179 protein-coding genes, 1 tRNA gene and 15 pseudogenes (2 of these 195 only partly in view) are annotated in these 230,686 nt (G+C 64.6%); 96 read left to right on the top strand and 99 right to left on the bottom strand.

Annotated features, from left to right (window positions below):
• From mnmA to G6N68_RS07780, 6 genes and pseudogenes are all read right to left on the bottom strand, one after another.
• Positions 1-646: the 5' portion of a tRNA 2-thiouridine(34) synthase MnmA gene (gene mnmA, locus G6N68_RS07805; RefSeq protein ID WP_163710005.1), read on the bottom strand. Its footprint begins 434 nt before the window's first position; 646 of the gene's 1,080 nt are visible here — the first part of the coding sequence; it begins with the start codon at positions 644-646; its stop codon lies off the left edge, out of view.
• Positions 643-1,824 (bottom strand): cysteine desulfurase family protein, encoded by a 1,182-nt coding sequence (locus G6N68_RS07800; RefSeq protein WP_163718324.1) that lies wholly within the window; start codon positions 1,822-1,824, stop codon positions 643-645. Before G6N68_RS07800 ends, mnmA begins: the two co-directional genes overlap by 4 nt.
• A 335-nt stretch (positions 1,825-2,159) precedes the next feature.
• Positions 2,160-3,008 (bottom strand): annotated as a pseudogene (locus tag G6N68_RS07795) (lysophospholipid acyltransferase family protein); the annotation flags it as partial.
• Positions 3,005-3,853, bottom strand: a complete 849-nt coding sequence (locus G6N68_RS07790; protein WP_163710002.1) for a GNAT family N-acetyltransferase — start codon at positions 3,851-3,853, stop codon at positions 3,005-3,007. The pseudogene G6N68_RS07795 and the gene G6N68_RS07790, both read right to left, overlap by 4 nt.
• Positions 3,854-4,028: 175 nt before the next feature.
• Positions 4,029-4,930, bottom strand: a pseudogene (locus tag G6N68_RS07785) (electron transfer flavoprotein subunit alpha/FixB family protein).
• Positions 4,931-4,992: 62 nt separating this feature from the next.
• Positions 4,993-5,601 (bottom strand): annotated as a pseudogene (locus tag G6N68_RS07780) (electron transfer flavoprotein subunit beta/FixA family protein); the annotation flags it as partial.
• A gap of 214 nt (positions 5,602-5,815) precedes the next feature.
• Here G6N68_RS07780 and G6N68_RS07775 point away from each other — a divergent pair.
• The 3 genes from G6N68_RS07775 (at position 5,816) to G6N68_RS07765 (ending at position 9,589) form a co-directional block, all read left to right on the top strand.
• Positions 5,816-6,631 carry a class I SAM-dependent methyltransferase gene (locus G6N68_RS07775; RefSeq protein ID WP_163709999.1) on the top strand — a complete coding sequence of 272 codons (816 nt, stop codon included), beginning with the start codon at positions 5,816-5,818 and terminating at the stop codon, positions 6,629-6,631.
• A gap of 65 nt (positions 6,632-6,696) precedes the next feature.
• A complete protein-coding gene (locus G6N68_RS07770; RefSeq protein ID WP_163718320.1) occupies positions 6,697-8,247 on the top strand; it encodes a 1,4-alpha-glucan branching protein domain-containing protein in 1,551 nt (516 codons plus the stop codon).
• 97 nt (positions 8,248-8,344) lie between these two features.
• Positions 8,345-9,589 (top strand): glycosyltransferase family 4 protein, encoded by a 1,245-nt coding sequence (locus tag G6N68_RS07765; RefSeq protein WP_163709996.1) that lies wholly within the window; start codon positions 8,345-8,347, stop codon positions 9,587-9,589.
• A 4-nt stretch (positions 9,590-9,593) separates the two neighbouring features.
• On the opposite strand, the gene G6N68_RS07760 is transcribed toward G6N68_RS07765, so the two are convergent.
• Entirely contained in the window at positions 9,594-10,601 is a 1,008-nt protein-coding gene (locus tag G6N68_RS07760; RefSeq protein WP_163709993.1) for an SDR family NAD(P)-dependent oxidoreductase, read from the bottom strand.
• A gap of 63 nt (positions 10,602-10,664) precedes the next feature.
• Here G6N68_RS07760 and G6N68_RS07755 point away from each other — a divergent pair, with 63 nt between their 5' ends.
• The 3 genes from G6N68_RS07755 (at position 10,665) to mbp1 (ending at position 13,169) form a co-directional block, all read left to right on the top strand.
• Positions 10,665-12,017, top strand: coding sequence for a TIGR01777 family oxidoreductase (locus tag G6N68_RS07755; protein WP_163709989.1), 1,353 nt, complete (start codon positions 10,665-10,667; stop codon positions 12,015-12,017).
• 111 nt (positions 12,018-12,128) lie between these two features.
• Positions 12,129-12,533 carry a hypothetical protein gene (locus G6N68_RS07750; protein ID WP_163709986.1) on the top strand — a complete coding sequence of 135 codons (405 nt, stop codon included), beginning with the start codon at positions 12,129-12,131 and terminating at the stop codon, positions 12,531-12,533.
• Positions 12,534-12,935: 402 nt separating this feature from the next.
• A complete protein-coding gene (gene mbp1 / locus G6N68_RS07745; RefSeq protein ID WP_163709983.1) occupies positions 12,936-13,169 on the top strand; it encodes a microaggregate-binding protein 1 in 234 nt (77 codons plus the stop codon).
• Between the two features lie 106 nt (positions 13,170-13,275).
• On the opposite strand, the gene G6N68_RS07740 is transcribed toward mbp1, so the two are convergent.
• Positions 13,276-13,908, bottom strand: a complete 633-nt coding sequence (locus tag G6N68_RS07740) for a phosphodiesterase (RefSeq protein ID WP_371871682.1) — start codon at positions 13,906-13,908, stop codon at positions 13,276-13,278.
• Positions 13,909-13,987: 79 nt separating this feature from the next.
• Between G6N68_RS07740 and G6N68_RS07735 the strand changes: the two are divergent.
• A pseudogene (locus tag G6N68_RS07735) lies at positions 13,988-15,384 on the top strand (IS1380 family transposase).
• Positions 15,385-15,650: 266 nt separating this feature from the next.
• Here the strand turns inward: G6N68_RS07735 and G6N68_RS07730 are convergent.
• The gene (locus G6N68_RS07730; RefSeq protein ID WP_163709977.1) at positions 15,651-16,085 is read right to left on the bottom strand and encodes an SRPBCC family protein; all 435 of its coding nucleotides are present in this window, start codon (positions 16,083-16,085) and stop codon (positions 15,651-15,653) included.
• Between the two features lie 182 nt (positions 16,086-16,267).
• On the opposite strand from G6N68_RS07730, the gene G6N68_RS07725 reads away from it, so the two are divergent.
• From G6N68_RS07725 to G6N68_RS07660, 14 genes are all read left to right on the top strand, one after another.
• Positions 16,268-16,705, top strand: coding sequence for a hypothetical protein (locus G6N68_RS07725; protein ID WP_163709974.1), 438 nt, complete (start codon positions 16,268-16,270; stop codon positions 16,703-16,705).
• Positions 16,706-16,709: 4 nt separating this feature from the next.
• On the top strand, positions 16,710-18,215 hold the full coding sequence (locus tag G6N68_RS07720; RefSeq protein WP_163709971.1) for a DUF2867 domain-containing protein: 1,506 nt from the start codon (positions 16,710-16,712) through the stop codon (positions 18,213-18,215).
• A gap of 6 nt (positions 18,216-18,221) precedes the next feature.
• The gene (locus G6N68_RS07715) at positions 18,222-18,446 is read left to right on the top strand and encodes a hypervirulence associated TUDOR domain-containing protein (RefSeq protein ID WP_163709968.1); all 225 of its coding nucleotides are present in this window, start codon (positions 18,222-18,224) and stop codon (positions 18,444-18,446) included.
• Positions 18,447-18,468: 22 nt separating this feature from the next.
• The gene (locus G6N68_RS07710) at positions 18,469-18,597 is read left to right on the top strand and encodes a DUF3140 domain-containing protein (RefSeq protein ID WP_163709964.1); all 129 of its coding nucleotides are present in this window, start codon (positions 18,469-18,471) and stop codon (positions 18,595-18,597) included.
• 151 nt (positions 18,598-18,748) lie between these two features.
• Complete coding sequence (locus G6N68_RS07705; protein WP_163709961.1) at positions 18,749-19,327, top strand: MarR family winged helix-turn-helix transcriptional regulator; 579 nt, start codon at positions 18,749-18,751, stop codon at positions 19,325-19,327.
• A 208-nt stretch (positions 19,328-19,535) separates the two neighbouring features.
• Complete coding sequence (locus tag G6N68_RS07700; RefSeq protein WP_240355415.1) at positions 19,536-20,726, top strand: polyprenyl synthetase family protein; 1,191 nt, start codon at positions 19,536-19,538, stop codon at positions 20,724-20,726.
• Positions 20,727-20,739: 13 nt separating this feature from the next.
• The gene (crtI, locus tag G6N68_RS07695) at positions 20,740-22,281 is read left to right on the top strand and encodes a phytoene desaturase family protein (RefSeq protein ID WP_163709958.1); all 1,542 of its coding nucleotides are present in this window, start codon (positions 20,740-20,742) and stop codon (positions 22,279-22,281) included.
• Positions 22,278-23,222, top strand: a complete 945-nt coding sequence (locus tag G6N68_RS07690) for a phytoene/squalene synthase family protein (protein WP_163709956.1) — start codon at positions 22,278-22,280, stop codon at positions 23,220-23,222. Before crtI ends, G6N68_RS07690 begins: the two co-directional genes overlap by 4 nt.
• A complete protein-coding gene (locus G6N68_RS07685) occupies positions 23,219-23,542 on the top strand; it encodes a lycopene cyclase domain-containing protein (RefSeq protein WP_163709952.1) in 324 nt (107 codons plus the stop codon). Before G6N68_RS07690 ends, G6N68_RS07685 begins: the two co-directional genes overlap by 4 nt.
• Complete coding sequence (locus G6N68_RS07680) at positions 23,539-23,859, top strand: lycopene cyclase domain-containing protein (RefSeq protein WP_163709949.1); 321 nt, start codon at positions 23,539-23,541, stop codon at positions 23,857-23,859. The genes G6N68_RS07685 and G6N68_RS07680 overlap by 4 nt, the downstream gene beginning before the upstream one ends.
• Positions 23,852-24,571, top strand: coding sequence for a class I SAM-dependent methyltransferase (locus G6N68_RS07675; RefSeq protein ID WP_163709946.1), 720 nt, complete (start codon positions 23,852-23,854; stop codon positions 24,569-24,571). Before G6N68_RS07680 ends, G6N68_RS07675 begins: the two co-directional genes overlap by 8 nt.
• The gene (locus G6N68_RS07670) at positions 24,568-26,091 is read left to right on the top strand and encodes an FAD-dependent oxidoreductase (protein ID WP_163709941.1); all 1,524 of its coding nucleotides are present in this window, start codon (positions 24,568-24,570) and stop codon (positions 26,089-26,091) included. Before G6N68_RS07675 ends, G6N68_RS07670 begins: the two co-directional genes overlap by 4 nt.
• Entirely contained in the window at positions 26,088-27,113 is a 1,026-nt protein-coding gene (locus tag G6N68_RS07665; RefSeq protein WP_163709939.1) for a Rieske (2Fe-2S) protein, read from the top strand. The genes G6N68_RS07670 and G6N68_RS07665 overlap by 4 nt, the downstream gene beginning before the upstream one ends.
• Before the next feature lie 49 nt (positions 27,114-27,162).
• Positions 27,163-27,597 (top strand): MarR family winged helix-turn-helix transcriptional regulator, encoded by a 435-nt coding sequence (locus tag G6N68_RS07660; protein ID WP_240355414.1) that lies wholly within the window; start codon positions 27,163-27,165, stop codon positions 27,595-27,597.
• Between the two features lie 4 nt (positions 27,598-27,601).
• Here the strand turns inward: G6N68_RS07660 and G6N68_RS07655 are convergent, their stop codons facing one another.
• Together G6N68_RS07655 and fni are read right to left on the bottom strand one after the other, a co-directional pair.
• The gene (locus G6N68_RS07655; protein WP_163709933.1) at positions 27,602-28,897 is read right to left on the bottom strand and encodes a glycosyltransferase; all 1,296 of its coding nucleotides are present in this window, start codon (positions 28,895-28,897) and stop codon (positions 27,602-27,604) included.
• A gap of 8 nt (positions 28,898-28,905) precedes the next feature.
• Positions 28,906-29,928, bottom strand: a complete 1,023-nt coding sequence (gene fni, locus G6N68_RS07650) for a type 2 isopentenyl-diphosphate Delta-isomerase (protein ID WP_163709930.1) — start codon at positions 29,926-29,928, stop codon at positions 28,906-28,908.
• Between the two features lie 203 nt (positions 29,929-30,131).
• Between fni and G6N68_RS07645 the strand changes: the two genes are divergently transcribed.
• Positions 30,132-32,450, top strand: a complete 2,319-nt coding sequence (locus G6N68_RS07645; protein WP_163709928.1) for an MMPL family transporter — start codon at positions 30,132-30,134, stop codon at positions 32,448-32,450.
• Here G6N68_RS07645 and G6N68_RS07640 read toward each other — a convergent pair.
• The gene (locus G6N68_RS07640) at positions 32,389-32,883 is read right to left on the bottom strand and encodes a MarR family winged helix-turn-helix transcriptional regulator (RefSeq protein ID WP_163709925.1); all 495 of its coding nucleotides are present in this window, start codon (positions 32,881-32,883) and stop codon (positions 32,389-32,391) included. The two genes, G6N68_RS07645 and G6N68_RS07640, sit on opposite strands and share 62 nt — an antisense overlap.
• A gap of 75 nt (positions 32,884-32,958) precedes the next feature.
• Here G6N68_RS07640 and G6N68_RS07635 point away from each other — a divergent pair, with 75 nt between their 5' ends.
• The 5 genes from G6N68_RS07635 (at position 32,959) to G6N68_RS07615 (ending at position 38,942) form a co-directional block, all read left to right on the top strand.
• Complete coding sequence (locus G6N68_RS07635) at positions 32,959-35,058, top strand: MMPL family transporter (protein WP_163709922.1); 2,100 nt, start codon at positions 32,959-32,961, stop codon at positions 35,056-35,058.
• Entirely contained in the window at positions 35,051-35,536 is a 486-nt protein-coding gene (locus G6N68_RS07630) for a TspO/MBR family protein (RefSeq protein WP_163709919.1), read from the top strand. Before G6N68_RS07635 ends, G6N68_RS07630 begins: the two co-directional genes overlap by 8 nt.
• Positions 35,537-35,539: 3 nt before the next feature.
• On the top strand, positions 35,540-36,886 hold the full coding sequence (locus G6N68_RS07625; protein WP_163709916.1) for a cryptochrome/photolyase family protein: 1,347 nt from the start codon (positions 35,540-35,542) through the stop codon (positions 36,884-36,886).
• Between the two features lie 120 nt (positions 36,887-37,006).
• Positions 37,007-37,540, top strand: coding sequence for an anti-apoptotic protein (locus G6N68_RS07620; protein ID WP_163709914.1), 534 nt, complete (start codon positions 37,007-37,009; stop codon positions 37,538-37,540).
• A gap of 55 nt (positions 37,541-37,595) precedes the next feature.
• A complete protein-coding gene (locus G6N68_RS07615) occupies positions 37,596-38,942 on the top strand; it encodes a neutral zinc metallopeptidase (RefSeq protein WP_163709910.1) in 1,347 nt (448 codons plus the stop codon).
• 21 nt (positions 38,943-38,963) lie between these two features.
• Here the strand turns inward: G6N68_RS07615 and G6N68_RS07610 are convergent, their stop codons facing one another.
• Positions 38,964-39,701, bottom strand: coding sequence for an acyltransferase (locus G6N68_RS07610; RefSeq protein WP_163709907.1), 738 nt, complete (start codon positions 39,699-39,701; stop codon positions 38,964-38,966).
• A gap of 173 nt (positions 39,702-39,874) precedes the next feature.
• On the opposite strand from G6N68_RS07610, the gene G6N68_RS07605 reads away from it, so the two are divergent.
• Entirely contained in the window at positions 39,875-41,152 is a 1,278-nt protein-coding gene (locus tag G6N68_RS07605) for an outer membrane protein assembly factor BamB family protein (protein ID WP_205351270.1), read from the top strand.
• Positions 41,153-41,170: 18 nt separating this feature from the next.
• Here G6N68_RS07605 and G6N68_RS07600 read toward each other — a convergent pair whose 3' ends face one another.
• The 8 genes from G6N68_RS07600 to ctaD all read right to left on the bottom strand — a co-directional run bounded on the left by G6N68_RS07600 (position 41,171) and on the right by ctaD (position 49,669).
• Positions 41,171-41,851: an esterase gene (locus G6N68_RS07600; RefSeq protein WP_163709904.1), complete on the bottom strand. Its 681-nt coding sequence runs from the start codon at positions 41,849-41,851 to the stop codon at positions 41,171-41,173.
• Between the two features lie 78 nt (positions 41,852-41,929).
• Positions 41,930-43,120, bottom strand: a complete 1,191-nt coding sequence (locus tag G6N68_RS07595; RefSeq protein ID WP_205351461.1) for a THUMP-like domain-containing protein — start codon at positions 43,118-43,120, stop codon at positions 41,930-41,932.
• Positions 43,117-44,100 (bottom strand): class I SAM-dependent methyltransferase, encoded by a 984-nt coding sequence (locus G6N68_RS07590; protein WP_163709899.1) that lies wholly within the window; start codon positions 44,098-44,100, stop codon positions 43,117-43,119. The genes G6N68_RS07595 and G6N68_RS07590 overlap by 4 nt, the downstream gene beginning before the upstream one ends.
• Positions 44,101-44,110: 10 nt before the next feature.
• Positions 44,111-44,884, bottom strand: a complete 774-nt coding sequence (locus G6N68_RS07585) for an enoyl-CoA hydratase (RefSeq protein ID WP_163709896.1) — start codon at positions 44,882-44,884, stop codon at positions 44,111-44,113.
• A gap of 43 nt (positions 44,885-44,927) precedes the next feature.
• Positions 44,928-45,749 carry an NUDIX hydrolase gene (locus G6N68_RS07580; RefSeq protein ID WP_163709893.1) on the bottom strand — a complete coding sequence of 274 codons (822 nt, stop codon included), beginning with the start codon at positions 45,747-45,749 and terminating at the stop codon, positions 44,928-44,930.
• Entirely contained in the window at positions 45,746-46,606 is an 861-nt protein-coding gene (locus tag G6N68_RS07575) for an ABC transporter ATP-binding protein (protein WP_163718314.1), read from the bottom strand. The genes G6N68_RS07580 and G6N68_RS07575 overlap by 4 nt, the downstream gene beginning before the upstream one ends.
• Before the next feature lie 51 nt (positions 46,607-46,657).
• The gene (gene serB, locus G6N68_RS07570) at positions 46,658-47,893 is read right to left on the bottom strand and encodes a phosphoserine phosphatase SerB (RefSeq protein ID WP_163709888.1); all 1,236 of its coding nucleotides are present in this window, start codon (positions 47,891-47,893) and stop codon (positions 46,658-46,660) included.
• A gap of 15 nt (positions 47,894-47,908) precedes the next feature.
• Positions 47,909-49,669 carry an aa3-type cytochrome oxidase subunit I gene (gene ctaD / locus G6N68_RS07565; protein ID WP_163709885.1) on the bottom strand — a complete coding sequence of 587 codons (1,761 nt, stop codon included), beginning with the start codon at positions 49,667-49,669 and terminating at the stop codon, positions 47,909-47,911.
• Positions 49,670-50,010: 341 nt separating this feature from the next.
• On the opposite strand from ctaD, the gene G6N68_RS07560 reads away from it, so the two are divergent.
• A complete protein-coding gene (locus tag G6N68_RS07560; protein WP_163718312.1) occupies positions 50,011-51,045 on the top strand; it encodes an iron-siderophore ABC transporter substrate-binding protein in 1,035 nt (344 codons plus the stop codon).
• A gap of 118 nt (positions 51,046-51,163) precedes the next feature.
• The gene (locus G6N68_RS07555; RefSeq protein WP_163709882.1) at positions 51,164-52,204 is read left to right on the top strand and encodes an NAD(P)-dependent alcohol dehydrogenase; all 1,041 of its coding nucleotides are present in this window, start codon (positions 51,164-51,166) and stop codon (positions 52,202-52,204) included.
• Here the strand turns inward: G6N68_RS07555 and G6N68_RS07550 are convergent.
• Positions 52,193-52,612 (bottom strand): DUF3349 domain-containing protein, encoded by a 420-nt coding sequence (locus tag G6N68_RS07550; protein WP_240355691.1) that lies wholly within the window; start codon positions 52,610-52,612, stop codon positions 52,193-52,195. The genes G6N68_RS07555 and G6N68_RS07550 overlap by 12 nt on opposite strands.
• 115 nt (positions 52,613-52,727) lie before the next feature.
• Positions 52,728-52,973, bottom strand: a complete 246-nt coding sequence (locus G6N68_RS07545) for a hypothetical protein (RefSeq protein ID WP_163709879.1) — start codon at positions 52,971-52,973, stop codon at positions 52,728-52,730.
• A gap of 41 nt (positions 52,974-53,014) precedes the next feature.
• Here G6N68_RS07545 and G6N68_RS07540 point away from each other — a divergent pair, with 41 nt between their 5' ends.
• Both G6N68_RS07540 and G6N68_RS07535 read left to right on the top strand, forming a co-directional pair.
• A complete protein-coding gene (locus tag G6N68_RS07540; RefSeq protein ID WP_163709876.1) occupies positions 53,015-53,227 on the top strand; it encodes a hypothetical protein in 213 nt (70 codons plus the stop codon).
• Positions 53,228-53,316: 89 nt separating this feature from the next.
• Positions 53,317-53,991: a hypothetical protein gene (locus tag G6N68_RS07535; protein WP_163709873.1), complete on the top strand. Its 675-nt coding sequence runs from the start codon at positions 53,317-53,319 to the stop codon at positions 53,989-53,991.
• 190 nt (positions 53,992-54,181) lie between these two features.
• Here the strand turns inward: G6N68_RS07535 and G6N68_RS32050 are convergent.
• The 3 genes and pseudogenes from G6N68_RS32050 to G6N68_RS07525 all read right to left on the bottom strand — a co-directional run.
• Positions 54,182-54,265 (bottom strand): annotated as a pseudogene (locus G6N68_RS32050) (hypothetical protein); the annotation flags it as partial.
• A gap of 126 nt (positions 54,266-54,391) precedes the next feature.
• Positions 54,392-55,015 carry a hypothetical protein gene (locus G6N68_RS07530; RefSeq protein ID WP_205351269.1) on the bottom strand — a complete coding sequence of 208 codons (624 nt, stop codon included), beginning with the start codon at positions 55,013-55,015 and terminating at the stop codon, positions 54,392-54,394.
• A 53-nt stretch (positions 55,016-55,068) separates the two neighbouring features.
• On the bottom strand, positions 55,069-55,614 hold the full coding sequence (locus G6N68_RS07525) for a hypothetical protein (RefSeq protein ID WP_163709867.1): 546 nt from the start codon (positions 55,612-55,614) through the stop codon (positions 55,069-55,071).
• A 94-nt stretch (positions 55,615-55,708) separates the two neighbouring features.
• Between G6N68_RS07525 and G6N68_RS07520 the strand changes: the two genes are divergently transcribed.
• Together G6N68_RS07520 and G6N68_RS32455 are read left to right on the top strand one after the other, a co-directional pair.
• Complete coding sequence (locus G6N68_RS07520) at positions 55,709-56,332, top strand: hypothetical protein (RefSeq protein ID WP_163709864.1); 624 nt, start codon at positions 55,709-55,711, stop codon at positions 56,330-56,332.
• Between the two features lie 125 nt (positions 56,333-56,457).
• Positions 56,458-57,022, top strand: a pseudogene (locus tag G6N68_RS32455) (tyrosine-type recombinase/integrase); the annotation flags it as partial.
• A 521-nt stretch (positions 57,023-57,543) separates the two neighbouring features.
• Here the strand turns inward: G6N68_RS32455 and nrdF are convergent.
• The 7 genes from nrdF to G6N68_RS07480 form a co-directional block, all read right to left on the bottom strand.
• Entirely contained in the window at positions 57,544-58,518 is a 975-nt protein-coding gene (gene nrdF, locus G6N68_RS07510) for a class 1b ribonucleoside-diphosphate reductase subunit beta (RefSeq protein ID WP_163709861.1), read from the bottom strand.
• A gap of 134 nt (positions 58,519-58,652) precedes the next feature.
• Entirely contained in the window at positions 58,653-60,233 is a 1,581-nt protein-coding gene (locus tag G6N68_RS07505; protein ID WP_163709858.1) for a flavin-containing monooxygenase, read from the bottom strand.
• A 151-nt stretch (positions 60,234-60,384) separates the two neighbouring features.
• Entirely contained in the window at positions 60,385-61,113 is a 729-nt protein-coding gene (locus tag G6N68_RS07500; protein WP_163709853.1) for a TetR/AcrR family transcriptional regulator, read from the bottom strand.
• A gap of 154 nt (positions 61,114-61,267) precedes the next feature.
• On the bottom strand, positions 61,268-63,433 hold the full coding sequence (nrdE, locus tag G6N68_RS07495) for a class 1b ribonucleoside-diphosphate reductase subunit alpha (RefSeq protein WP_163709850.1): 2,166 nt from the start codon (positions 63,431-63,433) through the stop codon (positions 61,268-61,270).
• Complete coding sequence (gene nrdI, locus G6N68_RS07490; RefSeq protein WP_163718308.1) at positions 63,403-63,855, bottom strand: class Ib ribonucleoside-diphosphate reductase assembly flavoprotein NrdI; 453 nt, start codon at positions 63,853-63,855, stop codon at positions 63,403-63,405. Before nrdI ends, nrdE begins: the two co-directional genes overlap by 31 nt.
• Positions 63,856-63,933: 78 nt before the next feature.
• The gene (locus G6N68_RS07485; RefSeq protein ID WP_163709847.1) at positions 63,934-64,173 is read right to left on the bottom strand and encodes a redoxin NrdH; all 240 of its coding nucleotides are present in this window, start codon (positions 64,171-64,173) and stop codon (positions 63,934-63,936) included.
• Between the two features lie 490 nt (positions 64,174-64,663).
• Positions 64,664-65,233, bottom strand: coding sequence for an NAD(P)H-dependent oxidoreductase (locus tag G6N68_RS07480; RefSeq protein ID WP_205351268.1), 570 nt, complete (start codon positions 65,231-65,233; stop codon positions 64,664-64,666).
• A gap of 88 nt (positions 65,234-65,321) precedes the next feature.
• Between G6N68_RS07480 and G6N68_RS07475 the strand changes: the two genes are divergently transcribed.
• Positions 65,322-65,933, top strand: a complete 612-nt coding sequence (locus tag G6N68_RS07475) for a TetR/AcrR family transcriptional regulator (RefSeq protein ID WP_163709844.1) — start codon at positions 65,322-65,324, stop codon at positions 65,931-65,933.
• 174 nt (positions 65,934-66,107) lie between these two features.
• Here the strand turns inward: G6N68_RS07475 and G6N68_RS32035 are convergent, their stop codons facing one another.
• The 5 genes from G6N68_RS32035 to G6N68_RS07450 form a co-directional block, all read right to left on the bottom strand.
• Positions 66,108-68,246 (bottom strand): hypothetical protein, encoded by a 2,139-nt coding sequence (locus tag G6N68_RS32035; RefSeq protein WP_163709839.1) that lies wholly within the window; start codon positions 68,244-68,246, stop codon positions 66,108-66,110.
• A complete protein-coding gene (locus tag G6N68_RS32030; protein WP_163709836.1) occupies positions 68,146-70,179 on the bottom strand; it encodes a PE family protein in 2,034 nt (677 codons plus the stop codon). Before G6N68_RS32030 ends, G6N68_RS32035 begins: the two co-directional genes overlap by 101 nt.
• 29 nt (positions 70,180-70,208) lie before the next feature.
• Positions 70,209-81,323, bottom strand: a complete 11,115-nt coding sequence (locus G6N68_RS07460; RefSeq protein WP_163709833.1) for a PPE family protein — start codon at positions 81,321-81,323, stop codon at positions 70,209-70,211.
• Between the two features lie 442 nt (positions 81,324-81,765).
• Positions 81,766-81,990, bottom strand: a complete 225-nt coding sequence (locus G6N68_RS30645; RefSeq protein WP_240355413.1) for a beta-1,3-glucanase family protein — start codon at positions 81,988-81,990, stop codon at positions 81,766-81,768.
• Positions 81,991-82,477: 487 nt separating this feature from the next.
• Entirely contained in the window at positions 82,478-85,375 is a 2,898-nt protein-coding gene (locus G6N68_RS07450) for a helix-turn-helix transcriptional regulator (protein ID WP_163709827.1), read from the bottom strand.
• A 522-nt stretch (positions 85,376-85,897) separates the two neighbouring features.
• Here G6N68_RS07450 and G6N68_RS07445 point away from each other — a divergent pair.
• Positions 85,898-86,953, top strand: coding sequence for a DNA polymerase IV (locus G6N68_RS07445; RefSeq protein ID WP_163709822.1), 1,056 nt, complete (start codon positions 85,898-85,900; stop codon positions 86,951-86,953).
• A 174-nt stretch (positions 86,954-87,127) separates the two neighbouring features.
• A pseudogene (locus G6N68_RS31410) lies at positions 87,128-89,613 on the top strand (PE family protein).
• A gap of 55 nt (positions 89,614-89,668) precedes the next feature.
• On the opposite strand, the gene G6N68_RS07430 reads toward G6N68_RS31410, so the two are convergent.
• Together G6N68_RS07430 and G6N68_RS07425 are read right to left on the bottom strand one after the other, a co-directional pair.
• Positions 89,669-90,541, bottom strand: a complete 873-nt coding sequence (locus tag G6N68_RS07430) for an SDR family oxidoreductase (protein WP_163709813.1) — start codon at positions 90,539-90,541, stop codon at positions 89,669-89,671.
• 72 nt (positions 90,542-90,613) lie between these two features.
• Entirely contained in the window at positions 90,614-91,267 is a 654-nt protein-coding gene (locus G6N68_RS07425) for a TetR/AcrR family transcriptional regulator (RefSeq protein WP_163709810.1), read from the bottom strand.
• Between the two features lie 109 nt (positions 91,268-91,376).
• On the opposite strand from G6N68_RS07425, the gene G6N68_RS07420 reads away from it, so the two are divergent.
• A complete protein-coding gene (locus G6N68_RS07420; protein ID WP_163709807.1) occupies positions 91,377-92,855 on the top strand; it encodes a cytochrome P450 in 1,479 nt (492 codons plus the stop codon).
• A gap of 16 nt (positions 92,856-92,871) precedes the next feature.
• On the opposite strand, the gene G6N68_RS07415 is transcribed toward G6N68_RS07420, so the two are convergent.
• The 4 genes from G6N68_RS07415 to G6N68_RS07400 form a co-directional block, all read right to left on the bottom strand.
• Positions 92,872-93,366, bottom strand: coding sequence for a 2-isopropylmalate synthase (locus G6N68_RS07415; RefSeq protein ID WP_163709804.1), 495 nt, complete (start codon positions 93,364-93,366; stop codon positions 92,872-92,874).
• Positions 93,367-93,534: 168 nt separating this feature from the next.
• Entirely contained in the window at positions 93,535-94,503 is a 969-nt protein-coding gene (locus tag G6N68_RS07410) for an anti-sigma factor RsbA family regulatory protein (protein WP_163709800.1), read from the bottom strand.
• A gap of 147 nt (positions 94,504-94,650) precedes the next feature.
• On the bottom strand, positions 94,651-96,126 hold the full coding sequence (locus G6N68_RS07405) for a FadR/GntR family transcriptional regulator (RefSeq protein WP_163709797.1): 1,476 nt from the start codon (positions 96,124-96,126) through the stop codon (positions 94,651-94,653).
• Positions 96,120-97,307 carry a thiolase family protein gene (locus G6N68_RS07400; protein WP_163709794.1) on the bottom strand — a complete coding sequence of 396 codons (1,188 nt, stop codon included), beginning with the start codon at positions 97,305-97,307 and terminating at the stop codon, positions 96,120-96,122. The genes G6N68_RS07405 and G6N68_RS07400 overlap by 7 nt, the downstream gene beginning before the upstream one ends.
• A gap of 52 nt (positions 97,308-97,359) precedes the next feature.
• On the opposite strand from G6N68_RS07400, the gene G6N68_RS07395 reads away from it, so the two are divergent.
• Complete coding sequence (locus G6N68_RS07395) at positions 97,360-97,704, top strand: Zn-ribbon domain-containing OB-fold protein (protein ID WP_163709790.1); 345 nt, start codon at positions 97,360-97,362, stop codon at positions 97,702-97,704.
• Positions 97,705-97,788: 84 nt separating this feature from the next.
• On the opposite strand, the gene G6N68_RS07390 is transcribed toward G6N68_RS07395, so the two are convergent.
• Together G6N68_RS07390 and G6N68_RS07385 are read right to left on the bottom strand one after the other, a co-directional pair.
• Positions 97,789-99,966 (bottom strand): acyl-CoA dehydrogenase family protein, encoded by a 2,178-nt coding sequence (locus G6N68_RS07390; RefSeq protein WP_163709787.1) that lies wholly within the window; start codon positions 99,964-99,966, stop codon positions 97,789-97,791.
• A gap of 116 nt (positions 99,967-100,082) precedes the next feature.
• Positions 100,083-100,841, bottom strand: coding sequence for an SDR family NAD(P)-dependent oxidoreductase (locus tag G6N68_RS07385; RefSeq protein ID WP_163709784.1), 759 nt, complete (start codon positions 100,839-100,841; stop codon positions 100,083-100,085).
• Positions 100,842-100,939: 98 nt separating this feature from the next.
• Here G6N68_RS07385 and G6N68_RS07380 point away from each other — a divergent pair, with 98 nt between their 5' ends.
• The 5 genes from G6N68_RS07380 (at position 100,940) to ppk2 (ending at position 107,963) form a co-directional block, all read left to right on the top strand.
• Entirely contained in the window at positions 100,940-102,469 is a 1,530-nt protein-coding gene (locus G6N68_RS07380; protein ID WP_163709781.1) for an ATP-dependent DNA ligase, read from the top strand.
• 89 nt (positions 102,470-102,558) lie between these two features.
• Positions 102,559-104,778, top strand: a complete 2,220-nt coding sequence (locus G6N68_RS07375; protein ID WP_163709778.1) for a carbon starvation CstA family protein — start codon at positions 102,559-102,561, stop codon at positions 104,776-104,778.
• 42 nt (positions 104,779-104,820) lie between these two features.
• Positions 104,821-106,347 carry an Hsp70 family protein gene (locus tag G6N68_RS07370; protein WP_163709776.1) on the top strand — a complete coding sequence of 509 codons (1,527 nt, stop codon included), beginning with the start codon at positions 104,821-104,823 and terminating at the stop codon, positions 106,345-106,347.
• Positions 106,348-106,378: 31 nt separating this feature from the next.
• Positions 106,379-107,044 (top strand): nitroreductase family protein, encoded by a 666-nt coding sequence (locus G6N68_RS07365; RefSeq protein WP_205351266.1) that lies wholly within the window; start codon positions 106,379-106,381, stop codon positions 107,042-107,044.
• Between the two features lie 40 nt (positions 107,045-107,084).
• Positions 107,085-107,963 carry a polyphosphate kinase 2 gene (gene ppk2 / locus G6N68_RS07360; protein ID WP_163709773.1) on the top strand — a complete coding sequence of 293 codons (879 nt, stop codon included), beginning with the start codon at positions 107,085-107,087 and terminating at the stop codon, positions 107,961-107,963.
• Between the two features lie 13 nt (positions 107,964-107,976).
• Here ppk2 and G6N68_RS07355 read toward each other — a convergent pair whose 3' ends face one another.
• Both G6N68_RS07355 and G6N68_RS07350 read right to left on the bottom strand, forming a co-directional pair.
• Complete coding sequence (locus tag G6N68_RS07355; RefSeq protein ID WP_163709770.1) at positions 107,977-109,407, bottom strand: WS/DGAT/MGAT family O-acyltransferase; 1,431 nt, start codon at positions 109,405-109,407, stop codon at positions 107,977-107,979.
• A 241-nt stretch (positions 109,408-109,648) separates the two neighbouring features.
• Positions 109,649-110,212, bottom strand: a complete 564-nt coding sequence (locus tag G6N68_RS07350; protein ID WP_163718301.1) for an MspA family porin — start codon at positions 110,210-110,212, stop codon at positions 109,649-109,651.
• Between the two features lie 668 nt (positions 110,213-110,880).
• On the opposite strand from G6N68_RS07350, the gene G6N68_RS07345 reads away from it, so the two are divergent.
• From G6N68_RS07345 to G6N68_RS07335, 3 genes are read left to right on the top strand one after another with little or no spacing between them, the layout of a single operon-like run.
• Complete coding sequence (locus G6N68_RS07345) at positions 110,881-111,090, top strand: hypothetical protein (protein ID WP_163709768.1); 210 nt, start codon at positions 110,881-110,883, stop codon at positions 111,088-111,090.
• Between the two features lie 8 nt (positions 111,091-111,098).
• Positions 111,099-111,875, top strand: coding sequence for an enoyl-CoA hydratase/isomerase family protein (locus tag G6N68_RS07340; RefSeq protein WP_163709765.1), 777 nt, complete (start codon positions 111,099-111,101; stop codon positions 111,873-111,875).
• On the top strand, positions 111,872-113,170 hold the full coding sequence (locus G6N68_RS07335) for an acyl-CoA dehydrogenase family protein (RefSeq protein WP_163709762.1): 1,299 nt from the start codon (positions 111,872-111,874) through the stop codon (positions 113,168-113,170). Before G6N68_RS07340 ends, G6N68_RS07335 begins: the two co-directional genes overlap by 4 nt.
• A gap of 5 nt (positions 113,171-113,175) precedes the next feature.
• On the opposite strand, the gene G6N68_RS07330 is transcribed toward G6N68_RS07335, so the two are convergent.
• Both G6N68_RS07330 and G6N68_RS07325 read right to left on the bottom strand, forming a co-directional pair.
• Complete coding sequence (locus tag G6N68_RS07330) at positions 113,176-114,141, bottom strand: phosphotransferase family protein (RefSeq protein WP_163709759.1); 966 nt, start codon at positions 114,139-114,141, stop codon at positions 113,176-113,178.
• Position 114,142: 1 nt separating this feature from the next.
• A complete protein-coding gene (locus G6N68_RS07325) occupies positions 114,143-114,943 on the bottom strand; it encodes an SDR family NAD(P)-dependent oxidoreductase (RefSeq protein ID WP_163709756.1) in 801 nt (266 codons plus the stop codon).
• 147 nt (positions 114,944-115,090) lie between these two features.
• On the opposite strand from G6N68_RS07325, the gene G6N68_RS07320 reads away from it, so the two are divergent.
• Positions 115,091-115,735: an HD domain-containing protein gene (locus tag G6N68_RS07320; RefSeq protein WP_163709753.1), complete on the top strand. Its 645-nt coding sequence runs from the start codon at positions 115,091-115,093 to the stop codon at positions 115,733-115,735.
• Here the strand turns inward: G6N68_RS07320 and G6N68_RS07315 are convergent.
• On the bottom strand, positions 115,732-116,178 hold the full coding sequence (locus tag G6N68_RS07315) for a DoxX family protein (protein ID WP_163709750.1): 447 nt from the start codon (positions 116,176-116,178) through the stop codon (positions 115,732-115,734). The genes G6N68_RS07320 and G6N68_RS07315 overlap by 4 nt on opposite strands.
• 126 nt (positions 116,179-116,304) lie before the next feature.
• On the opposite strand from G6N68_RS07315, the gene G6N68_RS07310 reads away from it, so the two are divergent.
• The gene (locus tag G6N68_RS07310) at positions 116,305-116,628 is read left to right on the top strand and encodes a DMT family transporter (protein ID WP_163709746.1); all 324 of its coding nucleotides are present in this window, start codon (positions 116,305-116,307) and stop codon (positions 116,626-116,628) included.
• Between the two features lie 15 nt (positions 116,629-116,643).
• Here the strand turns inward: G6N68_RS07310 and G6N68_RS07305 are convergent, their stop codons facing one another.
• Positions 116,644-118,827 carry a PPE family protein gene (locus G6N68_RS07305; RefSeq protein WP_163709743.1) on the bottom strand — a complete coding sequence of 728 codons (2,184 nt, stop codon included), beginning with the start codon at positions 118,825-118,827 and terminating at the stop codon, positions 116,644-116,646.
• 383 nt (positions 118,828-119,210) lie between these two features.
• Here G6N68_RS07305 and G6N68_RS07300 point away from each other — a divergent pair, with 383 nt between their 5' ends.
• Positions 119,211-121,646, top strand: coding sequence for a glycogen/starch/alpha-glucan phosphorylase (locus G6N68_RS07300; RefSeq protein WP_371871681.1), 2,436 nt, complete (start codon positions 119,211-119,213; stop codon positions 121,644-121,646).
• A gap of 7 nt (positions 121,647-121,653) precedes the next feature.
• Here the strand turns inward: G6N68_RS07300 and G6N68_RS07295 are convergent, their stop codons facing one another.
• From G6N68_RS07295 to G6N68_RS07285, 3 genes are read right to left on the bottom strand one after another with little or no spacing between them, the layout of a single operon-like run.
• Complete coding sequence (locus G6N68_RS07295) at positions 121,654-123,426, bottom strand: serine/threonine-protein kinase PknD (RefSeq protein ID WP_163709737.1); 1,773 nt, start codon at positions 123,424-123,426, stop codon at positions 121,654-121,656.
• Positions 123,427-123,480: 54 nt separating this feature from the next.
• Entirely contained in the window at positions 123,481-124,950 is a 1,470-nt protein-coding gene (locus tag G6N68_RS07290; RefSeq protein ID WP_163709734.1) for an amidase, read from the bottom strand.
• Positions 124,951-124,994: 44 nt separating this feature from the next.
• On the bottom strand, positions 124,995-125,879 hold the full coding sequence (locus G6N68_RS07285; RefSeq protein WP_163709732.1) for an HpcH/HpaI aldolase/citrate lyase family protein: 885 nt from the start codon (positions 125,877-125,879) through the stop codon (positions 124,995-124,997).
• A 158-nt stretch (positions 125,880-126,037) separates the two neighbouring features.
• Here G6N68_RS07285 and G6N68_RS07280 point away from each other — a divergent pair, with 158 nt between their 5' ends.
• The 4 genes from G6N68_RS07280 (at position 126,038) to G6N68_RS07265 (ending at position 130,321) form a co-directional block, all read left to right on the top strand.
• Complete coding sequence (locus tag G6N68_RS07280) at positions 126,038-126,784, top strand: alpha/beta fold hydrolase (RefSeq protein WP_163709728.1); 747 nt, start codon at positions 126,038-126,040, stop codon at positions 126,782-126,784.
• 21 nt (positions 126,785-126,805) lie between these two features.
• Positions 126,806-127,174, top strand: coding sequence for a hypothetical protein (locus G6N68_RS07275; protein ID WP_163709725.1), 369 nt, complete (start codon positions 126,806-126,808; stop codon positions 127,172-127,174).
• 3 nt (positions 127,175-127,177) lie between these two features.
• Positions 127,178-128,023, top strand: a complete 846-nt coding sequence (locus G6N68_RS07270; RefSeq protein ID WP_163709722.1) for an enoyl-CoA hydratase/isomerase family protein — start codon at positions 127,178-127,180, stop codon at positions 128,021-128,023.
• 447 nt (positions 128,024-128,470) lie between these two features.
• A complete protein-coding gene (locus G6N68_RS07265; RefSeq protein WP_163709719.1) occupies positions 128,471-130,321 on the top strand; it encodes a PE family protein in 1,851 nt (616 codons plus the stop codon).
• A 74-nt stretch (positions 130,322-130,395) separates the two neighbouring features.
• Here the strand turns inward: G6N68_RS07265 and G6N68_RS07260 are convergent, their stop codons facing one another.
• Positions 130,396-130,641, bottom strand: a complete 246-nt coding sequence (locus G6N68_RS07260) for a TetR/AcrR family transcriptional regulator (RefSeq protein ID WP_163709716.1) — start codon at positions 130,639-130,641, stop codon at positions 130,396-130,398.
• Between the two features lie 197 nt (positions 130,642-130,838).
• Here G6N68_RS07260 and G6N68_RS07255 point away from each other — a divergent pair, with 197 nt between their 5' ends.
• Positions 130,839-131,846: a glycoside hydrolase family 6 protein gene (locus G6N68_RS07255; protein WP_163709713.1), complete on the top strand. Its 1,008-nt coding sequence runs from the start codon at positions 130,839-130,841 to the stop codon at positions 131,844-131,846.
• Between the two features lie 114 nt (positions 131,847-131,960).
• Positions 131,961-135,140, top strand: coding sequence for an AAA family ATPase (locus G6N68_RS07250; protein WP_163709710.1), 3,180 nt, complete (start codon positions 131,961-131,963; stop codon positions 135,138-135,140).
• Here the strand turns inward: G6N68_RS07250 and G6N68_RS07245 are convergent.
• Positions 135,082-135,354: pseudogene (locus G6N68_RS07245) on the bottom strand (integrase core domain-containing protein); the annotation flags it as partial. The gene G6N68_RS07250 and the pseudogene G6N68_RS07245 overlap by 59 nt on opposite strands.
• A 136-nt stretch (positions 135,355-135,490) precedes the next feature.
• Here G6N68_RS07245 and G6N68_RS07240 point away from each other — a divergent pair.
• Positions 135,491-136,806 (top strand): annotated as a pseudogene (locus tag G6N68_RS07240) (IS256 family transposase).
• A gap of 34 nt (positions 136,807-136,840) precedes the next feature.
• On the opposite strand, the pseudogene G6N68_RS07235 reads toward G6N68_RS07240, so the two are convergent.
• Positions 136,841-137,712, bottom strand: a pseudogene (locus G6N68_RS07235) (IS3 family transposase); the annotation flags it as partial.
• Between the two features lie 198 nt (positions 137,713-137,910).
• Between G6N68_RS07235 and G6N68_RS07230 the strand changes: the two are divergent.
• The 3 genes and pseudogenes from G6N68_RS07230 to G6N68_RS07220 all read left to right on the top strand — a co-directional run bounded on the left by G6N68_RS07230 (position 137,911) and on the right by G6N68_RS07220 (position 139,227).
• Positions 137,911-138,465 (top strand): NAD(P)/FAD-dependent oxidoreductase, encoded by a 555-nt coding sequence (locus tag G6N68_RS07230; protein WP_163709706.1) that lies wholly within the window; start codon positions 137,911-137,913, stop codon positions 138,463-138,465.
• A 173-nt stretch (positions 138,466-138,638) separates the two neighbouring features.
• A pseudogene (locus G6N68_RS32025) lies at positions 138,639-138,944 on the top strand (AMP-binding protein); the annotation flags it as partial.
• A 16-nt stretch (positions 138,945-138,960) separates the two neighbouring features.
• Complete coding sequence (locus G6N68_RS07220; RefSeq protein ID WP_163709702.1) at positions 138,961-139,227, top strand: acyl-CoA thioesterase domain-containing protein; 267 nt, start codon at positions 138,961-138,963, stop codon at positions 139,225-139,227.
• Between the two features lie 238 nt (positions 139,228-139,465).
• Here G6N68_RS07220 and G6N68_RS07215 read toward each other — a convergent pair whose 3' ends face one another.
• The gene (locus G6N68_RS07215; protein ID WP_163709700.1) at positions 139,466-140,128 is read right to left on the bottom strand and encodes an NAD(P)-dependent oxidoreductase; all 663 of its coding nucleotides are present in this window, start codon (positions 140,126-140,128) and stop codon (positions 139,466-139,468) included.
• A 52-nt stretch (positions 140,129-140,180) separates the two neighbouring features.
• On the opposite strand from G6N68_RS07215, the gene G6N68_RS07210 reads away from it, so the two are divergent.
• Entirely contained in the window at positions 140,181-140,903 is a 723-nt protein-coding gene (locus G6N68_RS07210) for a MerR family transcriptional regulator (protein ID WP_163709697.1), read from the top strand.
• Positions 140,904-140,940: 37 nt separating this feature from the next.
• Here G6N68_RS07210 and G6N68_RS07205 read toward each other — a convergent pair.
• A pseudogene (locus tag G6N68_RS07205) lies at positions 140,941-141,783 on the bottom strand (MCE family protein); the annotation flags it as partial.
• Positions 141,784-141,976: 193 nt separating this feature from the next.
• A protein-coding gene (locus G6N68_RS07200; RefSeq protein WP_163709694.1) for an IS3 family transposase occupies positions 141,977-143,115 on the bottom strand; the annotation gives its coding sequence in 2 pieces (ribosomal slippage) (positions 141,977-142,845 and positions 142,845-143,115; 1,140 coding nt in all).
• Positions 143,116-143,326: 211 nt separating this feature from the next.
• On the opposite strand from G6N68_RS07200, the gene G6N68_RS07195 reads away from it, so the two are divergent.
• Positions 143,327-143,794: a PPOX class F420-dependent oxidoreductase gene (locus G6N68_RS07195; protein WP_163709691.1), complete on the top strand. Its 468-nt coding sequence runs from the start codon at positions 143,327-143,329 to the stop codon at positions 143,792-143,794.
• Positions 143,795-143,855: 61 nt separating this feature from the next.
• Here G6N68_RS07195 and G6N68_RS07190 read toward each other — a convergent pair whose 3' ends face one another.
• Positions 143,856-145,070: a cytochrome P450 gene (locus G6N68_RS07190; protein WP_163709688.1), complete on the bottom strand. Its 1,215-nt coding sequence runs from the start codon at positions 145,068-145,070 to the stop codon at positions 143,856-143,858.
• A gap of 193 nt (positions 145,071-145,263) precedes the next feature.
• Here G6N68_RS07190 and G6N68_RS07185 point away from each other — a divergent pair, with 193 nt between their 5' ends.
• From G6N68_RS07185 to G6N68_RS07160, 6 genes are all read left to right on the top strand, one after another.
• A complete protein-coding gene (locus G6N68_RS07185) occupies positions 145,264-145,812 on the top strand; it encodes a TetR/AcrR family transcriptional regulator (RefSeq protein WP_163718297.1) in 549 nt (182 codons plus the stop codon).
• A gap of 63 nt (positions 145,813-145,875) precedes the next feature.
• Positions 145,876-146,409: a ribonuclease HI gene (rnhA, locus tag G6N68_RS07180; RefSeq protein WP_163709686.1), complete on the top strand. Its 534-nt coding sequence runs from the start codon at positions 145,876-145,878 to the stop codon at positions 146,407-146,409.
• An 80-nt stretch (positions 146,410-146,489) separates the two neighbouring features.
• On the top strand, positions 146,490-147,266 hold the full coding sequence (locus G6N68_RS07175) for an SDR family NAD(P)-dependent oxidoreductase (protein ID WP_163709682.1): 777 nt from the start codon (positions 146,490-146,492) through the stop codon (positions 147,264-147,266).
• A gap of 222 nt (positions 147,267-147,488) precedes the next feature.
• On the top strand, positions 147,489-147,959 hold the full coding sequence (locus G6N68_RS07170) for a hypothetical protein (RefSeq protein WP_163709679.1): 471 nt from the start codon (positions 147,489-147,491) through the stop codon (positions 147,957-147,959).
• Positions 147,960-148,190: 231 nt separating this feature from the next.
• Entirely contained in the window at positions 148,191-148,997 is an 807-nt protein-coding gene (locus G6N68_RS07165) for a DUF1906 domain-containing protein (protein WP_163709675.1), read from the top strand.
• 657 nt (positions 148,998-149,654) lie between these two features.
• Positions 149,655-150,197, top strand: a complete 543-nt coding sequence (locus tag G6N68_RS07160) for an alpha/beta fold hydrolase (protein ID WP_163709672.1) — start codon at positions 149,655-149,657, stop codon at positions 150,195-150,197.
• Here G6N68_RS07160 and G6N68_RS32020 read toward each other — a convergent pair.
• Genes G6N68_RS32020 through G6N68_RS07140 form a run of 4 tightly spaced genes read right to left on the bottom strand, consistent with a single transcriptional unit; the run spans position 150,151 to position 151,363 of the window.
• Positions 150,151-150,417, bottom strand: coding sequence for an integrase core domain-containing protein (locus tag G6N68_RS32020; protein ID WP_371871680.1), 267 nt, complete (start codon positions 150,415-150,417; stop codon positions 150,151-150,153). The two genes, G6N68_RS07160 and G6N68_RS32020, sit on opposite strands and share 47 nt — an antisense overlap.
• Positions 150,350-150,643, bottom strand: a complete 294-nt coding sequence (locus G6N68_RS32015) for a DDE-type integrase/transposase/recombinase (RefSeq protein ID WP_163709666.1) — start codon at positions 150,641-150,643, stop codon at positions 150,350-150,352. Before G6N68_RS32015 ends, G6N68_RS32020 begins: the two co-directional genes overlap by 68 nt.
• A gap of 19 nt (positions 150,644-150,662) precedes the next feature.
• Positions 150,663-151,043 carry an IS3 family transposase gene (locus tag G6N68_RS07145; RefSeq protein ID WP_163709662.1) on the bottom strand — a complete coding sequence of 127 codons (381 nt, stop codon included), beginning with the start codon at positions 151,041-151,043 and terminating at the stop codon, positions 150,663-150,665.
• Positions 151,040-151,363, bottom strand: coding sequence for a transposase (locus tag G6N68_RS07140; protein WP_069422688.1), 324 nt, complete (start codon positions 151,361-151,363; stop codon positions 151,040-151,042). The genes G6N68_RS07145 and G6N68_RS07140 overlap by 4 nt, the downstream gene beginning before the upstream one ends.
• 1,056 nt (positions 151,364-152,419) lie before the next feature.
• Between G6N68_RS07140 and G6N68_RS07135 the strand changes: the two genes are divergently transcribed.
• Positions 152,420-153,454, top strand: a complete 1,035-nt coding sequence (locus tag G6N68_RS07135) for an AraC family transcriptional regulator (RefSeq protein ID WP_163709659.1) — start codon at positions 152,420-152,422, stop codon at positions 153,452-153,454.
• Between the two features lie 157 nt (positions 153,455-153,611).
• Here the strand turns inward: G6N68_RS07135 and G6N68_RS31405 are convergent, their stop codons facing one another.
• Complete coding sequence (locus tag G6N68_RS31405) at positions 153,612-158,066, bottom strand: PPE family protein (RefSeq protein WP_163709656.1); 4,455 nt, start codon at positions 158,064-158,066, stop codon at positions 153,612-153,614.
• Between the two features lie 696 nt (positions 158,067-158,762).
• Here G6N68_RS31405 and G6N68_RS07125 point away from each other — a divergent pair.
• Positions 158,763-159,959, top strand: coding sequence for an AraC family transcriptional regulator (locus tag G6N68_RS07125; protein ID WP_163709652.1), 1,197 nt, complete (start codon positions 158,763-158,765; stop codon positions 159,957-159,959).
• Here the strand turns inward: G6N68_RS07125 and G6N68_RS07120 are convergent.
• Entirely contained in the window at positions 159,940-160,545 is a 606-nt protein-coding gene (locus G6N68_RS07120; RefSeq protein WP_163709649.1) for a TetR/AcrR family transcriptional regulator, read from the bottom strand. The two genes, G6N68_RS07125 and G6N68_RS07120, sit on opposite strands and share 20 nt — an antisense overlap.
• A gap of 365 nt (positions 160,546-160,910) precedes the next feature.
• Here G6N68_RS07120 and G6N68_RS07115 point away from each other — a divergent pair, with 365 nt between their 5' ends.
• Positions 160,911-163,913 (top strand): protein kinase domain-containing protein, encoded by a 3,003-nt coding sequence (locus G6N68_RS07115; RefSeq protein ID WP_163709646.1) that lies wholly within the window; start codon positions 160,911-160,913, stop codon positions 163,911-163,913.
• 21 nt (positions 163,914-163,934) lie between these two features.
• Here G6N68_RS07115 and G6N68_RS07110 read toward each other — a convergent pair whose 3' ends face one another.
• From G6N68_RS07110 to G6N68_RS07085, 6 genes and pseudogenes are all read right to left on the bottom strand, one after another.
• Positions 163,935-165,404 carry a cytochrome P450 gene (locus tag G6N68_RS07110; protein WP_163709644.1) on the bottom strand — a complete coding sequence of 490 codons (1,470 nt, stop codon included), beginning with the start codon at positions 165,402-165,404 and terminating at the stop codon, positions 163,935-163,937.
• Between the two features lie 17 nt (positions 165,405-165,421).
• Positions 165,422-166,816, bottom strand: coding sequence for a WS/DGAT/MGAT family O-acyltransferase (locus tag G6N68_RS07105; RefSeq protein ID WP_163709641.1), 1,395 nt, complete (start codon positions 166,814-166,816; stop codon positions 165,422-165,424).
• Positions 166,817-167,247: 431 nt separating this feature from the next.
• A pseudogene (locus tag G6N68_RS07100) lies at positions 167,248-168,758 on the bottom strand (IS1634 family transposase).
• Between the two features lie 248 nt (positions 168,759-169,006).
• Positions 169,007-171,964: an MMPL/RND family transporter gene (locus tag G6N68_RS07095; protein ID WP_163718295.1), complete on the bottom strand. Its 2,958-nt coding sequence runs from the start codon at positions 171,962-171,964 to the stop codon at positions 169,007-169,009.
• Entirely contained in the window at positions 171,961-172,398 is a 438-nt protein-coding gene (locus G6N68_RS07090) for an MmpS family transport accessory protein (protein ID WP_205351263.1), read from the bottom strand. Before G6N68_RS07090 ends, G6N68_RS07095 begins: the two co-directional genes overlap by 4 nt.
• A gap of 165 nt (positions 172,399-172,563) precedes the next feature.
• Positions 172,564-172,998: an acyl-CoA thioesterase gene (locus G6N68_RS07085; protein WP_163709639.1), complete on the bottom strand. Its 435-nt coding sequence runs from the start codon at positions 172,996-172,998 to the stop codon at positions 172,564-172,566.
• A gap of 891 nt (positions 172,999-173,889) precedes the next feature.
• Between G6N68_RS07085 and G6N68_RS07080 the strand changes: the two genes are divergently transcribed.
• Positions 173,890-175,356: a PfaD family polyunsaturated fatty acid/polyketide biosynthesis protein gene (locus G6N68_RS07080; RefSeq protein ID WP_205351261.1), complete on the top strand. Its 1,467-nt coding sequence runs from the start codon at positions 173,890-173,892 to the stop codon at positions 175,354-175,356.
• Positions 175,357-175,407: 51 nt separating this feature from the next.
• Here the strand turns inward: G6N68_RS07080 and G6N68_RS07075 are convergent, their stop codons facing one another.
• Both G6N68_RS07075 and G6N68_RS07070 read right to left on the bottom strand, forming a co-directional pair.
• Entirely contained in the window at positions 175,408-182,709 is a 7,302-nt protein-coding gene (locus tag G6N68_RS07075; protein WP_163709633.1) for a beta-ketoacyl synthase N-terminal-like domain-containing protein, read from the bottom strand.
• 23 nt (positions 182,710-182,732) lie between these two features.
• On the bottom strand, positions 182,733-189,614 hold the full coding sequence (locus G6N68_RS07070) for a type I polyketide synthase (protein ID WP_163709631.1): 6,882 nt from the start codon (positions 189,612-189,614) through the stop codon (positions 182,733-182,735).
• A 1,244-nt stretch (positions 189,615-190,858) separates the two neighbouring features.
• Here G6N68_RS07070 and G6N68_RS31400 point away from each other — a divergent pair.
• The 5 genes and pseudogenes from G6N68_RS31400 to G6N68_RS07050 form a co-directional block, all read left to right on the top strand.
• Positions 190,859-191,701, top strand: a pseudogene (locus G6N68_RS31400) (PE family protein); the annotation flags it as partial.
• A 176-nt stretch (positions 191,702-191,877) separates the two neighbouring features.
• The gene (locus G6N68_RS07060; protein ID WP_163709626.1) at positions 191,878-192,360 is read left to right on the top strand and encodes a hypothetical protein; all 483 of its coding nucleotides are present in this window, start codon (positions 191,878-191,880) and stop codon (positions 192,358-192,360) included.
• A 43-nt stretch (positions 192,361-192,403) separates the two neighbouring features.
• Positions 192,404-192,529, top strand: a complete 126-nt coding sequence (locus G6N68_RS31395) for a hypothetical protein (RefSeq protein WP_263992114.1) — start codon at positions 192,404-192,406, stop codon at positions 192,527-192,529.
• A 77-nt stretch (positions 192,530-192,606) separates the two neighbouring features.
• Positions 192,607-193,224: a methyltransferase domain-containing protein gene (locus tag G6N68_RS07055; protein ID WP_205351259.1), complete on the top strand. Its 618-nt coding sequence runs from the start codon at positions 192,607-192,609 to the stop codon at positions 193,222-193,224.
• Positions 193,225-193,817: 593 nt separating this feature from the next.
• Positions 193,818-194,099 carry a hypothetical protein gene (locus G6N68_RS07050; protein ID WP_163709620.1) on the top strand — a complete coding sequence of 94 codons (282 nt, stop codon included), beginning with the start codon at positions 193,818-193,820 and terminating at the stop codon, positions 194,097-194,099.
• 29 nt (positions 194,100-194,128) lie between these two features.
• Here the strand turns inward: G6N68_RS07050 and G6N68_RS07045 are convergent.
• A pseudogene (locus G6N68_RS07045) lies at positions 194,129-194,443 on the bottom strand (DUF2510 domain-containing protein); the annotation flags it as partial.
• 188 nt (positions 194,444-194,631) lie between these two features.
• Here G6N68_RS07045 and G6N68_RS32010 point away from each other — a divergent pair.
• On the top strand, positions 194,632-195,075 hold the full coding sequence (locus G6N68_RS32010) for an NUMOD4 motif-containing HNH endonuclease (RefSeq protein WP_371871546.1): 444 nt from the start codon (positions 194,632-194,634) through the stop codon (positions 195,073-195,075).
• Positions 195,072-195,392: a DUF2742 domain-containing protein gene (locus G6N68_RS07035; protein ID WP_163709611.1), complete on the top strand. Its 321-nt coding sequence runs from the start codon at positions 195,072-195,074 to the stop codon at positions 195,390-195,392. Before G6N68_RS32010 ends, G6N68_RS07035 begins: the two co-directional genes overlap by 4 nt.
• A gap of 318 nt (positions 195,393-195,710) precedes the next feature.
• On the opposite strand, the gene G6N68_RS07030 is transcribed toward G6N68_RS07035, so the two are convergent.
• The 6 genes from G6N68_RS07030 to pgm all read right to left on the bottom strand — a co-directional run bounded on the left by G6N68_RS07030 (position 195,711) and on the right by pgm (position 200,145).
• Entirely contained in the window at positions 195,711-196,547 is an 837-nt protein-coding gene (locus G6N68_RS07030) for an AbiTii domain-containing protein (protein WP_163709608.1), read from the bottom strand.
• A 120-nt stretch (positions 196,548-196,667) separates the two neighbouring features.
• Complete coding sequence (locus G6N68_RS07025) at positions 196,668-196,865, bottom strand: hypothetical protein (RefSeq protein ID WP_163709606.1); 198 nt, start codon at positions 196,863-196,865, stop codon at positions 196,668-196,670.
• Positions 196,866-196,990: 125 nt separating this feature from the next.
• Entirely contained in the window at positions 196,991-197,200 is a 210-nt protein-coding gene (locus G6N68_RS30600; RefSeq protein WP_240355689.1) for a hypothetical protein, read from the bottom strand.
• Positions 197,197-197,799, bottom strand: a complete 603-nt coding sequence (locus G6N68_RS30595; protein ID WP_240355412.1) for a tyrosine-type recombinase/integrase — start codon at positions 197,797-197,799, stop codon at positions 197,197-197,199. Before G6N68_RS30595 ends, G6N68_RS30600 begins: the two co-directional genes overlap by 4 nt.
• A 457-nt stretch (positions 197,800-198,256) precedes the next feature.
• Positions 198,257-198,329 (bottom strand) — tRNA-Ala (locus tag G6N68_RS07015).
• A 181-nt stretch (positions 198,330-198,510) separates the two neighbouring features.
• Entirely contained in the window at positions 198,511-200,145 is a 1,635-nt protein-coding gene (gene pgm / locus G6N68_RS07010; RefSeq protein ID WP_163709604.1) for a phosphoglucomutase (alpha-D-glucose-1,6-bisphosphate-dependent), read from the bottom strand.
• 82 nt (positions 200,146-200,227) lie between these two features.
• Between pgm and crcB (G6N68_RS07005) the strand changes: the two genes are divergently transcribed.
• Genes crcB (G6N68_RS07005) through G6N68_RS06995 form a run of 3 tightly spaced genes read left to right on the top strand, consistent with a single transcriptional unit; the run spans position 200,228 to position 202,097 of the window.
• Entirely contained in the window at positions 200,228-200,626 is a 399-nt protein-coding gene (gene crcB, locus G6N68_RS07005; RefSeq protein ID WP_163709602.1) for a fluoride efflux transporter CrcB, read from the top strand.
• Positions 200,623-201,003, top strand: coding sequence for a fluoride efflux transporter CrcB (gene crcB, locus G6N68_RS07000; protein ID WP_163709600.1), 381 nt, complete (start codon positions 200,623-200,625; stop codon positions 201,001-201,003). The genes crcB (G6N68_RS07005) and crcB (G6N68_RS07000) overlap by 4 nt, the downstream gene beginning before the upstream one ends.
• On the top strand, positions 201,000-202,097 hold the full coding sequence (locus tag G6N68_RS06995; RefSeq protein WP_163709599.1) for a DUF190 domain-containing protein: 1,098 nt from the start codon (positions 201,000-201,002) through the stop codon (positions 202,095-202,097). Before crcB (G6N68_RS07000) ends, G6N68_RS06995 begins: the two co-directional genes overlap by 4 nt.
• 39 nt (positions 202,098-202,136) lie before the next feature.
• Here G6N68_RS06995 and G6N68_RS06990 read toward each other — a convergent pair whose 3' ends face one another.
• Entirely contained in the window at positions 202,137-202,490 is a 354-nt protein-coding gene (locus G6N68_RS06990; protein WP_163709596.1) for a DUF488 domain-containing protein, read from the bottom strand.
• Between the two features lie 33 nt (positions 202,491-202,523).
• Positions 202,524-203,444, bottom strand: coding sequence for an HpcH/HpaI aldolase/citrate lyase family protein (locus G6N68_RS06985; RefSeq protein ID WP_163718292.1), 921 nt, complete (start codon positions 203,442-203,444; stop codon positions 202,524-202,526).
• 111 nt (positions 203,445-203,555) lie between these two features.
• Here G6N68_RS06985 and G6N68_RS06980 point away from each other — a divergent pair, with 111 nt between their 5' ends.
• Together G6N68_RS06980 and G6N68_RS06975 are read left to right on the top strand one after the other, a co-directional pair.
• Positions 203,556-203,789: a hypothetical protein gene (locus G6N68_RS06980; RefSeq protein ID WP_163709595.1), complete on the top strand. Its 234-nt coding sequence runs from the start codon at positions 203,556-203,558 to the stop codon at positions 203,787-203,789.
• A gap of 54 nt (positions 203,790-203,843) precedes the next feature.
• Positions 203,844-204,338, top strand: a complete 495-nt coding sequence (locus G6N68_RS06975) for a nitroreductase family deazaflavin-dependent oxidoreductase (RefSeq protein ID WP_163709593.1) — start codon at positions 203,844-203,846, stop codon at positions 204,336-204,338.
• Here the strand turns inward: G6N68_RS06975 and G6N68_RS06970 are convergent.
• A complete protein-coding gene (locus tag G6N68_RS06970) occupies positions 204,319-204,921 on the bottom strand; it encodes a TetR/AcrR family transcriptional regulator (RefSeq protein ID WP_163709591.1) in 603 nt (200 codons plus the stop codon). The two genes, G6N68_RS06975 and G6N68_RS06970, sit on opposite strands and share 20 nt — an antisense overlap.
• Positions 204,922-205,114: 193 nt before the next feature.
• Here G6N68_RS06970 and G6N68_RS06965 point away from each other — a divergent pair, with 193 nt between their 5' ends.
• Entirely contained in the window at positions 205,115-206,323 is a 1,209-nt protein-coding gene (locus G6N68_RS06965; protein ID WP_163709588.1) for a cytochrome P450, read from the top strand.
• 21 nt (positions 206,324-206,344) lie between these two features.
• On the opposite strand, the gene G6N68_RS06960 is transcribed toward G6N68_RS06965, so the two are convergent.
• A complete protein-coding gene (locus G6N68_RS06960; protein ID WP_163709586.1) occupies positions 206,345-207,799 on the bottom strand; it encodes an aldehyde dehydrogenase family protein in 1,455 nt (484 codons plus the stop codon).
• Between the two features lie 158 nt (positions 207,800-207,957).
• On the opposite strand from G6N68_RS06960, the gene G6N68_RS06955 reads away from it, so the two are divergent.
• From G6N68_RS06955 to G6N68_RS06940, 4 genes are all read left to right on the top strand, one after another.
• The gene (locus tag G6N68_RS06955; RefSeq protein ID WP_371871545.1) at positions 207,958-208,407 is read left to right on the top strand and encodes an SRPBCC family protein; all 450 of its coding nucleotides are present in this window, start codon (positions 207,958-207,960) and stop codon (positions 208,405-208,407) included.
• Complete coding sequence (locus G6N68_RS06950; RefSeq protein WP_163709582.1) at positions 208,400-210,202, top strand: sulfatase family protein; 1,803 nt, start codon at positions 208,400-208,402, stop codon at positions 210,200-210,202. The genes G6N68_RS06955 and G6N68_RS06950 overlap by 8 nt, the downstream gene beginning before the upstream one ends.
• 61 nt (positions 210,203-210,263) lie before the next feature.
• Complete coding sequence (locus G6N68_RS06945) at positions 210,264-211,100, top strand: IS110 family transposase (protein ID WP_163709580.1); 837 nt, start codon at positions 210,264-210,266, stop codon at positions 211,098-211,100.
• Positions 211,073-211,495, top strand: coding sequence for a transposase (locus G6N68_RS06940; protein ID WP_163709577.1), 423 nt, complete (start codon positions 211,073-211,075; stop codon positions 211,493-211,495). Before G6N68_RS06945 ends, G6N68_RS06940 begins: the two co-directional genes overlap by 28 nt.
• A gap of 344 nt (positions 211,496-211,839) precedes the next feature.
• Here G6N68_RS06940 and G6N68_RS06935 read toward each other — a convergent pair whose 3' ends face one another.
• Both G6N68_RS06935 and G6N68_RS06930 read right to left on the bottom strand, forming a co-directional pair.
• Positions 211,840-212,667, bottom strand: coding sequence for an LLM class F420-dependent oxidoreductase (locus G6N68_RS06935; protein WP_163709575.1), 828 nt, complete (start codon positions 212,665-212,667; stop codon positions 211,840-211,842).
• A gap of 6 nt (positions 212,668-212,673) precedes the next feature.
• A complete protein-coding gene (locus G6N68_RS06930) occupies positions 212,674-213,093 on the bottom strand; it encodes a DUF4267 domain-containing protein (RefSeq protein WP_163709574.1) in 420 nt (139 codons plus the stop codon).
• A 62-nt stretch (positions 213,094-213,155) separates the two neighbouring features.
• Between G6N68_RS06930 and G6N68_RS06925 the strand changes: the two genes are divergently transcribed.
• Genes G6N68_RS06925 through G6N68_RS06915 form a run of 3 tightly spaced genes read left to right on the top strand, consistent with a single transcriptional unit; the run spans position 213,156 to position 216,455 of the window.
• Positions 213,156-214,043: an Rv3090 family protease gene (locus G6N68_RS06925; RefSeq protein WP_163709573.1), complete on the top strand. Its 888-nt coding sequence runs from the start codon at positions 213,156-213,158 to the stop codon at positions 214,041-214,043.
• 3 nt (positions 214,044-214,046) lie between these two features.
• Positions 214,047-215,807: a patatin-like phospholipase family protein gene (locus tag G6N68_RS06920; protein ID WP_163709572.1), complete on the top strand. Its 1,761-nt coding sequence runs from the start codon at positions 214,047-214,049 to the stop codon at positions 215,805-215,807.
• Between the two features lie 42 nt (positions 215,808-215,849).
• A complete protein-coding gene (locus tag G6N68_RS06915) occupies positions 215,850-216,455 on the top strand; it encodes a DUF732 domain-containing protein (protein WP_163709571.1) in 606 nt (201 codons plus the stop codon).
• 118 nt (positions 216,456-216,573) lie between these two features.
• Here the strand turns inward: G6N68_RS06915 and G6N68_RS06910 are convergent, their stop codons facing one another.
• From G6N68_RS06910 to G6N68_RS06895, 4 genes are read right to left on the bottom strand one after another with little or no spacing between them, the layout of a single operon-like run.
• On the bottom strand, positions 216,574-217,524 hold the full coding sequence (locus tag G6N68_RS06910; RefSeq protein WP_163709569.1) for a TIGR03619 family F420-dependent LLM class oxidoreductase: 951 nt from the start codon (positions 217,522-217,524) through the stop codon (positions 216,574-216,576).
• Positions 217,525-217,551: 27 nt separating this feature from the next.
• Complete coding sequence (locus G6N68_RS06905; RefSeq protein ID WP_371871544.1) at positions 217,552-218,208, bottom strand: nitroreductase family protein; 657 nt, start codon at positions 218,206-218,208, stop codon at positions 217,552-217,554.
• On the bottom strand, positions 218,205-219,290 hold the full coding sequence (locus G6N68_RS06900) for an NAD(P)H-dependent amine dehydrogenase family protein (protein WP_163718288.1): 1,086 nt from the start codon (positions 219,288-219,290) through the stop codon (positions 218,205-218,207). The genes G6N68_RS06905 and G6N68_RS06900 overlap by 4 nt, the downstream gene beginning before the upstream one ends.
• Positions 219,291-219,338: 48 nt before the next feature.
• On the bottom strand, positions 219,339-220,358 hold the full coding sequence (locus G6N68_RS06895) for an acyl-CoA dehydrogenase family protein (protein WP_163709567.1): 1,020 nt from the start codon (positions 220,356-220,358) through the stop codon (positions 219,339-219,341).
• Between the two features lie 114 nt (positions 220,359-220,472).
• Here G6N68_RS06895 and G6N68_RS06890 point away from each other — a divergent pair, with 114 nt between their 5' ends.
• Positions 220,473-221,630, top strand: coding sequence for an acyl-CoA dehydrogenase family protein (locus tag G6N68_RS06890; protein ID WP_163709564.1), 1,158 nt, complete (start codon positions 220,473-220,475; stop codon positions 221,628-221,630).
• Here the strand turns inward: G6N68_RS06890 and G6N68_RS06885 are convergent.
• Positions 221,619-222,410 (bottom strand): TetR/AcrR family transcriptional regulator, encoded by a 792-nt coding sequence (locus G6N68_RS06885; RefSeq protein WP_163709563.1) that lies wholly within the window; start codon positions 222,408-222,410, stop codon positions 221,619-221,621. The two genes, G6N68_RS06890 and G6N68_RS06885, sit on opposite strands and share 12 nt — an antisense overlap.
• 198 nt (positions 222,411-222,608) lie before the next feature.
• On the opposite strand from G6N68_RS06885, the gene G6N68_RS06880 reads away from it, so the two are divergent.
• Positions 222,609-223,796 (top strand): amidohydrolase family protein, encoded by a 1,188-nt coding sequence (locus G6N68_RS06880; protein WP_163709561.1) that lies wholly within the window; start codon positions 222,609-222,611, stop codon positions 223,794-223,796.
• A gap of 13 nt (positions 223,797-223,809) precedes the next feature.
• Here G6N68_RS06880 and G6N68_RS06875 read toward each other — a convergent pair whose 3' ends face one another.
• The 4 genes from G6N68_RS06875 to G6N68_RS06860 are packed head-to-tail and all read right to left on the bottom strand — an operon-like array spanning position 223,810 to position 227,648.
• Positions 223,810-224,634 carry an enoyl-CoA hydratase/isomerase family protein gene (locus tag G6N68_RS06875; RefSeq protein ID WP_163709558.1) on the bottom strand — a complete coding sequence of 275 codons (825 nt, stop codon included), beginning with the start codon at positions 224,632-224,634 and terminating at the stop codon, positions 223,810-223,812.
• 14 nt (positions 224,635-224,648) lie between these two features.
• Positions 224,649-225,731, bottom strand: coding sequence for a hydroxyacid dehydrogenase (locus G6N68_RS06870; protein ID WP_163709555.1), 1,083 nt, complete (start codon positions 225,729-225,731; stop codon positions 224,649-224,651).
• Positions 225,728-226,843 carry a TauD/TfdA family dioxygenase gene (locus G6N68_RS06865; protein WP_163709552.1) on the bottom strand — a complete coding sequence of 372 codons (1,116 nt, stop codon included), beginning with the start codon at positions 226,841-226,843 and terminating at the stop codon, positions 225,728-225,730. Before G6N68_RS06865 ends, G6N68_RS06870 begins: the two co-directional genes overlap by 4 nt.
• A gap of 16 nt (positions 226,844-226,859) precedes the next feature.
• Positions 226,860-227,648, bottom strand: coding sequence for an HpcH/HpaI aldolase family protein (locus G6N68_RS06860; protein ID WP_163709549.1), 789 nt, complete (start codon positions 227,646-227,648; stop codon positions 226,860-226,862).
• Positions 227,649-227,737: 89 nt separating this feature from the next.
• Between G6N68_RS06860 and G6N68_RS06855 the strand changes: the two genes are divergently transcribed.
• Both G6N68_RS06855 and G6N68_RS06850 read left to right on the top strand, forming a co-directional pair.
• Complete coding sequence (locus G6N68_RS06855) at positions 227,738-228,883, top strand: acetyl-CoA acetyltransferase (RefSeq protein ID WP_163709546.1); 1,146 nt, start codon at positions 227,738-227,740, stop codon at positions 228,881-228,883.
• Positions 228,883-229,287 (top strand): Zn-ribbon domain-containing OB-fold protein, encoded by a 405-nt coding sequence (locus G6N68_RS06850; RefSeq protein ID WP_163709541.1) that lies wholly within the window; start codon positions 228,883-228,885, stop codon positions 229,285-229,287. Before G6N68_RS06855 ends, G6N68_RS06850 begins: the two co-directional genes overlap by 1 nt.
• On the opposite strand, the gene G6N68_RS06845 is transcribed toward G6N68_RS06850, so the two are convergent.
• On the bottom strand, positions 229,284-230,686 hold the 3' portion of the coding sequence (locus tag G6N68_RS06845; RefSeq protein ID WP_371871543.1) for a class I adenylate-forming enzyme family protein. The gene runs 175 nt beyond the window's last position; the window shows 1,403 of its 1,578 coding nt (coding positions 176-1,578); its start codon lies off the right edge, out of view; the stop codon is at positions 229,284-229,286. The two genes, G6N68_RS06850 and G6N68_RS06845, sit on opposite strands and share 4 nt — an antisense overlap.

The raw sequence follows: 230,686 nt of genomic DNA, 5'->3' as shown, positions 1-230,686 counted from the left end.
CGACGGAGCCACGCCGGACCCCGATGCGAGCGCCGAGGAAGGCCCGGGTGTCCCCGGAGGGGATGAAGCAGATGTCGTGACTGTCCGGCTTGTCCGCAACCGCCAAGCCGCGTCTGGCGGCCTCGGCACGAATCTGCGGCTTGGGCGTATTCCCGATGGGAAACGCGGCGTGACGCAGCTGTTCGGCGGTCAGGACGGCCAGCACGTAGGACTGATCCTTGTCCCGGTCGACGGCGCGGCGCAGCCGTCCGTCCGCCAACCGCGCGTAGTGACCGGTGGCGACCGTGTCGAAGCCCAGCGCCAGGGCGCGGGCCGACAGCGCGGAGAACTTGATCTGCTGATTGCATCGCACGCACGGGTTGGGGGTTTCGCCGCGAGCGTAGGACGACACGAAGTCCTCGATCACGTCTTCTGCGAAGCGCTCGGCGAAATCCCATACGTAGAACGGGATTCCGAGCACATCGGCCACCCGGCGGGCATCCGAGGCGTCTTCTTTGGAGCAACAACCCCGGGAGCCGGTACGCAGCGTCCCCGGTGCGGTCGACAGAGCCAGGTGCACACCGACCACGTCGTGGCCGGCGTCGACCATCCGGGCGGCGGCCACCGACGAGTCGACGCCGCCACTCATCGCGGCGAGAACCTTCACCGGGATGCCCCCGCGGAGGCGAGGGCGGCCCGCCGGGCACGCGCGACGGCACCGGGCAGCACCTCCAGCACCGCGTCGACGTCGGCATCAACACTGGTGTGGCCCAACGACAATCGCAGCGATCCCCGAGCGCTGGCGGGATCGGCGCCCATCGCGATCAGCACGTGCGACGGCTGCGCGACGCCCGCCGTACAGGCCGACCCGGTCGAGCATTCGATTCCGTTGGCGTCCAACAACATCAGCAGAGCATCGCCTTCGCAACCGCGGAAAGTGAAGTGCGCGTTGCCCGGAAGCCGTAGTGGGTCGCCGGCACCGTTGAGGTGGACCTCGTCGATCTGGGCCAGCACGCCGTCGACCAGTCGGTCGCGCAACGCGCGGAGCCGCTCGCTGTTGGCTTCCACCCCGTCCACCGCGATGCGGACGGCGGTGGCCATGCCGACGGCACCGGCGACATCGGGTGTGCCCGAACGGATATCGCGTTCCTGACCGCCGCCGTGCAACACCGGCACGCAGGCGACGTCGCGGCGCAGCAGCAATGCGCCCACCGCGGGCGGGCCGCCGAACTTGTGCGCCGTGATGCTCATCGCCGACAGCCCGCTGGCGTCGAAGTCGACTGGCAACTGGCCCACCGCCTGAACGGCGTCACTGTGCATGGGTACGCCGAATTCGGCGGCGACGGCAGCGAGTTCGGCCGTCGGCATGACGGTGCCGACCTCGTTGTTGGCCCACATCACCGACACCAGGGCGACGTCGTCGTGGGCCTGCAGCACCTCGCGCAGCGCGGCCGCCGACACCGAGCCGTCCGCGGCGGTAGGCAGTTGGGTCACCTCGGCGCCTTCGTGCTCGACAAGCCAATTGACCGAATCGAGCACCGCGTGGTGTTCCACCTCGGTGGTGACGATGCGTCGACGGCTCTGGTCGGCGTCACGGCGGGCCCAGTAGATGCCCTTGAGTGCCAGGTTGTCGCTCTCAGTGCCGCCGGCGGTGAAGATCACCTCGGAAGGACGTGCGCCGAGTTTTTCCGCGATCAACTCCCGGGATTCCTCGAGCCGCCGCCGCGCCGCGCGACCCGTGGTGTGCAGCGACGAGGCATTCCCGACGGTGCCCAGCACAGCCGTCATCGCCTCGATGGCGGCCGGGTGCATCGGGGTGGTAGCTGCGTGATCCAGGTAGACCATGACCCGCCCAGGATACTGGTCGAGCTGTGCGGTCCCGAATTTCGAGAGGTTACGGGTGACCTGCGCCACGGCGGCCACATCGGCCACACCGGGGTAGGTCGTCGAGTAATAAGACGGCGGCGAGACCCCGATGCTGACCAATGCGTTGGTCACCCCTTGCTGGTCTCCGGTGACCAACAGGCCCGCCGTGGTGGCCGGGTTGCAGTCCGGGTCGGCCGATTGCAGGTAAACGGGCAGGTAGACCCCTATTTTTCCGAGCCGGGGTGGCAGCAACGTCAACAAGTCGTGCATGGGGTCGAATCCCGGCCACAGTCGGGCGGGGGTGGGATAGCCGGGCGGCCTTCCAGCCGGCGATGTAGCGGCACGGACCCATTCGCACGCCCGTCGCCCGCCTGCACCGCCCACTGACAGCGGCCGGCCAGGGCTCGTCGGTCCGTCCCGGGTAATTGCAGGGATTCGACCCGCACCCACGCCACAGTGCGGCGCACCCGCAGCATCCGGCCGGCCGAACGCAGCAACGTGTCGCCGCCGACGTAGGCCGGAGTGGTCGTGACGCTGCCGTCCGCATGGTGGTAGCTCAACCGCAGCGGCTGCACGGGCCGGCCGGCATTGATCGCGGCCTGAAACATCGCCGGGTAGAACTGTCCCGCCGCCCTACCGCACCACGTAGTGCCCTCGGGAAAGGCCACCACGGTTTGTCCGGATCGCAGCCTGCCGGCCACGGTCTCGACCACCCCGGGTAGGAGCCGCAGACTGGCCCGCTCGATGGGGATGATCTGCAGCAGGCGGGCCACGATGCCCGTCGCCGGTCCGGTGAACATGTCGGCACGCGCGACGAATGACCCCGGCAACACCGCGCCGATGGCAAACACGTCCAGCCAGGACATGTGGTTGCTGACCACCAGCACACCGCGCACATTGCGAATTGGGCTGCCCGACACCACGATCCGCACGCCGAAGCAGCGCAACACCAGGCGGCAGTAGGCGCGCTGGACATGCGTACGGCCGGGAATCGGCATCGCCAGCAACGGCAATCCCGGGGCCAGCAGCAGCGCCACGGTGAGGCGCAGCATTGCCCGCATTGCCACCCGCAGCGGATGCGACGCCGCGACAGCGCCGACGCAGCGGTCGTCGCACGATGCGCGCGGCAACCAGGAGTGCCCCCTGACGGTCGGGCGTCTCACTGGCCTGCCCCGTCGGCCAATTCCGCTGCCGCCGACATCGAGCGCAACCGCTTCAGGTACCGGGTGTCGGCGTGCTTCTTGCCGAGCAGCAAGCAGAAATCGCCGACACCGAAGGCCGGGTCGTGGGCGGGTTCGCCGCACGTCTTTGCCCCCAACCGCAGGTACCCACGCATCAGCGGCGGCAGGCTGGGCCGTGGCGGCGGGGATATGTCGTCCAACAACCTGCCGTCAATGCGCACCGGACGGTATGGCCGCACCCGGTACTGCGAGGCGTGACGCTTGGCGATGAAGTCCCGCACGCCGCGGATCTGGCTGCCCGGCGCGTGGCCTTCGGTCTCGACGGGTACCGACACGCAGCCGGTCACGTACTCATAGCCGTAGCGGTCGAGGTAGGCCAGGATGCCCGCCCACATCAGCAGCACCACCGCGCCGTTGCGATGCCCTTCCCGCACCACCGCACGGCCCATCTCGACCAACGACGGTCGCAGCGAATCGAATTCACGTACATCGAATTCCGTTGCGGTGTAGAGCCCGCCGGCGGCTATGGCACCCGACGGCGGCAGCATTCGGTAGCAACCCACCAGCTCGCCGGTGCCGTCGTCGCGGACCAGCAGGTGATCGCAGAATTCGTCGAACCGGTCCATGTCGCGGAACGCCTCGCCCGTCGCCGGCAGCGCGAAGCCGGGTGTACTGCTGAATACGTCGTAGCGCAACCGCTGGGCGGCTTCGATCAGGGCGGGGTCGGTGGATACCAGGAGGGAATAGTGCGGACCGAGCGATGACCCCGAACCCACCGGGGTCCCGTGCGGTTTCTCGCTGGGTATGAGGACGGAAGCGATGCTCATGCCACCAACGTGGCGCAGTCGATCAGCGAAATGGCATCGCCGCCGTGACACGTCGATGCACGGCAGGTGACGAGTTGGCCGCCCGTGTGGGCGAACACACGCAAAAGCCCCCGGTTTCCTGCGGCGGGAAACGGGGGGCTTTGCGCCTGCGCGCCCATACAGCGCGCAACGAAATCTAGCCCTTGCGGGCCTTGATGCCTTCGGTCAACTGCGGGGCGACCTTGAACAGGTCACCCACCACACCGAAGTCGGCGATCTCGAAGATGGGTGCCTCTTCGTCCTTGTTGACCGCCACGATCGTCTTCGACGTCTGCATGCCGGCGCGGTGCTGGATCGCTCCGGAGATGCCGAGGGCGATGTACAGCTGCGGCGACACCGTCTTGCCGGTCTGGCCCACCTGGAACTGGCCGGGGTAGTAGCCGGAGTCGACGGCGGCACGCGACGCACCGACGGCGGCGCCGAGCGAGTCGGCGAGGTCCTCGACCACCTTGAAGTTCTCGGCGCTGCCCACGCCGCGACCACCGGACACCACGACCGTGGCCTCCGTCAGCTCCGGGCGGTCACCGGCAACTGCCGGCTCGCGCGCGGTGATCTTGGTGGCGTTCTCGGCGGGCTCGGGCACATCCACGTTGACCACCTCGCCGGCGCCCTCGGACGGCTCTGCCTCGATCGACCCGGCGCGCACGGTGATCACCGGGGTGTCTCCGTTGACCTGTGCCTCGACGGTGAACGCGCCACCGAAGATGGAGTGGATGCCCTTGCCGCCCTCCTTGACGTCGACCACGTCGACCAGCAGGCCGGAGCCGATCCGGGCCGCCAGGCGACCGGCGATCTCCTTGCCGTCGGCGTTGGCCGCCAGCAGCACCCCGGCCGGCGCCTGCGACTCGGCCAGCGAGGCGAGCACGTCGACAAATGGGGTCAGGAAGTAGTTCTCGACGGTGTCGGACTCGGCGACGTAGATCTTGGCGGCACCGGCCTCCTTCAGCCCGGCCAGGAGCGGCTCGGCCGTGCCGGGCGCGCCGATGACGACGGCGGCCGGTTCGCCAAGGGCGCGAGCGGCGTGATGATGGAGGTGATGACCTTCTTCGGGTCGCTCTTGCGGTGCTTCTCGACCTCGACGACCTGGACCTTGTCGCCGCTTCCTTCTTCTTGGCGGCCATGATGCCCTTGAAGGACGGGAAGCGCGGCTCATTGATCTTCTCGTTGACGCTGACGACCGCGGGAAGAGTGGCCTCGAGTTTGAAGACACCGTCATCGGTCTCGCGCTCGCCGATCACCTTGCCGTCTTCTACGGACAACTTGCGCAGGTGAGTCAGCTGCGGCAGCCCGAGGTACTCGGCGATGATGGCCGGGACCGCGCCCGCCACACCGTCGGTGGACTCGTTGCCGGCGATCACCAGCTCGGTGCCCTCGATGGCGCCCAGCGCCCGCGCGAGCGCCCAACCGGTCTGGATGACGTCCGAGCCCTTCAGCCCGTCGTCCTTGAGGTGCACGGCTTTGTCGGCACCCATCGACAGAGCCTTGCGGATTGCTTCGGTGGCGCGCTCGGGGCCGGCGGTCAGCACGGTGACCGAGCCTTCGCCGCCTTCCCGCTCCCGGATCTGCAGCGCTTCCTCGACGGCGCGCTCGTTGATCTCGTCCAGGACCGCGTCGGCAGCCTCGCGGTCGAGCGTCCAGTCACCGTCTTTCAGCTTGCGCTCGGACCAGGTGTCTGGGACCTGCTTGATCAGGACCACGATGTTCGTCATGGTTGTGGTTCGTCCTCCTCGAAGGTGTCCGGCAGTGCTCACTGCGGGACATCGGTCACGCGTCTCGCGACCGCACAGGACATTACTGGCCGGTAACTTCTTGCGGTCCGCCCTCACACCATAGCGGGTCGTAGTGCAGGTTCTTGCGCCTGGATCCCGTCGAGCCAGCGGTCCGGTTCGCGAATCGGGTCGCAGGCGTTAGCCTGCCTTAGCAATGAGCGCATTCGTCCCCGACGTACCGCAGCCCGCCGGCCACACACCCCCGCCGGCGGATGCGGTGTTGACGCTGACCGGGGAACGAACCATTCCCGATCTGGACATCGAAAACTACTGGTTCCGTCGCCACGAGGTGGTCTACGAGCGGCTGGCGCCGCACTGTGCGGACCGCGACGTCTTGGAGGCCGGCTGCGGCGAGGGCTACGGCGCCGACCTGATCGCGCGCGTCGCACGCCGCGTGATCGCGGTGGATTACGACGATGCCGCGGTGGCGCACGTCCGAGCCCGCTATCCGCGGGTCGAAGTCATGCAGGCCAACCTGGCCGAGCTGCCGCTGCCTGACGCCTCAGTGGACGTCGTGGTGAACTTCCAGGTCATCGAGCATCTGTGGGACCAGGGCCAGTTCGTGCGGGAATGCGCGCGGGTGCTGCGGCCGTCGGGCCTGCTGATGGTGTCCACGCCCAACCGGATCACCTTCTCCCCCGGTCGCGACACCCCGATCAACCCTTTCCACACCCGTGAGCTGAACGCTGACGAGCTCACCGAACTGTTGGTCGACGCCGGTTTCGGCGACGTGGCCATGTACGGCTTGTTCCACGGCGCCGGTCTGCGTGAGATGGACGCGCGCCACGGCGGGTCGATCATCGACGCCCAGATCGCGCGCGCCGTGGCCGATGCTCCGTGGCCGCCGGACCTCGCCGCCGACGTCGCCGCCGTCACCACGGCCGACTTCGACATCGTCGAGGCCGGCCAGGACCCGAACCACCAGATCGACGACAGCCTGGATCTCATTGCGATCGCGGTGCGACATTGACCACTTTCGGGACCGATTTCACCGACACCAACTCGTCGGCGCCACGGGGGGAACCGGTGCCGGGCATGTTCACCCTGGTGCTGCACACGCACCTGCCCTGGCTGGCCCATCACGGACGGTGGCCGGTCGGCGAGGAATGGCTCTACCAGTCGTGGTCCGCGGCGTATCTGCCGCTGTTCCGGGTGTTGCGCGCGCTGGCCGACGAGGACCGCCGCGGGTTGCTCACGCTCGGCATGACGCCGGTGGTCAACGCCCAACTCGACGACCCGTACTGCCTGGACGGGATGCACCACTGGCTGGCGAACTGGCGGTTACGCGCGGCCGAGGCCGCAAGCGTGCGCTCGGCTCCGCGGTCCAAGTCGGCCAACTATCCGTCCTGCGCGCCGGAAGCGTTACGCGCCTTCGGTATTCGCGAATCCGCCGAGGCCGAGCAGGCGCTCGAAGACTTTGCCACACTGTGGCGGCACGGCGGCAGCCCGCTGTTGCGCGGCCTGATCGACGCCGGCACCGTCGAGCTGCTCGGCGGCCCACTGGCCCACCCGTTCCAGCCGCTGCTCGCCCCGCGGCTCCGTGAGTTCGCCCTGCGTGAGGGCCTGGCCGACGCGCGGCTGCGGCTGGACCACTCCCCAACGGGCATTTGGGCACCGGAGTGCGCCTATGCGCCCGGCATGGAACACGACTACGCGGCGGCCGGCGTCAGTCACTTCATGGTCGACGGCCCGTCGCTGCACGGCGACACGGCGCTGGGGCGCCCCGTCGGCGACACCGATGTGGTCGCGTTCGGCCGTGACCTGCAGGTCAGCTATCGGGTGTGGTCGCCCAAGTCCGGCTACCCCGGCCACGCCGCCTATCGCGATTTCCACACCTATGACCACCTGACCGGCCTCAAGCCCGCCCGGGTCACCGGGCGCAACGTGTCGTCGGAAAACAAGGCACCCTACGACCCCGAACGTGCCGACCGCGCCATCGACGTCCACGTCAGCGACTTCGTCGACGTCGTCCGCAACCGGCTGCTCGCGGAGTCCGAACGCATCGGACGACCCGCGCACGTCATCGCCGCCTTCGACACCGAACTGTTCGGCCACTGGTGGTATGAAGGCCCGACGTGGCTGTCCCGGATGCTGCGGGCGTTGCCCGCCGCGGGCGTTCGGGTGGGAACGCTGCGCGACGCGATGGAGGCGGGATTCGTCGGCAGTCCGGTTGAGCTGCCGCCCAGCTCGTGGGGTTCCGGCAAGGACTGGCAGGTGTGGAACGGTGAGAAGGTCGCCGATCTGGTCCAGCTGAACAGCGAAGTCGTCGACACCGCGCTGACCACCGTCGACAAGGCCTTGGCGCAGACCGCGTCGCTGGACGGACCGATTCCCCGCGACCACGTCGCCGACCAGATTCTGCGCGAAACGCTGCTCACCGTGTCCAGCGACTGGCCGTTCATGGTGAGCAAGGACTCGGCGGCCGACTACGCCCGCTACCGTGCTCACCTGCATGCCCACGCGACCCGGGAGATCGCCGGGGCGCTGGCCTCTGGCCGCCGCGATACCGCGCAGCGCCTGGCCGAGGGCTGGAACCGCGCCGACGGCCTGTTCGGCGCCCTGGATGCCCGGAGGCTGCCCCGGTGACGTTCACCACCACCCGCGAGCGTGCGTGTCGTGCCAGCGACACGCCGCTGGGCATGGCATTTTGCGCACGCTCGCGACGCGAGGACGGGGGCCGTGGATGAAGATTTTGATGGTTTCTTGGGAGTACCCGCCGGTCGTCATCGGCGGCCTGGGCCGGCATGTCCACCACCTGTCGACCGCCCTTGCCGAGGCGGGCCACGACGTCGTCGTGCTGTCCCGCAGACCCACCGGCACCGATCCCAGCACGCACCCGTCGTCGGATGAGATCAGCGAGGGTGTGCGGGTGATCGCGGCCGCTCAGGATCCGCACGAATTTACCTTCGGCAGCGACATGATGGCCTGGACGCTGGCGATGGGCCACGCCATGATCCGCGCCGGCATGTCCCTCAAGAGACACGGCAGTGACCGCCCATGGCGACCGGACGTGGTGCATGCGCACGACTGGCTGGTCGCGCATCCGGCCATCGCGCTTGCCCAGTTCTATGACGTGCCAATGGTTACCACCATGCACGCGACGGAGGCCGGTCGGCATTCCGGCTGGGTCAGCGGCGCCATCAGCCGTCAGGTGCACGCCATCGAGTCGTGGCTGGCGCGTGAATCCGATTCGCTGATCACGTGTTCGGCCTCGATGCACGACGAGATCTCCGAACTCTTCGGTCCGGGTTTGGCGCAGATCACGGTGATCCGCAACGGCATTGACGCGGCACGCTGGCCGTTCGCCCCGCGCCGCAAGCGCACCGGACCACCCGAGTTGCTGTTCTTGGGACGGCTGGAATACGAAAAGGGCGTACAGGACGCCATTGCCGCGCTGCCCCGAATCCGGCGTCACCACCCGGGTACCACGCTGACCATCGCCGGGGAGGGCACCCAGCAGGAGTGGCTGCTCGAACAGGCCCGTAAACACAAGGTGCTCAAGGCAACCCGGTTCGTCGGGCACCTCGGTCACGACGAACTGCTTGCCGTGTTGCACCGGGCCGATGCGGCCGTACTGCCCAGCCACTACGAGCCGTTCGGTCTGGTGGCGCTGGAGGCCGCCGCGGCCGGGACGCCGTTGGTGACGTCCAATATCGGCGGCCTGGGTGAAGCGGTGATCAACGGACAGACCGGAGTGTCTTGCCCCCCTCGCGATGTCGCGGCACTGGCGGTGGCGGTGCGTTCGGTGCTGGACGATCCGGCAGCCGCGCAACGGCGTGCGCGCGCGGCCCGGGAACGGCTTACCGCGGATTTCGCGTGGCAGACCGTGGCGAAGGAGACCGCGCAGGTCTACCTGGCGGCCAAGCGCGGCGAGCGCCAACCACAGCCCCGGTTGCCCATCGTCGAGCACGCACTCCCCGACCGGTAGGCCGTCAGAGCCAGGAGGGCATCCCGCTGGGTTCGTCCAATCCGACCACTCCGGCGCAGTAGCGCCAGACGATGTCGCGGTCGCGGTTGCTGTACCCGGTCAGCGGTAGGTAGTGCTGAGGACGGGGCCGGCGGTCGTGCCAAAAACCACCGGTGGGCGGCGCCGGGTCGGTCGCGGCGAGCCAGATGGCGGTATCGGCCCCCTCTTCGGGGGTCCGCAACAACCGTCCGGTGAGGCTTCGGAAACGCGGCAGCGCCGCGGCCACGCCGGGCGTATCGGCCCACCCGGGATGCATGGCGTACACCCCGATGTGGTGCGGCGCCCAGCGCTGGGCCAGGATCGGGGTGAACGCCACCTGCAGGCGTTTCGTTCGTGCATACGCCGTGGTGCCCCGGTATCGCCCGTAGCGGTATTCCGGGTCGGCAACGGGCAACGATTGGGTGTACATCCCGCCCGAGGACACCAGGATCACCCGAGCGTCGCCGGATTCCGCCAGAACCGGGACCAGACATTCGGTCAGCAGCATCGGGCCCAACACGTGGGTGGCCAGCGTCACCTCGTGCCTGTCGACGGTCTCGGTGCGGCTCTCCGGCAGCACGCCGGCGTTATGGATGAGCACGTCGAGCCGCGGAATCCGCCGCATCAGATCCGTGGCAAAGATCTGCACGCCACCCAAGTCGGACACGTCGCAGACTTCCACCTGGACCAGCGCGTCCGGGTCGTCGGCGATGATCTCCGCCCGCGCCTGTTCGCCCTTTTCCCGATCGCGCACCGTCAGCAGCACGGTCGCGCCCAGCCGAGCCAAACCCTCGGCGATCGCCTTGCCGAGCCCGCGATTGGCGCCGGTGACCAGCGCGGTGCGACCGCGGAGCGCCCCCTCCGGGGGATCAGCCGGCCAGCCGGCTCGCCGCACCCGGTAGCCGATTCGCGAGTACCCGGGGACGACGGTCCGGTCGAGCGCGGTGTCCACCGCGGTGTCGAGCAAGGAAAGTATCCCGTTACGAACACCCATGCAGACCAGATTGCCCCAGACGCCGGACCCCGTGCCAACGCGTCCGTCGGTAACGTCGGGTTGATGGGGCTGGAATATGCGACCGTGGTCGATGCGGCGCGCGACGACGTATTCGACTGGCACGCGCGCCCGGGCGCCTTCACCCGGCTGTCGCCGCCGTGGCAGCCGCTGCGTCTGGTCAGCGAGGCTGAGTCGCTCAAGGACGGACGGGCAATCCTCGCGCTGCCGGGGGGCTTACGCTGGATCGCCCAACATCAGGCCGGTTCGTACGATCCGCCAACATGTTTCGTGGACGATCTCAGCAGCGATGGCCTGGCGTCGCTGCCGCCCCGGATCATCCGGCGCTGGCGCCACACCCACCTTTTCGAAGACGCCGGGCCGAACCGGACCAGGGTCATCGACCGGCTGGACACTCCCGTACCTGCCCGCGCCTTGCGGCCGATGTTCGCGTACCGCCACCGCCAACTCGCCGACGACCTGGCCGCGCACCAACTCGCCGCCGAGCAAGGCTTGATGCCGTTGTCGATCGCTGTGACGGGCGCTTCGGGGCTGGTCGGGACGGCGCTGACAGCGTTTCTGAGCACCGGAGGGCACCGCGTCATCCGTCTTGTCCGCCACCAGCCGCAGTCCTCGCAGGAACGCCGTTGGGATCCGGATCATCCGGACCCGGACTTGCTTGCCGGCGTTGACGCGGTCGTTCACCTGGCCGGGGCATCGATAGCCGGGCGGTTCACCGACAAGCACCGAAATACCATCCGCGACAGCCGGATTGGGCCGACACGCCGGCTCGCCGAACTCGTGGCACGCACCTCCGACGGGCCCAAAGTGTTCGTCTGCGCGTCGGCGATCGGGTACTACGGGCACGACCGCGGCGACGAAACCCTGTCCGAGGACAGCGATCGCGGCGACGGGTTTCTGGCCGACGTCGTTGCCGAGTGGGAAGAGGCGACGACGCCGGCCGAGCAGAAGGCGCGGGTGGTCCGGGTGCGCACCGGCATCGTGCAATCCCCCGCCGGCGGGACACTGCGGCTGATGCGTCCCCTGTTCAGCGCCGGGCTCGGCGGCCGGCTGGGCAACGGTCAACAGTGGCTGTCCTGGATCGGCATCGACGACCTGATCGATGTGTACCACCGCGCGCTCTGGGACACCACCCTGACAGGTCCGGTGAATGCCGTTGCCCCTCAACCGGTTCGCAATGCCGACTACACGCGGTCCCTGGCCAAGGCACTGCGGCGTCCGGCGGTGCTGCCGGTGCCGGCGCTGGGCCCCAGGGTCTTGCTCGGTGAGCAGGGCGCTCGCGAGCTGGCCTGCGCCAGTCAACGGGTGGAGCCGCACCGGCTGGCCCAAGCCGGGCACCGATTCCGCTGGCCGGAACTCGATTCGGCGTTGCGTCACTTGCTTGGCCGCAACAGGTGACGAAGCCCGACCAGTGGGCGAGGCGATCGCTTGCCGAACCGCTCCCGTTGGTCGAGGATTCCTTAGGGGCCCTTCGTTCGTAGGCCTCGGTCAGCGAATGGAGCCGTACAGATGACTTCCGAAACCGAGCAGGGCCTTCACTTTCCGTACCGTTACGAAGCCCGGGTAGCGCCGTTGTGGCTGCCTTTTCGCTGGGGAACCCAGGGAGTCACGCTGACCGACGACGGAAGATTCGTGGCGCGCTACGGCCCGTTTCGCGCCGAGGCGCCGCTCGCGAACGTCCAGGATGCGCATGTCACCGGCCCCTACCGGTGGTGGACCGCCGTTGGACCGCGGCTGTCCTTCGTCGACGACGGACTGACCTTCGGGACGAATACCGAAGCGGGCGTGTGCGTTCACTTCGATCCGCCGCTTCCTCGCGTGATCGGGTTCAAGAACCATTCGGCGCTGACCGTGACCGTCGCGGATACCGACGGACTGGTTGCGGCGCTCAAGAAGGCCAAGAAACCTGACTAAGGCAAGGGATTCGAATCACCCGGCGCGCCGGAGGCGTCTGAAGCTCCTGCATCGGAAGCGTCGGCGGGTGCCGTGGCAGGCTGCCGTTGCCAGCGCCGAAACGCGACCACACCTACGAGAGCGGTCCCGGTTATCAGGGCCGGCCAGAAAGCCAGCTGAAGAATCCATAGCCGCCGCTGCAGCCGCAACACCTTCTGCTCACCGCGCCACACGCGGCTCGATACCGACTTGACAGTCACAGCCTCGCAAATACCCCGCGTCCGCCCTTCCAAACAGACCGGATGAGACGACAATCACGATCGTTGCCGTTTGAGCAGTTCAAGCGGGTTCACTCGGTATCGGGGAGCAGGCGGCGCGGCTACCGGACGTTTCTAGCCCGATCTGGATGGGAACCGTTAAACCATGGCACAAAAAAGTGGACCCCTAGAAGCCGTCAGCAGCGTTGTCGAAGGCGCCAAAGGCCTGGTGAAGCAAATCATCGGGTTGGTGACCGGTAACCAGCGGTTGGCTGACGAAGCAAAAGCACAGCAGGACAAGGCCGATGCGCAGAAAGAGGCCGCCAAGCGTGAAGCCGAAGCCGAATCGGCTCGCGCCGGCGCGAAGGCCGCAGCCAAGCGCCAGAAGGCCAATCAGTAACTTCTCACCGAGACGATGGGCCCAGCCGTAATTCACGGCTGGGCCCATTGTGTCTCCTCGTTGTGTCTCGGGGTTAACCGCCTGTCTCGGGGCTAACCGCCGTGGGCTAACCGCCGTCCCTGCCGTCGCGACTGCGCGCGTATGCACTTGCGCGCAGGTCGGCGAGCCATCCCGGGAACAGCTTCACTCCGGGGGCCGTGTTCAGCACCGGGTCGAATGACACGTCGGAGTCGGGCGGGATGGCCTCGGTCAACGTGATCCGCACCAGCGAAGTGAAACCGCCCGTGCCGCAGGCTTGATCGAGCGTTACCTCTATTTCGCCGCTTTCCAGGCAATTGCGGAAATTGTCCACCGACAAGCCTGGGCCGGCTATATCGGTGGCGATGCGGGCCCGCAACCACCAATTGTGGCCCTGATACTGCAGCGGCATGAGGTTCGTCATGGTGTGTCCGGACCACGAACCGACCGGCCGCAGCGCGACAATCCTGGCCAACGGGTTAGAACCGGCCGTGACCAACAATGCGTCCCACGGCTTTTCTCCGGAATGCTGCGGTGGCAAGCGCAGCGCAAAACCGACGGCATCCGGTAACGCACCAGGCGTCCCAACGGCTTTCGACACGCGGACGATGACCTCGGTCGTACCGATCGGCAGTCCTTGGCCCTCTGGCGCGACACGATCAATTGAGCCGCGCGCTAACCCGGATTTTTCGTGAAACGTTGTGAGTTTCGGGGTGTAGATATGCGAAAGTGCCTGTCCTGCAAGGAATAATTGGACTTCTCTACGGGTTCAGTCGTTCCAGCGGGAAGGCACCTCGCAGGTGAAGAATATCGCGGTCGGGTCGCGGGTGAAAGTTTCCGCCGACGGTTATGGTGTCGTGTCGCATGCCGGGATGGCCATGGTGCGTGAGCTCGCGGACCGCAGCGGGTTATCGGCGCAGGTCACCGCCGCGTTGGCAGATACCTACCGGGGCCCGTGGGTGTATGCGCCCGGGAGGTGTTCGCTGATCTGGCTGCCGCGGTCGCCGATGGGGCGGACTGCATCGACGCGGTCGGACAACTGTGCGGCGACCGTGAGCATGTCCTGGGTGCCAAAGCCTCCACGACCACGATGTGGCGGCTAATCGATGAGCGCATCGATGCTTCGCACCTACCGCGGGTGCGTGCCGCCCGGGCTGCGGCCCGCGCAGCCTGGGCCGCCGGCGCCGCCCCCGCACCGGGTGGCTGGTTGCACATCGACATCGACGCCACCCTGGTCCTCGATCATTCCGATAACAAGGAGAAGGCAGGGCGACCTGGAAAAGACCTACGGTCACCACCCGCTGCTGGCCTTCGTGGACCGCCCCGAGATCGCCGGCGGGGAAGCGCTGGCCGGCCTACTGCGCCCCGGTGGCGCGGGCTCCAACACCGCAGCTGACCACGTCAGTGTCCTAGCGCAGGCACTGGCGACCTGCCGGCGCGATGGCGGCCGGACCCCGATCATCGCGACGACCCCGACAAGCCGGCGGTGCTGGTGCGCTGCGACACCGCCGGGGCCACCCACGACTTCGCCGACGCCTGCCGCGCCGCGGCGTGGGGTTCTCCTTCGGCTACCCGTGGATTGGCGGGTGCAGGACGCTGTGGACACTCTCAACATCGGGCAGTGCTGGTATCCGGCGATCGACACCGACGGTGGTATCCGCGAGGGCGCCTGGGTCGCCGAGGCCACCAACCTGGTCAACCTGTCATCGTGGCGGCGGGGACCCGGCTGATCCTGCGCAAGGAAAGGCCCCATCCGGGTGCGCAGTTGCGGTTCACCGACGCCGACGGGATGCGGGTCACCGCGTTCATCACCGACACACCGCCCGGTGTGGTCGCCGGCCAGGTGGCAGGTCTGGAACTACGCCACCGCCAACACGCCCGCGTCGAAGACCGCATCCGCGAACTCAAAGCCACCGGCCTGCGCAACCTGCCGTGTCAGGCATTCGACGCCAACGCCGCCTGGCTGGAAATCGTCTTGGCCGCAGCCGATCTGGTCACCTGGTGCCAGCTCATCGGATTCACCGGCCACCCCGGCCTGACCCGTGCCGAGATCGCTACCTTCCGCTACCGAGTCCTGCACGTCGCAGCCCGCATCACCCGCGGCGCCCGCCGAACCCGACTACGCATCGACGCCACCTGGCGATGGGCCGCAGCCATCGCCACCGCATGGCAACACATCCGCACCGCCTTCGGTTGACCGACAACCCAGCTGACCAACCGAGCACGAAAGACCACCGGCCCTGGGAAAGCCCGCCAACCCGGCGACACGGGACAACCCCAACACGCCCTAAACCACACAAACCCCAGACACCACGCACCCCATCGCCAAGTCCGACCGAAATCACCCTCGACGAAAAATCGAGGCTAACACCCCTACCGGATGGAAGAATCGCCGGTGCCGTAGGGCCGAGCCCCACTGAAACGGCTTGGCGACCAAGTCTGAAATACTCAACTCCGAAACACTCACTTGCTTTGCGCCCCTTTACTTTCGATAAATTGCTTGAACTCGTCCAGGCCGCTTCGCATCCGCCTGTCCAGTAGGCCCAACCGGTTGGCCGCATTGTCGGCAAAAGCGGTCGGGTCGATGGTCATGTGAGCTGTCACCCGTGTCGCCCCGTCGCCAATTCGCTGGAAGCTCAGCGATCCCGAGTGCGCCGGTCCGCCGTCGTCCGACCGCCAGGCAACTCGGTCTTGCGCCCGCTGCTCGGTGATGGCGATGTAGAGCCCCCGGGTTGCGGTGCCCACATCGATGCGACAAAACAGGTGTGTGTCATCGAGTTGCTGCACTTCGACCACACCCTCGATGAACTGGGGAAACGATTCGAACCGGGTCATCTGTTGGTACACAGTCTCAATCGAGCGACGCACCTCTATCGCCGCCGAGATGTGACTGCCCATCTGTTGCCCCCTAAAAAAGCCACAACAACGGCTACCCGCGAGCCAGCGATCAAAACTCCGGCGCGGGACGACGCCGTGATCAGCGGACCATGAACCATTAAGAAATTTAACTAAATGCGCCCTCCAAAGGTTCAGGACGTATATCTGCGGGAATACCGGCTCCAACAGCGGGAGGAATCGGAATGAGTTTGGGCGATCGGCGTCCGGCAGGAGCCAGCGACGAAGTAGTGGAAGCGGCGGGAAAGGTCTCTGAGGCACTGGAGACCATCGAGCGGGCGCGCGGGCACCTGTTCTCGTTTCACCAGCTCACCGGGCGGGCCGACCTGCAACTCGACACCGCCGTATCGCTGCTCCGAGATAACGGGCATGCCGAGTTGGCCGACCACATCAGTCACAACCTCATCGGCCGCAACGTGCTGCCGGGCAGGTGGAGCTTCCAGGTCATCGAAGACTATGACGACGGCTACTACCGGTGCTTCCAGGAAGTGGAACGCCTGGTGCGCACGCAGCTCACCGGGGGGCGACGACACGTTTTCGAAGCCGAAATGAAGGAGCGGCGGCGCACGTCGGGCCATCCGGCTCACACCGCCTCGCCGAATGACGACCAGACAGAGGAGTAAATCGATGGACTGTGTCGTGTTCGGCGCCACCGGCTATCTCGGCATGCGATTAGTGCCGGCGCTGCTATCCGAGGGGCACCGGGTCCGGCTATTGGCGCGTGATCCGAGCAAGCTCGACGACGTGCCCTGGCGTGACCAAGTGGAGGTGTCACAGGGCGACGTCAGCGACGCGGACAGTGTGCGAAAGGCACTCGAGGGTCAGCAGGTTCTCTATTACCTGGTGCACTCGATGATGCGGCCTGACTTCGTTCAGTTCGACCACGACGCCGCGTGCACCGTCGCCGAGGCCGCCAAGGCCGCCGACCTGTCCCGCATCGTCTATGTCGGCGGCATCATCCCCGAGGGGCAAGAGCTTTCAGACCACCTTGCTTCCCGCGAAGAGGTGGGCAAGCTGCTGCGTCAGTCGGGCGTGCCCACCGTCGAGTTGCGCGCGGCCGCGATCATCGGGGCGGGCTCGGCCAGCTTCGAGATGCTGCGGTACCTGACCGATCGACTCCCGCTCATGGTCACCCCGCGCTGGCTGCGCACTTGCGTGCAGCCCATCGCGATACGCGACGTGCTGTATTACCTGGTGAAGTCGGCCGATTTGCCGGCTGAGGTGAATCGGCCCTTCGATATCGGCGGTCCCGACCACTTCACGTACACCGAGATGATCCGCAAATACGCCGAGATTGCCCGTCTACCGAAACGGTTGGCGATACCGGTGCCGGTGCTAAGTCCCTGGCTCTCCTCGCAGTGGGTGAATGTGGTTACCCCGCTCCCCCGCGCCCTGGCGGTCTCGCTGATGGAGTCCCTGGAGAACGATGTGGTGTGCGCCGACCATGACATCGCGGATTACATTCCCGACCCCGACGGCGGCCTGACGCGTTACCGGGAGGCTGTCGAACTGGCGTTGTCTCATGTGCGTGACGGCGATGTGCACACCCGCTGGTGGCGCGCCGAGGCCGAAGACGCGCCATCGCGGCCGCTGCCCACCGACCCGGACTGGGCGGGTGGATCGCTGTATGACGACGTGCGGGAATGTCACATTGCGGCTGATTCGGCGACGGCGTGGCGTGCCGTCGAGACCGCCGCCGTCGAAAGCGAATGGTCGGGCGTCCCCTGGGGCTGGTCGCTGCGCGGCTGGCTTGATCGCAAGTCACGGGGCGGCACCTCCCCCGACGCGGGAAAGAATCGCCGCTCACTCGAGCACCGCGAATTGCACGACGGAGAATCACTGGACCGGTGGCTGGTCGAACGAGTCGAGGGACCGCGGTTTCTTCGGCTGCGGGCCGAGGTGCGACTTCCAGGACGCCTTTGGCTGGAGCTCTCCGTTCGTCCCGATGACGACGGCGGCTCGGTACTTCGCCAGCGCGCCGTCTTTCAACCCTATGGCCTTGCCGGACAAGCGTTTTGGAACGGCTTGGCACCGGCCCGCAAGGCGTTCCTGGCCGGCATCGCCCGAGACGTCAGCGCCATCGCCCGGACGCTGGCCGACCGCGGCGCCGAGCTGACACCACATGGAAAGTGAAGACGCATGAGCGACAAGGAGTTCCACAAATTTCACAAGGGCGACAAGGTCACCTGGAAAAATCACGGCACCACCGTGCACGGCGAGGTGGAACGGAAGATCACTGCTGACACCGAAGCCGCGGGTCGTACCGTGCGGGCATCGAAGGATGACCCGCAGTACCAGGTGCGTAGCGACAAGACCGGCCGCGATGCCGTGCACAAGCCGGGTGCGCTGCACCCCGAAAACTGAGTTACCGGCGCGAGGGATCAACATGGCCGTCAAGGACGACGACACCGCCACATGGTCTGACTTTCGCGAAACCGTCAACATGACGGCACGCGAACTGGAGAAGTGGCTCGACACCGACAAGTCTCGCGGCGTGGTCCAGAAGTCGAGCTGACAGCCCTTCAGCCCCCCGGTGCCTGTGGCCGGTGTGACCAACACCACCTCCGGTGGTTGCCTGGTCGAGCCGAAACACTTGCCAATGCCGCGACTGAACGTCGTCGTCACCTATACGCTGATCGGCGAATCGCCCAGAAGGATGCGGATAGGTGACAAAGCGCGGCGCTGCTGATCGGCGACCAGACCGAGCAGAACTTGAGCATTTGATGTCAGCCGACATGCGCGCCATCACCGCGCAATCCGACCGCATCGGCCGCCACTTCGCCCGCAGGAACGAGGTAAGCGGCAACGATTTTCACGCGTTACTGCACATCATGGTCGCGGAAACCGCGGGGACTCCGCTGACACTCGCCGCGCTGCGGCAGCGGATGGATGTGTCACCTCCTGCGATCACCTATCTCGTCGATCGGATGATCGAGGCCGGTCACATCCGGCGTGAGCCGGATCCCGCGGACCGCCGCAAGCAGTTGCTTCGCTACGAAGAATCGGGAATGGAGTTGGCTCGATCCTTTTTCACCCCGCTCGGCGAGCAACTGCGCTCGGCCATGGCCGAATTGCCGGACCGCGATCTACAGGCCGCCCATCGGGTCTTCGCCGCCATGATCTCGGCGATGTCGAAGTTTGAAGCCCAACTCGAAGCCACAGCCCAACGCCACTCGTCCCCAGACGCAGAGCCGGCCACGGCGACCAAGGTCCGCCGCCGCGTGCCACAGAAGAACACCACCTGAACAGCACTGCGCGACGCAATGGGGCTTGCCCCCGTCCTCGTTCCTGACCATCCCAGACTGGCACGCCCAGGGTTAAGGAATAGCCAGGTTTAGAACTCATTCATTTAGTTAATCATTAAGTACTTGAATTTACTGTCAAGGGTTGACGCGGACCGCCAACAGGGTCCCCGGCACAAGGTTTGTTTTCCGACTCAGGGGGTACCAACGCGTGACGATGCAACAGTACGGGCGGACGATCACCGAGGTTCCCGACGAAACCTCGGCGCCGACACTGTGTGAATTCCCGCTGGCAAGATCTACTGGGCCGGCACGCGCGCGAGCGCCCTGGCCTCCCGCGCCCGAGGAATTCAGCCATTGGCGAGCCAACCTGCGGCAGCAGGTGCTCGCCGAGGTCACCGACTTCGTTTCCGCGCGGTGCGCCGACGAATTGGGCGAGTGCGGCGTGGACGTGGCCGGCGAGATCTTGCGGGAATTCGTCAAGGGCGGCAAGTGCCTTAGGTCGACGTTCATGTACCTGGGCTGGCTTTGCGGAGCTCCGGCCAGTGACGCGGCACTGGCGGCGACCGCCAGCCTGGAACTGCTGCACGCCTTTGCGTTGCTTCAGGACGACGTCATGGATGATTCGCCATCCCGCCGCGGCCGTCCCGCGGCCCACATTCAGTTCACCCGCTGGCATCGCGAGCGTGGGCTGTCCGGCTCGTCGCGCCGGTTCGGCGAATCGGCTGCCGTGCTGCTCGGTGACTTGTGCTTGATCTGGGCCGACCAGCTGCTGCGCAGCACCGGGCTCGATCACCACCACCTCGAGCGGGCATGGCCACGCTACAACGCCATGCGCACCGAACTGGCCATCGGCCAATTCGCCGATCTGGCAATCGATTTGCGCAATCTGCCCAGCATGGAATCGGTGCTGGAGGTAGCCCGCAAGAAGTCCGGCAACTACACGGTACGCCGCCCCCTCGAGATCGGCGCCGCAATGGCCGGGTGCGGTCCGCGCACGGTCGCCTTGCTCGGCCAATACGGTTCGGCGGTCGGCGAGGCTTTTCAGCTTCGCGACGACATCCTCGGCACCTTCGGTTCACCCGAGACCACCGGCAAGCCCAATGGCGGCGATCTGCAGGAACGCAAGGCCACCAGTGTGGTGGTCGCGGCCTATCACATGGGCGACGCCGCGACACGTCGCCAATTCGGCGAGCTGATCAACAGCGACCACCTCGACGACGACGCGCTCGACCGGTGGCGGAGCTTGATCTGCGCCACCGGGGCGGTGTCGTACATCGAAGAAATGATCAGCGACCGGGTCGAGATCGCACGAAACGCATTGAACGACAGCGGTATCGATGTCGTGATGCGAACCGCGCTGGCCGACATGGCCGGTGTGTGCACACGGCGCGCCGCGTGAATCGGGGGAATTGATGCGTACCGTACGAGGACGAACGGACCACATTGTGGTAGTCGGCGCCGGATTTTCGGGGTTGGCCGCCGCGCTGCACCTAGCCGGCCGAGGCCGGGAAGTCACGGTGATCGAGCGGGAGAACTGGCCCGGTGGACGGGCCGGACGACGCGACATCGACGGGTACCGGATAGACACCGGCCCGACGGTGCTCACCATGCCCGACCTCATCGACGAGGCGTTCGCCGCCGTCGGTGAAAGCACCGCGCAGCGTTTGGATTTGCTGCCAGTGGATCCGGCGTACCGGGCGATGTTCGCCGACGGCAGTGCCATCGACGTGCACAGCGATGCCGACCGGATGGCCGAGTCGGTGCGTGAGTTCGCCGGTCCTGAGCAAGCCGCCGGATACCGCGCCCTGCGCGACTGGCTCGACCGCTTGTATCGCACCGAGTTTGCCGCGTTCATCTCCGCCAACTTCGATTCCCCACTGTCGTTGTTGACGCCCGCACTGGGTCGCTTGACGGCGATCGGTGGCTTCCGACGCTGGGAGACGATGGTCAAGCGCCACATCAGCGATGAACGGTTGCGCCGCGTCTTCACCTTCCAGTCGCTCTACGCCGGTGTCGCGCCGCAGCAGGCTTTGGCCGTCTATGCCGTAATCGCTTACATGGACACCGTTTCCGGTGTCTTCTTCCCCCGCGGCGGCGTCCGCGCACTGCCCGATGCGCTGGCCGCGGCCGCGAGCGACGCGGGGGTCCAGTTCCGCTACGGATCCTCGGTCAGTGGGCTCGAACGTGACGGCGAGCGGGTCACCGCGGTCCTCACCGAAAATGGCGAGCGAATCACCTGCGATGCGGTGGTGTTGACCACCGAATTGCCGCGCACCTATCAACTTTTGGGCCGTCAGCCCCGCCGGATCCTGCCGTTGCGCGCGGCCCCGTCGGCGGTGGTTCTGCACCTGGGTTGCCGCGCCGCCGCACCCACCGACCCTCAGATCGCGCACCACAACATCCTTTTCGGCAACGCATGGGAGCAGACGTTCACCGACATCATCCGCGACGGCCAACTCATGCGGGATCCCTCGCTGCTGGTCACCCGTCCGAGCGCCGGTGACCCCAACTTGGCCCCCGAGGGCCGTGACCTGCTCTACGTGTTGGCCCCGGCGCCGAACCTGTCCAGTGGTCGCATCGACTGGTCCCGCACCACCGACGCTTATGCGGAAACGATGGTGGACACCGTCCAGGCGCGGTTGCTGCCCAGCCTGCGTGATGATCTGCGACTGCTGCACGTCGACACCCCGGACGACTGGGCACGCCAAGACATGGCGGCGGGTACACCGTTCGCGTTGGCGCACACGTTCGCCCAGACCGGGCCGTTCCGGCCGGCCAACCTGGTGCGCGGGATCGACAACGTGGTGCTGGCCGGATCCTCGACGGTGCCGGGCGTAGGGGTCCCCACGACGTTGATTTCCGGCCGACTGGCCGCCGACCGGATCACCGGGATGACCAACCGAAGGGCCACTACCAAAGCCCAAGCCATCGACCTGAAAGCCCGAGTGCCATGATCCGAACCGAACTGGACGCCGCAGGAATCAACGACTTGAGCCTGCGCACGGCATATCGACGCTGCCGGAAGATCGCCGCCGAGAACGGCCGCACGTACTTCTTGGCCACCCGGTTGCTCGCGCCGGACCAGCGCCCGGCGGTGCATGCCTTGTATGCGTTCGCCCGCTACGCCGACGACATCCTCGACGAGTTCAACCCCGAACTCGACGCGACCGCGCGTGGCGACCGCTTGCAGCGACTGTCCGACGAGTTCTTCGCCGGAGGCGAGCACCACGATCATTTCGTCCTGGCCGCCGTGGCCGACACCGTGCGGCGTTACGGGATTCCCGCGGACCTGTTCGAGGACTTCCTCGCCTCCATGCGCATGGACCTCACCGTCACCGACTATCCCGACCGCGCCGCACTCAACCGCTACATGCGCGGCTCCGCGGAAGTCATTGGGCTGCAGATGCTTCCGGTACTGGGCACCATCTTCGACACCGAAGACACCGAAGAGGCCGCTCCGTATGCCGCCGCGCTGGGTCAGGCGTTCCAGCTCACCAACTTCTTGCGCGACGTCGACGAGGACCTCGTGCGCAATCGGATCTACCTGCCCGCCGACGAACTGGCCGCGCACGGCGTGGACCGAGAACTGATGCTGTGGTGTCATACGCACCGCTGCACCGATACCCGCGTGCGAAACGCCTTGGCGGCCCAGCACGAAATCACCCGGGAAATCTACCGGTTCGCCGCCGACGGCATCCCCATGCTGGCGCCGCGGTCGCGTCCCTGCGTCGCAACGGCGTTCACCCTGTACTCCGAAATCCTGGATTGCATCGAGGACAGCGACTTCTCCGTCTTCAGCCACCGGGCTACCGTCGGCACGACGCGCCGGCTGCAGGTGGCCGGCGGCGCACTGTTCCGGTCCTGGCGAATCCGGCGACGGGTCGGTGCGGCGTGAACGACCGCTGGCAGTACCTGATCCTGCTCGGCCTGTGCCTGCTCATCACCGCTCCGCTGGAGCTGTTCGGCAACGGCGTCTACCGGCAGATCCGGCGCGCCGCATGGGCGGTGCTGCCGGTTGCGGCGGTGTTCTTGATCTGGGATGCGGTCGCAATCGCCGCCGACATATGGACGTACAACCCCGCCTACATCACCGGCATCGAGTTGCCACCTTCGATACCGCTGGAAGAGGTGCTGTTCTTCTTGGTGATTCCTTTGTGCGGACTGCTTACCTACAACGCGGTCAGCACCATCCTGGACTGGAGCAGACGGCGATGACCGGACTGGGCTACACCCTGCCTGCGGTAATCGCCGTGGTGGCCGTGTGCGCGCTGGAGCTGACCGTGTTGCGTACCGGACTGTTCCGTCGAGCCGCCTACTGGCTGTCGATGGTGATCGTGCTCGGTTTTCAGGTTCTCGTCGATGGCTGGCTGACGAAGCTGAGCGCACCGATCGTGCTCTATAACGAACGGCACACCAGCGGCCTGCGCTTCCCGTTCGATATCCCCGTCGAGGACTTCTTGTTCGGGTTCGCTCTGGTCACCGCCGTGATGCTGCTATGGGAACGGCAACGAGTGAGTCGGAACCATGGATAAGGCCGGTCTGTCCCGCAGCGCGGTGCCCGACGCATTCGACGTCGGCGCCCGGGCGTACGACCAGCTGGTCGGCGCGAACCCCGGTTACCACACCGGTTTACGGCTCTCTGCGGAGCGTATGGGCCTGCCCGAGCGCGGGCGAGGACTGCGGCTGCTCGATGCCGGCTGCGGCACGGGCGCGTCGACCGCGGCGCTGTTGGCGGTGGCACCCGAGGCGGAGATCATCGCCGTCGACGCCGCCCGTGGCATGTTGGATGCGGCACAGGCGAAGTCATGGCCCGAGACGGTCCGCTTCGTCCACTCGCGCATCGAAGAGCTCCACAAGCATGACATCGCTGGGCCGTTCGACGGCATCTTTGCCGCCTACTTACTGCGCAACCTGGCCGAGCCGAATGACCAACTCCGCACGTTCCGCACGATGCTGTGCCCCGGCGGAACCCTTGCCGTACACGAATATTCGGTGCGTGATTCGGCCGCGGCCACCCGCATCTGGCACGCCGTTTGCTGGGGAATCATCATCCCCGCCGGCTGGTGGCGAACCCGCAGCACGACCCTGTACCGGCACCTCTGGCGTAGCGTGCTCTCCTTCGACGGAGCCGCTCGATTCCAACAGCGGTTGTCCGCAGCCGGATTCGACGCGGTGCACCACGAAACCATGCCCGGCTGGGAACACAACATCGTCCATACCTTTGTCGGAAAGGCACCGCAATGACCGACCGCCGTCGCCAAATCCATCCGGCATCGCCCGGCCTGCCCGACGCCAGCGCGCTGTCATCGCGACCGCGCGTGGTGGTCGTCGGCGGGGGCATTGCGGGTCTCGCGGCCGCTACCGGACTCGCCGAACGAGGGGTAGACGTAGAGATCGTCGAAGCCCAGGGCTATCTCGGCGGCCGGGTAGGTGGCTGGACCGAGCACGACGCTGCTGCCCAGCTCCCCATGAACCGGGGCTTTCACGCTTTCTTCCGCCAGTACTACAACCTGCGGGCCCTGTTGCGCCGAGTCGACCCGCAGCTTCGGATGCTGGCCCCCGTCGCAGATTATCCGCTGATCGACGGCGCCGGCCGACGCGATACCTTTCGCGGATTGCCTCGCATACCACCTTGGAATGCGCTGGCGTTCGCGCTGCGTAGCCCGACCTTCCGGCTGTCCGACCTGGCTCGTATCGACGCTCGAGCCGCGGCGCCGCTGGCGGCCGTGTCGGTGCCCGATACCTACCACCGACTCGACCACATCGACGCCGAAACCTTCTTGAAGAGCATCAATTTCCCGGAGTCCGCGCGTCACCTTGCCTTCGAGGTGTTCTCCCGCAGCTTCTTTGCCGAACCGTCGCAGCTTTCGGCGGCCGAGTTGGCCACAATGTTCCACATCTACTTCCTGGGCTCCAGCGAGGGCCTGATGTTCGACGTCGCTACGGCGAATTTCGATGTGAGCCTGTGGAATCCGCTGCAACGCTACCTGCACGAACGCGGGGTCCGGTTCCGCATGGGCGAGAAGGTGCTGCAAGTGACCGGTGGCGACTCCGAACCGTTCAGCGTGCATACGGGTTCGGGCGATCGACTGGACGCGGACGCGGTGGTGCTGGCCGTCGACATCGGCGGATTGCAACGAATCGTTTGTGCATCTTCCGAGCTCGCTGACGAGGCTTGGCGCACACAGATACAACAGTTGCGGACCGCGCCTTCTTTCGAAGTTCGTCGGCTCTGGCTGGACCGGCCTGTGCGATACGACCGCGCTCCCTTCCTCGGCACCGCCGGTCATCCGCCGTTGGACAACATCAGCGTCTTGGAGCGCTACGAGCGGGAGGCCGCCACCTGGGCACGCCAGACGGGCGGCTCGGTCGTCGAATTACATTCTTACGCAATGAATTCCGATACACCAAGTGACGCGGCGCTAGCGCAGCTGCGCAAGATCTACCCGGAGACCGCGTCAGCGCGGGTGATTCACGAGCTTGTGCTGCACCGCAGCGACTGCCCGCTGTTCACGCCGGGTACCTACTCCCGGCGCCCCACGGTCGTCACACCGCAGCCTGGCCTGTTGCTCGCCGGCGATGCGATCCGGATCGACCTGCCGGTCGCGCTGATGGAACGGGCGGCCACCACCGGGTGGACCGCGGCCAATCATCTCCTGCAGCGGTGGGGCGTCGCAGGACATGAGCTGAGCACCGTGCCCACCCGCGGACGGTCGCGACTACTGCGGTCGCTGGCACTGCGTCAGGAACGGCAACGACGATGAGCATCAGCGACCGACTCCAGCAGCGGTGGCCCAAAGATTGGCCACTGCAGGTGATTCCCCGCGTCTCGTGGACCCAGCAACGCCCGACGTACGGCGCCGCGCAACCAAAGCTCATCAACGCGGCGCTGGAAAGGTCCCAACGCCGGCCCACGGGAAACTGGTATGTGTTCGCCGACAGCCGCACGGTGCGCGCGAATCGCCCGCATGTCGCGAAGGTCGCGGGCGTCGAACTCGTTGCGTGGCGCGACCGGCACGGCCGACTGGTCGTCGGACCGGGCAGTTGCCCACATCTCGGCGCGGAATTGGGCACCGGAACTGTCCGCGAGGGTGTGCTGTTCTGCCGATGGCACGGTCTGGCCTTGGACGGCAACAGCTGCAAGATGGGATGGGCGCCCTACCCGAGTCACGACGACGGTGTGCTGGCCTGGGTGCGACTCGACCGCGTCGGCGGTGAAGACCCATTGGCGTTTCCGGTGCTACCGCACCGGCCCACCACGACCACCCTGCCCGCCGTCACGCGCAGCGTCGGCGTGTGCGAACCGGCTGACATCATCGCCAATCGCCTTGACCCCTGGCACGGGGCATGGTTCCACCCGTACTCGTTCACCCGGCTCGAGGTGCTCACCACGCCGACCGAGGAGGACGATCGCTTTCTGGTATCGGTCACCTTCCGCATCGGGCGCTTCGGCGTACCCACGATCGCCGAATTCACCTGCCCGGAAGCTCGAACCATCGTGATGCGCATCGTCGAAGGCGAAGGCAGCGGCAGCGTCGTCGAAACCCACGCCACCCCGCTCGGCCGGGGGACCGACGGCCGGCCACGGGTCGCCGTCATCGAAGCCACCATCGCACATTCGCAGCGGCCAGGGTTCAGGATGGCACGCAATGCGGCGCCGGTGATCAGACCCCTGATGCGCTACGCCGCCAACCGGTTGTGGCGCGATGACCTTGCCTACGCCGAGCGCCTCTACCACCTACGCGAGGAAAGCGGGCCGGCCCACAGTGACCACGCGCCGGACTAAGACCCCTCCCTCCCGCCGGGAGGAACTAGAGCGGCTGCTGTCGGCTGACATGCGAGCGATGACGGCGCAATCCGACCGCATCGGCCGCTATTTCGCTCGCCACAACGACGTGAGCGGCAGTGATTTTCACGCGCTGCTGCACATCATGGTGGCCGAGACCGCCGGAACTCCGTTGACCCTGGCGCAACTTCGGCAACGCATGGACATTTCAGCCGCGGCGGTGACCTACCTCGTCGACCGGATGATCGAGGCTGGTCACATCCGCCGCGAACCCGATCCCGCGGACCGACGCAAGTGGCTGCTGCGCTACGAGAACCGCGGAATGACGGTCGCGCAAAGGTTTTTCGACCCCCTTGGAGCGCATCTCAGTTCGGCTCTGACGGAACTGAATGACTCCGACATCGCCGCCGCGCACGCCGTTTTCACGGCCATGATCGCCGCGATGGCGACGTTCGAGCAGGAATTGCGCACCACCAAGCGCTAGATCGTCAGCCGGCCTCCGGCGCGGCACGATTCGGTAGCAGCCGTCCCGCGCCCCCGCTGGACCGCAATCGCTGCTCGATCAGATCCGCGCCGCGCCCCACGCCGCCCGTGGCGGCGAAGCCGGCGGCAACCCGACGGGCCCCGTCGGCCATTCGCATCGCGTCGAGCACCGCGCTGCGCAGTCGAGTCACGCTGAGCCGCTTCGCCGGGAGCCGGGTACCACATTGGGCCATCTGAACGCGACGCGCCACCTCTGATTGGTCGCGGGCGAAGGGCACCGCACAGACCGGGACTCCACGATCGAGTGCCTTCACGGTGGCCCCCATCCCCCCGTGCGTGACCGCGCAGACCGCCCGGTCGAGCACCATGCCATGTGGAATGAATTGGCACACCGTGGCATTCGACGTCCGTGGTAGGCCCGGGGGTATGCCGGCCGGAAACGTTGCGACGACATGTACCGGTTCGTCGGCCAAGGCGCGCAACGCGACATGACCCAGTTTGGCGTCGCCCTGTGCGATGGAGGACGTGCTGACCAGCACGATCGGGCGGTCGATGGCGGCCAACCAGTCGGGCACCGCCGCCACCGCAGCCTCTCGGGAGTCGTCCGGCTCAAAGACACAAGCACCGATATGGTGCACCGCGTCGCCCCAGTCCGGGTGCGGGTACTCGAAGGGTTCGCCGCCGACCGCCAACAGCAAGGGCGCACGGCGCATCAACCCGTCCACCGACTCGATCGCGGGAATTCGCAGCTCCTCACGAATCGCATTGATGCGCGGCACCATTGGTCGATCGAAGAGGTGTCTGACAAATGGACGCATCGATGCGTCACGGAGGGTGCCGAGCGGGCCCGGAAGGGGCCGCAAGCCGGGACCGAACGGAGGCGCCGAGCGTGAATGAAGGTACGGCGTGAACGGTGAGAACACCAGCCAGGGAACATCACCGGCCTCGGCCGCGGAGATCGCGCCCCAACAGTTGGCGTCGACGATCACCGCGTCCGGCCGCACTTGCGTCATCGCAGCGCGCAGATCATCGACCTCCAGCACGGCACGTCGGCACAACACGTCTATCGACATCTTCAGAACGCCTAAAGCGTTGCGAGCCAGCCAGTCTTGCCCAACGATGGCCTCGATCCGCGCATCGACGGCCTCGGCACCAAATCCCGCTTGACGCATGGCACTAACTTGCCCTGCCATGGTGCGGATGTGGACCTCGTGGCCACGGTCCGCGAGCTCCCGGAGCAGGGCGGCCAACGGATACACGTGGCCCAGCGCGGGCGAGGAGTAGGCCAGTATTACCGCCATATTCAGGCCTAGATCGGTGTTGCGCCCAGGCGGCGCAGGTCACGCAGCTCCGCCGTTCCGCAGCCGTGCAGGCAGATACGCAACTCGTCGATGAAGCGCTGCAACCACTGCGTTGCCGCAGCGGCGGATTCGATCGCCGCCGCGAGCAGCGGTCGAGCCACCGCGACGACGTCGGCGCCCAGCGCGATGGCCTTCGCGGCGTCCATCCCGGTGCGGATTCCGCCGGAGGCTACCAGGGGGATCTGCGGCAGAACAGTGCGCACCTCCAGCAAGGCCTGCGCGGTGGGTATCCCCCAGTCGGCCAGGTCCGGGTATCGGACTGCGCCGTAGCGGACGAACTGTTCGACGCGCGACCACGACGTGCCGCCGGCGCCTGCGACATCGATCGCGGCCACCGGGAGTTCATCGGTCAACCGCAACAGGTCGGAGACGGCGGTGGCGCCGATCCCGTGACCGACTTCCTTGAGCAGCACCGGATAGTTCAGCATCGCGACCACGTCGTGCAACCGATCCAGCGATCCGGCAAAGTCGGTGTCGCCGTTGCGCTGCATCGCCTCTTGCAGCGGATTGGTATGCACGGCAAGTACATTGGCTCCGACCCGGTCGAGCGCCTGGACGATGTCGGGTACCGCGTCTTTGGTGAGTTGGGACAGGCCGATATTGCCGACCAGCAACACGTCGGGCGCTACGTCACGCACCAGAAAGCTGTCGGCGGCTTGCTCACCGAGGGCGCTGTCGAGCATGATTCGCTGCGAACCGAGCATCATGCCGATGCCCAACGCCTGCGCGGCCGTGGCCAGGTTCCGGTTGATGGTGCCCGACAGTTCCGCGCCCCCGGTCATCGCGCCCACCAGGACGGGCGCCCGCAGCCGTGCGCCGAGAAACTCGACCGAGAGGTCGATGTCATCGAGGTTGGTCTGAGTGAGTGCGTTGTAGGGCAGGCGATAGCGTTCCAGCCCGGTGGTGACGGATTGGAAGCTGACGTCCTCTTCCAAACAGACGTCGATATGGCGGCGTTTACGCCCGGGCATCCCGCCCCGCCCAGCCGTCGACCCGTCCACAACAAACCCTCTCTGCGCATCGCTAATGGACGTCGCGGCGAATGGTTCCGGATACGTCCCCCTTACTGCCACCATATACCCACTTCAAAACATAGTTAAGTTATTGAATGGTTCACAAAATTAATGGGTATCCCTAGGAAGCCTGAGCCGGCAACCAGCGCAGAGGACCGCCCGTGTTAGCGAAAATCGCCCAAGTCTGTATCTCTTCACCGCGACGGATCATGGCGCTGGTCATCATGTTCATGATCGGCACTGCCATCTTCGGCGTCCCGGCGGCGGGCAGTTTGTCCGGCGGCGGGTTTCTTGATCCGCAGTCGGAGAGCGCTCGTGGCGCGGAAATCCTCGCCCAGAAGTTCCGGCAGGGCGGCATGGAAATGGTCCTGCTGATCACCGCGCCGGACGGCGTGACAGAGGGTGCGGCCAAGACGGTCGGCGTCGACATTGCGCAGCAACTCAAAGAGTCCCCGTGGGTGTCGCAGGTGGTGTCGCCCTGGGATTCGCCGCAGGCGGGGCCCGGAATGATCAGCACGGACGGCACATCGGCGATGATCCTGGCCGCCCTCGAAGGTGACGAAACCAGCGCACCCATACATGCACAAGCACTCGCAGAAGGTTTGACTCGCGATCGCGACGGGATCTCGGTGCAGGCCGGTGGGTCGGCAATCGTCTACTCCCAAGTGAACAAGCAGACCGAAAACGACTTACTGCGAATGGAAGTCATCGCCATACCGTTGAGCTTCATCGCGTTGGCCTGGGTCTTCGGCGGGCTGCTGGCGGCTGCCGTTCCGATGGCGGTGGGCGGGTTCGCCATCCTGGGTTCACTGGCGGTGTTGCGCGGAATCGCAATGTTCACCGACGTGTCGATCTTTGCCCTGAACGTCGCCGTCGCGCTGGGATTTGCGCTGGCCGTCGACTACACGCTGCTGATCGTCAGCCGGTACCGCGACGAACTGGGCCGCGAGACTCCCGGCGCGGCGGGCCGCAACAGAGCGCTGCTGCGCACCATGTCCACCGCCGGCCGCACCGTGCTGTTCTCCGCTGTGACGGTCGCACTGTCACTGCTCGCGACCGCTCTGTTCCCGATGTACTTTCTGAAGTCCTTCGCGTATGCGGGTGTGGCGGTGGTGACTTTCGCCGCGGTCGCCGCGGTGGTGGTGGCGCCGACCGCGATCGTCCTGCTCGGCGACCGTCTCGATGCGCTGAACGTGTGGCAATGGGGAAGGCGCCTGCTGGGCCGTCCCGAACCGACACGCCGTCGCATCGAAGCGAACTTCTGGTACCGAACGTCAAAGTTCGTCACCCGCCGTGCGATTGCGGCGGCGCTGACATTGATCGTCCTGCTGTTGGCACTCGGAGCACCATTCCTCGGCGTGAACTGGGGCTATCCGGATGACCGCGTCTTGCCCGCCGCGTCGTCGGCACGAGAGGTCAACGACCGGGTCCGCACCGATTTCCAGATGAACACCGAAACCCGCGTCAAACTGGTGCTGGCCGAAACGGCGGGCCTGACAACACAGGATCTCGACGACTACGCCAGGCGGATCTCGCGGGTCGAGGATGTCGCGGCGGTGTCATCGCCCACCGGCACCTTCGTCGCCGGCGAGCGAAGGGGCCCACCGTCGGCCCCCGCCGGAATGGCCGGCGGCAGCGCGTATCTCACCGTCGACACCACCGCTCCCCTCTACACCGAGGCCTCCGAGACTCAGCTCGATGCGTTGCACACGGTCTTCCCGCCGGGCGGCCAACAGGTGCTGATCACCGGCACGGCACAAACCAATCGTGATTGCGTCGACGGAATCACCTCGCGCTTTCCGTTCGTGCTCGGCTTCATCGCGGTGGTCACGCTGGTGCTGCTCTTTCTGCTCACCGGCAGCGTGGTGTTGCCGATCAAGGCGGTGCTGCTCAATACCCTGTCGCTCACTGCGACATTTGGTGCTTTGGTGTGGATCTTTCAGGACGGGCATCTAAACGCGTTGGGCACCACGCCGACCGGAACCCTGGCCGTGAATGTGCCGGTGTTGATGTTCTGCATCGCGTTCGGCCTGTCGATGGACTATGAAGTCTTCCTGCTTTCGCGTATCCGCGAGCACTGGCTGGAAGCACGACGAGATCGCGCTGACGACAAGAGCGCCAATGACGAAAGCATTGCGCTCGGGTTGGCGCACACGGGGCGGGTGGTCACCGCCGCGGCGCTGGTGATGTCAATCTCCTTCGCCGCCCTGGCTTTCGCAGAAGTGTCATTCATGCGCATGTTCGGATTCGGACTGACCGTCGCCATCTTGGTGGATGCGACGCTGATTCGGATGTTGCTGGTGCCGGCCTTCATGCACATCCTCGGCGGACTGAACTGGTGGGCACCTGCCCCGCTGGCTCGATGGCACAGACGGCTTCAGGGAGATGGGGAGACACCCCCCACTCCCCCGGAAGACATCATGTCCGAGCCGTGCCCAGTTCCAGTCGGAACTGACGCATCGCAGCGATCAATGCACTGAACACCCGGTGCGCGGCGGCCAAGTCGGCATCCGGTAGCTCGTTCATCGCCGCATGCGCGTGCTCCCCCAATGGGGTGAAAAAGGAACGCGCAGTGGCCAATCCGGGGTCGGCGATCCGCAGCGTCACCTTTCGGCGATCTTCGGGATGCGCATCACGCCGGACATGGCCGGACTCGATCAGGCGGTCCACCAGGTACGTAATGGCCGCATTCGTCATTCCCATCCGCTGGCTCAGGTCTCCCGAAGTCAACGGGTGCCCGGCGGTCTCGGCGACCATGATGTGCAGCAGCGCGCGAAAGTCATTTGGCCGCACATCATGTGACACAGCGAACAGTCGACCGATTTCGTCCGATTCGGTCGACATCTCCCGAAGATCGGCTGAGATCAGTGATTCCAGCTCGGCCCGCTGAAGGGTGTGCTCGGCGTGCTTCATATCACCTTGAGCATATCCACGAATCGGGTACTTAGTTAAATTGATTAATACTTAAACGAGTGAAATGGTGGATCGATGCGGTGGGATGGTCTCGCTACAGTGGTATCCAGTCGTCGCTCCTGGTGGCTGTCGCTTGGTCTCTTCGCGATAGGTATCGCGGTGATGCTGATCATCGGCGGCAATAGCGCGGCCAGTCAGGCGCCGGTGGCGCTGCCGCCGGATGCGCAATCGGCCCAGGTAGACGCATTGGCCAAGCAATTTCCCGGCGGCGGACAAGCTTCCGTCATCGTGGTGGTCAGCCGTGCCGACGGCGCGCCGCTGACCCCCGCCGACGTGAACGCCGCCGCGGACGCGCGCAACCGCATGCAGACCCGCGCTCAACCCGAGGCACCGGCCCCTGGGCCACCTCCCATGGTGTCAGCGGACGGCAAGGCCGCGATCGGCATAGGGCAGATCAACGCCGACGTATCGGGGTTGGACCTCAGCGAGCTCGTCAAGGAGCTGCGGTCCGCGGTTGACAACGGCCTGCCGGCTGACCTGCAGGCCCACGTCACCGGCGGGCCGGCATTCGGCGCCGACATCGCCAACGCCTTCAGCAACGCCAACATCACCTTGCTGGCCGTGACGGCATCGGTTGTGGCGCTGCTGCTCATCGCGACGTATCGGTCCCCCGTGCTGTGGCTGGTACCGCTTTTTGTCATCGGGTTCGCCGACCGGGTTGCCACGTCCGTGGGAACCGCCGTGGCGTCGCTGACGGGCCTGAGCTTCGACGGATCCACGGCTGGGATCACCAGCGTGCTGGTGTTCGGCGCGGGAACCAACTATGCGCTGCTGTTGATTTCGCGCTATCGGCAAGAGCTCAGTGGCCAGGCCGAACACCGGGAGGCGCTGCGCCGCGCGGTCCGAAGGGCCGCGCCCGCGATCGTCGCCAGCAACGCCACCGTGGTGCTGGCACTGCTCACCCTGGTTTTCGCCACCACCCCCAGCACCCGCAGTCTGGGCGCGCTGGCGGCCTGCGGGCTGGTCGTGGCGGCGGTATCGGTGCTGCTCGTCCTGCCGCCGCTGTTGGCCGTGTGCGGCCGGCGATTGTTCTGGCCGTTCATTCCGCGCCAGCACGAGGGCGACACGCTGGAATCCGGCTTCTGGCACGGGGTTGCGGTACGGGTGGTTCGCCGTCCCGCCCTGATCGGCGGGATCGCCGTTGCCGTCCTGGCGATACTGGCCACCGGACTGCTCGGCACCCGAATCGGCTTGTCCCAGACGGAACAGTTCCGGGTGCAGGCGGATTCGGTTGCCGGCTTCGAGGTTGCGGCGGCGCACTTCCCCGCCGGGCTGACCAACCCCACCGTCGTCCTTGCCCCGACCGCACAAGCGGACCGAGTACAACAAGCCATCGACGCGACTCCCGGGGTGGTCTCGGCGACCAAGGCGGGTACCTCCGCCGCGGGACTCACCAAATGGTCAGTGGTGATCGATGCCGCACCCTCCTCCGAGCAAGCCTTCACGACCATTGCCGCACTTCGGAATTCGACGAAGGACGTCACACCAGATGCGCTGGTCGGCTGGCCCGACGCGCAGGCGCTGGACGTGCGCGACGCTGCGGCCCACGACCGGGCGCTACTGATACCGACGATCCTGGCCGTCATCTTGGTCGTGCTCTACGTGCTGCTGCGGTCCGCGCTGGCGCCGCCGACGCTGCTGGCCGCGACTATTCTGGGCGCCCTGGCGGCGCTCGGCATGGGCAGCTGGGCCAGCACGCATCTGTTCGGATTCCCCGCGCTGGACAACAGCACGCCGCTGTTCGCCTTTCTGTTCCTGGCCGCCCTAGGTGTGGACTACACCATTTTCTTGGTCGTCCGTGCCCGTGAGGAGGCCGCAATCGTCGGTGCCCGCGATGGCATGATCCGCGCGGTTTCCGCCACCGGCGGTGTGATCACCAGCGCGGGAATCGTTTTGGCCGCGGTGTTTTGGGTATTGGGAGTATTGCCGCTGATTGTCATGACCCAATTGGGCGTCATCGTCGGTCTGGGAGTCCTGCTCGACACGTTCGTTGTGCGCACGCTGGTCATCCCGGCATTGTTCGCCCTGATCGGTGACCGCATCTGGTGGCCTACCGATCTCAAATCGGTTGAGCGGCAAGCTCAACCGACAGATGGAGGATCTTCGAATGAATAGCAAGACCCTGGCGGGGACTTCGCTGGCCGTCGCCGCGGCGGCGACAGCTGGGAGCATCGCGAGCCCGGGCCGCGGTGGCACCCCCACCTGGTTTGCGCGTATCCGCAAGCCTTCGTACCAACCGCCCAGTGTCACTTTCCCGGTGGTTTGGACCGCGCTGTACACGGACATCGCGGCGACCTCCACCGTGGCGATCGACCGATTTCGCGAGACGGGACGGCCGGAGAAGGCGCGCGGCTTCATCACCGCGCTGGGCGTCAACCTGATCCTCAACGCCGGTTGGAGTTGGTTGTTCTTCCGCTACCACAGACTCGGCGCGTCCGCGCTCGGCGCCGCGGCGCTCACCGCCAGCAGTGCCGATCTGGTCAAACGGGCGGCCGAGGCTGACCCCCGGGCCGGCGCGGCGTTGTCGCCGTATGCGCTGTGGTGTGGCTTCGCCACCGCTTTATCCACCCACATCTGGTTCCTCAATCGCTGAATCATGACCACACTGCTGTGGTTTCGCCGCGACCTCCGGTTGGGTGATCACCCGGCGCTGGCGGCCGCAGCCGCTGCCGCCGCCGACGGCGCTCCCGACGAAACCAACACAGTGCTTGCCTGTTTCGTCGTCGACCCCCGGTTGGAGGCTTCGTCCGGCCAACGGCGGCTGCAGTTCCTGGGCGACGCGCTGCGACAGCTCAACGCGGATCTGGACGGCCGACTGCTGGTGGTCCGGGGCCGACCCGAGCAGCGAATCCCCGAGATCGTCAAGCGGATCGGTGCCTCATCGGTACACATCTCGGCGGACTACGCGCCATTTGGGCGACGACGCGACGAGCGGGTCCGCCAGGCGCTCGATCCGGTGCCATTGGTCGCAACCGGTTCACCGTATTTGGTCTCGCCCGGCCGCGTCACCAAACCTGACGGCACCCCATACAAGGTCTTCACGCCATTTTTCGCGCAGTGGCGCGAAGCCGGGTGGCGGCAGCCCGCGCAGGCCGGCCGCGTCCGCTGGGTCGAGCCGTCGGACATAGAGCCATGTGAGATCCCCGATCCCGGAGTCACCCTCGACGTGACCGCCGGTGAAGCCGCGGCTCGTTCGCAGTGGGCCGCGTTTGTCGACGACGGACTGCAACGCTACGCCGACGACCGCAACCGGCCCGACCTGCCAGGCACCAGCCGGATGTCGGCGCACTTGAAGTTCGGCACGATCCACCCACGCACGATGGCCGTGGACCTGAATCCGCGGCGGAAGGGCGACGCGGCGTACCTGCGAGAGTTGGCATTCCGCGATTTCTATGCTTCGGTGCTGCACCACTGGCCCGATAGCGCGTGGTGGAATTGGAATCGCGGATTCGACGCCATCCAAACCGATACCGATGCCGACGCCGAACGCCGATTCGAAGCCTGGAAGGCAGGCGAAACCGGTTTTCCTCTGGTCGATGCCGGCATGCGCCAACTGCGCGAGACGGGATGGCTGCATAACCGTTTGCGGATGATCGTCGCCTCATTCCTGGTCAAGGACCTGCACCTGCCCTGGCAATGGGGGGCACGTTGGTTCCTTGACCAGTTGGTGGACGGCGACATGGCCAACAACCAGCACGGGTGGCAGTGGACCGCGGGATGCGGCACCGACGCGGCGCCGTATTTCCGGGTGTTCAACCCGGACAAGCAGGGCGAAAAGTTCGACCCTTCAGGCGATTACGTCCGGCGGTGGGTTCCGGAACTGGCCGATGTCGGCGACCTACGGCTGCGGAAAGGCGATCGGCCCGCAAACTATCCGCAGCCGATCGTCGACCACGGCGCCGAGCGCGCCGAAGCGTTGCGCCGCTACCAAAACCTGGGTTGACCCGACAACCCGATCGGCGACTGCCCAGTTCTTCTCAAAGATCCTCTTTCAGAAGTTTGCTCAGCGTGCAATTATCTCCCCCATTCACGGTTGTCAAAATGTCGGCTGCCAGGAGGCGTAATGGCACACTCGATCTTTCGGACTTTTCTGGTTTCGGTTGCGGCAACAACGCTGGCGGCCAACGCCGCGGCCTGCACGGCCACGACGTCCAGAACGGTCGGCAAGGACGACGTGTCCGACCAGATTGCCGAGAAGATGACCGACCCTCAGGGCAATAAGCCGGAGGAGGTGAGCTGTCCCGGCGACCTGGAGGCCAAGGTCGGAGCCCAGCTCAACTGCAAGATGAAGGTCAAGGGCATCACCTACGACATCAATGTCACGGTGACCAGCGTCGAGGGCAAGGACGTCAAGTTCGACATGGTCAAGACCCGCGACAAGGACGAGGTGGCTCGTGCCATCAGTGACCAGTTGTTGCAGCAGGTGGGGCAGCGACCGGACTCGGTAACCTGCCCCGAAAACTTGAAAGGACTTGAGGGAACGACCATCCGGTGCGAACTTGTTGACGGCAGCAAAAAGTACGGCATCACGGTAACCGTGACCGATCCGCAGGACATCAGTTTCCGGTTCCGGGTTGACGATCAACCAGAGGAATAGCCGTCACTTCGGAGCTGTTGTCTCCAAACGCCTTTTGCGACAGAGGGAGCTGCAGATGCGGTCCGGCACACGCGCGCTGGCCCTGGCCGTAGTGATCGCGTTGTTCTGCGTCGGTTGCACCTTTACCCGGACGTCGACTAAGTCGAAGCCAGCCCCACCGTCGACCGGCGCCGCGGTGCAGATCAACGGCGACGCTTCGAATCCGGTGAATCAGATTGCGGCCAAAGCGATTGCAGACATCGAGGCCTTCTGGAAGACCGAGTTTCCCAAGCTGTACGGTCGCGAATACACGCCGGTCAAAGGGGGCTTCTACGCGGTCGCACCGTCCTCGGGAAACCTGCCGCCGTGCGCGAGTTCGAAAGCCGACATCGCCGGCAACGCGTTCTATTGCCCCAAGGCCGACGTCGTCGCCTGGGACGCCGAAGGACTCCTGCCCAGCCTGCGTAAGCGCTTCGGCGACTTCGTCATACCGGTGGTGCTTGCCCACGAGTTCGGACACGCCATCCAGGCGCGGGCGGAGTTCTCCGGCCTGACGGTGACCAAGGAGATCCAGGCGGACTGCTTCGCCGGAGCGTGGGCGGCACATGCGATCAAGGACAAGACGTTCACCCCCAGCCTCAACGACCAGGACCGCGCGCTGGCGGGTTTCCTGTTCCTGCGCGACGAACCCGGCACCCAAAAGGACGACCCCCGCGCCCACGGCAGCGGCTTCGACCGGGTCAGCTCCTACCGCACCGGATTCGAAGAGGGAACCTCCAGGTGCAAGGAATATCGGGACGGCGACCCGCTGGTCACCGAGATCCCGTTCAACAGCTTGGCCGACGTGGCCAGCGGCGGCAACGCGCCCTACGAGGACATCGTCAACCTGGTTCCCGTCGACCTCGAGGACTACTGGTCGAAGGTGTTCCCGCTCCTCGCCGACGAGCCGTGGCAGCCGCTGCAGCCGGCGCGACCGTTCGATCCGCGGCGGCCACCGACGTGCGGCGGCGCCCCCGTCACCGAGTATGTGCTGTTCTACTGCGTACCAGAGGATTACGTGGGCTTTGATGCCGTCAAGACGATGCCGGCGATCTATGACGAAGCGGGCGATTTCGCCGTCTCCACATTGATCGCCACGCAATATGGGCTCGCCGCCCTGCACCGGTTCGGCCAGGGAAGCAACGACAAGAACACCTCGCTGCGTGCCGATTGCCTGGCCGGCGCCTGGGCCGCCAACCTGCTGCTCGCAAACCGCGAGACGGCCATATTCAAGCTCTCCCCCGGCGACCTCGACAAGGCGGTGGCGGCGCTGCTGATCTTCCGGGGCTCCGGCGACGTCCAGCGCCAGGGACAGGGCGCCGAACGCGTCGACGCGTACCGCGATGGCGTCTACGAGGGCGTCAAGGAGTGCCTGTCCCGCTAACCGCAGCCGTCGGGCTAGGGGCTAGTGAGCGGCCTTCTTGCGCTCGATATCGGCCAGGGCGGCGGCCAACTCGGCGCGCTGCGCCGCCGACGTCTCCCAGGACAGCTGACGGTTCTTGACCACCTTCGCCGGCGCACCGACCGCGATCGAGTAGTCCGGGATGTTGCCGCGCACCACGGCGTGCGAGCCGAGCACGCAGCCGCGTCCGATCGAGGTACCCCGCAGGACCGTCACCTTCACCCCGACCCAGGTGTCGGGCCCGATTCGCACCGGGCTCTTGATGATGCCCTGGTCCTTGATCGGCAGGGTGATGTCGTCCATGCGGTGGTCGAAGTCGCAGACGTAGCACCAGTCGGCCATCAGCGCCGATTCACCGAGCTCGATGTCCAGATAGCAGTTGATGACGTTGTCCCGACCCAGGACCACTTTGTCGCCGAACCGCAGCGAACCCTCGTGCGCCCGAATCGTGTTCTTGTCGCCGATGTGCACCCACCGGCCGATCTCGAGCTGCGCCAGCTCGGGTGTGCAGTGGATTTCGACACCCTTACCCAGAAACACCATTCCGCGCGTGATGATGTGCGGATTTTGCAGCTTGAATTTCAGCAGCCGCCAATACCGCACCAAGTACCACGGGGTGTATGCGCGGTTTTTCAACACCCACTTCAAGGAGTCCATGGTCAGGAACTTGGCCTGCCGCGGGTCGCGCAACCGCGAACCACGCCAGCGGCGATGCAGCGGCGCACCCCACATGCTCGTCATGACCGCAAAGCCTAGTCGGGTCGCAGCGCAGGCCGAAAATGGGCGGGCACAGGATGCGGTCATCCGAGGGAAGCGAACGTCCACGAGTTACCCTCACCTGTACACGTTCGCTGCTTTGGCCGAACCCCGCATCCAGAAAGGTTCTGTAATCCACGGTGCTTGCTCGACGTGTCATGGCAGCGGTTTCTGTGGCAGCTTCGGGGGCCGTACTGGCGGTCGGGCTGGGCGGATGCGGGAACACCGACTCCTGGGTCGATGCGGCCCCCGCCCAGGGCTGGCCCGCGCAATACGGCGACGCGGCCAACAGCAGTTACACCGGTAGAGGCGGCGCGACCAAGCTCGAGCTGGCCTGGACGCGGTCCGTCAAGGGCAGCCTGGGCGCTCAGCCGGCCCTGAGCGACCGCGGTTACCTCGCCCTCAACGCGCAGACTCCCGCCGGGTGTTCGCTGATGGAGTGGGAAAACAAGCGCAACGGCCGGCAGCGCTGGTGTGTCCGACTGGTCCAGGGCGGCGGCTTCGCGGGTCCGTTGCTCGACGGCTTCGACAACATGTACGTGGGCCAACCCGGAGCCATCATCGCCTTTCCCGTCACCCAGTGGACGCGGTGGCGCCAGCCCGTCATCGGAATGCCACTGACCCCTCGGTTTCTGGGAGGCGGCCAACTCTTGGTGACGACCCATCTGGGTCAGGTGCTGGTTTTCGACGCTCATCGCGGCAAGCTGGCCGGCAGCGCACTCGACCTGGTGGAGGGCTTGGATCCCAAGGACGCGACCCGCGGCCTGGACGACTGCGGTCGGGCCGGACCGGACTGCCCGGTGGCGAGCGCTCCGGCGTTTTCACCGGCCAGTAAGACCGTGGTGGTCAGTGTGTGGCAGCCTGGCGCCCCGGCCGCGGGGCTGGTCGGGCTGAAATACCACCCCGGTAAGAGCCCGTCGCTGGTCCGCGAGTGGACCAGCCAGGCCGTCAGCGCGGGCATCGTGGGCAGCCCGGTCCTGTCCGCCGACGGGCAAACCGTCTACGTGAACGGCCGTGATCAACGACTCTGGGCGCTGCATGCCGCCGACGGCAAGGTGAAGTGGTCGGTGCCGTTAGGGTTCTCCGCCCAAACGCCGCCCGCTGTCACCCCGAAGGGACTCATCGTGTCCGGCGGAGGGCCGGACACCCGGTTGGCGGCGTTCCGGGACGCCGGTGATCACGCCGACCAGGCCTGGCGACGCGACGACGTCACCCCGCTGTCCACCTCGAGCCTGGCGAGCGGCGATGCCGGTTACACGGTGGTGGCGGGCCCCGGACTGTCCCTGCTGGTCTTCGACCCGGACAGCGGCCGCACACTCAACACGTATCCGCTACCCGAGGCCACCGGATACCCGGTCGGAGTGGCGATCGGCACCGATCGCCGGGTGGTGACGGCAACCAGCGATGGCCAGGTCTACAGCTTCGCGCCGGCCTGAGCGGTCCGAGCGGGCCGGCTAGAGCGCCAGCGGCGGGATGGCGCTGCGGGGCACCTGCACCTGCGCAGGGCCGGCGAACAAAGGCAGCAACTCGCCCGGGGCGAAGTAGAAGATCAACTGGTCGTCGGTGATGGCGAAGTTCTGATAGTTGGTCGGGTCGTGGCCGGCGCCGGGCGATATCGCCAGCGCCAGCGAAGTCTGGCGCTCCAGTTCGCGCTGGACGAGCGGGAAGATGGCATCCAGCGGTGTGGTGTTGGGCGCGAACAGCGTGTCGAAGGTGATCGGCTGCTTGGTGTCGAGGTTGTAGTTGAAGGCTTTGTACCAGGTCGACGGGTGTGTCCCGCCGAGGTCTTGGAAGAACTTGAGCACCACGCTGCGGGTGCGCGGCGGCTGGCCCGAGGTGTGCTGGTCGGTGGTGGCTTCCATCTGGTAAGGCTGGTCACGTCGTCCGGAGCCCTGCGCGACGTTGACGAACCCGTCCCGGTTCTGGGTGACGTAGTCGGTCAGCGCTTGCTGGTCCGGATAGTCGACGGGAAACGTCAGGGCCAACGTGTAGGCGGTGGTCGACGCGCGCACGTGGCAGAGCTGCGCCGAGTCGACGGTACCGCCCAGGCTCGCACACGACGGCGGCGCCGCGGCCGCCGGCCAGCTCAGTAGGGCCGCGGCCGCCACCGCGGCGGCCGCTATCACAACACGCATCGTCGATTGTCCTCGCAGAAGAAACTAAGGTGGCGTTGGCGTCACCCAAAAGGTAATCGTGCTCAGCGTACCTGGGCGTTACTGGGAGGGACAGCAAACGAAAGCCACTGCGTGACTGGCTGTCCCGGAACCGAAGCGGGTGATTACCACTGACAGCGGCCGGCTACCGCGCAACCGCAGCCGTCGTCGCAGCGCATCCGGATCGACCCGCACGCCGCGGACCAGGATTTCCAGGGCCCCGCAGTCCATCGCCGCCAGCGCCTGGCGCAACCGGCGCTCGTCGAACGGCAGCCGGTCGAGCACCTCGAAGCCCCGTACCGAGGCGGGCAGCCGGTCACCGGACAGGTAGGCGATGTCGGGGTCGAGCTGCCAGAGGCCATGCCGAGTGGCGTACTGCCGGACCAGACCGGCGCGCACGACCGCCCCGTCGGGATCGATGATCCAGCGCCCGACGGGACGCACCGGGCAGTCGTCGGCATCCGAATCGGTGACCTCTTCCCCGCTGTCGAGCACGCTCGCTCGTCGGCGGACTCCCGGGGCGGCGAGTCCTGCCGACCACAGACACGCCTCGCGCACCGAGCCCCGGTAGGACGTCACCTCGATCTCGCCATCGAACCCGAGCTGGCGCACCTGCTCGAAATCGATTCCAGGAGCACACTTTACGACCACGTCGCAGCTGCGGTAGGTATCCAGCAGCGGACCTAAAGGGGGCTCGTAATCATCGGGGCTGAACCGTCGTCGGCCACCGCTGCGGCGCGCCGGATCGACGACGGCGACCGCGTCGCGCGTCACCGGGTGCAGCGCGTCGGCGCGGCACAACTCGGCGGTCGCACCGAGGTTGTGGCGCGCCATCGCCAGCCGCACCGGATCGATGTCGCTGCCCACGACCCGGGCCGCCGTCTCCCGCAGTGCCGCCATTTCGGTGCCGATCGAACACGTCGCGTCGTGCACGACGCGACCGGACAGTCGCCGGGCCCTGCGATCCGCCACTTCGCGGGTGGTGGCCTGCTGCAGCGCCTCCTCGGTGAACAGCCAGTGCACGGCAAGATCGCCCAGTTTTTCGCGCGCCCGGCGGCGCAGCAATGTCGTCTCCACCAGGATCGGCGTCCGTGCACCGAACCGGGCGCGCACGGCCGCGATGTCGGCGACGCGCGTCGCGTCGGTCAGTGCGTATTCGGCAACTTCCCGCAGCGCGGCCGCACCGTCTGGCGACCGGAGGAAGACGACGTCGTCGGTGCTGAAGGTGAGACCGGTGGCACCCCTGTTCAGGAGGGCTTAACTCCGGTGACCATGACGTTGTAGAACCAGCCCTTCGGGGCGATGTGCCGCCAGATGTTGGCATCCACCCAGCTGAGGGTCTTCCAGCCGGTGAAGGCGAACTTCGCCCAGCCCCAGCCCAGGCGCCCGGGCGGCACCGATGCTTCGAACGTGCGCACCGGCCAGCCGAACATGGCGGCGGTGAACTCCTCGCTGGCGGTTCGCACCTCGACCGCGCCGGCGTTGGTCGCCATCCGCTCCAGATCGCCCGGGGTGAAGGTGTGCAGGTCGACGATCGCCTCGAGCGCTGCGGCGCGTGAAGATTCGTCGAGTTCGGCTTGCGGGCGCCGCCAACCACCCAGGCCGGGCAGCTTGGTGACGTTGGTGGCGACCCGCCAGGTCAGGGTGGACAACGTGCGTGCGTATTCGTTGCCGACGGTGGTGGGCTCACCGGCGAACACGAACCGGCCACCGGGCTTGAGAACCCGAATCACTTCCCGAAGCGACAGTTCGACGTCGGGAATGTGGTGCAGCACGGCGTGCCCGACCACGAGGTCGAAGGTGTTGTCGTCGTAGGGGATGCCTTCGGCGTCGGCGACCCGTCCGTCGATGTCGAGGCCCAACGACTGCCCGTTGCGGGTGGCGACCTTGACCATCCCGGGCGAGAGGTCGGTGACCGAGCCCCGCCGAGCCACCCCCGCCTGGATCAGGTTGAGCAGGAAGAACCCGGTGCCGCAGCCCAGCTCCAGCGCGCGGTCGTAGGGAAGTTGACCAAGGACTTCGTCGGGAACGATGGCATCGAACCGACCGCGGGCGTAATCGACGCAGCGCTGGTCGTAGGAGATCGACCATTTGTCGTCGTAGCTCTCGGCCTCCCAGTCGTGGTAAAGCACCTGGGCGAGCTTGGTGTCGTGGCGCGCGGCTTCCACCTGTTCCGCGGTGGCGTGCGGATTGGGAGCGGCGTCAGCGGGGATTTCCGTAGTCCTCGTCATGCAGGGCAGCCTAACGGCTCCCCCGGTCATCCCGCTTGACCCCTTCCTGACCAGCGGCGAAGACCTCGACGTAGCGGCGGCGTTCGGCGGCGCGCACCTCTTCGGCTGTCGCTGCGCCGGCGTCGAAGACGGCATTGATCCCGGCCTTGGCGGCGGCCAGCGCGTGTGGTGGGCCGTCCAGGAAGCGGCGCGCCCAGGTGGCCGCGGCGTCGTATACGTCGTCGGGGGCGACCATGTCGTCGATCAGGCCCAGGGCCAGGGCTTCTTCGGCGTCGAAGAAACGACCGCTGAACACCAGCTCCTTGGCCCGGCTGGCGCCCGTCACGTGGGCCAGCCGCGCCATTCCACCGCCGCTGGGAATCAGGCCGGCCAGGATCTCCGTCGCACCGAACTTCACGTTGTCGCCGCTGACGCGCCAGTCGGCCGCCAATGCGAGCGTGAGCCCGGCGCCCAGCGCATAGCCGGTGATGGCGGCCACGGTCGGCTTCCCGATCGCCGCCACGGCATCGATCGCCTCGCGCCGCACCCGCGCCGTGATGTCGGCCTCTTCGGGCGTCAGCGTCCGCAGTTCGGGCATGTCGTCGCCGGCGGAGAAGATCTCGTGGCCACCGAACAGGATGACCGCGGCGACGTCGTCACGACGGCCGAGTTCGTCTGCCGCCGCGATGATTTCGCGGTACACCTGGCGGGTCATCGCGTTCGTCGGCGGTCTCGACAGCAGCAGCATCGCCAGGCCCGCGTCTTGCGAACCGTCGCTGACCACGACACTGACGAACTCGCTCACCGGGCGTTCACTTTCGCGTTCACTGGCGCGCTCACCGAGGCGCTCAAAAGGGCCAGTCCAAGGATCCGCCGGCCTGTCGCGCCCGGTGGTAGCGGTCAGAGTCGAAGAACTCGAAGACCCAGTTGTCGCCCCGCTTCTCCAGCAACGGTTGCACGGCCACGATCTGGCGTTCGACGGCCAACACATCGGCGACGGTGCGGCCGGCCAGCGAATCCAGCTGGGTCCAGGTTGGCGGCAACAGCACGTTGCGGCCCGCCTCGAAGTCCTCGATGGCGTCCTGCGGCAACGCCCAGCCGGAATGGTCGGACTCGGTGTTGTCGCCGTCGGCGCGCTGCCCTTCCGGCAGTGCGGCCACGAAGAAGTACGTGTCATAACGCCGGGTGCGCTCGGCTTCCGGGGTGACCCAGTTGGCCCACGGGCGCAGCAGATCGGACCGCAACACCAGGTTTTCGGTGCGAAGGAAATCCGCGAACGACAGTGTCCGGTCGTCCAACGCCCGCCGAGCGTCGCGGTAGACCGAGGCGTCACCGACGATGGTGTCCGGGTCGTCCGCGGGGCCGGCGAACAACACCCCGGACTCCTCGAAGGTTTCCCGGGCGGCGGCGCACACCAGCGCCTCGGCGAGGTCGGTCTCGATGCCGAAGCGCTGCGCCCACCACTGCGGCGGCGGCCCGGCCCAGGCCCCCGTCAGGTCGGCGTTGCGATCCCGTTCGTCGACACCGCCGCCGGGGAACACGATCACGCCGGGCGCGAACTCCATCTTCGAGTGGCGGCGCATCAGGAAGATCTTGAGGCCCGCGGGTGCATCGCGGATCAGCATCACGGTCGCCGCGGGTCGGGCCGGCAGCGGCTCGGGTGTGGTCATGGCCGCCTCCGGTGGGCCGCGCGGGTACGAACCCGCCGGGCGAAGTAGCGTCCGTCGACCACGTCGAGCGCGATGCGTTGACCGAACGCCGCGGACAGATTCTCGGCGGTCAGCACATCGGGCAACAAGCCCGACGCCACCACCTGCCCCTCGGACAGCAGCAGGCAGTGGCTGAAGCCGGGAGGCACCTCCTCCACGTGGTGGGTGACCAGCACCAAGGCCGGCGCGTCCGGGTCGGCCGCCAGGTCGGCCAGTCGCGCCACCAGTTCCTCGCGGCCACCGAGATCCAGGCCCGCCGCCGGTTCGTCGAGCAACAGCAGCTCCGGATCGGTCATCAAGGCACGAGCGATCAGCACTCGTTTGCGCTCACCCTCCGACAGCGTCCCGTAGGTGCGGTCCGCGAGGTGTTCGGCGCCAAGGCTTTCCAGCATGTCGATGGCGCGACGGTAATCGAGATCCTCGTATTGCTCGCGCCACCGGCCCAGCACCGAGTAGCCCGCCGACACAACCAGATCGCGCACCAGTTCGTTGTCGGGCACCCGCTGGGCCAAAGCCGCGGAGCTCAGCCCGATCCGGGACCGGAGTTCGGTGACGTCGACCCGGCCGAGCTGCTCGCCCAGCACGAACGCGGTCCCCGACGATGGGTGCTCGGCCGCCGCCGCGATCTTGAGCAACGACGTCTTGCCGGCGCCGTTGGGCCCGATGATCACCCAGCGTTCGTCGAGTTCGACGGCCCAGTCCACGGGCCCGACGAGGGTGCGGCCGTCGCGGCGCAGTGAGACGTTTCGGAAGTCGATCAGCAGGTCGGGATCGGCCTCTAAAAAGCCAGAGTCAGGCACCCGACCATCGTGCCGTATGCCGCGTGAGCCGCTCCCCGGGGGGCGGCGCCCCGCGAGCCGCTCACACGGCTAATCGCCCGGAATCTCGACGCGCCGCAGTGTGCCGTCGGCCTCATCGGCGGCCTCGATCTCGGCGCGTGTCACGCCCAGCAAGAACAACACCGTGTCCAGGTAGGGATGGCTGAGGGACGCGTCGGCCACCTCGCGCAGCGCGGGCTTGGCGTTGAACGCGATTCCCAATCCGGCTGCCGCGAGCATGTCGATGTCGTTGGCGCCGTCGCCGACGGCGACCGTCTGCTCCATCGGTATCCCGTACTGATCGGCGAACGCGCGCAGCGCCTTGGCCTTGCCCGGTCGGTCGACGATCGGTCCGAGCACCCGGCCGGTCAAGATGCCGTCGACGATTTCGAGGTCGTTGGCGGCGACGAAGTCCAGCATCAGGTCACGAGCCAACGGCTCGATGATCCCCCGGAAGCCGCCGGATACCACGCCGCAGCGGAAACCTAAGCGCCGCAACGTTCTCAACGTGGTGCGGGCACCGGGCATCAATTCCAGCTGGGCGGCGACGTCGTCGATCACCGAGGCGGGCAATCCTTTGAGGGTGGCCACCCGCTGTTCGAGCGACTCGGCGAAATCCAGTTCACCGCGCATGGCGGCTTCAGTGATCGCCGCGACGGCTCCCTCGGCCCCGGCTCGGGCGGCCAGCATTTCGATGACCTCGCCCTGGACCAGGGTCGAATCGACGTCGAACACGATGAGCCGCTTGGTACGCCGCCCCAGACCGTAGTTGGCGACGGCCACGTCGACATGCTGGTCGGCGGTCACCTTCGTCAGGGCGGCCTGCAACGGTCCCTCGATGCCTGGCGGCCCCGATACCCGCAACTCCAGGCCGGTGACCGGGTAGTCGGAGATGCCGTGGATGAAGTCGATGTTGACGTCCAGCGCCGCCACCTCTTTGGCCACCGCTCCGAACACCCCCGCGGTGATCGGCCGGCCCAGCAGGAAGATGGTGTGGGTCGACGGCTTTTGAATGATCGGCAGATCGTCGCTGCGCTCGATCGAGACCTCAAGACCCACCTCGTGGATGGCGGCCTTGACCTCCTCGCTCAACGCGTCGCCCTCCGCAACCTCGCGCGGGCACGACACGAGCACGCCGAGCGTCAGCCGACCCCGGATCACGACCTGCTCGACGTTGAGAAGCTCGACGCCGTGCCGGGCGAGGACCGCGAAGAGCGCAGACGTCACGCCCGGTTGATCGACACCGGTGACGGTGATGAGCACCGATACCTTGGGCGAGGCACTCACCCCAGGTTGCCGTCGCTACTGATCACTGGTCGAGCGGTCGGGCTCAGTCCGCGGGCCCATCCCCTTCGGCGACTCGCCGACCGTGGCGTGGCGTCCGATGTGCGCTTCGGCACGCATCCGCTCAACCATGTGCGGATAGTGCAACTCGAACGCCGGACGCTCCGAACGGATGCGGGGCAGTTCGGTGAAGTTGTGCCGCGGCGGCGGGCAGCTGGTGGCCCACTCCAGGGAGTTGCCGTAACCCCACGGGTCGTCGACGGTCACCACCTCGCCGTAGCGCCAGCTCTTGAAGACGTTCCAGACGAACGGCAGCATCGACGCGCCCAGGATAAAGGCACCGATGGTCGAGACCACGTTGTAGCTCTGGAAGCCGTCGGAGGCCAGGTAGTCGGCGTAACGACGAGGCATGCCCAGGTCGCCCACCCAGTGCTGCACCAGGAACGTGGTGTGGAAGCCGATCAGCGTCAACCAGAAGTGGATCTTGCCCAGCCTCTCGTCGAGCAGGCGACCGGTCATCTTGGGGAACCAGAAGTAGATGCCGGCGTAGGTGGCGAACACGATGGTGCCGAACAGCACGTAGTGGAAGTGTGCGACCACGAAATAGCTGTCGGTCACGTGGAAGTCCAACGGCGGGCTGGCCAGCAACACGCCGGTCAGACCACCCAGCAAGAAGGTGACCATGAAGCCGATCGAGAACAACATCGGCGTCTCAAATGTCAACTGGCCCTTCCACATGGTGCCGATCCAGTTGAAGAACTTGATCCCGGTTGGGACGGCGATCAGGTACGTCATGAACGAGAAGAACGGAAGCAGGACGGCACCGGTCGCGAACATGTGGTGCGCCCACACCGCCACCGACAGCGCGGCGATCGACAGCGTCGCGTACACCAGGGTGGTGTAGCCGAAGATCGGCTTGCGGGAGAACACCGGGAAGATCTCGGAGACGATCCCGAAGAACGGCAGCGCGATGATGTACACCTCGGGGTGGCCGAAGAACCAGAACAGGTGCTGCCACAGCAGGACCCCGCCGTTGGCCGAGTCATAGATGTGGGCCCCCAGGTGCCGGTCGGCGGCCAGGCCGAAGAGCGCCGCGGTGAGCAGCGGGAATGCGATCAGCACCAGGATGGACGTCACCAGGATGTTCCAGGTGAAGATCGGCATCCGGAACATCGTCATGCCCGGCGCGCGCATGCAGACCACCGTGGTGATCATGTTGACGGCACCCAAGATGGTGCCCAGACCGGCGACGATCAGACCCATGATCCACAGGTCGCCACCGGCGCCCGGCGAGTGGATGGCGTCGGTCAACGGGGTGTAGGCGGTCCAGCCGAAGTCTGCGGCGCCGCCGGGGGTGATGAAGCCCGCGGCCCCGACCAGGGCGCCGAACAAGAACAGCCAGAAGGAGAAGGCGTTCAGTCGCGGGAAGGCCACGTCGGGTGCGCCGATCTGCAGCGGCAGCACCAGATTGGCGAAGCCGAACACGATCGGAGTCGCATAGAACAGCAACATGATCGTGCCGTGCATGGTGAACAGCTGGTTGAACTGTTCATTCGACAAGAACTGCAGACCAGGGACCGCCAACTCGGTCCGCATCAACAGCGCCAGCAGCCCGCCGAGCAAGAAGAAGACGAAGCAGGTGACGCAGTACATGATGCCGATCAGCTTGTGATCGGTGGTCGTGATCAGTTTGTAGATCAGGTTCCCTTTGGGGCCGGTCCGGGCCGGGTAGGGACGAGTGGCCTCGAGTTCTCCCAAGGGGGGCGCTTCGGCTGTCAACAGCTCCTCCAAACATCCAACACGGACATCTACCCGAACAAGGCCCGAAATCCAGTTCCGCTTCAGAAACCACTAATGCCACGAATCTTAGCCCGCGATCATGTCGACGGAAGGGCTGGTCCTACAAACTGTCGTAAATGGCGCGCGCGATGTGGCCGTGGGGGCGCCGCCACCGCGAAAAAGGCCGTCGAACCAGGGCGCTCGGCGGCACGGGTAACCGCGCAACGCGGCGCGCAGCGCAGGCCGGTGGCCCGGGCCTGAGCTGGCCGGATGTTACCGTCGGACGCGTGTTATCCGGCCGGACGCGAGGGGTTGTCGCCCTCCTAGCAGCGGTCACGGTCATGTGCGGCGGCTGCGGATCCAAACAACCCACCACCGGGGCGTCACCCTCACTACCCACTCCCACCACCCAGATCGCCGGGGCCGGCGTGTTGGGCAACGACCGCAAGCCCGACGAGTCCTGCGCGAAGGAGCCGGCCGCCCCGGATCCCGGGCCGCCCACCAGGCCGGCACCCAACGCCGCGGGCTTCACTCCCGAGGTGGTCGAGGTTCCTGCTGAACCGCAGCGCATCGTGGTGCTTTCCGGTGATCAACTCGACGGACTCTGCGCGCTGGGCCTGCAGTCACGTGTGGTCGGCGCCGCGTTGCCGGACGGTTCCCCGACACAACCCGCCTACCTCGGCAACGCGGTCCGCGGGGTGCCCGGCGTCGGCACCCGCAGCAATCCCGACCTCAATGCCATTGCCGCCGCACACCCGGACCTGATCCTGGGCTCGCAGGGCCTGACGCCGCAGCTGTACCCGCAACTGGCGGCGATCGCGCCGACGGTCTTCACGGGTCCACCCGGCGCGGCCTGGGAGGCCAACCTGCGCGGCCTCGGCGCCGCGACCGCGCGCGGTGGCGCGATGGACGAGCTGCTCAAGGGGTTCACGCAACGGGCCACTGACGTCGGAACCAAGCGCGACGCGACCCACTTCCAAGCCTCGATCGTCCAGCTGACCGACACCACCATGCGGGTCTACGGCGCCAACAACTTCCCGGCCAGTGTGCTCACCGCCGTCGGTGTGGACCGACCGGTGTCGCAACGCTTCACCGACAAGCCGTACATCGAGTTCGGCACCTCTGACGCCGACCTCGACAAGAACCCGGACTTCTCCGCGGCCGACGCCGACATTATTTATGTGTCCTGCTCGACACCGGCCGCCTCGGAACGCGCCGCCGTGATTCTGGACAGCAACCCGTGGCGCAAGCTGTCCGCCACCCATGACAACCGGGTCTTCGTCGTCAACAACGAGGTCTGGCAGGCCGGGCAGGGGTTGGTCGCCGCGCGCGGCATCGTCAACGACCTGCGCTGGATCAACGCACCGATTAACTAGACGGGCCCGTCCACTAAGCGGCGATGCGTCCAGTCTCACACCTGCGCGAATGGCCCGCAGGCCGTTACCTTAGCTAAGCTTTTTGCGAGAACAAGAGCTAGAGATTAAGAGGGGTGCCATGAGCACTGTTTCCGCATATGCGGCCACGTCAGCCACTGAGCCGCTAACCAAGACCACGATCAAGCGCCGCGACCCCGGACCGCGCGATGTCGCGATCGACATCAAATTCGCCGGCATCTGCCACTCCGACATTCACACGGTCAAAGCCGAGTGGGGCGTGCCGAACTACCCCGTCGTCCCCGGCCACGAAATCGCCGGCGTCGTAACCGCCGTCGGCTCAGAGGTGACGAAGTACAAGGTCGGCGAGCATGTCGGGGTGGGCTGCATGGTGAACTCCTGCCGGGAGTGCAGCAGCTGCCAGGCCGGACTCGAGCAGTACTGCAAGAAGGGCCCGATCTTCACCTACAACTCGATCGACCGGGACGGCACGCCCACCTACGGCGGCTACAGCCAGGCCGTCGTTGTGGACGAGGACTTCGTCGTGCGGATCCCCGACTCCCTGCCGCTGGACAAAGCGGCACCGCTGCTGTGCGCCGGCATCACCCTGTACTCGCCGCTGCGGCACTGGAAGGCCGGACCCGGCACGCGGCTGGCCATCATCGGCCTGGGCGGCCTGGGGCACGTGGGCGTCAAGCTGGGCAAGGCTCTCGGCGCCGAAGTCACCGTCCTGTCGCAGTCGCTGAAGAAGATGGAAGACGGTTTGCGGCTGGGCGCGACCGGCTACTACGCGACCTCAGATCCCGCCACCTTCAAGAAGCTGCGCAGCAGTTTCGACCTGATCCTGAACACCGTGTCGGCCAACCTCGACCTGGGCAAGTACCTCAACCTGCTCGACGTCGACGGCACCTTGGTCGAACTCGGCATTCCGGAGCACCCCATGCCGGTTCCGGCGTTCGGTTTGGCGCTGGCGCGGCGCAGCCTGTCCGGGTCGAACATCGGTGGGATCGCCGAGGCTCAGGAGATGCTGAACTTCTGCGCCGAGCACGGTGTCACGCCCGAAATCGAAGTCATCGCACCGGATTACATCAACGAGGCTTACGAGCGGGTGCTGGCCAGCGACGTGCGCTACCGCTTCGTCATCGACATCTCAGCCATCTGAGTCGTGCGAGTTTTGTGAGGCGTGTGAGGCCGCCGCTTCGGCGGCCTCTCCGTCCACATCGGTGGCGTCGACCTCGCTGACGTCGACACCGGCCAGCGGCCAACCGGCCGCGGCGAGCCTGCTGGCCACGCGGGCAATGTTTTCCCCGCCAGGGTCGTAATGCGTTGTCTCAGTGATGAATTCGGCGATCTCGTCGCGGTCGATCACCCCGTCGGCCGTCGCCGGTGAGCCGGGGGCGGTGAGGTGCTGCACCACCTCGCGCAGCTGTTCCTCGGTCAACGGGGTGCTGCGCAGCAGCGCGAACAACGGAACACGGTCGGGCCCCGGGACACCGTCGGGATAGCTGACCTGTAGCCACCGCAGCACCGCCTTGAAAAAAGCGGCCGGAGAGAAGGTCGGTTTCGCCAGTTTGGTCACGCCCTCAGTGTCACGGTCGGGTGCGGCCACCGCCACCGTGGCCTGCGCGCCGACGGCGACAATTCATACGCCGTTCACGGCTAGGCACGCGCCGGTTTGGGAACTCTCAATGCGGCAGCGTCTGCGGCCGCGCGACGCGGGCGTCGCCCGGCTTGAGCGCCTGGTAGCTGAAGTACCAGAGGTCGGTCGCTTTCATGTGGACGACGTCGTCGACGTGCACGTCGAAGACTTCCTCGTTGGCTGCAACCTCAGAGCGCGCTTTCTCCTCCGCTCGCTGCAGCATCGTGTGCTGATCGGCATTGGGGTGGCTGCGGATGCGGAAGCGGCGAATCTCGGGCTGCGAATTCGTCATGGGAGTTCATCCAACCAGCCTGGCCAAGGAAGATGGAAGCCGTGAGTTGGGCAAGGTACGAAGGAAAGGCGCTCGCTGGCGCAACACTTACCGACAGCGCGCTGCATGCTGAGCTTGAAGACTATGTGCGCGTGCAACATCCGCACCTGACCGACGTTCGGTTGGAGCGGGCCACGCCGACCGAGGAGTTCGACTCGCCGCACAGGCGGTGGTACGTAGTCACCTACCTGGCCGAAGACGGGCTGGCCAGCTAGGCCAGCCCAGCGGTCCACGAGGCTCCCCATCACGCCGCGGTGATGGCTTCCTTGAGCAACGGGTTCGTGTCGAGTGAGATCAAACGGACTTGTCGGACTGGGAGGGCAACGCGGTGAAGGAAGATTGCTACTTCGAGACTCGGTTCACCGACTGCTACGGAACTGAGCTTCCGCGGCACCGGTACGACACGCTGGACGCGGCGATGGCTGAGGCTTACGACCTCTCAGGTTTTTCGCGCGGCGGCTTCTGGCGCGGTTCGATCTGGTACGGGCACGACGCGGAGTGCGCACCTATCGAGTTCGTACGCATGAGGACCGAGACGAATGAGCGCGGCGAGTATCTCGATGACGGCACCAACTTCCCCCTGGAGAAGCTGGACCTCACCATCAAACCGGGCGAGTTCAATTTCAGCCTATGGCTCAAGGAGCCAGACGGCCTACCCAAACCCTATGACTTCGGCTTTCACTGGGAGGGGTGCAAGGCGGATTGGGGGTGCTGGCCAGGCGACGACCCAGAAAACCGGTGCACGGGCACGATGACCTGGTCCAACCAATACGACATCTGCCGCGGCGATGACAAGGAAATCGGTGACCTTGGCCACGACCTCCTCGTCACCTACACCGCGTCCTCGCCAAGAGGCGAAATGTCGGGACAGACCCGAATTCGGGACGCCGCGGTGCGGGACCCAACGCGCAGGGACGCCTGGGTGGCCCCTGCTCGAAAGTTGTTCGAGTTCCTACGGAGCCAGAAACTGATGTATTGAGGGACGTGAACCGCACCCCCAACGGGTTTCGTGTTTCAGCCACTGCACCGGCGCCTCCTCGACGTGCTGTGCGTGAGGCCCGGCGCCTTTTCCATGCCTTTCCAGGCCCTTCCAGGCCCGACCCCACTCACACCAAAGGCGGACTGTCACCAGTCCGCCTTTGGTGGAAATATCGCTCTGAACTGCTCTTTTAGAAGTCCCAGTCCTCGTCCTCGGTGACGACGGCCTTGCCGATGACATACGACGACCCCGACCCCGAGAAGAAGTCGTGGTTCTAGACAGCTACCCAGTCAGGGGGCTGAGAAGGGCTCGACCGGTCCAAACACATCACGGTAGTTCACGGTAGTTATCTGTAACTGTGGGCAAAATGTGGGCACAGAGTGGGGCACGCGACGGCCCGCTAGCCGCCGTCGCGCCCGCTCGCACGCGAGTACATCGGGCTTTGTCCCGGTTGAAGCTCGCGGCCGCGCACTGGACGCCATTCGCCAACCCGGCGAGGCCGGCTCAGCACGCGGCGGATCAGACGCCAGCGCCGACGAGCGCCCCAGCCCTGTACCCACGTACGAGCTCGAAACGATCGAAACCAATGCCACTGTTCGAGCTCGAAAGGCGGCGAGAGCGCGCGGCGAAATGCATTGGTGCGGACACCGGGACCGTAAGGAGCAACCCAAGAGAGCACACAGCAGAGGTCCCGAGCGTCGTGGGGGCTCAGTTCGAATTCCCAAATGAGCGGCTCATCCTCGCAGGTAAAGCGGTGCAGCGTTTCTGGCGTCTCGTCGATGTAACCGCGATCGCCGAATTGCAGCGGTCGGCCGTGACGTTCGAGATGCACCGCCGCCTCGTGTAGGTCGTTGCCGACAAGCTTTACCAGGACGTAGTACTCGTCGGTGACGAAAACCTCGCCGCCGATACGCGCCTCTTTGTGGTGCGGCCGATGGACCTCGAAGATGATGCCTCGGCCGCCGGCGGCGTCCCGCTGTAGAACAAGCTGCCACCACGCAATCAATAGGGCCGCCGCGGACACCAGGAACGCCAGAACGGCCACCGTCAGCGCCCAACCCTCCACGCCTCAACTCCTCACAGGTCGATCGACTGCGTCCACGCCTCGCCGGTATGGTCGGCCGTCGGGTGCCAACTCACCACGATTGTGTCCTCGGATTGGCCCGTGATGAACATGTCGAGGGCGACCGGGCCGCGCCCGTGCACGACGTCGAAGTGGTTTTCCCCTGCGTCGGCCGGGTCGCCGGTCACGTCGACGTTGTATTTCGGGCTGTCGGTGCGGCTGTGCAGCAGAAAGTCACCGCTGCCTCGTCTCTCGACATACCACGGGTAGCGCTCTGCGGCGTCGGCGTCCTTTTGATCAAGTTCTAACCGCTTCTCATCGGCGGCCGCCGACCTCTCGGCGGCGCTCGCGTGCCGCTCGGCGGCCTGCGTAGCACGCTCGGCCGCCGCGGCGTGCTGCTCGGCGGCGAGGGTCGCCCGTTCAGCTTGCTCACGCTCGGCTTTCGACTTGCGTGACGATCGCCAGGACAGCACTCCGAAGATGACGGAAATGACTGCGGCAAACCACGCGGGCACGTTGCCCCAACTCAACGAGTTAAGCCATTGCGTTACCTGCGACATGGAGCAACGTTACCGACGCGGCGGCGGCACTCAAACCGAGACACGCCACCGTGATGCTCGGAGAGAATGCCTCCCGGCGCTAGCGTTCCCGCTGATGCCTCTAATCGAATGGCTCGGCACGATCCCCGAAGGTATTTGGGGCGGCATCATCGGTGTGGCGGGTGCACAGTTGCTCACCTGGGTTAGGGAGCGCCGACGCAACCGCGACGCCTACCGCGCGCCGCAACGCGACGCAATCGCGACCATCATCACCGGCGCGGACACGATGAAGGTCGCCCTATCCGACGCGCTAGAACACATGGGCGTCGGCGGCCGCCAAACGTCCGACGATGCCGCCGCTCAGAGTCTCAACAACTTCCTCACCGCCCTACTCGCGCTCGACCAGAAGTTCGCAGTGGGACGGCTCACCATCGTCGACGGGCCGTGTCGCGACAAGATGATCACCGCATACCTTGAGTACTCCAAGCTCCGAGATTTCGCCAACAAGAAATTGCCGCCCTCCCGAGCGGGATTCACTGAGTTCCTCCGACGCATGAGCGAGACGTCGAACGCGCTCGACAAGACAATCGGCGAGCTCGTCGACCTCGCAGAGGCCAGGCTCAGGCCCTCGCGCCCGATGCTGTCCAAGCGATCGACGCTGTCGGTGGCAACCAATCGAGGACACAGCGCAGGCGACGATGGCGACGGTGAAACGAAGGCACCGCAGCCTCAGCGTTAGCCTGTGCATCACCGATAAGCGCGGCATCGGCACCCTCAAGGCCCGGCCGTGGTCCCGCCGGCGCCCGGTTTACTGGCGGTCCGGCCGAAAACTTGGGCCGCTCAAAAAATTTCCCAGACCACCGCGTGCTGCTGTTGGCCTATACCGGCTTGCGGTGGGGCGAGGCCATCGGGCTCCGAGTCCATGACCTCGACTTGCTGCGCAAGCGCGCCAGCATCTCGCAGAACGCGGTGCAGGCCGGCCGACACATTCACGTTGGAACACCCAAGGCGCACAAGCAGCGCACCGTACCGCTGCCCGAGTTTCTGGTGCCCTACTTGGCAGTGCGAGGGCAAGGACCGCGATGGCTTGCTGTGGCCGGGCGACGGCGGCGACCATTTACGCCGCCCGCACCCGACTTCGGGGTGGTTCGCTAAGGCCGTGACGGCGTCGGGCATCCCCCACGCCACACCGCATGACCTTCAGCACACCGCCGCGAGCCTGGCAGTGTCAGCGGGTGCAAATGTGAAGGCGGTTCAGAAGATGCTCGGGCACGCATCCGCGGCGATAACGCTGGACGTATACGCCGACCTGTTCGACGATGATCTGGAGGCCGTCGCGACTGCGCTGCACGACGCACACGCCAGAAGTAGTCGGCGGGGGCAGATATCGTCGTCAACGGCATCGACGACCGCCGCGCCCGCTACGTAGGTCGACCAGAAACGAAGAGAAAGAACCTCAGAATCGAAAAGAAACACCCCTGGACAGGTTCGGCCATATTTGGCAAACAGTGGGCTAGCCTATGACAATGCTTGACAATGCCGACTCAGGTAGGCGTTGTAGATTCGAAAAAAGAGGGGGAGAAGTGGCCCGCGCTGGACACGTCGAAACCACTTCTCCCTGCCGAAGCTCTTCGTAGGACCGCACCTGGTTGGTGCGTATACGAGGACTTCAACCCAAGATCGCTGGGCGGTGCCACTGGCGGTGGCGCGCCCAGCTTTCTTGCCTTGGCCTAGAGCCTAAGCCACAAGCGCGACAACTCCCGGTTACACGACACGTTATGTTTGCGTGTGTTAGTCACTCGGAGCTTGCGTGCTCGGTACTCAGGCGGCGTGCGATGGAATTGTGGGCAGAATGTGGGCACGAGGCGACCTGGCGGCCAAGTGCCGGTGCGATGACACCGACGCAATGAATGTGATCACCAGATCCCAGATGGCCCTTTACCTGCACGTCTAGAAGTCCCAGTCCTCGTCTTCGGTGTTGACGGCCTTGCCGATGACGTAGCTGGACCCCGAGCCCGAGAAGAAGTCGTGGTTCTCGTCGGCGTTGGGTGACAGCGCCGACAGGATCGCGGGGTTCACATCCGTCTCGTCGCGCGGGAACAAGGCCTCGTACCCGAGGTTCATCAGCGCTTTATTCGCGTTGTAGCGCAAGAACTTCTTGACGTCCTCGGTGAGCCCGACCTCGTCGTAGAGGTCCTGGGTGTACTCGACCTCGTTGTCGTACAGCTCGAACAGCAGCTCGTAGGTGTAGTCCTTGAGCTCGGCGCGCTTGGCCTCGTCCTGCAGGGCCAGACCGCGCTGGTACTTGTAACCGATGTAGTAGCCGTGCACGGCCTCGTCGCGGATGATCAGCCGGATCATGTCGGCGGTGTTGGTCAGCTTGGCCCGGCTCGACCAGTACATCGGAAGGTAGAAACCGGAGTAGAACAGGAAGCTTTCCAGCAGCGTGGAGGCCACCTTGCGCTTGAGCGGCTCGTCGCCCTTGTAGTACTGCAGGACGATCTCGGCCTTGCGCTGCAGGTTGGGGTTTTCCTCCGACCAGCGGAACGCGTCGTCGATCTCGGCGGTCGAGCACAAGGTGGAGAAGATGTTGCTGTAGCTGCGCGCGTGCACCGACTCCATGAACGCGATGTTGGTGTAGACGGCTTCCTCGTGCGGGGTCAGCGCGTCGGGGATCAGGCTCACCGCGCCCACGGTGCCCTGGATGGTGTCCAGCAGCGTCAGGCCCGTGAAGACCCGCATGGTCAGCTGCTTCTCGTGGGCGGTCAGCGTGTTCCAGGACGGGATGTCGTTGGACACCGGCACCTTCTCGGGCAGCCAGAAGTTACCCGTCAACCGGTCCCAGACTTCGGCATCTTTTTCGTCTTGCAGCCGGTTCCAGTTGATCGCGGAGACACGGTCAATCAGCTTTGCATTTCCAGACACTGAAACCCCACTTCACCAGGACAATTCGGGCTGTCTCGCCGTCGCGACGGCGACACCCCAAACACTACCCCTAGGGGCCGACAAGCCAGCGCAACACAAGAAGTTGTGGTTTGCGTGTCGCAGAACGGGTTGGGTTAACTCGCCGCCGCGATCTCTCCGCGGCGCCGTGACGAGCCTTTTCCGGCCTTGCCAATCCCCCAGAATTGGTACTCCTCGGGGTTGATCTTGCGCGTCTGGCGCCAGTACTCCCAGGTGTAGCCACCCCAGAGCACGGTGTTCTTGCCATGCTCGTCGAGATACCAGCTGGCGCAGCCACCGCTGTTCCACACCGACCGCTTCAGCCGCTCCTGAAGTTCCTCGTTGAACTTGTCCTGGGCGGCACGAGTGGGCGCCAGCGCCTGCGCGCCCATCTTGTCGCACTTTGAGATCGCGTCGGCGACGTAGCGGATCTGGGACTCGATCATGAACACGACCGAGTTGTGCCCCAGCCCGGTGTTCGGACCGAGCAGGAAGAACAGGTTGGGCACGTTTGCCACGGTGACCCCCCGGTGGGCGCCGATGCCCTCGCGGTTCCACCGGTCCACCAGGTCCTCGCCGCCGGCGCCCTTGATTTGGACGTAGGTGTAGGAGTCGGTGACGTGGAAGCCGGTGGCGTACACGATCACGTCCACTTCCCTATGAACCTCGCGGCCCGCGGCGTCCTTGGTGACGATCCCGTCCCGGGTGATCCGGCTGATCCCCTCGGTGATCACGTCGGCATTGGGCTTGGCCAGCGCCTTGTAGTAAGTGGAGGAATTCAGGATCCGTTTGCAACCGATGCGGTAGTTCGGGATCAGCTTGCGACGCAGCTCGCGGTCGCGGATCGAGCGCCAAATATTCCATTTGCAGTACGCCTCAATGAATTTCAGCGCATTGGGACGCTTGGTCATGCCGTACGCCAGCGCCTCCTGTCCCCAATAGATGATGACGCGCACCAGCGCCCGCAGCCCCGGAACGTTCTCCATGGCCGATCGCAGCGCCTTCGGGATCTCCGGATTGGAGCGTGGGACCACCCACGGCGGGGTCCGCTGGTAGAGCTGAAGTTCGCTGACGTCGTCGACGATCTCGGGCACGATCTGGATCGCGCTGGCGCCCGTGCCGATGATGGCCACCCGCTTGCCGGTGAGATCGACGCTGTGGTCCCACTCGGCGGAGTGGAAGGCAGGTCCGGCGAAGTCCTCGCGGCCCTCGATGTCGGGGTAGGACGGAATGTGCAGCGCACCGGCCCCCGAGATCAGGAACTGGGCGACGTACTCGCGTCCGTCGGTGGTGAACACATGCCAGCGGTACTCGTCGTCGTCCCAGTAGCCGCGGTCGACCTTCGAATTGAACTCGATGTAGCGCCGCAGCCCGTATTTGTCGGTAACCCCCTGGAGGTAGTCCCAGATCTCGGGCTGAAAGGAGAACGGGTTCTTCCAGTCGGGCTTGGGCTCGAAGGAGAAGGAGTACAGGTGCGACGGGATGTCGCAGGCGCAACCCGGATAGCTGTTGTCGCGCCAAGTGCCGCCGATGTCATCGGCCTTTTCCAGGATCACGAATTCCACGCCGAGCTTCTGCAGCGCGATACCCATCCCCAGCCCGGAGAATCCGGTCCCGATGATGAGGGCGCGCGTATGCACTGGCGGCTTATCGGTTTTCTCGGCCTCTTCGGCCGCCGGGGTGATGACGTCGGTCATTGTTGATGGTCTTTCCTGTAGTGGTCTGTGCGGACCGGCGCATGCCAGGCCGGTCGGCCCCCTATGTAGATGCCCTAGATACCCAGTACCGGCGGTATCGTATATAGCCGAGTGTCATGGATCGCGGCGGTGATGTCAACGTCGAGGAAACTCAGCTGACCGTGGGGTTGCTGGGGACGACGCTATGAATCGGCTGGTCAGGGTCCATGGTGATACCGAGCGCCTCGGCGGTCCCGACGATGACGCCCATCATGATCGTGGACAGATGCGCGACGAACTTCTCGGTGGGCATCCGCCTGGGGTCGTCGGGCTCGGGGCCAAGCCACCACTCGGTGGCCGAGGACGCCGAGCCGAAGGCGGCGTGCGCGGCGAGTTCGAACGCCGCGTGGTCGAGTTCCATCTCCCGCAGCTCGTTGTCGAACATGTCGGCCAGGGCCAGCGTGATCTCGCGGCCTTCGTTCAGGACGTTCGGGGTCGCGGCCGTGCGGCCCTGGATAAAGACCCTGAGCACGTTCGGGTGCTTGTCGACGAGCGCGACGTACTCCTCGACACTGCGCCGGACGATTTCGCGGGCGGAGTCGTTCTTGAGGTCGATGGACGGGAAGATCGCCGCCCACAACATGTCGCGCAGCCGTTCGCCGATTGCCTGGAACAGGTCGGACTTGTCGTGGAAATGCCGGTAGATCTTCGGCTTCGCGGTGCCGGCCTCCTCGGCGATCTCCCGGACGCTCAGCTCCGGACCGAGGCGGTCGATCGCCCGGAATGCGGCGTCGACGATTTCGCCGCGCACCTTCTTGCGGTGCTCGCGCCACCGCTCGCTGCGTGCGTCGACCTTCACGCCAGGCTTCACGCTCGGATGGGGCCGGGGGACTCTGACCACTCCTTGCACATTACTCGCTGCTGGCGCTGACCTGGGCAGACTGGCCGTCGCCTGGCTTGCCGAGTGTGAATCGCGCGACATGACACGCCGTTGACGCGTCGACGGATTCACGGTCGGCGCGACGGCACCGTCACGGTGGCCGTCGCACTCGACGTCACAGCATGCAGGACACGCAGCCTTCGACCGCGGTGCCTTCCAAAGCCATCTGCCGCAACCGGATGTAGTACAGCGTCTTGATCCCCTTGCGCCACGCGTAGATCTGCGCCTTGTTCACATCGCGGGTGGTGGCGGTGTCCTTGAAGAACAGCGTCAGCGAAAGCCCTTGATCCACGTGCTGGGTGGCCGCGGCGTAGGTGTCGATGATCTTCTCGTAGCCGATCTCGTACGCATCCTGGTAGTACTCCAGGTTGTCGTTGGTCATGTACGGCGCCGGGTAGTAGACGCGGCCGATCTTGCCTTCCTTGCGGATCTCGATCTTCGACACGATCGGGTGGATCGACGACGTCGAGTGGTTGATGTAGGAGATCGACCCGGTCGGCGGCACGGCTTGCAGGTTCTGGTTGTAGATCCCGTGCGTCTGCACCGACTCCTTCAACCTCTTCCAGTCGTCCTGGGTGGGGATGCGGATGCCGGCATCGGCGAACAGCTGGCGCACCTTCTCGGTCTTCGGTTCCCAGACCTGGTCGGTGTACTTGTCGAAGAACTCCCCCGTCGCGTACTTGGACCGCTCGAAACCCTTGAAGTGCGTACCACGTTCGATCGCAATGCGATTCGATGCGCGCAGCGCGTGGTAGAGCACCGTGTAGAAGTAGATGTTGGTGAAGTCGATGCCTTCCTCGGAACCGTAGAAGATGCGTTCACGAGCCAGGTAGCCGTGCAGGTTCATCTGCCCCAGCCCGATGGCGTGGGAGTCGTTGTTGCCCTGCTCGATTGAGGGCACCGACTTGATGTGGGTCTGGTCGCTGACGGCGGTCAGCGCGCGGATGGCCACCTCGATGGTCTGCGCGAAGTCCGGCGAGTCCATCGTCTTGGCGATGTTCAGCGAGCCCAGGTTGCACGAGATGTCTTTGCCCACCTTGGCGTACGACAGGTCTTCGTTGAACTCCGATGGCGTGGAGACCTGCAGGATCTCCGAGCACAGGTTCGAGTGCGTGATCTTGCCTTCGATCGGGTTGGACCGATTCACCGTGTCCTCGAACATGATGTAGGGGTAGCCCGACTCGAATTGCAGCTCGGCCAGCGTCTGGAAGAACTCCCGCGCCTTGATCTTGGTCTTGCGGATGCGCGCGTCATCGACCATCTCGTAGTACTTCTCGGTCACCGAGATGTCGGCGAACGCCTTGCCATATACCCGCTCGACGTCGTACGGCGAGAACAGGTACATGTCGTCGTTGCGCTTGGCCAACTCGAACGTGATGTCGGGGATGACGACGCCCAGGCTCAGCGTCTTGATCCGGATCTTCTCGTCGGCGTTCTCCCGTTTGGTGTCCAGGAAGCGGTAGATGTCGGGGTGGTGAGCGTGCAGGTACACCGCGCCGGCGCCCTGACGCGCACCCAGCTGGTTGGCGTAGGAGAACGAGTCCTCGAGCAGCTTCATGATCGGGATGACGCCCGAGGACTGGTTCTCGATGTTCTTGATCGGCGCGCCGTGCTCACGAATGTTGGTGAGCAGCAATGCAACTCCCCCACCGCGCTTGGACAGCTGCAGGGCGGAGTTGATCGAGCGACCGATCGACTCCATGTTGTCCTCCACGCGAAGCAGGAAGCATGACACCGGCTCGCCGCGCTGCTTCTTGCCCGAGTTCAGGAACGTCGGGGTGGCCGGCTGGAACCGGCCGTCGATGATCTCGTCGACCAGCTTCTCGGCCAGACCGGTGTCGCCGGCCGCCAGCGTCAGGGCCACCATGACGACACGGTCCTCGAAGCGCTCCAGATAACGCTTTCCGTCGAACGTCTTCAGCGTGTAGGAGGTGTAGTACTTGAACGCGCCGAGGAACGTCGGGAAGCGGAACTTCTTGGCATACGCCCGATCCAGCAGCGCCTTGACGAAGTTGCGCGAGTACTGGTCGAGCACCTCACGCTCGTAGTAGTTCTTCTGGATCAGGTAGTCGAGCTTCTCGTCCTGGTTGTGGAAGAAGACCGTGTTCTGGTTGACGTGCTCCAAGAAATACTGCCGCGCCGCGAGCACATCTTTGTCGAACTGAATCTTGCCGTCGGCGTCGTACAGATTCAGCATCGCATTGAGGGCGTGATAGTCCGTCTCGCCGGACTCAACGTGCGTGCCGGAGGTTACAGGCTCTGCAGTGACGGTTGGTGGCACGTCTGTTCCTTCCAAAATTGAGCCAGGCCCGTACGGACGGCGTCGACGTCGTCCTGGGTTCCCATTAGTTCGAAGCGGTAAAGGTACGGAACGCCGCACTTGCGGGACACCACGTTGCCCGCGTAGGCGAATTCGGCACCGAAGTTGTTGTTGCCCGCGGCGATCACGCCGCGGATCAGTGAGCGGTTGTGCTCGTCATTCAAGAACGCGATGACCTGCTTGGGAACATAGCCGCCATCGTTGATGTTCGGAGTGGCCCGACCGCCCCCGTACGTGGGCAGCACCAGCACGTACGGGTCGTCGACCGTGATGCGTCCATGCAGCGGGATCCGCGTGGCGGGAACACCCAGCTTCTGCACGAAGCGGTGGGTGTTCTCCGACACGGAGGAGAAATAGACCAGTGACGACCGCAAGTGCGGCACGTCCGCACCAAGCGAGTCACTAATCGCGTCTAGGTTGCGCGAGTGCACCGCAACCTCCTTACCTATCGTTCGCCCGCGTCAGGCCGTCAACGCCGTGCTGGCGAGCGCCTTGATCCGGTCGGGACGGAAACCCGACCAGTGCTGGTCGCCCGCCACTACCACGGGCGCCTGGAGGTAGCCCAGCGCCATGACGTAGTCACGCGCCTCTGAATCCAGGCTGATGTCGACCTTCTCGTAGGCGAGACCTTGCTTGTCCAGCGCCTTGGAGGTGGCGACGCACTGCACGCATGCGGGCTTGGTGTAAACGGTGATGCTCATGGGCGTACCGCTCCTTTGCGGAAGTGGGGACGGGGTACTTGACAAAGCTGGCAACTGTCGAGGGGTACTTCTCCGCTTAGTTCAGCGACCTGCCGAGCCCCAACATTCCCGTGCTGCGGCCGCCAAGTCGATCGACTTGAACATGCCGATTCCGGGAAGTTCATCGCGCTCCTTGGACCTCGTGGAACCCGGTGAACTTGGGGTCTGCCGGTGTTCGAAACACTACACCTAGGGGGTGACAAGGAGAAGAGGTACAACATGTTCTGAATGACAAACTTGAAATTCCCTGGTCGTAAGCCTGAAAACCGGCGTGTCTCGGCGTGTCGCAGATCACAACCGGTGGCGGCGGGGTTCATGCACTTTGGTATATCAGCGGGCACCGACAACCCGGCCGCCCTAACTGAAGGCCCGCCCCGTCAGCAAAGGCCAGCAAAAGCCAGCAAAGCCGCCAGAACGCGGCTGGCGGCTTTGCTGTGCTCGTTACTGCGGGTCAGGCGACCTCGGCCGCAAGCTTGCCGACGGCGTCCCGCACATTCGCCGTGAGCTCCTCATGCTCGGCCGGGGCCTTGCCGTCCAGGCTCCGGAACGGTACCGACAGCTTGATCGAGTCGACGACGCGCGCGCCGGCGATGCCGAAAGACTTGCGGGTGTCGTCATGCGCCCACACCCCGCCGTACTGGCCCAAGGAGCCGCCGATGACCGCTAACGGCTTGCCCTTCAACGCTCCGTCGCCGAACGGGCGGGAGAGCCAGTCGATCGCATTCTTGACCACTGCGGGAAAACTGCCGTTGTACTCCGGCGTGACCACCAGGGCGGCGTCGGCGTCAGCGGCAGCGGAACGGAGCGCGGCCACGGCGGCCGGAGCCTGCTCGACGTCCGCGTTCATCGCGTCATCGATCTCCTCGTTGTAGAACGGTAAGTCCCCCAATCCTTCGAACACGGTGACAGTGACGCCCTCCGGGGCGACCTGAGCGGCCAGTTCGGCGATCTGGCGGTTGACCGACGCCGCACGCAAGCTGCCCACGAGCGTCAAGACTTTGATGTCGGAATTTTCCGGCACTTCCGTTCCCTTCGTTAGTTGGTGTACATCATCGCACGAATAAAGTGGACTACGGTCCGTTTTATTCCAGCGGAGTTACAGTGCAGAGATGAGCGGGGTGAGGGACTTGGGCGAACTGGTCGTCGCTCCGCCCCAGACACGCCCAGAACGGGGCGACGCCGCTCGCAATCGGGCGCTACTGCTGGAGGCGGCACGCAACTTGGTCGCCCAACGCGGCGCCGAGGCCGTCACCATGGACGACATTGCCGCAGCCGCCGGTGTCGGCAAGGGCACCCTGTTTCGCCGTTTCGGAAGCCGCGCCGGCCTGATGATGGTGCTGCTCGACGAGGACGAACGGGCCAGTCAGCAGGCCTTTCTGTTCGGCCCTCCCCCGCTTGGCCCAGACGCGCCTCCGCTGGAGCGGCTGCTGGCGTTCGGGCGCGAGCGGTTGCGATTCGTGCATGCGCACCGACAACTGCTGTCAGAGGCCAGCCGCGATCCCATCACCCGTCAGGCGCCGGCGGCTCTGGTGCACCGCACCCATGTGCGGGTGTTACTTCAGTCGGCCCAGACGACCGGCGATCTCGAAGCGCAGACCGACGCCCTGCTCGCCCTGCTTCACGTCGACTACGTCGAACACCAACTCGCCAACGGCGGTCACACCCTCGAGACGTTGGGTGACGCGTGGGAAAGCTTGGCGCGCAAGCTTTGCGGCAGGTGACGGCCTGACAGTTGCGGCCACGGCCCGCCTTCGCTGGCGAAGTCTTGGCCATGATTGCCGGACCGTATTCCTGGACCCGACCTCGAGGGCTTCCGACGCAGTCACCGTAATGCGCTTTCGGCGGCAACGACGATGCCGGCGGTGCCATTGCACATCGTCAAAAAGGAGGTGGCTTCAGTTCCCGCCACCTTTTCCACTGGTCCCGCCTGTGCCGCCCGTCTGCCCGACGCCGTTGGAGCCGTCGCCACCGAAGCTACCGGCGCCGAATAACAACGAGGTTCCGCCCGAACCGCCGTTGCCGCCTTTGCCTCCGACACCGGGATCGCCACTCAAGCCCGCACTACCACCGGTGCCCCCATCGCCGCCCTTGCCGCCGTCACCCCCGAACACTTGCCCGACGCCGCCCAAACCACCGGCGCCGCCGGTGCCCCCGTTACCGCCGTCCGGGTTGAGAAGGTTTCCCGCCAAACCAACGCCGCCTAAGCCGCCGGCACCGCCACTCCCACCCGAGCCGCCGCCTTCAAAGAGGAAACCGAATCCGGTGCCGCCGTTGCCGCCTTTGCCGCCTACGCCGCCTCCGGGGTGTGCTGACGAGCCGGCCCCGCCCTGCCCGCCCTTGCCGCCATTGCCACCGTTTAAGCCGCCGCCGCCGGTGCCGCCGTCCCCGCCGGTACCAACGTTGGGATCGATCGCGTTGGCTGCGGCGCCCGCACCGCCATTGCCGCCGTTGCCGCCATTGCCTGACAGGCCGTTTGCGCCCGTCGGGGCATCAACCGAACCACCAGCTCCACCAAGGCCACCGGCGCCAAACTCGCCGCCGCGACCGCCCTTCCCGCCGGACCCGGTGACCGGGTTCGACACGACGGCTTGGTCGCCGTTACCTCCCTTGCCGCCAGTGCCGCCGGTGCCACCGGTACCACCCCTGCCGCCAGCCCCGCCGTCGCCGATGTCGCCGGCTTTGCCGCTCACGCTGCCGGAACCTCCCAAACCACCTGCACCGCCTTTACCGCCTTGCCCGCCTTGCGCGCCGGTGCCGCCGGGATCGCCGTCACCACCGTTGCCGCCCGCATTGAGCGGAGATAAGCCGTCTTTGCCGGTGAGCCCGGTGCCGCCGGTGCCGCCGGTGCCGCCCGTGCCGCCGGCGCCGCCGTTACCGCCGTCACCGATGAGGAAGCCCGCGTTGCCGCCCTGGCCACCCTGGCCGCCTTCGCCGCCCGTGCCGCCGACGGTGTTGATTGCACCCGCCGTGCCTGTTCCGCCTTTACCGCCATTTCCGCCGTCACCGCCGTTACCGATGACCGTGCCGCCGTTGCCGCCGGCCCCGCCGTTTCCGCCTTTGCCGCCAGCAGTCAGGTTGTCGGCGCCGTTGCCGCCGTTGCCGCCGTTGCCGCCGGCGCTGGGGATGAGGCCGTTGCCGCCATTGGCGCCGTTAGTACTGCCGGCGCCGCCCGCGCCGCCGGCGCCAACGTTGCCGGACTTACCACCGTTGCCGCCGGCTCCCCCGTTGCCCGTCATGTCGCCGAAGTCGAATGATCCTGGCGCGCCGTTGCCGCCGTTGCCTCCCATACCGCTGTTGCCGCCTTGACCGCCGGCGCCACCCACTCCTTGGCTGCCGCTCCCGCTTGGCCCGGTCCCGCCGGCCCCGCCGACCCCCCCTTGCCCACCGCTGCCGCCGTTGCCGCCGTTGCCGCCGTTCCCGCCGTTGCCGGTACCCGCAATGACGGCGTTACTTCCGTTGTTGCCGTTGCTGCCGGTGCCGCCGACCCCGCCTACGCCGCCGGCACCGCCGTTGCCACCTTTGCCGAAGAGCGAGCCGCCACTGCCGCCTTCGCCCCCGGCACCACCGGTCCCGCCAGTGAATCCGGATTGGCCGTCAGCACCAGGCCCCGCGACCGGCACGCCCGAGTTGCCCTGACCTCCGGTTCCACCAACGCCGCCGGTGCCGCCGTCGCCGACCGATCCCCCTTTGCCGCCCTTACCGCCCTTCGCACCGTCGCCCCCCGGGAAGGGGGCGTCGGCACCCTTACCGCCCGCGCCCCCGTTTCCACCGCTGCCGGGATGCGCGCCATCGGTGCCGTTTGCGGCGAAAATACCGCCGCCACTGTCGCCGCCCTTCCCGCCAGCCCCACCCAGGCCACGATCACCACCGTCGCCGCCGGTGCCGCCTACGCCGTCGTTGAAGAAGATGTCGCCATCGCCACCGGTACCGCCGTTACCGCCAGCCGCGCCAGCACCGCCATTGCCACCGACTCCACCGATCCCGTGGGCGCCCGCCGGGGCACTCCCACCAGCACCGCCGTTCCCCAGCCCCACCGAAGCCCCCGTCGCCGCCTCTGCCGCCGTCCTGACCTGCGACGGCGTTGGAGCCGGCGCCGCCCTGTCCACCGCCCCCGCCGTTTCCCCCAACGCCGCCGGCCCCGCCATCACCGGCCCTGGCTCCACCGGCGCCGCCTGCGCCACCATGCCCACCTGCCCCACCGTCGACACCGTTCTCGCCGGAGAGGCCCGCCGTACCCGGGGACCCATTGCCGCCCCTTCCGCCGGCCCCGCCTTTGCCGTACAGGCCTCCGTTGCCGCCGGCCCCGCCGTTGCCGCCATCTGCACCGGGCGTAGCCGCAGCGGCGTTGGCACCATTGCCACCCTTACCGCCGTTGCCGGGGCCAGTGGAATCACTGCCGGCGCTACCGTTCGGGCCGCTGCTGGTGAATCCGGCACCACCAGCCCCGCCGGCTCCGCCGACCCCGGGGTTTCCGCCATCGCCGCCGCGACCCCCCTGACCATTTCCGCCAAAGTTGAAGCTGCCGTTGCCGCCCTGGGCGCCATCGCCGGGACCCGCGCCATCACCGCCATTTCCGCCGGCCCCGTGCACTGCCGGACTGACCAATCCGCTCAAGAGCCCGCCGGCTCCGCCGGCACCGCCGGCCCCGCCGTTACCGCCGTTACCGCCGCGTCCGCCGTCAAGACCCGGGCCCCCGGCAGGCGCACCAATGCTGCCGGTCGCGCCGTCCCCGCCGTGACCACCGGCGCCGCCCACACCGAACAAGAAGCTCCTGCCGCCGGCGCCGCCCGCACCTCCGGAGCCGCCGTCGGCTCCGTCGATGCCGGCTGCACCAAAGCCGCCGGATCCACCGGCCGCGCCGTTGCCATACAAGACTCCGCCGATGCCCCCGTGACCGCCGGCTCCGCCATTGAGGTTGGCCCCAGCGGTCACATCTCCACCAGAACCGCCGGCCCCGCCGTTCCCGAACAAGCGGGCGTTGCCACCGAGCCCACCGGCGCCGCCGTTCTGCCCAGCAGCGCCGACACCGCCGTCGCCGAACAAACCCCCGGTGCCACCGTCGCCGCCCCTACCGCCCGCGCCGCCGTTACCGGCGCCGCCGACAGCGCCATTGCCGCCGTTCCCGCTCAGTCCAGCTCCGCCGCCGTGACCGCCGGCACCACCGAATTTGCCCGCGCCGCCAGCACCACCATCTGCGCCGTTGCCGAACACCCCTGCGGACCCGCCGGCCCCGCCGGCCCCGCCTGTCCCGCCCGTCGCACTACCACCGGCGCCACCCACACCGGGAGTGCCTACCAAGCGACTGTGACCGCCATTCCCGCCGTTACCGGCTATCGCACCCAGCCCGCCGTTGGCACCTGCGCCGCCGGCCCCGCCATTGCCGTACAACCACCCACCAGAGCCCCCATTGCCGCCGTTGCCACCCGGCCCCCCGGGAGCGATCGGGCCACCTCCGGCGCCACCGGCCCCACCCGAGCCCCATAGCCCGGCCGAACCCCCGGCACCGCCGGCCTGACCCGGCGCACCTGAACCGCCGGCCCCGCCGTTGCCGTACAAGATGCCGCCAGCCCCGCCGGCCTGGCCGGTCCCGGCGGCGCCGTCGGCGCCGTCACCGATCAGCGGACGCCCCAGTAGCAGCTGGGTGGGCGCATTGATCAGATCCAGCAGGGGTTGTAACGGCCCCACGTTGAGCGCTTCGGCGGCCGCATACGCGCGCCCGCTCGCGCTCAACGCCTGGATGAACTGGTCGTGGAACGCCGTTGCTTGCGCACCTATCGCCTGGTATTCCGCAGCATGCGTACCGAACAACGCCGCGATGGCCGCCGACACCTCGTCGGCGCCGGCACTGAGGATCTCCACGGTCGGTGCCAAGGCGGCCGCGTTGGCCCCACTGACCGCGGCACCGATGCCGCTCAGCTCTGCCGCCGCGGATGTCACCAACTCGGGGGCCGCACTCACAAATGACATTCGAATTTCCTTTCTGCTGCCCGCGGCGATTACGGCCCGGTGCCCTGATAAAGCCAGCCAGACAATCGCTGACCGAAGTTGTTGAAGCCGGAAACAACCGACGAGATGACGAGGTCAAGCGCGCCGGTATTGAGGGCCCCCGACAGCCCCGCGCCGCGGTTGAGCAGGCCCGAAAGCTGCGTGCCGAAGTTGTAGAAGCCCGAGGCCGATCCGAGGACGGGATCCGAGATGGCGTTGAACCAGCCCGACATGCCCGAGCCGCTGTTCCAGAAGCCCGAGCCGCCACCGCCGCCAACGTTGAAGATCCCTGACGACGGCAGTGGGGTGGTGTTCCAGAAACCAGGAGTCCCCCCGAATCCGAAGATCGGGATGTTGACGGGGCCCGCCGTGGAGTTGACGTGAATCTCGAGCGGGAGCCGGTCGAATGCCACGGTGATCGGCCAGGTGGAGGACGGGGTCTCGAGATTCACTGCCATGCCGAGCGCGAATTTGGGAACCCCCGAAGCCGCGATGTCGAAGCCCGGAATGGTCACCGACACAGGCAGACCCACGTGGATCGGGCCGCCAATAGTGAATCCCAAAGCGGTCGCGGTCGTCGGGTTGAAGACGATCGGATGTATGGCGAAATTCGACGAGCTGCTACTAATTCCCCCGGGCGTTTCGGCGATGACTTGGAAATGAATGGCGGGAAGGTAGCTGGCGGCAAGGACACCAGGTCCGCTCCCGCCGGATATCGACAAGACGCCGGCGCTCGAGTATCTGATCTCCAGACCCGGGGTCGAGATGGTGATGGGCGCGATAGTGATCGGGCCGATGTCGACGGTTGGGTTGGCGCTGACATGGATGGAGGGAATGGGGATGGACGGGATATTGACGGGCCCCGCGTGGCCGGTGAGTGTGACGAATAGCGGAACCGAGGGGATGTCGATCGGCGGCAGGAGGGTGAACGCATCGATGGCGCCGCTAACATCGCCGGCCACCGCCGGGAATTGGGGAATGGTGTAAACGAGCGATAGGCCGGGCAGGCCCTCGTAGCTGCCCCGCCACAGGGTGCCGTTGCTGTAGTCGCCCGCCAGGAAGGCGCCGGTATTGACGTTGCCGGCGTTGGCGATGCCGGTGTTGGAGTGGCCGGTGTTGAACCAGCCGGTGTTGATGTTGCCCGGGTTGAAATCGCCGGTATTGGTGCTGCCCGCGTTGAAGCTGCCGGTGTTGTAGTGCCCGGCATTGAGCAGGCCGGTGTTGAAGTTCCCCGCATTGAACAACCCCGAACTGGCCACCCCGGAATTGCCGAGGCCGGTGTTGTAGCTGCCCGAGTTGAACAACCCGAAGTTGCCCGTCCCGGTATTGAAGAACCCCACGTTGCCGGTACCGGAATTGAACAACCCGATGTTGCCCGCCCCGGAGTTAAAGCCACCGATACCGGTCAGGTTGTTACCGGTGAGCCCGATCCCCCAGTTGTTGTTGCCCGTGTTGGCCAACCCGATATTGCCCAACCCGACATTGGCCAACCCGGCATTGCCGCTGCCGGCATTGCCGAACCCGACGTTGCCGACGCCGGCCACACCCGAACCCAAACCAGAGTTGCCGAACCCGAGGTTGCCGTGGCCGATATTGCCCAACCCGAAATTGCCGCCGCCCAGATTGCCAAAGCCCAGGTTCGCCTCGCCGACGTTGGCCGCACCCAGATTGAAGTCCCCGAGGTTGCCCAGGCCGAGATTGCCGTTGCCGACATCGGCCAAACCGATGTTGATGATGGCGGACTGGTTCAACGCGGAGCCCGCCGCCAACAACCCCGACACCTGGTGGCCGAAATTGCCCAAACCCGACACCAACGCCGGCGTCTCGACGCCCAACGCGCTGGTGTTGTAGAACCCCGACAACCCCGAACCCCAGTTCAGCACCCCCGACCCCAGCGCACCGACGTTGAAGTAGCCCGAGCTGGTTCCGAGCAGCGCGCTCGATGCCTGGTTCCACCAGCCGGACATGCCGGTTCCGACGTTGCCCCAGCCCGATCCCCCGCCCGCGCCAGAATTGAAGAAGCCGGACGACGGGGTGGTGCTCGTGTTGCCGATGCCAGGTGTCGCCGGGAAGTGGATCAGTCTGATGTCGCTCGGGATGACATAAGCCGAGCCGCCCGCGTTCGCCACGATTTGCGGGATCGTGATCGCCGGAATGTCGACGGCCAAAGTGCCGGCGTGGACATGGAAGTTGACCAGATCCATCGGCGAGAACTGAAGCCCGTCGGGGAAAATGGTGAACGGGTCGATAAAGACCGGCACATGGAAACCCAGTTGGATTCGGCCGATATTAATTTCGGGAGTGTCGAAGCCCTGTGTGATCACAGTGAGAACCGAGTGGGTTTGGCCGACCAAGCCGCCAAGCGTGTATAGGTCGCCGGTTGCGAAGCCGGGCATGCCAGCTGGCGGCTCCTCATATGTCTGGCCGATTGTGTAATAGGTCGGGGCGCCTCCAACACCGTCTGAGGTCCAGATAATGAACGGGCCTACAGACGTATCTGGTGCTCTCACAGGGTCGGCATGCATAACCACCGAGAGGCCGTCGATTCCGGGGATACGGACGGACGGGAGGTGGATGGGGCCGAAACCGATACTTCCCATAATGTCGGGGTTTAATGCGGGGATATCGATTGGCTCGATGAAGAATTCGCCTAATGAGACGCTTCCGTCGAGATGCACGTTGATTGCCGGGATTGGGATAGGCGGGACGACTACGGGGCCAAAGGAAGCGCTCGCCTGGATGTCCAGGAAGGGGATCTTGGGGAGCGGGTAGTCGTACGTGTAGTGGAGTAGGCCCTGGTAGTCGCCACGTCCGAAGATGCCGTTGCTGTAGTTGGCCGACATCAAGGCGCCGGTGCCGACGTCACCCGAGTTGGCGATGCCGGTGTTGGAGTGGCCGGTGTTGAACCAGCCGGTGTTGATGTTGCCCGGGTTGAAATCGCCGGTATTGGTGCTGCCCGCGTTGAAGCTGCCGGTGTTGTAGTGCCCGGCATTGAGCAGGCCGGTGTTGAAGTTCCCCGCATTGAACAACCCCGAACTTGCCACCCCGGAATTGCCGAAGCCGGTGTTGTAGCTGCCCGAGTTGAACAACCCGAAGTTGCCCGTCCCGGTATTGAAGAACCCCACGTTGCCGGTACCGGAATTGAACAACCCGATGTTGCCCGCCCCGGAGTTAAAGCCACCGATACCGGTCAGGTTGTTACCGGTGAGCCCGATCCCCCAGTTGTTGTTGCCCGTGTTGGCCAACCCGATATTGCCCAACCCGACATTGGCCAACCCGGCATTGCCGCTGCCGGCATTGCCGAACCCGACGTTGCCGACGCCGGCCACACCCGAACCCAAACCAGAGTTGCCGAACCCGAGGTTGCCGTGGCCGATATTGCCCAACCCGAAATTGCCGCCGCCCAGATTGCCAAAGCCCAGGTTCGCCTCGCCGACGTTGGCCGCACCCAGATTGAGGTTGCCGATGTTGCCCAGGCCGAGATTGCCGTTGCCGACATCGGCCAAACCGATGTTGATGATGGCGGACTGGTTCAACGCGGAGCCCGCCGCCAACAACCCCGACACCTGGTGGCCAAGATTGCCCAAACCCGACACCAACGCCGGCGTCTCGACGCCCAACGCGCTGGTGTTGTAAAACCCCGACAACCCCGAACCCCAGTTCAGCACCCCCGATCCCAGCGCGCCGACGTTGCCGAATCCTGACCCCATCCCCACCAATGCGCCGTGTGCCTGGTTCCACCAGCCCGACACACCCGCTCCGAAGTTCCCGAAACCGGACACCCCACCCGCGCCGCTGTTGAAGAAGCCCGATGACGGCACCGGAGACGTGTTCCCGAAGCCCGGCGCCGCCGGAATGTGAAGTAGGACGACGTTGCTGTGCGGCACGGTGATGTTTATTGCGGCGTGCAATGGAAGCGACTCGATCCACAAGCCGTCCGGGAAGAAGGTGAAGGGTTCCAGCCCCCCGGTCATACTGAAATTCAGCGGAATTGCATCTCGCGGAATGCTGAGGCCATCAGGGAATAGAGTGAAATCCAGACCGCCGCCGATGTCAATTTTCAGCGGAATAGGTTTGGTGGCAATTTCCGGAATAGTAAGACGCGGCATAGCGATCGAGGTGTAGCCGGTCGATGGATTAGTTTTTCCGGTATAAAGCACGATACCTGTCACAGGCTCTTTGGCATACCAAACGGGATTCTCTGCCGTCCCTGCGTTGTAGATTCCGTTGTGTTGCCCAATCGTCCACACCGTGTTTGGGCCTGTGAACGGTAACGGTATCTTCACCTTGATCAAGGGAAGCGTGAAGAAGGATTCGTTAACCGACGGTGCACTCGTCGTTATCGTGTAGGTCTCGCCACCGATCGTCATTTCTTCCAGGAAGACGATGGACGGGATTTCCTGCAATTCGTGGATGTCCAACTTGAACCCGATGTCGATCGGATCGATGGCGAACGGTCCAATATTGATCAATTCGAAGATGTCGAAATCGATTCCATCGATATGGATGGGGTCGGTGATCTTGATGGGGCCGAAGTCGAATGTCTGGTTGAAGTCCAGGAGCGTGCTGCCGGGTATCTCGATGTTCAACGTGAAGCCGTAGGTGCCGTGCCAATCGCCCGTCCACAGCACCCCGTTGTTGAAGTTTCCAGAGTTGAAGGCGCCGGTGTTGACATTGCCCGTGTTGAACACCCCGGTGTTGGTGTTTCCGGAGTTGAACCAACCGGTGTTGGTGTTGCCCGTGTTGAAGTCGCCGGTGTTGGTGTTGCCGGTGTTGAAGCTGCCGGTGTTGTAGTGGCCGGCGTTGCCGATACCCGTGTTGAAGTCGCCGGCGTTGAACAATCCGCTGCTGGCGATGCCGGAGTTGCCGAAGCCGGTGTTGTAGCTGCCGGAGTTGAACAGCCCGAAGTTCCCGGTGCCGGTGTTGAAAAACCCGATGTTTCCGGTACCGGAGTTGAACAGCCCGACATTGCCGATCCCGGAGTTCAGTCCGCCGATACCCGTCAGGTTGTTACCGGTGAGCCCGATCCCCCAGTTGTTGTTGCCCGTGTTGGCGAGCCCGATGTTGCCCAGCCCGATGTTCGCCAATCCGGTGTTGCCACTGCCCGCGTTGCCGAACCCGAGGTTGCCGACCCCCGAAATACCCGGCGTCAAGCCGGCATTGCCGAACCCGAGGTTGTCGACGCCGATGTTTCCGAAGCCGACGTTGCCGTTGCCAATATTGCCGAAGCCGAAGTTCTGAGCGCCGAAGTTGCCCCCACCAAAGTTGTCGCCGCCCGCATTGCCTACCCCTAGGTTGAACTCGCCCGCGTTGCCGAAGCCGACGTTGATACCGCCGACGTTGCCCAGATTCAGCGCGTTGAAGATGTCCAGCTGCCGCAACTCGGCAGTCAACGGCTCCAGGATCTTCCCCAAGTCCGACGGGTATGTGAGCATCGCGAGTAGGCCCTGGTAGGACACCCCCGACACGTGGTCGCCCATGTTGCTGAAACCAGAGATCAACGAAGACCGGTCGGCGTCCAGCGTGCTGACGTTGAACCACCCGGAGATGCTGGTGCCTGAATTCAGCAACCCCGATGCCAGGCCGCCGGCATTGCCGAGGCCCGAGAGCGTCCCCACCGATGAGCTCGACGCTTGGTGCAGGAAGCCCGAGACGGCCGAGCCGGCATTGAAGAAACCCGACCCGCCCCCGCCGCCGGAATTGAAGAAACCCGAGGACGCCAAGGTGCCCGAGTTCCCCAACCCCGGGATCGCCTTGAAGTCGATAATTGGAATGTTGAACGGTCCCGCAGCCAGCGGAATGTCATAGTCCAGGGGGACGGCTGGAATTGTCATCGCCTCTACGGAGACCGCCGGAATGTCGATCGACCATTCAATGGACAAGATGTCGTCCAGCGATATCCCGTCGATGATATCGGCTGGAATCTCGATAGGCGGAGCGTCGAGAGGTATGAATTCAACGACCGAAATCGCCTTCAGAATGACGGCTTCCTGATCGACGTTAAGCGGGAATGAGAATGCGCCCATGCTCAGGGACTCGATTACGATGGGTTGCGCTAAAGTAATGGTGAGGACGGGCGGAAAAAAGAGGATATCTTGTAATATTTTCGGAACAAGATAATTCATATTAAGATTGATGACGATGTTGGAGGCAGTGAGGGGGCTCGTCGACAAGGTGCCCGACGCATGGATCGGGGAAAGCAATTTCGCCTGCGGAGCATTGAAATTCAGGTCGAATCCACCGCCCAGGATTATGCGTATCTCGGGAATGGGAATGTCCGGCAAGGCGACGTTGTAGAAAGCGTCTCCACCGACTTTGAATTGAAGTTCCGGAAGAATGTCGATATCGGAGATGATAAAAGGGCCGATGCCACCGCGCGTGGCGATGTCGATGGGGAATTCTGGCATCGTGACGCCGTAGGAAAGGGCGATCAGACCTTCGTAATTGCCTCGCCAGAATATGCCATTATTGCCGTTGCCGGTGATGAAGAATCCGGTGTTGAGCGTGCCCGAGTTGGCGATGCCGGTGTTGGAGTGACCGGTGTTGAACCAGCCGGTGTTGATGTTGCCCGGGTTGAAATCGCCGGTATTGGTGCTGCCCGCGTTGAAGCTGCCGGTGTTGTAGTGCCCGGCATTGAGCAGGCCGGTGTTGAAGTTCCCCGCATTGAACAACCCCGAACTGGCCACCCCGGAATTGCCGAGGCCGGTGTTGTAGCTGCCCGAGTTGAACAACCCGAAGTTGCCCGTCCCGGTATTGAAGAACCCCACGTTGCCGGTACCGGAATTGAACAACCCGATGTTGCCGGCCCCGGAGTTAAAGCCACCGATACCGGTCAGGTTGTTACCGGTGAGCCCGATCCCCCAGTTGTTGTTGCCCGTGTTGGCCAACCCGATATTGCCCAGGCCGACATTGGCCAACCCGGCATTGCCGCTGCCGGCATTGCCGAACCCGACGTTGCCGACGCCGGCCACACCCGAGCCCAAACCAGAGTTGCCGAACCCGAGGTTGCCGTGGCCGATATTGCCCAACCCGAAGTTGCCGCTGCCCAAATTGCCAAAGCCCAGGTTCGCCTCGCCGACGTTGGCCGCACCCAGATTGAAGTCCCCGAGGTTGCCGAGACCGAGGTTCGAGATGCCGCTGCTCTGACTCAACGCGGTACCCGCAGCCAACAGCCCGGAAAGCTGCTGGCCGGCGTTTCCAACGCCCGAGACCACCGCCGGTGTCCCCATAGCCAGTGTGCTGACGTTGTACAGACCGGATACCCCGGAGCCAAAGTTCAGGACGCCGGATCCCAGCCCGCCGTAGTTGGCCCAGCCCGATGCCGACCCCGCCCCCAGCAATGCGTCGTGCGCCTGGTTCCACCAGCCCGACATGCCCGAACCGAAATTCCCGAAGCCGGAACCGCCACCCGCGCCGGAGTTGAAGAAACCCGACGACGGCGCGGTGGTCGTGTTGCCAATACCGGGGGTGGGCGCCATGTTGATGGCCGGGAAATGGATGGCACCGATGTGAACGGCACCATCGACACCCGCCGGAATGCTGAGTGTGAATCCGCTGGCCAGCATCGTGAACGGGTCGATTCCCCCGGAGAAATTGGTGATTCCTGCGGTAGCTTTCGGAATCGAATAGCCGTCCGGGAAGAACGTGAAGGCCTCGTTGCTGGCCGTGACGTTGAAGTTCAAGAACGTCTGCCCCGGGATGGTGTAACCATCCGGGAAGAGCGTCAGCGAGTCGGTGGCCACGCTGATGGCCACGGCGATATCACTGTTAACGGTGGGTCCGCTGAGTCTGACGCCGTCGACCCTTATGTTCGACAGATAGAAGCCAACAGGATCGCCGTACTGGGCGATCGTCACCAATGGGTTTCTTAATTCGAAGGAACCTATGCGGAGCAATATCGTGTCGACGCGGGATTCGAGCGCAAGAATAGGCGCGTAGGAGTTTTCCGCTACGTGCACCGAGCCCCACGCTTGAATGGGTATTGCGGGAACCGTGATGGGTGAGATGTCGATCGGCCCCAGGCCCACAACCGCCTCTGTGATGGTGAAATGCAGCGCCGGCACCGCGATTGGCTCGACGTGCATGGGGCCGATCGTGGCGGCAACGTGCATGGTGATCGGGGACCGTTCCACGTACGGACCGAAGTAGGCACTGGCCAAACCCTGGTAATCGCCCCGCCACAACATGCCGTTGTTGTAATTGCCCGTCATGAACGCGCCCGTGTTCATCTCGCCCGCGTTCGCGAGACCCGTGCTGGCGCGGCCGGTGTTGAACCAGCCCGTGTTCACGTTGCCCGGGTTGAAGTCACCGGTATTGACGTTGCCGGCGTTGAGACTGCCGGTGTTGTAATGACCGGTATTCGCCAAACCCGTATTGAAGTTGCCCGCATTGAACAATCCAGTGCTGGCCGTTCCGGTGTTGCCGATACCGGAGTTGTAGCTGCCCGAATTGAACAACCCGAAGTTCCCGGTTCCGGAATTGAAGAATCCGACATTGCCGGTTCCGGAGTTGAATAAGCCGATATTGCCGTTGCCGGAGTTGAAGCCCCCGATCCCGGTCAGGTTGTCGCCGGTGAGCCCGATGCCCCAGTTGTTGTTGCCCGTGTTGGCGAATCCGAGATTGCCCAGGCCGACGTTCGCCAGACCGAAGTTGCCGCTGCCGGCGTTGCCGAACCCGATGTTGCTCAGACCCGCAACGCCCGCCCCCAGACCCGAGTTACCGAACCCGAAGTTGGCGCTGCCAACATTGCCGAACCCGAAGTTGCCGCCGCCAACATTCCCGAGGCCGATGTTGGACGCGCCGATATTGGCCGCGCCCACATTGTGTTCCCCGACGTTGCCCAGACCCAGATTGGCGTGGCCGACATCGGCCAATCCGACATTGTCGATAAACGCCCGGCCCAGGCCATCACCCACCGACATCAACCCCGAGACTTGTTGGCCCACGTTGCCCAACCCAGAGACGAACGCCGGAGCCCCTAGTGCTGCGGAGTTGTAGAAGCCCGATATACCGGTACCGAAGTTCAGCAGGCCGGAGTGCAGCGAGCCGGCGTTGGCAAAACCCGAGCCCGCCCCGAGCTCCGCGATCGAGGCCTGGTTCCACCACCCCGACACGCCCGCGCCGAAGTTCCCGAAACCCGACGTCCCGCCCGCGCCGCTGTTGAAAAAGCCCGACGATGGAGCGGCAGTCGTGTTCCCGAAGCCCGGGTTTGCCGGGATGTCGATGCCATGGATCGGGATCGGGCCGATGTTGATACCGCCCCCGATATCCAGCGGGATGCGGCTGATGGTGATCGCCGGGATGGTGAGGCCGTCAACCTGGCCAGTGATATCGATCGTGAACGAAATCGGCTGGTCGGTAATGCCGAAGCTTGGAATGGTGAAGCCGGGGGCTCCCAGATGCACCTCAGTTGTCAACTGCAGCGGGCTCTTGGGGATGCTGATGCCGTTCGGGAACGCCGTGACTGCCGGACTATTCCAGGAGACGGTCAATGGGAATTGCGGCACGGAGGTATCGACCTCGATGGGGCCGTTGATGAAGCTGCCTGGTCCACTCATCGCGGGGATGCGCAACAACCCCAATACGTTGAAGGGACCAGCGTTGAGCGTCAATGGACCCCAGACCTGCGCGGGAAACAGGGTGATCGGCGAGATCGTAAGGGGGCCAAGCACTATGGGTATTTTCATGCCCCCGCCGAACGCGGGGATGGTGATATCGGGAACTACGAGGCGCGGGAAAGTGATTGTCCTGTGAATATCTATGGGAATGGTCGGGATAACCGGGATCGGCAACAGGTTGATGGGGCCGATCTCCGTCTTGATACCCAGGCCTATCGGGATCGGGGGAATCGACGACCCGCCGGCGAAACCGTTCAGGCCCTGGTAGTCGCCCACCATGAACATGCCGTTGCTGTAGTTCCCCGCGATGAAACCGCCGGTGTTGACGTTGCCGGAGTTCGCAATCCCGGTATTGACGTGTCCGGTGTTGAGCCAGCCGGTATTGGTGTGCCCTACGTTGAAGTCACCTGTGTTGAAGCTGCCCGCGTTGAAGCTTCCGGTGTTGTAATCGCCGGTGTTGGCTAGGCCGGTGCTGAAGCTTCCTAGGTTGAACAACCCCGAACTGGCGATCCCCGAATTGCCGATGCCGGTGTTGTAGCTGCCCGAGTTGAACAACCCGAAGTTTCCGGTCCCCGAGTTGAAGAACCCGACATTGCCGGTACCCGAGTTGAACAGCCCAATGTTGCCGGTGCCTGAGTTCAGGCCGCCGATGCCGGTCAGATTGTTCCCGGTGAGCCCGATCCCCCAGTTGTTGTTGCCCGTGTTGGCAACGCCGATATTGCCCAGCCCTAAGTTGGCGAACCCCGAGTTGCCGCTGCCGGCGTTGGCAAGCCCGACGTTTTGAAAGCCGGGCAGCCCGGCTGACAGACCAGAATTGCCGAAGCCAAAATTGTTGGACCCGACATTGGAAAAGCCGATATTACCGCTGCCGCTGTTCGCCGCGCCCAGGTTCTGGCCACCGACGTTCGCCCCACCCACGTTGAAGTTGCCGACGTTGCCCAGGCCCAGGTTGTAGTTACCGACATTCGCCAAGCCCGCGTTCAGGTTCAACGCGCGCGCCTCGCTAAAGCCCGGCAATGCTGCAACCGCCGCGGACGCACCCGCGTGATAGCCGACCATCGCGGCCACGTCCTCGGCCCACATCAGCTCATAGGCAGCCTCGGTCGCTGCGATCGCCGGGGCGTTCTGACCGAAAACATTCGACAACACCAACGACACCAACTCCGACCGGTTGGCAGCGACAACAACCGGATCCACTGTCGCCGCCAACGCCGCTTCGAAGACCCCCACCATCGCCCGGGCCTGAGAACCCACGGCGTCAGCCGCAATTGCAACCGCGTCCAACCAACCCGCATACGGTGCTGCCGCGGCGGCCATCGCGGCCGACGACGGTCCCTGCCAAGCGGCGCCCACTAGTCCCGCTGTCACCGACCGGAACGAGTCGGCCGCCGACCCTAGCTCTGCGGCCAGGCCTTCCCACGCGTTGGCCGCGGCCAGCAAGGGCTCCGGCCCCGCACCACCATGCATCAGGACGGAATTAATTTCAGGCGGCAGAACCTGAAAATTCACAGCCCTACCTCCCTAGGTCGAGGCCGCCATCGTCTCACCGCCAAGTTTGGAAATTTGGCAACCTGCGCACGATTCGTCCATTCCGTCAATAAACGCATCAAATATCAATTTATGCAGACAAACTGCACCCCGCTCGGCTATGATGTCGCACCAAAATTTCCGCCTATCTTCGCTGACAGCTGGCTATCCTGATGCCGAACCGAAATAAACCGCACAGCGAACAGTGGCCGGTAAGTCCCACGGTGACCTCAGCTTGGGCCGTGGCCACCGCGCTTGGGGTCAAGATTATTTACAGCGCGTAGTCGGCGGCAGCGGTCAAAACACCCTCAACGCCCTTGGCGGGCCGGCTTCCGCCTGTGGGTAATTCTGACGTTCATCGGGATCAAACCGAGGACGGCGGATACCCAGTGGTCGAGAGTCGGCGGCTGAGCGTTGTTGAGGATCAGCGCCAAACTTTGGCTGTTCGCGTCTTGTATGCCAGCTCAAACCAGTCATAGACCGTGCTGTAGTTCGGGTCGAGAGTATTGATCGGGTCAGGACCCGCATAGCCCGTGTCGGTGGCATTGACGGCGATGTAGAGCGGCTCCTTGATCGACATCCATATCCGGCCGCCTTGGAATTCGGGCGGGATCTGGAAGTTGTGCGCGTCGGCGAGAGTGAATGACATATTGGGGTAATTCACCCCACCCTTGGTGAGATGGCCCGGGGCGTCGGCCGCGGTGTGGTCGGTTGCGCGGTCATTTAGCGAATCTCTCTGACTCAGTATGCGAAATTCTGAAAGCAGATGCTGTCGGGCTTTGTCCGCACCAGTACGCCCAACATCGCGGCGTCGAATAGCCTCACTCGGCCACGACTTGGATATGGCCATGGCCACTTCCTCTAATGGCTGCTCGATGTACCGTTACGAATGACATCGACGGCCAGCACCGTAAAGCGCTGAAATACAGCACATTTCGTTGTTGCATTCGTTGTCAACGCAACAGGCGCGGCGGGGACGGCCCGAGATCGCGACCGTGGCCGCCGACAATCTGCTGTCGACCAGATCGCGGAGTGCAACGGATCCAGCATCGACAAGACGGCGCTTCCGCGGCAGCGGTCAAAACACCCTCAGCGGCCCTTGCCGGCCGCCTCTGGGTTGTGGGTATTTCTGACGGTCAGCCCTCGAGCAGGCCCAGCTCCACCGCCAACAGCGTCAGCTCCGAGCGGCGACGGCAGCCGGTCTTGGACCGGATCCGGTCCAGATACGAACGCACCGTACGGATCGTGATGAACACCGTGTCGGCAATCTGCTGATCCGTCTTTCCGCGAGCGAGCAGCCCGAGGATTTCCAGCTCACGCGGACTCAACAGTGCGCCAGCTGAATTCCGTACCTCACTCGGCTCCCCAGCCGACCGGCCGTCAACGATCGCGTCGAGTCGGGCCCGGTATTGCGACGCAAGCTGGCGATAACCCGCACCCCATGCACCGTCGAGCGCTTCCGTATATAGAGCTACCGCGGTTTGCAGGTCACCTCGGTACGCCGCCAGATCGGCGGCAGCTCCCACGGCCATCGGGTGCCGATCCGGACCAAGGGCGGCGGCCACCCAGTGCTCGGCCTCGTCCTCGTCTTGCGCGGCCAGCAGTGCCGGCACGGCAATACTGGCGACGAACGGGTCGCTCACGACTGCCGGCAACCGATCTAGCAGGTTTCTCGCCTCGTTTGCGGCGAGTTCCGCGTCACCCCTGGCCATGGCGAGTGCTACCCGATTGGGACCGAAACTGCGTTGCCACATGCCCTCTCGTGAACCGAGGTCCTCCATCAGCGCCGCGGCATCGTCGAGCCGTCCCCGCTCCAGCCAGGCACCCGCCAGGATCTCGCGACCCAGAAAGGCGAGCAGGCCGCACCCCAACGCTTCGCCACCAGCCACTAGTGCCCGGGCAGCCATTTCCGTTTCACCAGCGTCACCCAGGAAACGCACCGCGATCGCCTCGATCAGTGATGCATAGACCTCGGTCGCCGGGCCGGTATGGACAGCGCGAAGCTCTTCGCAAATCTGTGGCAGCTCACGCGCACGCATCGCGAAAGCTCGTTGCTCGGCACTTAACGCGAGGCCTGTCGCCCTCTCCTCGGGAAGGACCAACCGCACCGCTTCGGCGACGCCCCGATCGATCAACGCCAGCCCTTCGTCGCGCTGTCCCAGCTCACACAGCGCGACACCGCGGTACGTAAGTGCTGGCGCGCGCGCTAGCTCCGCGTCCAGCTCCTCGGCCATCGCCAATGCGCGATCGGCGTATTCCAGACCAACCTTGCAGTCCAGGATGGAGTTGTGCCACATCGCCACGCGCGCGTAGGCCGACGCGAGATCCGAACTGGGCGGCATCTTTTCGAGCAGGACGCGAGCGGCATCGAACGCCTCGAAGGAAGCCCGGTGATCACCGGCAAACCAATGGCTGGCACCAAGGGCGAGCATCACCTTCGGCGTGGAGGGATGTGCGACTCGTTGGAGGAGTTCGACGCCTTCTTTCAGCGGCACGACGGCGGTCACCGGCCGACCGCTTGCGGACAACATGCGCCCCTGCTCGCACAACAACTCACCCCGCTCGCCGGGATCACTAACGCCGGCCAAAGCATGTTCGTAGAGTGCTGCCGCCTCGGCGAACGCGCCGCTTCGCGCGGCCATCTCCGCGGCGTCAGCACAGAGCGGCGCCGCGTCGGACGTGCGGCCGGCCGCAAGCAGGTGACGAGCACGATCGATGACGGGCGCGGGTGGCAGCACGCGCGAGAGCACGTCGGCGGCCCGGGCATGTAGATCCGTGACGTCCCACACCGCGATCGCCTTGTATACCGCCTCGTGGATGAGGGGGTGGCGGAAGCACAGCCGGCTGCGGTCAGCGGTGTCGGTGTCGAGGAGTTGGGCGTTGACCGAGGCATGCAGCGCGGCCGATACCGTGTTCACCGGCAGCTCTGTGAGCTCTGGAAGCAACCGTGGGTCGAACACACGTCCCAGCACGGCCGCAGCGGTCACGACGCGCACGTGCGCACTTTCGAGCCGGTCCAGTCGCCGGAGGATTCCCGCCGCCAACGAATCGGGCATGTCGAGTTTGGACAGCGCGGAGTACTGCCATACGCCGTCGCGCTCGAACATCTGTCCCGAGTTGATCGCGTGCTCCAGCAGTTGCTCCACCACCAACGGCACGCCCCCCGAACGAGCGAAAAGCATATCCACAAATCCGTGGCTGACCCGGTCAACACCGAGCCGGGCACAGATAAGCCGGCGAACTTCGGGCGCCGTGAGCGGACGCACCGGCAGCGTCGATGCGAGACCCGCACGTCGCCACCCGTCAAGGATGACCCGTAACGAATGCGACGGACTGACCTCGTCAGACCGGTACGTCATCACCAGCAGCAACGGAAGCTGGCGGGCCCGGCGGGCGACGAAGTCGAGGAGTTCCCGCGTCGAAGCATCAGCCCACTGCACGTCATCCACCACGAGGATCACTCCCGACGGCGCCGTGTGGGCCACCGCGCGCAGCACCGCGATGACGGCCTCGAAGAGCTGAAGGCGGGCCCCGCCGTTGGTGAGGTCGAATCGTTGCGGCGCTCCGCTCGAAAGTCCCGGAACAATCGCGCTCACCGCGTCGGCCAGGGACCCCAACCGTTCCCGCAGGCAGGCCACGTCAGCGGTTGCGACGTAAGCACCGATCGCTTCATTGAAGGGCAGGTAGGGCAACGAGAAGTCGAGTTCGCTGCATCCGCCCCACAGGGCAACGGTCCCGTTAGCCTCCGCACGTCGGATGAACTCACGCGCCAGCCGCGTCTTGCCCGCGCCGGCGTCGCCGGCTACCAGAAATACTTCTCCCCCACCGTTTTTGGCGGAATCAAGCGCGCTCTCCAACGCCGCGAGATCCGCATCCCTGCCGATCAGTGGGGTAACCGTTTCACCCGCCGGGACGGCCTCTTCGACACCGCAGTGACACGACCGCGATGACCCCCCGCTGTGTCCCCCACCTTTCAGGGAATGCCAATAAGTCGGTAGCGACAGATCGCGATGTTCGGCGTATTGTCCGGGCACGGTAGCGGGCTCCTGACCTCGAAAAACTTGAAATGAGAGGGGAGCCAGACCGCGAGCGCAGTCGCCAGGCAGGTTGGCCATGCGCCGACATGAAGCGAAAAGACACGGCCTACTGCGGTGGCCAACTACCACGCGCCTTATCTCTTGCTCTCCAATGGCGGCGGATGCTGAACGCGGACTGACTATTCCAGCGGTATACCTATCGCTACACGGTCAAATCGCACAATTGACGCACCAGAACCTTGCATATTGCACAGTCACATCCGCAGCTTTTAGTGCGTGCGAAACTGCAGCCATTTTATTGACGTCGCATACAATTATTTTCTAACAGGAAGGTAAATTTCTAGCTGGTCCCAGCTAACCACGGAGCACCCAGGCAACCTGGCTGCGGTCCGATCCCTTAGCCCAGAGCTACAGTGCAGTCGTGAACGATGTTCAGCGTTTGGGCGAATTGGGCGCCCCCGCTGCGCAGACACGCGGCGAGTGCGGCGCCGACGACGTGACCCGCAAGCTGCGCGGCCGGTGACCGGTCCGAACAACCCGCAGCACGACTGGGTCCTGCACGTCGACCTCGACCAATTCTTGGCGTCCGTGGAACTGCGCCGCCGCCCGGAACTGGTGGGGCTACCGGTGATTGTGGGCGGGAGCGGCGATCCCACGGAGCCACGCAAAGTGGTCACCTGCGCCTCGTATGAAGCCCGAAAACTCGGGGTGCAGGCCGGGATGCCGCTGCGCAGCGCCGCCCGACGCTGCCCGGACGCCACCTTCCTGCCCTCGGACCCGGCAGCGTACGACGCGGCTTCCGACGAAGTGATGGCCTTGTTGCGCGACCTTGGACATCCCGTCGAGGTATGGGGGTGGGACGAGGCGTACGTCGGCGTGCCCGCGTCGACCGATCCGCAGCAGGTCGCCGAACGGATCCGTTCCGTCGTGCTGTCGCAGACCGGGCTGTCCTGCTCGGTAGGGATCAGCGACAACAAGCAGCGGGCCAAGGTCGCCACCGGTTTTGCCAAACCGGCCGGAATTTTCACCCTCACCGACGCCAACTGGATGACTTTGATGGCCGACCGCTCGGTCGACTCGTTGTGGGGCGTTGGCCCGAAAACCGCTAAAAAGCTTGCAACGCTTGATATATCGACCGTCCATCAACTGGCTAACAGCGATGGTGAATTGCTCACATCGGCATTCGGGCCGCGCACCGGCCTGTGGCTGCTCCTGCTCGCCAAGGGCGGCGGAGACACGAACGTCAGCGCCGAGCCTTGGATCCCGCGCTCGCGCAGCCACGTCGTCACCTTCCCGCGCGACCTTACCGACCGAGCCGAAATGAATTCGGCGATAAAGGAATTGGCGCAACGGGCACTGGACGAGGTAATTGCGGAATCCCGTATCGTCACCCGGGTGGCGGTCACCGTCCGGACCGCAACGTTCTACACGCGCACGAAAATTCGCAAACTCGATAAGCCCACCACCGAAGCCGACGTCATCATTGACGCCGCTCTACGCATCCTGGGATTGTTCGAGCTGGACCGGCCGGTCCGACTACTCGGCGTCCGACTGGAGCTCGAACTGCCCGGCTAGCTAATCGAGTTTGTCGGTTCGCCCGGTACCATTTTTCAGCGCCTGGCCGTGACTGATTCACCGTGCGGAGCGTTTACCCAACAATCGGTAGGAAAGTCAACTATGCTCCCGGAATTGCTTCCAGCCGGTTGATCCCTCGTCAGCCGCAGCCTTTCCCGTCGATGGGAGTTTCTGATGTCGGCTTTTGTGAGTATTTCGCCGGAAGCCGTGGCTGCCGCCGGCCAGGATCTGACAGGCATCGGCACGACGCTTCGGGCGGCTAATGCGGCGGCTGCGGGCTGGACGACGTCGGTGACTGCGGCAGCGCAGGATGAGGTGTCGGCGGCGATCGCGGCGGTGTTCGGCGGTTATGCCCGGCAGTATCAGTCGCTGAGCGCGCAGGCTGCGCTGTTTCACGACGCGTTGGCGCAGGGGGTGGTCTCGAGTGCGGCCAGTTATGCAGCCGCGGAGGCCGCCAACGCGGGACCTCTGCAGGCCCTGCTCGACCTGATCAATACGCCCACCAACATCTTGTTGGGCCGTCCGCTGATCGGTGACGGCGTCGATGGCGCGCCGGGCACCGGCCAAGCAGGTGGTGCCGGCGGGATCTTGTGGGGCAACGGCGGCAACGGTGGTTCGGGGGCAACCGGCAAGGCCGGTGGGGCTGGCGGTGACGCGGGCCTGTTCGGCAATGGCGGGTCGGGCGGAGCCGGTGGGGCCGGCGCCACCGCCACGGCCGGCGCGAATGGCGGGCGCGGTGGTGCAGGAGGGTTCTTAGGCGGCTTCGGCGGGCACGGCGGCGCTGGCGGGGCTGGCGGTGCGGGCACTGACACCCTGGCTGGCGGTGCTGGCGGGCCGGCGGGGCCGGCGGCCTGAACAGGGCTTTGGCGTTCTATGCCGGCGGGGCCGGCGGGGCCGGCGGGCTCGGCGGCGCCGGCGGCGCGGGTGCCGCGGCGGGACCGGGTTTGAACGGTGGATCGGGTACGGCCGGTGGGGATGGCGGGGCCGGCGGCGCCGGCGGCGGCAGTATCGGGCTGTGGGGCAATGGTGGGGCCGGCGGCGCTAGCGGCACGGGCGGGAATGGCGGCATCGGTGCCGCCGGTATTGCCGGTACTGACTTCGCCACCGCTGGCGGTCTTGGTGGTCATGGCGGCTCCGGCGGCAATGCCGGGGCCGGTGGTGCCGGCGGTGCGGGCGGATTGTTCGGGTCCGTCGGCGCGACGGGCTCCATCGGTAACGGTGGCGCAGGAGGTGCTGGCGGGCACGGCGGTGCCGGCTACGACGCGGCCACTCTTAGCGCGGCTCCCGGCACAGCCGGTAGCCAGGGCGGTCGAGGCGGTGACGGGGGTGCGGGCGGCAGTGGCGCCGTCGCCGGCACCGCCGGTGTTGGCGGCGACGGCGGTGCCGGGGGTAACGGAGCCGCCGGCATGACAGGCACGAGCAGCGCAGCCGATGGTGGCGCGGGCGGTCACGGTGGCGCGGGTGGCGCCGGTGGTGACGCCGGAGGTGCAGGTGTGGCGGCCGGCAACGGCGGCAAGGGCGGCCATGGCGGTGCAGGGGGCGCCGGTTTTGACGCGTCCGGTCTCGCTACCGGCGACAACGGCGGTAATGGCGGTACGGGCGGTAACGGCGGTGCCGGCGGGGCGGCCGGCGCCGGCGGTACCGGCGGCGCCTACGGGGACGGCGGCGACGCCGGCATCGGCGGCGACGGGGGTGGCGGCGCCAAGGGTGTGCCGCGCACCCTCAACCAGTCGGGTCACGGCGGCAATGGTGGCAGCGGCGGCGCCGGAGGTACCGGCGGGGCGGCCCTCGGTGCGGGCGCCAAGGCCGGCGCTGGCGCCCAGGGCGGTGCCGGGGGTAGTGGCGGTGACGGTGGCTCTTCGTCGTCGAATTTCGCGGGCGCGGGCCAGGGTGGTGATGGCGGCCGAGGTGGAAATGGCGGCGACGGAGGTGCCGCCCCCACGGGCGCGACCAACGGAGACGGCGGCCTGGGTGGTGCTGGTGGTAGCGGCGGTGACGGCGGCAAGGCGACCAACACTCCCGGCGACCAGGTCGCTCGCGCCGGTGGTGGCGGCGGCGGGGGCGCTGGTGGCAAAGGCGGCAGCGCTGGTGACGGCCCGGGGGGCTTCGCTGGTACGGCCAATTCGGGCGGATCGGGCGGTGCCGGTGGCGACGGCGGCACCGCGATCTTCACCCATGAGGCAAGCATGGAACGCGGGCTCGGCGGGGGCGGCGGTGGCGGCGCCGAGGGTGACGACGCGGCCGCCGCAACCGGCGGCAAGGGCGGCGGCGGAGGCGGGGGCGGCGCCGGTGGTTATGCCGCCGCCAACCAACAGGACATCGGCGGTGGCGGCGGCGGTGGAGGCGGCGCCGGCTCGGCAAGCGGTGTGGGCGGCAACGGCGGCAAGGGCGGCGGCACCACCGTCGAACTTGCCCCCAATACGCAAGGCGGCGCCGGTGCAACCGCAACGGACGCGGTAGGTGGTGGTGGCGGGGGCGGCGCCTACAGTTCGGCAGGTGATGGTCAGAACGCCGGCGCCCCGCCGACCGGGGGCGCGGGCATCGCGACCCTCGGGAATGGCGGAGGCAATGGCGGCGCGGTCGGCGGGGTCGGTGGCCAGGGCGGCTTCGGCAGAACCGGTGTCAATAACAACGGCAGCAACGGGCAGAGCGCGCTCTGACGCCGAAGAACGCTGCTGACACCCCCGCTATCGACGTTCCGGTGAACCGCGAACGTCAGCGCGGCACCGGACTGGGCCGAAGCGCGCGTGTGAAGATCGCGTTGACCTGCCGCATCGCCACGCTGTACGGCCACCAGGCCAGTCGTTTGAAGGCATAAAGCGCCCGAATGTCGGGCGACGTGTAGATCAGGTACCTATTCTTTGCGACCCCGGCCAGGATCTTTTCGGCGGCTTTCTCTGGTGACACGGCGTGCCCGCTGAAACGGTCAACCCAACGACTGACCTTCGGGTCGCTGCGGTCAACGCCGGCGATCTCGACGGTATTGACCAGCGGGGTCTTCACCGCACCCGGCACCACGACGGACACCCCGATGCGGTGTCGGGCCAAGTCGAAACGCAACACCTCGGAAAGTCCGCGCAGCCCGAACTTGCTGGCGCTGTAGGCGGCGTGCCACGGGAACGCGACCAACCCTGCCGCCGACGACACGTTGACGACATGCCCGCCCCGGCCCGCCGCCACCATCGCCGGCACGAACGTCTCGATGACGTGGATGGGGCCCATCAGGTTGATGGAGACCATCTTGTTCCACTGCTCGTGGGTGAGCCGGTCAACCGTGCCCCACGCAGATACGCCGGCGATGTTGAACACCGCATCCATGCTCGGGCGCCTGCTGTGGATGTCCGCCGCGAAGGCGGCGACCTCGTCGTAGTCGGAGATGTCCAGCACGCGATGCTCGGGCACCAGTGCGCCCAGCGCGCGGGCGTCGGACACGGTTTGCTCCAGACCCTCATGGTCTCGGTCGGTCAGATATAGCTCGGCGCCCTGCGCCGCAAGTCGCAGAGCGGTGGCACGGCCGATGCCGCTGGCTGCGCCGGTGACGAAGCAGCGTTTGTCAGCGAAGTACGGGCCGGATGCCTTCTGCAACATGGTCGTGACGATACCGGCGGTACCGCCGTCCCCAACTAGACCCACCACCTAGGACGGCAACTAGGACGCCGACTAGGACTCTGTCGAACCGCCCCACAGCGAATTGAGCCACATCTGTTCGAGCACCCGCACCCGGCGTTCCGGATCACTGTCGCGACCCACCATGAGGGGGTCACCGGTGAGCACCAGCGCGGTCGTGGCCGCCAGGGTCCGGATCAACGTCGGGAGATCGTCACTGATCGGATGCACGGTCCCGGCCTTCAGTTCCGCTTCGACCACACCGACAATCTGGCGCAGCAGCACCTCAAACTGTCGCTCCAGAATTTCGCGGATCTCGACATCGGTGTGCCGGGCCGCATTACAGGCGGTCATGACCGGGTCGTTGTGCGAGTAGACGGCCGCGGCGCTACGAACCATGCGTTTGGCGAACTCTTCGGGAGACTCATCGGGTTGGCGGGGCGCGAAGTAGTGTGTGAGCTCTTCGAGTTCTTCGGCGGCTTCGGCCACGATCTGGGCGAGTACGGCGTACTTGGTATCGAAGTAGAAGTAGAACCCAGAGCGAGCGACGCCGGCCCGAAGGCTGATCGCGCTGACCGACAGCTCGCTAAACGGCTTTTCCTGGAGTAGCTCGCGGACCGCTTGCACGATGGCCTGCCGCTGCTTGTCACCTCGCCGGCGCAAGGCCGGCCCGCCCGGTTCGGGCTGGGCGTCTGGCTGGGTGCTCACATGTCGACCTTGCACCACCGCAAGCCAAAACGAAAACTTGACAGCCGTCAAGTTTGACCCAAATATTGGGGGTAAGTGACGGCTGCCACATAACGGCGAAGGAGCGTCAATGGCGACGATCAGCACCCCGGCGTACTTGCTTGACCAGGCGAAACGTCGACTCACCCCCTCGTTCAACAACTTTCCCGGCATGGGTCTGCTGGAACGGCGACTGCTGAAGACGGAATTTCCGCAGCGGATACTCGCCGAGCCGCCCGCCGGCAGTGGCCTCAAGCCGGTCACCGGCGATGCCGGGTTGCCGATCCTCGGCCACATGATCGAGATGTTGCGCGGCGGCCCGGATTACCTGATGTTCCTGTACGAAACCCAGGGACCACTCATATTCGGCGATTCCCCGGTCCTGCCGGCTGTCGCGGCTCTGGGTCCCGACGCGGCGCAGATCATCTACTCCAACCGCAACAAGGACTACTCCCAACAGGGTTGGGTTCCGGTAATCGGCCCGTTCTTCCGCCGTGGCCTGATGCTGCTCGACTTCGACGAACACATGTTCCACCGACGGATCATGCAGGAGGCGTTCGTCCGTTCGCGGCTCGTCGGGTACGTCGAGCAGATGGACAAGGTCATCTCGCAGGTGATCGCTAACGACTGGGTCGCCAACGACGCGCGCTTCCTGCTGTATCCGGCCATGAAAGAACTGACCCTCGACATCGCCTCGATGGTGTTCATGGGTCACGAACCCGGCACCGACCATGAGTTGGTCACCAAGGTCAACAAGGCGTTCACCATCACCACTCGGGCCGGCAACGCGATCATCCGCACCGGCGTGCCACCGTTCACGTGGTGGCGCGGACTCAAGGCGCGCGAGTTGCTGGAGAACTACTTCGCCGAGCGGGTCAAGGAGCAGCGCGCCAAGGAGGGCGACGACCTGCTGTCGGTGCTGTGTCGCACCGAGGACGAGGACGGCAACCGATTCTCCGACGAGGACATCGTCAACCACATGATCTTCCTGATGATGGCCGCGCACGACACGTCCACGTCGACGGCCACCACCATGGCCTACAACCTGGCCGCCCACCCGGAATGGCAGGAACGTTGCCGTGACGAGTCGGACCGCCTCGGTGACGGTCCAGTCGACATCGAGTCGCTGGAGAAGCTGGAGTCCCTCGACCTGGTCCTCAACGAGTCGATCCGGCTGGTGACGCCAGTGCAGTGGGCGATGCGCCGCACGGTGCGCGACACCGAACTGCTGGGCCACTACCTGCCAAAGGACACCAACGTCATCGCCTACCCGGGCTTGAACCACCGGCTCCCGGCACTGTGGACCGATCCGATGAAGTTCGACCCGGAACGGTTCACCGAGCCGCGCAACGAGCACAAGCGGCACCGGTATGCGTTCTCGCCGTTCGGCGGCGGACCGCACAAGTGCATCGGGATGGTGTTCGGGCAGCTGGAAGTGAAGACGATCATGCACCGCCTGCTGCGCCGCTACCGTCTGGAACTGCCCAAGCCCGGTTACCAGCCGCGCTGGGACTACGCCGGCATGCCCATACCGATGGACGGAATGCCGATAGTCCTGCGCCCGCTGTAATCCGCCCGTTGCCGAGTTAGGCAACTAACCGGTTGGCGCAGGCGATGACGGCGCGCAGCGCGGACTCGGTCGGGTCGTCCGCTAGACCCAGCGCCCATTCGCCGCGTTGTCCGTTGCTGCCCCGGATGAAGGTGGCGGTGCAGTCTTCGGACTGCATCTGGTGAAAGCTCAATGTTTCCAACGTGATCCCGCGCGCGTGCAGCATCGCCGTGAGAGCCGCGACGGGGCCGCTGGCGGCGACGGCACAGGTATTGATGTGGTCGCCGACTGCGAGCACCGCCCGGAAGTTGCGGGCCTGCGGGCCGAGGCGCCCGGCGGGCCGCTCCGAGTCAGTGCAGGTGAAGTGCCTTAACCGCAGCGGACCGGCGCTGTGACCATAGGCTGCCGCGAAGCTGTCCCATGACATCGCGCCGGCCTCATCCCGCAGTTCGCGGGGTAGCGGGGTCCCGAAGTGCTCGCCGAACCAGGCGTTGGCGACGCACTGCCGTGGTAACCGAGAGGGGAGAGTCATGGTGCCGGTCTTCTCTAGTCGTAAGGAGCGACCGACGGTAGTAGCTTCCGACCCACAGCGGGGGGTCGGTCTGGATCAGACCCCGCTGCGGGTGCTGGCTACTACGGCAAGAAGATGCACGAGCGAAAACGTTAGACGTCGATGCGCCTCGATGCAAGCCACCCGGCGTTAACTTGCCTGGGCGTGCGCGGGGGTGAGCCGAAGGTAGGCCTGGATGATCGTGCCGTTCGCGCTGGTGTGCGTCCGAACCAAATCCGCAATGGCATTGACCAGGAACAACCCGCGACTGGCCGTGCCGCCAGGTCCCGGGGGTTGTGCGCCGACGAGAAGATCGCTGAACTGGCCGCTGTCGCGCGCCTCGCACACCAGATGGTCGTGTTGGCGCCAAAATGCCAGCTGACAGGCTCCGTCGGTGTACAGGAGGCTGTTGGTCGCCAGTTCGGTCGCGATCATCTGCAGATCTTCGATTCCGTCTTGCGACAACCCCAACCACCCCGCATAGTCCGTGGCGAACGATCGGGCGCGGCGTAGGTCGGCGCTCTCCCTCACCGTGTACGTCACTGCGGACGGGTTGGCCGGCAATGGCTGGTTGCACCAGGCCAGCGCGGCTTCCGGCGCATAGTCCGTGCTGCGGTATGCCGAGCCGCATTTCCACACCAGCGGATGGGTGGTGCGCGCCCCCATCAAAACGTCGTCGTCCAGCCGTTCTGCGTCATAGAGGCATAACCCCAGCACGTTCTGATTCGTCAGCGCGCCGTTGACCAAGGCCTCATGCTGCACACAGGCCAAGCATTCCTCGTTGGAGCGGCCGGGCCATACCAGTTGGCTGACGATCCGCACCCGTTGGCCGGGATACCGCTCGGCAAAGGCCGTCTCCATCGCAAGGAAGCGGCTGGGATTGCAGACGTCGGTGATATCGACCAGTCGCAACTCCGACGCGGACCCGGTGCGCATCGCGGCTAGCTCGGCACGCAACAGCGCCAGCTTGTCACCCGGTACGGCGACGAGTACCGGCTCGTCTACCGCCATGCCGTCGGCGACGAACCGCACCACGAAGTCCAGGTACTCCCGCTGGGAGTGATAGAACAGCGCGGAATGGACAAAGCTACGTTGCTCCGTCTCCATGCTCGCAGTCATGTACCACTCCCGCTCGAAATCACCTTGGTTGCATCACTAAGACCGATCCCCCGCTGAACCGACAGTCACTTAGCCAGGTAAATACCCCAAAATTGCGTTCGCTATGCGCCTATGACGCAAATCTCACTGACGCCCGTCGTCCGGAATCTAGAGCCACCAGGAAGCTGCCGCATCCAGGTGACGGCGTACCCGATAACGGGCCAAACTGTCGTCGCCGGCCCTGACTGCTTCGAGAATGCGCAGGTGAGCGCGTTCGACGGCGACAACATCACTCCACGTCGGCATTGCCTGCCCGGTGCTTGACCAATGGCGGCGGAACAACTCGACGATGATCCGCAGGAACAGATCCAGGGGTGCATTGCCGGCCAGCCGAGCGAGCCCGACGTGGAACCGAAACTCCTCGACGGCGGCCAGGCGGAAGTCGCCGGATGCCGTGTCCTCGAGATGAGGCCGGTGACTGGCGAGAAAACCCGCCACCTCCGGTTCGTCGCGACGCTTGACCACTTTGGCGACGTTGTTGATCTCGATGGCGTCCCGGACACACCGCAGGTCTTCGCGGGTCGGCTTGCGGTACTGCAGATAGAGCGCGATGGTGTCGATGCTGGCCTGTGCTTCGGGTTCGGTGACCACCAGCCCACCGCCCGGTCCTCGGCGCATGTGCGCGACCGCGTGGTACTCGAGCAGTCGCACCGCCTCCCGCAGGACGGCCCGGCTCACTCGGTAGCGGTCGAGCAGCGCCTGTTCGGTCCCGAACACCGAGCCGACCTGGCGGCCGCTGGCGACGATGTCCCCGGCGATGGTCGCTGCCAAGACTTCGGCGAGCTTGTCGCCAGGTGATTCGGCGTCGGGCCGGGCTCGTGGCAGCGACGTGCGTCGGCGTCTCGCGTCGCCCTGGTGCTGCCGTAGCCAGGTCGTCACCCCTGCCACATGGCGCTCGCTCAGCGTCTTGGCTCGCGCCGAGTCCCCCGCGGTCACCGCCGCGAGGATGGCCGCGTGATCGCTGTGCAGCCGGTCGACCGCCTGGTTGGCCTCGGCGCCAGAGGCGGTGCGCGAGTCGCGCGCATATCGCTTGGTCAGCCTCATCAAAACGTCGATGAACAGCCGCAGGACGGGGTTTTTGGATCGCTCTGCCAGGGCAAGGTGAAAATCGTCGCGAGGCGCAGGCAGGCCCGGGCGCCACTGCTCCTCGGCGCGCAGCACCGATCGCAGCGTCTCGATGCCGGCTTCGTCGATGTGTTCTGCGGCGAGTGCGGCCGCCAGCGGCTCGAGTACCAGACGCGCGTCGAGCAGGTCGTCCAGCGTGGTGTTCCGGTATTCGAGGTAGATGACGACGGCTCGGGTGGCCGGGCGAGCATCGGGCTCGCAGACGATGAGGCCGCCGTTGGGGCCGCGGCGCATCCGGGCGACCTGATGGTGTTCGACCAGCCGAACGGCCTCACGCAGCACCGATCGACTTACACCAAAGCGTTGCTGTAGAGCGCTTTCCGAACCCAGCGTGGCTCCGACCGGCCAGCCGCGGCGGACGATGTCCGCCTCGATCTCTCGGGCAATCCGGGAAGCTCGTTTGTCCTTTCGGGGGGCCGCGGCAACCGGAGTGGCGGCATTGAGTGGGCCACTCAGCATGTGAGCAACATGCATCCCGCGACGGGACCCCCGCCCACGGAAACCACCCCCACCTCCGGGCGCTTCGATACCTGGCGCTCTCCGGCGTCCCCGCGCAACTGCAGACACCCTTCGTGCAACGCCCAGTAGCCGTGCATGCGACCGGCCGACAACTGTCCCCCATAGGTGTTCAGTGGCAGGGCGCCGTCGCGGGCAATGCGGGTTCCGCCTTCGACGAACGGGCCCGACTCACCGTCGGCGCACACCCCCAGCGCCTCCAGCCACGCCAACGTGAGATAGGTGAATCCGTCGTACAGTTGCGCGACCTGCAGGTCGGCGGGCTTGAGGTCGGTGCGCGACCACATCTCCGTCGCCGCATCGGCCATCGCCATTTTCGGGTAGTCGGGGCGGTGGTACCAGCCGCCGGAGCCGTCCGATCCGCCGAGTGCTTCGACCCTCACCGCGCGATGCGGGCAATCGCGCGCGTACTCCGCATGCGACACCACCACGGCGATCGAGCCGTCGATGGGGACGTCGCAATCCAGCAGTCCGAACGGCGTGGAAACCGGTCGCGCGCTCAAATAGTCGGCCATGGTCATGGGTTCGCGGTAGACGGCGCGGGGGTTCAGCGCCGCATTCCGACGTCCGTTGAGAGCGACCCAGCCCAACTGCTCCTTGGTGGTCCCGTACAACTCCATGTGCCGGCGACAGTTGAGCGCCAGCCAGTTTGCCGCCGAATAGGCATGTGCCGCAAGAAGATCGGTGATGTCGTCCATCGCCCCGACGGCGGGCTTCGGTTCCCCCTCCGGAGTCTCGAACATGCGCGCGAGCGGCGGCGGGGACTTGCTCTCCTGTTGCAGGATCGTGCCGCCCAGCATTTGGATGGTGCGGTAGACCACGACGTGGCGCACGCGGCGCTCGGCAACCGCACGGCAGGCAGACATCACCGGACTGAGCAGACCTCCGGTGCCGAACCCGGCTCCGCAGTCCGCGGCGTCGATCTTGAGTTCGGCGTTGACGTCGGCCGCTGGGGTGTCACCCAGGGTCGCGATGCCGTCGATATCGGCGGCGACGAGACCGGCGTCGTCGATCGCCGCCCGTACCGCCTCCATGGTGAGGTCCAGACCAGGGATGCCGGTGCGGCGGCCGATCCGCGAAATGCCGATGCCCGACAGGATCGCGTCCTTTTCGAAGTAACTCATCTGCACCGTCCCGCCGCATGTCGTCAGGTCAATAGAGTGTACTGTATTGCGCGTGTCAGCCGAGTCGACGTCCCCCTTGCTGATCGAACACTGCGACGGGTGCCAGCGTTGGGTGCATCCCGCAAGCGGCGTATGTCGCGACTGTGGCCGTCAACTGACCGCTCGCCCGGTGTCCGGGCAAGGCACGGTGTTCACCTACACCGTCAACTATCACCCGTATAACCCGGAAGTCCCGACGCCGTACGTCATCGCACTCGTCGAACTGAGCGAGCAGCGAGGTCTACGAGTGGCGGCCAACGTCGTTGGCTGCGAACCGGATTCGGTGACATGCGGCATGGCCGTCAAGTTGCTGCCGGAAAAGGGCACGGGCGGCGCACCGCAATTCGCCCCTGCCTAACTTCCCCCGCGAGCAGACGCAAACTCGTACAAAACCAACCACTTTCATACAAGTTTGCGTCTGCTGGCGAGGCGTTGGTGACCGCTAGTTGATCAGCGGATCACGCGGCATGCCCAGAATCCGCTCGGCGATCTGATTGCGGGTCACTTCGGAAGTCCCCCCGGCGATCGCCATGCCACGCGCGCCCATCACCAATCGGCCGATCAGCCCACCCGGCCCGTCGAAGAGCGCTACCTCCGGGCCCAGCAGTGCCGCCGAGAGAGCGCCACCGTCGATCATGTGCTCGGCGAGCTTGAGCTTGGTGACATTACCTTCCGGACCGGGACCGGCCCCTTCGACGCTGCGGGCCGCACGGCGCAGGTTCAGCAGGCGCAACGCATGGTCGTCAGCAAGGAACGCCCCTACCCGAGAGCGCGCACCGCCCACTGCATCTGGATAGGTCTGAACCAGTTTCACCAGGTTCTCACCCAAGCCCTCGTAGTAACCACCGCTGCCGCCGATGCTGACGCGCTCGTTACCCAGCGTCGCCCGCGCAACGGTCCATCCCGAGTTGGGCGTTCCGACCACGTCCTCGTCGGGGACGAACACGTCATTGAAGAAGACCTCGTTGAACTCCGACCCGCCGGTGATCTGACGCAGCGGCCGGACCTCGACCCCCGGCGCCTTCATGTCGATGATCACGGTGGTGATGCCGGCGTGCTTAGGAACATCCGGGTCGGTGCGCACGGTGGCCAGACCGCGGGCGCAGATGTGCGCTCCGCTGGTCCACACCTTCTGCCCGTTGATCTTCCAACCGCCGTCCACCCGCGTCGCGCGGGTCTTGACCGACGCCGCATCCGAGCCCGCGTCGGGCTCCGAGAAGAGCTGGCACCACACCTCTTCCTGGCGCAGCGCCTTCTCCACGAATCTTTCGATCTGCCAATCGGTTCCGTGCTGAATCAGCGTCAGGATCACCCAGCCGGTGATCGAATACTCCGGGCGCTTGATGCGGGCCGCACTGAACTCTTCCTCGATCACCAGTTGCTCCACCGCGTCGGCGGCGCGACCCCATGGCTTGGGCCAGTGCGGCATCACATAGCCCGTCTCGATCAACTTGTCGAGTTGGGCTTCCTGCGGCAGAGCGGCGATTTCCTGGGCGTCGGCACGGATCTGGGTGCGCAGCTCTTCTGCCTCGGGCGGCAGGTCCAGGCTGTTGGACCGGACCGCCCCGGCGGCGGTGCGCTCGAAGACATCTTCGGCGGGCCCGTCACCGCCGAACAGCGCCGTGGTCACCAACGCCCGTCGCAAATGCAGGTGAGCGTCGTGCTCCCAGGTGAAACCGATGCCGCCGTGCACCTGGATGTTGAGTTCGGCGTTTCGCGCATAGGCCGGAAACGCCAGCACCGCCGCGACGGCCGCGATCAGCCGGAACTGCGATTCGTCGTCCGACGTGTCTTCGGACGCCGCGCGGGACGCGTCCCACACCGCCGCGATCGCCGACTCGGTTGCCACCAGCATGTTCGCGCAATGATGTTTCACCGCTTGGAAAGTCGCGATGGTGCGCCCGAACTGCTGACGCACCTTGGCGTAGGCAACGGCGGTGTCGACGCAATCGGCCGCCCCGCCGACCGCCTCGGCCGCCAGCAACGTCCGCGCACGCGCCAACAACGATTCGCGGGCACCCGGCAGGATGTCGTCGTCGGACACACTCACGTTCTGCAGACGCACCCGTCCGGCACGCCGGGTCGGGTCCAAGTTCTTGGGCACCTCGATCGTCACACCGTCCCGGTCCCGGTCCAGCACCAGCACGTCATCGCCGGCGGCCACCAGCAGCAACCCGGCCAATCCCGCACCCAACACGACGCCCGCGTCGCCATCAGCACGACCGTCGGCGACCGAAACGCTGCCGCCGACGCCGACGCCGGCGGTGACACTGCCGTCGACCAATCCCGGGAGTAGGCGCGCCTTTTGGTCCGCATTGCCGGCGCGGGCGATCGTCGCGGAGGCGATGACGGTCGGCACGAACGGCCCCGGCGCCACCGCGCGGCCGAGTTCTTCCACCACGACCACGAGTTCGGGCAACCCGTAGCCGGAGCCACCGTATTCCTCGTCGAGGTGCAGACCGAGCCAGCCGAGCTCGACCAGGTTCTGCCAGAAGGGAGGCCGATCCTCCTCGGCCGCATCGAGCAGTTCACGCGCCGCCCAGCGCGCCTTCTGCGAGGTCAGGAACCCGCGGGCAACCTCGGCGAGTTCGCGATGGTCGTCGGTCAGTGCGATACCCATGAGGGCCCTCCTCGCGCCACAATCCGGCCCGCCTCTTCGCGGGGCCGATTTCGCTAAAGAGTGTACTTAATGCGGGGAGGGCCCTACGCCTGGGCTACTCGGGAGCTACTCGGGAGCTACTTGGGCGCGAAGCGCTGTCCCGCATCCAAACGCAGGCACTGCCCGTTGAGCATCGGGTTGTCGACGATCGCCGCGACCAGCTTGGCGTACTCCTCCGGCCGGCCCAGCCGCTTGGGGAAGGCTGCGTCCTTGGTCAACGCCGTCGCGAACTCGTCCGGGATGCCCTTGGTGAGCCCGGTGGCGAACAGGCTCGGGGCGATGGCAAGCACCCGGATACCCTGCGAACCCAGGTCACGCGCCATGGTCAGGCACATGCCCGCGATGCCCGCCTTGGCCGCGGTGTAGGCGACCTGTCCGATCTGGCCTTCGAACGCCGCGATGGACGCGGTGTTGATGATGACGCCCCGCTCCTCGTCTTCGGGTTCGTTCTTGCTCATGTGCGCCGCGGCGAGGCGGCTGATGTTGAAGGTGGCGATGAGGTTCAGATCGATCACTGATTGGAAGGATTCGAGGTCGTGCGGGCCGGTCTTGGTCAGGGTGCGCTTGGCGATGCCGCCGCCGGCGGTGGTCACCGTGACATGCAGACCACCGAGGTCATCGACCGCGGCCTGCAACACCTGCTCGGTGCCGGAGAAGTCGGTGACGTCGACCGCGTAGAACTTGCCGCCGACGCTTTCGGCGACCTCCTTGCCGTCGGAGTTCTCGCGGTCGAGCACCGCGACCTGCGCTCCTCGCTCGTGCAGCAATTCGACGCTGGCACGTCCCATGCCCGAAGCGCCGCCGATTACGACGACTTTTTTCCCGCTGATCTCCATCCGGCCTCTCCTTTGCGGCTTGTCAGAATCCGTGAGATCTGTAACGCTAGCGCGTCCGCTCCACGGGCTTGTCGGGGAGGCATGCCAAGCTGGCGAGCGTGCTCCTTGTCGACGTAGCAAGCACATCGCTTAATGTGGGCGGCACTTCGTCGCGCCTGACGAAGGTCGCGCGCATCGCCGACCTGTTGAGCCAGGCAGCACCCGACGCCGAACTCGTCGCGATCATCGTGTCGTGGCTCTCCGGCGAACTCCGCCAGCGCCAGATCGGCGTGGGCTGGGCGAGCCTGCGCTCGCTGCCGCCCGCGGCACCAAGCCCCACTCTGACCGTCCAAGGCGTCGACGCCACCTTCTCCGAAATCAAGGCGGTGTCGGGCAAGGGATCGCAGGCGCGGCGTGCCGAACTCGTCAGGGGCTTGTTCGCCGCCGCCACCGAAGCCGAGCAAACCTTCCTGGTGCGCCTGCTGGGTGGTGAACTGCGGCAGGGCGCGCTGATCGGCGTGATGACCGACGCGGTGGCGAAGGCCGCCGGGATTCCGGCCGCCGCGGTACAGCGGGCCGCGATGCTGGGCGGCGACCTGCCGGCGGTGGCCGCCGCGGGCCTGTCCGGCGGTGAGCGTGCGCTGGACGAGTTCACCCTGCGGGTGGGCAGACCGGTCGGCCCGATGCTGGCGCAGACGGCCACCGATGTCGCCGATGCACTCGAACGTCACGGCGGGACAAGCATTTTCGAAGCCAAGCTGGACGGCGCGCGGGTGCAGATCCACCGGTCCGGGGACGAGGTCACCGTCTTTACCCGCAGCCTCGACGACGTGACCGCCCGGCTGCCCGAAGTGGTCGAGGCCACCTTGGCGTTGCCGGTGCGCGAGCTGGTTGCCGACGGCGAGGCGATCGCGCTGCGCCCGGACAACCGCCCACACCGCTTCCAGGTCACCGCATCGCGGTTCGGCCGCTCCGTCGACGTGGCGGCTGCCCGTGCAGCACAACCACTTTCGGTGTTCTTCTTCGACATCCTGCATCACGACGGCGTCGATCTGCTCGATGCCCCGACCGCCGAACGGCTGGCGGCCCTCGACGCGCTGGTACCCGAAGCGCAACGGGTTGACCGGCTGCACACCTCGGACGCGGCGGCGGCCGCGGCGTTTCTGGAGGCGACGCTGGCCGCCGGCCACGAAGGGGTGATGGCCAAGGCGGCGTCGGCGCCGTATCAAGCGGGCCGCCGAGGCGCGGGGTGGCTGAAGGTCAAACCGGTGCACACCCTCGACCTCGTGGTGCTGGCGGTCGAGTGGGGTTCCGGCCGGCGCAAGGGCAAGCTGTCGAACATCCATCTGGGCGCGCGTGATCCGGCAACGGGTGAATTCGTCATGGTCGGAAAGACTTTCAAAGGCATGACCGACGCCATGCTGGAATGGCAGACCGCCCGATTCACCGAACTCGCCGTCGGCGGTACGGACGGCTACGTGGTGCACGTGCGCCCCGAGCAGGTGGTCGAGATCGCGCTCGACGGGGTGCAAGGTTCGTCGCGCTACCCGGGCGGGGTCGCACTGCGGTTCGCCCGGGTGGTGCGCTATCGCGACGACAAGAGCCCCGCCGAAGCCGACACCATCGACACGGTGCGGGCCATGTACTGATCCCGCACGAGCGAGCGCCACAACGGGTGTAGGTGTCCGCATACGTCTGTAGATTCACACTCGCCAACGACGCTGACGAGGGAGCTTGGGTGGACGGCGACATCACCTATATCCGCAACGACACCGAACTGCCCCCCGTCGCGATCATCGACCGCTCCCCCATCACCGGCCGGCACAAGATCATCTTCGGCGTGATCGCGGTCGTCGGCGCCATCGCCTGGGCGATCATCGCGTTGGCACGCGGCGAGACGGTGAACGCGGTGTGGTTTGTGGTCGCGGCGATCTGCACTTACATCATCGGCTACCGGTTCTATGCCCGGCTGATCGAGATGAAGATCGTTCGCCCACGCGACGACCACGCCACTCCCGCCGAGGTTCTCGAGGACGGCACCGACTACGTACCCACCGACCGGCGCGTGCTGTTCGGCCATCATTTCGCGGCCATCGCCGGAGCCGGACCACTCGTCGGACCCGTGCTGGCCGCCCAGATGGGCTACTTGCCCGGCACGATTTGGATCGTGCTGGGCGCCGTGTTCGGTGGTTGCGTCCAGGACTATCTCGTGTTGTGGATCTCCACCCGGCGCCGGGGCCGTTCCCTGGGCCAAATGGCCCGCGACGAACTGGGCGTCATCGGCGGGGCCGCCGCCCTGATCGGTGTCCTCGTCATCATGGTGATCCTGATCGCGGTCCTCGCGCTCATCGTGGTCAAGGCACTGGCCCAAAGCCCGTGGGGCGTGTTCTCCATTGCAATGACGATCCCCATTGCCCTGTTCATGGGCTGCTACCTGCGCTTCCTGCGTCCTGGGCGGGTTGGCGAGGTGTCGTTCATCGGCTTCGCGCTGCTGCTCGCCGCCGTGGGATCGGGCAATTGGGTCGCCGAAACATCTTGGGGTGCATCCTGGTTCACCCTGTCTCCGGTCACTTTGTGTTGGTGCCTCATCATCTACGGCTTCGCCGCGTCGGTGCTGCCGGTGTGGTTACTGCTCGCACCCCGCGACTATTTGTCGACGTTCATGAAGGTCGGCGCCGTCGGCCTGCTGGCGGCCGGCATCTGTCTTGCCCACCCGGCGATGCAGGCACCGGCCATATCTCGATTCGCGATCAACGGCGACGGCCCGGTGTTCGCGGGCTCACTGTTTCCCTTTCTGTTCATCACCATCGCGTGCGGCGCACTGTCCGGCTTTCACTCGCTGATCTCCTCCGGGACAACGCCCAAGCTGTTGGAGAAAGAAAGCCAGATGCGGCTGATCGGCTACGGCGGCATGATCACCGAATCGTTCGTCGCGGTCATGGCGCTGATCACCGCGTCAATCCTCAACCAGCACCTGTATTTCGCCATCAACGCCCCCGCTGCGCAAACCGGCGGCACCGCGGCCAGCGCCGCCGAATACGTCAACACCCTCGGTCTTTCCGGCGCGCCAGCCACCGCGGATCAAATCAGCCAGGCCGCCAGCAGCGTCGGCGAACACTCCATCGTGTCGCGGACGGGCGGAGCCCCGACCCTTGCATTCGGCATGTCCGAGGTATTGCACCGCGTCTTCGGTGGCGCCGATCTCAAGGCGTTCTGGTACCACTTCGCGATCATGTTCGAGGCGCTGTTCATCCTCACCACCCTCGATGCCGGCACCCGAGTCAACCGCTTCATGCTCTCCGATGCATTGAGCAATCTGGGTGGACCGCTGGCCAAGCTGCGCAATCCCAGCTGGCGCCCCGGCGTGTGGATCTGCAGCGTGGTGGTCGTCGCGGCGTGGGGAAGCATCCTGCTGATGGGCGTGACCGATCCGCTGGGCGGCATCAACACCCTTTTCCCGCTGTTCGGCATCGCCAACCAGTTGCTCGCGGCGATGTCCCTCACCGTGCTCACCGTGGTGGTCATCAAGAAGGGCTTGCTCAAATGGGCCTTCGTCCCTGGCATTCCCCTGCTCTGGGATTTGGCGGTCACCCTGACGGCATCGTGGCAGAAGATTTTCTCTGGGGATCCGGCCATCGGCTACTGGACGCAGCATTACCAGTACCTGGCGGCGAAAGAAGCGGGGAAGACAACCTTCGGTTCGGCCAAGGACGCCTATCAGCTGGACCAGGTGATCAGGAACACCTTCGTACAGGGGACGTTGTCGATCATCTTCGCGCTGGTGGTCATCATCGTGGTGGCAGCCGGAATCATCGTCGCCGTCAAGGCAATTCGTGGCGGCGGCAGGCCATTGACCGAGGACGACCCGGTACCGTCCAGAAGGTTCGCGCCGTCCAGTCTGATTCCCACCGCGGCAGAACGGCAGTTGCAGGAACAGTGGGCTCGGCACGCCGAGTAGCCAGCGCGCCAACCCGCCCCAACCGGCTTAAGCTGGTGACCAATGAGAGTCGGCATCGACTTTGGCACCACCCACACCGTCGTCGCACTCGTCGACCGAGGTAACTACCCGGTCGTCTCGTTCGACGGCTCTTTGGACCGCACCGACGCCTGGCCGTCCCTGATCGCCGCCAACGCCGCGGGACAGCTCCGCTTCGGCCCGGATGCCGCCACCGTCCGACACGATCGGGAATGGTCGGTGTTGCGGTCTTTCAAGCGTCTCCTCAATGACGCCGGTCCGACGACCGAGGTCAACCTGGCCGGACGTAACTACCGACTGGCCGAACTGCTCACCGGGTTTCTGGCCCAGCTGAAGAGCGATCTCTGTCACCGTTCGAACGCAGGCATCGCGCCGGACGAGACCATCGAGGCCGCCATCAGCGTGCCGGCCAATGCCTCTAGCGCCCAACGGCTTTTGACGTTGGACGCGTTCGTAGCGGCGGGCTTCCATGTCGTCGCGCTGCTGAACGAGCCGTCGGCCGCGAGCCTGGAATACGCCCACCGGTACCGGTCCACGATCACCGCCAAGCGCGAGTATGTCCTCATCTACGACCTTGGTGGGGGCACCTTCGATGCCTCGCTGCTGAAAATGACCGGGCACGCCAACGAGGTGACCCTCAGCGAGGGCATCCAGCGACTCGGCGGAGACGACTTCGACGACGCGATCGTTGATCTCGTCCTCGCCGGCGTGCAACAGCCGGCGGTCGACGACGACACTCGCGGCCTGCTTAAGGACGAGTGCGCCGCCCGCAAGGAAGCCGTCGGGCCGCAGACCCGCCGTTTCCTGGTCGATCTCACAATGCTCGACCGGCCGCCGTTCTCCTGCGGCATCGATGAGGTCTACTCGGCGTGCGCGCCGCTGGTCGACAAAACGGTCGAACTTCTCGACCGCGTGCTGCGCGACCCCAGTCGCGGGGAGACGCCGTGGTCGGACCTGGCCGGCATCTACGTGGTGGGCGGGGCCGGCGTCTTCCCACTGGTGGCGCGGATGTTGCGTGCCACCTTCGGCGACAAGCGGGTGAAGCGTTCACCGCACCCCTTCGCCGCCACGGCCATCGGTCTTGCGGTGTTCCTCGACAAGGAATCCGGTTTCGAGTTGTCCGAACGCTTTTCACGACATTTCGGGGTCTTCCGCGAAGCCCGCGCCGGTACCGACGTCGTTTTCGACCCGATCGTGCCCAAGGACGCGTCACTTCCCGACGACGGACGCAGCCCGTTGGTCATCAAGCGGACCTACCGGGCCGCACACAACATCGGACATTTCCGGTTCGTGGAGTGCAGCCGCCTGGTCGACGGCCGTCCCGACGGGGACGTCACTCCCTACGACCCGGTCCTGTTCCCTTTCGACCCGGCCCTGCACGACCGCGACGACCTCGGCCGTCAGCCGGTGGGCCGCTGGAACGACGGACCGGACGTGGAGGAACGCTACGTCGTGGCGCCCGGCGGGGCGGTGGAAGTGACGCTCACGACGCAGCCGGCCGGCTTCCAACGCACGTTCCGACTGGAACGGCGCGCCCCGGCGCGGCTATAGCGGCGCGGGTATAGGTTCGGGTGTAGCGGTCGTGGATCTGTATGACGTGATGCGAACGACGTTCGCGGCCCGGGAGTTCACCGATGACCCCCTCCCCGACGACGTGCTGTGGCGCATTTTCGACAATGCCCGCTTCGCGCCCAGCGGCGGCAACCGGCAAGGCGGCCACATCACCGTCGTGCGAGACGCCGCCGCCCGCCGTCGTCTGGCGGAACTGGGTACCGGCGCCGCACGTCGTTACTTCGCCCAACGGATCGCGGGCGAGAATCCGTGGAACCCCCTACAGCCCAGCCAGGTCCCGCAGGACGTCATCGACGCGACCGAGATTCCGGCGGCGTTCGTCGAGCCCTTCCTGAAAGCGCCTGTGGTGCTGGTCTTTTCGGTAGACTTGAGTGTTATCGCCGCGCTCGATCAAGAACTGGACCGGGTCGGGATCGCCGCGGGAGCATCGGTGTACCCGTTGGTGTGGAACGTGTTGCTGGCCGCCCGCAACGAAGGCTACGGCGGGACCTTCACCACGATGGCCATCGCCCGGGAGGACGAGGTGCGCGCACTCCTGGGCATCCCCGAGCAGCACGCGGTCGCCGCAGTGGTGCCGCTCGGTAAACCGACGCGCCAACTGACCAAGCTGCGCCGGCTTGCGGTCGCGGACTTCGTCACCCGGGAGCGTTTCGACGGCCCAGCGTTCGAGCGTTGAGCCGGGTTTCAACAAACGGCGCCCGTGGAACGCGCCAGGTATGGCAGAAATCGATCTGGACGACCTGTCGACTCCCGAGCACGGATACACCGTCAACGACGAGGATGACGACGACCCGGTGTTGCTCGACCGGGACGGGAACAACGTCGAGACGTGGCGCGAGGGTTATCCCTACGACGACAAGTTGGGGCGCGACGAATACGAGCGGGTGAAGCGCCGGCTGCAGATCGAACTGCTGAAGCTGCAGAATCACGGCAAACTCACCGGCGCCCGGCACCTGATCGTGTTCGAGGGTCGCGACGCCGCCGGCAAGGGCGGCACCATCCAGCGGTTCATGGAGCACCTCAATCCCCGAACCGCGCGCGTGGTCGCACTGGTAAAGCCGACCGATCGCGAGAAGACGCAGTGGTACTTCCAGCGCTACATCAAACATCTGCCATCGGGCGGGGAGATGGTGTTGTTCGACCGGTCCTGGTACAACCGCGCCGGCGTGGAGCAGGTAATGGGCTTCTGCACCCCCGCGCAGTATGACGAATTCCTATGGCAAGCACCGCTTTTCGAGGCGATGCTGGTCAAGAACGGAGTATGCCTGACCAAGTTCTGGTTCTCGGTTTCGCCAGCCGAGCAACGCACCCGGTTCGCCATCCGACTGGTCGATCCGGTCAAGCAGTGGAAGTTCTCACCGATGGACATGGAAGCGGTGCGGAGGTGGGACGAATACACCGAGGCCAAGGAGAAGATGTTCAATGCCACCGACACCGACATCGCTCCGTGGATCGTGGTCAAGAGCAACGATAAAAAGCGGGCCCGCATCAACGCGATGCGCTACATCCTGTCCAGGTACGAGTACGAGGACAAGGACCACGAGCTGGTGGGTGAGCCCGACCCGTTGTTGGTGGGCCGTGCGTTGGCGGACTGAGTGTGGTGTGCGGTCAGTCGCTCGCGGATTTCCTGACCCGCGATCGCTTTGACGGCTTAGCATCCGACAGCTGATGTGCAGCCTTTTCCAAGCGCGTCAGCGCGGGCTCGACTGCGTCGGCCAGCTCGTCGATATCGTCGGCGACCTCTGGGGTGGTGACGAAGCCGAAGTCGATCGACTCGCGATAGCTGAAACAGCTGATGTTCAATCCCACCTCCATGGTAAGGGGTCCGATAGGCACCAGGCTTTCGACCAACGCGCCCGCCAGATACATGGGATGGTCGGGCCCCGGCACATTCGAGATGACCAGGTTTATCGGTGCGACGTGACCGCCGAGATGGCTTGCGGTATAGGCCCGAACGGCCAACGCCAGCAAGCCCGGCGGCGTCGTATCCGTCAGGCCCATGATCTGATGAGCGGTGAGCGCTTTCGCCATCTCCTTGGCCCCTTGGGAATTGCGATAGATGGTTCTCAACCGCTCCGCGTCGTCGGGCACATCGGTGGCCAGGCTCATCGTCATAGACGAGATCTGATTGCCGGCCGGCGATTTGTCGTGATGGGTCGACACCGGAATCTGAGCGATCAGAGGCCGATCCGGAAGTTCCCCGCGCTCCGCGAGGTAGTCACGGAGCGCGCCCGAAACCATTGCCATCACAACGTCATTCAGCTTCACATCGAAGGCCTGCTTGACAGCCTTTACCCGCTCCAACGGCACTCGGGCCAACGTGATCCGCCGCTCGGGCGTCAATTCGGCATTGAACCGGGTGATGGGCGCCTCGAAGAAATGGGGCGGCTTATTGGGGATCCCACGCACCGCCAGTTGCTGAACAAGCATTTGCTGCAGGATCCGCGCCACCCGGTAAGGGGTCGCGACCGCGACATTGAACATGGCGCCAAGCGCACGCCGCTCAAGACGCGGCATGCCAGCCGCCGGCGACTCGCGGACCTTGGCGACTGGTGGCCGCGGTTCCGGCGTGGCGTCCAGCAGGATCTCGCTCAGTCCGGTGCCCGACACTCCGTCGATGACGGCGTGATGGATCTTGGTCAGTATTGCGGCACGACCGCGCTCTAGCCCTTCGATGAACCAGAGCTCCCACAACGGTCTGTTGCGTTCCAGCGCATAGGACATGAGGCGGCCGACGAACTCCTCCACTTCGCGACGTCCGCCCGGCGCGGGCACGGCGATGCGTCGGATGTGGTAGTCGATATCGAGCTTGTCGTCCTCGACCCACCAGGGCCGATCCAGACCGAGGGGGGCGCCGGCCACCCGGCACCGCAGCTCGGGTAATTCCGGAAGTCGTTCCGCGATAATACTTTTCACTGCACCGAACGAAAAGTGAGGCGCTTCGGCAGGGTCGCAGATCGCGAGGCCGCCGATGTGCATGGGACAGGTGTGGGTCTCGGCGAACCAGAATGCCGCATCCAGGCTCGACAACCGCCTCATGGCGACACCGTGGCGCGGCCGCAGCCGACCAACCACTGATCGGTCATCACACGACCTCCTCGTGAGAAGAGTTCTGACGCACGCGAAGCCGGTTGCACGGACCATCGCGTCCGTTGGTCCAGCATCCCTAATGTCGTCTTCGATGCGATCTTCGCGTCAGGGTCTAAAGTCCCCGCTTGACCGCCATTCCTCCCCTGTGATCGGGCAGTCACCCGATCGGGTAGATCCCGACGCTTGGCGGTCAGACGGCTTTCGTGTTGCCGACATAGGACAACACGACGTCGGATTCTTCCGTGATGCGGGTCAGAGTTGAGTAAGACCGGACGAATGACTGACCCACACAACCGTCGATCTTCATGTGGAAGTCGCTGATCATCACCCAGGGATTGGCGCCCCTGAACTCCTTCCTGATCACCGGCACGACCACAACGAACCCGGGCTTAAGCCCCACGCTGACCACTGAGCTGTACTGCGGTGTGATCAGCGGTATGAGAACCGGTGGCTGTCCGGGCCCGAGCGGTAGTTCCGCGCCGAGAGATGGCGCGATACCCCCACCATTAGCCATGTTGACGCCGTTGGCAGTGCTCATGTCGATCCCGCAGCCGATCTCGTAACCCACTTCGAGGACGCCGTGCGGCGGTTCCGGCCCCACCAGCGAAGCGACGAACGTTCCGCTGGAGAGATATTCGCGAGACGACACCGCGGTGGTCAACGGCTTGATGGGAATATGCCGCTCGTCCTTGCCGCCGAGGGCCAAGGTCCAACCGTCCGGCGTGGTCAGCCTGGCCGGAGTATTCGGGGGCACCGATCCGTCATCCGGTGACACCGCACCGGGAGGCAGTTGCGGCTCGGGCTCAGCACCTGCCGGCGGCGGAATGACTACTACCGCCAGAGATACAGCGAGGACCGCAGCACGACGAACGACCGCGGAAATCGGCATCACGGCCTACACGGTATGCACGGCCCACAGCGCTTCCGCGTTTTGCTGATCGGTCAACTCGCACTTGTTGCGCGTTTGTAGCTGGTTCGCGACGAAGACGTGGCTTCGTTCGCCGACCGGGGTGCCGTTGGCGAGTAAGCTCGACAGTTAGCCCGCTATTTGTTGGGGCCAGTGTTCAAGGCAGAGAGGGCGACCAATGAGCCTGCAAAGGTTCGCTCAGTTCCTCGTCGCCGTTCTCATAGGACTGACGGCCCTCCTAGGCGGCGCCGGTGTCGCTAGCGCCGACCCGGACGATGCGGCGCCGCCCATCATCGAAGATTTGGTCGCTATCCCGGGCCTCCTAGCAGGTCCGGGGCAGGACCCGCGCTCGCTGGATACGCCCAACAACTTCGGCGTACCAGGCGCGCGAGACTGGACCGGCAGCGGAATGTTTTGTCAGAACCGAAATGTCAAGTGCCAAAAGATGGGGTTCTAAAAAGCCGAATCCCCAAAGCCGGCCGCAGCGCGCCACATCGCGTTGATAGTTTGGTGCGGTGTCCAACTGGCTCAGCACGGGCTGCTCGACCGGCCTCGGTCCCGCCCTCGCCGAGGTGGTCATCGGCGCCGTTGAATCGAACCAGCCGCCGTCGTTTCTGCTGCTTGGCCGTGATGTGCTCGGCGCCCACCGCCACCTCGCCGACGCACACGCGAAGGAGATCGCGGCGTGGGAGCAAGTCACCGTCGGCACCGACTTCGACTCCTAGAGGATTCTGTGACAGACACCCTGCAAGTAACCCGCCCGCGCGACGGCGTTGTCGTCGTGCAGCTCAATCGCCCCGACCGACTCAACGCCATCAACCAGACGATGCAAACCGGACTGGCCCAGACCCTGGCCGATTTGGGTGCCGACCGTTCGGTGCACGCCGTCGTGCTCACCGGAGCCGGCCGCGGTTTCTGTTCAGGCATCGATCTGCGCAACTTCGGTCCCGACGTACCCGAAGCCACCGCGCCGGTGCTCGAACGCATGCGCTTCCAGGAAAGCATGGCCGCGCTCCCCGAGGCCATCCGACAGCTGCCGCAGCCCGTCATTGCCGCAGTCAATGGGCCGTGCGTCGGTGCCGGATTCGCGCTGTTCCTCGCCAGTGACATCCGGATCTGTTCTGCGACAGCATCATTTGGCAACGCCGCGATCCTGCTCGGACTCTCCGGCGCGGAGATGGGTATGAGCTATCACCTGCCGCGCATCGTTGGGACCAGCGTTGCCGCCGACTGGATGCTCACCGGTCGGACCGTCTCCGCCGAGGAGGCAGAACGGCGGGGACTGGTGAGCGAGGTCGTCACGCCGGACGGGTTGATCGACCGTGCGCTGGAGTTGGCGACACAGATCGCCGGCCTGGCTCCGTTGGGCGTGCAGCTCACCAAGCGCGCGCTGCAACTCAATACCGACGCCAACAGCCTCTCCTCGGCGCTGGAGCTCGAGAATCGCAATCAGGTGATCACACACGCGACCGACGACGCCGCGGCCCGCCGAAAGAGGTGGTCTTCATGACGTGGGATTTCTCCACCGACCCGGAGTGGGCGAAGCAACTCGAGTGGGTCGAGGACTTCGTCCGCTCCGAGTGCGAGCCAATCGACTTGATCGTCAAGGAATCCCACGATCTCAACGATCCGGTGCGCCAGGCTCTGATACCGCCGTTGCAGCAGATCGTGAAGGAACGCGGGCTGTGGGCCACCCACCTCGGGCCGCACCTCGGTGGACCGGGTTTCGGCCAGGTGAAACTCGCACTGCTGAACGAGATCCTGGGACGTTCGGAGTGCGCGCCGATCGTATTCGGCTCGCAGGCACCCGATTCCGGCAACAGCGAGATCCTTGCCCACTACGGCACACCCGAGCTCAAGGCGCGCTACCTGGAGCCGCTGTTGGACAACCGCATCGTGTCGTGCTTTTCGATGACCGAGCCGCAGGGCGGTGCCGATCCGAAGGTCTTCCGCACCACGGCCGTCCCCGACGGAGATCATTGGGTCATCAACGGCGAGAAGTGGTTTTCGTCGTTCGCGTCCCTGGCATCGTTCATCATCGTGATGGCGATGACGGATCCCGATGCACCGCCGTACGAGCGCTACTCCATGTTCGTCGTTCCCGCAGACACGCCGGGTATCAACGTGTTACGCGATGTCGGACTGGGGTACCAGCCGTACGGCGGCGGTGGTCGGGAAGGTTATGTCCGCTATGAGGATGTGCGGGTACCGGCCGACCACATGTTGGGTCCGCGCGGTGGTGCCTTCGTCGTCGCCCAGACCAGACTGGGCGGCGGTCGCATCCACCACGCGATGCGCACGGTGGGGCTGGTTCGGCGGATTTTCGACATGATTTGTGAGCGAGCGGTATCGCGATACACCCAGGGCGAGCAGCTGGCCAACAAACAGCTCGTCCAGGAGATGGTCGCCGACTCGTGGATGGAGATCGAGGCGTTCCGGCTGTTGACTCTGCAGACCGCTTGGAAGATCGATCAGTTCAACGACTACAAGGCGGTGCGGGCCGACATCTCCGCGGTCAAGGCGATGATGCAGAAGGTGCTGCACGACGTGTCGGCGCGGGCGCTGCAACTGCATGGCTCACTGGGAACCACGCACGAGATGCCGTTTGTGCAATACCTGGTGGAGTCGTTCGTACTCGGCCTGGCCGACGGCCCCACCGAAGTGCACAAGGTGACGTTGGCCCGGCTGCTGCTCAAGGACCGACCCCCCGCACCGGATCTGTTTCCGTCCGAACATCTGCTGCGGCTGCGGGCCGCCGCGGAGGCGAAGTTCGCCGACAAGCTGGCCGGCATTCCCCGCGGCTAATCCGGCTAGTCCAGCAGCGAGCTTGCCCGCGCCAGCAGCCGCGGCAGCACGGGTGCCATGTCCTCCAACTCGGCTCGCGGCGAACGCTTTCGACGATTGTGCTTGATGATGAGCGACCAGGTGGCGGTGGACTTGAAACACGCCAGCGCGCGGAACCAGGACAGGTCGTCCAGAACCGCCGGCCCGCCACCCATCTCGTCGGCGTAGATCCGTGCCAGCTCGTCAATCGGCGGCGCGATGCCGGCGGCCTCCGGAACGCGTTGGTAAGTGTCGGGGTCGCTGTTGATCAGGAACCAGCCGAGGTCGATGCGCGGGTCACCGACCGTCCAGATCTCCCAATCGATGACCGCGCAGATCTGGGCGCCCATCGCAAGCATGTTGCCCAACCGGAAGTCACCGTGTATCACGCAAGGGCGCACCGCCGTTGGCGCGCGCTGCAGCAACGCCTCCTGCACGTCCTGCCAACCGGGCACGAGCGCCGGATCGACGGTCCGCAACGCGTTGCACCAGCGATGGACCTCTGCGATTGGTTCCACGGCCGGTTCGTCACCGAGTCCGATAGCGGCCGGCACCAAACCGTGCAGGGCGGCCATGACCCGGCTCGCGTTGCGATAGCGCTCCGTCACGTCGGACAGTGGCGTGTCGCCTGTGACGCCGCTGAAGAGCGGCTCGACGCATTCGCCGTCGACCCGCGACATCACGAACAGCGGGGGCAGAGCGTCGTCCTCCCAAAGCACTTCGGGCACCGGAACCGGTGTTCCGGCAAGCGCTTTGATGACGCGGGCCTGGCGCAGCACGTCGCGGTTCGCGATCGGCTGCACGCCCGGTGGCGCCACCTTGATCACCACCGCCCGGCCATCCCGCGCGCCGGTGAAGGTGAGGCTGGACGCGCCACCCCCGAACGGGATCAAGTCGGTGATACCGGCGCCGCCCAGGCGCCGTCGCAGCACATCGAGGACGATTTCGGTCATTTCAGCCGACCGGATTCGTCCAACCGACCTCGGCCAGGAATGCCTGGGTATGCGCGATGCGCCCGGTCAACGTCTTCGGGTCTCCGGTGCACAGCCGGTATGCCGTCTCGGTGATCAACTCGATGTCCTCGGTGTCGGTTTTGGCCAGGTCCAGCGTGCCCGCCCCCGGGGTCGCCACTGGATTGGTCGGAGCGGCGGCATTGACGGCGATGCCGTCGTCGTGGAGTTCGGCCGCAAGGCTTTTCGTCAGCCGATTGAGCGCCGCTTTGGCGGTTCCGTACACGCCGAATCCGGCGGTCCGGTCGAATTCGGAGAAGGGCGGACCGGGAGGCAGGTCCCCGCCCACCGAGGTGACGTTGAGAATCCAGCCGCGGCCGCGCTCGCGCATCGCCGGAATGGCGAGCTGGCTCAGGTGTAGCGGGCCGAACAGGTGCATCTCCATCATCAGCCGGACCCGCTTGTCCGGGAAGCCATCCAGCGGCCGCAGGAAGGTCACCGCTGCGTTGTTGACCAGGATGTCGGGGGCGCCGACGGCCTCTGTCACTTCGGCGAAAAGCCGTTCCCGCTCTTCGGGTTTGGACAGGTCCGCCTGGATCGCGACGGCACGGCCGCCGGCCGAGGTGATCTCATCGCGCGTCTGGCTGAGCGAACCCTGGTACTTGGGATCGGGATCCATGGTGCGGGCGGTGAGCGCCACCGTGGCGCCCCGCTCGGCCAGCCGGGTGGCGATGGCCTTGCCCAGCCCGCGGCTACTTCCGGTCACCAGGGCGACGAGGCCGTCGCACCGTTGGTCTGCGGTCAATGCTTCTCCAAGACGATCCCTTGGGACGGACGAACCGAAGTATAGGCATGACGACCATCGCGCCGTGTCGATCGTGTCCTAATTCGTGGGGGGCATGTCATTTTAGCCACTCACCCGGTTTGCCCTCACGCTCCTAGCGTGATCACCATGACGCACACACCGGTAATCCCCGCATTGATCGACACCACCATCGCCCAGGCCGCCGTCCGCTTGGCCCAATCCACCGAATCCGCCTCGGTGTTCAACCACAGCGTGCGCAGCTACCTGTTCGCCGAATTGCTCGCCGCACACGAAGGCATGCACGCGGGCGCCGAATACGACAGTGAAGCCTTGTTCTTGGCCTGTGTACTGCACGATCTCGGTGCCGGGTCCGCGGCCCCCGGCAAGGCGCGATTCGAGGTCGAAGGCGCTGACCTGGCGGCTGCCCTACTGACCGAGCACGGCTACGACCGTGCGACGGTCGACACCGTGTGGGAAGCCATCGCCTTGCACACTTCCTTCGGCATCGCCGACCGACGAGGACCCGTCTGCTATCTGGTGAACAGCGGCGTGGGAATGGATTTCGGCCGCAACGCCGAGTTGGTGGATGACCAGATCGCCGATGCTATTCACGCCCGCTACCCGAGGCTATCCATGGCCACCACGCTGCTGGACTCCATCACCGAGCACGCACAACGCAGCCCGGAAGCAGCGCCGCCTTACTCATTCCCCCTCGGCGTGCTGCAGGAACGGCGCACCAACGGGATCACCGTCGTGGAACAAATGGCGGCACTGGGTCGCTGGGGCAGCTAGGTTCTGCGCATCCGGCCGGCGGCCCGCGCCCGGAGCACCGCATCGAGCGAGTAGCGCCCGCCGCCCGTGAAGACCAGCAGGAAGAACGCGAAGCAGAAAAGAATCGCCAGCGCTCCCCCGTTGCCCTGCGGCGGGTCTGCGATGGGTATCAACGCCTGGGGTTGATGCATCCAGAAATACGCGACTGCCATTTCGCCGGAGGCGATGAATGCAGCGACGGGGGTGAACAACCCCGCCGCGATCAGCAGCCCGGTGGTGACTTCGATGAGGCCGGCGTACGTACCGGGCCACGACCAGAAGCCAACGAAGAACTTGGTGCGGACCGGCCAACCGAACAGGCTTATCGACCCGTATCCAGCAAAGAGCAGGCCATATACCAGCCGGAAGAGACTCAGCACCACCGGTGAGTAGCTGGTGAGGCGGACGCCGAGGTTGCTCGCCATGAATCCACGTTAGCCACCCCGCCACCCGACTTTCCTCGCGAGCGTGCGTGTCAGCGCGCGACACGCCGGTGAAACTCGTACCTACGCGCACGCTCGCCCAGGGCGCCTTGTAGACAAGGGGGCGTGTTGGCTTATCTTTTCCTGCTCGGCGCGATCTTCGCCGAAGTGGTCGCGACCAGTCTGCTCAAGAGCACGGAAGGCTTCACTCGACTGTGGCCGACGGTGGTGTGTCTCTTGGGTTACGGAATCTCGTTTGCTCTGCTTTCGGTGTCGATCTCGCGCGGCATGCAGACCGATGTTGCCTACGCGCTCTGGTCGGCTATCGGTACAGCCGGCATCGTGCTTATCGCCGTGCTGTTCCTGGGCTCGCCCGTGACGGTGGCAAAGATCCTCGGCGTCGGGCTCATCATCGTGGGCGTTGTCACGCTGAACCTGTCCGGGGCGCATTGACCCCGTCAGACGTCATCAGAAGAAGCCGAAGAAACCCGACTGCCTCGGTCTCGTGTTAAACGCCCCGGAGTCGCCGTCACCGGAATTTCCGAAGCCCGAGCCGCTGCCCGGTACGGAATTGCCGATGCCCGAGCTGTGCTGGCCCGAGTTCCAGAATCCGGTGTTGTAGTAGCCCGAGTTGAAGAAGCCGATGTCGTGTCGGCCGGTGTTCAGCGCGCCCACGCGAAAGCCCTCGCCGCCCATGTTGAAGAAGCCGGTGTCGGTGCCGGTGCTGCTCGAGTTGAAGAAGCCGACGTTGTTCGCGCCGGCCCCGGAATTCCCGACGCCCGAGTTGTAGCCCCCGCCGGCGATATTCGCAAATCCCGAATTGAAGTTGCTGGTGTTGAAAAAGCCCGAGTTACCGGTGCCCGCGTTGCCGAAGCCTGAGTTGCCGCTGTAACTGCCCGCACCGCCCACGCCGGTGTTGACGTTGCCAGCATTCAAGAAGCCGGTGTTGGTGTTGCCCGAGTTGAACAAACCGGTGTTCGTGAAGCCGGTGTTGAAGAAGCCGGTGTTGCCGGCTTGCGCAGCTACTCCCGGCCCGAACACCGGGTTGGTGTTGTTGCCGCCGGCATTGAAGGCGCCGGTATTGCCGACGCCGGCGTTGGACCAGCCCACGTTGCCGAATCCCGCGTTGAACGAACCCACGTTGTGGTTGCCCGAGTTAAGGAAGCCGACGTTATGACCGAACAGTTCCGTGCCGCCGGAGTTGATGGCGCCCAGGTTTCCGTTGCCCGCATTCGCCGTGCCCATGTTGGTGCTGCCGGCGTTGAAGGAGCCGGTGTTGAAGCTGCCCGCGTTCCAGTAGCCCGTGTTGGCGTTACCCGAGTTGCCGATGCCGGTGTTGAAATCCCCGGAATTGATCGCACCGAAGTTGGTGCTACCCGTGTTCGCGAAACCCACGTTGCGGCTACCGGAGTTGAAGAAGCCGGAGTTGTCGGTGCCGGAGTTGAAAAAGCCGGTGTTGCCGCTACCGGAGTTGAACCCGCCGAAGCCTATCTGGTTGTCGCCGGTCAGTCCGATGCCGATGTTTCCGTTGCCGGTGTTGGCCAAGCCGAAATTGCCATTGCCGGTGTTGCCCAGGCCGATATTGAAGCTGCCGTCGTTCCCAAACCCGAGATTCCAACTGCTGGCGCTGAAACTGAACCCGCCGATTCCGATCTGGTTGTTGCCGTTGAGCCCGATACCGATGTTGTTGCTGCCCACATTGCCTAGGTCGACGTTGTTGACGCCAAAATTGCCGATCCCGAAGTTGTAGCTGCCGCGGTTGCCGGCGCCGACGTTGTAGAGGGACGCCGCGGGATTGGCAGCAAGGACACCGGCCAGGTTTCCGTTGCCCAAGCCGATGTTGCCGGTACCGACGTTGCCAATACCGAAGTTGAATTCGCCGATGTTCCCGGTGCCGAAGTTGAAGCGCGCCGCGCCCGGGAAATTCAAGCCGTCGGCCACCATCGCGGCGTTGCCGTTGCCGGCGCCGAAATTGAACGAGCCGTAGTTGCCCAAGCCGAGGTTGCCCACGCCGCCGCCCGGGCCGCTGTTCCCGGCGCCGAAATTGAACGTGCCGAAATTGCCGCCGCCCACATTCCAGTCGCCGATGTTTCCCAGCCCCAGGTTCGCGCCGATGTTGAACACCGGCAGGGTTCGTAGCGCCTCCTGCCAGGGAATCAACTGCTCAGCCGCCGCGGATACCCCGGCGTGATAACCGAACATCGCGGCCGCATCCTGGGCCCACATCTGCTCGTAGACGCCTTCGATGGCCGCAATCGCCGGCGCGTTGAAGCCGAACAGATTCGACCGCACCATCGCCACCAGCTCCGAGCGGTTGGCGGCCACCAGCCACGGGTGCACGGTTGCGGACTGTGCGGCCTCGAATGCCGCGGCGGCGGCTTTGGCCTGACTGGCCGCCACCTCAGTCTGGGTCGCGACGGCGCTCAACCACCCCGCATAGCGGACGGCCGTCGCGGCCATCGCCTCTGCCGCCGGCCCCTGCCACGGTCCGCCGACAAGCCCGGAGGTCACCGACTCGAACGCCGTCATCGCCGCGTTCAGCTCTTCGGCCAGCCCACGCCACGCCGTCGCGGCGGCCAGCATCGGCCCGGAACCGGCACCGCCGAACATCAGCGCCGAATTGATCTCCGGCGGCAGCACGACGAAACTCATGCGGGCATCGCCCCCTTGTCAGCATCCTTGTGGTCGACACGCACTGGAGGGCCTGCCCGCGAGGCCATGGTCGACGCTCGAACCTTACAGGCTGCGCGCGTTCGGCACGGGTCGATGGCCGAAAAACGCTGCAAATTGATTGGCACGCTGCCGAATACGTGCTGAGCAAGCCGCACCGCACAGAATTGTCGCCCGGCGGTGATCTGGCGTTCACGTTTCCGAGAGCGATTACGCGCCTGATGTGCAAACATCGCTGCCAAACCGACGATGATTACAGGCAGGGAGCGGGACACGCGATGACCGATGTGGAGCAGACCCCCACCAACGCAACCTCCGCTGGCGCGCCGGTGCGACCCGACCTGGTCGAGCCCACTCGCACCGGTATGCAGGCACCGGCACTGCAGCGCGCAATCACCGACCATCTCCGTTACTCGATTGGCCGCCCGGCCGCCGCCCTCCGCCCAGAGCACTATTACCGGGCGCTGGCACTGGCCGTGCGTGACCGCATGCAGGATCGCCGGGTTGCCTCGACGCAGGTCTCGCTCGATCTCGGCCGCAAAGTGACGTGCTATCTGTCGGCCGAATTTCTGATGGGGCCGCAACTGGGCAACAACCTACTGAACCTGGGCTTGGAGAAGGCCGCCAAGGACGCACTGGCCGCGATGGGCCAACGACTCGACGAGGTCCTGGCGTGCGAGGAGGAACCCGGGTTGGGCAACGGCGGCCTGGGCAGGCTCGCCGCCTGCTACCTGGACTCGCTGGCCACCCTGGAACGACCGGCGATCGGCTACGGCATCCGCTACGAGTTCGGCATCTTCGACCAGGAGATCCGTGACGGCTGGCAGGTGGAACAGACGGATAACTGGCTGGACAGCGGAAACCCTTGGGAGATCGCCAAACCCGATGTCAACTATCTGGTCAAGTGGGGCGGCCATGTTGAGCACTACACCGACGACACGGGCCGAGACCGCGTCCGCTGGGTGCCGGGCCTGATGCTCAAGGGCGTCGCGTACGACACTCCCATCCAGGGGTACGGCGTCAATACCTGCAACGTGCTGACCTTGTGGAGTGCGCGAGCCGTGAAATCGTTTGCGCTGGACGCCTTCAACACCGGTGATTACTACAAGGCCGTCGAGGACGAGGTCACCTCGGAGACGGTCACCAAGGTGCTCTACCCCAATGACGAGCCAGAGGCCGGCAAGCGGTTGCGCCTACTTCAGCAGCACTTCTTCGTTTCATGCTCGCTGCAGCACGTGCTGCACATCATGGACGACCTGGCCGACGTCTCGGTCAAGGAACTCCCCCAACGGTTTGCCCTGCAGCTCAACGACACCCATCCGTCGATCGGGGTCGCCGAACTCATGCGCCTGCTCATCGACGAACGCCACCTGGACTGGGACGAAGCCTGGGACATCACGGTCGCGACGTTCGGCTACACCAACCACACGCTGCTCCCCGAAGCGCTGGAGACGTGGCCACTGCAGATGTTTGGCGAGTCGCTACCCCGCCACCTCGAAATCATCTACGAGATCAACCGCCGCTTCCTCGACGAGGTGCGCACGAAATTCCTCGGCGACGCCGATCGCGTACGCAGGATGTCGCTGATCGGCGAGGAGGGCAATCGGTGCGTCCGGATGGCGCACCTGGCGACCGTCGGCAGCCACGCCATCAACGGTGTCGCCGCGCTCCACTCGGAGCTGTTGAAAGACAGTGTGCTCAAGGACTTTTACGAGATGTGGCCGGAGCGGTTCAGCAACAAGACCAACGGCGTGACGCCACGGCGCTTCCTCGCGCTGGCCAACCCGGGACTGCGCGAGTTGCTGGACCGAACCATCGGGGAGGGCTGGCTGAAGGATCTGGACCGCTTGCGCGGGTTGGAGGAGTTTGTCGACCAACCCTCGTTCCGCGAGCAGTGGCGCGACATCAAACGCGCCAACAAAGCGCGTCTGGCCCAGTTCATCCGCTCGGCGACGGGAGTCGAGCTGAACCCGGAATGGATTTTCGACATCCAGGTCAAGCGCATCCACGAGTACAAGCGCCAGCATCTCAACGTCCTGCACATCATCGCGCTGTACTACCGGCTCAAGCAGAACCCCGACCTCAAGATTCCGCCGCGCGCCTTCATCTTCGGCGGCAAGGCGGCACCCGGCTACTTCCTGGCCAAGCGAATCATCAAGCTGATCAACGCCGTCGGCGAGACGATCAACTCCGACCCGGAAGTCAACAAGTGCCTCAAGGTTGCCTTCATCCCGAACTTCAACGTGCAGAACGCGCACCTGATCTACCCGGCGGCCAATGTTTCCGAACAGATCTCCACCGCCGGCAAGGAGGCCTCGGGCACCGGGAACATGAAGTTCATGATCAACGGCGCGCTGACGGTCGGCACTCTCGACGGGGCCAACGTCGAGATCCGCGAAGAGGCCGGACCGGAGAACTTCTTCCTGTTCGGGCTGACGGTGCAGGAAGTGGAGGCGCTCAAGGCGAGCGGCTACCGCCCGGCGGACTACATCGAGGCCAACGAAGAGCTCAGCGCGGTGTTGGATCTGATCGCCGGCGGGACGTTCTCACATGGCGACCCCGAGGTGTTCCGCCCGCTGGTGGACAACCTGCGCTACGACGATCCCTTCCTGGTATGCGCCGACTTCGCGTCGTATGTCGAGTGCCAGGAACGGGTGAGTGCGGCGTGGCAGGACCGCGATGCGTGGACGAAGATGTCCATTCTCAACACCGCACGCAGCGGCAAGTTCTCCTCCGACCGCGCGATCGCCGAGTACTGCGAAGACATCTGGAAGGTCTGGCCGCTGACCGTGAAGATCTGAGCAAAGCTCACATCCGCGCCAGCGCCACCACCCGACGATTGCCCAGGTCGGCAACGTAAACAGTGCCGTTGCTGCCGACCGCCACACTGTCGGGCGAGTCCAGGCCGGTAAACGGGAGGACGTCCTGGTGGGTGGAACCGGGCGCCAATGCGACCACCCGGTTGTTGCCCGCGTCGGCGACGTACACCGTCCCTTTGCTGTCGACGGCCAAGCCCCCGGGCCGGTTGAGTCCGGTGAAAGGCAGGGTCGTCTGACGAGTGGATCCCGCCGGCAGCGCCACCACCTGGTGTGAGCCGTTGTCGGCCACATAGACGGTCCCTTTGCTGTCAACCGCCACCCCGGTGGGCTCGCCAAGATCGCTGAACGGCAACGTCGACTGGCTGGTGGAATTCGCGGCCAGTTTCACCACCCGGCGGCTGGGTCCGTCCGCTACATAGACGACTCCGCTGTCGTCCACCCACACGCCCCGGGGGCCTTCGAGCCCAGTGAACGGCAGGACGGTCTGACTGGTGGAACCCGCGGGGAGGGCCACGACCCGGTCGTTACTGAAATCGGCGACATACACGGTCCCCGCGCTGTCCACCGCCACATCGGAGGGGAAGCTGAGGCCCGTGAACGCCATTGTCGTCGGACCGGCGGCACCGTGGGCCAGGGCGAAGACTTGCTGCGAGGTGTCGTCCGCGACGTAGACGGTCCCGTTGCTCTGAACCGCTGCGCCGTAAGGAGATTGGAGTCCCGTGAAGGGCAGCGTCTGTTGATTCCGGGCCAGCTGGGTTTGCGTGTCTTGGTGCTGGGTACCGGTGCTGTCATTGTTGACCAGCGCGATGGCACCTGCCACGGCGATTACAGCGATCGCGACGGCGGGCAGCAGCACAACTTTGCGACGCCACCACCGGGCCTGTGCTGCGGCCGCCGTTTCCGCACCTTCCGCAGGTTTTTGCGGCCTCGGCTTGGATCGCCGACCCGGCGCCGCAATCGCCTGGCGGGCAGCCAGCGCCAACGCCATAGTGGTGGCGTACCGCTCATCGGGATCCTTGGCCATGCCCTTGGCGATGACGGCATCTAAGGCCTTCGGCACCCCAGGACAGTTGACCGACGGTTGCGGCGGCGGAGTATTGAGGTGGGCGGCGATCACCCCGGCCAAACCGACTGGAGCAAAAGGCGGCTTCCCGGTCAGGCACTCATACAACACACATGCCAACGCATAGACATCACCCCGCGCGTCGTCATGCGGGCTGTCGCCCAACCGCTCGGGCGCAATGTACAGAATGGTGCCGACGGTGCTTCCCGTGTGGGTCAACCGCGACTCGTCGAGGGCGCGGGCCAGCCCGAAATCGATCAAGTACGCAAAGTCGTCCTCATCGATCAACACATTGGACGGTTTGACGTCGCGATGCACCAAGCCGACCTTGTGCGCGGCGTGTAGCGCCTTAGCCACCTGGTCGACGACGCGCACCGCCCGCGCTGGGTCCAGCGCCCCCTCGGTCAGCAGCTGATGAAGATCACGGCCCTCCACCAGGCGCATGTCCACATACAGCCGTCCATCGATCTCGCCGTAATGGTGGATGGGGATGACGTGCGGATTGTTCAAGCGGGCTGCCGCATGGGCCTCGCGTAGAAACCGCGCCGCGAAATTGGAATCAGCGGCCAAATGCGGGGGCAACACCTTGAGTGCCACCACCCGGTCGGTCTCGGTGTCGAAGGCGCGCCACACTTCGCCCATGCCGCCGCGGCCCAGCAGCTCGACGACGCGGTAGCGCCCAAACTCCTTACCGTCCACGCGGCTCACAATACGCAGCGACTTGCGTGCCTTCCTGACATCGACCGGCAGGTGCTAGATCGGGGCGACCCGATCTCTCCACGGACTCGCCTGCTCGAGTTGGGCGGCGAGCTCGATGAGCAACGACTCGCCCGCCAGTGGCGCGACAAATTGCACACCCAGCGGCAGCCCGTCTGCGGTCCAGTGCATAGGCAGCGAAATTGCCGGCCTCCCAGTCAGATTGGCCAGCTGGGTGTAGGGCACCCAGCCGAGATTCGTGTCGACCATGTCGTCGATGATCTTGGTGTACCGCAGGAACCGAGCGGTGCGGGTCTTGATCAGCACGTCGGCCCCGCGCTGTAACACCGCGGGCAGGTCGAACTCGCCGATTTTGGGCGGCGGGGTGGCCAAGGTGGGCGTCAGCAACAGGTCGTAGGACTCGAAGAACGTGGTCAGGCGCCGCGTGTGCCCATGCCGGCGCTGAACGGCAGCCACGTAGTCGACCCCGCTCGTCGCCCGCCCGAGCGCGGCCATGATCAGGGTGTCCTGCTCGAAGGCGTCGTCACCGGCGCCGGTGAGTCGTTTCGCTTCGTTGACCTCCCAGGCGACAAAGACAAACCAGGTCAGCAAGAACTCCCGGGCCAGCGCGGCGTCGTCGTACGGCGCCTGCGGCAACTCCTCGACGTGATGACCGAGTTCGGTCAGGACCCGCGCCGCCGCCTCCACGGCCGCGAACGCCTCGCGGTGCGGCGTCGGGTTGATCGCGGACGGCACCCGGTAGCCGATCCGCAGTTTTCCCGGGTCGGCACCCACCCGCGAAGCGAACGACGCAGCGGGCAATCCCGGCACGAAAGGCCCGAAAGGCTCACCGCCGCTGATGATGTCGAGCATGGCGGCGGTGTCGCGCACCGAGCGCGACACGACGCCCTGTACCGCGGCGCCGTGCATAGACTCCGCCATTCCTGGACCCACGGGCGTCAGCCCGCGGCCCGGTTTCAGCCCAACCAGCCCACAGCACGCCGCCGGAATGCGGGTTGACCCGCCACCGTCGTTGGCGCCCGCACACGGCACGATCCCCGCGGCCACTGCCGCCGCGGACCCGCCCGACGAACCGCCGGGCGAGCGGCTGAGGTCCCAGGGGTTGCGCGCCGGCCCCCAGACAACGGGCTCGCTGATCGCCTTCGCGCCGAACTCCGGCAGGTTGGTCTTGCCGAAGATGACCAGACCGGCGTCGAGCCAGCGTTGGACGACGGTCGCGTGCTCGGCGACCGGGTGCGATTTCAGCGCGCGGGACCCCTGCGAGGTGGGCAACCCTGCGTAGTCCTGGGCGATGTCCTTGATCAGGAACGGGACGCCCGCGAAGGGCCCGGCGGGCACGTCTTCGGGCGTTGCGGGCACGTCGCGCACGATCGCGTTGATCTGCGGATTGACCGCCGTGGCCCGGTCCCTCGCCAGGGCGAGCAACTCTGTCGCCGACACCTCCTTGTCGGCGACCAGCTTCGCCAGTCCAGTTGCGTCGTACGTCCGGTACTCGTCGAAGTTCACTCCTCGACCGTACGTCGCCGGCTTCGGCGCCTACCTGCGGTCCGTCACCCGGTGTGCGCCTGCAATTCGGAGATGCGCTCAGCCAGCGCAAGAATCCGTTGTGCGTCACGTACATGCAGGCTTTCGATCATGCGGCCGTCGACGGTGATGACGCTTCGGCCCGCGGCCTGTGCCTGTTCGTAGGCCCGGACGATCTTGGCGGCGTCGGCTAGTTCCTTTTCCGACGGACCGAACACCTCATTGGCCGGGGCGACCTGAGAGGGGTGGATCAGGGTCTTGCCGTCGAAACCCATCTCGCGACCCTGGCGAGCCTCGGCGGCAAATCCGGCCTCGTCGGTGATGTCGTTGAAGACGCCGTCGAGGACGGCCTTTCCCGCCACCCGCGCACCCAACACGGCCAGCGCCAACGCGGGGACCACCGGTGCGCGTCCAGGTACGTGCAGTGCGTGCAGTTCATTCACCAGATCGTTGGTGCCGACCACCAGCACGGCCAAGCGATCACTGGCCGAAACGATTTCCTCGATCCGCAGGAACGCCCTGGGTGTTTCGATCATTGCCCACAGTTGCACGGATTTCGGCGCGCCCAGCCGGTCCAGGCTGGCGACCAACGCCTCGACCTGTTGGCCGGTATCGACTTTGGGCACCAACACGGCGTCGGCGCCGCATTCGGCAACGGCTGCCAGATCCTCTTCGTGCCAGTCGGTGCCTAACCCGTTGATGCGGACCACGACCTCGCGCGGTCGATACGCGTCCGACGAAACGGCCTCGCACACCTGCTGTCTCGATGTCGTTTTCGCATCAGGGCCGACGGCGTCCTCGAGGTCGAAGATCAACACATCGGCCGGGAGCGTCTTGCCCTTCTCCAGCGCCCGGGCGTTGTTGCCCGGAAGGTATAGGGCCGATCGGCGGGGTCGCAGCGTCGGCGCCATGACTCAATTCGCTTTCGTCCGTCGAACTCGGGGAGGCTCTCGCTAGCGTAGGGCAATCGTCCACGCCGTAGCCCATGTCCCTCGCGGCGTCTGCAACCGCTGTGATGTGCTAACAGGGCAAACTGCGGCTTTGTGACGCGATATGAGTGGAGGGCACTATGCCGGTCGTGTTCGTGCACGGCAATCCGGAGACCGACGCGATCTGGGGTCCGCTGGTGGATGCCCTGGGGCGTGACGACGTGGTGCGGCTGTCCCCGCCAGGATTCGGTTCGCCTTTGCCCGACGACTTTCCGGCGACCTACCTCGCCTATCGCGACTGGCTCGAGGACGCGCTCGAGCGCATCGACGGGCCGATAGACCTCGTCGGTCACGACTGGGGCGGCGGCCACGTCGTGAACGTCGTGATGCACCGTCCGGAACTGGTGCGCAGCTGGGCCAGCGATGTTCTCGGCTTGTTCGATCCCGAATACGTTTGGCACGATCTTGCTCAGGTCTGGCAGACCGAGGGCGCCGGCGAGGAGCTGGTTGACACCATGCTCGGCGGAACGATCGAGGACCGCGCCGCTCAGCTGGCCGCGCTGGGCATACCGCTGGATATCGCGGCCGACATCGCCGCGGCCCAGGGGCCCGACATGGGACGGGCGATCCTGCTGCTGTACCGTTCGGCGCGCCAGCCCGCGGTGGCCGAGGCCGGCCGTGAACTGGAGAAGGCGGCGGCCCGCCCGGGTCTGTCGATCTTGGCGACCGAGGACCCGTACGTCGGCACCGAGGAGCTTCGACGTCGCGCGGCCGCACGAGCCGGTGCTCGTACGGAAGTCCTTGACGGGCTTGGACATTGGTGGATGCTGCAGGACCCTGCCTCGGGCGCGGCGGCCCTGACCCGGTTCTGGGAAACGCTCGGTTGAGCGGTTAGGGAGGGAAACCCCGTGGCGAAGTATCTTGTGCTCTATTCGTCGAGTCACCGGACTGGCCAAGAACTTCGATGGCGACTAGCCGCTGATGCCGACCTAGAGATCGTGCGCAGGCGGCTCGATCAAGCTGTTCCTGGCGAATTCGTCAAGGTCCCCGTCGTTCTCGAAGACGAACTCCAGACCCTGCAGTTGCGTGTGCAGCCGCACCAATTCGGCGCATGGCTCGTGATAGACCTGCCCGACTTGAAGGACTCACCGCCACCGCTGGGGGCCGCACGCGCCCGGATGCCGGACTTCAGCCAGCTGTTCCGGCAGGTACGCGACGTTGCCGACAGTGTCCGTGAATCCAAACCACCGCCGGGTAAATCACCCCGGTTCCCGTGAGCCATGAACGACGAGTACCAACTTCTCAAGTCCAGCCAAGACGGTGCACTGCTCACCGTGGTGATCGATAATCCGCCGATAAATCTGTTCACTCCAACGCTTTTCGGTGATTTCGCGCATCTGTTCACCAATCTTGCGTCGAATCCAACGGTGACGGTGGTCGTGGTCAAGAGCGCGAATCCGGATTTCTTCATCGCGCACTACGACGTTTCCGAACTCCTGCCGTTGGCGACCGTCCCGCGTGCGGACGCGCTCGCCGCGATACGCGCGTTTCACTCTGTGTGCCAAGGCATTTCGCAATTACCCCAAGTGTTCATCGCCCAGATCGAGGGACGTGTCGGTGGGGGCGGTGCGGAGCTGGCTTCGTGGTTCGACATGCGGTTCGGCGTGCGGGGACAAACGCTGTGGAACCAGATGGAAGTGCCGCTCGGCATCATCCCAGGCGGCTCGGGAACGCAGCTCCTGCCCCGGTTGGCGGGACACGCTCGTGCGTTGGAAATCATTCTGGGCGGCCAAGATATCGATGCGGAGACGGCCGAACGCTGGGGACTGCTCAACCGCATCTACGAGGTCGCGGAGATCGACGCCGCGGTCGGTGCGCTGGCCCGGCGTATCGCGGCGGCACCGCCAGAGGCGGTGCGCGCGGCCAAACGCGCTGTCTACCAACGGGGCAACTTGGCCGAGCGGTTGGAAGCCGACGCCGAGCTTTTCGTGCAGGTGGCCCGGTCCGACGCCGCGCAGCGTCAGATGCGCGCCTTCCTGGACATGGGCGGGCAGACACCGGACGGTGAGAAGCACGTCGCCGAGCTGACTGAACGCCTGGTACGCGATTTCGCCGCCACGGACTGACGAAGCACCATTGCGGTGCACTTCGGAAATTGGATCACAGTTCAGGCGATTTTGGGCCGAACGTCGATCACTTCAGAGCCAGCCCTGGGCTGATCAGACTATTGACACAAACGTCAGGCACAGGTGATCAGATGTTGCTTCTAGCAAATATGTTTCTGTGCACCTTCCTAACCCACTGACTTGTTCCCGCCTGGCCTGCAGAACGGTCCTCGCACTGGGCACGCGAGCCGTTGACGACTGCTATCAAGCATCATGCCCAGTGGTTCACGCAGAGACCGGTGCACTTTGCACTAGCTGGCTTGGCGTTCAAAGCTTCCACATAACAACACTTAGCAAATGCCTAACCGCAAACACGCATTCGCCCGCCAGACCGTCATTAGGTTGGGGCCATCGCGCGGCAAAGTGGCCGCCCGCATTAATGAAATGGCAAATGCCAGGAGGTTAGTGATGTCGTTTGTGTTCACGGTGCCCGAGTTCGTCCAGACTGCGGCATCAGACTTGGCGAGTCTCGCGTCGACGATCAGTGAGGCCAACGCGGCTGCGGCCGCCCCCACGACGAGCCTCTTAACGGCCGGCGCGGATGAGGTGTCCGCAGCGGTGGCGTCGCTGTTTTCCGGGCACGCCCAGCTCTACCAACAGGTCAGCAAACAGGCCGCACAGTTCCACGCCCAGTTCATCGAGTCATTGACGAAAGCGGGCAGTGCGTACGCCACGGCCGAAGCCGCGAGTGTTGAAACGTTGCTGTCGGCCGCCGCATCCGACCTCGGAATCAACTACGGCTACGGCAATGTCGGCACCAACAACGTCGGCTTCTTCAACACCGGCGAGCTGAACCTGGGCATCAACAACCTCGGCATCGGCAACATCGGCCTCAACAACATCAGCCCCAACCCCAACAGCATCATGGCCGGCAACATCGGCGCCTTCAACAACGGCCTAGCCAACATCGGCCTCGCCAACACCGGCAGCGTCAACCTCGGCATCGGCAACATCAGCCCCCACTTCACCGTCGACCCCGCCAACCCGATGATGGGCAACTTCGGACTGCTCAACAACGGACTAGGCAACTTCGGCATCGCCAACACCGGAAACGGCAACGGGGGCTTGCCGATTGGGAACCTGGCCGGCCTCGGTATCGGTAACCAGGGCAATTTCAACCGCGGCTTCTTCAACATCGGCAACCACAACCTGGGCATCGGCCTCGTCGGCGACAACCTCATCGGCATCGGACCCCTGCACATCAACGCCGGCGCCCTGGGCGGCCTGCTACCCGCCGCATCGGATCTCGGAATCAACTACGGCTACGGCAACGTCGGCACCAACAACGTCGGCTTCTTCAACACCGGCGAGCTGAACCTGGGCATCAACAACCTCGGCATCGGCAACATCGGCCTCAACAACATCAGCCCCAACCCCAACAGCATCATGGCCGGCAACATCGGCGCCTTCAACAACGGCCTGGCCAACATCGGCCTCGCCAACACCGGCAGCGTCAACCTCGGCATCGGCAACATCAGCCCCCACTTCACCGTCGACCCCGCCAACCCGATGATGGGCAACTTCGGACTGCTCAACAACGGACTAGGCAACTTCGGCATCGCCAACGCCGGAAACGGCAACGGGGGCTTGCCGATTGGGAACCTGGCCGGCCTCGGTATCGGTAACCAGGGCAATTTCAACCGCGGCTTCTTCAACATCGGCAACCACAACCTGGGCATCGGCCTCGTCGGCGACAACCTCATCGGCATCGGACCCCTGCACATCAACGCCGCCAACGGCCTATTCGGGTTGCCCGCCGCCGCCTCCGACCTCGGAATCAACTACGGCTACGGCAATGTCGGCACCAACAACGTCGGCTTCTTCAACACCGGCGAGCTGAACCTGGGCATCAACAACCTCGGCATCGGCAACATCGGCCTCAACAACATCAGCCCCAACCCCAACAGCATCATGGCCGGCAACATCGGCGCCTTCAACAACGGCCTAGCCAACATCGGCCTCGCCAACACCGGCAGCGTCAACCTCGGCATCGGCAACATCAGCCCCCACTTCGCCGTCGACCCCGCCCGACCGATAATGGGCAACTTCGGACTGTTCAACAACGGCCTGCAAAACTTCGGCATCGCCAACACCGGCATCGGCAACGGCGGCTTCCCGATCGGCAACCTCGCCGGACTCGGCATCGGCAACAACGGCAACTTCAACCAAGGCCTATTCAACTTCGGCAACCACAACCTGGGCATCGGCCTGGTCGGAGACAACCTCATCGGCATCGGACCCCTACACATCAAGAGGTAGCGCCTTTAGCGCCTATACCAAGATTGCCGTCAGGGTCGTGGTTCCACATCACGCCCCTGGCGGCATTTTCGCCGTCAGGACGGGGCCGGTCCCACCAGAAGTTGGCGGATGACCGGTGCCGCCCACCGACTGAGCTCCTCCCGGCTCAGGTCCGCGATCGGTGTGACCAGTACGTACCTCGTGATGGCAAGCCCGATCACGAACGCCCCCATCAACCCGATCCGCTGAATGGGATGGTCCGGCGTGGCGGTGGCCAGTTTCGGCGCCACCCGTTCGGCGAACACCCGCCGCAGCGCATCGGCCGCGGCGTGGCTGGTCATCGCGGCTCAGTGGTAGTGACCGGCGTCGACAAGGGCAGCGAGACCGTGCACCTCAACGACAGCGGTAGCGAGCACGAGCCGACGAGCAGATTCCGCTGACGGTCTTCCTTCGCGCGTGGGAGTCCAGCGGCAGGCTGATGGCGGTCACTACCTAGGGACGGGTTGGCGATCGAAGCCCGGTCCGCTAATTTCTCGGGGTGATGTTCTCACCTGCTCGTGTGATCGCGCGATGGATCGCCCCGCTCGTCGCGGTTGCCACCATTGCCACCGTTGGAAGTCTTGCCCACCCCCCGCAGGTCGGTCCCGCGCCGTCGGTACGCCTCGCCAGCAGTGACGGCAACCCGCTGGCGGGCATGCCGTTCTACGTCAACCCCAACTCGGCGGCGATGCGGGCCGCGCAGCAGGCCAATCCGCCGAGTCCGGAGCTGACTCTTATCGCCAACACGCCGCAGGCGTACTGGATAGTCCCGGGCGGTTCGGCCGCCACGGTCGGTAAGTATGCGGGAGATGCGGCAGCCGCCGGCGCCCTGCCGGTGTTCTCGATCTACGGGATCCCGCACCGCGACTGCGGAAGCTATGCCGCGGGAGGTATGGGGTCTGGCGCCGCATACCGGGGCTGGATCGACGGCATCGCCGCGGGTCTGGGCTCCGCACCGGCAGCGGTCATCCTCGAACCGGATGCCCTGGCAATGGCCGACTGCCTTCAAGGTGATCAGCGCCAAGAGCGCTACGACCTGATTCGCTACGCCGTCGAGGCACTGACGCGGGATCCGAACGCTGCCGTGTACATCGACGCTGGTCACCTGCGTTGGCATAGCGCCGAGGACATGGCCGCCCGGCTGAACAACGCCGGTATCGCCCGGGCCCGAGGATTCAGCGTCAACACGGCGAACTTCTACACAACCGAGGACGAGACCGGCTACGGCGAGGCGATCTCGGGGCTGACCAACGGTTCGCACTACGTCATCGACACGTCGCGCAACGGGGTTGGACCGGCACCGGACCCCGACAACAGCTGGTGCAACCCCAGCGGCCGGGCGCTGGGCACTCCGCCGACAACCGCCACCGGTGGTGCGCACGCCGACGCTTACCTGTGGGTCAAGCGTCCCGGTGAATCCGACGGAACCTGCGGGAAGGGTGATCCTGCGGTCGGCACCTTCGTGACTCAGTACGCCATAGATCTGGCCCGCACCGCTGGGCGGTAGTCAGCTGGTTCGCCGAGCGGCGATATAAAGCCCACGTTGGCCCGCCCGCGGTGACACAATCTTTGATGTGGGCGAGGCTCGCGGGGGCACCGCGCCAATTTTTGCGGCGACGACATGAATGTCGTGAGATTGGCGTGTAGGTCATGCGGCGCGGAATTATTGTCGAGCGCGAAGTTCTGCAGCGAATGCGGTACAGCGGTTTCTCCAGCCTCGACACCGGCACCTGCTGAATACAAGCAAGTGACGGTGCTGTTCGCCGACGTGGTGCGCTCGATGGACATCGCCGCAGCCCTGGATGTTGAGCGGTTGCGCGAAATAATGACCGAACTGGTGGAGCGTTCGGCATTGGTGGTGCGCCGCTACGGCGGGACCGTTGAGTACAACGGCGACGGGGTCATGGCCCTGTTCGGGGCACCAATCGCGCTGGAAGACCACGCACTTCGCGCATGCCTGGCCGCACTCGCAATCCAGGAGGAGGCCGCCCAGTTGGCGGCAGAAGTGGCCAGCCGCGACGGCGTGGCCCTTCGATTGCGGGTGGGCCTTAACTCGGGCCGCGTGATCGCCGGTCAGATCGGTTCGGGGTCACTGGGTTACGCCGCGACCGGCGAACATGTCGGACTGGCACAGCGGATGGAATCGGCGGCGCCCCCCGGGGGGGTCGTGCTGTCAGACGCCACCGCGCAGCTGGTCGAGAACCTCGCGGTGCTCGCTGAACCGGAGTGGGTGCGCATCAAGGGGGCAGACGAATTGATGCGCGCGCGACGTCTGGTCCAGATCAACCCACGCGGTGGGCTGATTGATCGCGTCGAGGCCCGCCTGGTCGGTCGGCGCTGGGAACTCGCGGCCTTGGAGGCCATGGCGGAGCGAGCGATGGTCGCCCGCGGTTGTGTCGTAGCGGTGATGGGCCCGCCGGGCATCGGCAAGAGTCGCATGGCCCGGGAGATCGCGGCCCTGACCGCCGATCGAGGCATCGACGTCTGCTGGGCTTTCTGCGAGTCGCACGCCCGCGACATTTCCTTCGGCGTCGTCGCGCGGCTACTTCGAGCCGCCAGCGGGGTATCCGACCTTGACGGAGAAGCCGCGCGCACCCGGCTGCGAGCGACTGCGCCTTCCGATGCGGACCCGCAGGACTTGTTGCTGCTTGATGACCTGCTCGGCATCGCCGACCCCGGCGTACCGCTCCCCCAGATCGACCCCGACGCCCGACGACGCCGGATCACCGCACTGGTCAAGACGATGTCGATGGCGCGCAGCGCAGCGGCGCTGTACCTCATCGAGGATGCGCACTGGATTGATGCGGTCAGCGAGTCGATGCTGGCCGACTTCCTCAGGGTCATCCCGCAGACCAAGGTGATGGTGCTGATCACCGCGCGCCCCGAGTATCAGGGCATGTTGACACGTGTGCCAGGCAGCCAGACGATAGCTCTTACCGCACTGGGCGATTCGGACACCGCGGCCCTGATCCTTGAGTTGCTCGGTCCGGATCCGTCGGTCAGCGAGCTGTCGACGGTCATCGCCGAGCGGGCTGCGGGTAACCCGTTTTTCGTCGAAGAGATGGTGCGCGAATTGGTGCAGCGCGGCGTGTTCGACGGTGAGCACGGTGGCTACATCTGTCGGACCGATGTCGCCGAAGTGACCGTACCGGTAACCGTGGAAGCGGCCATCGAGGCCCGCCTCGACCGGCTGTCCACTACGGCCAAGCGGACATTGAACGCAGCATCGGTAGTCGGGGCACGCTTCGAGGCGGGACTACTCGCGGCGCTCGGGATCGATCCGATGTTCCACGAATTGCTGACCGCCGAGCTGATCGATCAGGTGCAATTCGGCCCAAACCCCGAGTTCGCGTTCCGTCACCCGTTGATCCGCGCGGTGGCCTACGAATCACAGCTGAAATCCGATCGCGCAGAACTGCACCGACGCCTGGCGGCCGCAATACAAGAGTCTGCGCCCGGCGCGGTGGACGAGCATGCGCCACTGATTGCCGAACACCTTGAATCCGCAGGCGAACTGCACGCGGCGTACGACTGGCATTTGCGCGCCGCCACGTGGTCAACTAACCGCAACATCGCCGCCGCGCGAGTCAGCTGGGAGCGGGCACGCCTTATCGCCGACGCATTGCCTGCCGACGACCCCAACCAACTGACGATGCGCATCGCCCCCCGCGCCATGCTGTGCGCTACCGATTGGCAAGCCCAAGCACTACAGGAAGGCCAAGGCCGCTTCGCGGAGTTGCGGCAGTTGTGCACTGCCGCCGGGGATAACGTTTCGCTGGCCATCGGCATGTCCGGGCTGGGATCGGAGCTCCTGCTGGCCGGACGTTCGCGTCAAGGCTCGCGCCTGGCATCCGAACAGATGGCGTTGCTCGAGTCGATCGGCGATCCCAACCTGACCATAGGCCTGGCGTTCATAGCGTTCGTCAACTGGTTCAACACCGGCGAAGTCGACGAGATCCTACGGTGGTCGCAGTACCTCATCGACTTGGCCGCGGGCGATCCGTCAAAGGGAGCCAGTTTCGGCATTGGTTCGCCGCTGGCGATCGCGCTGACATTTCGCGGAATCGCTCGGTGCTGGCGGGGGGTCCCGGGATGGCGGCAAGACCTCGACGATGCCGTCACGATGGCCCGGAACAACGACCCGGCGACCCTCGGCATTGTCATTCCTTGGACCTACGGTCTGGCAGTCCGGTACGGGCCGATCCGGGCCGACGACGTCACGATGCGCACGTTTGAGGAAGCGGTGCAGACCGCCTTACGGGCGAGCAGCGATGTCGCAGTCCTCTTCACTGAGTACGCATTGGGTGTTGCGTTGCTGTGTCGCGACGCCGAGGCCGACCGTCGCCGCGGACTCGAACTCGCGGTGCAAGCCCTCGATTGGCAGCGCAGCCGGATGCCTTCCCTGGTCCCGACCAACGAATTGTTGATCAATTACGCCAGAGCCTGGTACGGCGATCGCGATGCTGCCATTCTCGATATGCGCAAAGCCCTGCATGAGCTAAACGTCGACGAGCGGGTCGGTTACGCGGTCTGGGGCACAAGCCTCCTGGTGGAGACGCTACTAGCGCGCGGCACCGATGCCGACCTGGTCGAGGCACAGCAGGCAATCGATCGATTGGCGAAAGTGTCGGCCGATGCGGCCTTACCCCAAATCACGCTGCTGCGCCTGCGCGCCTTGCAGGCCCACGCTCGCGGGGACGATGTTGCCTACCGTGAGGGGGACCCGTTTGATGGTCCAGTCGCTATGCGGCTTGCGGTTGGTGGGTCGTGGTCCACTGTAGGGCGAACTCGGCTGGGGTGAGCCCATTGTGGGCGGAGTGAGGCCGGTTGGCGTTGTAGTCGATTCTCCAATCTTCGATGATGATTTGGGCTTCTTGCAGGGAGTCGAAGCGCCAGGAGTTGAGTAGCTCGTCGCGCAGTCGGCCGTTGAATGACTCGATCCAGGCGTTCTGCCAGGGGGCTCCGGGATCGATGAATAGCGAGCCGGTGCCGTTGAAGCGGCACCAGTCGTTGACAGGAGCAATGATCAGAACTTGTGGATGAGCCTCGGCGAGGCGGCGTAGGAAAGGGCGCACCTTCCCGAGGATGATCTGAAAGTCCAGTAGCTCTGATCAAGACCGGCGTTGGCGCGCTGGTTGGGAAGGTACGCCCATGCTCACGGTAGTTCACGATGCCGATGAGGCCAACGGCAGCGAGGCCGGCCGGCGCTCGTTGTTGGATGAGATCGTCCGCGATGGTGCTCGGCAGATGCTGGCGGCGGCGTTGCGGGCCGAGGTTGCCGCCTACATCGACGCCCATGTCGGTGAGGTTGATGAGAACGGGCGCCGACTGGTGGTGCGCAATGGCTATCACCACGAGCGCGAGGTGCTGACCGCGGCGGGCGCGGTGACTGTAACTGCGCCGCGGGTCAATGACAAGCGTATTGACGTTGATTCGGGTCAGCGGCAACGGTTTTCCTCGGCGATCCTGCCGGCGTGGGCGCGGAAGTCACCGCAGATGAGCGAGGTGTTGCCGTTGCTGTACCTGCATGGGCTGTCCAGCGGTGATTTCGTTCCGGCGTTGGAGCAGTTCCTGGGCTCAGGTGCCGGTTTGTCGGCCACCACGATCACCCGGCTTACCGGTCAGTGGCAGGACGAAGCCAAGGCTTTCGGGCAACGCGATTTGTCGGGGACTGACTACGTCTACCTGTGGGTCGATGGCATCCACCTCAAGGTTCGCCTGGAGCAGGAGAAGCTCTGCTTGCTGGTGATGTTGGGCGTGCGCGCTGACGGCCGCAAGGAACTCGTCGCTTTGGCCGATGGGTACCGGGAGTCCACTGAGTCGTGGGCTGATCTGCTGCGCGATTGCCGTCGCCGCGGGATGACCGCCCCAGTGTTGGCCGTCGGTGATGGGGCACTGGGCTTCTGGAAGGCGGTGCGCGAGGTGTTTCCGGCTACCAGAGAACAGCGATGCTGGTTTCACAAGCAATCGAATGTTCTTGCCGCACTGCCGAAGTCGGCGCACCCGGGCGCGTTGGCTGCAATCAAAGACATCTACAACGCCGAGGATATCGATAAGGCTCAGGTCGCGATCAAGGCCTTCGAGGTCGGCTACGGTGCCAAGTACCCCAAAGCGGTCGCCAAGATCGTCGACGACGCCGATGTACTCCTGAGTTCTACAAGTACCCCGCCGAGCACTGGATCCACCTGCGCACTACTAACCCGATCGAAAGCACTTTTGCCACAGTGCGTTTGAGGACCAAAGTCACCAAAGGACCCGGATCGCGCGCCGCCGGAATCGCCATGGCCTACAAGCTGATCGACGCCGCACAGGCCCGCTGGCGGGCCGTCAATGCACCCCATCTGGTGGCTCTGGTCCGCGCCGGAGCCGTCTTCCACAAAGGCAAACTCCTCGAACGACCAACCGACATCACCCCGCCAGAACCATCCGCCGTCGAGGCCGCATCAGCCGGATCGGAGGTCGCCTGAAACACGCGGATCCACAACTATTGACAATTCCTCCGTTGACAGCATGGGCGATGAACTCGGGTCCGTTGTCGAACCGCACGTAGGCCGGTGCCCCATGCATCAGGGCCAGACGGTCAAGGACGTCGACCACGCCGTCGGCGTTGATGGCCCGGTCGACCTCGATCGCCAGGGCTTCGCGGGTGAACTCATCGATTACGTTGAGCATCTTCAACGTTCGTCCGTCGGCGGTGGTGTCGAACTGAAAATCCATCGCCCAGATCGCATTCGGGCGGATCGGGCACATCGCCCCGACCTGCGCACCGATGCCGGTCAAGCGTTTCTTCCTGCGGCGCTGCGGAACCCGCAGGCCTTCCTCGCGCCACAGGCGGCGGATGCGCTTGTTGTTGACCTTCCAGCCAGCTCGCCGTGCCGCGATCGCAGCACGGCGCCATCCCCAGCGGGGCCGCTGGGTGGAGAACGCGCGTAGCCAGGCCCGCAATTGGGCCTCCTCATCGCTGATCGGTGGTGGTTGTAGACGCATGGTGGAACGGTGGATGCCGACCACCGCGCACGCCCGCCGTTCGGAGACCCCGAACCGCAAGCGCAGCGCCGCGGCGATGCTGCGCGAGCGGTTCGGGGTCAGAAGTTTCCCGACGAGATCTCCTTGAGCATGTCGATGTCAAGGGCCTGGTTGGCGACCAGCTTCTTGAGCCTGGCGTTCTCGGCCTCAAGTTCCTTGAGGCGTTTGGCGTCGCTGGCCTTCATCCCGCCGTACTGGGCGACCCAGCGATGCCAGGTCGACTCGGTGATCTCGAGGTGGCGACACACTTCGCTGAGTTGCTGCCCGGTTCCAAGGAGCTTGTTGCCCTCGGCGAGCTTGCGGATGATCTGATCCGGCGTGTGCCGCCGGCGCTTGTTCGTTGCCATGTCGTCGTCGATTCTTCCTGCCCGAACACTCGGGCATCAGAGTCCCACAACGACTGGACCACTACGACGGGCTCACCTCAGTTGCAGGTGCACGATCCGCAGGTGCGAGACGCGCTGACCCCACGATACGACTTTGGCTGCAAGCGACCGACGTTCTCCAATAGCTACCTTCGCGCCTTCAACAAGCACAATGTCCATTTGGAAACGGCTCCCATCAGCCATATCGAACCTGACGCGATCGTCACCACCTCGGGACAGCGCCACGAGATCGACACCTTGGTCCTGGCAACGGGTTTCAACTTGTGGGACATCAACTTCCCCGCCTTTGAGATCGTCGGGCGCAACGGGCGCGATCTTGGTAAGTGGTGGCGCAGCAATCGATTCCAGGCATACCAGGGCATTTCGATTCCGCACTTTCCCAACCTGTTCCACCTGGCCAGCCCCTACGCGTACAGCGGGTTGTCGTACTTCACCACGATCGAGGCCCAGATGAAGCACATGCGCCGGCTTATCCGCCACATCGAACGAACCAACGCCTCCGTCTTCGAAGTCACCGAGGACGCCAACGAGGCATTCCTCGATGAGATGACCAATCGCCTTGGCGAGTCAGTGTTCTATGCCGGGTCGTGCGCAGGTTCGCGCAGTTACTACTTCAACCAGCACGGCGAGGCGGCAATCCTGCGACCGACATCCACCCTCAACGCCAACCGCCAGGCGCGCCGGTTCGCGTTGTCGGACTATCAGTTGACCTGACAACACGTTACAAAGCCGATAGCCAGTGCTCCTTCTTCGCGGCGACTTTGGTGGTCGGTCGCCCCAAGGTAACTGCCGCAAGCCTCGACCAGGTAGCGGGCTTCGACAGCTACCAATACGAACTCAGCCGCCAGTCCGGCGCGCCGATCGCCGACCCGATTCCCGGCGGGCTGATGTTGTACACGTCGGGAACTACGGGCCAACCCAAAGGCGTGTGGCGGCCCTCGGGATCGGTGCCGGGATCGGCGACAGCCAACGTCGCCGGATATGTCAGCGGCGACGCCCACCTGCTGACCGGCCCGCTGTACCACGCGGCCCCGATCGTGTTTTCGCTGTCGATGCCGATCACGTTCGGCGCCACGGTGATCATGACCAACAAGTTCAACGCCGAAGAAACGCTGCGCTCGATCCAACGCCACCGCGTCAGCCACAGTCACACGGTCCCGACCATGTTTCACCGGCTGCTCGCGCTGCCGGCGGAGGTGCGCAACTCTTATGACACTTCGTCGCTGCGCTACATCATCCATGGCGCGGCGCCGGGTGGCGATGGCCTTCGCGGCCAGCATCGACCACGCACTGTGGTTTCATCGGTTGCCCCGCGTCGACGAGTGGGTGTTGTTCACCGCCTCCCCGGTGGCAAACATCGGCACGCGGGGACTGGCCCGCGGCAGCTTTCACGACCAATCCGGCGTGCTGATCGCTAGCGTGGCCCAAGAAGGACTCCTGCGTCCGTTGCGGGACGCCGCGCCCGCCCGGCGTTAACGACGAGCGGCCGCATCGTGCCAGCCCACGAACGCCGGCACCGAGGCCGCCAGCGCCGCCCTGCGCCCTCCATCCGCTCGAGGCACCGGGGTCCCCACTGAGGTGCCCACCTCGTCACCCGGGACGGCCCGCTCGAGACGGCGAGCTTGCCGGCGATCAACGCGACGGGCGCACTCACCCGGCCAGCCTGGTATCCCGAACCACCGATCTCGGCCGCCTCGCCGCAGTTGGCCGCTCGCTACCGGGTGGCGACGGCCGTTACCGCTGCACCCACGTAGCGCTCGTCGGTGACCTGGTCCAACAGCACGCTGGCCAGATCGGCACGCGCGAGCTGAGAACGCATTCCGGTGCGCACCGAGGGCCCCACCTGCAGGCGCGCACCGCCCGCGCCGTCCACCAGCCGCGGCGGACGCACCAGCGTCCACGCCAGTTCATCGCCCCCATCGCGGATAGCGGCCTCGGCCCGGTCGGCCTCGATCAGCCGGGGCCGGCCCACCATGCGCGGCCACATCATGCGCGCGATGCGGCTCTGATCGGCAACGCTGGAGCCCACGCCGACGGTGGAGACGGCGATCAGTCGCCGCACACCGTGCCGGCGCATCTGGGCAACGAGATTCGCCGTGCCGGCGGAGCGGACAGTGCCGGGGTCCTGTCCCAACCGCACTCCCAGGCAGCACACCACCGCGTCCACACCCGACAGCGCCGAGTCCACGGCGGCCGCGTCGCGGACATCGCCTACCATCACTTCCGCCTGATCGAACTGCGCCGCCTGCACCCGGTCGCGGACTTGCACCTTCACACTGTGCCCGCGCGCGAGCGCCTGCTTCACAACCTGAGCTCCGGTCCCTCCGGTGGCGCCGATGACAAGGATCTTCACGATCTGCCCTTCCTTCCAGCTCAAATATGGAGAGTTTAACTCTCTATCTTTGGATAGTAGCGCTAGCCGCTAGCCAATGTCCAGTAGGATCTTCCGTGTGCGCCTCTCCGAACTCAGCCGCGCGGCCGGCCTCTCCCCCACAACCGTGAAGTGGTACCTGCGCATCGGACTACTCCATCGGGGTCAGCCGACCGCCGTCAACCAGGCGCGGTATGACGACAGTCACCTACGGCGGCTGCGCCTGATCCGGGCGCTCATCGAGGTGGGCGGGCTCAGCACCGACGAGGTCGGTGACCTCATCGCCGCCATCGACGACCCACACCGATCAATCCAAAACATCCTGGCCCACGCGCACCGCGCCAGCGCCGCCAGCGCCGGCACCAAAGCCGCCGCCAGCGCCGCCCCGATCGATGACTACATCCGCCACCGCGGCTGGCGGGTACGTGCGGACTCCCCGGCCCGGCGCGACCTCGCCGCGGTGCTCGACGCCATCGCCGCCCTACGCCCCCAACCCGCCTCCGGGGCAGCGGGCGTCTCCGCCGAGGTGACCACACCGGACACGACCACACCGGACGCGGTGTATTCGCTGTTGGACCCCTACGCCGATGCCGTGGAACCGCTCGCCGCGGCGGAGATCGCCAACACACCGGCCGACCTGCCCCGCGACCTGCTCGTCGAACGTGTCGTCGCGGGCACTATCCTGCTCGAACGCGCCATCGCGGCGCTTCGGCGGCTGGCACAGGAGCATCACGCGACCAAGCGCTACGGCGACCCCAAAGCCCCGGCTGACACCCCATGACGCGACGTCATCAGGCTGCCTTCGATCGCCGGGCAGGTCAGGGGTTGATGGTGTTCTCCCCGATCTGACGTCCCCAGACGTACTCGATCAGGATCGGCTGGGCGAGCTCGAAATGGTTGTAGGGCGCAATGGAGGCGCCGGTGTCCATCACCAGATAAGGCATCGGCCACAGATCCCGGGTGATCGGTTGCCAACAGCCCGGCCTACCCTCCGGACCCCCGCTGGCGTTTACCCGCGGCAGGTTGTCGGGATACACGTACGGATTGCCGGCCCCCATGATCGGGCTGACACCGGTCCCCGAGTAGCCATTGCCGCCGAGGCCGGCTGCGAACTTGGGCTCGACGTCGTGAAAGTTGCGGAGCGTGCAGTAGATCATGCCTCGGTACTCGTCGAGCAATTGCGTCGTCGCGACGAGGTCATCGGCGACGCGCGTGAAATAGGGCCCTCCCCGCTCGAAGACCTCGGCGCTAGTGTTGCTGAAGCCGATTGACGCCATCAACGCGTCGGTGAGGTCGCCCCGATGCGCGTACAGCCTGCTCGCCGTCGACGACGCGTCGTCCAGCCCATCGAAGAGGTCCGGCGCCGCGCCGGTGTATACCTCGGCGACGTCGGCCAGCTGCTGAAAGTCGTACCGCAGGTGCGACTGTCGGGCGTTCAGGCTGTCCAAGATCGTGTTGGCGTCGAGCAGTGACCGGCCGAAGCCCTCACCCAGGCCGTCGAGCGCGTCGGCGACATTGGTGAGAGTCTGGTTCAGCTTGACCGGGTCGACGCTGTCCGTGACGGACAGCACCGTTTCGAACAGGGTGTTGAATTCGGTGGTCACCGCTGTCGCATCGATCGTGTCCTGCGGCGTAATGCGCTGCGCAGACGGGCTTTTCGGTTATCTGTAGGCGGGATGAGGGTGTATCCGACTGTTCGCGTCGATCCCATCGACGGCGAAATTCATTGATAGATACAGACATATCTGTAGCCGTGTATCTGATGATCCCGGGCCGCTTGGGGGCTCGGGGATCCTGACCCCCGGCGGCAGTGGCGACGTCGAACTGAGGGGGACCCGTTTGATGGTCCAGTCGCTATGCGGCTTGCGGTTGGTGGGTCGTGGTCCACTGTAGGGCGAACTCGGTTGGGGTGAGCCCATTGTGGGCGGAGTGAGGCCGGTTGGCGTTGTAGTCGATTCTCCAATCTTCGATGATGACTTGGGCTTCTCGCAGGGAGTCGAAGCGCCAGGAGTTGAGTAGCTCGTCGCGCAGGCGGCCGTTGAATGACTCGATCCAGGCGTTCTGCCAGGGGGCTCCGGGATCGATGAATAGCGAGCCGGTGCCGTTGAAGCGGCACCAGTCGTTGACAGCATGGGCGATGAACTCGGGTCCGTTGTCGAACCGCACGTAGGCCGGTGCCCCATGCATCAGGGCCAGACGGTCAAGGACGTCGACCACGCCGTCGGCGTTGATGGCCCGGTCGACCTCGATCGCCAGGGCTTGGCGGGTGAACTCATCGATTACGTTGAGCATCTTCAACGTTCGTCCGTCGGCGGTGGTGTCGAACTGAAAGTCCATCGCCCAGATCGCATTCGGGCGGATCGGGCACATCGCCCCGACCTGCGCACCGATGCCGGTCAAGCGTTTCTTCCTGCGCCGCTGCGGAACTCGTAGGCCTTCCTCGCGCCACAGGCGGCGGATGCGCTTGTTGTTGACCTTCCAGCCAGCTCGCCGTGCCGCGATCGCAGCACGGCGCCATCCCCAGCGGGGCCGCTGGGTGGAGAACGCGCGTAGCCAGGCCCGCAACTGGGCCTCCTCATCGCTGATCGGCGCTGGTTGCAGACGCATGGTGGAACGGTGGATGCCGACCACCGCGCACGCCCGCCGTTCAGAGACCCCGAACCGCTCGCGCAGCATCGCCGCGGCGCTGCGTTTGCGGTTCGGGGTCAGAAGTTTCCCGACGAGATCTCCTTGAGCATGTCGATGTCAAGGGCCTGGTTGGCGACCAGCTTCTTGAGCCGGGCGTTCTCGGCCTCAAGTTCGTTGAGTCGCTTGGCGTCGCTGGCCTTCATCCCGCCGTACTGGGCGACCCAGCGATGCCAGGTCGACTCGGTGATCTCAAGGTGGCGACACACTTCGCTGAGTTGCTGCCCGGTCCCAAGGAGCTTGTTGCCCTCGGCGAGCTTGCGGATGATCTGATCCGGCGTGTGCCGCCGGCGCTTGTTCGTTGCCATGTCGTCGTCGATTCTTCCTGCCCGAACACTCGGGCATCAAAGTCCCACAACGACTGGACCACTACGACGGGCTCACCTCAACCGGGACCTGGCGGGGCGCTATCGCGCAATGGCGGAATCGCTTGCCTTCGAAGGACACATCGACTGGGCTGACGCGATGATCCAAACTCTGGATCCTCCTAGCCATGCGTCGGCGGTGAAAGGTTGAGGCGTGAGTAAAAAGCTCGCAACAGCAAACAGAGTCGACCGGGAAGACCTGCTCGACTTCGTTCGCCCTCGGAACCAGATGATACTAACCACCTTTCGTGCCGACGGGACCCTGCAAAGCTCGCCGGTCACCGGCGGAGTCGATAGCGAAGGGCGCATCGTCATCGCGACTTATCCGCAACGAGCCAAGTCGGCGAACATTGCCCGCCGTCGGAGAGCAAGCATCGTAGTGCTTTCGGACGATTTCAATGGGCCCTACGTACAGATCGACGGCGAGGCCGAAGTCATCTTGCTCCCCGAAGCGATTGAACCCTTGGTCGAGTATTTCCGCGCGGTCGCCGGAGAACACCCGGATTGGGACGAGTACCGGCAAGCCATGGTGGATCAAGGCAAGTGCTTGATCAGGCTGACACCGGACCGATGGGGCCCGATCGCCACCGGGGGCTTTCCGCCGCCTCCCGGCGCTCCCTAGCAATGCCGTCCTTCAGGACTCACCCTGCCGGAGTCGCGGCGGAATCGGCTGACCACGTGGCCTATTGAATCGCCAGCTCCAGCCGGCTGAACCGGCGAACCAGGATGCTGGGCAACCACTCGCCGACGTCGGCCACGTCGATCCAGTTGGTGTGATCCAGGAGCGTCCGAAAGACGATCTGCGCCTCTAACCGCGCCAGTGCGGCGCCGACGCAGAAGTGCACGCCCTTGCCGAAGGTCACGTGGCCCTTGGCACCTGAGCGGTCGAGGCGAAATTCGTCGGGGGCCTCAAAGTGTGCGGGATCGCGGTTGGCCGCACCCCACATCAGGAGCAGGTGTGAGTTGGCCGGCACTTCCACCCCGCCCAGGGTCGTGTCGCGCCACACATGGCGGTAATGGCCGCGGAACGGCGGTTCGTACCGCAGCGCCTCTTCGATGAATGCGTTGAGCAGATCCGGGTTGTCCCGGACCTGCCGTTGTATGTCGGGTCGGTCAGCCAGTATCCATGCGCCGCTACCCAACAATGACGCGGTCGATTCACCGGCAGCGCTGAAGAGGGTCAGCATGATGCCCAACGCGATTCCCTGGTCGACCTCGCCCGAGGCGTACCGAGCGGCCAAGTCTGAGATGAGACCGGATTCGGTTGTGGTGTTGGTCTTTTCGAAGTGCTCCATGACGTAAGCCGACAGCTCTAGGGCGGCAACCCCGGCCGACTGGAGCTGGGCCGGTGTGACAACCCCGTCGAGCAATGTGGTGGTGGCGTAGCCCAGTTGAATGAGTCGGTCGACATCGGTCTCGGGCAGGCCCAGCAGCTTGGCGACCACCATCATCGGGAGGCGATTGGCCAGGGCGCTCATCCACTCGATGCGCCCGTCGCGCAGGTTCTCGGCCCAGAGACGCTCGGCGACTTCGCCGGCGAAATTTTCGATAATCCGGACGCGCCTGGCGGACAAATGTGGCAACAGGATTTTGCGGTGCAGCGCATGACTCGGGTCGTCGGCGGTCGCCAAGACGTGGGCCGGGCCGCCTGCTTCCATCATCGGGAACGGGGCGACGGTGCCGTCCTCGTGATAGACCATGGTCGCGCTGAGGTTGGACGAAAAGTCCTCGACCCGGTTGACGGCGTCAATGACCGCATCCCAGCCGCACACCGCGTAGAAAACCGAATCACCGATGCGATGTACGGGGGCTTCCGCACGCATGCGCTCGTAAAGCGGATATGGATCCTGGAGCGCGTGCGCGCCAAAGAAGTTCGCGGGATCGTCCAATACCGCCATGAAGTCAGGCTGAACGCCGATGTTCGTCCCGTCAACGGTTGCCGCCAAAGTTGATAACCGCAGCTCACCGGCCGCAGCACCTGCGAAAGCGGTTGCATCGCTTCACCTGCGCTCGAGTGTGAGAAAATTCAGGAAAATGTCTCACCGTGCGAAACCAGTTGCAGTAGGGGTCCGGCAGAGGGACCATCGCCGTATGCCACAAACGGACTGGCTGGTCGGCGGGGATCGTCATAGCGAGGCCACGGAACGGATCTACGCGGCCGCTGCGGACCTCATCGCCGACGTCGGATATGAAGCCTTTTCCATCGAAGATTTGGCGAGGCGGGTTCATTGCTCGCCGGCCACGATCTACCGCCGTGCCGGCGGAAAAGCCGCGATTCGTGATGCGGTTGTCAAGATCCAAGCAACGCAGATCGTCGACACGCTGCGTGAAGAGATCAAGGACCTGCACGGAACGGACCGAGTCCTGACCGCTACCGTTGCGGCACTTCGACGCATGCAATCACATCCGCTGACACAACACTTTCGCTCAACAAACATGAACGTCGGCGGAGAGTGGCTGCCCAACTCGCCTGCCGTCACCGGTTTTGCCGCCGAGATGCTGGGCACAGATGATTCACTGGCCGCCCAATGGCTCATACGCGTCTTTCTCGCCCTATGGCTGTGGCCGTTGAAAGACCCCGACACCGAATTGGCCATGCTGCGGCGGTTTTTCGCCGCCTCGTTCACCGAGGCCCAGTGACCAATCGCAGCGCCTCGCGAGTCGCGGAGCCAATTGTGGCGACCGACTGCCTATCCTCGGCCCATGGTCGACACTGAAGATTGCGGGCCCGCCCTGAACGCTGGCGGGATCGGCCGTCCGGCCCCAGGCGCAAGGGGCGACGACGTCGTCGTCATCCACACCGACGGCGGCTGCAAACCCAATCCCGGGCCCGGCGGATGGGGAGCCGTGTTGCGTCAACGTCACCACGTCCGCGAGATGTGCGGTGGCGAGGCCAACCCGACCAGCAACAACCGGATGGAACTGACGGCACCGATCATGGCGCTCGAGGCCCTCACCCGAGCGGTGACGGTGCATCTCTACACCGACAGCACCTATGTTCGGAACGGCATCACCAAGTGGATTCTCGGCTGGGAGCGCAATGGCTGGCAGACCGCCGCGAAGCAGCCGGTGAAGAACGTCGACCTTTGGCAGCGGCTGCAAGCGGCCTGTGCGCGGCACCGCGTCGAGTGGTTCTGGGTGAAAGGACACGCCGGCATCGCCGACAACGTCCTCGCTGACGAACTAGCGACCCGGGGTATGCGCGAAGCGATCGCGCTGTCGCGGGTTCATTGCTGACGACGTTGCAGCACAACGCAATTCACCGGTACATCCGGTCACTTCGCAGGGGCTGGAACGGCTAGACCTATGATGCCGGGGTGGATATCAGTGGAGCGAGCGCAGTCGTCACCGGCGGCGCGTCAGGAATCGGTGCGGCTACTGCCCGTCAGTTGGCCGCCAAGGGTGCCCGGGTCGTCGTAGCCGACCTGCAGGCGGAAAAGGGCGAGGCTCTCGCCCAGGAAATCGGCGGCGTGTTCGTGTCCGTCGATGTGACCAATACCGAGCAGATCATCGACGCGGTCAAGACCGCCGCGGACCTGGGTCCGTTGCGTGTCCTGGTCAACTCGGCGGGCATCGGCTGGGCCCAACGCACCATCGGCAAAGACGGCGAATTCTCCTCGGCGCACAACCTTGACGCGTACAAGAAGGTGCTCGAAATCAACCTGGTCGGCACCTTCGACTGCATCCGGATCGCGGCGACCCAGATGAGCAAGAACGAACCCACCGAGACCGGCGAACGCGGCGCCATCGTGAACATGACCAGTGTTGCCGCCTTCGATGGCCAGATCGGCCAGGCCGCTTACAGCTCGTCCAAGGGCGGCGTCGTGGGTATGACCCTGCCCGTCGCACGCGACCTGTCGGCGGTCGGCATCCGCGTCAACACCGTTGCCCCGGGCCTGATCGACACCCCGATCTATGGCGAGGGCGAAGCCTCGGAGGCATTCAAGGCGAAGCTGGGCGAGTCCGTGTTGTTCCCCCGCCGCCTCGGTAAGCCCGACGAGTTGGCTTCCATGGTTGTTGAGCTGGTCACCAACTCCTACATGAACGCCGAGGTCGTCCGTGTTGACGGTGGCATCCGGATGCCACCGAAGTAGGTCAAGAGCCTTCCGACCGTAGCGGTCGCCGCGACCGCTGAAGAGAGCAACATAGCCGGACGCGCTCGAGAATCCAACGTCGAGCAGTCCGGTCGCCTTTGGCGATCGACCACACCGGTTTCGCGCAACTTTTCTCGCCTTTGTTGGCGTAAGAATCGTGGGACGGGGTAAACACACGCCAAATAAACGCTTGCAGAACCTGGAGGCTGCACAGTGAGGTGGGTGTTAGGCATTATCGGCGCCGCAGCGGTGCTCGCCGCACTTCTTGTGTTGCCATTGCCGTTGTCCCTTCAGGCTGTCGATCGCACCGGCCTCCCGATCGCGTGCGGCACCGCGTTTCACCCCGACTACGACTTCGCTGCCCGAGAAGACGCTCTGAACAAAGACCTGCACAGCAGCTTTGGCGCCTTCTACGTGCCCAGTGACTACGAGAATCAGTGCGCCGCCATCGTCGCTACCCGACGCGGCATCGCGTACTCGGTACTGGTGGGCGGCGGCGTTCTGCTCGGTGCTGCGTTCTTGTTGTCACTGCACGCAGCAGGTTACGTCGACCTGTCCCGCGAAAGGTTTCGAATGGCGTCGAAACAGCGGGCGACTCCTGTGCTGATCCCGAAATCCTCACCGTCGACCATGCGCTATTACGACGATTTGGATTTGGTCCGGATGAGCCTCGGAATCCGAGTTCAGCACTAACCGCCGCTGGCCGCCCCGAATTTGCAGCGATCTGACCTTGCGATCGGCAGCGCCGGCGCACGGGTGTAATCCGCAGGACGACATCCACTCCACGATCGAGTGCGGCACCGGTTTGTTCGGCGAACCGATTCGTTGCTGACGGGCTCGGGTCGGTTAACCACACAGACCGATTTGATATCAGCTACGACACACCACTTCTGTTAACTGAAATCACATAGTTAACATCGCGCGATGCAGGACGTGTCGTGGGAAGCTTGCCGCCTACGGTCACGCCAGATTACCCGGCGTGACGTATTTCGCTACACCGCAGCCATTTCTGCAATGCCAGGGTGGTATACGGCAACGGCAGGCGCCCTTCCCGCAACCCCGGGAGCTACTCCTAAACTGATCGACTTCGCGATGCGCCAGATTCCCGCAGAGCAGATTCGAGCCGCCGGTTACCACGGGGTCATCAATTACGTCTCACTATCACGTCCCGGCTCGTCGTTTGGAGCCAAGCCGATCACCCGCCAGTACGCCGACCAGCTCAAGGCTGCTGGGCTGATGATCGTCAGCAACTACCAATACGGCAAGCCAGGCGGCACAGCACCGTCGGACTTCAAGCGCGGCTTCGCCGGCGGCGTCGCCGATGCTCGCACGGCATGGAAATTGCATACCGCGGCAGGTGGCGGTCAGAGTGCCCCAATCTTCTTCACCATCGACGAGGACATCAGCCACGAGACCTGGAAAACGGTGGCACTGCAGTGGTTTCGCGGAATCAACTCAGTGCTGGGGGTGCAGCGCACCGGTGTCTACGGCGGTATCGACGTGTGCAAATGGGCTGCCGCCGACGGCGTCATCGGAAGTTCGCGCACCCCCGGCCGGCGGTGGGCCTGGCAGACCAAGGCGTGGTCCGGCGGTCAGATCTTCCCTGCCGCGGTGCTCTACCAACGCGTGGTGAGTACGGCGTCCAATCACGGTCCGAAAGTAGGGGGACAAGAAGTCGACGTCAACGACATGCTTGCCGAGGACTGCGGTCAATGGCACCTTCATCCCTGATTCCGTGATGTCCTCCGAATCCTCACCGGGGACCCAGGGTTCCCGCCATACCATGTCCGCATGGTGAACCTGGATCCCTTCTAAGCCGAGAGGCTCGGGAGCAGTTCATCGAGAAATACGACGAAATCCTGCGCAGCTAGCCCGTTCCCGTCGAAGAACGCGACGTTTCAACGTCGTTCGGCACGACGCACGTTCTCGTCACCGGCCCCGAGTCCGCGCCGCCACTGGTCCTGCTCCACCGTGCGGCGGTCACCGCCGCGATGTGGGGTCCGATCATCGCGCCTGTCCGTCGCTGCTTCCGCTGCTACTGCATCGACACCGTCACCGACGCGAACAGGAGCGTAGCGACGAAGCGGGTTCGCGGGGCGTCGGACTATGTCGATTGGCTACGTCAGACATTCGGCGCGCTTGACATCACGAATGCGCGGGTGGCCGGGCTGTCCTACGGCGGCTGGCTCGCGGCGGTGGCGGGAGTCCACACTCCGGAACTGGTCAACCGGCTCGTTGTGATGAGCCCGGCGGCGACATTGGCCCGCATCACGAATCAGTGGTTGATCCGGACGGTCTCCGCCGCGATGCTGCGGTCTCATTCCGTCCGTCGCGCAAAGCGCCCTGTTGTGGGCGGCAAGCAGGCCGTACGCGGGCTCCGATCCGGTCATGGCGCTGGCCGTGCGGCGCTTCACCTCGGGCCGGGTATCGCATCAGTTGCTACTGCCTCCACCGACCAGGCTCACCGACGACGAACTCCGCCGGATCAGCGCACCTACCACCGTGTTGCTCGGCGCGCGAGAAGTCATCTACGCCGGCGGCCCACAGGCCGCACTTGCGCGGGCGCACAGGGTCATCCGCGACGTCCATGCCCGCCGCCTGCCCAACGTAGGCCACGTGATGACACTGGACGCTCCTGATGTCGTTGCTGACGAGTTGACGGCACCTGACGTCACCTTCCCGCTAGGGCAAGACTCCGTTCCTCTTCCACCAGTCTTGATAGACGCCGACGAGGCAGCGGTCTGCACTCACTACTTCTCCACTACGAACAGCCCCGACCCCTCTGCGGGACTCTCGCCACGAACGTCACCGAACTACGGCCACACCGTGATGACCATCGGTCATCACGGTGCCTTCTGGGGTTCCCCCGAAAAAGTAGACACGGTTAGCTTGCTTCCGTGGTGGCACGCAGCGTGCGTTCATAGTCGATAGGTGAGCGCATTCCAAGTGCTGAGTGCCTTCGATCATTATTGTAGAAAATCATCCAATTGTCAACTGCTGCAACAAGTTCCGCTTTCGTCGCGAAGGCGTGCCGGTAGTAGCACTCGTGCTTGAAGCTCGACCACAGCGATTCAGCGCCGGCGTTATCCCAACAAATCCCGGTCGCGCCCATCGAGCGCCGAAGCCCGTGAGCGGCGCAGGCCAGCGCCATGTCGTGGGCGGTGTACTGAGTACCGCGATCCGAATGCAATATGACCCCCCTGGCAGCGGTGAGCGCGCACGAACGCGGCCCGCTCGACGGCCAGTGTGACCAGCTCGGTGCGCATGTGGTCATCAACGGCCCAGCCCAGCGCGCGCCGCGAGTGTTCGTCACGGATGGCGCATAAAAACATGTCACCGTCTCCGCAGCACAGGTAAGTGATGTCGGAGGACCACACCGCGTCGATACGGCCCTGGTCAAAGCAGCGCCCGACCAGATCCGGGGGGAAACGAGGCTGCCGGGTCGACCTGGGTGGTGGTCTTAAAGGTGCGCGGACTGATCCCCTCAATGCCCAACTCGGCCATGATCTTGGCGACCGTGTTCTCCGAAACTCGTTCACCCTCGGCGTGCAGGTCGGCGGTGATGCGCGGTGACCCATAGGTGCCCCGTGAGGCGCGGTGATGGGCAAGGATCTTGACCTCCAGGTCACGGCGGCGCTGCACCCGAGGTGTGGGCTCAGCAGCGGTGCAGGTATGGGCATGCTTGTAGTAGCCCGCCCTGGATACCCCGAGCAGCTCGGCCATGCGTGTCACGTCGTAGCCGGCGCACTCTGCAGCGATGAGCTCAAACCGGCTCACCTTCGATGCTGTGCTGCAAAGTACGCCGAGGCTTTTTCCAGGAAAGCGATGTCCTTCGCCTGCTCGGCCACCCGCGCGCGCAGTGCCACCAACTCCGCGCGCTCATCGACCGAAAGCCCTTCACCACCACCAGGATCCGGCCGACCGCCAGCTGCGGCCGCGGCCATCCGTCGCCGTTCATCTCGCACCCACTTATGCAGCAGGTTCTCATTGAGATCCAGCTCGCGGGCAACCTCGCTAACACGCCGATTCCCATCAATGACACGATGCGCCGCCTCAACCCTGTACTCAGGAGAAAACGACCGCCGAGATCGTGGCATACGAACATCCTTCCAGGGGACCACCGTCCCGCTATCTCAGATGTCCACCAATCCTGGGGAACCTCATTCTGCTACCCGCCCGACCTTGCCGAGGGCACCGATGAAGGCACCTTCACACCCGCTCGGTGCGCGGAAGGTCCAGCACCGCTCCGTGATTCGACGATGCCAGGAGCCACGCCGGCAATCGACACGTGTCAACCGCGAGTCCCTCGCGCGGTGAATGACGCTGCCCCTCCACGAACAGCGTGACCTAGCTACACACGTCGATTGTCTTCACACGCTAAGCATTCCTCGGCCGATTGCGCGATGACCCTGCGTCTCAGTTCGGTTGACCCGTTGTCTCAGGAGGTCTTCATGGCTGGATCGCCGGCCAAATTCGAGCGCTTCGCCAACGGCTGCCCCACATCGTCCAGAAACCCTGTCCTCAAACATGTTGCACACCAGCAGAACACCAAGCGCGGGCTAACTGCACGCAGTCACCACCGCGCGGGAAAGCCCCGGGGCCGCAACACGCACAACGTAATGACATCGTCTGGTTGTCATGAAATCAACAGCCACTAAGGAACTTTCACCGAGGCGGCTCAGCTGCGTGCCCCCTGAGCGCACACGCAATGAGTGAAACCTGCGATGGCTCAAAGTATGACGAGCATGTTGCCCGCAAACCCAACCCTTGTGGGCGTTACCTGACTCATGTATATTAACTATCCGTCATACCAGCGACGAATATTTGTCAAACGTCACAAGCAATGATGCTTGGCGTAAGGCGAGAAGCGGCCAAGCAGGACTCCGAGTTGCCGTTCGCGCGGGAGTGGACTCGCTGCCCTCATTAGGTTCGCATTAGCGGGGATGCCAACTGAAAAGCGTTGAACCACATGACTAGCGACAATCCGACGTTGGACATCCATTGTCCGATGTCCCCCACTCTGAACGGGACCAGAGGAAGCAATCATGACCCTTCAACAAGACGAACACCTCCACCGCCGAAACCGACTCCAGTCAACCGCCAGAGCCCTGATTTGTGAACCAGTACAGCGCAGCACCAGCAAGGCCCTAACCTTGGCCACCAACCCCACCGCCGCCCCAACCCCCACCGTCGGCTACGCCCTGCCGGCAGAAGAAGCCAGAGAATTCGTGCGCGTGGCAGTCAAACAACAATGGAACCTGCCAGCCTTGGTGCAAGCGGCAAAGATCTCCACCACATCGGCACACCTCAACCATTACGTGCAGATCACCCCCGTCAACGCCGCCCTGGGCATGCAACACCTCTGGCAACTCACCGGCGACACCCTGCTGGGCCTAGCCAGCATCAAACTTCCCCCCGGGGCGCTACGACTACTGACCTTCGCCGTCTGCGGCGCACCCGACCTGAGCACCGCGGTCAAGCGCTACCAAGAGTTCCGCACCGCCTTCACCGGCCTGCCCACCGTCACCATCGAACAAACCGAACACACAGCCGTGTTGGCAATCGACCTCGCCGACTTCGACACCTCAGCGCTACCCGTGGCGTCCGTAGCACTCCTCCTCGTCGCCCACCGAATCATCAACTGGGCCACCCGCCGACCCCTAAAACTGGACCAAGTCGAACTCCCCCACGGTGAAACCACCCGAAAAGCCGGCTACCACACCATGTTCGGCGCACCCCCTCTGTTCAACGCCCGCCGGGCCGCACTGGTCTTCAACGCCGACGCACTTGCCTACCGCTTCGTACGCAGCCACGACGACATCGAAGACCTCCTGCACGACGCCCCAACCAAGCTCTTAGCCCAATGCGACCTCCAAACCACTCTCACTGACCAAGTACGTCACATCATCGAAGACCAACTCGGCGACCCCAACTGCACCAGCAACGAAATCGCCGCACGCGTCGGAATGAGCCGCCCAACCCTGTGGCGCCGCCTGCGCGAAGAAAACACTTCGATCTCCGAAATCCGCGACCAAGTACTACGCGACGCCGCCCTGAGCGCTCTCGCCCACGGCGACCAAACCATCGCCCAACTGTCGCAACGCCTCGGATTCTCCGAACCCAGCGCATTCACCCGCGCCTTCCGACGCTGGACCGGGCACCCACCCCGTAGCTACCAGCCGCGCTGACCGAGTTACTGCAGCATCGCCTCGGCCATCGGTCCGGCGGCGCGCCGCTTCCACAACGGTTAGTTGCACGGAAAGCACAGCAGCCCTAGGTCCTTCCGAAGCACGCCCCGCGCCGCACCAGCCGCACCAGGCATAGTCAGACCGTCTATTCGGCGGATCAAGGGGTATCGCCAGAAGGTCCTGCCTTGCCCGCCGCACCGGTGGCACCCTGTAGGCCGGTTGCGCCCGTCGCGCCCGTTATGTTGGTCCCAGCGTTCTGACCAACTCCACCGGCACCACCGGCACCACCGGCTCCGCCGGCACCACCCGCGCCAGCGGCACCGCCAGCGCCGGCCATAGCACTGCTGCCATCGCTGTAACCCTCCGCTTGGGCCTGGCCGACGGCGCCGGCAGCTCCACCGGCGCCGCCATCGCCGCCAGCACCACCGGTGCCACCGTTACCACCGTTACCACCGGCGCCACCGACTGCGGTGGTGGCATGGCCGGGGGGCACCACCGACGGCGACGTGCCGTATGCGGATCCACCGGCACCGCCCGCGCCGCCCGCCGCGCCAGTACTACCCGTGCCGCCGGCACCTCCTTCACCGCCGTTGCCGGCGTCACCGCCGTGACCGGCCAGCAAACCGCCACGGCCCCCTGCTCCGCCGGCACCGCCGGCGCCACCCTGACCGCCGGGCACACCGGGACCACCGTTTCCTCCGTCGCCACCGGAACCGGCGTAGGCGCTGCCGGCATAACCGTCGCCCCCGGGAAGGCCATACTGATTGCCTATTCCGATCGATTGCGCAACACCGCCGGCGCCGCCCTTACCGCCGGCGGCGCCAAAGCCGCCGTTGCCACCATTGCCACCGTCGGCGGCATAGGCGTTGAAGTTGACGACATTCTGCGTGGGATCGACTCCGGGAAATACCGGCTGCTCCAAGTCCCAACCGCCGTCGCCGCCGTCGCCGCCGACCATGAAAACGTGGCCAGTCAGGCCGGGATTGGCAGAGGTGCCATTACCACCGGGTTCGGCGGTGTGGTGAACGGCCCCCCATATCAAAACCACCTCCGTCCCGCCATCATCGCCGGCATCACCGTTGCTCATCTGTCCCCGCGGTTCGGGAAGGACGCCGGCGGCGCCGTTGCCGCCCTTGCCGCCGTGACCCCCGTTACCGCCGTTACCGATCAGACCGCCGTTGCCACCGGCACCACCCGCCCCGCCGTTAGTGCCATCGCCGGACTTGGTGTTGACGAACGCGGTCCGAGTGGCGCCGTTCCCCCCGTCACCGCCGTTGCCACCGTTACCGCCCGTGCCAGGGCCAAAGTCGCTGGCGGTGAGACCGTCGGCAGCGCGAAGGCCGCCACCGCTGTCACCACCTTTGCCACCCGCGCCGCCGGCGCCGGGGTCGCCACCGTCGCCGCCGTCACCACCAGCCCAGCCGTCGAAAGTAGTACTGGAAACGGTGTAGCCATCGCGGCCGTGTCCGCCGTCGCCGCCGTTGCCCCCGGCTCCGCCCAGCGCGCCATTGCCCCCTGCGCCACCGGCACCGTGTTTACCGTCGCTGTATCCCGGCGCTTGGGCGATGCCCCCGACCCCGCCATTGCCACCGTCACCGCCGGCTCCGCCAGCCCCGCCGTCGCCGCCGTCTCCGCCGTCCCAGCCAAGAAGCTCGGGGTTAGCCCTGCCGTCACCGCCGTCACCGCCGTTGCCGCCAATACCGCCGTCAGCGCCGACTCCGCCATTGCCCCCGTTGCCACCGTTACCGCGAACCAGTCCACCGTTACCGCCCGCTCCCCCATGCCCCCCGCGACCCCCGTCACCGCCGGCACCGCCCGTTTCGCCGGCAGTATTGGGAACATTCATTTGGGGAACGACACCATTTGCGCCGTGCGCGCCAGCGGCACCGGCCATGCCGTTGCCGCCGTGTCCGCCAGCCCCGCCATTACCGATCGCCCCGCCGTCGCCGCCCGCACCACCGTCTCCGCCAGCGCCGCCGGCGGCAGTGGCGTGACCACCGGCGCCGCCGGCCCCACCATTGCCCATCAAGCCAACGGCGGGAACACTGCTGCCAGCCACCCCACTGGCGGCGCGGGCGCCGCCGCCGCTGTCACCTCCGAGGCCACCGGCGCCGCCGACACCGGGATTACCGCCAGCGCCCCCAGCACCACCCCTGCCGCCGCTGGGCCCGTCCGCACCGACACCGCCGGCGCCGCCGTCGCCCGGATTTCCACCAGCGCCGCCGGCACCGCCGACGCCTCCGCCGCCGTGATTACCCGCGGTACCCAACAGTCCACCGGCACCGCCGACACCTCCGGCCCCACCATTCCCGCCGGCGCCGCCCGTTCCGCCGTCGCCACCGACTCCGCCGTCACCACCGTCGTAATTGGCGCCATCGCCATAGCTGAGTCCTGCGGCACCGGCACCGCCATTGCTGCCGTGCCCACCAGCGCCGCCACCACCACCAGCACCTCCGGTACCTCCGGCACCGCCGATACCGATTAGTCCGGCCCGACCGCCGGCACCGCCGGCGCCGCCGTGGCCGCCGGCCTGGCCGGTATGGCCGGTAACACCGACTGCTCCAGCACCACCGTCAGGGTTGCCGACAGCGAAGCCAGCATCGGCACCGGCGGCGCCGGCAGCACCCATTCCACCCATCCCACCTGCGCCACCGTTGCCGATCAACCACCCACCGGCACCGCCCGCCCCCCCGGCACCGCCGGCACCGCCATTGACACCGGCCACACCAGGAAGACCAGCGCCGCCGTTACCGCCATTGCCGATCAACCCCGCCGCACCACCCGCGCCGCCGTTGACTCCATTCCCGCCGTTGCCAAACAGCCAGCCTCCGGGGGTGCCATCAATACTGGTGTTGGAACCGGTCAACCCGTCCAGACCATTACCGATCAATGGCCGCCCCGTTACGGCAACAAAGGGAGCATTGATCACCTGGTCCACCTGTGCCCCAACCGGACTGGTAATCCACTGCTGTCCGACCTGGTGGACTGGATTGTAGAAATACTGCACCAACGCCTGTCCCGTCTGACCGCGCACCTGGTCAATCGGCGGGTACACGTATTGCTGCAATGCCTGCTCTGCCTGGTCACCCATTTGAAGGATCGGGGCGCGAACGTATTGCTGCACAGCCTGGCCAGCTTGGTCATAACCTGCTTGGGCGGGCGTATAGACGTATTGGTGCAACGCCTCGTCGGTTAAAGCGTCGAGCCTTTCGATCGGCATTACGATTTGCTGCTGGTAAAGGGATCGAGCGGCAGCCAGGGTTTCTTCATTGAAGCCTATTTGGTGATCGCCCGTCAACATCAAGCCATTGCTAAAGTTGCCCGAATTGAGCAGTCCGGTGTTGCCGCTACCGGCGTTTCCGACGCCCGTGTTCGAATCGCCAGAGTTCCAGAATCCCCAGCTTGCGACCCCAGCGTTCAAAATGCCCCGGGAACCGACACCCGAGTTCGCCACACCCCAGTTTTCACTGCCTGCGTTACCGAAGCCAATGTTTCCGGAACCCGAATTGAAGAAGCCGATGTTGCCTGTTCCAGAGTTTCCGAAACCGATGTTTCCATCGCCCGAGTTGAACAACCCAAAGTTGGCGGAGCCGGAATTAAAACCACCAAACCCGAACTTGCGATCACCGGTTAGCCCGATCCCAAAATTGTGTGAGCCGGTATTGCCGAAACCAATGTTTCCATTGCCCGTATTGCCAATGCCGAGATTTAGCCACCCGGTGTTCGCAGCACCAATATTGTTACTAATGGTGTTCGACGTCCAGTCGGTGTTGCCGAAGCCCAGATTAAGGCCACCTACGTTAGAGCTGCCGAGGTTGTCGTAGCCAATGTTGGCGTTGCCGAAATTATTGCTGCCGATATTCCCGCTACCAGTGTTGAGGAATCCGATATTTGCGAAACCGGTGTTCTCGCTGCCGAGGTTGACGATGCGACTGAACTCCGACATCGCATTGCCCAAGCTTGCCGACACCCGTGACCCGATGTAGCGCAGACCGGACTCTGCCCAGCCCAACGGTTCGAGACCGTCGATTGGACTCGCGGCAGCACTCGCACCGTTGGCGCTCGCCACGTTGCCAACCAGACCGACCAAGTTACGCAGCGGCTGGGCAAATGGCGCCAACGCCGAGACCGCGGCCGAGGCCCCGGCATGGTAACCGAACATTGCGGCCACGTCCTGGGCCCAAATCTGCTCATACTCCGCCTCGGCCGCTGCGATCGCCGCGGTGTTTTGGCCCAGTAGGTTCGAAATTGCCAACGACACGAACCGGTTTCGGTTCAGGGCCACCAGTTCCGGGTGGACCGTAGCGCTTCGTGCCGCTTCAAACGCGGCCGCCGCCGCCTGCGCCTGTCCAGCAGCACCCTCGGCTTGCATCGCCGTGGCACGCAACCACTCCGCATAGGGTCCGGCCGCGGCGATCATTGCCGCCGACGCCGAGCCCTGCCACGAACCACCCACGAGCGTTGAAATCGTCGAGGAAAACGAGCCTGCCGCCGTCGCCATCTCGCGGGCCACCTGAGTCCACGCCGCCGCCGCCCTCAGCATGGGCGCCGACCCTGGCCCGGTGAACATCTGGGCGGAATTGATTTCGGGGGGCAACATCGGAAAGTTCAACGACACAGTCCTTCCCAAGAATTTGTACCGTCGCCGCATGGAGCAGCGAACCGTAAGACGGCACCACCGCCGGCTTGGGCATCGAACGCATAACCTGCGCCGCCGTGGTGCGGAACCGACCCACTGCGGGCAGCAATCTCACTATCCAATTGACCTAGGTCAACCACGAGCCTCTCCAGCACGCGAACCGACGCCGCAATCGGACGAACAGCGCGGCCTTGCCAAAATCGACCGTTCTTCAAACGCTAAGGACCCGAGCCCGGTTGCGCGATGACGTCCCGTCTCAGTTCAGTTGACCAACTGTCTCAACGGGTTTCATCTGGCCGACCGGGCACGGACAGCTCTGCAGGCCGCGTGGGCAGAGCCGATGCACCAAGCCGACTGCCCAACAAAGTGCGCAAGGGCTGTCATTCGCACCCACGTTGCGCCCCTTGCGACGCGCCGAGAACCGCCGAGAACCGCCGAGAAGCGCCGAGAACCGCGGTCAATAGCAGAAGTCTTCGCAACTAACTTGACCGACACTCCAACATTATGCTTGACTACCACTCAACCCAAATGATTCAGGATGCGTTGCAACGGCACCGGCAGCCGGCCCAGCCGACAACTCAAAAGAGTTGTAACACAACACTAACGGCAATGTGACGCGCGACTCCCATTGTCCGATGGCCCACTCCGAACAACCGACCGGAGGCAACCATGGCCCCACTACCGCAAAACGGCCAACCACGCCGCCGAAACCAGCCGCAGCCATCCACCACCGCCCTGGTGTGCAAGCCACTGCAACACAGCGGCAATTCCCCCGCGACCACCTCCACCAACGTCGGCTACGCCCTACCGGCCGAGGAAGCCAGAGAAATCGTGCGCGTAGCAGTCAAACAACATTGGGACCTGCAAGCATTGGTGCAGGCGGCGAAGATCTCCACACCCCAACACCTCAACCACCGCGTGCAGATCACCCCCACCAACGCCGCCCTAGGCATGCGCCACCTCTGGCAAACCACCGGCGACGACCTCATGGGCCTCGCCACCATCGGATTGCCCCCCGGCGCACTACGACCGCTCACCTTCGCCGTGTGCAGCGCACCCGATCTGCCCACCGCGGTCAAACGCTATGACGAATTCCGCACCACCTTCACCGGCCTGCCCGCCGTAACCATCGAACAGACCCCAGCCGCCGCCATCCTGGCGATCGACCTCACGAACTTTGACACCTCAGCACTGAGCATGGCGTCGGTGGCACTGCTCCTGGTCGCCCACCGAATCATAAACTGGGCCACCCGAAGACCCCTGAAACTGCACCGACTCGAACTCCCCCACCCCGAAACCACCCGGCAAGCCGGCTACCACACCATGTTCGGCGCACCCCCGGTATTCAACGCCCCACGAGCCGCACTGGTCTTCAACACCGAAGCACTTACCTGCCGCTTCGTGCGCAGCCACGACGAGATCGACCACTTTCTGCATGACGCCCCAAAGAACCTGCTAGGCGAATGCGACCTCCACACCACCCTCACCGACCAAGTACGCCACATCATCGAAGACCGCCTCGGCCAACCTCACTGCACCAGTAACGAAATCGCCGCCCACATAGGAATGAGCCGGCCAACCCTATGGCGCCGCCTGCGCGACGAAAACACTTCGGTCTCACAGATCCGCGAGCAAGTATTACGTGACGCCGCCCTGTCTGCCCTAGCCCGCGGCAACCAAACCATCGCCGAACTGTCCCAATCCCTAGGGTTCTCCGAGCCCAGCGCGTTCACCCGCGCCTTCCGACGGTGGACCGGACGCTCCCCCCGTAACTATCAGCCCGCCAACTCCGCCACTCACCAGCACAGCGACCAACCCATGCAACTTAAGCAGTTGCCGCCGTCGCCTACTTATATGGGCCGTTGAGAACACCGAATACCAAGTCTCCCATTACGTCCTCGGTTGCTGCACGGCTACGTCGCAAGTCACGCCGTAGCAGTTTCCAAACGTAGATATCGGTCGCCGCTTCCAGCCCGGTGACCATGCGCCGCCTAGTGGCAATACCGGTGGGCAATGCGTCGGCAAACATTTTCTCGAGCCACTGCTGGTGGCGGCCGCGGCCATCTGTCATCGCCTGCTCGCTCTCTGCAGAATGTTGCGAGGAGCTCAACCAGCCGACCACGATGTCGCCCACCATTTCGTAGGTGCCGACGAGCGCTCTAACCACACTCTTGACGTCACCCGGCTGAGGGCGCGAAAGCACCGCTGCGGTTTGTTGGCGAAGCGCGTCGAGCACGGCGAGAATCACACCGTCTTTTGACTCGAAATGATTAAGCACGGTTTGGTGGGACACCCGGGCGGCCGCAGCAATCCCGACCAGAGTGACGTCCTCGTACGGCTGCTCTTGCAGCAGCTGTTGGGCACCCGTCACAATCCGTTCTTTAGTCGCGGCGGCCAGCTCCGCGCGGGTCATCCTGACGGTCGGCTCGCCGCTGATGTCAGCATCGCTCATGTCTACGGTCCAATCGTCGTGGCGGCCCAGTCGAGACGCAACAGTAGGATACTGAGTTTGTTTGACCGGCACTCAATCAAGAGCGGATCGAGAGCTGTACGGCGTGCATCCCTCGGCTCATCGAGTACCTTCCCACATTTCCAACGGTCCAGGGTCCAGCTGCCCCAAAGCATTCACCGTTTTCAGTCCCGCCGGTGACGCCCAGCCCAAGGCTCGGTTGCAGGCCCCTTAGATCCGCAGAACGCGTGCTAGTAAGCACTTCGCTTAGTCTACGACTTCAGAATTAGTTCCGAAAATGGACGGCGAACTGACCGATCGTTTCGCATCACGCCTATACTCCCTTGCTGACCGAGACGGGGAGACAAGTGGACTTTCCCTACCAGACGCAACGGGATATCGACGCTGCGCTCGTGGAGGAATTGAGTGCGGCCGGGTTCGTTGGTGCCGAGGAGATCGGCCGGGGTGGGTTCGGCGTCGTTTTTCGCTGTCGGCAGGAGGCACTGGATCGCACTGTTGCGGTCAAGGTCTTGACTGCAAAGTTGTCTGAGGAGCGGGAACGGTTTCTGCGCGAACAGCTGGCAATGGGTCGGCTGACTGGGCATCCGAACATCGTTGTTGTGTTGCAGGTCGGTGAGACGGCCAGTGGGTGTCCGTACTTAGTGATGCCGTATCACGGACAGGGGTCACTGCAAGCGCGCGTTCAGCGGTTCGGCCCGTTGCCGTTGCCCGAGGTGTTACGGGTGGGGGTGGAGATAGCGGGTGCGCTCGAGACGGCGCATCGTTTGGAAATCCTGCATCGCGATGTCAAACCGGCCAACATTTTGCTCACGGATTTCGGGCAACCCGCGCTCTGTGACTTCGGAATCGCTCACATTGCTGACGGGTTCACCACCGCGGACGGGACGTTTACCGGGTCTCCATCGTTTACGGCGCCGGAGATCCTCGGCGGTGATCCACCCACTCCGGCTTCCGATGTGTACGGGTTGGGCGCGACGTTATTCGCCATTTTGACCGGGCATGCCGCCTACGAGCGTAAAGCCGGGGAACAGGTGGTCGCGCAGTTCCTGCGCATCACGACGGATCCGGTGCCGGATTTGCGCGACGGTGGCATTCCCGACGACGTGGCCCGCGTTATCGAAATGGCAATGGCGCGCGATCCACAAGAGCGGCCGTCGACAGCGGTCCTCGGCGAGCAGCTGCGCCGGCTGCAGGCCAGCCACGGCCTCGGGGAAGATGCGGTTCCGCTAGCTGTAGGACCCATCGTTTCGCCCACGACCGTGGCTACGGCCCGGTATCCGGGCAACCTTCCGGTGGAACTGACCAGTTTCATTGGACGACGAGCCGAGCTCGATGAGGTCGAAACGTTGTTGGCCAGCTCACGGCTGGTCACAGTGGCGGGCATCGGCGGGGTCGGCAAGACTCGGTTGGCGCAGCGAGCCGGAACCGAGCTGCAAGGTCATTTCGCCGATGGCGTGTGGTGGGTAGAGCTGGGAGAGCTCCGGGATCCCATGCTGGTGACGAATGCTCTGGTCGGCGCCTTGGGTCTGCGCGATGAGTCCGGGAAATCCCTGCGCGAAGTTTTGATCAACTTCCTCAATTCACGCCGGATCCTGCTGGTGCTCGACAACTGCGAGCATGTGCTCGACGAGGTGGTGAAGCTCGTCGAGGCGTTGTTGCGGGGCTGTCCTGAGTTACGGATCTTGACAACCAGCCGCGAGCGCATGGGCATTGGAAGCGAAGCGGTGGTCCAGTTGGCCCCGCTTGGGCTTCCTGATGCTGACCCCGAGCCGACCTTAGGTCGGCTACCCGGCTATGACGCGATCAGCCTGTTCGGCGAACGCGCCGTTGCCGCCGTGCCCGAATTCGTGCTGACCGAGGACAACAAGAGAGCGGTGGCGCGGATCTGCGCCCGGGTCGATGGATTGCCGTTAGCGATCGAGTTGGCGGCAGCGAGGTTGCGTGCGATGTCGCTCGAGCAGATCCTAGAGCGGCTCGCCGACCGCTTCACGCTGCTGACCCGCGGCAGCCGCGCGGCTCCAACACGCCAACAGACCCTGGCCTGCAGCGTCGATTGGAGCTATGACCTGTGTACGTCCGCCGAGCAGCGGCTGTGGGCGCGGCTGTCGGTGTTTGCCGGCAGCTTCGATTTGGAAGCCGCAGAAGACATTTGCAGTAGTGACGACTTGGCGTCGGAGAACGTCCTCGACGTGTTGACCTCGCTCGCGGACAAGTCGATCCTGGTGCGCACCGAAACCGACGGTGGGGTGCGATTCCGGTTACTGGAGACATTGCGTGAGTATGGGCAGGAAAAGCTAAGCGAGTCTGGCGAGTATCTGCAGTTGCGTCGTCGCCATTTGCATTGGTATCAGCGGTTGATCGCAGCCGTGGCGGCGAACTGGTTCAGCGCTAGTCAGCTGAGCTGGATAAAGCGTATGGATAGGGAGACATCCAACTGGCGACAAGCCGCGGAATTCGCCCTGACCGACTCGCCGCGCACAGCCCTCGCGATGTCCCCGGGGTTGTTTCAGTACTCGGTGGCCCGCGGATTTTTCAGCGAGATAGGTAATTGGCTCGACCGTGCTCTGGACGCAATACATCCCGAGCCCACCGCGGATCGATGCCACGCACTGTATGCGGCCACGGTCATCGCGTCACTGAGACACCAACGACCGGTTGCCGTTGCGCGCACGCACCAGCTCCGATCCTTGGTTGAGCGGATGGACAACCCCGAGTGTCGCAGCCTGCTTGCGACCTCCGAGGCCTTTATTGCCTTGTTTGGCGGCGATTGGGATCGCACCATTGCGCTAGCGGAAACTGCTCTCGCCACCGCCGAGAATCCCATCGTGCGATTGGTGGCCACGATGCTGAAGGCCAAGGCACTCGAACCCGCCGGTGAGATCGAGTCTGCTCTCGCTTGGCAGGAAACGGCACTTGCCAGTGCGGAATCCGCCGGAGAGGTGCTGTACCGCTCATATATTTCGTGGGCGATCGGAGTTAATTGGTGGCGCCAGGGCGACGACCGACGCGCCGAACAAAGCCTGAAGCAGTGTTTGGAATTGGCGCATCTGATTGACGATCCGCACAATGCGGCGGCCGGGCTCGAAACCCTGGCCTGGATTGCCGGCGCGAAAGCCGAACCGGGGCGCACCGCGGTGTTGATGGGCGCGGCTGATGCGCTGGGTAAGCGAAGCGGAGCCCCGCCCGCGGTGCTACCCGATCTGACTCGATTTCACGATGAATATCGCCGCGGTGCTCGTGCGGCCCTGGGGCCTGAAGTCTTCGACGAGGCATGGCAACGGGGCGCCGCAATGGATTTCGCTGAGGCGGTGGGCTATGCACTCGACGGAGTCTCGGCGCTTGCCGATTGACTATCGGCCGAGACCCGCCACTTACAAAATGATCTGAGCGCAATCCACGGGAAGCGCGTGAGCGGCCACACGGCGTGGAATTAGCATCGCCGGAAGCGGTTTGGCCGGGTATGTCTGGTGCACCCGCACGCGCCGCGGCGGCGCTTTTTCCAGGGGCACGATCTCGTAGCGCTCCAACAGTTCGTTGATGACGGCCGCGGTAACCGTCTCGCTGAAATGCTGAGCTACACAACCGAATGGCCCGCGGCCGAATCCCGCGATCCTCGGTGCGGGGCTGCGCAGGTAGCGATCCGGATCGTAGACGTCGGCGTCATCAAGCACGTGCCGGGAATCCCGATTGAGTGCCGGCGGAAAGACGCCCAGCAGTTGTCCAGCCGGGACGTGATACGTCACATTGTCTCGTCGGAACTCATACGGTTTCTCCAGGAAACGAATCAAAGACGAAACGGGATACATTCGGACCGTTTCGAGCAGGCATCGCCTCAAGAACTCATGACGCGCCGCCCTCGTCGGGATTGCCCTCACTCGGTCTGCCAACCCTGGCCGGGCCAGAAGATCGACCAAAGTCCAATACGTGTACGTACCAGGGTAATTGGTGGCATTCCACAGGACATACATGAACATCCAACGGCGGTCTGCGACCGACAGTGGTTCCTCTGCAATTGCCGATGCCGCTATGGAGCGCAACAACGGCGATTCCGCACCGTGATATGCCGGGAGCTCGTCCCGGATTAGGCGATAGAGTTTGCGCGTGCACTTGTACTCTGGCATCAAATAGTGGTACGGCGTGATCGATAGAGCGGCGCGGACGATATCTATGCCGTCAGCAATACGGCGATAGTACGTGGTGAACCGCGAACCGAACTGGTCCCAAACTTCGTCGCCGACGAAATATCTTCCGGCCACTTCGTAGACAATGCGATACACGGCGTCGCTCAGGTCGACGACATCCGACCAATCCGCGGCCTGTCTGTCGACGATGTCGGCGACTTGGTCCGGTATGGAATCCACGCGCGAGCGGGGCAACAACTCCGCCATCATGCGGCGCCCGGTCATGATTAGCTGCTGCAAAGTCTGAGGGTCATCTTGTTCGCGGGGAAACCAGTACCCCACCGTCGGCACCTGGTTCAGAACCGGTCCGATGGACGCGTGATCGGTGGGCAATGTCAGCGCATTTGCGTAGTCTTCGCCGCCGGTCACGTACGTCAAGTCGCTGAATGTTGGTATCCGCAGGGTGAAAACGTCACCATACGCAGCCCGGCAACGCGCGGCGAGTTCGACCGGATCAGTAATGACCCATTTCAGGCGCGTCGCTAAACCGACAATTGGGATCCTGTCGAGACCCAACCAAGCCAACGGCGCGGAAACGGTGCCGGGTGGCGTCTCGATTGGCCGGGTGTACCAATGCCAATATCTCGTCCCGGCGGCGGCTACGATAGCCGCGAGGCCACCGAGACCTAGTCGAACGGCGACCGTTTTCTTCCGTGCCATAGAACTCCTTGCCGGGTTCAGGTAATTGCAAATTTTCTTTGTTGGAACGGATCTGGCGATACGACGCCGACCGCGCGTTCCAAGTCGGTGAGCGAGATCTCCAGGTGCTCGAGCAGTCGCTCTAGGCGCGGGACACTGCGCCGGCACGCCACCAAACCGAAATCAAGCTCGCGGGTGTTACTGACGGTGATGTTCAGCGCTAGGCCGTCGAGCGGGATTGAAAGCGGATAGGCACTGTGCAGCTTGGCGCCGCCCCAATACATGGGCTCGATCGAGCCGGGCACGTTGGAGATGACGATGTTGAACGGTGGCGGGGCCGACGAGACGAAGCCCGGGAGGGCCGCTACCGCCCAAGGTGCGGTGAGCAGCGACAAGGCCACCGCGTGCTGGCGGGGCAGTTCGGCGAAGACGTCCCTGTTGCGGCTCACCGACTCGCTGATGGTCGCCAGGCGTTTCGCCGCATCGTCGATGTCGGTGGCCAGGGTGCACAAGACGTTGATGACCTTGTTCCCGGCACCGGTTACCTCCCCCTTTTCGCGCAGGCTCACCGGGACCATCGCAACCAAAGGCGTGTCCGGCAACGCATTCTGTTCGGCCAGGTAGTAACGCAATGCACCGCCACACATGGCCAGCACGACATCGTTGAGAGTCACCTGGGCGGCCTGCTTGATGCGTTTGACCCGCTCGAGGGAATAGGACTGCGCCGCGTACCGGCGCGCCCCGCCGATACGGACGTTGAACATGGTGCGCGGCGCGGCGAAGGGCAGGGTCAGCTGCTGTTGGCGCAACGCGGCTCGAGCCACGCTTGATGCCGACGGCCCTAGTGTCGCAGAAGCTTTCACGATCTCCGTGAATGCCCGCCAGCGCGACCGGCGCGGTGACTGGGGCAGGCTAGGCAGGTTCCAGAACGCTCGTAGCTCAACGTCCTGCGGGTCCGTGGACATCATCCGCTCCGACAGGTGCCGCATCGAGACACCGTCGATCAGCGCGTGGTGGATCTTGGTGTACATCGCAAACCGCCCGTCCTTAAGCCCCTCGATAAGGTGGGCCTCCCACAGCGGGCGGTGGCGGTCGAGCGGGCTGCTGTGCAGGACTGAGGTCAGCTCGAACAGGTCGCGGAGTCGTCCTGGCGACGGCAGGACCCAACGTCGAACGTGGTATTCGATGTCGATCTCGATCTCGTCGTCGTAAATCCAGCCGAGATTGCTTATCGCCCCCAGTATCTGGGCGGGCCGTTTGCGAAAGGTGGGATGGAAGCTGCGCATTTTGGTCAGCGCCTCGTGAGTTTCACGGACGAATCCTGGTCCGCTACCGTCCGGACGCTCGAACAGCTGCAACCCGCCGACGTGGGTGGGATGCTCCCGCGATTCGGTCAGCAGGAATATTGCGTCGGTAGGCGCGATAAGCTCCATCGGCGTATCAAGCTTCGCATGACTTGAGCGGACCGGCGCAAGCGAGCATCGTCATGGTTTGTTCGCTCCTCGAGGTAATGGCAACGCGTTAAGAACATCTGAGTTGCCCAGACGCCATCCGACAAGGACAGGGTGTCTCACATTCAGTGCTAGCTGTTTCAACGGCTACAACCGGGACAGGCGGCAAATGGTGCCAACGATCGCAGCAGCGCATTGGCCTCAAACCGGTTGGCGCCTAAGGGAACTTAGGCTGGTACGCCTGCCCGTAAACGCCACAGCCTGGTCATACCGACTAATTTCGTACCAGCAGACGATCGGTATCGTCGGCGAACGCACCCTCGGTGGTCACGGCACCGATTGAATGCCCGTGGCCGTTGCCGTTGCCGTTCGGGCTCCCTATGGGTGGAGGCGGCGTCCCGAGTTGGCTCAAATTAGTGCGCACTGTCGGCGTGGATCGTGAGCAGTGCTTCGCGTAGGTCGTCGGGTAGTGGGTCAGCTGCGGTAAGGGTTTGGTTGCCGGCTTGGATTTTGATGGTGCGGTAGCGGCGTGCGGTGCGGACGAATTTCTTGATGCTCCAACCGGTTTGGTGCTCGATGTAATGGCTGACGGCCAAGGCGGTGACCACGATGCTCAGGTGCGCCTCGATGGATTCGCGCAGGTGGTGGTAGATAGGGCGGGCTTGCAGGTCGTGCTTGGACATTCGGAAGGCTTTCTCGATGTGCCACAGCTGGTGGTAGGCATCGATGACGAAGGTGGCGGTCTGGGTGGTGAGGTTGGTGGTGTAGCCCTTCCAGCCGGCCAGCGCGCGGGTTTTGGTTTCTAGTGCGCGGTCGACGGTCTTGGTGGCTCCGGCGAGGTGGATGTAGCGGTTGCGTTTGACGGGCGCTTTGCCTTCGACGGCGCGTTCGGCTTTGGCGACTTGTTCGTCGATGCCACGTAGCGTGCGCCGGGCCCGGTCATGGCGGAACTGGTAGTGGATGACCCGGTCGGGGATACCGCGGGCCTTCTCCGAACTTGTTGAGGGCCAGGGCTGGGTCAGGATCAACCCGTCCGGGATCGCCTCCTGGGGGTGTGCTTCGCGCCATCGGCGGACCACGTCGGGCAGGTAGGGGATGCGGGTGCCCAGGACGAACGACAGCCCGGCAGCCTGCAGCGCGACCTGGTTGGCTTCTGAAATCATGCCGGCATCGGCGACCACGGTGACGTCACTGAGCTGATGGGCGGTCTTGAAGGCGTTGATGACCGGCAACATGGTGGCTGTCTCGGCGCGGTTGCCTTCGAAGGCGGCCACGGTCAGCGGGAAGCCGGTGGCGTCCGTGAGCAATCCGAGGGTGATCTGGGGCTCTAGCCTGCGTTCTTTGGAGAATCCGGGTTCGCGGAACCCGTCGCCGGCGTCTGTTTCGAAGTACAGGGTGGAGACGTCGAAGAGCACCAGGCTGGCCGGTCCCAGCCCGCGTGGGCTGCACATGCCGCCGCCAGCGATTGGCGCCAACCGGACTGGGCGTAGCCGCGGAGTCGGCGTTTGACCGTGGCGTAGGAGGCGGCGCTGACCCCGACTTCGGTCAGCACCCGTTCGGCGTCGATCTTGCTGGTCGGTTCGATGATCCGGGCCAACACCAGATCGCGAAACACTTTGTCGCGCTGGGTCGCTGACTCGAAACCTAGAATCCGATACGCCGCGCACAATGCCTCCCAGAGGTGGCGCATCTGCGAGGAGGTGATCGGTAAAGGTTCGGCTCCCGGTGGTGCCGCCACACCGAGATCAAGGACGGCCTGCCCCGCGGCTAGCCGCTCGGCAGCCGCGGCTTTCAACGCCGCCAGTGCGCCTTCGTCATGAGCCGAACCGATGTGCTCGATCTGGCGCGAACCCCGTCGTGATGACCACACGATCTGCACGGCAAGGGCGCCCGAGGCCGTCTTCACCGTGCGGATATAAGCCACCAGCGCAGACTACGGCCCCCAATTAGTGCGCAAATTCCCACCGCAGCGCCCCAAAAGGAGCTGGTCAGCACGCTACGAATGCCGTCCACCGTCAAACGTGAGCCAAGTCAGGTTTCAACGGCTACAACCGGGACAGGCGGCAAATGGTGCCAACGATCGCAGCAGCGCATTGGCCTCAAACCGGTTGGCGCCTAAGGGAACTTAGGCTGGTACGCCTGCCCGTAAACGCCACAGCCTGGTCATACCGACTAATTTCGTACCAGCAGACGATCGGTATCGTCGGCGAACGCACCCTCGGTGGTCACGGCACCGATTGAATGCCCGTGGCCGTTGCCGTTGCCGTTCGGGCTCCCTATGGGTGGAGGCGGCGTTGGGGTTGTGGTGCTGTGCGCCCGGAAAGGCCTGGGACGCACGGTATTCAATGGCCACCAGAACCAGCGTCCCAATGCCGCTGCGATCGCGGGCAGCATGAAGGATCGAACGATCAGCGTGTCGACCAGCAGGCCCAGCCCGATTGTGGTGCCAATTTGTCCGACTACCACCAAATCGCTGACCAGCATTGCCATCATGGTGAAGGCGAATACCAGACCGGCAGCGGTCACCACCCGGCCAGTCGCTCCCATGCCACGGATGATCGCAGTATTGAGACCGGCGTGAATTCCCTCTTTCAGCCGGGACACTACTAACAAGTTGTAGTCCGAGCCCACGGCTAGCAGGATTATCACCGCCAGCGGCAGCACGAGCCACTGCACGCCGCACCCCAAAAGGTCTTGCCAGACAAGGACCGACAAGCCGCATGCCGTGCCTAACGATGCGGCAACTGTGCCGACAATGACAAGCGCGGCGACGACGCTCCGCGTGACGAGCAACATGATCGCGAAGATCAGAATCAGCGCTGAGATGCCGGCAACCAACACGTCAATGCCGACGCCACGCTGAATGTCGGCATACATCGACGCGGCGCCGGTCAAAGATATTCTCGCGTTCGCCAAGGGGGTGCCTTTGATGGCATCTTCCACCGCGTATTTGATACCGGCGATGTGCCGGACCCCTTCGACCGATGCGGGATCGCCGTCGTGGGTGATGACGAAACGTACGGCTTTCCCATCGGGCGAGACAAACAATTTCAGTACCCGTTGGAAGTCAGGGTTGTCGAAGACCTCCTGCGGCAGGTAGAACGAGTCGTCGTTCTTGGCTTGGTCGAAGTCGCGACCCATCTGGGTGGCGCCTTCGGCCGCCTCTTCGACAAGAGCCTGGATACCCGCCATCCTGGTTTGCGTAGACAGCGTCAGGGCACGCGAGCGCTTCAGTGAGGCGATCGTCGCTTCGAAGTCCGCCAGCAAGCTTGGCATGAGTCGATCCAGGTGGTCGATGTCACCGCTGAGGCCCTCCAGCTCTGCCGACATCTTGTCAACCGAGTCCAAGCCATCGAAGACTGAGCGCATCGACCAACAGACCGGAATGTCGGCGCAGTGATTTTCCCAGTAGAAGTAGCTGCGAAGGGGCCTGAAAAAGTCGTCGAAATCTGCAATATGGTCACGCAACTCGTTCGCGGTACCGACCACCTCATGTGTTCTGTCGGCCATCGAGTGCGTCGTGTCGGTCATCTCCTTCATGATGGCGTAGGTGTGTTCCATGATGGCGATGGTCTTACCCATCTCATCTGCCATCTGCAGCATCTCAGCGGCGTTGTCGTTCAAGAACTTCGCTGTTTGCAGTGTGCCGGCGTTTCGCAGGGAGATCTGGAACGGAATCGAGCTGTGCTCAAGCGGCGCACCCAGCGGCCTGGTGATGGTCTGTACTCGCGCGACCCCGCGCTCATGAAAGATTCTTTTGGCGATCCTATCGATGACCAGCATGCCCGCGGGGTCGCGCAGATCGTGGTCGGCCTCGACCATCAGAATTTCGGGATTCATGCGCGCCGGGGAGAAATGCCGCTCTACGGCCGCGTAGGCAACGTTTGCGGGCATATCCGGCGGGGTGAACTTCTGATCGTTGTAGCTGGGCACGTATGTCAACAGGCTGACGAAACCCATGACGGCGATCACTGCCGTCACGGCGATGATCGGTTTGGGCCAGCGCACCACTGCCGTGCCGATTTTGCGCCAATTTCGCGTCGACAGCTCCCGTTTGGGGTCGAAGGCACCAAAGCGCGAGGCAAGTGCCAGTACCGCTGGTGCCAGGGTCAGGGCCGCCAACACGACCACTAACATCGCGACAGCACAAGGCATGCCCATGGTCTGGAAATACGGCAGACGGGTGAACGCCAAACACGAGCAAGCACCCGCGACGGTCAGGCCGGAAGCCAAGATGACATGGGAGACCCCGTGATAGGCGGTGCTGAAGGCGGTTTCGCGATCTTCGCCGGCCGCCCGGGCCTCGTGGTAGCGCCCCAACAAGAAAATCAGGTAATCCGTCCCCGCGGCGATGCTAAGCGCTGTGATCGTGCTGTTGGCGTTCGGAGTAAGCCCGATGAGCTCGAGATTGCCCAAGAAAGCGGCAACCGATTGCGCGGCGGACATTTCGATGACGACTACGACGAGTGAAAGGATGGTCGTCAGCACCGAGCGGTACACCACCAGCAGCATTACGAAGATGACGCCGAGGGAAACCACGGCCGTCATTGCAAAGCTTTTGTGGGCAACCTTCACAGTGTCGCCGACGAGGACGGTGTTGCCAGCCACGTAGGCCTTGACCCCCGGTGGCGCGGGGATTTGATCAACAAGCCGCCGTACTTCCGCTACCGACTCGTTGCTGGCCGCGGTGCCCTGATTGCCGACGAGAAAAACCTGCACATATGCGGCCTTGCCGTCACCACTTTGAGTGCTGGCCGCGGTTAACGGGTCACCCCAGAAATCCTGAACGTGTTCGACGTGCGCGGTGTCGGCTCGCAGCTGGCTGACGATGCCGTTGTAGAACTCGTGTGCGCTGTCGCCGAGTCGGTCTTGCCCTTCCAATACGACCATGGCCGACGAGTCCGAACTGAACTCATGGAACACCTTGCCGATACGCATCATTGCTTGAAACGCTGGACTGTCCTTGGGCATCGTCGACACCGCGTGCTGCGTCGCCACTTCTTCCAACTTCGGAGAGGCCGAAGCCAGAGCACCGACGGTGAGTACCCAAAACAGGATCACCGGTATCGAAAATGCACGTAAGAGACGAGGAATGTCTAACCGACCTGACGTCGAATGTCTTGTACTCATGTGGATTTCACCAGGCAATAAACGAAGGGTGCGTATGAGTCGCTGCGCCGGTCGTCACGCACCTGGCCATCGACGAGTACCCGGCATCGCAACGTACCCACGTCACTGCTGCCTTGCGCCACAACGTTGGCCGACATCGAGGGCAATGTCGTCACGATGGTGTGCGACCACGGTAACGACGCCGCCTCGAGGAAATGCGGTTGGCCGTCTTCGTCGAGATAGTCGATCTTCGCGCTGGCGCCGGATGCTGCCGAAATCTCGTAGGTGATGCGCTTGGGGTTGAACGGCTTGGAATTATCTGCGAGTTGCTCGCCGCTGGTCACTTCGGCGTTGGCGATGAACGTGTCTCGAATACGGACAACCGCGTACCCGCCCACCACCAGGACGACGACAAGGGTCAGCGGGATCCAGAGCCTCTTAAACAATTCGAACACTATCGGACTCCTTCCGCCGCCGACCGCTTGTCATCGAATGCGTTTGCGCTCTACCGAACTGAGTTCTTATCGGCGCGCGCAAAGCTGGTTGGAGTCGCTCGTCGACGGCAGGCGCTAGCTGGACACTGCAGTGACGCAACACCGTCGACGGACTACTCCCGACGTTTACACCGCAGCCGCGAGTTGCTTTACCCCGAAGGCGGCAAGGATTCCATCACCCCACGGCGCCGACCGCTGGGTTGCCAGGTTGACTTTGGTGGCTGTGCGGTACCCACGTACGTGCTCGCCATCTTCGCTGCGCACCACGAATTCGTGAGTGGCAGTGCTGCGGCTGACTCGAGCCAACCAGAACTCCAACTCGACCTCCCCCACGCGGCGAATAGGTGCACCGAAAGTCAACTTCATTTCCCGAATGACGACGTTCATGTCTTCGTGGCCAATCGGAAATCCCATCTTCGTAATACCCCTGATAATTCCGCGTTCGACGAGCGGATAGTAGCGTCCGGCGTAGAGCATCCCAAACGCGTCCAGATCATCGAAATGCACAGGGCATTTCTCAATGATCTTCAGTAGGCTTTTGCTATCGTATCCATTATCCATAGTGTGTCCTTTCCTCGATGTGCTGGACATGCAGCCTGGCCGACGAAGGCTGATTAACGCCACCTTCCTAGCCCTGGCACGAATTATTCATGAGCTACACCGCATGATTTCAATAATCCGCGGTTCGCACGAAGGCCGCGTAATCAGGACCCGACAACCTGGCGTTGGCGTTGCGGAACCGTCACCCGCGCACCCCGCGTACGGCTGCGGCCAGGGCTGACGTTGGTCGATGAGTTGACTCCGGGGAAGCCCCCCTCCCGCGTTCCGCAGCCCTTCTTCGACACGACTGGCGAGTCGCGCGGAGTCCGCCGGCGCGCCCTCCGCAATAAAGGCGAGGTGGCACTTTCCGGCAACTCGTTCAGGCATGATGAAACAGTGACGCACTAGATTTTTGTTGTCAAGACTTTGTATGATCCAAATACGGAATTGACTGAAAATGTTTGCCATTGACCGAGAGTGAAACACGAAGTTAAGAGATTTGAGACGCAGGGTCATTGACCGACATTCAAGCGGTTCATACCATATGGAGGTTGATCGATGGTGATTGCCAATGTTGGGATGTGTATGCCCATGTCCGATTCTTTCGGCATCAATAATCGGCTTGAATGCCTCGGCTTGGTGACTATTTCTGACCCATAACTGCTCGCCTCCGCGCCGCGTGAAGCCGTACCTACTCGACCGATGGTTTGACGGGAAACAGCGATGAATCAACCGCGTACCGCCGCATCAGGATCTAGCCCTCAGGCAGACGTCGACCCGGTTTTCCGGGGTTGGAGCTCAGGTGCAGCGCCAGCCGCGTTCGCCCCAGATGACATCGCACACCTCCTGCAGTACGTGCGTCATCCGCTGCACGTCGTCCGCGAGGAAGCTACGGGGCAGCTGGGCCTCGCCATGGGCGGTGAGTTCGTGGGCGGCGGTTCGTCCGATGTGTCCCTGGTGGGGACGCTTCCGCCGATTTATCCAGAGTGGTTGGGCGACCGTGATTTTTGCGATACGCACGGGCTTCGCTTTCCCTATGTCACCGGGGCCATGGCGAATGGCATTGCAACACCAACACTTGTTGTCGCAATGGCAGAGGCCGGCATGCTCGGCTTCTTCGGCGCAGGAGGCCTTTCGTATTCCGATGTGGAGCGAGGACTGGACGCCATCCAAACCAGACTGGCCGGACGGGCCGGACTTGCCTGGGGCGCAAACCTGATCCACTCACCAAACGAGGTGGCACTCGAGGCGCGTGTTGCTGAGTTGTTCATCACGCGGGGCGTCCCTGTCGTCGAGGCATCTGCGTTCATGAGGCTCACGCCCGCGGTCGTCCACTACGCCCTTTCAGGTCTGTCGACCGATCCGGCTGGCAACATCATCCGCAAGAACCAAGTGATGGCGAAGGTATCCCGCCCCGAAGTCGCCAGTCTGTTCATGAAGCCCGCTCCGGCGGAGATGGTTTCGGCGCTCGAAGCGGCCGGCAAGCTGACCGCGCGTGAAGCCGAGCTTTCCCGATACGTGCCCGTGGCCGAGGACATCACCGTCGAGGCCGACAGCGGCGGACACACAGATAACCGTCCCCTGCCGGCACTTTTCTCAGAAATCGCACTGCTGCGAGACGTGCTCGAACAACAGCACGGCCTGAGCCGCCGGGTGCGTGTAGGCGCGGCCGGAGGTCTCGGTACACCGCAGGCGGTGGCCAGCGCGTTCGCGATGGGAGCTGCGTACGTGTTAACCGGCTCGGTCAACCAATCGTGCTTGGAGTCAGGCCTTTCTGCAGAGGCTCGCCAGATGCTCACCAAGGCCGGAGTGGCAGACGTGATGATGGCCCCAGCTTCCGACATGTTCGAGATGGGCGTCAACCTGCAGGTTCTCAAGCGTGGCACGATGTTCGGCCCGCGTGCGAGGAAGCTCTACGAATGGTATGCTGGCTATCCGAGCCTGTCCGCGCTGACGGATAAACACCGCGCGGAGCTGGAAAAGATTCTCGGCAGCACCGTAGACGAGGTCTGGGCGGAGACACAACGGTACTGGGAACAGCGCGACCCGTCGGTTCTCGAACTGGCGGCCCGAGACCCGAAGTATCAGATGGCGTTGGTGTTTCGTTGGTACCTAGGGCGATCCAGTCGGTGGGCCATCAACGGCGAACCCGGTCGCGTTCTGGACTACCAAATCTGGTGCGGTCCATCCATGGGAGCCTTCAACAGCTGGGTCGCCGGTAGCTATCTGGAGCAGTCTGAGCACCGTGAGGCCGTCCAAGTAGCGCTTAATCTGCTTGAAGGTGCCGCCCGAATCAGCCGCGCCCAGCAGGCCCGCAGTTGCGGTGTACCCGTGCCTACGACTGCTTTTCGCTACATTCCACGCCCGCTGTCCCTGTAGCACATCGCGCAATCGCTATCTGAAAACGCCATGAGCCGAGGCGTTGTGAGCCTACGGCCGTGCGGATGCAAAGTGACCCTGGGTTGGGCACGTTCCCGGCCAATTACCTTCGCTGAGGGTGGTTCGCCAATCCACCGGAAGGCCGTCCAATGCATCGTTGATATAAACCCATATCGACTCAAGTGGGGATGCGCCCCCGGCGGCCATCGCGATCCGGCTTTCTGCAGGGTAATTTGGCTCATTCGGCGCATCACTGAACGGGGCAAGGTCGTTGATAGCCTCGAGGACACGGCTTCGACGGTGAGCGTATGGCAACGCGCGCAACTCGTCGGGCAGGATCGGTCGACCGAAAATGTAGTCCTGCGCGGCATGGCGATAGGGCACCTCAAGTTTGTGACCCACCGGTTGCTCAGGCAGGCCCCCCGCGAAGTACACCGGAACGATCGGCATGGACACGTCGATCGCGGTGTCCAAGAGAGTGGAGGTCACTCTCTCGACGCGCTGACCGGAGCGCACATATCGGGTTCCGTCGGCATGCACCATCGTTGAAACCGCGTGGCTGACAGCGTCGCTTTTGATTTCCTCCACCACATCGAAGAATTGCCGTGGTTGTCGCTGGTCGAAGTACCGGACGGTCCTTAATTCTGTGCCCGTGACGGCGTGAACGAGCCGCAACAGCTCTCCGATCCAACCGGTTTCATGCTTGGCATGCGCAACCGTCACCACCTTGGTACCGGTCACCCATGAGGCTATCGCCGTGCCCAAGACCGACTCGATCTGCACCTGGTGGTTGCCCAACAGCAATACGGGCCGACCACGGATTGCTGACATCGCAGCCGGATCTGTGACGATCACGTGTCGGACGTAGCGCAACAGCAGGGCCCAATGGAGAAGATCGGCGAAATCGCCCTGCTGCGTGCCCAGCGTGTCGTTCGACCAGCTGAGCACAGGTTCCCAGTCAGTCTGCAACGACGCGCTCGCACGGCACCCGCCCTGCCGTGGTTGCTCCACTTCGACACAAATTTGTTCCAATGGCAGGGTAGGACAGCTCACCTGCCCATCGACGATCTGAACCTGTGACGGGTGGATGACGTTATGGGCGGCATCCGCAACTGCTTCCTTGATCGCGATATCAGCGATCAGCGAATCCTTCTGACTGTCAGTGTGATACACCGCGTTTAGGGTGTCTTTGAACCAGCCCAGCGTCGCCAAACCGGCAGAATCGAGCGTGACCACTCCGTGCGCCGACCGTTCGCTCAATGACATCCTGGGCACCGCGCGCCGCTCACCAAGAAATGCACGTAGCTCGGGGCCACTGCGCCCGGCCAGAGAGCCCAAGGGCAGCAAGATTTCGGCGAGGCGGATTTGCGCCCAGGCAGTGCCCGCGACGCTGAGCCACAGATCTATCACCGGCATGCGGCAGTCAGCGTCGTCAAATCCGACGAATCGGGCTTCCACATCTACCGTCCCCGAGACGGGAACATCACTGTAGAAGCGCGCCCAAAGCACACGGCGCGGAAACGCTGCATCCGGATCCTTGACCTTCTGATAGGACTCGACATCCGCGTGGTCGGTGGCCCAGACACTCATCGCGGTATGGGGAACGATGTGCAGCGCGCCGTCGAGAAGCCCCGGCTGTACCTGCCCCACAGGAACTTTGCAACGATCGATCGCGAGTGCCCCGGATGAGCCGTTGCGGCCTATCCGAGCCCCGTCCATCAGGCATGCGAACGCCGGCCCATGGAAGACCGTGCCGTCGTACGGGCTGGCGAAAGCTGTCGAGCCGTCGAGCGAGTCCGGTGGTGTCGGTGCACCTGTGTAACGGTCTGCCGTCACGATAGTGGCGTAGGCGTGAGTCTCCCAGCGCGACAGCACTGCTCGCGGCGCATCTCGCCATACCTCCAAGCGGGCTTTGAAGCTTCCCCTCTCGACCGGATCGACTATCACCCGCAGCCGCTTTGGCGAGTCGACCGTGATCCAACGAAGCAGCTCCAGGTCGGCGATCTCGACTACATTGGCCGCGCCACTCGCCTGGCTTCCTGCCTGTGCGAATAGGTCTACCACCGACATCATTGGCAGACAGGGGATTACAAACGTCGGGCAGTGGTCGGTGATCCATGTGTCCCGGGCGGGATCGATGGTCTTTTCGATCGTTATCGTGGCAGTCTCGGCGGCGGTCTCGTAGGCGGTGGCGGACCGGCCGACGTCAAGCCGGGATTGGCAATCATGTGCACCACCCGTGATGCGCATGGCGAGGTTGCTCACGCTGTAAATCCGCTTTCCGTCAACCCACAAAAAGGCATCGGCAACTGCCAGAATGCCGTCGTTGTCGTGCGCGATCCCGGTGATCTCCAACTCCGAGGTGATCTGCTTGTTAGTGGGCACAACCTGACCGCGATACTTCCACGTGATCGCTTCACGCAGGGCCACTGGCTCAAAACGCGCTAACGGTCCGGCTTCCTTGCCAAGCCCGAGGTCGAGCATCGCGAACTGCAAGAGTTGGAGCAACATTTCGATGCCCAACGATCCAGGCTGGACCGGATCTTGGTAGAAGTGCGCCTTGAAAAACCATGCCGCCGGGTCGATGTCCTTGACGGCACGCCACCGGCCGAGTCCGGCGGTGCCAGCGGTTGGCCAACGGCCCGTCACCCGGTCGATCATTAGCAGCTCCGACTCGGCCAGCCGTGCTCCTGGACCAAAGAATTCCAGCGGACCGTTGCGCAAGTCGACGACCTGACCGTCGCACGGCATCTCCAGCAGGCGGCGCTGCTCGTCGGTAACCGGCAGCCCGACCTGCCGCTGTAGCGCTTCGCGGCCGAAGTACCCGAAGACGGTCTCGAATGTGTAGACGAGTTCATTTTCGGCGTGGATCTCGCCGCTGAAGCTTACGATGGTGACTCCGGCCGCTTTGGCGACATTCTTCGTTCTGACCCTAGTCCGCAACGTCCCGGTCGAAGGTGTGATCAGCCGGTGCTGCTGCCCTGTTCCATCGAGGTTGCGAAAGTAGACGTCCTCACCGTAGGACAGTGGACAGCCGATGTAGTTGGCAAGAAATCCGCACGGTTGTAGCGCGACCTCCATAAGGACCGCGTTCGGCATCGTTGCCGTCCCGTTTGCGCCGAAAAACCAGGCGTCGCTGGGCACGTCGTACTCGACGACCATTTCGGCGCCGGACTGCACAACGCCAATGTCGCCGACCAACTCGGTTACTCGCGACACGAAGTGGTAAGGCGGCCCGGGCAGTCTCGGCATCCTTCGGTGTGTGTCGAACTGCTGGTAGAGAGGGCCGAAAGCCTCGGATTGCCTGCCAATGGCGCTGGAAAGTAGTGCCCGGTAGTCAAACCGGAAGCCGTCCACTTCGGCGACGGTAGAGGTTTCGCTATGTCCCTCAAGCTCTTTGACGCCGAGGTCCATCAGCCACCCTGGTGAGAGTTTGACCCCCATCCGACGGCAATGGAAGGCCGGCAGTCCGTCGACGGTGCATAGTAGATCGGCGAACAGGGTGGGCTCTGGTCCGGCGATAAGCTCCCGCACGAACACTTCGTAGACCAACTCTCGGGACTGCGGCGTGACCTGGCCGCGGCACCGCATTTTATAGGTCTCGTAAGGCACGGGTTCAAAGCGCCAGCCATCGAACTCTATGGTCATTCCCAGAGCCGTCATGTATATGGCCATTGCCTGTAGCGTCGCCTCGTACATCAGCGTGCCGGGCATGCATGGGTCGTTCTTGAAATGACCCGTGAAATACCAGTCGTCGGGAGTCACCTGCGAGACGGCCCGCAGATAACCTCGGCCCCAAGGACCGCCCTTAAAATCCAACTCGGTCACGGCGTCGAGCAACAGCATGTCGCCACCCGCGATGCACGGCGTGCGGGTGTGGCTTCCCGCGCGCTCGAAGCCGTGTCCGAATGTCTGCCAGACCTTGCCGGCGGCCAACGCCTCCAGATCGGCGCGATCCAACGAGGTGCGCGACGTTCGCGAAGGCGTCGAATCCATGGGGCCACTGACCGTCTCATCCTCGGGGCGCCAGAGAATCCCGCGTGATGCCGCCAACTCCTCATCGGAGAAGAATCCTGCCTGGCCGTTGCGCAACAGCATCCGCTCGACTCCATTGACCGTGCAGTCGTAATGGAAGAAGAACATCCGAATGTCGCCCTGGCGCGCATGGCCGTCCACGTGGATGTCGAATCGGAGAGTGTCGCCGATCTCTGGTAAACCACCGAGGAAGGTCACTTCGAAGCCCAGCAGGCGATACACCCGATCACCTTTATTGGCAGAATCTATGCCCATCCAGGAGATGAGCATGAGATCGGCTTGGCCGCTTTCGATCATGATTCCAGCTGGCATCCGACCCTGATGGAGCCACCATCCGTCGGCGGTAACGTCGGTTTCGGTCCACAAGACTCCGGTATCCAGCTTGCCGGGCTCCGCATCAATGCCTAACACGCGATCCGCGAGCAGCATTGGAGGCGCCGGCATCCGGACCTGTCGATGGTAGTCGTCTTGGACCTTGAACCTTGGGCCGAAGATGTCGGAGATTCTGCCCGATGAGTGGACCAGCAGGCCGTTATTGTCGAGTGTCAGACCTACCGGCGCGCGCTTGACCGTCGGTTCTGGCAGGTCGTTCGCGGCGGCCCGGCATGGCTGGATCGGCTTCCCCGCCCCTACAGCCGTTTCCTCGTCAGTTCTGTTCTTGGCCAATGCCTTCTGGAACGGCGGCAGAGCCTCCGGCGAGTCAGTCACATTATGCGAGCGCGCATCATCCCCGGACACTACCGTCAGGGAGTCGACCGGGGTCATAGCGATCAGCGCCGCGCCCAGCGGCACCCGTCGCTCTGCCTCTTGGGCTTTGGGCAGGGGCGGCGGGACTGGGAGGCATGTTGTCATCGGCTCCTCCAATTGCTGGGTGGGCGCGGGCAATTGAACATTGGGCAGGTGGGCGAGGAACTGCTGCCAGGAGGGTGTCCCGGCTCGGGATCGGGGCGGGGCGAATAGGCCAGCGCGAGCATCGATCTCCCGACGGTCGGCAGGTGGTGGCACAATTACGACTTGTTCGTTCTGGCCACCAAGCGCGCGGAGCGCGACGACAACCATCTGCTGTTGAGATGTCCACGGCGCGCCATCCGGCCGAACGTTCAGGAGCCCGTATAGCACCCCCGCCGCGACGTGAAGCAATCCCGACGCTGCATGGGAATGCCCAAGTAGCGGCGAAAGGTTCGATGCGCCAGGCGCGGTGCCCAAGTGGACACAATCGCCGTGTGGTTCATGGTCTGTCGGGAGGGTGGCAAGGATGCAATCGCCGTCGCGACGTGCGTCTGCGGCGCGTTTGACCACCATCACGACGGCCGCATCGCCCGGTATCTGCTGGTCCGTCCCGAGCAGCACACGTGCGGCCTCTTCATGTATCGGTTCGCAGCTGAGATCCACCGCACCGACAACCGCGGCGTCGACTTCACCCCGTTGCAATGAACGTGCGGCCATCTTGAGAGCCGTGATGCCGGACAGTTCTTCCCTGTATACCGTGAAACTCGGTCCAGCTAGGTCGAACTGGCTGTTCAGGCGGTTGGCCACAATGTTAGGTATCGCACCGACCACACTGGCAGCGGTACCAGGTGGTGCCACGTTGTCGCGGGCGAGTGCCAACTGCTTGGGGTCGTCGATCTCGGCAGCCAACCGCACTCGCATCTCGGATCGTGTCGCCGAGGTGTCGCAACCCATCCCGACGACGACGCTCGTCCGTTCCGGAGGTAGCTCTCTGATCAGCTCGTCGATATCGAGGGCGGCGCTGAGCAGAGCAAGTTGTTGTGGCTGGGCCTGATTGAGATCGCACGGGGGGAAACTCGCTTGCCTAAGGTCGAGATGGATTTCGGCCATCCGCGCGCGGAGCATGCCACTGTCGTCGGTAACGATCGACCGACCAGACTTCAGATGTTCAGCGACCGACGCAGTGTTGTGCCCATCACCTACTAGCAGGCTGAGCCCCACGATCGCGATGTCATCATCGATTTGAGGGCGGGTGATCGGCGAGCCTGAAAGGATGTTGCCCGTGTCGGCGGGCTCGACCCATTCTTCGAGGAGGAGGTGGGCGTTGTTGCCACCGAAACCGAAGTTGCTGATCGCGGCACGGCGCGGTCCATCACATGCCCAAGACTCGGCCTGGGTGAGCACACGGAACGGGGAATCGGCAATAAACGGCAGCGGATCCGTGACATGCAGCGTCGGCGGGCGGATACCGGCACGCATTGCCGCGAGTACTTTGATGATACCCGCGGCACCGCTTGCCGTGATGGTATGTCCCAGATTCGATTTGAGTGACCCGATGGGGATATCCGTCGTGCCGGCGAAGATGCTCGACATGCTCGTCAGTTCCGTGAGATCACCACGAGGGGTACCCGTGGCATGGCACTCTATGAACGAGATATCCTGCGGTTCAAGCTGGGCCATTGCATAAGCGAGCCGCATCGCCCGCTCTTGACCTTTCTGAAAGGGCACCAGCAGACCGCGGCCACGACCGTCGTTGCTAAGGCCTATTCCGCGAATCACGCCAAGTATGCGGTTACCCTCGGCCACCGCGTCTTCTAGCCTCCTGAGCGCCAGAATGGCCGCTCCTTCGGCAGGGACAACTCCATCGCCACTGCTGTCGAAGGGCCGTGATTGCCCCGAACGACTCAGCGCGTGTAGTGCGGTGAAGAATACGTGGATCAAAAGGTCGCTGGCGCCGTTGACGCCCCCCGCAAGCATGACGTCCGCGGTGCGGTCGTGGAGGCGATCGCATGCCAGCTTGATTGCATACAAGGAGGAAGCGCATCCGGCCTCGATAGCTGTCGCATCGCCAGTCAAGCCAAGTGCGCTGGCAAGAAGATGGGCTGGTTGCGCGGACATAAAACGATTGCGCCAGTCAATCTTGTATTCGCTTCCGCGCCAGTAGTTTTCGGCTAGATCGACCAGCGTCCTCGTCGGGAAAGTCAGGTTGCCAAGGATCACCCCGGTGCCGCCCGGCGCTCCCCCAATGCGCCAACCGGCGCTTTCAAGAGCTTGTCGGCCGGCCTCGACGACCCACAGGAATAGCGGATCGAGCCCGTTGAACGAGTCCGGCCCGACGAGGAGTCCGTGAGCATCGAATATCTCGTCGAAGCCTCGTACATATCCGCCGCGGGCAGACCAGGCGTGATCGAGGGTAGAACCGTTCTTCCCGTCTTGTACGACCTTCGGCACCGCAATGCGCCAATAGTCGGGCTGCGGTGGGCCGAGCACATCACGTCCCTCGAGCACTGTCGTCCACAACTCGTCGGGACTCAGGCCACCGGGCAGGACGCAGCCCTGGCCGACTATCGCAATCGGCTCAAACTTCACGATGACTCCACGACGTCATTGAATTAACCGCCGTAGGGGTACATCTCGAGCCGTCTGAAGCTGGCAACCACGCGATTCTCCGAGTTCACCAGGTCGAGGTCACACACGGCTCGGTTGCCACTCGCGTCGCCGTTGGAGAGTTCGCACCGCAGCGTGCCGGGCAGGGCGCCGGCCCGGTAGCGCACGAACTCACCCATCTTCATTGGCAACACGTGGCGGCCGATCCGGTGAAAGCTCCACACCAATGCCAGTTGAAGACAACCGTCTAGCGCCGCAGGATCCGTAGCCCAACCTTCGCCCTGCCAACCCACCGTGGTCAGCCCCGACAGGGATGCCGTAGCTGTCGAATCGCCACAGACCATGCTGTCCACGACCTGAAATGCCGGGCCGTGGAAGAGCAGGCCCGACCCGTAGTAGCTGTCACCGTCCAGCTGCTCACCGCTGACTGGTGGCAGCATCGAAAGGATCGGTAGCTTAGGCAATTCGGAACCCATTTCGACCGCTGCGGAGTAGTAGCTCTTCGATCCTGAGCTGTCGAGCAGGCCGCACGTCAGTCGATCCGGCCGATCCGGCGCGGGCACGCACCGCAGCAACATCGAGTCACCATGCTGCTCGAAATTGTGCAATGTCACGCCACGCAGCACTTGGAGGTCGACAACACGAACCATGCGCAGCCCAGGCTGGCAGGCTTCGCTCAGCCGCACCATCCACTCGAGAGCTTGCACGATCGGAAGAACGACGTTGCCCTGAATTCGATGATCGAGCAACTGACGCTGCCGTGCGACGTGTGCCAGCACGCGTGCGGATCGCCCTTCGGCAGTTATCGGATGAGTTGGCAGTCCGGCAACTATGCCCTGTCCCAGCGTCACTTCGGGATTGTCGATCTCTCCATCCAGTACATCTGAGACAAATGCCCGTGCCCCGTCTGCGAGGGCGATCAATGTAAGACCACGCGATTCGAACAACGCCTTGAGATTCGGCGTGACCATGCCGGAATCCCATGGACCCCATCCCAATGCCCTGACAAGACAGGATGGCCCGCGACGAGCCTGCTCTGCCAACGCAACTTTGTTGAGTACTTCGTTGGCCATGGCGTAATCGCTTTGTCCGATATTTCCGGTACGCGCAGCGACAGACGAAAACAGGCAGATGAACTTCAGCGCATCGGTGGCAGTCGCGTCCAGCAACGCACCAAGACCACCAACTTTTGTCCCGAAGACACGATCGAATCCGTCCAGTGTCTTTCGGTGCAAAGGCGCATCGGCCAACACACCAGCACCGTGGACCATACCTGTGATAGGTCCGAAATCGGCTCGCACGTCATCGAGAAGCGCATCGAGTTGCGGCACGTTACGTACATCAACCGCGGCATAGCGGACCCGGGAGCCGGCGGCGGTCAGGGCGGCTAGGGTCGCGCGCACTTCGCGATCGGCCAGGATACGCTGCACCTGTTGTTCCAATTGCCTTGGGGTGAGCTTAATCCCATGGGCCACGGCATCATTCAATAGCGCCCGTTTCATTTCGGCTTCGGTGGTGACGCCCTGGACAATGGCTGGTTCGTCGTTGAGTTCGGTACGCCCTATCAAGACGAAACTGGCCTGAGTTTCCTTGGCTAGGGCGATCAACGAAGCTGCGGTCACGCCCCGACCGCCACCCGACACGATGATCACGTCACTTCGGCCAACGCGCCACGTACGAGTGCTCACCGGCCTTGGGTCTGCGACGACGGTGACCCGGCCGTAGGTGCCTCCCAGACCCACTTCCAGTTCAACGCCGCCGGCAAATATCTCTTGAGCGATGTGTTCGGCTACGGCAATCGGAGATTGCTGCTCGAATGCGATGTCGATCGCCTTGACCTGAGCTTTGGGCCACTCTTGTGCGGCAGTCTTGGCGAGGGCGGCGATGCCGGCGACCCACGCGCGCGGACCCGGCTCGGTGAGCAATCCGAACGTCCCGCCTGTGTCCTGGACGGTGATGAAGACTCCGCCACGTTCCTGGTATTCGGCAGCGATACGCAGCGCGTCTGCAAAGACGGCCCGGTTGATGTCCAGCGCATCCTCACGGGTGGCCGTTCGCTGCAGCCCCCCGAGGTGGATCACCGCCTCGGCGTTTGCGCTGGGTTGGGCCACCACTGTGGCTGCAACGCCTTGTTCGCGCAGCTTCGCCGCCAATGCAACGCCAATTTCTTCCGTAGCGTCCTGGGTCGCGACAATCTGAACTTCCGCGACGTCATGCAGGCCTGGCATCCCCATCCCGCTGGCCGGAGCAGCGACTGCGCGTACCGCGTAGCGGGCGATCGCTGCTCCGGCTAACTCAAAAGGGAGGCGCTCACCGACCCGTGTGTCGTTGGGAGTGGGCGGACGTGCTGGGACCGGTGGACTGCCTTTCGGAACGGTCACGGTCAACCCATGCAAGTAATCGACGATTTCCTGCAACGTTACCAAGCTGCCCATCGTCGCGGTATCGACCTCCGGCAAACCGGGCATCCGCTCCTGCACCGCAGACAAAATCTCAACCCGCTTGATCGAATCGATCCCCAGGTCGGACTCCAACGCCATCGACAAATCCAGCATCTCGACCGGATAACCCGTCTTCTCCGACACCACAGCCAACATCTGCCCAACCAACTCCGCGTTATCAGCCGACGGCGCGGCAGGCGCCGGGACAGGCATCGCCGACGCACCGTTGCTGGGAGCCGAAACCACTGGCGGCACAGGCGTTGTCGGTGCGGTCAACCCATGCAGGTAGTCAACGATCTCCTGCAACGTCACCAAGCTGCCCATCGTCGCGGTATCGACCTCCGGCAAACCGGGCATCCGCTCCTGCACCGCAGACAAAATCTCGACCCGCTTGATCGAATCGATCCCCAGGTCGGACTCCAACGCCATCGACAAATCCAGCATCTCGACCGGATAACCCGTCTTCTCCGACACCACAGCCAACATCTGCCCAACCAACTCCGCGTTATCAGCCGACGGCGCGGCAGGCGCCGGGACAGGCATCGCCGACGCACCGTTGCTGGGAGCCGAAACCACTGGCGGCACAGGCGTTGTCGATGCGGTCAACCCATGCAGGTAGTCAACGATCTCCTGCAACGTCACCAAGCTGCCCATCGTCGCGGTATCGACCTCCGGCAAACCGGGCATCCGCTCCTGCACCGCAGACAAAATCTCAACCCGCTTGATCGAATCGATCCCCAGGTCAGACTCCAACGCCATCGACAAATCCAGCATCTCGACCGGATAACCCGTCTTCTCCGACACCACAGCCAACATCTGCCCAACCAACTCCGCGTTGTCAGCCGACGGCGCAGACACCGGCGACACGGGCAAGGCCGTTGTTGGCGCAGGCGCGGCCGCTGGTGGGACAGGCATGGCCACCGGGGGCACCGGCGGGATGGCCGGCGGCGGCGCAGGCAGCGCCGATGCGCCGTTGCCAGCGACCGACGGCATGGACGCGCTGGTCGGCGGCGCAGGCATTACCGACGCACCATTACTGGCAACCGAAACCTTCGGCGGCACAGAAATTATCGATGTCCCATGTCCGTTGGTGGTGGGAGCCGCAGCCGGAGGTGCAGCCACCGCAGCCTGGGATACGCAACCTTGCACGAGTCCCTGGAGATGTCCGATGGCCTTCTGCAGGTTTGCTAGCGCCGCGGCTATCTCGGTCACCACGCCCGCATCCAGGGTTAGCACGCCACGGGCAGGTTCAGTGGTATCAACGCCGGAGGAAGCAGGAAGGGTCGCCGTGGCAGACGAACGCGGGCTAGCACCATTGCCGTTGAGCGCCGCCCCAGTAGATTTCGAGTGCATCACCGGAGTGACGGTCCGGGTTACCGGAGGCGGCACGGCGGCCGAAGATGCTATCCCGTTGAGGTGGGCGACGGATGCGATTGATTCCGATGACTTCACTATGGTCTCCAGTTCGGTCTTGGTTTTGTTGCCGTGCTGACCGTTGTGCGCGGTTGCTCTGATGTCTGTTGGCCGTCTCAGCGGCTCGTTGCTTACGTCTGGTTTTCCGTAGATGGACCCGTTGATCTTGATGGTCAGCTTGGGTTTTGGACGAGTACGCGGGTCGTCACCAAGCCGGTAATCGGCCCACAGCGGCTCGAAATTCATTTCGATGCCGGCCGCCACGAGTTGGGCCAATCCGATCCATAGCGATCGAATGCCATTTCTGCCCTTAACATCCAGGGATACTGCGGCATGCTCCTGGTCAGGAAGACACATGCCGACGAGACCGGTCAGCACACTGCCGGGACCAACCTCGACGAAGGTGCGAGCGCCCGCCTGCCACATCGCTTGAATTTGTTCGAAGAACCGCACTGGCTGAGCAATCTGGTTGGCGAGTGTGGTCCGCATTTCTTGCGCGTCACCGGTGTAAGGCTGCGCCGTCGCGTTGGCATAGACGGGCACTTGCGGTGTGCCAAAGGGAATGCCGGCGAGGAACGCGGCGAAGGGGGCTGCTGCCGAGCTGACGATCGACGAATGAAATGCAGTGGCGACATCGAGTTGACGCGGGTTCAAACCCACCTCGCGCAATCGTTGTGTGGCGGCGTCTACGGCAGCCCTGTCGCCCGACAGCACAACCTGATTGGGCGCGTTGTGGTTGGCGATCACTACAGAAAGCCCCCAGTGTTCGATCAGCTTGCGGACTTGTTCGGCAGGTGCCGCCACCGCGCACATGGCCCCATCGCTGTTTGCCGCCGCTTGAGCCATCAGAGCACCGCGAGCACGTGCGATCTGCAGAGCCATCTCTTCGTCGAAAACACCAGCGGCACATACTGCGCTTATCTCACCGAAACTGTGGCCGCCCACGGCGATGGGCGTAATACCAAGGGCACGGAGCACCGAGAGCAGACTCAAACTATGCGCACCGATTCCTGGTTGCGCCCACTCGGTCTTGGTCAACTCGGCGATCTGCTGCGCACGATCACCATCGGTGAATGCCGCCTTTGGCCAGACAACCTGGTGCAGGTCGCGATCGGCGTTCAACAACTGAGCGCGGGCACGTTCCCACGGCGACAACGCCGGCTCGAAGAGCTGCGGGATGTCCGCACCCATGCCGAGGTACTGACTGCCCTGTCCGGGGAAGAGCAGTGCTACTGGCCCGCTCTGCCGTGCCGAATAGAAGTATCCCCTTGGGGAGCTGAAGGAGGCCGCGAGATGGGGTGTTTCAAGTTTCGCCGCTGCTTCACCGAGCATTGACTGCAAGTTTGAAACGCTGTCGGCGACGACGGCTAGGCGGTGTGGCTGCGACGCATCGTAGGCGGTTTGGGACTGTCGGGCGATGTAGCTGAGCATGTCGGGACTGTCAACCAACGAAGCCGATAGACGAGCGGCTTGATCGGCGAGTGCCACTGCTGAATTCGCGCCGAGCACTATCAGTTCAGAGTCCCAGGAACGGGATCGCCATGCGCGGTTCCCCGCACCCGCGTACTCCTCCAGTGTGACGTGAAAGTTCGTTCCGCCGAAGCCAAACGAACTTACCGATGCGCGCCGCGGAATGTCCTTGTCGGAAATCCATGGCTTGGCCTGTGTCGAAATGTAGAACGGCGACTGCTCTATCTCGAGGGCGGGATTGGGTTGGTCAACTTTGATGGTTGGCGGCAAGGTCTTGTGGTGCAGCGCCATCACAGCCTTGAACAAGCCACACGCTCCTGCGGCACCCTTGGTGTGCCCTACCTGTGACTTGACTGAGCCAAGAGCACACCACTGTGGGTCCATCCGACCCGACGCCTCGAAAACATCACGCAGCGCTGAGAACTCGGCAAGATCGCCGGCTTTGGTACCTGTGCCATGTGCTTCGACCAGCCCAACCGTGTCCGGACCGTAGCCTGCCGCAGCATAGGCACGACGAAGTGCTTTCGCCTGACCGGCCGGACTGGGTGCGTAGATGCTTTTCGCCCGTCCATCCGAGGACGAGCCAATGCCGCGGACCACCGCGTAGATCCGGTCGCCATCGCGCTCGGCGTCATCCAGTCGCTTAAGCGCCAGCATCGCCAGCCCCTCGCCCAGCATGGTGCCATCAGATTTATCCGAGAAGGGGCGGCAGTCTCCCGTGGGCGACAGCGCGGTGACCTTGGAGAAACACATAAACATGAAGGCGTCGTTGAATGCATCGACACCACCGGCAATCACCATGTCGGCCTTGCCGAGGTACAACTCGTTGAGGCCAACTTCGATAGCGGCCAGGGAGCTTGCACACGCCGCGTCCACGACGCAGTTCGTACCGCCCAGATCGAACCGGTTGGCGATTCGGCCCGTGATGACGTTGCCGAGCAATCCGGGGAAGGTGTTCTCCTGCCACGGGGTGTAGTTCGACATCACGCGCTCACCGAATGCCTCGATCTCAGATTCGGTGAGACCGGCAGCACGAAGCCCGCGCTCCCAAACCGGCCGGTGCAGATGGCCGCTCATATAGATCGTCAATTCAGTGCCGCCGGACGCGCCGAGTACCACGCTGATACGCTCGCGATCAATTTGTGAGAAGTCACCGCCAGCAGCGTCTTCCAATACTTGCTGCGCGACCCTCAGCGCTAGCAATTGCGTACTATCGGTGGCCGGCAAAATATTTGGTGGGATTCCAAAATCCATGGGCGAGAAGTCGATATCGGGCAGGAATCCGCCGCGGCGGGCGTATACCTTGTCCGGTGCCCCCGGATCGGAGTCGTAATAGTCATCGATTCGCCAGTGCGACTCCGGAACCGTTGAGAGCAGGTCGACCCCCTGGACGATGTTGCGCCAGAAACGTTCGGCTTCAGGCGAGCCAGGAAATAAGGCGCTCACACCAACAACCGCAACCGGCGGATGCTGAAATACCATGAGTGTCAACCTTTCTGCAGCAGAGCTGGCGATCCTAGAAGGCGAATCGCACAGCAAGGTTGGGTACGGCTTCGTGGTCATGCCCCACTTGGTGACCGGAACGGATCGACTGCCCAGCGTTCCAAGGCGATACGACTGCTAAGGGGCACAACTGATTTGATCGACGTGTGTTCCGGCGGGATGTTTGGGGTCCACCTAAACGCGTACGGTCGGTGCGGGCGTGTCTCCGCGACGGATACAGCCGACCGATGGTCCTGCACACAGCCCCAACTCGACGGACGTGGCGGGTGGCGTGGGTCCCGAGTGGGCGTCTCCCGCCGAAGTGCGGACGGATCGCGAACGACCCGGCGTGCACCCTTGCGCCCTGCGTCACCCGCTTGGCGGGGATTTCTTTAATGACGCTTCCGGGCATAATTAAACAAAGTTGCGCATTAGGCAATAAATGTCAAGACTTCGGCTACGATGAACCTTGTATTCGTGACGTGAGTCTCTATCCATGGATTTTTGAAACACCAAGTTAAGAGAATTGAGACGCAGAGTCATTGACTTTCGGCCAAGAAAAACATATTGGTACGGCATTTTGATTTTAGCGCGCCATTTTGGCGTTTACTGGAAAGTAGCACTCCGGCCAGGTTGACCAAAACACTCCTTGATGGGGGCCGTGGAAGGCGTCAAGCACGGCACTGGCCGGCGGCCCGCGACCTCCGCGAGCTGCGCGTGTTCGTACAGGCGACGACCCTCGCGTATGTCACCTGGTGCCGGACTAGCGGTGGCGATGCGAGCCACCGCTGACCAATCCGCGGAACTCGCTCAGCAATGTCGCCGCGCCGGCGAATTTACTAAGCGCGCCGCGGAAAAACCTCGATTACACCTTTAATCGCCGTCCTACTGTTGAGACGGTTTATACATTAAATTCACCGATAGCAAACCCGTCCATACATCAGCCATATATTCTCACGTAGGGTCTCAGCGCATATATTCGCCAGGCTTCATTGGCTACATTCGTATCGACACGTCAACTCCATTAAGGCGCTGCAACCTGCCAACCGCCCAATCATCAGAAGGGCTTCGACTTCGACGGTGGTGTTCCCATCGTTTCCACAGTGTCTCGGCAAGCAAGGAAGCCGGCTCTACCTGACTGGCTTGGCAATTTGGGTCAAACCAGCTGATACGCATCAGGTTCTGCCAATCGCGTTTGGCTTCCATTCGGGTTCTCATGATCGCGGGTTGATGGCCCCAGCGGCACCTGGCATGCGAACCTATTCAACACACCACCAGCCGCAGGCTGGTCACAGAACCGATTCGGGCTCGGGGAAGGGAATTGGATGGCATTCTTGATCGCGCCGGAAATCGTTGCCGCAGCAGGCTCAGACCTGGCGAGTATCGGGGCGGCGGTCCACTCCGCGACATCGGCGGCGAATGCCCCTACTACCGGAGTGCTGGCGGCGGCGGCCGATGAAGTGTCGGCCGCAATCGCGGCCCTGTTCAGCGAGCACGGCCAGACATTCCAGGCCATCAGCGCTCAGGCGTCGACATTCCATCAACAATTCGCCCAGCTGATCAGTGCGGGCGCGGCATCGTATGCGGCCGCCGAAGCCGCAAACGCCAACCCGCTTCTGGCGCTGATCAATGCGCCGTTCTTGGCCGCGCTCGGCCGGCCACTCATCGGCGACGGCGCCGACGGCACCACCACCGTCAACGGAATCGGCACCAACGGCGGCCCCGGCGGCATCCTCTACGGCAACGGCGGCCGCGGCGGCGACAGCACCTTGGTCGGCGCCCAAGGCGGCTGGGGCGGCCCGGGCGGGCTGATCGGCAACGGTGGTGCCGGCGGGAAAGGCGGACCCGCGGGGATGTTGAACGGGGTGCCTTACGCCGCGGGCACCGGCGGGTTCGGCGGCCGAGGCGGCTTCCTGTACGGCAACGGCGGCGCGGGCGGTGCGGGCGGCTTCTCGGCGGTGGCGGGCGGCATCGGTGGGATCGGCGGCCGGGGCGGCGATGCGGTGCTGTTCGGCGCTGGCGGAAACGGCGGCGCCGGCGGCGATGCCGACCAGACGTTCCCGGGTAACAAGCCCGGCTACGGCGGGTACGGCGGCGCAGGTGGCGGTATCCCGAACTTGTGGCCTGAACTCTTCGGCCCGACGGGGGCGCTCGGCACCAACGGCCAGCCCGTGCCCTGAGAAGGTCGCCATTGCCTGTTTTCTTGTGGAGCCAAGGAGCGGGAGTCATCCTGCCGACATCCCCGGACACTCAGCGACTAGCCACAAAACGTCATTGACGATGTCAACAAGGCAACCAGCGACACGGAAACCGTTCTAACTGCGACGCAGTCGGCCGTTGCCACGTGGTCGCAGTAGGCAGCAACCCAGAACCCGCCGAATATCGTTCCTGGCGGCTCACGCTGGCCATAGCCGACGCGCTCCCGAAGCTGCTCGGCTTGGCGGCCGAGTCAATCGCGATCGCCGACTACCCGGCCGATCCTCGGCCGCTGCAGTTCGACTCGCGCCGCGCCCCGATGCTGAAGCAGCATCCGGCGGCCGAGGAAAAGCAGCAGTTGTTGGTTGCGGCGTCCCACCGCGGCGGCGTCCCGTATCGCAGCCCGCACGACGCGGCGATCGACGCCGACAGCGTCTGCGCTTACCTCGACAACGGGCATCACACATTCGCGCAACTGATCGCGTGGGTCTGGTTGTGCTCGAAGAAACGAACTTGGCTGACTCGGCGGCGCCGTCAACTCCAGGGAAAACCCTGTATCGGCGCGGGGGCAGCGGTACTTACTGTTCGTCTTGACCAGCCGTGTCGGTTGGCCAAGCAATTCGCCTGCTGACCGAGCGGCGGTTGCCTGGCCGTCTCGACGAGAGGAACTTGTCATGTCGGTTGAACGGACACACCCGGCGTGCACCGGCGAGCAGCCCGGCGGATTCGTCGACGCGTCGGTCGGCGTCCACTGCCGCCAGGACGTGTACCTAATCGCGCAGGACGGCGACCAGTCGTGACAGTCCTCGCGATGCGCAGCACGTTTCCCGAAACCCTCGACGACGACGACACCGACCTGGCGGTGTATCAGCGCTGCTTGACCGAGCTCGACCGCATTAACCGGCTGACGTTCGCGCACCAGCCGACGCTTCGCTGGCTCAACGCTGCGACCTGCGGCCTGCCTGCCGGCGCGTGGATCTCGGTCTGTGATGTCGCGTTCGGCTACGGCGACCTGTTGCGCGCGATCGCCCGCTGGGCTGACGCTCGCGGACTGCGGGCCCAGTTGTACGGAATCGACCTAAACCCGCGCAGCGCCGCAGCAGCGCGGGCTGCCACGCCGCCCGACATGCCTATCCGCTACCTAACCGGCGACGTGTTCAACCACAGACCTGACGCTCCATACGATTTCGTCGTCAGCTCGCAATTCACGCACCATCTGAGCGACGACCAGGTTGTCCGGTTCCTGCGCTGGATCGACACTTACGCCGAGCTGGGCTGGCATATCACCGATCTGCACCGGCGCGTGTTGCCGTACTACGGGTTTCCGGTCCTGGCGCGACTGCTCGGCCTGCACAGCATCACGCGCACCGACGGGGCAATCTCGATCGCGCGCAGCTTCCGGCGTGGCGAATGGCAGGCGTTCGCGAACATTGCCGGCGTGAAGGCCGAGATCACCCGCGCGCCCGGTTTCCGGCTATGCGTCAGGAGCAGCTAACGGTCGTCGAGAGCGTGCCGTCTGCAGCCGGACGCGAGAAGCGGCCAGCGCGCCGACAACCGGTCGAACGCCGAACTGGGGCCAGCCGTCGAAGTTGGCCCGCGCAGCTGCAGCTGGCTGTCCTCGACGACAGCGAGCGTCGGGTCGGCGTCGTCCTTCGTTAGCGGCGGCGGTTCTCGCGTTTCTGACCCTGGCGACCAGCTCGGCGCCCGCCGTCATCGGCGAACGCAACGAGCGCCGACGGACTCAGTTCGAACGGATTGACGGCGTCAAACAAGCGCAACCCGGGGAACGGAAATGATGGTCACAGCACGCACCTGTAACACGGCGTTTCGTTGACAACCGATTGACACGGGTTTCGTAGTGCCGCTTTGGTGCTCTGATCAGCGGTCTTCTGGTGGAGCTAAGGGGACTCGAACCACTACATAAATTGCAGGAAATTGCCCTTAACCTGCGGAAACTCGTTCGGCAAATTAGTTTGTCAGACCTCTACAGACCTCCGGTGACCTGGGGAAACACGGCGACCGTTTGTCAATGACAAACGCGACAAACTGCACTTCACCCCAAGGCATTACCGAGCTAGCCTCCGTCGCATGACCAACCAGCGAAAACCCATTGTCGCCGCCTTCATGGCGACCGTCGCCATGGGCGTCATGCCCACGCTGGCCGTGTCCGCACATGCCGACCCCGGCGACCAATACAACGATGGCCTTGCGACTTCGATCTGCCAGCTTCTTGTACAGGAGCACTGGACGCCCCAGCGCGTGGTCACCGAACTCGTCTCGTCATTTCCGCGTGAAATCGTTGCCAACGACGCCGATGGCTACAAGATGCTGCGGTGGGCCGTTGCAACCAAATGCCCCGGCGCGGCCTAAGCCAAATTTTTCGGGCCAGGCTAGAACGGCTAGGGCCGGAAATCTGGGGCAATAAAACCCGAGTCGCGGATCTCCCAGATCCGGTCCTTGCTCACCCCATCGAAGTTGATCTTGTCCAGCGTTGACCGCTCATAAATAACGTTGACGACGATGTCGTTCGAGGTGTTCCCGTATTGATCTGTCATCGGGAAAGTGCCTTCGACAGTGACCTGAGCAGCATTTGGGTACGTCGCTTTGGCGTATTTCAGAATCTTGATTGTCTCTAACCGTGCCCCGTCTTTGATCATCCCTTTGGTGAAACCGTCGTGGATAGCGAATCGGGCGGTGACGAGTTCGCCTTCCGGGCCAAATAAATGCCAGCTTCCTGGCATTTGAAACAAGTTGCACCACTGCGGCAAACAGTGCTCAACGCCCTTAGGCCAGCTACGGTCGGAATTGTGAACTTGAGCGGATAGAAAAGTACCCGCGCCAAGGAGATCCTCTCGGCGCGGGTACTGACCACACTGCGAATGCGTCAAGACAAGCCTACGGCATGGGTCATGGGGCGCACCAAGAAAGGGAAATCCCCATGAACGTGTCTGCTGTATATGAACTTTGGGCTGACGTTCCGGGCTACGCCGGAATTTACCAAGCATCCAGCCATGGCCGAATAAGGTCTCTGGATCGCTTGATAAACCATCCCAATGGTCCAACGCGGTTGCGTGGCAGGCCCCTTCGCCCGCGTCTGCACCTCGGCTATCCGCACGTAAATTTGTGGCGGGACGGTAGGGGCACAGCGGTTGCCGTGCACCAGATTGTTGCTTTGACCTTTCTAGGTCCATGCCCTGATGGCCAAGAAGTATTGCACTGGAACGATGTTCGAGACGATTGCAGACTTACCAACCTGCGCTACGGCACTCGCAAGCAGAACATGGCCGATGCTGTGCGAAACGGGCGCAAGCTAGGCCGTCCCACACGCCGGGGGGCTGCGGCATGAATCCGACCTTGGCGCGGTCCGTCAACTGGTCCGCTGTCAACGAGTTTGTGCAGCCACACCTAGATCGTGTCGGCGGTTATTTCCCAACAGTTGGGTCGCCCGAGTGGTGCGCGTTAGCGGATGACGATCCGGCGAAGATCGCGGCGGTGCTTAACGCTGGTCAGCACTGGGCATTGCATCTGGAGCTTGCCCAGCAAGCCAGATGTGATGCCAGTAAGGCGATTTCGGCTGCCGAGGATTGGGGCACGGTGAGCCGACAGATTCAGCAACGCCGTGAGTTCTACGCCGAGAAGCCGTGGTTGCGGAGGTCGGCATGATCGAGCCGCAACACCCAGACGACCCCGGCCCGGAGCTGCCGCCGGAATATGACGAGGTGCCGGTGGTTGACCGGCACCTGCGAGTGGTAGGTGCAATGTCCAGTCCCGAGCCCGAAAAGTCTCCGGCACCAAAGCAGGAGGCGGTCTCATTCGCCGAAAGCCTCAGTCCGCGATCCCGTGCCCGTCTACGGCGGATTCAATAGGCAGACCTTCAGCCGCCGATACCGTAATAATGGCGAACCAGTTCGCCGACCATGGCCATCCCCTCTTTGACGGCATCTTTTCCAGCTGCCGCAACGCCCCCGAGGGCCACCTTGCCTAGGAACTTCTTGACGCGCCCCCCTGTTGGCCTTTGGGTGTGTCCTCGTCGGCTTCGTCATCCTGAATCGCATGCTTGAGTTCGGCGACATCCTCAGTCCGCAAACCTAATTGACTAAGGGCCTTGGTCAGGCTGTCGAGGTCGCCAGCTTGCACTGTCACGTGCTGACCCACGGCAGAGCCTTGGACCGCCACAGTGTTGTCATGGCCGTAGATGATGGTGGTGATGTGGTTAATTGTGGTCTGGTCTGCCGGTTTTGCTCCCGGCTCTCCGGCGTCGGGTGCAACCTTTTCGAACTCCAACGCCAGGTCGAGGACGCGGGTCCGGACGTTATCAAGTACAGAGCCGATTACTGCCGGGGATACCTGCCTGGAAGCTGAAACGATGCCGTGCAGGGGTGCGATCCCCTGCAGGTTTGGGAGTTCACCTCTCATCATGTCGCCGTTGAGAAGTCCTACCACGTCTGGACCCCACCCGTACGGCAGCATTTCTTCTTGCTGGGCTAACCGCGCCAACTCGCTGACCGACTGGCGGAAATCGACTTCAAAGGCACCGGCATCCCGCAACCCCTGCGGCACAGCCGACGATGGGATCGGAACGTTGGTGAGCACTGAACTCATCGGTCCCGACCAAACGCTAAGCACGTGGGTTGGGAACGGTCCACGATAGTCAGGAATCACCGCGTCTTCTGGGTAGCCGCCAAGCTCGTACTCGACCCAATCAATTAATGGCGGTGTCTCCATTCGCGCCGCGATGACCTTCGTCATGCGCAGCAGTTCAGCAATCGGTGTCGCGCTGGACGTAGCGGCGTCAACAATCTTCTCGAGCCTTGACACAGCGCCATTCTCTCAGGCACTCACTTTGGGCATTCAGCGGGCAAATGGCACTGTGCCTACAGCGGGAACGAGCATCCCAGGATGTTTTCACCCTGGGATGCCCGCCCTCAATCAGGCTGGCTACAGCGACCAGTAGATCCCTGTCGCCCTGCAGAACAGGACCCGGTGAGCCAAGGCCCACAGTGACCCCACCTGTGCGGGATCGCCCAGGTCAACCAAGTTCTCGCATTCGCGGCAGAACCCGATGTTCTGCCGGGCGTGCAAGAACCGCAAGTCGAACAGCTCGGTGCCGTCGTGGTGATGGGTAGTCGAAATCATTTTGGGAAAACCCCTTCCCCCGGCTGGATGTTGACCAAGCCGAACCGGGTTACCGGGTAGCCCAGCTTGGTGGAGGTCCCTGCAAAAAGAGGCCTCCACCTATTCCTGGACGCTGAGCATGGGAACTACATGGTGAGCGCAGCCCTATAGTTTTTTCCAAATTCATGCGCTGCTTTTTTCTTGGGGTTCTTCGGATTCAGCAGCTTGGCCATCGTGTCGGCGGCGACCTGGTGAGCACTCCGGTCGACGTCGGTGTAGACATTGGCGGTCAGTTGGGCGCTTTCATGACCCAGATGGCGGCTCACCGTCACCAGCGGGACCCCGGCGGCGATCAGCCAGGATGCGCATGTGTGCCGCAGATCGTGCGGCGTGGGCGGTGGGTCCAGCTTGGCTTGGCCACTGCCCGGTCCCAGATTGTCCGAAAAGCCGGATACCGCACCGGTCCGCCCAGCGCGTTGCGGAACACCCAGGCGTCCTCGTCGGTGTAGTCCAGTTGGTCCAGCACGTCCGCCGGAACGTTGATGGTCCGCCGACTGCGCTTCGTCTTGGGTGGACCGATGGTGTAGCCCGACGACGAGTATTTCCAGCTGCGCCGCACCTTGACGGTGCAGGTCTCCCGGTCAATGTCGGACGGCTTGACCGCCACCGCCTCACCCCAGCGGAACCCGCTCGCCACCAGGAAGTTCACTAACGGCCCGTACTCGGGGATCATGGCAGCAACCAGGCGGTCGAACTCGTCGCGCGACAGCATTCTCAGCTCGTCATCGTCGGCTTCGGTGGTAGCCCTTGGCAACCGCCGACCCGCAGCCGGATTGGCCGGAATCAAGCCCTTGCTCACCGCAGCACCCAGGGCACCGGACAGATAGCCGTGCCGATTCTTCAACGTCTTGGCACTCGGCACGCGGCCTGTCTTGGTCGACTTGGTGGTCTCCATGCGCTTGACCCAAGTGGCGATGTTCCTCGGTCAGCCTTGCCAGGGGGATGTCCCCCAGACTTGGCTCAATATCTAACCGGAGATACCTGTCGTAGGTGTCGAGGGTGTACTGCTCGACTCCGGTCAGGTGGGCATTGTGGTGACGGCACCACTGAGCAACAGTCACCGGCGGTGTGCTGGATTCTTCCGAGCGCGCTACCTCGTACCCATGCATGGATAGCGCACGGTGGATGCCATGTGCCTTGATGGCGGACTTGAACGCTTCGGCCTGACGCTCGTCGCGGAATGTAAGCGTCCGCTGACCGCCGTCGAGGCGGTAGAGCACCGCGTAGGAGGTGTCGCCGTTGGCTCGTTTTCGGGGTCGCATCGACGCCCAGAAGTCCTGCGCTGAACCCTGACCGTTTGTCAAACCGTTTGTCATACGGTCAGATTTTTACTGTAAGCGCAACTCAAAGGGTGGAGCTAAGGGGACTCGAACCCCTGACCCCCACACTGCCAGTGTGGTGCGCTACCAGCTGCGCCATAGCCCCAGAATGTCGTGCCCATCGAAGCTACACCACAGCCTAGTCGGGTTCAAAGTCGCAGGTGACAGAGCCGGTGCTAGCACGGGCGATAGCGCATTCCAAAAGAACATGCCAATTCCCGCGAGGTGCCAATGTGACTGGTGGGGCAAACGTGGCCCAAGCAGCGGCCCAAGCAGCCGAAACGCCCCTACCCGATCGCCTGGTTGACCACTTCCCGTGCCGTCTTCTGCACCTCGCCCAGGTGCTCGGGCCCGAGGAACGACTCGGCATAGATCTTGTAGACGTCCTCGGTGCCCGACGGGCGCGCAGCGAACCACGCATTGGCCGTCGTCACCTTCAGTCCGCCGAGCGGGGCACCGTTGCCCGGCGCAGTGGTCAACTTCGCCACAATCGGCTCACCAGCCATTTCGGTCGCGGTGACCTCCTCGGCCGACAACCGTCCCAGGCGTGCCTTCTGCTCGCGGTCCGCCGGCGCATCCACCCGCGCATACGTCGGCGCACCATAGGTCGCAGCCAGCTCTTGGTACCGCTGCGACGGTGTCTTGCCGGTGACCGCCAGGATCTCGGAGGCCAGCAGCGCAAGGATGATGCCGTCCTTGTCCGTGGTCCACACCGAGCCATCCTGGCGCAGGAACGACGCGCCCGCCGACTCCTCGCCGCCGAAACCGATCGTGCCGCCGATCAACCCGTCGACGAACCACTTGAACCCGACCGGCACTTCCACCAGCGAACGGTCAATTCCGGCGACCACCCGGTCGATGATGGACGAACTGACCGCGGTCTTCCCGACGCCGACATCGGCGGGCCACGATGGCCGGTGCGTGTAGAGATAATCGATGGCCACCGCCAGGTAGTGGTTCGGATTCAGCAGTCCCTCGTCCGGGGTGACGATGCCGTGCCGGTCAGAGTCGGCGTCATTGCCGGTGGCGATCTGATAGTGATCCCTGTTGGCGATCAGCGAGGCCATCGCGTCCGGCGAACTGCAGTCCATCCGGATTTTGCCGTCGTGGTCGAGCGTCATGAACCGCCACGTCGCGTCGACGAGCGGGTTGACCACGGTCAGATCCAGCCCATGCCGCTCGGCGATAGCACCCCAGTAATCCACACTGGCACCGCCCAGCGGATCGGCACCTATTCGAACGTCGGCGGACCGGATGGCCGCAAGATCCACGACGTGGGGAAGGTCGTCGACGTAGGTGCCCAGATAGTCGTGACGCTCGGCGGCCGCCAGCGCACGCGCGAACGGAACGCGCTGCACTGCCGAGTCGAGACCCGCGCGAAGAATCTCGTTGGCGCGCCGCGCGATCGCTCCCGTCGCGTCGCTGCCCGCCGGACCCCCATGCGGAGGGTTGTATTTGAAGCCCCCGTCGGACGGCGGATTGTGCGACGGGGTCACCACGATCCCGTCAGCCAACGCGTCGGTGCGGCCGCGGTTGTAGGTCAGGATGGCGTGGCTGATCGCCGGCGTCGGCGTGTACCGGTCGCGCGAGTCGACGACGACCACCACGTCGTTGGCCGCGAGCACCTCCAGGGCCGACACCCAAGCGGGCTCCGAAAGACCGTGCGTGTCACGGCCGATGAACAACGGTCCGGTGGTGCCCTGGGCCGCGCGATATTCGACTATGGCCTGGGTGATGGCCAGAATGTGGGCCTCGTTGAACGCTCCGTTCAGCGCGGAGCCACGATGCCCCGACGTGCCGAACGCCACCTGCTGGGCGACGTCGTCGGGATCGGGCGTCACCGAGTAATACGCCGTCACCAGGTGCGGCAGGTCTACAAGGTCTTCGGGCTGAGCCGGTTGTCCGGCGCGCGGGTGGGCCATGGGTAACAATTCTGCCCGTAGGGGCGCCCTACCGCCCTACGCTGCGTAGGCACGCACTCGGCACAGCGAAGGGAAACAACCAGTGGCACGCCGTGACTACCGGGAGTTGGCAGCGATTTTCGCCGGCGGAGCCATAGGGGCTGTCACCCGCGCCGCCCTCGCCGAACTCACCGCGCCCGACCCGGCACGGTGGCCGTGGCCCACCTTCACCGTCAACATCGTGGGGGCCTTCCTGCTGGGCTACTTCACCACTCGGTTGCTGGAACGCCTGCCGTTGTCCAGCTACCGACGCCCGGCGCTCGGCACCGGACTGTGCGGCGGACTCACCACCTTCTCGACGATGCAGGTGGAGACCGTCAGGATGATCGAACACGGCCACTGGGCGCTAGCCTTCTCCTACACCGTCGTGAGCATCGCGCTAGGACTGCTGGCGGCACACCTTGCCACGACCATGGTGCGCCGGGTACGGGTGCGCGGATGACAGCGACGCTCACGACGGCTCTGGTTTGGCTGGGCGTCATGGTCATCGGCGGCATTGGGTCCGTGTCGCGGTTCCTGGTCGACCGCGCGGTGGCCCGCCGCATGGCCAGGCCGTTCCCCTACGGCACCCTGACGGTGAACATCACCGGCGCCGCACTCCTGGGATTCCTCGGCGCGCTGGCGCTGCCCAAGGACGTGGCCCTACTGGCCGGCACCGCGTTCGTCGGCGCCTACACCACCTTCTCGACCTGGATGTTGGAAACCCAACGACTGGGCGAGGAACGTCAACTCTTGCCGGCGTTCGCCAATATCGCCGTCAGCGTGGTGCTCGGCCTGGCCGCCGCGCTGCTGGGGCAATGGATCGCGGGGCTCGTATGAGCGAGCAGAGCTTGAAGCTGACCGCATACTTCGGCGAACGCCAGCGCACCCTAGGACAACCACGGCGCTTCCTCGCCGATTCGATGCTGGATCTCTTCGGCGCCCGGGGCGTCGCAACGAGCGTAATGTTGCGCGGCACCACAAGTTTCGGCCCCAGGGGCGATCTACGCGACGACCAATCGTTGAGCCTGTCCGAGGACCCACCGGTGACGGTCGCGGCCGTCGATGTGGAGTCGAAGATTCGGCCCCTGGTCGACGACGTGATGGCGATGACCGACCGCGGGCTGGTCACCCTCGAGCGTGCCCGACTGATCACCCGAGACAACGGCGCCGCCGCACTCGACGACCTCAACGGCGTGACCGCGGACGCCGCCAAGCTCACCATCTACGTCGGCCGCCAGGTGCGGGTCGCCGGGACTCCGGCCTACCACGCCATCTGCGAACTCCTGCACCGGCATCAATTCGCCGGGGCCACAGTGCTTCTCGGCGTCGATGGAACAGCATACGGCGAGCGTTACCGGGCCAGGTTCTTCGGCCGGAATGTCAACGTCCCGCAGATGATCATCGCTGTCGGATCGATTCAGCAGGTTGCTGCCGCCGCAACGGAACTCGCCGCACTACTGCCCCAGCCGCTGCTTACGGTGGAACGAGTGCGACTATGCAAACGCGACGGCGAGCGGTTCGCCCGACCGCAAGAGCTGCCGCCCACCGATAGCCAGGGACGCCCCCTTTGGCAGAAGCTGATGGTGCACACCGCAGAAACCACGCTCTATGAGGGACGGCCCATCCACCGCGCGCTGATTCAGCACCTGATGCAGAACAAGACAACCCGCGGTGCGACGACGCTGCGCGGCATCTGGGGCTTCGTCGGTGACCATAAGCCGCACGGCGACAAGCTATTTCAGCTGGGTCGCAAGGTTCCGGCGATGACCATCATCGTCGACACCCCCGAAGCAATCGCACGCAGCTTCAACATCGTCGACGAACTGACCACCCGCGACGGACTGGTGACCAGCGAAATGGTTCCCGCGGCGGTTTCCCTGGACGGGTCGCACCGACCAGTCGAACCCACCCTCGCGCAATACGACTACTGAGCCACGCAGCTAGACGAGGGCTTTCGCGTCTGCTCGGCGTTACCTGTTGAGCACGTCCGCCAGGACGGTCGCGTGACTGGCGTGCGCCTGGCGACCGGCCGTCACCAGGGTCACGACCCCACGCTGTACCAACGCGCGCAGTTCGTCCAGCGCCGGGTTGCCCTCCAGCTCCGCCCCGTAGCGCGAAGCGAATTCGTCGAATTTGTCCAGGTGGTGGTGATACCACTCGCGCAGTTCCTTGGACGGTGCGACGTCTTTGCACCAGATGCCCACCCGCGGGTCATCCTTGCGGATGCCGCGCGGCCAGATGCGATCGATCAGCACCCGTTGACCGTCATCGGGATCCGGCTCGTCGTAGATCCGGGCGACCCGCACCCGACTCTCTGCCGTCATGGGAACACCAGGTTACGCCGCCACCTAGAAGACCTAGTAGTGGTAAGTGTCCGTCGGCGCGGGCGCGTGCACCCGTTCGTCTTCGAATTCCGAGGCCTCGACGCCGTACGAGCGAGCCAATTCCAAGATCTTGGTGGCCCTGGCGATGCGTGGCAGATCCGATCCGTTGCGGATCTCCCCTCCGTCGCGTTCGAATTCTGCGAAAAACTCTTTGGCCCAGCCGATTTCGTCCTGAGACGGGGACAGCCCCTCGTTCACCACCGCGCACTGGTCCGGCGACAGGCAGATCTTGCCGGTCATCCCGAACTCGACGGACACCGCGGTCGCCTCGATGAGCTTGAGCGGATTGGATCCGATGGTCGGACCGTCGATCGCGCTCGGCAACCCGGCGGCCTTTGCCGCGATGGTGAATCGCGACCGTGCGTAGGCCAGCGTGGTGGGATCTTCACCGAAGCCGGTGTCTCGCCGGAAGTCGCCGATACCGAACGCCAGACGGAAAGTGCCTTTGGCAGCGGCGATTTCGGTGATGCGCTCCAGCCCCCGGGCCGTTTCCACCAACGCCACGATCGGCACGTTGGGCAGCCGCCTGGCCGTCTCGGTGACGTGGTCCACCGACTCGACCATCGCCAGCATCACCCCGCCCACCCCGGTATCCGCCAGTTGGGCGATGTCTTTTGCCCACCACGGGGTGCCGAACCCGTTGATCCGAACCCAGTCGCTGTGTCCGTCGCTCAACCAGCGCACGACGTGTTCGCGCGCGGCGTCCTTGTCCTTGGGCGCTACGGCGTCTTCGATGTCGAGGACCACGATGTCGGCGCGGGAACGCTCCGCCGATTCGAACCGATCGGCGTGCGCACCATTGACCAACAACCAGCTACGAGCCAGCACCGGATCGATGCGCGAACCGACTTCCGTGTGGTCTGCCGCGCTGGCGGTGTTGACCTGGTCATACATCGTGCGAACCGCCACCTTTCATCGTCAGTTGTCGAGCGATTTTGCCCTAACCGTATGCGACTGCCCTTGTCGGGCTAGAGTGGGAGCAACATTATGACGAGGACGGGTGCTATGACGAATCCCAACTGGTCCGATGCACCCGAGATTCACCCCTCGGAGATTCGCATCGGCGACATCATCGGCACGCTGCGGCCGAGCGCGTATCGGTACAAGGTCAAGCTGATCGGCGAACCGAAGAAAACCCCCAAGCAGTGGACGTTTTTCGGCAGTGATGCCGATGGCCGCCAGCACACGGGCACGTTCAGCGAGAACGACCTCGTCCGCAGGTACGCCAGAACCTCCTAACCGCGACCGACGGTGCGGCTGACGCGAAACACTCCCTAGCACAAGCAGTTATCGATGCCGAAGTTCGCCCTGCCAAACGAGGCCCCGTCCGGACTGACGTCACCGGCCACGGCCAAGGTCATCAAGTACATGTCCAAGGCACACGTGGCGGTCTTCAAGCTGACCAACGGACGCATCGGCAACAAGTGGCGCGTGGGTGCCGGCTTCCGCAACCCGGTGCCGACGCTGCTGCTCGAACATCGCGGACGCAAGTCGGGCAAGCAGTTCACCACTCCCCTGCTGTATCTGGAGGACGGCAAGGACTTCGTCATCGTCGCTTCGCAAGGCGGTCTGCCGAAGAACCCGCAGTGGTACTTCAACCTGGTTGCCACCCCCGACACGCGAATCCATGTCAAGGGTCGGCCCAACCTGGAAGTCTCCGCGCACGTTGCCTCTCCTGAGGAGCGCGCGACCCTATGGCCCCGGTTGGTCGAGCTCTACCCCGACTTCGCCAAATACCAAAGCTGGACCGAACGCGAAATCCCCGTCGTCATCCTGTCCCCGCGTTGACCGTCAGCCGAAACAACGCGCGATCCAGGATCGGCAGTATTTCGGTGATGTCGATCTCGCCGGCGGTAAAGCGCGCCACCAGGCCGTATGCGAGGTTTGAAACGATCGGGGGCAGTTCCTCGACCAGGTCGGCCTCAGCGTCGGCGAGCACCGCCATCGTGGCGGGTATGACGGCGTCTAGGCCGCGGTCGACCAGCCTATGGCCGCCCGGGGCCGACCGCGCGCGGTGATATGCCCTGAGCATGTCGGGATGTCGCTCCCACGGTTCGAAGATGGTCCGAAACACCCGCATCAGGCCGTCGTAGATCGACTCGTTCGGCTCGTGGGTCTGCGTGGCCAAACCGGCGAAGCGGTTCTCGTCCATCCACCGCTCGAGGGCGGCCACGATCAGCGAATCCCGGGTCGGATAGCGCTTGTAGATGGTCGCCAACGATGTCCGGGCACGACGGGCGACCTCGCGCAGCTGCACGGCGTCGTAACCCTGCGTTTCCAGGATTTCCACGACGATGTCGAGGAGGCGATCCTGCCGCTGGTCTGCGGCGGCGCCGGACTTTACTTCGGCCTTTACTTCGGCACTGACCACTGTGGCCCTTCACCCTTGCACCGGCGGTGTAACGCGGTTACCGTTCAACGGTAACACGGTTACTGTTCGAGGAGGATCGATGGCCGAGCACGTCGCCGTTTGCTCTTCCTCGCCTCCGAAGAGGCCCGGTACCTACCGGCGTCACGCTGTCCCGTCAGCGCCGGAAGTTGCCTGAAGTAAAGGATCCTCGCTCATGACGATCGCACCCGACGCACCACAAACCGACGTCTACTACGACCCCTACGACGTCAACATCACCGCCAACCCCTATCCCACTTTCGCGCGCCTGCGCGAAGAGGCGCCGCTGTATTACAACGAGCGCTACGACTTCTGGGCGATATCGCGGTACGCCGACGTGGAGAAGGCGCTGTCGGATTGGGAGACGTTCTCCAACAGTCGAAGTGACATCCTCGAACTGATCAAGTCGAAGTTCGACATGCCCCCCGGGGTGATGATGTTCGAGGACCCGCCGACCCACACCAGGCTGCGCGGGGTGATGGGACGCGTCTTCACGCCACGCCGAATGGCCGCCATCGAAGACCAGATTCGGCGTTACTGCGTCAAATGCCTTGACCCGCTGGTTGGTTCGGACGGGTTCGACATCATCGCCGAACTCGCCGCGATGATGCCGATGCGCGTCATCGGCATGCTGCTCGGCATTCCCGAAGAAGAACAGATCGAGGTGCGCGACGCCAACGATGCCAACCTACGCACCCGCCCCGGCGCACCGATGAAGGTCGCCGACCCCGACGCCATCGCCGACGGCCGGATCTACGCCGACTACGTCGAATGGCGGGCCAAGAACCCCTCCGACGACCTGATGACCGCACTGCTCAACGTCGAGTTCGAAGACGAGCACGGCGTGACGAGAAAGCTGACGCGCAAAGAGGTTCTGCACTACACCCAGGTCGTGGCCGGTGCGGGCAACGAGACCACGGGCCGACTGATCGGCTGGCTGGCCAAGGTGCTCGCCGAACATCCCGACCAGCGCCGCGAGATCGCGCAGGACCGCTCGTTGCTGAACCGCGCGGTCGACGAGACCTTGCGCTTCGAGCCGACGGGCCCGCACGTCGGGCGCTACACCCTTCGCGACTGGGAGGCCTATGGGACCACGGTGCCGGCCGGCAGCGCCGTGTTGCTGCTGTTCGGTGCCGCCAACCGAGACCCGGCGCGATACGAGGATCCTGACACGTTCAACATCCACCGCAACAACATTTCGCACCTGACGTTCGGCAAGGGCGTGCACTACTGCCTCGGCGCCAACCTCGCCCGCCTCGAAGGGCGGGTAGCGCTCGACGAGTTGCTCAACCGGTGGCCCGAATGGGGTATCGACTACGACAGCCTCAAGCTCGCGCCAACGTCAACCGTGCGCGGGTGGGAGCGGCTCCGCATCACGGCATAGCCGGTATAGGCGGTATAGCCGTTACAGCTGGGCCCAGACCGACTTGGTCTTCAGGTAGATCTCGATGCCCTCGCGGCCGAACTCGTGACCCCAGCCGGATTGCTTGTGACCGCCGAAGGGCACGTCGTGATCGAACACAAGCTGGCAGTTCACCTGCACGCTGCCGGCCTGCAGCCGCTTGACGATGCGGTGGGCCCGGCCCACGTTTTCCGTCCAAGCGGTGGCCGCCAAACCGTAGGTGGTGTCGTTGGCCATGGCGACAGCTTCGTCTTCGTCGTCGAACGGCAGGATGCTGACCACCGGCCCGAAGATTTCCTCTTGGTACAGGCGCATACCGGGGTCGACATTGGTGAGCACTGTGGGGTGGACGAAGTAACCCTTGCGGTCCAACCGGTATCCGCCGGTGACCACGTCGACGCCTTCACTCTTGCCCTCGTCGATGAAACCCATGACGCGGTTCAGTTGCTTCTGGCTGATCAGCGGACCACTTACGCAGCCCTCCTCGCTGGGAGCACCCAGCTTGAACGTATTCGCCATGGCGGCAATGCCTTCCACCACCTGGTCGTAAACGCCCCGCTGGGCGAAGATCCGCGATCCGCACACGCAGCCCTGACCGGAGTGCACGAAGATGCCCAGCGCCGCCATCAGAATGCACTTGCTCATGTCGGCGTCGTCGAAGATCAGCACCGGCGACTTCCCGCCGAGCTCGAGAGTGATCTTCTTCAGGTTGCCGGCGGATGCCCGCACGATCTCCTTGCCCACCTCGGTCGACCCGGTGAACGCGACCTTCTCGACGCCGGGATGCCTCGTGATCGCCGCGCCGGCGGTGTGGCCGTAGCCGGTCAACAGGTTGACCACTCCCTCGGGCACGCCGGCCTCGTGGATCAGCCTGTCGAGCAACAGCGCCGACAACGGCGTCTCCTCGGCGGGCTTGACCACCATGCTGCAGCCGGCCGCCAAGGCCGGCGCGAGCTTGGCGCAGGCGTTGAAGATCGGGCCGTTCCACGGGAAGATCAGCCCCACCACGCTGTAGGGCTCCTTGAGGGTGTAGGCGTGCATGCTGACGAAGGTGTCCGTGGCGATGCCGTCGGTCTTCACGTCGTATGCGACGCCGTTGAGCTTCGAACACCAGCCGGCGTAGTAGCGAAAGAACTCCGAGCAGGTGGACATCTGCAATTGCGCCTGCATCAGCGGCATGCCGGTGTTCAGCGAGTCGAGTTGAGCGAACTCGTCGGCGTGCTCGTCGATCAAATCGGCGATGCGCCACATGATCTTGGCCCGCTGCCGTCCGGGCAGCTGGGACCAGACGCCGGAATCGAAGGCCGCCTTGGCCCGCGCGACGGCGTCGTCGACCGCCTCTTCGCCACAGTCGGTGAACTCGGTGATCTGCTCTTCCGTCGCCGGATTGATGATCGGAATCACCTCGCCCTTGCCCGGGCGCGTGCGAATCTCGTCGAGAACGGTCTGCAGGGTCAACGTCGATCCCTTTCCCTCAATATGATGCTGAGCACTTGCTTAGCATTGTGTCAGGTACGGGGTCAAGGCACCGGACAAGTCGCAGCCCGATTACGGCTGCATTCAGACCGCGTGCCCAACGACCACCGCGACGGCGGCCTCCGTGCACAATGATGCCCGTGGCAGACATCAGCCGAACCCGGACGATTGCGGCCGACCCACAGGCAATCTGGGACATCCTCGCCGACTTCGGCGCACTGAGCTCATGGGCCGACGGCGTCGACCACTCCTGTGTGCTCAACCACGGCCCCAACGGCGAACCAGTGGGCACCACGCGGCGCGTACAAGTGGGCAGTAACACGCTGGTCGAGCGCATCACCGAGTTCGACCCGCCCGCAACCCTTGCCTACGACATCGAAGGACTGCCACCCCGACTGGGCAAGGTCGCCAACCGGTGGACGCTGCGTCCCGACGGCGCAGCAACCCGAGTGACGCTCACCAGCACCGTCGATGCCGGCAGCGGCCCGCCAGCACGCATGGCGGAGTGGGTCACGCTCCGACTCATGGCAAAACAGTCCGACTCGATGCTCGCCGGGCTGGCAAAACGATTGGAGAACGCGCATGCCTGATCGTCCCGACATCATCATCCTGATGACCGATGAAGAGCGTGCCATCCCGCCCTATGAGCCGGACGATGTACGCGATTGGCGGCAGCGCACTCTGACCGGCCGGCGCTGGTTTGACGAGCACGGGGTCAATTTCACCCGGCACTACACCGGATCGCTCGCCTGCGTCCCGTCCCGTCCGACGATCTTCACCGGCCAGTACCCGGACCTGCACGGCGTCACCCAAACCGACGGCATCGGTAAGCGATACGACGATTCACGGCTGCGTTGGTTGCGCCAGGGCGAGGTGCCGACACTGGGCAACTGGTTCCGCGCGGCGGGGTATGACACCCACTACGACGGCAAGTGGCACATCTCCCACGCAGACCTGCACGACCCGGCCACCGGGAAACCGTTGGCCACCAATGACGACGACGGCGTCGTCGATGCGGCCGCCGTGCAACGTTATCTCGAGGCGGACCCGTTGAGCCCGTACGGTTTCTCGGGATGGGTGGGCCCCGAACCGCATGGGGCGGGCAACGCCAACAGCGGATTTCGGCGTGACCCACTGATCGCCGACCGGGTAGTCGCATGGCTCGAGGATCGCTATGCGCGACGTCGCGCGGGCGACGCCGAAGCCCTGCGCCCGTTCCTGCTGGTTGCCAGCTTTGTCAACCCGCATGACATCGTGCTGTTCCCGGCGTGGGTGCGACGCAGCCCGGTCAAGCCGTCGCCCCTCGACCCGCCGCACGTGCCGCCGGCGCCCACCGCCGACGAGGACCTCAAGTCAAAACCCGCCGCCCAGATCGCCTTTCGGGAGGCCTATTACTCCGGGTATGGCGTCGCGCCCGCGGTCAGTCGCAGTTACCAACACTTCGCGCAGCGCTACCGCGACCTCTACTACCGCCTGCACGCCGAGGTCGACGGGCCGCTCGACCGGGTGCGTCGCGCCGTCACCGAAGGCGGATCCGAAAACGCCGTCCTGGTGCGGACATCCGACCATGGCGAGTTGCTCGGCGCCCACGGCGGCCTGCACCAGAAGTGGTTCAACATGTACGACGAAGCGACCAGGGTCCCGTTCGTCGTCGCCCGCATCGGGGAGAACGCCACGGCGCCGCGGACGGTGGAGGCGCCGACGTCGCATGTCGACCTGGTGCCGACGTTGCTCAGCGCGGCCGGCGTCGATGTGGACGCGGTGGCCGAGGATCTCACGAAATCGTTCTCCGAAGTGCATCCGCTGCCCGGCCGCGACCTGATGCCGGTGGTGGACGGCGCTCCGGCCGACGAGGGACGTGCCGTTTATCTGATGACGCGCGACAACGTGCTCGAAGGCGACACCGGCGCGTCGGCGTTGGCCCGACAACTGGGCCACATGGTGAATCCCCCTGCGCCACTTCGTATTAAGCTGCCCGCCCACGTGGCCTCGAATTTCGAGGGGCTGGTGGTGCGCGTCTCCGATGCCGATGCCAGCGGCGGCGCCGGGCACCTGTGGAAGTTGGTGCGCACCTTCGACGACCCCGCCACCTGGACCGAGCCGGGCGTGCGTCACCTCGCCGCAAACGGGTTGGGCGGTGAGGCATTTCGGACCGACCCGCTCGACGACCAATGGGAGCTCTACGATTTGACCGTCGATCCCATCGAGTCGCAGAACCGCTGGACGGACCCCGAGCTGCACGAGCTGCGCCAGCACTTGAGGACGCAGCTCAAACAGCAACGGGCGGCGTCAGTCCCTGAGCGCAATCAGCCATGGCCGTACGTCCGACGGCAGCCACCCGAAAGCGAAAGCCTGGTGCGCCGGGTACTGGGCCGGTTTAGCTGATAGGCCGTGAGTAGGCACTGGGCGGATTCTCGTAGGAGGTCCGTTTCGGAGGAGGCTGCTCATGTCGGTGTTGGAGGTTGCGCTTGATCCGTCCACGGTGATCGTTGCCGTGGATCCTGGCAAGGCGTTCAATCGGGTGTGGATCAGTGAGGGGTCCGGTCTGCTCGCTGGTCCGATGTCGTTGTCGGTCTCGCGAGAAGGCATCGCACAGCTTGAGCTGGCGCTGAACAAACATGGCCGAGATGCGCCCGTGATCGCGATCGAGGCGACCGGCAGTCTGCACCGGCCGTGGGTCGCCGAACTGGAACGGCGCCATCCTGGTTGCGTGCGGCTGTTCGCGCCGTCGGAGACGAAATCTGCTCGCACACAGCTGGGTTCGGGCAGGTTCAAGACCGATGATCGCGACTGCGCAGCGTTGACGTACATGGCCCGCCAGGGCGGCGGTCGCCGCTACGGCCAGGAATCGCCGGTCGAAGCGTTACGTGCCGCGGTGCGACATCGTCGCGGATTGGTAGCCGACCGCAAGGTCGCCCAGCAGCGACTGCACGACCAGCTCAATGCGTTGTGCCCTGGATTGTCGGCGCCGGCGGGTCACGGGCGATCTTTGGCGTTGGAGACTCCGACGGGTCTGGCGGTGCTGGCGTGTGCTGCCGTGTTTGCAGGACGACCACCGCAACTGCGGTCGCTGATGCGCCGGGCTCCGGGCCGATTGACGACCAGCACCGCCCAGTACTGGCTGCAGCGGTGGCGCGGATGTCTGCCTCCGCCGGCCGATGCTGATCAACGTGCGCACCGACTGGGGCGTGATCTGGCCCGGTACCGCCGCCCCGGACAGACATCGATGCCCTCGACGTCGAAGTCGTGGCCTTATTGGCCGAGACCGACGGCCAGATCCTAACCACTCTGCCCGGCGTCGCCTCCGTTCGTGCGGCAGCCTTCGCCGCGCACAGCCTTCCCATCCAACGCTTCCCTGATGCTGAACATCTCTACTCGGCAACAGGTTTGGCGCCAGCACTCTACCAATCGGCCACGCTGAACCGGCGTGGCCGCATTTCACGTCAGGGCCTGGCCGAGCATCGCGACGCACTGATGGGCATCGCGTGGGGACTGTCGCAGTGCTCACCGTCTTTCATCGAGCGCAACGCTGAACTTCACGCGCGAGGGATGGCCCCGATACAGGCCCGTGTCGCGCTCGCGCGTCATGCCTGCCGGCTGTCATACCGACTGCTACGAACCCAACAACCCTTCGATGAACAGCGCTATCGTCAAGGAAGGCTCAGCGGCGAACGGTGACGGCCACGGTAGCTATGCCGCACGACGGCGAAACCTAGCTTGCCGCCCGCTCGCCCTGGGCCGCCATCACGGCGCACACGAAAGCCTGCCGCTCACGGCGACTAATCAGCCTGCCGGAACACGACGGCCCACCGACCAACAACGACACACCGTTCATCGCGCCACAAGCCGAGCATCAGCCCGGCTGATCAACCACGCCCAACGTCAACCTTGACTACCAGCGCGAAAGCTAGTGCCGGACGTGCCTCGCCGAACGTGACTCACCGAACGTAAGGGATATGCACCAACTGCCAACGCTTTTGGGCCACAGGACTCACCTTCGACAAAGCACCAGTCGCCGCTGACTACCCCAGCTGCGCGAGGTCGGCCGCCATGGCGTCGAGGTATCGCAGCGTCTCGTCGCGCGGCGCGGTCGGCAGCTCCAACAGGACTCGCTCCACCCCCAAAGCCTGGTAACCCGCAACACCGTCCGCGGTCTGCTCGCCCCACTGGCAGACGGTCACCCGCACATCGGCACCGGCGACGGCGCGCAGGTCCTGCAGCACCACCGCTAACAGCTCCGGCGTGGGGCTGATGGCGATCCACCCCGCACCCAACCGGGCGATGCGCTTGAAGCTCGCCGGTCCCCCACCGATGTAAAACGGCGGATAAGGCTTGGTGGCGGGTTTGGGCCAACAGTAGATCGGGTCGAAATTCACGTATTCGCCGTGAAATTCGGCTTCGTCCTTGGTCCAGATCTCTATCATCGCGCGCAACCGCTCCTCGGCGACGCGGCCGCGCACCGCCGGATCGACACCGTGGTTGGCCACCTCTTCACGCAACCAGCCCACACCCACGCCGAGGCGAAAACGCCCGCCCGACACCAGATCCAACGAAGCGACTTCCTTGGCCGTGATGATCGGATCCCGCTCCGGGATCAGCGCGATACCGGTGCCGAGCACCAGCCGCTCGGTGGCGACGGCCGCCGCCGCCAACGCCACAAAGGGGTCCAGCGGTCGGTAGTACTTCCGCGGGATTTCGCCACCACCCGGATAGGGACTCGAGTGGTTGACCGGGATGTGCGTGTGCTCAGCCAGAAACAAGGACTCGAAGCCGCGCTCTTCGAGTGCCGCCCCAAGCTCTGCCGGGCCGATGCCCTCGTCGGTCACAAACGTCAGAACACCAAAGTCCATGGTCGACTACTCGTCGCCGCTGACGGTGTCCGACAGCGCCCGCTGATCGCGACGGGTGGTCGGGCGCGCCGCGCCCCACAAACCGACGCCGATACCGACGACGGCACCACCCAACCCGATGACGCGTTGCGCGGGTTTGAGTTCGCTATGCACACTGAGCCCGCCCAACAGGTCGGCCGCGTCGGCACCGCCGGACGCAAGGAACCAGCCTCGAGTGTTCTTGCCGCGCAGCGCCGCGGTCGTCAGCAAGCCACCGATCAGCGCGTCGCGGTAACCCATCGAGCGCAGCAACAACTGTGCGGTCGGAGAGGACTCCTCCGAGCCACCGCCCCAAAGCCGATTGGCTCGCACGGGGTCGACAAGGAAGGAGATGCCAGAGGCGAGTCGAATGCTGCCCGCAATGAGTGCGGCACGGTCAATGGACATGGCCGCAGCCTAGTCTTCCAAACAACACGGTCGGCACTAAACCAAGCAGAAGGAGTCGGGGGATGACCTGGCAGATCCTGTTCTTCGTAATCGGCCTCATCGTCGCTGGAGTAGCGGGCTTGTTCTGGCTACTCAATCGCGGCGACGGCGGAGGCGCGGCCGCCAGGACGGTCACGATCGGCGCGCTGGTAGTGGCAGTCCTGAGCTTCCTGCTCGGCTGCTTCGTGATCGTCGGCACCCGTCAGATCGCGATCGTGACGACCTTCGGACGTCCCTCCGGGGTGAGCCTGAACAACGGCTTTCACGCCAAGTTCCCATGGCAGATGACCCACCAGATGGACGGCGCCGTCCAAATCGACAAATACGTCAAGGTGGGCAGCCACGACGAACGCATCATGGTCCGCCTGGGCAACCAATCAACCGCCTGGGCTGACGTCAGCATCCGTTGGCAACTCAAGCAGGCCGCCGCGCCCGAACTGTTCCAGCAGTACAAGACGTTCGACAACGTTCGGGTCAACCTGATCGAGCGCAACCTGTCGGTCGCGCTCAACGAGGTTTTCGCCGCCTTCAACCCGCTGGACCCGCAGAACCTCGACGTCTCGCCGCTGCCCGGCCTGGCCCGGCGCGCCGCCGACATCATGCGCAAAGATGTGAGCGGCCAAGTAGACATCTTCGACGTCAACGTCCCCACCATCCAGTACGACCAGGGCACCGAAGACAAGATCAACCAGCTCAACCAGCAACGCGCCCAGACCTCGATCGCGCAGGAATCCCAGCGGACCGCCGAAGCACAGGCCAAGGCGAACGAGATCCTGTCCCGCTCGATCAGCAACGATCCCAACGTTGTGGTCCAGAACTGCATCACCGCCGCCATCAACAAGGGGATCAGCCCGCTGGGCTGCTGGCCGGGGACCTCAGCGCTGCCTACCGTGCCGGTCCCAGGACGCTGACCGATGGAGATACGGATAGCCGACACCATCCGTAACCGGCTAATCAAACGCGGCGCACCTCCCGACGAGATCGACGCTCTGCCGGAGAGCGACGAAATCGCCCTCGACGCCCTCGATGAACTCGACGGGATCGACGGGATCGACGAGATCGACGAGGAAACCCGCGAAACCGATGCCGCCCTGGACACCGTCGACCTGCCAACGGTGGACCCTGCGCTACTGCTGCAGAAGATGGAGAGCCGCCTGGTCCGGCACAACCTCGCCAACCCGGACGTGCTCAGCAGCGAGGATCTGCGCAAGCTGCGCTACATCCTCAACTTCGCCCGACTCGCCGATTTCGAGCCCGGCGCGGCCGGCCCGGGTGGCAGCCGCGGCCGGGGGGACGTCTCGGTGGGCGCCGAAGTCGCGCCGTGGCGGTCACGGGTGATCGACACGCTCTTCGGGCCCCTGCGCGAGGAGCCGGATCCGGTCACCGCACTGAAGGCCGCGCGCGACACCCTGGCGGTTCTGGAGCCGGAACAGAACGACCAGCGGCAGGTGCTCATCGAGCGACACGCCAACGACTTCTCCGCCCACGAACTGGACTCCGAGGTCGGCTACAAGAAGTTGGTCACGGTACTGGGTGGGGGCGGAGGCGCCGGATTCGTCTACATCGGCGGCATGCAACGGCTCTTGGAAATCGGCCAAGTGCCCGACTACATGGTCGGTTCGTCCTTCGGGTCGATCATGGGCAGCCTGGTGGCCCGCGAGCTGCCGGTGCCTATCGACGACTACGTGGCGTGGGCAAAGTCGGTGTCCTACCGCGCCATCCTCGGACCCGAGCGCCTGCGCCGCCGGCACGGCCTGGCGGGCCTGTTCGCGCTGCGGTTCGACAAATTCGCCAACCCGCTGCTCAGCCGTGAGGACGGCGAACGGATGCGCATGTCGGACCTGGCGATCCCGCTGGATGTCGTGATCGCCGGCGTACGTAGGCAGCCGTATGCGAAGCTGCCCTCACGGTTTCGGCACCCGGAACTGGCCGCCCTGCAATTGCGGTCGCTGCCGTTCCGCCCCATCGGCATGGGCCCGCTGGTGGCGGCCCGCATGTGGCAGGTCGCAGCGTTCATCGACCTTCGAGTGGTAAAGCCCATCGTTGTCAGTGGGGACGATCCGGACCTCGACTTCGACGTCGTCGACGCGGCATCTTTCTCGTCTGCCATTCCTGGCGTGCTGCACCACGAATCCAGCGATCCCCGCATGGTCCCGCTGCTGGACCAGCTGTGTGCCGACCGGGGCATCGCGGCCATCGTCGACGGCGGCGCGGCCAGTAACGTGCCCGTCGAGTTGGCGTGGAAACGAGTGCGCGACGGCAGGCTGGGCACCCGAAACGCGTGCTACTTGGCCTTTGACTGTTTTCATCCCCAGTGGGACTCGCGGCACATGTGGTTGGCCCCGATCACCCAGGCGATCCAGCTGCAGATCGTGCGCAATCTGCCTTATGTCGACCACCTAGTCCGATTCGAGCCGACGCTGTCCGCGATCAACCTCGCACCCTCGGCCACCGCCATTGATCGGGCATGTCAGTGGGGACGTAACAGTGTGGAGCAGGCGATTCCGGTTGTGACGGCGCTGCTACAGCCGACATGGTGGGAGGGCGACCGGCCACCACTCGCAGAACCGGCCGTCCACGCCAAGTCAGTGGCTCCTTCGATGAGTTCGGTGATGGCCGCGATACAGGCGCCGACGAGCCGGCTGAAGAGGTGGCGAGACCGCCACCTGACCTGACCCGTTCGTCTTTCTTCGGCTCCGCTGGCTACCATGGGCCTCATGGCCGACGGCGTCCCGCCGAGACACGAGACCGGCGGTGTGCCCAGCCCCTCTCCCGACGAATCCGCCGGCCTCGCGTGGTCGAGCGAGAACGACTTCCGGGCACCACCGCCGCCCCCGCGCAAACCAGTCGGCGAATCAGCCGAAGCGCAGGGCGAACCTGAGACCGCCACCCAGTCGTGGAGCACGGTGTGGAGTAGAGCCGCAGCGCTCCTGCTCATCGGTGTCGGGTTGGCGACGGTGATCATTGTGGCGAGCTTGGTGCTGACTACGAAGAAGACCACGACGGCCAACGCACCGCCGGTTTCGACGGCACCGGCGACAACCTCGCCGCTGATCGCCGAATCGATCACGTCGACGCCCGCTCAGGACGAGGAGTACATTCGGTCGCTCAACGACCGCGGCATTTCGTTCTCCAATCCCAAAGAGGCTGTGCTCAACGGCAAAACGGTGTGCCAGAACATCAGCGCCGGAAGCACCGTGCAAGCGGTTGTCACCGACTTCCAGACCGCCAATCCGACATATGCGGGCGTCGCCAACGCCTATGTGGCGATCTCGGTGCGGACCTATTGCCCGCAATTCAACGATCTCGTCGTGGGGATGTGACCGACCGCTGCGACCCCGCGCTGCTACCCCGCCGAGTGTGAATCACATGACGTTGAATCGCCGTGTCGCGTAGCAGAATTCACACTCGGCGGCCTTGATCGCGCGGCGCAAGCCGCCGTCACCCGGTGACGGCTCTGAATGCGCTGACCAACTCGGCTAGCACCTCGGCAGCTCGGTCGGGGTCGCTAGGAAGGGTTCCAGAGAAACGGATGTCATGGATGGTCGGGCCCCCGTCCGCCAAGATCTGCGGGACGGCTGCAACGGTGGCCCGCACGTCGATCGAGCGATCCGCGCCCTTCACCAAGGCAGCGGATGCCTGGACCCGCAATTCACTTGGGTCGCCACCGACATCAGCGATCGCCTGCTGCATGGCCGGGATGGCGCCCTTGAGATCAGTGATCGCCGGGCCCCACGGGATCCAGCGCTGGCCGAAACGGTTCAGTCGTCGGGCCACGGCGGGGTTGACGGTGCCGCTCACCCAGATGGGAACGCCGCCCGGCTGGACGGGTTTGGGCATCTGGTGAATGCCGTCGAACGCTAACTCGGGCGCACTGTAGGAGGCACGTTGCTGTGTCCACAACGCTTGGCACACCTCCAGCGTGTGGTCCAGTAGCCGTCCGCGCCGCCGGAACGGTAACCCGGCGGCCTCGTATTCCTCACGTTGCCAACCGATCCCGACCCCAAGGTCGACGCGTCCGCCCGACAGCACATCGATGGTTGCCACCTGCTTGGCCAGCACCGCGGGTCGTCGTAGCGCGGCGAGCAGCACGCCGGTTCCAAGCCTGATGCGGCTGGTGGTCGCCGCCACGGCAGTCAGGAAAATCAGCGGCTCCAGCCAGTCACCGTCCGGGCCGGTTGGCTGCTTGCCGCCGGGCGTTCCCCCCACAGCGGGGTCGCTGTAGGCGCCGAGATTCTCACCGAACACAACGTGGTCGGACACCACCACCCGGTCGACACCGGCGGCATCCATGGCGCGCGCCGCCTGCAGGGCGGCGTTCCAGTCCTGGTTCGGCTGGTCGCTAAAAGTGCGCAGATAGAGCGAGATCTCCGGGCGGTCCGTCACGACCATCGAGCCTACGGCAGCGTGATGAACTGCTTATCCGCCAGATCCTCTCTGCCACGGTTTATCCCAGTGATCGATCACCGCCACTTCGGACAACGGTTTGCGCCGCACCGGGTGGTGTCGACCCTTCGGCCAGCCCACGGTGAGCAACGCCGCGATCTGCCATCCGTCGGGTATGCCTGCCACAGCGCGTAACTCGGCCTCACACAAGTAGTGCCACAGCGTGATCGCCGCGCCCAGGCCCTGAGCTCGCGCGGCCAGCAGAAAGTTCTGCACAGCAGGAAAGATCGAACCCCCCTGTTGGAGTTCGTCGGCCCCCTCCTGAGGTCGGATACAGAACATGACGAGTGCCGGCGCACCACCTCCGATCCGGGTGTGCTCGGCCATGGTCCGCAACGCCCGGGACTTCCTATCAGCAGCGCCGTCCTCGGGAAGCGAAAGGTTGTAAAAGTCAATCATTGCATTCCAGGCCCGCACCGCCCCGTCCGTCACAACCGCGCGAGCCTCCGCCGACCGCAACACGACGAATTTCCATGGCTGTTGGTTCCCACCGGACGGAGCCCAGGTAGCCGCGAGCAGACATCTTTCCAGCACTTCGTCGGAGACCGGTTCGTCCCGATACCGCCGCACAGTGGTCGCGGTGCGCATGGTTTCCCAGACGTCGAGCGGCGGTTGTGCTGCCACGCTCATGCCGGTGACGTCCCCGGCAATACGCCCCGCCACGTCCCACCACGCACGGGGCCGGTGACCAATGGGAGGTCCAACGTCGACAAGAGGCCGGGCGGTGCGGCCATGACCGCGGGAATCGCATTGAGCTCGCGCATCACGGTCGCGTAGGTGAGGCCGCGCATGTTGCTTCCGCGCCCGTGCATCTCGATGTCGACCGTGTAGGTGGGCAGACCGTCGACGATGACGCGGTAACCCCCGAGTGGCGACGGATGCCTCGGCCAGTCGGGCGCCGCGTCCTGGCCCATCCGCGTGATGTGTTCGAGCACAACCCGTTCCTCGCCGCCGACGATGCCCGCGAGCTTGAACCGCATGCCGCCCATGGTTCCCGGCTCGACCCAGCCCGATGCCACCTCGTAACGCTCTGTGGCGAGCCATTTCTCGATCGTGGTCTCGACTCGATCCAGCGGCAGTCCGACGCCGTCGGCGACCAAATGGACAATAGGCCCCCACAGCGCCGCGAGGCGTTCGGTGTCGAACAGCGGCGCCGGATGATCCGGCGTGTGCCCAAAGCCCATGAAGTCGAACATGATGTCGGGCTGGTTGATCGGCGCGTAGTCGAGTATCTCGAGCATGGTGATCTTGTCGACGCGACTGCTGAAGCCGGTCATCGTCAGCGCGATGACGTCATTCGCCCAACCCGGGTCAACGCCACTGTTGAAGAAGCTGGTATTGCCCTCCCGGCACGCCGCCTCCAAAAGCTCGACGGTGTCCTTGTCGGCCGCGGGCGGGTAGCACATGGGAACCAGGGACGTGGCCACCACGTCCTTACCGGCGCGCAGGCAGCGTGCGATGTCCTGCGCGGCCTCGCGGTAGCGGTAGTCGCCAGAAGCGAAGTAAGCGACCACGTCGGCGTCGATCGAAAGCGCCTCATCGATGTCTCGGGTAGCGATGACGCCGGTCACCGGCATTCCGCAAAGGGCGCCGGCGTCCATCCCTTCCTTCGCCTCAGAGTGAACGACGACGCCGGCCAGCTCCAGCCCCGGGTGAGCGATGATGCCCCGGAGCGCACCAACGCCAACTTGCCCTGGGCCCCAGAGGATCACGCGTGGCTTACGCTCAGCATCCGGCATGTGCATCCCTTCGACCTGCGATCAGCCCGCGACGACTCCGTAGCGGGCGTCGGCAACGCGATCCAAGGCGACGCCCGGTTCACCGTAGACCAATGCCCAGCCCCGAACTCGGCGATAGTACAACTGCACGTCGCACTCCATTCCGAATCCGTAGCCTCCGTGGAAGTGCAGGCTACGGCGGGTCGCGTCGCGTGCCGTCTCGTAGGCGAACGCGAATGCCATTGCCGCCAACTCGCGCACGCGGTCGGGCTCATCGACGAAGGCGCACGCCGCCCTGAGCCCGAGCAGTCGCGCCCCGTCGACGGCGGTCGCGCTGTCAGCCAGTGGGTGCGCTACGGCCTGGAATGCGCCGATGGGAGTCCCGAAGGCGTGGCGCTGCTTGGCGTAATCGACCACCAGCTCGACGGCCTTCTTGGCCGCGCCCGTCAACGCCACGGCAGTCAACGCCAACCACAGGTCCAGGGCGCCGGCGAACAGCTCGATCGCGCGAGGGCCCTCGGCAAGAATGTCGCAGCTTCCCTCAACCACGATGTCCGCCAACGGCATTGACCCGAGATTGGACACCGCCCGACGGTCTTCTGCGAGCGGAACCGCGACTAGCCGCCCGTCCACCAGCGCCACCACGTAATCGGCAACGGCTCCGGCGGGGACCAGTTCCAGCCGAGCTCCCTGGCCAGCTCGCGGCGCGAAGGTGACCAGGTGATCTCCTGAGAGCGCCCGATCGAGCAGCCGGGCGCCGGTCTGGCCACCCGCCGCCAGCAGTCGAGCTGCAACCTGTGCCTCGATGAGCGGAGCCGACGCCGCCGCGCGGCCGAACTGTTCGGCGATCAACGCCAGCTCGAGTTCCGATGCACCCCACCCCCCGGCATCGTCGTCAACCGCCATCTCCACGACACCGGTCTCTCGCAACGCCTTCCACAACTGGGCGTCGAAGCCAAGCGGTTCGGCCGAGCGGATGCGCTCCGAACTCGACTCCCGCGCGAACAGAGCAGCGAACGATTCCACCAACTGTCGCTGTTCCCCGGTGAGGCTCAAGTCCACGTCTGCCCGCCCTAACCTTGCGGATATACTCGCTCTCAAAAAGCGAGAGTAACATTATCGAACACCAGACCCTACGCGGCCGGCGCTCCGGTTCACAGAGATTGGCACGCTCCCATGCATTTTCAGCTCGATCCGGATGCCGAGGCCTACCGGGCGCAAGTGCGCGCACATCTGCAGGCAACGTTGTCGCCCGAATTCGAGGAACGCGTCTACCGAAGCGGCGTCGCCCATGACGACGAGTTTGCGAAAGGGCTTGTCGAGAAGGGGTATTTTGCGCCGGACTGGCCAGCCGAGTTCGGTGGGCAGGACCGCAGTGCGTGGGATGCGCAGGTGGTCAAAGAGGAACTCATGCGGTTCGACGCGCCCATGTATCTATCCGAGACCACGCGGATGGTGGCCTCGATCATCCGTGCGGTAGGAAGTCCCACCATGAAGGATCGCGTCCTCAAAGGTGCGATGAAGGGCGATGTCACCATTGCCCTCGGCTTCACCGAACCAGAGTGCGGATCCGACATTGCCGCGGCAACCACCAAGGCGGTCCGCGACGGCGACCACTGGGTGATCAACGGCAGCAAGATGTTCACCACCAACGGCCACATCGCCGATTACGTATTCCTGCTGGCTCGGACAAATCCAAACCGGCCGAAGCACCAGGGCCTCACCATGTTTCTGGTACCGACGCACACCGAAGGCTTTGAGGCACAAGCCGTCTGGACGCTATCCGGCGAACGCACCAACGTCACCTTTTACACCGACGTCCGGATCAGCGATGAATGGCGAATCGGCGAGGTCGACAAAGGATGGCAAGTCATCGGCCTGTCGTTGCAGGACGAACACGCCTCCGGCTGGGGCCCCCACCTCGGCCGATTGCTGCACCATGCGGAGCGCTGGGCCAGCTCACCGGCCCACGACGGCTCGCGACCCATCGACGACGCCGATGTCCGGCGACGGTTAGCCAGGGTTGCCATGGAATACGAGGTGTCGATGCTGCTGCAGCGACGGTGTGTATGGATGGTCGAACAGGGTCAGATACCGGTCGCCGAGGGCCCGATGTCGAAGGTGTTCAGCACCGAGTCCCTCGAACGTGCCAGTCAAGACATCCTCGAACTGGTCGGCCCGGACGGACTGCGCAGCTGTTTGGACCCTTCCGCGCCAGAGCGGGGACGATTCGAGCAAATGTTGCGCTTCGCCCTCGGCACCACGATTTATGCGGGTACCAGTGAGGTGCAACGCACCATCATCGCGCAACGTGGACTGGGACTACCCCGTTAGCTTGCGCACCCGCCGCGTCGACGTCGTTCGCGAAGTTGCCTTCTTCGCCGCCTTGGGCTTCGGTTGATCCGCGGGCGGGCTGATGGCTTGTTTGCACCACGCCCACAGTTCGTCTTCCGTCAGCTTGGACCCCTTGCCGCCCAGATGGAAAACGCCGATCTGAGCCAGCGCGGTCAGGGTGGTATTCAGCAACGTGGTCAGTTGTGCAGGCGTGAGATCGGTGCGGACCAATCCCTCACGTGCGCAAGCGGTGATGATCTTGGTCAATAGCTTCTGGTGCGGCTCCCACACCTTGGCGAAGTCGGCAGGTCGCTCGATCTCCAGGCTGAGGTTGTAGATGGTCATCACTCGGCCACCTACCGATTCCGATGACTCGGCGCGATACAGCACCCCGCGGCAGAACGCTTCCAACTGCTCCATCGGGCCGTCCGCCGCAGCGACTTCTTGCCGGATGTTCTCGGTGAATTGACTGGTGACATTCTCGTACAGCGCCAGCAACAGTTCTTCCTTGCCGGCGAAGTGTTGATAGAAGGCGCGCAGGCTCAGGTTCGACCGGTCAATGAGAGTCTGGATGGTGAAGTCCGCCTTGCCCGACTCCTCCACCAACTCCAGTGCCGTCGCGAGGAACCGCGAGCTGCGCGCGAGAGCGCGCGCTCTCGCGGAACTCAGTCGCCGCTCGATCGTGCGCTCTTGCCACGTGCTCGTTGGTTCGATGACTTCGGAGTCGACGATTTCCAAACTCGCTTCCGGGTCACCCCCGGCACTCTTTTTCGCAGCCATGATGCACTAACAATACGCGTACGTCGTCGGAGTTTGCGCGCTACCTACACGTGCATGTTGGTCGACGACCGCCGCCATGCAAGCGCCCGGGCGCGCTGGAGTAGGTCGATGCGGTACCGTGGAAACGGTCATTCTCAGTTTGTGGAAATCGGGGCCTCACTTCTTGAAGCCGCCGGCCGTCCGTTAAGGAGTGCAGCGTTGAGCGCAGACATCCTGATCGTCTCGCCGGACGACCACCTCGTCGAGCCGGCGGATCTGTGGACCAGTCGGTTGCCGGCACGCTATCGGGACATCGGGCCGCGGATCGTTCGCATGCGGGGACGCATGGATCCAACCGTCACCACAGACGTTGCGTTCGTCGAGGACGAGAACGGCCGCGACGCCGACATCTGGCATTACGAAGACGCGGTCATCCCAATCCCGCTCATCAGTGCCGCTGCCGGTTACGAACTCGACGAGTTGACCACCGACCCGATCACCTACGACGAGATGCGCCCGGGATGCTTCCGCCCCAAAGACCGCCTCGCCGACATGGATATAGCCGGAATCGAGGCCTCGGCCTGCTTCCCCAACACCCTGGTTCGCTTTTGCGGCCAGCGCTTCCTATATGGCAAGGACAAGGAACTTGCGCTGCTGTGCGTGCAGGCCTACAACGACTTCCAGATCGACGAGTGGGGCGGCGACTCCGACGGCCGGCTGATCCCGCTTGGCATCATTCCGCTCTGGGACGTCGAATTGGCGGCCAAGGAAGTAGAGCGGGTAGCCGCCAAAGGCATGCCCGCCGTGTGCTTCTCCGAACTGCCCTCCCGTCTCGACCTGCCGTCCATCCACAGTGGCTACTGGGATCCGTTCTTCGCCGCCTGCGAACGCAACAATGTCGGCATCATGCTGCACATCGGATCGAGTTCGTCGCTCACCAAGTCCTCCCCCGACTCTCCGCACGTCGTCACCAGCGCCCTGATGGCGGTCAACTGCACCATCGCCCTGGTCGACTGGCTGTTCTCCGCCAAGCTCATTCAATTCCCGAAGCTCAAGATCGCCTTCGCCGAGGCACAGGCGGGTTGGATCCCGTACTACCTGCAGCGTGTCGACGAGGTCTGGGAGGACCGTCGGGCGTGGGGCGGCATCCATCCCCTGCTGACCGAACCGCCGAGCAACCAGGTGCCCGGCCGGGTGTACTTCTCCACCTTCGGCGACCCGGTCGCGTTCCGCATACTCGACCTAGTCGGGCCAGACCAGCTGATGTTCGAGACCGACTACCCACACAACGACACCAATTGGCCGCGAAGCCTCGAGGTCGCCAACAAGGCGACCGAAAACCTGGACGAGGAGACCAAGCGGAAGGTGCTGTCTACCAACGCAAAGACGTTCTTCGGAATTCTCTAGCGCGCAACGCGGACTATCTGGCCTGCCAGTTCGGCTTGCGTTTCTCCAGGAACGCACGCGGCCCTTCGATGGCATCCTTTGTCAGGGCGACCTTCATGCGGTAGTTCTCGGCGAGCAGCTCGGCCTCGTAGATGGGCAACGACAATCCCTTTCGCACCCCCATGCGCGAACCTCGTACCGCCAGAGGAGCATTGGAATTCACCACATCCGCGATCTCCCAGGCCCGGTCCATGAGTTGATCGTGCGGGACGACCTCGGTGAAAATCCCCAACTCGTAGGCGCGCTGCGCGTCCAGGCTCTCATGCTTTCCCATGAGCACCAGCCGCATGGCGACAGGCAGCGGCAGGATCCGTGCCAGCCGTACCGCCTCTCGCCCCGATGACACTCCGATGCTCACATGCGGATCCATCAATGTCGCGCGCTCGGAGGCAACGGTGATGTCGGCCGTCGTTACGAGGTCCATGCCTGCCCCACAGGCGATTCCGTTCACCGCACAGATGATGGGCTTGGTCATCTGCAGCCAGGGCGGCGTCGCCTCCTGGGGGGCATCCCACTGTCGCATCGAGCTCAGGATCGGTTCGCCCTGATTGTCGATGCCCGCGGCGTTCTCCATGTCATGGTCCGCTGCCTTGTTCACGTCGGCGCCCACACACAGCGCACGACCCGAACCCGTCACGATCATCGTCCAAATGTCCTGTGACCGCTCGATTTCCGCGTATGCGACCGCGAGCTCGGCGATCATCTCGTCGTTGATCGCATTGAGGACCTCGGGCCGCTTGAGGGTCAGACACGCCGTTCTATCGCGAACCTCGACTTCGATGGTGTCGTAATCCGTCACGTGTGTACCTATTCTCAATTCGTCTGCGGGGTCGTCTGTTTGGTGCGGGCGGTCGGACGAACGCCAAGAATCTCGTGGAATCGATCACAGTACCGGGGCCAGACATCGGGGTTCAACAGGCGCGGTGGCATGGCGCCGGCGAAGATGGTCTGCCATTGGGTGGCGGTGGCAACCGCGAGATCGTGCGCCGCCTCGACGGTGATGCCCGCGGTATGCGGGGTGGCGACCACGTTGTCCAGTCGCAACAGGGGGTTGTCCTGCCGGGGCGGCTCTTCGTGGAAGACATCCAGACCCGCGCCCGCGATTCCCCCGTCGGACAAGACCTCCAACAGTGCTTGCTCGTCGTGGACAGGACCGCGGGCGGTGGTGATGAAAAACGCCGTCGGCTTCATCGCCGCGAATTGGTCTCGGCCGAACAGTCCGCGCGTTTCGGCGGTCAGTGGGCACGTCACCTGAACAAAGTCGGACCGTGCCAGTAGTTCAGCGAGGGGCACCAACCTCGCTCCGCGGCTGTCGGCCGTCGCCGCATCGACGTACGGATCGAACGCGAGGACTTCCATTCCAAACGGTGCACACAACTGCACCAGACGACTTCCGATGGCGCCGAGTCCGACGACCCCGAGTGTCTTGCCAAGCAACTGGGTACCCCGCAGTGCCATCCGGTTTTCCAGGGGTCCACCACGAAGCGCACGATCGGCAACGGTGATCTTCTTGGCCAGGTCGAGCATGAACCCGAGCGCGTGTTCCGCCACCGCCTCCGCTCCCGGACCGGAGTTGTTGCACACCGCAATTCCTGCTCTGGTGCATGCCTCGACGTCGATCACGTCGTAGCCGGCACCTGCGGAGCACACCGCCAGAAGCTGTTCGCATCGCTTGATCAGGCCGGGGCCCGCCAACCATTGCACGCCGTCGGCGTACGGGGCGACGTCGGTACGGGTCGCCACCTGGTAGCCGTGCGCGGATTCCAGCACCGCCCAGCCTTTTTCGGCGGGTGCGTCGAGCTCGAGCCGGACCACGTCAACGTCGGCCTGATCGAGGATGTCGCCGGCCACCGGATCGGTCCACCGTTCGTAGACCAGTCGCGGACGAATCGTCATCGCTTGATGTTGGGTTTCGCCTGAGCCGCTTTGAACATGTCGGCGAGCGCCGCGTCGACGTTCTTGTAGTCGTTGCGCGCTATGGCGCCGTCGCGGCCAGGCACCGGGTCGTAGCCCAGCCGAAGGTCCTTATTCTCCATGTGGAAATACTCCCGTCCGATGGGCAGTCGGCGGTCCTTGCGGGGCACCTCCATCCAGGCCCGCAGGAAGCAGCGCGACCTCTTCGGGTCGGTGCTGCTGACGAAATCAGACCTCGAGTGGCACATCGCGAAATTGTTGGCGACGGCCGCCTCGCCGGACTCGAGCCGGAATTCAACCTGCTGCTCGACCAGGATGGTGCGCAGCAATTCGATGGCCTCGGCTTGCTCTTCAGTGAACTCGCGGCCGATGGTCTTCATGGCCGGGAGGATGCTGCTGTAGGTGAAGTTGATGCAGATCCGCCCCTCGACTTGCGAGAACACCGGCACGTCGTACGGCGTCACATCGGGCTGGTCGTCGGGTTGCTCGCTGCGTCGGTGATGCGGAAACCCTTGGTAAAGCACGCCTAACAGATCGGGGCGCTCGGCGAGTATCCGGTTGTGCGCGGCAGGGCCGCTCGCGAATTGGCTCTCGCCACCCTTGGCCGCCGGGTAGACGCACAGCAACGAAAGGATGTCGGCGGCATCGTTGTGCATGGCCAATTCCGCCCGTGACTTGGTGCCCCTGGCGGGCTGCACTCCGCCGGGCAGCACCTCCTCTTGGACCCGCACCATGCGGTGGCCGAAGGAGTTGTTGGACACCAGGTAGCCCAGATGAGTGCAAAACGCCCAGTAGATGCGTTCCAAGTCTTCGATCGAATGCTGCTCGACGGGAAAGCCACGCACGCACGCAAGGCCCCTGCCGAACATGATCTCTCGATAGAGTCGCGCCAAGTCCTCGTCGAGGTCAGGATGCCGTGCGTCCTCAGGCGTGATGTCGTCGCGGTCCTTATGTGCGGTCTTGGCCAGGATTGATTCCAGTGCAGCCACATTGCGCGAGGACAGGTCGAAGGCGAAATCCTCCTTGCTGGTGAAGTCGGCGCCGGTCCAAGCCATTGAGTCGGTGACTGGTTCGGTGTAGATGGCGGTCGGCATCCGGTCCTCCTGTGTGTCAATCGTTGCCGCGGCCTTCGAGTTCGCGTAGCGCCCGCGCCCGGGCGGTGGCCGCTTCCGTCATCATCCCGACATCCGTTCCCGCCGAGATGAAGCGCAATCCCAGTCCTACAAAGCGTTTCAGCAGGTCAAGAGACTTGATTCCGGCCACACCGAGCGCCACGCCGTGCGTACGACAAGCCGCCGCCACAGATTCTACTGCATGGTGGAAATGATCATTCTCATACTGCCCATGAATGCCCATTTCGGCGGTGAGATCACTCGGTCCGAGCAGGATCATGTCTATGCCGTCAACCCCGGCAATCGAGTCGCAAGCCTCGACGCCGTCGGGCGTTTCGATCATCACCGCAACGACCGTCTGCCGTTCCAGCACCTCGACCAGTTGGTCGGCCGCCCGTGGCGCATATCCGCTGACCGCGTTGGGACCGGAGATCGATCGGTGCCCATTGGGAGGAAAGCGTGCCGCGTCGACGACCGCTTCGGCTTCGGCTCTCGAATTTACGTGCGGCACAATGACTCCGACGGCGCCCATGTCGAGAACCCGGGCGATGGTGCTCGGGTCCTGGGACGGTACCCGAACCAGTCCGGCGATACCCGCGCCCAGCGCACTCACGCAGAGCAACTGCGCCGTTTCCAGCGAGGTGGAAGTGTGTTCGAGATCAACATAGACGGCGTCGTAACCACACGCCGCCGCGATGGCAGGCACATCAGGTGTGCGCGCGTTCTGCAATGCCAGGCACAGCACCAGCGACTCTCCCCGCAGCGCATCCCGCAACGCTTTCGGCATACGCTCACCGTAGCGGATGCGAGAATCCTGCTTCCACTATTCGGTTAACGGCCGTTATCGGTGCTACGGCGATGTGGTAACCATTAGCTATGCCATCCGACCGCGTCGCCATCGTGGGTGCGGGCCTGTCCGACTGCGGCCGGGTTCCCGATAAGACCGCGCTGGCGCTGATGGCCCAGGCGTCGCGACGGGCTATCGCCGATGCCGGACTGACGAAAGATGACATCGATGGTTTCGGCGCCCACGGATCACTGCTCCCCCCTGTCGAGGTCAGCGAGTACCTGGGGCTGCGACCGTCCTGGGTCGATGCCACCAATGTCGGCGGATCCTCGTGGGAAGTGATGGCCGGCCATGCTGCCGCGGCGATCGCGACCGGCCAGATCGAGGTCGCGCTGCTGACATACGGTTCGACGGCGCGTTCCGACGTCAAGCGTCAGGTCCGCGCCTCTGCCGCAGTGATGGGCACCGGTGGAGCCCTGCAGTATGAAGCGCCCTACGGCGCAACGTTGATCGCCAAGTACGCGATGGCGGCCAGGCGCCACATGATCGAATTCGGCACCAGTATCGATCAGTTCGCCGAGGTCGCCGTCGCGGCACACGAGTGGGCGGCGTTGAACGAGAATGCGTTTGAACGCGACCGCATCACCGTGGCCGACGTCGCGGCCGCGCCGATGCTGGCCGACCCGTTCACCGCCAAGCATGTGTGCCTGCGCACCGACGGCGGCGGAGCGGTCGTGCTGGCCAGCGAGCGCGTCGCCAAAGACTGCGCCCACGAGCCAATCTGGATTCTCGGCGCGGCCGACGCCACGTCGCACGTCAGCATGAGCGAGTGGCCGGACTTCACCACGACGCCGGCCGCGCTGTCGGGGCCGCGGGCCTTCGCGCAGGCAGGCGTCACGCCGGCTGACATCGACGTGTGTCAGCTCTACGACTCGTTCACCTCCACAGTCCTGCTGACCGTGGAGGATCTGGGCTTCTGCGCCAAGGGCGAGGGCGGACCGTTCATCGAGTCGGGTGCACTGCGTCCGGGCGGGGCATTGCCAACCAACACCGACGGCGGGGGTCTGGCGTCGTGTCACCCCGGTATGCGCGGAATGTTCCTCATGGTGGAGGCGGTCCGGCAATTGCGCGGCGAATGCGGCCCGCGCCAAGTACCCGACGCCTCACTGGCCTGTGTGCACGCGATGGGTGGATTCTTCACCCACAGCGCCACGATGATTCTGGGGAGGCGGTAGTGAGCGCTCCCGATCGGCCCACGATCGACTCCGACAGCCAAGCGTGGTGGGCCGCGGTCCAGGACCACAAGTTGCTGGTCAACACGTGCCGGACCTGCGGACAGGCCTCGCTGTACGTCCGGCCATTCTGTCCGCACTGTTGGAGCGAAGACGTCGCGCTGACGCAGGCTTCCGGACGCGCTCGGCTCTACACCTGGAGCATCGTGCACCGCAACGCCGCACCCTTCGACGTGCGCACGCCCTACGTGCTGGCGATGGTGGACCTCGAGGAGGGGCCGCGCCTGATGACCGTCGTGGAGGATTGTACCGTCGAAAATCTCTGTGCCGACCTAAATTTGGAGGTCGCATTCCGCACCGACGAGGACGGGTTCGTCGTACCGGTATTTCGTCCGGCCGGAAACTAGCGTCCCGGCACGGCCAGACGTTCGGCGAGCAACCGCGGCCGACCCGCGGACGCCGCTTCGAGCTTGCCGCGTTCGATCTTGCCGTTCGCGTTGACCGGCAACGGCTCGGACCAGATCACCAGCTCTTCGGGCAGTTTGTATTTCGGCATGCCAGCCGACACCAGGGCGGCTGTCACGTCCGCAAGCGACACCTGAGCGTGCGGCTGGAGCACAACGGCCATTGCCAACCGTTCGCCGGTGGTGGCGTCGGCTACCGAGTAAGCAGCGCACTCGCGTATCCCGCCGATCCTCGACACCGCCTCCTCCACCTCCGCAGCGGCGATCTTCATACCGTTCCGGATCACGATGTCCTTGATCCGGCCGACGACCCGGACCCGGCCGTCGATCAGTTCCGCGACATCACCGGTTCGAAACCATTCCCCGTCAAACCCCAGCGCGTCGTGCTCAGTGTCGGTGTAACCAAGAAAGGTGTGCGGACCCCGAATACAGCACTCGGTCGGTTCGGCCGCGGAGCCGACCCGCACCTCGACGTCCGTCAGGGCTACCCCGTCATCGGCATGGCGCACGTCGCGGGGTTCGCTCCGCAGTCCCGACGTGCTGACCGGTACCTCCGAGGAGCCGTAGACGCGCATCACGACGATGCCGAAGTCGTCCTCGATGCGTTCGACGATGCGCCGGTCGAGCATGGTGCCGCCCAGATAGACCGCACGTAGCGGCACCTCGGCTGCGCGGCTGGCCGACTCACCCAGCATCCGGTCGAGCAGCCGGTCGGGCCCCCCGTACCAGGTGGCACCCGACGAGACGAGAAATTCACTCGTCGTCACCGGATCCCAGCGATCCTCGAGTATCACCGGTATCGCCAGCATCGGCCCGATGAACAGGGCCTGCACCACGCCGGTGACCGATGCCAGCGGGCTGATCAGGAAGATCCGGTCATCCGCGGCAAGGCCGGCCGCGGCAATGTAATTGGCAGACGCCTTGGCCAAGGTACTGAGCGAGTGAATTACGCCTTTGGGCCGCGAAGTAGTCCCCGAGGTATACAGCACGATGCACGGTTCGTCAGCGGGCCGCTGCGGGCAGGGCGGCGTAGAACTGCCCACCGGTTTGCCGTCGCCCATGTCAAGCCAGGTAAAACGTTCGTACAGGTCCGATTCGGTGGTGCCCGCCCAATTCGGTGCCGCCCCGAATTCGGCGCCCGTGCGCGCGATGACGTCCGCGATCTGCGCCGCCCCGGCGCTGCGCGGCACCAGCAGCGCCACCGCGTCGATGCGCAGCGCCGCATACACGGCCACCATCGATTCGACGTCATTGCCGACCACCAGGACTACCGGGGTCGCCGGCGTCACGCCCGCTTCGACCATCGCCTCGCAGGCGCCATCGACGCGTTCGTCAAGTTCGG

Source organism: Mycobacterium bourgelatii (genome assembly GCF_010723575.1).
Classification (GTDB): Bacteria; Actinomycetota; Actinomycetes; order Mycobacteriales; family Mycobacteriaceae; genus Mycobacterium; species Mycobacterium bourgelatii.
The sequence above is the reverse complement of the archived record's forward strand: the minus strand, read 5'-3'. Positions and strand labels throughout refer to the sequence as shown.

Coding starts and splice junctions, on each gene's coding strand:
- G6N68_RS07800 (WP_163718324.1), bottom strand. CDS start 1,824: ATGGTCTACCTGGATCACGCAGCTACCACCCCGATGCACCCGGCCGCC.
- G6N68_RS07790 (WP_163710002.1), bottom strand. CDS start 3,853: ATGAGCATCGCTTCCGTCCTCATACCCAGCGAGAAACCGCACGGGACC.
- G6N68_RS07775 (WP_163709999.1), top strand. CDS start 5,816: ATGAGCGCATTCGTCCCCGACGTACCGCAGCCCGCCGGCCACACACCC.
- G6N68_RS07770 (WP_163718320.1), top strand. CDS start 6,697: ATGTTCACCCTGGTGCTGCACACGCACCTGCCCTGGCTGGCCCATCAC.
- G6N68_RS07765 (WP_163709996.1), top strand. CDS start 8,345: ATGAAGATTTTGATGGTTTCTTGGGAGTACCCGCCGGTCGTCATCGGC.
- G6N68_RS07760 (WP_163709993.1), bottom strand. CDS start 10,601: ATGGGTGTTCGTAACGGGATACTTTCCTTGCTCGACACCGCGGTGGAC.
- G6N68_RS07755 (WP_163709989.1), top strand. CDS start 10,665: ATGGGGCTGGAATATGCGACCGTGGTCGATGCGGCGCGCGACGACGTA.
- G6N68_RS07750 (WP_163709986.1), top strand. CDS start 12,129: ATGACTTCCGAAACCGAGCAGGGCCTTCACTTTCCGTACCGTTACGAA.
- mbp1 (WP_163709983.1), top strand. CDS start 12,936: ATGGCACAAAAAAGTGGACCCCTAGAAGCCGTCAGCAGCGTTGTCGAA.
- G6N68_RS07730 (WP_163709977.1), bottom strand. CDS start 16,085: ATGGGCAGTCACATCTCGGCGGCGATAGAGGTGCGTCGCTCGATTGAG.
- G6N68_RS07725 (WP_163709974.1), top strand. CDS start 16,268: ATGAGTTTGGGCGATCGGCGTCCGGCAGGAGCCAGCGACGAAGTAGTG.
- G6N68_RS07720 (WP_163709971.1), top strand. CDS start 16,710: ATGGACTGTGTCGTGTTCGGCGCCACCGGCTATCTCGGCATGCGATTA.
- G6N68_RS07715 (WP_163709968.1), top strand. CDS start 18,222: ATGAGCGACAAGGAGTTCCACAAATTTCACAAGGGCGACAAGGTCACC.
- G6N68_RS07710 (WP_163709964.1), top strand. CDS start 18,469: ATGGCCGTCAAGGACGACGACACCGCCACATGGTCTGACTTTCGCGAA.
- crtI (WP_163709958.1), top strand. CDS start 20,740: ATGCGTACCGTACGAGGACGAACGGACCACATTGTGGTAGTCGGCGCC.
- G6N68_RS07690 (WP_163709956.1), top strand. CDS start 22,278: ATGATCCGAACCGAACTGGACGCCGCAGGAATCAACGACTTGAGCCTG.
- G6N68_RS07680 (WP_163709949.1), top strand. CDS start 23,539: ATGACCGGACTGGGCTACACCCTGCCTGCGGTAATCGCCGTGGTGGCC.
- G6N68_RS07675 (WP_163709946.1), top strand. CDS start 23,852: ATGGATAAGGCCGGTCTGTCCCGCAGCGCGGTGCCCGACGCATTCGAC.
- G6N68_RS07670 (WP_163709941.1), top strand. CDS start 24,568: ATGACCGACCGCCGTCGCCAAATCCATCCGGCATCGCCCGGCCTGCCC.
- G6N68_RS07665 (WP_163709939.1), top strand. CDS start 26,088: ATGAGCATCAGCGACCGACTCCAGCAGCGGTGGCCCAAAGATTGGCCA.
- G6N68_RS07660 (WP_240355414.1), top strand. CDS start 27,163: ATGCGAGCGATGACGGCGCAATCCGACCGCATCGGCCGCTATTTCGCT.
- G6N68_RS07655 (WP_163709933.1), bottom strand. CDS start 28,897: ATGGCGGTAATACTGGCCTACTCCTCGCCCGCGCTGGGCCACGTGTAT.
- fni (WP_163709930.1), bottom strand. CDS start 29,928: ATGCCCGGGCGTAAACGCCGCCATATCGACGTCTGTTTGGAAGAGGAC.
- G6N68_RS07640 (WP_163709925.1), bottom strand. CDS start 32,883: ATGAAGCACGCCGAGCACACCCTTCAGCGGGCCGAGCTGGAATCACTG.
- G6N68_RS07635 (WP_163709922.1), top strand. CDS start 32,959: ATGCGGTGGGATGGTCTCGCTACAGTGGTATCCAGTCGTCGCTCCTGG.
- G6N68_RS07630 (WP_163709919.1), top strand. CDS start 35,051: ATGAATAGCAAGACCCTGGCGGGGACTTCGCTGGCCGTCGCCGCGGCG.
- G6N68_RS07625 (WP_163709916.1), top strand. CDS start 35,540: ATGACCACACTGCTGTGGTTTCGCCGCGACCTCCGGTTGGGTGATCAC.
- G6N68_RS07620 (WP_163709914.1), top strand. CDS start 37,007: ATGGCACACTCGATCTTTCGGACTTTTCTGGTTTCGGTTGCGGCAACA.
- G6N68_RS07615 (WP_163709910.1), top strand. CDS start 37,596: ATGCGGTCCGGCACACGCGCGCTGGCCCTGGCCGTAGTGATCGCGTTG.
- G6N68_RS07610 (WP_163709907.1), bottom strand. CDS start 39,701: ATGACGAGCATGTGGGGTGCGCCGCTGCATCGCCGCTGGCGTGGTTCG.
- G6N68_RS07605 (WP_205351270.1), top strand. CDS start 39,875: ATGGCAGCGGTTTCTGTGGCAGCTTCGGGGGCCGTACTGGCGGTCGGG.
- G6N68_RS07600 (WP_163709904.1), bottom strand. CDS start 41,851: ATGCGTGTTGTGATAGCGGCCGCCGCGGTGGCGGCCGCGGCCCTACTG.
- G6N68_RS07590 (WP_163709899.1), bottom strand. CDS start 44,100: ATGACGAGGACTACGGAAATCCCCGCTGACGCCGCTCCCAATCCGCAC.
- G6N68_RS07580 (WP_163709893.1), bottom strand. CDS start 45,749: ATGACCACACCCGAGCCGCTGCCGGCCCGACCCGCGGCGACCGTGATG.
- G6N68_RS07560 (WP_163718312.1), top strand. CDS start 50,011: ATGTGCGGCGGCTGCGGATCCAAACAACCCACCACCGGGGCGTCACCC.
- G6N68_RS07555 (WP_163709882.1), top strand. CDS start 51,164: ATGAGCACTGTTTCCGCATATGCGGCCACGTCAGCCACTGAGCCGCTA.
- G6N68_RS07545 (WP_163709879.1), bottom strand. CDS start 52,973: ATGACGAATTCGCAGCCCGAGATTCGCCGCTTCCGCATCCGCAGCCAC.
- G6N68_RS07525 (WP_163709867.1), bottom strand. CDS start 55,614: ATGTCGCAGGTAACGCAATGGCTTAACTCGTTGAGTTGGGGCAACGTG.
- G6N68_RS07520 (WP_163709864.1), top strand. CDS start 55,709: ATGCCTCTAATCGAATGGCTCGGCACGATCCCCGAAGGTATTTGGGGC.
- G6N68_RS07505 (WP_163709858.1), bottom strand. CDS start 60,233: ATGACCGACGTCATCACCCCGGCGGCCGAAGAGGCCGAGAAAACCGAT.
- G6N68_RS07485 (WP_163709847.1), bottom strand. CDS start 64,173: ATGAGCATCACCGTTTACACCAAGCCCGCATGCGTGCAGTGCGTCGCC.
- G6N68_RS07475 (WP_163709844.1), top strand. CDS start 65,322: ATGAGCGGGGTGAGGGACTTGGGCGAACTGGTCGTCGCTCCGCCCCAG.
- G6N68_RS32030 (WP_163709836.1), bottom strand. CDS start 70,179: ATGTCATTTGTGAGTGCGGCCCCCGAGTTGGTGACATCCGCGGCGGCA.
- G6N68_RS30645 (WP_240355413.1), bottom strand. CDS start 81,990: ATGTCATTCACTCTCGCCGACGCGCACAACTTCCAGATCCCGCCCGAA.
- G6N68_RS07430 (WP_163709813.1), bottom strand. CDS start 90,541: ATGTTGCAGAAGGCATCCGGCCCGTACTTCGCTGACAAACGCTGCTTC.
- G6N68_RS07420 (WP_163709807.1), top strand. CDS start 91,377: ATGGCGACGATCAGCACCCCGGCGTACTTGCTTGACCAGGCGAAACGT.
- G6N68_RS07415 (WP_163709804.1), bottom strand. CDS start 93,366: ATGACTCTCCCCTCTCGGTTACCACGGCAGTGCGTCGCCAACGCCTGG.
- G6N68_RS07410 (WP_163709800.1), bottom strand. CDS start 94,503: ATGACTGCGAGCATGGAGACGGAGCAACGTAGCTTTGTCCATTCCGCG.
- G6N68_RS07405 (WP_163709797.1), bottom strand. CDS start 96,126: ATGCTGAGTGGCCCACTCAATGCCGCCACTCCGGTTGCCGCGGCCCCC.
- G6N68_RS07400 (WP_163709794.1), bottom strand. CDS start 97,307: ATGAGTTACTTCGAAAAGGACGCGATCCTGTCGGGCATCGGCATTTCG.
- G6N68_RS07390 (WP_163709787.1), bottom strand. CDS start 99,966: ATGGGTATCGCACTGACCGACGACCATCGCGAACTCGCCGAGGTTGCC.
- G6N68_RS07385 (WP_163709784.1), bottom strand. CDS start 100,841: ATGGAGATCAGCGGGAAAAAAGTCGTCGTAATCGGCGGCGCTTCGGGC.
- G6N68_RS07370 (WP_163709776.1), top strand. CDS start 104,821: ATGAGAGTCGGCATCGACTTTGGCACCACCCACACCGTCGTCGCACTC.
- ppk2 (WP_163709773.1), top strand. CDS start 107,085: ATGGCAGAAATCGATCTGGACGACCTGTCGACTCCCGAGCACGGATAC.
- G6N68_RS07355 (WP_163709770.1), bottom strand. CDS start 109,407: ATGAGGCGGTTGTCGAGCCTGGATGCGGCATTCTGGTTCGCCGAGACC.
- G6N68_RS07335 (WP_163709762.1), top strand. CDS start 111,872: ATGACGTGGGATTTCTCCACCGACCCGGAGTGGGCGAAGCAACTCGAG.
- G6N68_RS07330 (WP_163709759.1), bottom strand. CDS start 114,141: ATGACCGAAATCGTCCTCGATGTGCTGCGACGGCGCCTGGGCGGCGCC.
- G6N68_RS07320 (WP_163709753.1), top strand. CDS start 115,091: ATGACGCACACACCGGTAATCCCCGCATTGATCGACACCACCATCGCC.
- G6N68_RS07315 (WP_163709750.1), bottom strand. CDS start 116,178: ATGGCGAGCAACCTCGGCGTCCGCCTCACCAGCTACTCACCGGTGGTG.
- G6N68_RS07305 (WP_163709743.1), bottom strand. CDS start 118,827: ATGAGTTTCGTCGTGCTGCCGCCGGAGATCAATTCGGCGCTGATGTTC.
- G6N68_RS07300 (WP_371871681.1), top strand. CDS start 119,211: ATGCAGGCACCGGCACTGCAGCGCGCAATCACCGACCATCTCCGTTAC.
- G6N68_RS07285 (WP_163709732.1), bottom strand. CDS start 125,879: ATGGCGCCGACGCTGCGACCCCGCCGATCGGCCCTATACCTTCCGGGC.
- G6N68_RS07280 (WP_163709728.1), top strand. CDS start 126,038: ATGCCGGTCGTGTTCGTGCACGGCAATCCGGAGACCGACGCGATCTGG.
- G6N68_RS07270 (WP_163709722.1), top strand. CDS start 127,178: ATGAACGACGAGTACCAACTTCTCAAGTCCAGCCAAGACGGTGCACTG.
- G6N68_RS07265 (WP_163709719.1), top strand. CDS start 128,471: ATGTCGTTTGTGTTCACGGTGCCCGAGTTCGTCCAGACTGCGGCATCA.
- G6N68_RS07260 (WP_163709716.1), bottom strand. CDS start 130,641: ATGACCAGCCACGCCGCGGCCGATGCGCTGCGGCGGGTGTTCGCCGAA.
- G6N68_RS07250 (WP_163709710.1), top strand. CDS start 131,961: ATGAATGTCGTGAGATTGGCGTGTAGGTCATGCGGCGCGGAATTATTG.
- G6N68_RS07220 (WP_163709702.1), top strand. CDS start 138,961: ATGACACTTCGTCGCTGCGCTACATCATCCATGGCGCGGCGCCGGGTG.
- G6N68_RS07210 (WP_163709697.1), top strand. CDS start 140,181: ATGTCCAGTAGGATCTTCCGTGTGCGCCTCTCCGAACTCAGCCGCGCG.
- G6N68_RS07190 (WP_163709688.1), bottom strand. CDS start 145,070: ATGGCGGTATTGGACGATCCCGCGAACTTCTTTGGCGCGCACGCGCTC.
- G6N68_RS07185 (WP_163718297.1), top strand. CDS start 145,264: ATGCCACAAACGGACTGGCTGGTCGGCGGGGATCGTCATAGCGAGGCC.
- rnhA (WP_163709686.1), top strand. CDS start 145,876: ATGGTCGACACTGAAGATTGCGGGCCCGCCCTGAACGCTGGCGGGATC.
- G6N68_RS07165 (WP_163709675.1), top strand. CDS start 148,191: ATGCAGGACGTGTCGTGGGAAGCTTGCCGCCTACGGTCACGCCAGATT.
- G6N68_RS07160 (WP_163709672.1), top strand. CDS start 149,655: ATGGCGCTGGCCGTGCGGCGCTTCACCTCGGGCCGGGTATCGCATCAG.
- G6N68_RS32020 (WP_371871680.1), bottom strand. CDS start 150,417: ATGGCGCTGGCCTGCGCCGCTCACGGGCTTCGGCGCTCGATGGGCGCG.
- G6N68_RS07140 (WP_069422688.1), bottom strand. CDS start 151,363: ATGCCACGATCTCGGCGGTCGTTTTCTCCTGAGTACAGGGTTGAGGCG.
- G6N68_RS07125 (WP_163709652.1), top strand. CDS start 158,763: ATGGCCCCACTACCGCAAAACGGCCAACCACGCCGCCGAAACCAGCCG.
- G6N68_RS07120 (WP_163709649.1), bottom strand. CDS start 160,545: ATGAGCGATGCTGACATCAGCGGCGAGCCGACCGTCAGGATGACCCGC.
- G6N68_RS07110 (WP_163709644.1), bottom strand. CDS start 165,404: ATGGCACGGAAGAAAACGGTCGCCGTTCGACTAGGTCTCGGTGGCCTC.
- G6N68_RS07105 (WP_163709641.1), bottom strand. CDS start 166,816: ATGGAGCTTATCGCGCCTACCGACGCAATATTCCTGCTGACCGAATCG.
- G6N68_RS07095 (WP_163718295.1), bottom strand. CDS start 171,964: ATGAGTACAAGACATTCGACGTCAGGTCGGTTAGACATTCCTCGTCTC.
- G6N68_RS07085 (WP_163709639.1), bottom strand. CDS start 172,998: ATGGATAATGGATACGATAGCAAAAGCCTACTGAAGATCATTGAGAAA.
- G6N68_RS07080 (WP_205351261.1), top strand. CDS start 173,890: ATGGGCGGTGAGTTCGTGGGCGGCGGTTCGTCCGATGTGTCCCTGGTG.
- G6N68_RS07070 (WP_163709631.1), bottom strand. CDS start 189,614: ATGACCACGAAGCCGTACCCAACCTTGCTGTGCGATTCGCCTTCTAGG.
- G6N68_RS31395 (WP_263992114.1), top strand. CDS start 192,404: ATGTCGGTTGAACGGACACACCCGGCGTGCACCGGCGAGCAGCCCGGC.
- G6N68_RS07050 (WP_163709620.1), top strand. CDS start 193,818: ATGACCAACCAGCGAAAACCCATTGTCGCCGCCTTCATGGCGACCGTC.
- G6N68_RS32010 (WP_371871546.1), top strand. CDS start 194,632: ATGGGTCATGGGGCGCACCAAGAAAGGGAAATCCCCATGAACGTGTCT.
- G6N68_RS07035 (WP_163709611.1), top strand. CDS start 195,072: ATGAATCCGACCTTGGCGCGGTCCGTCAACTGGTCCGCTGTCAACGAG.
- G6N68_RS07025 (WP_163709606.1), bottom strand. CDS start 196,865: ATGATTTCGACTACCCATCACCACGACGGCACCGAGCTGTTCGACTTG.
- G6N68_RS30595 (WP_240355412.1), bottom strand. CDS start 197,799: ATGGAGACCACCAAGTCGACCAAGACAGGCCGCGTGCCGAGTGCCAAG.
- pgm (WP_163709604.1), bottom strand. CDS start 200,145: ATGGCCCACCCGCGCGCCGGACAACCGGCTCAGCCCGAAGACCTTGTA.
- crcB (WP_163709600.1), top strand. CDS start 200,623: ATGACAGCGACGCTCACGACGGCTCTGGTTTGGCTGGGCGTCATGGTC.
- G6N68_RS06995 (WP_163709599.1), top strand. CDS start 201,000: ATGAGCGAGCAGAGCTTGAAGCTGACCGCATACTTCGGCGAACGCCAG.
- G6N68_RS06990 (WP_163709596.1), bottom strand. CDS start 202,490: ATGACGGCAGAGAGTCGGGTGCGGGTCGCCCGGATCTACGACGAGCCG.
- G6N68_RS06985 (WP_163718292.1), bottom strand. CDS start 203,444: ATGTATGACCAGGTCAACACCGCCAGCGCGGCAGACCACACGGAAGTC.
- G6N68_RS06980 (WP_163709595.1), top strand. CDS start 203,556: ATGACGAATCCCAACTGGTCCGATGCACCCGAGATTCACCCCTCGGAG.
- G6N68_RS06975 (WP_163709593.1), top strand. CDS start 203,844: ATGCCGAAGTTCGCCCTGCCAAACGAGGCCCCGTCCGGACTGACGTCA.
- G6N68_RS06965 (WP_163709588.1), top strand. CDS start 205,115: ATGACGATCGCACCCGACGCACCACAAACCGACGTCTACTACGACCCC.
- G6N68_RS06950 (WP_163709582.1), top strand. CDS start 208,400: ATGCCTGATCGTCCCGACATCATCATCCTGATGACCGATGAAGAGCGT.
- G6N68_RS06945 (WP_163709580.1), top strand. CDS start 210,264: ATGTCGGTGTTGGAGGTTGCGCTTGATCCGTCCACGGTGATCGTTGCC.
- G6N68_RS06935 (WP_163709575.1), bottom strand. CDS start 212,667: ATGGACTTTGGTGTTCTGACGTTTGTGACCGACGAGGGCATCGGCCCG.
- G6N68_RS06930 (WP_163709574.1), bottom strand. CDS start 213,093: ATGTCCATTGACCGTGCCGCACTCATTGCGGGCAGCATTCGACTCGCC.
- G6N68_RS06925 (WP_163709573.1), top strand. CDS start 213,156: ATGACCTGGCAGATCCTGTTCTTCGTAATCGGCCTCATCGTCGCTGGA.
- G6N68_RS06920 (WP_163709572.1), top strand. CDS start 214,047: ATGGAGATACGGATAGCCGACACCATCCGTAACCGGCTAATCAAACGC.
- G6N68_RS06915 (WP_163709571.1), top strand. CDS start 215,850: ATGGCCGACGGCGTCCCGCCGAGACACGAGACCGGCGGTGTGCCCAGC.
- G6N68_RS06910 (WP_163709569.1), bottom strand. CDS start 217,524: ATGGTCGTGACGGACCGCCCGGAGATCTCGCTCTATCTGCGCACTTTT.
- G6N68_RS06905 (WP_371871544.1), bottom strand. CDS start 218,208: ATGAGCGTGGCAGCACAACCGCCGCTCGACGTCTGGGAAACCATGCGC.
- G6N68_RS06890 (WP_163709564.1), top strand. CDS start 220,473: ATGCATTTTCAGCTCGATCCGGATGCCGAGGCCTACCGGGCGCAAGTG.
- G6N68_RS06885 (WP_163709563.1), bottom strand. CDS start 222,410: ATGGCTGCGAAAAAGAGTGCCGGGGGTGACCCGGAAGCGAGTTTGGAA.
- G6N68_RS06870 (WP_163709555.1), bottom strand. CDS start 225,731: ATGACGATTCGTCCGCGACTGGTCTACGAACGGTGGACCGATCCGGTG.
- G6N68_RS06865 (WP_163709552.1), bottom strand. CDS start 226,843: ATGCCGACCGCCATCTACACCGAACCAGTCACCGACTCAATGGCTTGG.
- G6N68_RS06860 (WP_163709549.1), bottom strand. CDS start 227,648: ATGCCGAAAGCGTTGCGGGATGCGCTGCGGGGAGAGTCGCTGGTGCTG.
- G6N68_RS06855 (WP_163709546.1), top strand. CDS start 227,738: ATGCCATCCGACCGCGTCGCCATCGTGGGTGCGGGCCTGTCCGACTGC.